Consider the following 221,018-nt stretch of genomic DNA (forward strand, 5'->3'; position numbering starts at 1 on the left):
ACCACCGCCTCCTTCCAGTACTACAAGGTCAAGGTGGCCCTGGAAGGCCGCGTCTGGGACGAGTTCGACGGCAAGACCAACACCGCCCTCTCCGCGGGCGGCATCTTCAACAACTTCAACGACATCAACGGCGTCTACGGCGAGATCAAGGGCGAAGCCAACCTGTTCGCGGTCGGCAACAACCTCTCCGCCTTCCTCAACTCCGGTGTGAAGTGGAAGTCCCGCTACCAGGACACCTCCGTCACCCTCGGCGTTCGTTACCAGTGGTAGGCTGACGGACCCCGGAAATCAGCGCTGTGTCCCCGCCCGATCAAACCGGATCGGGCGGGGCTCCGCCCTCAACGGGCGTGCTGGAAGAAGTTGGACGCAAGTGATGTCCCTGCCGCATTGCAAGATCCCGGAAGCCGACGCTCCGCCTGCCGGTGAAGGCCGGGGCAAGCGCATCACCTATGGGCGCATCCAGGTCTACTGCCGTCGGGAGTACGGCTTCGTGCCGCCGACCAGCTGGATCGCGAGTGTTCTGGCCGAGCAGGGCATGACGCACCGCATGGCGCCCAATCGCAAGAACCCCTCCGTCGTGGCCCGTCCCTGTCCCCCGCACCGCCGCGAGCAGGTCCGCGACGCGATCCTGCAACTCGGCCAATCGAGCTGACGCAAGCGCCGGACTGATCCGGCGTCGGGCCGGGCCCCGGCCCTGGACTTAGGCCTGCCGAGCCTTCTCAGCCGCGAGGCGCGCCAGGACGGACGCCGGGCCAGGGCCGTCGCCGTCCACGGACTGACCGCGCAACTCCGCCAGGCTCAGGCCCGTGGCCAGCTTCAGCGCGCGGCGGAAGCTGCGGGCGTCCGAATAGCCCAGGCTCTCGGCGAGGTCGTCGGCCCTGTCGCCGGCGTTCAGACCGGGCGCCGCCCGACGCACGAGCGCCGCCCGGCGGATACTGCGGAAGCTCGCGCCTTCCTGCGTGAGGCCACGGCGCAGCTCGGACGACGCCAGGCCCAGTCGCCGCGAGGCCGTCTCGAAGTCGGCGTCGCCTTCGCTGAGACAGCGGAACAGGCTGCCGGACAGGCTGTCCTCGCCGCTCGCGTCATAGGCGACGCTGCGCGCCCGGGCCAGGTAGTTGAGCCAGGCCATCTCGCCTTCAAGCAGCGGATTGCCCAGCACCTTGGGTTTCGGCGGCCGGGCCAGGTAGGCGGCGGGGAAGCGCACGGCGGTGGTGTTGCGCAGCGCCACCGGGCTCAGGAAATAGGGGTGCGTCGCGCCGAGCAGCGGATGGTCGGGCGCGGTGGTGTCGAAGCGGCTCAGCGGCAGCAGGAAGCCGAGATAGAACGACATCTGGATGTGCAGGAAGGTGGCCAGCATCTCCTCCACGACCTGCTGCGCGCGCAGGTCGAGGCTGTCGGCGCGAAAGGCCAGCCGCGCCTCGTCGCCGCTGGTCTCCAGACTCAGGCGGCAGAAGGTTCCGGCGACGACGAAGAAGCGGCTGAAGGTGTCGATGGCGCCGGCCAGATCTCGGGTTGCGGCCACGGCCTGGACCATCAGGTTGGCGGTGCCGCGGTTCATTCGCCCGCGCGAGACGCCATGCATCTCGTCATCGACGGCGTTGATGATCAGGGCGCACATCAGCAGGTACTCGGCCGCGCCGAGCGGCGACGTCCCGTCCAGCCGCGCCGCCGCGCCGGCCGCCTCCAGGTCCGGCCGCACGTCGTAGCCCTGCCGCGCCGCGAGGCTGGCGGTATGGCCGATCCAGCCGAGCGGCATGGCGGCCGGACGCGCGGCGGAGTGGTCGGCCGCGAGGATCATGCCGCGCTCGGATCCTTCCCTGGCTTCGACATCGTCCGTCCCCGTTCGATGGGGTGAAACTGGGGCGGCCAGCCCGCGCCGTCAAGCAAGCGCGGCCAACGCGTCCTCCCCGGGCGGGCCGGCGCAAAAACCTGTCCCCCGGCGCCGTGAGAACCTGTCCTCGACGAGTCCTGGGCGCTGCCGCAGATATCGCCTCAACCCCCGGCGCTGAGACCGGCGGGACCACTCTTCCCAGGGGGGATGCGATGCGATCTGGAACCACCGCGGGGCTGGCCGCCCTGCTGACCCTGCCCATGGCCCCAGCCTGCGCCGCCGCGGCAACGGACGGGCCGGCGGCCGGCCAGGCGCAGATCGGCGAGGTGGTGGTCACCGCCGCCAAGCGCGAGACCACCGTCCAGCGGCTGCCGCAGGCGATCTCGGTGCTGAACGGCGGCGTGCAGCGCGACCGCGGCCAGCAGCGGCTGGAGGACCTGCAGACCAGCGTGCCGAACATCACCTTCGCCAGCACCAGCGACAACGCCCAGCTCTATATCCGTGGCGTCGGCAACACCTTCATCAACGCCGGCGGCGACCCCGGCGTGGCCTTCTATCAGGATGGCGCCTACGTCTCCGACCAGCGCACCACCAACACCTCGATGTTCGACGTCGAGCGGGTGGAGGTGCTGCGCGGGCCGCAGGGCGCCCTCTATGGCCGCAACGCGGTGGGCGGGGCGCTGAACATCATCTCCGCGCGGCCCACCGACAGTTTCCAGGGCCGGGTCGACGCCATCGTCGGCGACTACGGCCGGCGCGAGAGCGAGGGCTTCGTCTCCGGTCCCCTGATCGCCGGCGCGGCGGGGGAGGGGGGCGTCGATGCGCGGCTCTCGTACCAGGTGCGCCACCTGGACGGGTACACGCGCAACCTGCTGGCCGGACAGGCGGGCGCTCCGGCGCGGCTCGACGACCTCGACGCCCAGGCGGTGCGCGGCCAGATCAGCGCGAAGCTGCCCGGTGGCGGACGGCTGAATCTGCTCGCCTCCTACTACCACCAGGACGACGCCGGACCTGCGCTGGCGGTGGTTCCTGTGGCCGGGTTCACCTATCCGACGCAGCTGATTTTCGGCCTGGCGCCGAGCACGGACCCGCGAGCGGTCTACGCCGATGTCGGCATCGACCGGCTGAAGGTCGCCACCGTGCAGCTGAGCTACGTGCAGCCGATCGGCGAGGCCAGCCTGACGGCGCTGGTGAACTATCGCCATGGCCGCCAGTATTTCCTGAACGACTGCGACGGCACGGCGGCGGAAGGGTGCCGCTATTCCACGGCCACACACAGCGACGACGTCTATGCCGAGACCTATCTGACCTCGCCCGGCGGCGGACGCCTGCGCTGGACGCTCGGCGCCACCGGCCTGCGGTTCGACCAGGGCCAGTCGGTGGAGGTTCCCTGGCAGACGTCGGCCGCCTGGCTCGGCGCAGGCGGCGCGTCCGATCCCTTCTTCATCGACTACATCGGCGGCGGGACCCTGGCGGTGCGTTCGGCCGCGATCTACGCCGATCTGCGCTACCAGCTGACCCCCGTATGGGCGGTCTCGGCCCAGGCCCGGTACAGCGAGACGACCAAGCGGGCCGTGGAGTTCCAGACCATCGCCTCGTTCGGCGTGGACGTCTCGGGCTTCCGCAACAGGCTGAAGAACACCAGCGCCCCGTTCAAGGTCGCCATCGAGGGGCGCCTCGCGCCGGACGTGCTGGTCTACGCCAGCTACGCCACCGCCTACAAGGATGGGGCGATCAACATCGGCGCGCTGCAGACCACGGCCGTGCGCCCCGAGCAGGTGCGCAGCTGGGAGATCGGCGAGAAGGCGTCCTTCCTCGACCGTCGCCTGCAGGTCAACGCCGCGATCTTCGACAGCCGCTATCGCGACCTGCAGATCGCCCAGGTGGTGGGCACGATCGCCACCCTGGCCAACGCGCCGCGCTCGCGGATCCGCGGCGGGGAGATCGAGGCGGTGGCGCTGCCCGCGCGGGGCCTGCGACTGAGCGCGAGCCTGGGCTATCTCGACGCCCGCTTCGAACAGTTCTCGAACAGCCAGACCATTCCCGGCGCCGTCTCGGGGCCGCTGCAGAACCTGGCGGGCAACCGGCTGCCCTATGTGCCGTCGACCACCGTCAACCTCGACGTCCAGTACGGCTTCACCCTGGGCGCCGGGCTCAGGAGCACGCTCGACGCGCAGTACGCGTGGCGCTCACGCACCTACTTCAACGAATTCGACGACCCGGCCAACGCGGCGCCGGCCGGCGGGGTGCTGAACCTGGCGGCCTCGATCGGCCCCGAACGCGGCCCGTGGCGGCTCTACGGCTATGTGCACAACCTCGCCGACCGCACCTACCAGACCGGTTCGACCATCTACTCCGGGCTGCTGGGCGGGGAGAAGGCGGTGAACTACGCGCCGCCCCGCAACTTCGCCCTGGGCATTTCCTACAGCTTCTGACCGAGGAGACGGTGCGTGAGTTCTGGACAGTCCAACCCTGTGGTGACGCATGGCTTCTGTGCGCCCCCTTTCGAACAGGTGGCCGCCGAGTTCGCCCTGAACTTCGCCGAACGGGGCGAGGTGGGCGCGGCGGTGGCGATCTTCCACGAGGGAAGGCTGGTGGTCGACCTCTGGGCGGGCGTGGCTGACGCTGCGACCCACCGCCCCTGGGAGGAGGACACCCTGGCGGTGATGTTCTCGGCCACCAAGGGCCTGGCCGCCACCTGCCTGCACATCCTGGCGGACCGGGGGCTGATCGCCTTCGACCGGCCGATGGCGGACTACTGGCCGCAGTTCGCGGCCAACGGCAAGGCGGGCGTCACCGTGGCCATGATCCTCAGCCATCAGGCGGGGCTGCCGGTGTGGCAGGCCCCGTTGCCGGAAGGCGCGCTGTACGACTGGGATCTCGCCGCCTCACGTCTCGCCGCGGAGGCGCCCCTGTGGGAGCCCGGGACAGCCCACGGCTACCACGGCGTGACCATAGGCTGGCTCGAGGGCGAACTGGTCCGGCGCGTGACCGGCAAGAGCATCGGTCAGTTCTTTCGCGAAGACGTCGCGGGGCCGCTGGGCGCGGACGCCTGGATCGGCCTGCCCGAGGCCGAGCACCACCGCGCCGCGGATCTCATCCTGCCGCAGGCCGACCCCGGCTCAGCGTTCTTCCGCAAGATCGCCGACGAGCCGGACTGGTATGGCGCGAAGATGATGAGCAACAGCGGCGGGGACATCGGTCCCGACACGGTCAACTCGGCCCGCCGCCGGTCCATGGAGCACCCCTCCGCCGGCGGCGCCGCCAGCGCCCGGGGCCTGGCGCGGGTCTATGCGCCGCTGAGCCTCGACGGATCGGTGGACGGCGTCCGCCTGGTGCGGGAGGAAGCGCTGGTGGGGATGCGCCTGTGCCGCTCCGCCTCGGACTGCGATCTGCTGCTGCGCCTGCCGACCACCTTCACCCTCGGCTTCTCGAAGACCTGGGGCGATCGCAGGCTGGGGGCCGGCAACCATGTGATCCTCGGCGAGCAGGCGTTCGGAACGCCCGGTATGGGCGGCAGCCTCGGCTTCGCGGACGGCGAGGCGCGGCTGTCCTTCGGTTACGTCATGAACCGGCTGGGCGGCGGCGTAGGTCTGAACGATCGCGGCCAGAGCCTGGTGGACGCCGCCTACCGCGCCGTGGGCTTCAGACCTTCGCCCGCGGGACCGTGGACCCGGTAGCGTGGGCCGCCGGCTCAGCCGCCCGTCGGGGGGGGCAGGCCAGGGTCGTCGCGGACGAAACTCCCGGGCGTGGGGGGAGAGCGGGCGCCTTGGAGGGGGATCATGTCGCCCCTCGCCGGTCCCGCCCTCCCGGGCCGTCGCCTACGGCGCCTCGTTCGAGAAGATCACCGTGCCCGACGCGGCGAACATGCCGCCGACGCCGTGGCAGACCGAGATCTTCGCGCCGTCCACCTGGGCCGGAGCGATGCCGCGCATCTGCCGCACGCTCTCCTGCAGGGCGTACATGCCGTACATCCCCGAGTGCATGTAGCTGAGGCCGCCGCCGTTGGTGTTGAGGGGCAGCTTGCCGCCGATGGCGGTGTTCCGTTCACGGATGAACGCGGCGGCTTCGCCCGGCTTGCAGAAGCCGAGGTCTTCCAGGCCGTACAGCGGCAGGTGGGCGAAGGCGTCGTAGATCATCAGGTGATCGACGTCGCTGTGCTTGATGCCGGCTTCGTCGAAGGCCTTCTTGCCGGAGACGCGGAACGCCTTGGAGGAGGTGAAGTCCTCCATCTGGCTGACCATCGGCGTCTCGACGCTCTCGCCCGTGCCCAGGACGTATACCGGCTTGCGCGGGAAGTCCTTGGCGCGGTCGGCGCTGGTCAGGATCAGGGCGCCGCCGCCGTCGGTGACCAGGCAGCACATCAGCATGCGGAAGGGCCAGGCGATCATCGGCGAGTTCAGCACGTCATCGACGGTGATCGGGTCCTTGAAGCTGGCGCGCGGGTTCTTGGCCGCCCACTCGCGCTGGATCACCGACACCCAGGCCAGATCCTCTTCCGTCAGGCCGTAGGTCTTCAGGTAGCGCAGCACCGGGATGGTGAACATGGTGGGCGGGGAGGTGACGCCGTAGGGCATCTCGAACTGGCCCATCAGGCTGGACGGGTTGCGCCCGAAGCCGCCGGCGCCGACGCGCGACCGCCCGCTTTCGCCGTGGGTGATCAGGATGGTCTTGGCCAGACCCTCGTTGATTGCCGCCGCCGCGTGGCGCACGTGCAGCATGAACGAGCAACCGCCCACGCTGGTGCCGTCGGCATAGGTGGGGGTGATGCCCAGGTAGTGGGCCAGTTCCACCGGGCTGGCCCCGGCGGTGGCGACACCGTCGATGTCGGACGGCTTCAGGCCCGCGTCGGCCATCGCGTTGAGCGCGGCGTCGGCGTGCAGCTGAATGACGGACTGATCGGGGATCTTGCCCATCTTGGTGGTCTCGGCGGCGCCGACCACGGCGACTGATTTCGGCTTCATGGTCGGATCACCCCTTCGCCGGCTGGAACATGGGAAGGGCGGTCTCGCCGAAGGTCTCGAAGGTGACCTCGACCGGCATGTCGAGCTGCAGCGCCTCGGGCGTCTGCGGACAGCCGACGATGTTGGTCATCATCTTCGGGCCTTCCTCCAGCTTCACCACGGCGATGGAGTGCGGGTCCTTGCCCATGTCGGGGCGCGGGCGGTGGTTGATGACGTAGCTCCAGAGCACGCCCTTGCCGCTGGCGGCGAACACTTCCACCGAGCGCGAGCCGCAGCCCGGGCAGAACGGACGGGGCGGGAAATAGGTGTTGCTGCATTCGGTGCAGCGCTGCAGGCGAAGCTCGCCCGCCTTGCAGCCGTCCCAGAAATGCTGGGTCTCCGGCGTAGGGGATGGAAGGGCTCTATCCATAGGTGACGTTATCCTCGAAACGATGTTTTGAAAGGCGCACTAGAAAGACTACCCGGCCGCGCTTGTCGATGCGGTTCCGCACCGGAAGGCAAGCGCCCGCGCGCGAGGGGCGGTGCGGCGGCGAACAGCCTTGACCGCCGGGCGAGGGCGTGGCGAGTGTCCCGACCTTGAGAGTCCCCCAGCAGAGTTCCCCAGCGCGTTCCGAGCCGTGACCCCAATCGCTTCCATCGCCGTCAACACCGTCCTGCTGACGCTGATCATCGCCGTCCGCTACGTGCTGATCGCCTGGACCACCCACGCGCTGATCTGGCGCAAGGGGCGGACCGCCTCGGCTGGCGCGCAGCTGAACCGCGACTGGCCGCGCGCGGCCACCATCCGTCACGAGCTGAAGCTGTCGCTGCTGTCGTCGTGGATCTACGCCCTGCCGGCGGCCGTCGGCTACGAGGCCTGGAAGCACGGCGGCACGATGGTCTACCTCGACCCCCTGCAGTACGGCGTCCCCTGGCTGGTCCTGAGCGGTCTGATCTACCTGCTGGTCCAGGACGCCTATTACTATTGGCTGCACAGGGTGATGCACCACCCGGCGCTGTTCCGCTGGACCCATGCGGGCCACCACCGCTCGCGCCAGCCCACCGCCTTCGCCTCGTTCTCGTTCGACTGGAGCGAGGCGGCGCTCAACGCCTGGCTGCTGCCCGCGCTGACCTTCGTGCTGCCGATCCATCCGGCGGTGATTCTGCTGCTGCTGACGCTGGCGACCATCGCCGCGGTGCTGAACCACTCGGGCGCCGAGGTGCTGCCGCCGTGGATAGTGCGCGGGCCGGTGGGCGACTGGCTGATCACCGCCAGCCACCACTCGATCCATCACAACCACTACAACAAGAACTTCGGCCTCTATTTCCGGTTCTGGGACCGGCTGATGCGGACCGACACGCTGTAGCCGGCCCATCAAGCGGCGCCGTTGAACCAAAGCCCGTGGCGCCCGTTAGGCAATGTCTGAGCCGGGCGTGGGGCGCCCGGCGCGTCCGCTGCGGCGGGCGTTGCCGTGAGTGGGAGGGGTGTGTTGGGCGCTGGCGCCTCGGGGGAGTGGCTGTTCGAGTCCGGCGGCGAGGCGGGCGCCCTGATGGCGCGCCTCGACTGGAGCGCCACGCCGCTCGGCCCGCCGCAGACCTGGTCCGAGACCCTGAGGTCCGCCGTTCGGATGCTGCTGCCGTCGCGCGCCCAGATCGTGGTGTTCTGGGGACCTGAATACGTCGCGCTCTACAACGACGCCTACGCCCCGGCCATCGGCGAACACCATCCACGGGCGCTGGGGCGGCCGGCCCAGGAGAACTGGAGCGAGCTGTGGGACGACCTGGAGCCGATGCTCCGCCGCGTGCGGGAGCGCGGCGAGACGGTCGAGGCGCGGGACCGCCCGTTCTACGTCGAGCGCAAGGGCTACGGCGAACAGGTCAACTTCGACATCTCCTATTCCGCGGTGCGCGGGCCCGATGGTGCGGTGGAGGGGGTGCTGTGCATCGTCAGCGAGACCACCGAACGCCTCCGGGCGCAGGAGACGGCGGAGGAGGAGCGCCGCAGGCTGGCCGGCCTGTTCGAGCAGGCGCCGGGCTTCATGGCCATCCTGCGCGAGCCGGGCCACGTGTTCGAGCTGACCAATCGCGCCTACCAGCAGCTGATCGGCCATCGCGACGTGATCGGCCGCAGCCTGGCCGACGCCCTGCCGGAAGTGCAGGGCCAGGGGTTCGTCGATCTGATGACCCAGGTCGTCGCCACCGGCGAGGCCTTCCGCGGCGAAGCGGTGACGGTGGACCTGCAGCGCACGCCTGGCGCCCCGCTGGAGCCGCGAATCCTGGACTTCCTGTACCAGCCGATCCTCGGCGAGGACGGCGCGGTCTCCGCGGTGTTCGTGCAAGGCCACGACGTCACCGACCGGGTCAGCTCCGAACGCGCGCGGCGCGAGAGCGAGGGACGGCTGCGCCTGGCGGCCGAGGCGGCGGACATCGGCACCTGGGACCTCGATCCGGTGACCGGCGAACTGCGCTGGGACGACCGCTGCCGGCGGATGTTCGGCCTGCCGCCCGGCGCGCCGGTGACCTACGAGGAAACGTTCCTCGGCGGGCTGCACCCGCAGGATCGGGGCTGGGTGTCCGCGGCCGTGGATGCGGCGCTCGCGACCGGCGGCTCCGGCGGATACGACGTCGAGTACCGCACGGTCGGCCTCGTCGACCGGGTCGAGCGCTGGGTGGCCGCCAAGGGGCGGGCGATCTTCGACGACGGACGGGCGGTCCGCTTCATCGGCACGGTGGTCGACATCTCCGAGCGCAAGCGCGCCGCCGCGGCCCTTGCGGCCTCGGAACTTGCCTTGCGCGAGGAAGGCCACGCGCTGGAGATCCTCAACCGCACCGCGGCCAATGTCGCCGCCGAGCTGAACCTCGACCGGCTGGTGCAGACGGTGGTGGACGCCGGCGTCGAACTGACCGGCGCGCGCTTCGGCGCCTTCTTCTACAACGTCGTCGACGACGCCGGCGAAAGCTACATGCTCTACGCCCTGTCGGGGGCGCCGCGCTCGGCGTTCGAGCGGTTTCCGATGCCGCGCAACACCGCGGTGTTCGCCCCGACCTTCGCGGGCGAGGGCGTGGTGCGGTCGGACGACATCCTGGCTGACCCCCGCTACGGCCACAGCGAACCCTACCGCGGCATGCCCAAGGGTCATCTTCCGGTGCGCAGCTACCTGGCCGTGCCCGTGACCTCGCGGTCCGGCGAGGTGATCGGCGGCTTCTTCTTCGGCCACGAGGAGACCGGCGTTTTCGACGAACGCGCCGAGCGGCTGGTGGAGGGGCTGGCCGGCCAGGCGGCGATCGGCATCGACAACGCCCGGCTCTATCAGGCCGAGCTGCGCCTGAACCGGACCCTGGAAGCTCAGGTCGCCGAGCGGACCCAGGAACGCGACCGCATCTGGCAGGTCAGCCAGGACCTGCTCGGCGTGACCGACGCCCGCGGCGTCTGGCGCAGCGTCAATCCTGCCTGGACCCGGATCCTGGGGCGCGAGCCGGAAGAGATTCTGGGGCGCGGCGTCGAATGGCTGCAGGACGGCGCCGATCTGAGCCGGGCCGACACCCTGTTCGCCCTGGCCGCCGCCGGCGATCGCGCCTCGACCTTCGAGACCCGGCTGCTCACCCGCCAGGGCGAGGTCCGCACTATCGCCTGGACGGCCGTCCCCTCGCATGGCGAGCTTTACTGCGTGGGCCGCGACGTCACCGAAGAGCGGCGGCAGGCCGACGCGCTGGCCGAGGCCGAGGCGGCGCTGCGCCAGTCGCAGAAGATGGAGACCGTGGGCCAGCTCACCGGCGGCGTGGCGCACGACTTCAACAACCTGCTGCAGATCGTCACCGGCAACCTCGACACCCTCTTGCGACGGCTGCCCGAGGACTCGCCCCGCCTGCGCCGGGCCGCCGAGAACGCCATGACCGGCGCCCAGCGCGCGGTGACCCTGACCCAGCGGCTGCTGGCCTTCTCGCGCCGCCAGCCGCTCGCGCCCAAGCCCACGGACCTGAACCGGCTGGTCTCCAGCATGTCTGAGCTGCTGCACCGCACGCTGGGCGAGACCATCGACGTCGAGACGGTGCTGGCCGCCGGGGCGTGGCCGGTGGAGATCGACGCCAACCAGCTGGAGAACGCCATCCTCAACCTGGCGCTCAACGCCCGCGACGCCATGGACGACGGCGGCAAGCTGACCATCGAGACCGGCAACACCTACCTCGACCGCGAGTACGCCGGCTCGAACATGGAGGTCGCGCCCGGGCAGTACGCGATGATCTCGGTGTCCGACACCGGCTCGGGGATGAGCCCGGAGACCTTGCTGAGGGTGTTCGAGCCGTTCTTCACCACCAAGGAGGTGGGGCGCGGCACCGGGCTTGGCCTGTCCATGGTGTACGGCTTCGTCAAGCAGTCCGGCGGCCACGTGAAGGTCTATTCGGAGGTCGGCGTCGGCACGACGGTGAAGATCTATCTGCCTCGACTGGTCGGCGCCGAGGCTGTCGCGGACGAGGTCCAGGCGCCCCTCGCGCCGGAGGGCACGCGTGACGAGACCATCCTGGTCTGCGAGGACGACGACGACGTGCGCGCCTATTCCGTCGAGATGCTGCGCGAGCTCGGCTACCGCGTGCTGGAGGCGCACGACGGTCCCTCGGCGCTGCGGCTGCTGCAACGGCAGGAGGGGCGGGTGGACCTCCTGTTCACCGACGTGGTGCTGCCCGGCGGCATGACTGGGGCGGTCCTGGCGCGCGAAGCCCGGGCCTTGCGGCCGGACGTGAAGGTGCTGTTCACCACCGGCTATGCGCGCAACGCCATCGTGCACCACGGACGGCTCGACCCGGGCGTGGAGCTGCTCACCAAGCCGTTCGCCTATGCCGATCTGGCCGCCCGCGTGCGCGACCTGCTGGATGGGGCCTGACCCCCGGCCGGATTACGATTGTTTCACCCGCCAACCGGTTGCCGACCGCAAAGGCGTCACCAGATTCTGGCACACGTCGTTTCCCCATCGGAGCGGATCAACCCAGCCATGACTCCCGACGAACGCACCCTGCTGCAGCGCTTCCTGCAGGACCTGGTCCAGACCCCCGCCGGGGTGAAGGACGCCGAGGCCAACGACCTGATCGCCGCGACCCTGCGCGATCATCCCGACGCGGCCTATGTGCTGGTGCAGCACGCCATCCTGTCGGACCAGGCGCTGCACGCCGCGCAGGGCCAGATCGCCGACCTGCGCCGGCAGCTCGAGGCGGCGCAGTCGCAGACCGGCCGCGGCTTCCTCGGACAGGCGCAGCCGTCTCAGGGCGGCTCGCCTTGGGGCGCCCAGCCCGGCCCGTCCTACGGCCAGTCCCCGTCCTACGCCCAGCCGGCCTACGCGCCGGCGCCGCAATACCCGCCGCAGGGCCAGGGCTATCCGGGGCCCGGACCGTTCAACAGCGGCGGCGGCCTTGGGACCTTCCTGCGTGATGCGGGCACGACCGCGGCCGGCGTGGCGGGCGGCGCCTTCCTGTTCGAGGGCCTGTCCAGCATGTTCGGCGGCCACCGCGGCGGCGGCTTCGGCGGCTGGGGCAATGGCGGCGGCGGATACGGCGGCAACGAGACCGTCGTCGAGAACGTGACCAACAACTACTACGACGACAGCAGCGACGACCGCGACGACAGCGACGACAGCGACTGGTCGGACGACGGCTGAGTTGGGCGCGGCCCGGCGGGGCGCTTGCCATCCTGCGCGAACCGCCGCCAGATCGGCGGCTCTCGGAGGCTCGCCCATGTCCCGCTGGTTCGCCCTGGCGCTTGCGCCGCTGATGATCGCCGCCTGTTCCCAGGCGCAGCCCTCGTCGCCGGCGAAGCCGACGCCCACACCTTCGGCGAGCGACATCCTGGCCGGGTCGCCAGCCTCGGACTGGCGCCCCATCGATCCGGAGAACACCGTCTATCTGGACCTGCCCAAAGGGCGGGTGATCATCGAGCTGGCCCCGGCCTTTGCGCCCAACCACGTGGCCAACATCAAGGCCCTGGCCCGGGCGCACTATTTCGACCACGCCTTTGTCGTGCGGGTGCAGGACAACTACGTCGTGCAGTGGTCGCAGCCCGACAGCAAGACGCCCCTGGGCGCGGGCAAGGCGACCCTGCCGGCGGAGTTCGACCGGCCCGCCGCCGGCGCGCCCTTCGACCCTCTGCCCGATCCGGACACCTATGCGCCGCAGGTGGGCTTCTCGGACGGCTTTCCGGCGGCCCGCGATCCGGGCGCGGGCCGGGCCTGGCTGACCCATTGCTACGGCATGGTGGGGGCCGGTCGCGACAACGACGCCGACTCCGGCGGCGGGGCGGAGCTCTATGCGGTGATCGGCAATGCGCCGCGGCCGCTGGACCGCAACGTCACCCTGGTCGGGCGGGTGGTGCAGGGGATCGAGCTGATGTCGGCCATGCCGCGTGGCACGGGCGACCTGGGCTTCTATGAGCATCCCGAGCAGCGCATTCCGATCGCCGCGATCACCGTTGCCGCCGACCTGCCGCCGGCGCAGCGCGTGGCGCTGGAGAGCCTGAGGACCGACAGCGCCACCTTCGCCCGGCTGGTCGACGCCCGGCGCAACCGTCACGACGCCTGGTACAAGTACGCCTCCGGCCACGTCGACGTCTGCAATGTGAAGGTCCCGGTGCGGGCGCACGCCGCCCGCTAGGCTTCAACGCTTGTTGATCGCCGCGGCGGCCGAACCAGAGCTTGTTCCCCCGGTTCATCGGCGCATAGTGGCGCCCGCGGCAGGCAATCAGCCCGTCGCCTAACGAGACTTCGTGCGCCGGCAGGGCGACCAAGTCCGCGGCCGTCCTCCTGGCCTTCGGAAGACTAGGGAGGATCAGCCATGACCCGCACTCACGACGGCAAGGTGCGCGCCTTGGGGCTTGTAGGCCCCACGGGCGGCGGCAAGACGACGCTGCTCGAAGCGCTCCTGCAGGCGGCCAGCCTCAGCGACAAGCGCGGCGACAGGGTGGGCGACACCAGCCCCGAGGCCAAGGCCCGCGGCCACTCGGTGGAGCTCAATCTGGCCGGCTTCGACTTCATGGGCGACCGCTACGCCGTGGTCGACTGTCCCGGTGCGCTGGAGTTCTCGGCCGAGGCCGATGCGGCCCTGGCGGCGCTCGACTTCGCCATCGTCGTCGCCGAGCCCGAGGCGGCCAAGGCGGTGCTGCTGCAGCCGATGCTGCGCGAGCTCGAGCGCCTCGGCGTGCCCCGCGCGCTGTTCGTCAACAAGATGGATCAGGCCAAGGGAGCGCTGCAGGACCTGCTGGACGCTCTGGCGCCGATCAGCGCCACGCCGCTGGTGGCGCGCCAGCTGCCGATCCACGACCGCGACAAGGTCACCGGCTTCATCGACCTGGCGCTCGAGCGCGCCTTCGTCTGGCGCCCCGGCCAGCCCTCCGAGCGGGTCGAGATCGGGCCCGACATGGCCGACGCGGAGGCGCAGGCCCGCTTCCACATGCTCGAACAGCTGGCCGATTTCGACGACGCGCTGATGGAGCAGCTGCTGTCCGACATCATCCCCAGCCAGGACCTGGTCTTCGCCGACCTGGTGCAGGACATGAACCAGGGCCTGATCACGCCGGTGTTCTTCGGCTCGGCGCTGAACGGCTTCGGCGTGCGCCGGCTGCTGAAGGCGCTGCGGCACGAGACGCCGCCGCCGGATCGGGCCGCCGCGCGCCTCGGCGTGGAGGGCGTGGCCGCCTATGTGCTGAAGACCTCTTACGCCGGCCAGGCCGGCAAGCTGGCCCTTGCCCGGGTGTTCGGCGGCCGGCTGGCGGATGGCGCCGAACTGACCCTGCAGAACGGCGAGAAGAGCCGGGTGGGCGGCCTGTCCGCCGTGCAGGGCGCGGCGCTGAAGAAGCTGGCGGCGGCCGAACCGGGAGACGTCGTCGCCATCGGCAAGGTCGACACCGCCTCCGCCGGGCAGATCCTCTCCGCCAACGGCAAGGCGCAGGTCCCCCGCATCGCTGTCGCCCGCCGCCCGCCGCTGTACGCGGTCGCCGTGTCGGCGCGAAACCGCAACGACGACGTGCGCCTGTCCGGCGCACTGCTGCGGCTGGTCGACGAGGACCCGGGCCTGTCGCTGCATCACGACGCCGAGGCGCGGCAGGTGTTGTTGCAGGGCCAGGGCGAGGGGCATGTGCGCCTGGCGCTGGAACGTCTGAAGCGGCGCTTTGGCGTCGACGTCGCCACCGACCGGCCCAAGACCCCCTACCGCGAGACCATCAGCAAGGGCGCCACCCAGCGCGGCCGGCACAAGAAGCAGAGCGGCGGACACGGCCAGTTCGGCGACGTGACCATCGAGATCAAGCCGCTGCCGCGCGGTTCGGGGTTCGTCTTCGACCAGAAGGTCACCGGCGGGGCTGTGCCCAAGCAGTGGATCCCGGCGGTGGAGCAGGGGGTGCGCGACGGCCTTGCCAAGGGGCCGCTGGGTTTTCCGGTGATCGATGTGCACGTGACCTTGCTGGACGGCGCCTGGCACAGCGTCGACTCCTCGGAGATGGCGTTCCGCACGGCGGGCCGCATCGCCATCGAGGAGGGGCTCAAGGCCTGCGGCTCGGTGATGCTCGAGCCGATCGAGAAGCTGAAGGTGTTCACCCCGGCGTCGGCGATGTCGAACATCAATTCGGCGCTCTCGGCGCACCGCGGCCAGATCCTGGGATTCGGTCCGCGGGAGGACTGGCCGGGCTGGGAAGCCATCGAGGCCTACCTGCCGCAGGACGAGTGCGTCGAGCTGATCGGCGAGCTGCGCTCGCTGACCCAGGGGCTGGGGGCGTTCGAGGCGCGGTTCGACCACATGGCCGAGAGCCGCAAGGGGGTCGAGGCAGGCGCCTAGGCGTCAGGCGCCAGGGGCGGGGGTCGGGCGAGCGCCGCCCGGCCCCTACACCCCGGCGGTGCGCTTCAGCAGGTTCTGGAAGGCGTCGAACAGGCGGCGGACGACGGCGGACTTGTAGGGAAAGATGTCCGGCGGATCCATGTCGTGGATGATCAGGGCGTTGTCGGCCTCGAACACCAGCAGCCGGCCGTCCGGCGTCTCGGCGCAGTCGACGCCGAAGTAGTCCAGGGCGAAACGATCGTTGAGCGCCTCGAAGGCCTCGGCGTGGCGGGCGGCGAAGCCGTCGTCGAAGGTGGCCATGGCCTGGGCCTCCTCCATGCGCTTGGCGGGGTCCTCCAGCATGCCGGCGTTGAGGTAGTGCACCATCCAGTGCTGCGAGATCGCCAGGTGGGCCAGGAACGGCTGGCCGGCGACGAACACCACGCGGTACTTGCGATAGAGCCCGTCTACGCTGCGATAGTCGATGAACGGCGCCAGATAGAAGGCGTCAGCCTCCTGGCCCGCCAGGTACTCGGCCAGGGCCGCCGCGTCGTCGATGCGTTCCAGGCCGCCGCCGGCGTGGGAGCCGACCGGGCGGACGATGATCGGGAAGTCCTGGCCGGGCAGCAGGTCCCCGACCGCGCCGAGCCCGGCGGCGATGGCGAACACGCTCTCGCGCGGCGCGCGCGTAGTGGCGGGGGCGAGGATCGAGGGCTCGTCCGCCAGCAGCTCGGCGGCGGCGTCGCGGCGCATGTTGAGGATGCCGGAAGTGCGACGGTTGAGGGCCGGCCGGGGCCAGGCGCCACGCGCCTCGTTCAGCGCCTTCAGCACCGCGGTGCTCTGGTCGGACTCGCCGATCGCCACCAGGGCCACGTGATGGCCGGGGAGGGTCGCCGGGAGCGGCTCGTCCAGGCCGATGTACAGCAGGTCGAGGGTGATGTCTGACCCTTGCAGCAGAAAGTCCACCGGCGTGTTGGCCATGAAGTCGCCGGGCGCGCAGACCGCGAGCAGATGCAGGCCCGAGCCGTCGCCGTGCACGGTGCGGAAGTGGCGCTGGGCGCGCAGGACATCCGCCTGCAGCGCCAGTCCGGTCTCCTTCTGGCCGACCAGCTGTAGCAGACAGGCGAGGTCGAGGGCGGCGCCGAGGTCCGGCTCGGCCGCGGCGGCGCGGGCCTGCAGGTCGGCGGCCAGGGGGCCGAGATCCTCGCGGCGGAACACCCGACCGGCGAGGTCGGCCAGGCCCAGGCTGATCGCGGGGGCCGGTCCGTCCGGGGCGTCGGGCTCTGAAGGAAACATCGGATCGGCCAGCGACATGCACGCGCCCTCTGGAGAGGCGTCGGACTCAGGGTGAGCGACGCCTGTTCAGTTGCGAGGAACGTGGTTAATGCCGCGATAACCAGAGTGCGGCGGGGCGCCGCAGACCGTCTGGCTGGAGCATGGGTCTTGTGCCTGTTCGAGGCTATGTAAGGGGAACAGGCGCCGTCCTGGTCGGTTCCGACCGGGCGGCTGCTTGAGGCCGGCTGCGGAAAGAGCGGGGCATGAGTGTCAGCACGAGCGAGCGGCAGCCACCGCGATGGGCCGGGCGCGCGGCGCGCGACGGCGGCTCTCTGCGGGTCATCCTGGCGGCCCTGGCCACCAACCTCGCCATCGCGGTCATCAAGCTCGCGGCGTTCTTCCTGACACGCTCCAGCGCCATGCTCAGCGAGGCGGCGCATTCGGCGGTGGATTCCATCGATCAGGTGCTGCTGGTGGTCGGCGAGCGGCGCGGCCGACGCGAGGCGGACGAGACCCATCCGCTGGGCTACGGCATGGAGGTGTATTTCTGGTCGTTCATCGTCGCGCTGATGGTGTTCACCCTGGGCGGCGGCGCGGCGATCTGGGAGGGGGTGCTGCGCATCCTCCATCCCGAGCCTCTGATCCGGCCGTGGATCAACTACCTTGTCCTGGCGATCTCGGGCCTGCTCGACGGGACCAGCTTCCTGGTAGGCCTTCGGGAGTTCCGGCGGATCACCCGCGGCCGCCTGACCCTTGTGCAGTTCCTGGGCGTTTCCAAGGATCCGCCGCTGTTCGCCACCCTGATCGAGGACGCCGCGGCCCTGATCGGCCTGGTGGTGGCGACGGCCGGGATCACCGCCTCGGCCTACTTCGGCGTCGTGTGGGCGGATGGGGCGGCATCGGTGGCGATCGGCGTGCTGCTGGTGGCCAGCGCCGGCTTCATCGCCAACGAGACGCGCAGCCTGATCGCGGGCGAATCCGCCGCCGCCGTGGTGGTGCAACGGGCCCGCGCCGTGGTGGAGGCCGACCATCGCGTGGTCCGCATCGACCAATTCCTGACCTTCCACCTCGGGCCCAGCCGGATCCTGGTGGCGGCCACGGTGCACTTCATCGCACCGCTGGACCGCGCAGAGGTGGAGACCGCCGTCACAAACATGTGCGCGGCGATCCGCGGCACGGACGAGCGCATCCACGACGTGTTCATCCGCGCCATGGGTGGCTGCGAGACCTGAGCGGGTCAGCGGCCGATCGGCTCGCAGGTCTCCACGGCGGCGTTCAGTTCGGCGCCGAACATCACCACCATCACCGACAGCCAGATCCAGGTCATGAAGCCGGCGACGCCGCCCAGGGAGCCGAAGGTGCGGTCGAACTGGCCGAAGTGGGCCACGTACCAGGAAAAGCCCACCGACATCGCCGTCCAGCCCAGGGCGCCGACGATATTTCCGGGGGCCACCAGCCGCCAGCGCGAACGCCGGTCCGGACCGAGCGCATAGAGCAGCGACAGGCTGACCACGAGCAGCAGCAGCAGCACCGGCCAGCGCAGCAGGCCCAGCAGCGCCGCGCTGCGCAGGCCGAGCCGGGCCAGCAGTTCGGGTGCGCCGACGACGCAGGCCATGGTCAGAACCGCGAACGCTGCGCCAGCCCCGGTGAAGGCCAGGGACACCAGGTTCAGCTTCACGAAGCCGCGCCGCTCGTCCTGTTCGTAGGCGCGGCTCAGCGCCCGCAGCAGCGCCTTCATGCCGGCGTTGGCGCTGTAGAGCGAGATCGCCACGCTGAGGATCAGGGTCACGGTCAGACCGCCATGCTGAGCCAGCGACAGCCGCAGCATGGCGTCGTCCAGCACCCGCACGGCGCCTTCCGGAATCACGCCCGCCAGGTGGCCGACCTGGCGGCGCGCGCCGTCCACATCGGCGAACAGGCCGTAGAGCGAGACGATGGCGCTGAGGGCGGGGAAGAGCGCCAGCAGGCTGTAGAAGGTCACGCCGGCGCTCACCGACGGCATGTCGTCGCGCACGAACTCCTGAACGGCGAAGATGATCAGCCGGGGCCAGTGGCCGGGGTGGGCCAGCGTCCGGGCCCCATCGACATTGGCTTGCAGCTGACGTTCCAGACGGCTTGAGAACACGTGTGCGGCCCTGCTTTCGCCACAGGAATTCCCCGGCGCGGTCCAGGTTCCTGCGTCGCGGCGCGGCGATCAGGCCAGGGTGCGGAAGGTCACCGAATAGCGCAGCCGATCCATCGGCGTGATCGAATGCTCCCACTGGCTGCGCGCGGGGCCGCTCAGCAGGTAGGCCGACCGCGGGGCGAGGGGGACGCTCAGGCGCTCGAACCCGCCATCCGGCAGGCGACGCCGCAGGCGCATGGCGCACGGCGCCAGCAGGGAGACGCCGACCACCTCACCGAACTGCGGCTTGTCACGGTGCCAGCCGATCCCGGCGCCCTCGCGGTACTCGTTCACCAGGCACTGCACGAAGTCCTCGGCCGGCCGGCCGGCGAAGGCGCCGACCCGCCTGCGCAGCGCGGCCAGGGCGTCGGGCAGGGGCGCGGCCGTCTCCACCGCCCGCCGGCCATAGTCGTAGCGCAGGCCGAACGCGACGACGCGGCGGTTGCCGAGATAGCCGTGAAACTCGAACGGGGCGAAGGGCAGGGCGGCGAGGTCGCGCGCCAGGGCGGCCTCTTCCTGCGGGTTGAGGAGATCGGCCTGGTAGCGCCATCCGTCGGGAACGGCGGGCAGGGCGGGGGTGAGGTCGCCGGCGAACAGGTCTCCCTGGCCGCTGGCCGAAGCTTTGGGCATGGCTGCCCATGTCGTGGTCGTGCGCTGACGGCGCAAGCCTTTCGGCCTGCCGGTGGCGACGCGCCGCATGGGCTAATCGCCCGAGGCGGCCTATGCCAACCCTGGGCGAGCACGAAACGAGGGCGACATGAGCCTGGAATTCCTTGTCGGGGCGATCATCGGCTCCGGTCTCTTCATCTTCGCCGGCCGTGCGCCGGCCGAAAAGCTGCTGGCGCTGGTGCAGCAGCGCCTGGGCCGGGGCCGCTAGGGCCGTCCAAGGGCGCAAAGGGCGGGCAAGATCGTTTGAGTCGCCCTGATCAAGACCATCGGCGCGCGCTAGGGTGATCCGGTCGCGTCCGGGATCACCCGGGCGATCAGTGAGAGTCCCATGACCGCCAGCGCCCACGCCGCCTGCGACGCCGCCATCGCCCGCGCGCGCGCCGTCACCGCCGCGCCGAAGCACCCGCGGCTCGTGCTGGCGACGACCATTCTCGCCTCCAGCCTGGCCTTCGTGGACGGCTCGGTGGTCAGCGTCGGGCTCCCCGCGATCGGCCGCGCCCTTGGGGCGGATGCGGCCGACCTGCAGTGGGTGGTCAACGCCTACCTGCTGCCGCTCAGCGCCCTGCTGCTGCTGGGCGGCGCACTGGGGGACCGCTACGGCGAGCGGCGGATGCTGATCGCCGGGGTGGCGGTGTTCGCCGTGGCCTCCGCCGGCTGCGCCTGGGCGCCGACCCTGGGCTGGCTGCTGGCCGCGCGCATGCTGCAGGGCGCCGGCGCGGCCCTGCTGATGCCCAACAGCCTGGCGATCCTGGGGGCGGCCTTCGACGGCGAGGCGCGCGGGCAGGCGGTGGGCGCCTGGGCGGCGGCGGCGGCCATCGCCGGGGCGGTCGCCCCGCTGCTCGGGGGATGGCTGATCGACGGCGCAGGCTGGCGCTGGATCTTCCTGATCAACCTGCCGGTGGCCGCCGGGGCGATCGCCCTGGCGCTGGCGGTGGTGCGCGACGCCGCGCCCGGCGCCGCGACAGCGCCGCTGGACGCCGGCGGCGCGGCCCTCGCCAGCCTAGCCCTCGGCGCCCTGACCTGGGGCCTGACCCTGGTTTCCGGACCCGCCGGGGCGAGCGGCGCCAGCCTCGGGCTGCTGGCCCTTGGCGCGCTGGCCGGGGCAGGGTTCGTGGGGCTCGAGGCGCGACGCGGCGACCGGGCGATGACCCCGCCGGCCCTGTTCGCCTCGCCGAGCTTCATCGGCCTCAGCCTGCTGACCTTCCTGCTGTACGGCGCCTTGGGCGGACTGATGGTGCTGCTGCCCTATGTGCTGATCCAGGCGGCGCACTATTCGGCGACGGCGGCCGGCGCGGCGTTGCTGCCGTTCCCGCTGGTCATCGCCATCGCCTCGCCGCCGATGGGGCGCCTGGCGGGGCGGATCGGCGGACGGCTGCCGCTCAGCATCGGACCGATGGTGGTGGCGGCGGGCTTCTTGCTGGGCCTGCGCATCGGTCCGCAGGCCGACTACTGGCGCGAGGTGCTGCCGGCGATCCTGCTGATCTCGATCGGCATGGCCGGCGCCGTCGCGCCGCTCACCACCGCGGTGCTGGCTTCGGTGGACGCGCGGCATGCCGGCTCGGCCTCCGGCTTCAACAGCGCCGTGGCGCGCACCGGCAGCCTGGTCGTCACGGCTCTGCTGGGCCTGGCGCTCGCCGCCCAGGGGGCGGCGCTCGAGACGGCCTTCCGCGCGGCGGCCGTGGGCGGCGCGGCGCTGTCGCTGGCCGCGGGCGCCTGCGCCTGGGCGCTCGTGCGGGACCCGCCACGCGCACCCTGACGGCGCCGCTTTCGGGCAACCGCGCTCGGTCAGCGACAATCCGGCCGGCGCGCTGCGCGGCTAGGCTCGGCCCCTTGTCGAGTTCGTGGGGCGCGCCCGTGTCAACGCCATCGTCCGACCCCTCCGCCGCGTCGCCCCCGCTGGACCCGCTGGTCCTGCTGGCGGAGATGGGCCACCGGGTGGCCAACGAGTACAGTCTGGCGATCGCCTCGATCTCGCTGGCGGCGCATCGCACGCATCATCCCCAGGCGCGCACCGCCCTGGACGCCGCCGCCGAACGTCTGCGCCGCTACGCCAGCGCCCATCGCGCCCTGCAGGCGCCGCTGGGCGGTGGGGCGATGGATCTGTCGGCCTATCTGCGCGAGCTGTGCCGCGCCCAGGTGCAGGCCTGGCTGGCCGAACGCAACATCGCCGTCACCCTGGTGGAGTCGCCCGTCGAACTGGATGCGGAGCGCTGCTGGCGGGTGGGGATGATCGTCGCCGAGCTGGTCACCAACGCCGCGCGCCACGCCTTCGACGTGAATGGCGGCCGGGTCCTGGTTGAGGTCCATATGTCGGACGACGAGGTGACGTGCCGGGTCAGCGACGACGGAGGCGGCTGGCTCGCCGGCGCGGGGAGCGCCGCGCCGATCCCGGGCATGGGCACGCGCATCATCGACGCCCTGGCCCTGGACCTCGGCGGCAGGATCGAGCGGCGGTTCACCGCGGCGGGGGCGCGTGTGCGGCTGAGCTTCCCGTGGCGCGGGCCGGGGACCTCACCGACCGCCACCGCCGGCCGCGGACCTCGCTGACCTGCGCAGTCAACTTCGTTCGTCAGGCGAGTTTACTCTACTGATGAAAGATTCCGCGCAGGTATGGTTAATAAAACCCTAATTCTTCTGGACAGGCGCCAGCAGTTGCCGGCAAGGTTGCGCCATGTCCGACGTCGCCGTCAGCAACAGGTCAGGGTGGAAGGCGTACCTCAAGCGGGTCGCGCCCTTCCTGCTGATCGGCCCGATCTCCGGGCCGCTGCTGGAGCGCATCGTGTTCAACCTGCAGGAAGGCCGGCCCGTGCGCGCCGGCCTCTATGGCGTGGCGCTGGCGGAGTACGTGGTCCTGCTGCCGGCGGTCACCGCGCATCTCACCGCCCAGCTCGGACACAAGCTGTTCTTCTGAACGGATAGACCGTCGCCGCAGACGTCCGATCGCCGGCCTCGCAGGCCCGGCATTAAAACAGCTGTTTGATTTTTTGCGCGGCTGGTCCAAAGATGCGCGCCGACATCGACGCGCGGGCCCGACCTGCGCACAGCGCCCAAAGGGAGAAAACCGCATGAGCGAGACGACCACAGCCCCCACCGCAGGATCGTCCTTCACCCTCAATCCGATGGACGAGCTGAACGACCTGCGGATGTCGGCCAAGGCCATGCCGCTGCTGGAGCACGTCAAGCGCTTCATCCGGGAAACCGTCGAGCCGATGAGCGAGGAATTCCATCGGCTTGGCGAGGGTCGCCCCGACCCGTGGCAGTACGCCCCCGGCCAGCTCGAAGCGCTGGAGCGGGCCAAGGACAAGGCCAAGGCCGAGGGCCTGTGGAACTTCTTCCTGCCCAACGCCGAGACCGGCGAGGGCCTGTCGAACCTCGACTACGCCTACATCGCCGTCGAACTGGGCAAGAACCGGCTGGCGTCCGAGACGATGAACTGCGCGGCGCCCGACACCGGCAACATGGAAGTGCTGGAACGGGTCGGCACGCCGGAACAGAAGGAAAAGTGGCTCAAGCCGCTGCTGGAAGGCAAGATCCGCTCGGCCTTCGCCATGACCGAGCCGGACCGCGCGTCGTCCGACGCCAAGAACGTCTCCATGCGCGCCACCCTGGTGGGCGACGAGTACGTCATCAACGGCGAGAAGTACTACATCTCCGGCGCCGGCGATCCGCGCTGCAAGATCATGATCACCATGGTGCAGACCGATCCGGACGCGCCGGTGCAGCACCGCCAGTCGCAGATCCTGGTGCCGATGGACACCCCCGGGGTGCAGGTGCTGGGACCGATGTGCGTGTTCGGCAATGACGACTCGCCGCACGGCCACATGCACATCCGCTTCGACAACGTGCGCGTGCCCAAGGAGAACATGCTGCTGGGCGAAGGCCGCGGCTTCGAGATCTCGCAGCTTCGCCTCGGCCCGGGCCGCATCCACCACTGCATGCGCGCCATCGGCCAGGCCGAGAAGGCGCTGGAGCTGATGGTCACCCGCGGCCTGACCCGCGAAGCCTTCGGCAAGCCGCTGGTGCAGCTGGGCGGCAACCTGGAGATCATCTCCCGCGCCCGCATCGACATCGAGGCCATGCGCCTGATGGTGCTCAAGGCGGCCAAGGCGATGGACGTGCTGGGCAACCAGGAAGCGCGCGTGTGGATCCACATGGTCAAGGCCATGGTGCCGGTGCGCGTGTGCGAGATCATCGACCAGGCGATCCAGATGCACGGCGCCACCGGCGTGTCGCAATGGACGCCGCTGGCCGGCATGTACACCAGCCAGCGCACCCTGCGCATCGCCGACGGCCCGGACGAGGTGCACCACATGGTGGTGGGCCGCAACGAGCTGCGCCAGTACCGCGCCCAGCCCAGCGATCCGTCGCTGGCGGCGGTGTTCCGCCACTAGACCAGGCAGGCGCGCCTGACCTGATCGGGGACCCGTCGGCCTGGCTGGCGGGTCCCTAATCATGTGCGTAGAAATTCTGCGGTCGCGCGCTGCGGTCAGGCTTCCTACCTGTGCGGCTGGTTTTCTCCCCCAGAAGGGCCCTTCTTCGATGCCTTCCCTGTTCGAACCCCTGACCGTCGGCGCCGTCACGCTGAAGAACCGCATCGTCATGGCGCCGCTGACCCGCGCACGCTCCGGCGTCGAGCGGGTTCCCGGCCCGCTGGTGGCCGAGTACTACGCCCAGCGCGCCGGCGCCGGCCTGATCATCAGCGAGGCCACCTCGGTGACGCCGCTCGGCGTAGGCTACGCCGACACCCCCGGCATCTGGTCGGACGAACAGGTCGAGGGCTGGAAGCTGGTCACCGAGGCCGTGCACAAGGCCGGCGGGCTGATCTTCATGCAGCTGTGGCATGTCGGCCGGATCTCCGACCCCAGCTTCCTGGGCGGCGAGCCGCCGGTGGCCCCCAGCGCCATCGCCGCGCGCGGCGACGTCAGCCTGCTGCGCCCCAAGCGTCCGTACCCAGTGCCGCGCGCCCTCACGCTGGACGAGATCGCCGAGATTGTGGAGGCCTATCGCAAGGGCGCCGAGAACGCCAAGCGCGCCGGCTTCGACGGCGTCGAGCTGCACGGCGCCAATGGCTACCTGCTGGACCAGTTCCTGCAGGACGGCTCGAACACCCGCACCGACGCCTATGGCGGCTCGATCGAGAACCGCGCCCGGCTGATGCTCGAGGCGGTGGACGCGGCGATCTCGGCGTTCGGCGCCGACCGGGTCGGCCTGCACATCGCCCCGCGGGGCGACGCCCACGACATGGGCGACAGCGACCTGGAGGCGGTGTTCACCTACGTGGCCCGCGCCGCGCGTGAGCGTGGCCTGGCCTTCCTGATGGCCCGCGAACACCAGGGCGAGGGCCGGCTGGGCCCGAAGCTGAAGGCCGAGTTCGGCGGCGTGTACATCGCCAACGAAGGCCTCGACCTGGCCGCGGCCGAGCGGCTGGTCGCCAGTGGCGAGGCCGACGCGGTCGGCTTCGGCAAGCTGTTCATCTCCAACCCGGACCTCGTCGCCCGGTTGAAGACCGGCGCGCCGCTGAACCCCTGGAAGCTGGAGACCTTCTATTCTCCGGGTCCTGAGGGGTACACGGACTATCCGGCGCTGGAGACGGCAGAGGCCTGACCTGGCGCCAACGGGTCAGGCCGCCGCCGCGAGCGCTTCGCGCACCCGCGCCAGGGCGGCCTGTTCCGGGGCGGTCTCGCCCAGCATGTCGAAGGTGCGATAGATCGCGAAGGCGCAGTGGCCGTGCACGGTCGCCACCAGCGAGCGCGCCAGCGCCGCCGCCGTGTCGGGCCGAGCGTGGGGCAGGGCGGCGGCGATCTCGCCGGCGACGATGCCCATCAGGTCGCCGACGTCCTGGGCGTACCAGTCCGGCGCCGGGGCGTCGTCCGCCATGTGATGCTCGTAGACCGCGATCCAGGTCCGGGGATTGCCCGTGGCGAAATCGAAATAGCCGCGCACCAGGGCGCCGATCCGGTCGTCGCCCGCCGCCGCCAGCGCCTGGCGCAGGTGAGCCGACCAGAGCCGGAGGGTCCTGGCGTTGATCGCCAGCATCAGGCCGTCGTAGCTGCCGAACACATTGTACAGGGTGCCGATCGAATAGCCGACGCGCTTGGCGACGTCGCGCGCCGAGAACCGCGCCAGGCCCACCTCGGCCAGTTGCCGCCAGCCCTCGTCGACGCACAGCGCCTGGAGTTCCGCGCGTGTGTGGTCCGAACGTCGACCCATGAAAGGCTCCGGCAGAATTGAACACTGTTCAAAATAGATATTGAACACCGCTCAATTTCATGATCCCTTGCTCGGCGTCAAGGCGTCGCGAAGTAACGGCGCCCGCAGGGGACGGAGCGGACCATGGCCTGGCTGGCGATCCTGGGACTGGGTGTCTGGCTGTTCATCGAACACGCCGAGCGTCGAAATCTTGGCCGGGAGGTGGAGCGGCTGCGCGCCGCGCTGCAGTCGCTGATGGCCCGCGCCGCGCCCGTGCAGCCCGAGGCCACACTCCCGCCGGAGGTCGCGCCGCCAGAGCCGGCGTCCACGGCGACGCCCCGGACCGACTGGGCGGCTGCGCAGCCAGCGCCGATGTCGTTGCCGCCTGCCGAGCCCGCGCGAGCCGCTGATCCCGCGCCCGCGGCGGCGACTCGGGGCGGGCCGAGCCCGGCCTTGCTGGAGATCCGGGCGCGCGCCGCCGACACGCTTCCGCAGGCGGAATCCCGGCCGCCGCCGTCCCCGGCCGCGCCCCGTCCTGCGCCCGCGGTGTCCCGCGAGAGCCTCGAGCGCTGGCTGTCGGAAAAGGGGCTGGCCTGGATCGGCGGCGTGGCCCTGGTGGCCGGCGGCGCCTTCCTGGTCGGCTACGCCGTGCAGCATGGAATCCTGACGCCCCTGGTGCGCATCGTCGCCGCCTGCCTGCTGGGCGGGCTGATGCTGGCGGCCGGCGAGGCGATTCGGCGTGGCCGCCTGGCCGGCTTCGGCGGGCACAGCCTGGCCGCGGCGATCATCTCCGGCGCCGGCGCGGCGGTGCTGTACGGGGCGGTGTGGGCCGCGCACGGCCTCTACGGCTTCATCGGCGCGGGGACCTGCGCGATGCTGCTGGCGTCGATCTCGGCCGGCCTGATGGGGCTGGCCTTCCTGCATGGCGAGGCCCTCGGGCTGCTGGCCCTGGGCGGCGCCTTCGCCGCGCCGCTGATCGCCAGCCGGGGCGGCTGGGGCGTCGAGGCCATGACCCTCTATCTGGGGCTGTTGATCGCGGTCGGGATGACGATCGGCTGGCTGCGCCGCTGGGGCCGGGCCGCCGGCGCGGTGCTGCTGGGGGCCGGCGCCTGGGCGCTTCTCGCGGCGTTCGGCCAGGACAGCCTCAAGTGCCTGCTGCTGGGCCTGGAGCCGCTGGCCGCCCTGGCCCTGCTGGCGCATCTGCGCCCACGTCCGGCGGCCAGGGGCGTCACCGGCGGCGCCATGGCGCTGGCCACCCTGGCCGGCTTCCTGGCGCTGGCTTGGGCCTATGCCGGCGCCCGGCCCGAGCGCGAGGCGCTGATCGCGGCGGCCGCCCTGCCGCTGCTCGTCGCCGGGCTGCAACGTCGCGGCCACGCCGGCGTCTGGGGCCTGGGCGCGGTGGCCGGGACGTTCGCCCTGGCCGCTGCGGTCGCGCGCGTCGAGACCCATCCGTCGCTGTTGCTGGCGGCGCTCTGGGCGGTGCAGATCCTGGCCCTGGCCGGCGCGGCGCTGTGGAGCGCCGCGGGCCCGCAGGCCGGGAGCGAGGCGATGGCGGCGGGGGCGACCGGCGCGATCGGCGCCGTCGCCGTGGGACTGGCCGGCGCCGTGGGCTACCCGGCCGACGACCTGGCGCCGATCGGCCCGGCCGCGGCCTGCATTGCGCTGGCGTTCGGCGCCTGGCGCCTGGCGCTGCGCCGGCGTGAGCCGCTGGAGCTGGACTACTGGAGCGGTGGCGCGGCCGCCGCGCTGCTGACCGCGCTGGCGGTGGCGCTGTCGTGGCGCTGGGGACCGATGGGTTTCACCGCCGCGACGCTGGGTCTGGCCATGCTGGGCCGTCGCCTGGGGTGGCGGGCGGTGATGGGCGCGGCGGCGGCGAGCGCGGCCCTGGCCTTCCTGGCCCTGCTCGGACCGGACCTGCTGGTCTACGGCGTCTCCGGCCCGGTGGGCGCCGGCTGGGTGCTGGCGGCCGGCCTGGCGCTGGCGGCGGCGAGCTTCGCGGCGGCGCGGATCGTTCGGGCCCAGCGGGCGGCGGCGGAGGCTCTGCGCACCCTGTCGCCCCTGGCCGCCCTGGCGGGCGCCTTCGTCTTCCTGCGTTGGCTGGCGGGCGGCGGTCACGCGCCCGGAGCGTCCGCGGCCCTGGACCTGCTGACGGAGGCCTCGCTACGCACCGTGCTGATTGCGGTCGCCGGCCTGGTCAGCCTGGCGCGACGGCCGGACGAGACCACCGCCTTTGGCCGCTGGCGTGGGCATCTGCTGCTGGGCGCGGCCGGACTGCACGCGGCGCTGCTGCAGGTCATCGCCTTCAATCCGCGCTGGAGCCCGCTCGGCGACGTCGTCGCCGGCGTGCCGGTCATCGACGCCCTGGCTCTGGCCTATCTGGCGCCGGCGGCCCTGTTCGCGGCGGCGGCGTGGCGGATCTACCCCGCCGCCCGCCGGGCCGGACGCGCCTACCTGCTGGTCGCCCTGGGCTTCGGCCTGCTGTGGATCGGTCTGGAGGTCCGCCGCCTGTTCCACGGGCCGCACCTGGGCGGCGGCATCGCGGACATCGGCGCGGGCGAGGGCCTTGCGGCCTCGCTGGCGCTGTTCGCCGTGGCGGCGCTGGCCGGTCGGGCGCGTGGCCTGGCGGCGCGGGCGGGGGCGCATCCGGCGTGGGCGGACGTGGCCGCCGGCCTGCCGGCGGTGCGGCTGACGGCGACCGCCTTTGCGGTGCTGGTGGCCGGATTGTGGGCGAACCCGTGCTGGGGCGCTCCGCGTGCGCCCCTGGGCGGGGCCGTCCCCCTGGCCGGCGTGCTGGGCGGCTACGCCCTGGCGACGGTCCTGGCGGCCTGGCTGGCGGGGGCCGCCCGGCGCGGCGGCCACCCGCGCGAAGCCGACGCCGAGACGCTGGCGGCCATGGGCCTGGGGCTGACGCTGGCCACGCTCGGCGTGCGCGCCGCCTTCCAGGGGCCGGCGCTGGGGCTGGGCCATCCGGCCGGTGAGATGGAGATGTGGACCTATTCGGCCGTCTGGGCGGCCGTGGGCCTGGGCTTCATCGGCGCCAGCCGGCGCGGCGGCGGACTGTTCCTGCGGGCCGGCGTGGCGGTGCTGCTGGGCGCTGCGGCCAAGGTGTTCCTGGTCGACACCGCCAGCCTGTCGGGCGTCGTCCGGGCCGGCTCGTTCCTGGCCCTGGGCGTGCTGTTGCTGGCCGCAGCGCTCACCGCGCGGCGTCTTGGCCGGCCGCTCGGCGAGGACCCGGCGGCGAACGCGCCCTGAGCGCCTCGCCGGCCTTGACGGGCCCGGGCGAGGCGCAGAGCTTGCGCGGCCATCCGCCCGACCGGGTCCCGCGCAGCACACAGGGAAGACGCCATGAAACACATCACCCTCGGCAAGACCGGCCTGCGGGTCTCACGCCTGTGTCTGGGCACCATGCCGTTCGGCCTGCAGACGGACGAGGCCACCGGCCATGCGGTTATGGATGCAGCGGCGGAGGGCGGCGTCGACTTCCTGGACACGGCGGACGTCTATCCGCTGGGCGGCGACACCTCGACCGCCGGGCGCACCGAGGAGATCGTCGGCGCCTGGCTGAAGGGCAAGCGACAAAACTTCATCCTGGCCACCAAGTGCGTCGGCCAGATGGGCCCCAACCCCTGGGACCAGGGCATGTCGCGCAAGCACATCCTCGACGCCATCGACGCCTCCCTGAAGCGCCTGCAGACCGACTACGTCGACCTCTACCAGCTGCACAGCTACGACCCGGCCACGCCGCTGGATGAGGCGCTCGAGGCGCTGGACGCGGTGGTGAGGTCCGGCAAGGCGCGCTACGTCGGGGTCTCCAACTGGCCGGCGTTCCGGGTCGCGCGCGGCATCGGCCGCACCGAGTTGAAGAGCCTGTCGCGGATCGCCAGCGTGCAGCCGCGCTACAACCTGCTGTTCCGCACCTTCGAGCGCGACCTGCTGCCGCTGTGCCAGGAGGAGGGGGTGGCGGTGATCCCGTACAACCCGCTGGCCGGCGGGCTGCTGACCGGCAAGCACAACCATGCGGCCGCGCCCCCCAACGGCGGGCGCTTCACCCTGGGCCGGGCCGGGGCGATGTACCAGCAGCGCTACTGGCACGAGGCGGAGTTCGAGACCATCGAGGCGCTGAAGGGCCTGGCCGCCGAGGCGGGCATGAGCCTGACGACGCTCGCCGTGCGCTGGGTGCTGTCGAACCCGGCGATCACCGCCCCGATCATCGGCGCCAGCCGGCCCGAACAGCTCGCCGACAACCTGGCGGCGGCCGAACAGGGGCCGCTTCCCGCCGACCTGAAGGCGAAGCTGGACGAGCTGACCCACGGCTGGCGCGCGGTGGACGCCGAGCGCTGATAGCCGCCGGGGCCGGCCGCGCCGGCTCCGTTCGTCAGTCGAAGAAGGCGATGGTGCGGAACTCGATGCTCTCGCGCGGCGGGGTCCCGGCCGGAGTCGTGGGGTCCTCGAAGCCGGTGTGAGGCGTGAAGCGCGCCACCGAGGGATCGGAGTCCCAGCACTTGATCAGGATCGCCTCGTCGGGCGCCAGGTCGGGGACATACAGCCAGCGCTGCGCGGGGTTCGGCAGCACGTTGTAGATCTCGCCCCGGCGGTGCTCGAAGATCAGGTCCGAAGCGACCAGGTCTTCGGCCGCCACGCTGCGGGCGTCGGCGAACGCCAGGGGCCAGTCGCGCGCCACGCGGGCGATCGGCCGCCAGACGTTGATGATCGCCGCCCGCCGCTGCAGCAGGGCTTCGGCCTGGTCGCCCATCAGGTCGCGCACCCGCTGCGGACCGGAGGCGACGGTCTGGTCGACGTGGGCGCGGCCGGCTGGCGGTTCACCCCGGGGGCGCGGTCGGCGGCGCCGTCGATGCGGCGGCGCAGGGTATGGTCGAACACCACCACGCGACTGGCGCCCGTGGCGGCCCGGACGATCTCCGCGGCTTCCGGATGACCCAGGGCCAGGGTCTGGGCTTCGTCCCAGAAGTCACGCACCGCCGTGCGGTGGCGCACCACCTGGAAGCCCTCGACATCGACGCTGAGGCGACCCGCCAGCGGCCGGGCGTCGTGCACGCGCACGCTGGCGGCGCGCGGGCGCACGTTGGTCGCCGCTACCCCTTCCGGGGGCTTGTACGCGAACGTGTACGGCTTTTCGGGCGTGGCCTCGATGAAGGTCAGGCTGGCCTCGATGGAGGCGAGGGGCGGCTCGTCGCTGGCGGCGGCGGGCGAACGGGCGGCGGTGGCGAGGGTGGTCATCGTGACGGCTCCTGGTTGGAGGCGGCTCCCACGACATATCTTGGGGCGTACGCCCGCGACGGCCAGGGCCGGTGCGTCTGCCGGGCTTCGAATAATCCTACCGATCTTGAGAGGATTGCTCGGGGGGCAGGTCGTCGAGCAGGGCGGCGCGCTCCTGCGGCGTGTTGGCGCCGCGCACCCGCGGTTGCAGGTCCGCAGGGCAGGGCAGCCGCACCACGCCCGCCGCCGCCAGCAATCGGTGCAGCGGCGCGTCGCCGGCCATGCCGGCGTCGAGGGCTGCCAGGTCGACGGCCACCGGCAGATGGAAGCCGTCATACGCCGCGCCCGGCGCCGGCGCCGCCAGCAGGGGCGCCACGTCCGCGGGCCGCAGCGTCGGGGCGTCCACCGCCAGCACCAGCGCCCGTGTCGCGCCGGCCTCGCGCAGGGCAAGGGCCGCAGCCAGCACCCCGGCCACGGGCCCGGCCTGCGGCGCCGGGTCGGGGACGAACGGCAGGCCGTAGTCGCCGCCGGAGACGATCACCGGCGCGGCGCCCAGCGCCCGGGCGAGGTCGGCGACCCTGTCCACCGCGCGCCGCCCGCCCCAGTCCTGCAGCGCCTTGTCGGCGCCCATGCGGCTGGAGCCACCGCCGGCGAGGATGATCGCGCCGAGTCCTGGAACGGTGCTCATGCCGCCGCCCTCACCAGCAGGTGTAGCCGCCGTCGACCACCACCACCGAACCAGTCATCAGGCTGGCGGCGTCGGAGGCCAGGAAGTGCACGACGGAGGCCACTTCCTCGGGCTCGCCCAGCCGGCCCATCGGCGTGCCGTCGATCCAGCGGCGGTACATCTCGCTGGTCTGGTCGGCGAAGGCGTTCAGCGGGGTGCGAATATAGGTCGGGGCCACGGCGTTCACCCGCACGCCGCGCGAGGCCCACTCCGCGGCCAGCGACTTCGTCAGCTGATGCACGGCCGCCTTCGAGGCGTTGTAATAGCTCTGCCCCTGCGGGCGGTTGACGATGAAGCCGCTCATCGAGCCGACATTGACGATCGCCCCGGAGCCCCGCGCCAGCATGTGACGGCCGGCTGCGCGGGCGCACCAGAAGGTCCCGTTCAGGTTGACGTCCAGCACGTTCAGCCAATGCTCGTCGGCCACCGTCTCGGCGGCGGTCTCGCTGCGGGCGATGCCGGCGTTGTTCACCAGGATGTCGACGCGGCCGGCGCGCTCCTCAAGGCCGTCGATCTCGGCGGTCACCTGGGCGGAGTCGGTGACGTCCATCACCATCGGTTCGACCACATGACCCTTGTCGGCCAGGGCGGCGACGCCCGCGGCGAGGGCGGCTTCGGAGCGGTCGGCCATGGTCACGCGAGCGCCGGCCTCGGCCAGCGCCTCGACGATGGCCAGGCCGATGCCCTGCGCCCCGCCGGTCACCAGGGCGACGCGGTCGGTCAGCTTCAGACGTTCGAGGTACATGGAGAAAACTCCGGGGTCAGGCTGTCGGCGACGCGCGAGGCGCTCATCGAACAGGCTTAGTCCCGGCAAGCGCCTTTGTCACAAGCGGCCGCGGAGCCCGCGGCCGCTTGGCGCGGCGCAAAGGCGGCCGGCCGGACCCTTCGGCCCGGCCGGCGTCGCCAGAGGTCTCGGAGAAGGCTCCGAGAGAACCCGTCAGCGCCTAGCCCAGGGCGTCCTTCAGGGCCTTCGCGGGCTGGAAGGAGACCTTGCGGCTGGCGGCGACCTGCATGGTCTCGCCCGTGCGCGGGTTGCGGGCGGTGCGCGCCGGCTTGTTCTGCACCTTGAACTTGCCGAAGCCCGGCAGGGACACTTCCTCGCCCTTGACCGCCGCGTCGCGGATGTGGGCGAAGACGGAGTCCACCAGGGTCTTGGCCTGGGCCTTGGTCAGGCCGGCGTTGTTCGAGGCGAGTTGGTCGACGATGTCGTTGAGGGTCACGAGTTGCTCCAAAGAGAATCAGCTTGGTCGAGCCTGCCAAACGATTTCACGGCCGTCACCCGCGCGCGGCCTCCGAAACAGCCCAATCCACAGGCTGGGAAGGAAAAAACGCCCCTGCTAGGGTTGAGTCCCGGCCTCCCGGCCTCACGGTGAACGTCCTGACCCTGTTCCACGCCCCCTCGAAGGCCGACTGATGGCCCCGCGCGCGCCGCGGCCGCTGGACCGCATCGACCTGAAAATCCTGGCCGCGCTGCAGGCCGACGGGCGGATTTCCAACCGCGACCTGGCCGACGCCGTGGCCCTGTCGCCCAGCGCCTGCCTGGCGCGGGTGAAGAAGCTGGAGGAGACAGGCGTCATCACCGGCTACCACGCCGCCGTGCGCACCGAGCTGTTCCGGCCGACCATGTTCGTGTTCGTCGAGATCACCGTGAAGCGCCACCTGATGGCGGCCTTCGACGGCTTCGACGCGGCCCTGAAGGACATCCCGCAGATCGTCGAGGCGGCCCGGGTCAGCGGGGCGGTGGACTACATCCTCAAGATCCTGGTCGCCGACATCCAGGAGTGGCGGGCCGTGGCCGAGCTGCTGCTGCGCGAGGACCTCGGCGTGGAGAAGATGTCGTCGCACATCGTCGTGGTCGAGGCGAAGCGCTTCGAAGGCTACCCCATCACCGTGGGCAAGTCCGTCCGCTGACGGCCGCGGTCTGACCCTTCGCCGACCAGCTTCCGCCCGAATTGCGGGCGCCGGGCCGGGACAGGGACGCCGGCGGTCCCGGGGGCATGGCGGTTGTGACGGAATTTGCAGGCATGCGCCGCATATCGTGCGGCGAAAATCGGGAGTCGCGCTAACGACGTGCGGTGAAGATGAGAATAGATTAGATAAAACAATGACATAATGATATTGAAATCGCCACTGGACATGCAGTGAAACCCGCGATGACAGTCCCGGGACAGTTCTTCGGGCCGCCAGACGGGGGCCGGTGGAACGGGCGCAACGCACGGAATGCGGCGAAAACGCCGGGCCGGCGCGGGCGTCTTCGACCTTGAGACCTGACCTGAGGGGGCTGGATCCATGACACGCAAATTCGGGCGCATCACCGCCTTGCTGACGAGCGCCGCCACTCTGGGCCTGCTGGCCGCGGCGCCGGCCATGGCCGCGGACGCCGCGACGTCCGGCGACGTCGCCAGCCCGGCGGTGGACGAGGTGATCGTCACCGCCACCAAGCGGCCGGAGAAGGTGCGCCAGGTGGTCGGCGCCGTCAGCGCCCTGAGCGGCGACCAGCTGCAGCAGCTGGGGGCGCAGAGCCTGCAGGACTACATTGGCCGCGTCCCGGGCGTGGTGTTCAACAACTACCAGCCGGGCAATTCGCCGATCGTCATCCGCGGCGTCTCGACCACCACCTACCAGGAGCAGGGCCAGACGGTCACCGGCTACTACATCAACGAGATTCCGCTGGCCGAGCCGGGCTTCTCGATCCTGATCCCGGACGTCGACACCTTCGACCTGCAGAACGTGCAGGTGCTGCGCGGGCCGCAGGGCACCCTGTTCGGCTCGTCCAGCCTGGGGGGCCTGATCGACTATGTGACCAATCCCGCCGACGCCAACGGCTACCACGCCGCCGTCGAGGGCGGGGTCAACGGCACGGTGCACGCCCAGGAGGCGGGCTACGCCTTCAAGGGGATGATCAACATCCCGCTGATCAGCGACAAGCTGGCGGTGCGCGCCGTCGGCCTCTACCGCTCCGACCCTGGCTATATCGACAACACCGCCACCGGGGTGAAGGGCGCCAACGGCGAGGTCACCGACGGCGGGCGCCTGTCGATCGTCTGGACCCCGACCGACCGGACCCGGCTGACCTGGCTCAGCCTGTACCAGAAGATCGCCATCGACGACGGCAACTACCTGGTTCCCGGCACCCTGACCCGCACCACGGCGATCCCCGAGGCGCAGCGCGGCGCGCTCGACATGCACAGCCTGAAGCTGGAGCAGGACGTCGGCTTCGCCAACTTCACCGGCATCGCCGCCTATGCGCACAAGGACAAGTACGTCACCTTCGACGACGGGGTCTACTTCCCGGGCTATCTCGGCGGGACGCTGTTCCCCTCGCCGGAAGCCTCGCGCAGCCGCAGCGAATACATCGAGGCGCGCCTGGCCTCCAAGCCGGGGGCCAACCGGTTCATCGACTGGATCGTCGGCGCCAACTACTACGTCACCCGCAAGAGCGACCTGTCGACGATCAGCACGGCCGGCGCGGCCGACTATATCAACGCCCACCCGGGCGACTTCGGCGGGCCCAACATGGGCCAGGTGCTGGCCCCGGACGACGTCTTCTATCGCTACTCCACCAAGACCAAGGGCGAGGAGGCGGCGGTCTTCGGCGAGGTGAACCTGCACTTCACGCCGCAATGGACCCTGACGGCGGGCGGCCGCTATTTCCGCACCCACAGCGACGACACCCTGGTGCAGTCGCCGGGCACGCTGGGCGCCGCCTTCGACTTCCGCCAGCAGAGCACCGAGACCGGGTTCGCGCCCAAGGCCTCGCTGTCGTTCAAGCCGAACGACAACCTGATGTTCTACGGGCTGGTGTCCAAGGGCTACCGCTTCGGCGGGCCGAACCCGGTGGCGCCGTCGGCTCTGTACAACACGCCGCTGACCTACGGCACGGACTCGGTGGTGAACTACGAGCTGGGCGCGCGCACCACCTGGCTAGATCACCGGCTGGAGCTCGACGCCACCGTGTTCCACATCAACTGGACGAACATCCAGGTGCGGCTGTTCCGGCCGGACGGCTTCGCCTACGTGCTGAACGCCGGCGGCGCACACAACGACGGGGTCGAGTTCACCGGCCTGTTCCACGTCACCCACGCCATCGACCTGTCCAGCAACCTGACCTACCTCGACGCGCGCCTGTCGCAGGACCTGCCGCAATGCCAGGGCTGCGGCGGCCTGGTGTTCCCCAAGGGGACCCAGCTGCCGGGCGCCTCCAAGTGGCAGGTGACCAACACCGCGACGGTGCGGTTCGGCGGGCGATGGACGCCGACCCTGACCCTGACCCACCACTATGTCTCCGCCGCGCCGGTGGCGCTGGAGTCGGTCAGCACCCAGGGCGGCTACAACACCTTCGCGGCGCGGATCGCCGTGCCCGTACGCAAGGACCTCGAGGTCTCGCTGTGGGCCAACAACATCACCGACACCCGCGGGGTCACCGCCGGGCCGTTCGCCGACTCCGTGCCGGCGGTGGTGATCGTGCGGCCCAGGACGGTCGGGCTGACGCTGGACTGGCGGCAGTAGGCTGAAGGGGCATCCGGTGTTCGAGTTGCGTACCCTGACAACGAGGCAGGCGGACCGCGCCTGGGCGAGCGGCCGCTGTCGCGGCGGCGTCCAGGCGTGGCGGCAGCGGCGGGGGGCGCCCGCATGATGCCGGTGTTCCGCACCGCGGCCTCGTTCGCCCACGACCCCGCGCTGTTCTTCCGCCGGGGACGGATGATCCAGCATCCGGAGAGCGCAGAGCGCTTCCGCGTGCTGGAGGGCGCCCTGGCCGGCGCCGGCTACGCCCTGGCGGAGCCCGCCGACCGCGGCGAGACGATCCTCGAGGGGGTGCACGCGGACGACTACGTGCAGTTCCTCAAGCACGCCTGGGCGCGCCGCGCAGAGGTGGACGCGGACGCCGAGGAACTGCTCACCACCCAGTTCTCGCGGGTGCAGATGAACCGCCGGCCGGGCGGGCTGGCCGGCCAGCTCGGCTTCTACACCGCCGACACCTCGACGCCGATCCGGCACGGCACCTGGTCCGCGGTCTACGGCACGGCGCAAGCCGCGGCCGCCGCGGCCGATGCGGCGGGCGCCGCCGGCTTCGCCTACGCCCTCTGCCGGCCCCCGGGGCACCACGCCTTCGCCGACTGCGCCGGCGGCTTCTGCTATGTGAACAACACCGCCGTCGCCGCCCAGCGCCTGCGGGCGACGGGCGCCCGGCGCGTGGCGGTGCTGGACGTGGACGTGCACCACGGCAACGGCACCCAGGGCGTGTTCTATCGCCGCGCCGATGTGCTCACCGTGTCGCTCCACGCCGACACCAGCAACTACTTCCCGTGGTTCAGCGGCTACGCCGACGAGACCGGGGAGGGGGCGGGGGAGGGGTTCAACCTCAACCTGCCAATCGCGCACGGCCGCGGCGATGAGGACTTCCTGGCCGCGGTGCGGACCGGCCTCGACCGCATCGCCGCCGCCTCGCCGGACGCCCTGGTGGTGGCCCTGGGCCTGGACGCCGCCGAAGACGACCCGCTGGGGGTGCTGAACGTCACCACCGACGGCTTCGCGCGCGCGGCGGAGGCGATCGCCGCCTACGGCCTGCCTACCGCCATCGTGCAGGAGGGCGGCTATCTGTGCGAGGCGCTGCCCAGGAACCTGCTGGCCTTCCTGGGCGCCTTCGAGGGCCGCCATCCGGGGCTGCGCCGTGGCTGAGCCCATCGCCGGGCCGGTCGCCCCGATCCCGTCGAAGCGTCCGGAGACGTTCGAGAAGTTCGGCGTGGCCCTGGTCGACGACTATGCCTGGGTGCGCAATCCGGACTGGTTCAACCGCCTGCGCACGCCGGAGCGGCTCGAGCCGGAGATCCGCGCCGTCCTGGACGCCGAGAACGCCTATGCCGACGCCGTGCTGGCGCCGACGCAGGACCTGCAGCGCCAGATGGTCGCCGAGATGCTGGCCAGGTCCGGGGCCGGGGAGGGTGCGCCGCCGCAGGTCAGCGGCGGCTGGCGCTATGCCTGGAGCCTCCCGCCTGGCGCCGAACACCCCGCGCTCAGCCGCCAGCCGCTTGATGGGGGCCTGGCGCAGATGGTGCTGGACGTCCAGGCGGAGTCCGCGGGCAAGCCTTACTACCGGCTGTCGGACTTCAGCGATCCGACGCCGAGCCCGGACCACCGCCTGTTCGCCTGGGCCGCCGACGAGGCCGGCGACCAGCACTTCCGCCTGTACGTGCGGGAGATCGAGACCGGCCGCCTGGCGTCCCCGGTGATCGAGAGCTGCTATGGCGAGTTCTGCTTCTCGCCGGACTCGCGCTGGCTCTACTGGGTGTGGCGCGACCCGGTCAGCCGGCCGACCAAGGTGTTCCGCCGCCCGGCGATGGGCGGCGAGGACGTGCTGATCTACGAGGAGACCGACCCGCGGTTCTTCATCGCCCTCGAAAAGTCCCGCGCCGACGCCTGGGTGTTCATCCGCCTGTCCGACGGCGAGAGTTCGGAAACCTGGGCGATCCCCGGCGACGATCCCACCGCGCCGCCGCGCCTGATCGAGCCGCGCACGCCGCAGCTGCTCTACGACGTCGACGCGTGGCGGGGGCGCTTCGTGATCCGCACCAACGCCGACGGGGCCACCGACTACAAGCTGGTGACCGCCGATCCGACCGCGCCCGGCCGGGCGCACTGGCAGGCCTGGATAGACCACCAGCCGGGGCGGTTCATCGCCGAGACCCGCAGCTTTCGCGGCCATTATGTGCTGCTCGCGTGGGTGGACGCCAATCCGACGCTCGTGGTGCTGGACGGCGAGGGCGGCGAGCGGGGCGTGGCCATGGCCGACGAGGCCTATGCGCTGGCCTTCGCCGGCGGCGACTTCGACAGCCCCACGGTGACGTTCGCCTACGAGTCGCCCAGGACCCCACCGCGCTGGATCGCCTGCGACCTGGCCAGCGGCGACCAGACCGTGGTCGGGCAACGGACGGCGGGCGACTTCGACGCGGCCGACTATGTCGTGCGCCGCCTGTTCGCGACCGCCGAGGACGGCGCCAGCGTGCCGATCACCGTGCTGCGCCACCGCGACACGCCGATCGACGGAACCGCGCCGCTCTACCTCTATGCCTACGGCTCGTACGGCTACTCGATCCCGCCGGACTTCTCTCCGCAGCGCCTGGCCCTGGCCGACCGCGGCGTGGTCTGCGCCATCGCCCACGTGCGCGGCGGTGGCGAGCGCGGCCCCGGCTGGTTCGCCCAGGCCCGGCGGACCGGCAAGCGGCTCTCGATCAGCGACTTCATCGCCTGCGCCGAACACCTGATCGCCACCCGCCACACCGGGGTCGGGCGCGTCGTCGCGCACAGCTTCTCGGCCGGCGGCATCATCGTCGGCGCCGCCGCCAACTGGCGGCCGGAACTGTGGGCGGGGCTGATCAACCAGGTCCCGTTCGTCGATGTTGTCCGCTCGTGCCACGACACCAGCAATCCGCTGATCCCCGGGGCCCTGGCGGTGTGGGGTGACCCGGCCGACGAGGCGGTGTTCCGCTACCTGGCCAGCTATTCGCCCTATGACAACATCACTGAACAGGCTTATCCGGCGGCCCTGGCGCTGGGCGGGCTGCTGGACAACCGGGTCGGCTACTGGGAGCCGGCCAAGTGGGCCATGCGCCTGCGCGAGAAGTCCACCAGCGGCCGGCCGGTGCTGCTGAAGATCGACATGACCGCCGGCCACCAGGGGCACGCCGGCCTGATGCCGGAGCTGGAGCGCGCCGCCCTGGTCAACGCCTTCACCTTGTGGGCCACGGGCAGGGCCTGAGATGGACGGCGACGCCAGGCCCGCCGCGGCGTCGGGCGCCGCGATCGCCAACCAGCGGGCCGCCCACGCGCGGGGCCAAAGGCTGGGGTTCTGGACCAAGTCGGCCTATGGCGCCGGGGCGATGGTCGACGGGCTTGTCTCCACGGCGACCAACCTCTTCCTGTTCTTCTACCTGACGGCGGTGTGCGGCCTCTCCGGATCCCTGACCGGCCTGTCGCTGTTCGCCGCCCTGGTGGCCGACGCCGTGATCGACCCGCTGGTCGGCTCGCTGTCCGACAACACCCACAGCCGCTGGGGCCGGCGCCATCCGTTCCTGATCTGGAGCGCGCCGCCCCTGGCGCTGGCGTTCGGTCTGCTGTTCTCGCTGCCCGCCGGCCTGACCGGCCTGGCGGCGTTCTGCTACGTGACCCTGTTCTCGATCGTCCTGCGTGCGGCGCTGTCGGGCTTCAACGTGCCGCACTTCGCGCTCGGGGCCGAGCTGAGCGACGATTACGTCGAGCGCTCCAGCCTGGTCTCCTACCGCCTGTTCCTCGGCTCGGCCGGCAGCATCGCCTGCATGGCCCTGGGACCGCTGCTGTTCTTCCGCGGCGCGGACGGCATGCTGCGGCGCGCCGCCTATCCGCCGTTCGCCTGGACGGTGGCGGGGCTGGCGCTGCTGGCCGCCGCGGTGTGCGTGGCCACCACCCTGGGCCTGCGCCACCGCCTGCACCAGACGCCGCCCGGCGCCGTGCGCCCGGCGCGCCAGTTCGTCGCCGGCCTGCTGGAGCTGTTCCGCAACCCGACCTTCATCTTCCTGTTCATCTGCGAAGTGATCTATTTCGTGGCGCTGGGGGTCAGCAACACCCTGACCTTCCACGTCTACATCTTCTTCTGGCACATCCCGCAGCGCCTCAACCAAAGCATCATCATCGCCGGCATTCTGGGAACGCCGGCAGGGGTTTGGCTCAACAGCTTCACGTCGAGACGGTTCGAGAAGCGCACGGTCGCGGCGGCCGGCGTGCTGATCAGCGCCGCCTGCCAGGCGGCGTTCCCGCTGCTGAAGTTCGCCGGCCTGATGCCCGGTCCGGGGCCCTGGCTCTACGGCCTGATGATCGCCAACAGCGCCTTCGTCGGCGCGGTGATCACCACCGAGACGGTGGCCTTCTATTCGATGATCGCCGACGCCGCGGACGAGCACGAGCACCGCTTCGCCACCCGCCGCGAGGGGCTGTACTTCGCGGGCCTGTCGTTCGCCATCAAGGCCTCCAGCGGCCTGGGCTCGCTGATCGCCGGCGTGGCGCTGGATGCGATCCATTTCCCGACCGGCCTGGCCGCCCGAGGCGCGGCGGCGCCGGCGATCGCCCCGGAGGTGCTGACCCGGCTGGCGGTGATCTATGGCCCGGGCGTGGCGCTGGTCAGCGCCCTGTCGGCGGTGTCCCTGCTGGGCTACCGCCTGAACCGCCGCGCGCACGCCCAGGTGCTGGCGGACCTCGCCGAGCGGCGTCAGGCCCTCGCCGCCGCCACGGCCAGCGCCGTCTGAAGGCGCCCGACATGGCCCAGCTGACCCTGCAGGACCTCGATCGCGACCTGTTGCCGCCAGCGGGGCTGATCTCCGCGCCGACTGCGGGGAGAATCTCTGAAGACCTCGCCGAACGTTGACGGCCGCCCGGCATGGAACGACGCCGTCGGCCGGGCATTGCGCCTGCGATCCCCTTGCGAGCGAGGGATACGAGGCGTCGGCGGCGGTGGCGGTCGAACGGTCCCTGGGTTCTCGATCCCCGAGACGCCCATGCGGACAGGGCCGGCCTTCTGGCTGGCGGAAGGCGGCGATACATGAAGCGAGCGCGTGGCAATCCCTGGCTGGGCATCGGCTTGGACGCCTGGAGCCTGGGCCTGGAGGCGTCGGCCGTGATCGGGCTGCGGACCCTGAAGCTCGCCCAGGGCGGCGCCGACGGCCGGGCGGAGGCGGAGCGGATGGTCAGCGAGAAGGTCGCCGCCGCCGCGAGCCTGCAGATGCGGGCGCTGACAGGCGGGCTGGGCGGCACGCCGGCCAGCGTCTCGGCGCGGACGATCGCCCACTATCGGCGCAAGGTGCGGGCCAACCGGCGCCGGCTGAGCAAGGGCTAGGCCGCGGCGGGGCCGCGCAGCTGCGGCGTGGCGGCGGCAAGGTCGTTGCGCAGGGTGGTCGCGGCGACCCCGGCCTCGCCCATGGCGTGGCTGATCTGGTCCAGCCCGATCACCACGTCGCCGGCCGCGTAGACGCCGGGCACGCTGGTGCGCTGGTGCGTGTCGACCCGGATGCAGCCGTCCGCGGTCAGGCTGGCGCCGAGGCCGGCCGCCAGCGCCGAATGCACTGTCGACCCCAGCGCGGGGTAGACCGTGTCGAACCATAGGCGCCGACCCGCCGCCTCGAGGCTGATCGCCGTCGCCTCGACGCGGATGTCGCTGGCCGGTCCGTCGGCGACGGTGATCCCCAAGGCGGCCAGCTCGGCGCGTTGCGCCGCCCCGAACGCCGGCGCGGCGGTCGGGCCGATCACCGTCACGCGGTCGGTATAGGCGCGCAGAAAGCTGGCCTCCCTGACGGCGTGGGCGCCGGCGCCGATCACACCGACGTTGCGGTCGGTGACCTCGTAGCCATCGCAGACCGGGCAATAGCGCAGCAGGCCGCGGGCGAGCGCCTGGGCGTGCGCCGCTTCGCCGATCTCCGGGCGATGGTTGGAAACGCCGGTGGCCAGGATCACCGCCCGGGTCCGCACAGGCTCGCCCTGGGTGAGCCAGGCGGTGAAGTCGCCGGCCGAGCCGCCGATGGCGTCGACCCGCCCGGCCCTGAGGTCGACGCCGAAGCTGACGGCCTGGGTGCGCATGCGGTCGAGCAGCGCCTCGCCGGAGATCCCGCCGGGAAAGCCGGCGTGGTTGCGGGTGCGGGGAATCTGCGCCGCGCGCCCGCCGCCGGCGTCGACCACCACGGTCGTCAGCCGGAACCGCGCGGCATAGATCGCCGCCGTCAGGCCCGCCGGGCCGCCCCCGACGATCAGGCAGTCGGCGGCCATCGCGGTCATGGCTAGAAGACCTTGCGCACCTGCGGCTCGCGCGCCCAGATCCGCCCTTCCGCGGCCACCCGCACGAAGTCGTCCACCGAGCGGGCCGGCAGCACGATCAGGCCCGGATCGCTGCCCGGACCGACGCCGGAGAGCCCGCCCTTGACGAACAGTGGCTCGGCCGCGGGCAGGTAGGCGATCACCTTGAGGTGGGCGAAGGCGTCGCGCACGAAGTTCACCGCCGCCGCCTCGGTGGCCAGCTCGAAGCCGCCTTCCGGCGAGGGCAGCAGGGCGACGGCGTCGAACAGCACCGACGGGCCCCCGTCGAGCCGGTGGTCTGCCGCCAGCCGCTTGCCGTCGGCGGTGACGACGCCGGCGATGGTCGGGGCGACCAGTTCCAGGCTGGCGCCGGCCGCAGCCAGCGCGGTCTTCAGCGCCGCGACCAGGGCCCCGTCGGTTCCGTCGGTGACCAGGGCGCCCACCTTCCGGCCCTGCAGGGTCGGCTGGGCCTTGGCCAGGATGCTGAGCATCGGCGAGGGCGCGGGCTCCGCGGCGCGCCTGGCGCCCTTCGGCGGCGACTGCGGTTCGGCCAGGCCAAGGCCCGCGGCGACACGGGCGGCGAGGCGGTCGTCGACCGCCGCCAGCCGCGCGAGCACCGCCTCGCGCACGCGGGGCAGGAAGCACTTGCTGAGCTCGAAGATCAGGGCGGCGACGATGTGGCCCTGTTCGGGCTCGGTCTGGCTGAGGAAGAACAGCCGCGCCTGGCTGTAGTGGTCGGCGAAGCTTTCGGGCCGGATGCGCAGCTGCTCGCCGGCCTCTGGCGCGGGGAACGTCCGGTAGCCGAAGTCCGCCGAGGCGCGGGCCACGTCGGGACCGAGGCTGGAGGGCTCGTAGTTCACCTGGCCGACGGGAACGTCCATCCGCATGTGGCCATCGCGCTGCAGGTTGTGGAACGGGCACTTCGGCTGGTTGATCGGGATCTGATGGAAGTTGGGTCCGCCGAGGCGCTTCAGTTGGGTGTCGAGATAGGAAAACAGCCGGCCCTGCAGCAGCGGGTCGTTGGTGAAGTCGATGCCGGGCACGACGTTGGCCGTGCAATAGGCCACCTGTTCGGTCTCGGCGAAGAAGTTGGCCGGGTTGCGATCGAGCACCATGCGGCCGACGACCCTAAGCGGCGCGAGCTCCTCGGGAACCAGCTTGGTGGCGTCCAGCACGTCGAAGTCGAAGCCGTCGGCCTCGTCCTGGGTGAAGGTCTGCAGGCAGAACTCCCACTCCGGGAAGTCGCCCGCCTCGATGGCGTTCCACAGGTCGCGGCGATGGAAGTCCGGATCGGCGCCGTTGATCTTCACCGCCTCGTCCCAGACCACCGACTGCATGCCAAGCTTGGGCCGCCAGTGGAACTTGACGAAGGTCGAGCGGCCCTCGGCGTCGACGAGGCGGAAGGTGTGCACGCCGAAGCCTTCCATCATCCGCAGCGAGCGCGGAATGGCCCGGTCGGACATGATCCACATGACCATGTGCAGGCTCTCGGGCGTCAGCGAGATGTAGTCCCAGAAGGTGTCGTGCGCGGTCTGCGCCTGCGGAAACTCGCGGTCGGGGTCCTGCTTGGCGGCGTGGATCAGGTCGGGAAACTTGATGGCGTCCTGGATGAAGAACACCGGCATGTTGTTGCCCACCAGATCGAAGTTGCCCTGCTGGGTGTAGAACTTCACCGCAAAGCCTCGCACGTCGCGGGCGAGATCGGACGAGCCCTTGTTGCCGGCGACGGTGGAAAAGCGGGTGAACACCGGGATCTTCTCGCCCGGCCGCTGCAGAAAGTCGGCCATGGTGACATCGGCGCAGCTCTCCAGGCACTCAAAATAACCGTGCGCCGCCGATCCGCGGGCGTGGACCACCCGTTCGGGAATGCGCTCGTGGTCGAAGTGCATGAGCTTTTCGCGCAGGATGAAGTCCTGCAGCAGCACCGGCCCGCGCGGGCCGGCCTTCAGCGAATTCTGGTTGTCGCCGATCGGAACGCCCTGGTTGGTGGTCAGCTGCTCGGCGGCGTCGCCGGCCTGCAGCTGCAGCTCGCCGCCGGGCGGCGTCAGGGTGTCGGCGGCGGCGGTGGTGTCGTGATCGGCGGCCTGGGCGCGCTCGGCGGGGCTAAGCGGCGCGGACGATCGCGGCGCGGACGATCGCGGCGTGGACTTGGGCATGCACTGTCTCTCCGGCCGTCACGGCCGCTGGGGTGGGATCGGGGTAGGGCAGGGAAGCTGGGGTCGCTCGCCGCCTCGGCCCGCAAGGCGTTGCGCCTGGCGAGCCGTCAGCCGGACGAGGCCGGGCCGCGGGGTCAGATCGACCGGCGGCGGAACACCATGTGATAGAGCAGGAGCACGATCACCGCGCCGATCACGGCGACGAACATGCTGTAGAGGTTCAGCCCGGTGACGCCTGTCGCGCCGAAGAAGTGGCTGAACACGAAGCCGCCGACAAAGGCGCCGACGACGCCCAGCACGATATCCATCACCAGGCCTTCACCGGTCTTGTTGACCAGCTTGCTGGCGATGAAGCCCGATATGAGGCCCAGTATGAGCCATGCGATGATACCCAATTCGGCCTCCCGTTCGATTGCCGACACGTCGTCGGCAGAAGCCGTAAATCTTGGATGAGCATTCCGTTCCGCAGGCGGGATCAGATCTCGCGTTTCACGTCAAAATTATCTCGGGATCGTGGCGCCGCGTAACATTCTCCGGTGATGAGCCGGTCTGTGGCGAATACTTCAGGTTAGGAGGGAGAAGCTACGAATACAGGGACGGTGGGAGACTAAAGAATTTTTCAGACCCGCAACGATCACGCCCGTCGCGGCTTACTGGGGGATGAGTAACCGTGCCCCCCGACAGACGATCCTCGTGGTTGAAGACGAAGGGCTCGTGCGCCTCGCCACCGTCCAGGAACTGCTCGACGCCGGCTACGAGGTGCTCGAGGCCGCGAGCGCCGAGCAGGCGCTGGAGATCCTGGAATCCGGCGCGACGGTCGCGGTGCTGTTCACCGACGTCAACATGCCGGGCGAGCGCGACGGCCTTGGCCTGGCGCGCCTGGTGCACGAGCGCTGGCCCGCCGTCCGGTTGATCGTCACCTCCGGCGGCGGACAGATCTCCAAACGCGACGTGCCGGACGACGGCCGCTTCCTCGCCAAGCCCTATCGCCTCAGCCACCTGACCAACCTGGTGGAAGAACTGGCCGCCTCGCAGGCGCCCGGCCGGCCCGCCGGCGGCTGAACCTACGGCTCAGGCTGTCGGCAGCCAGCTGCGATAGAGCGGGTGGTCCTGGTCCAGCGGCAGGCTGACCGGGCGGTTGGTCCGGGCCGAGTGATAGGCCGCCGTCACCAGCTCCAGGGACCGGCGGGCGTCAGTCGTCGTCACCGGCAGCTCGGCGCCCTGGGTGACGGCCGCGTGGAACAGCTCGAACTGGCGGGTGTAGCTGTCCTCGTGGTGCGGATGCGCCGCCAGGGCGGCGTCGACCCTGGCCTGGTGCGCCTCGTCCTCGGCGATGAAGGTCCACGGGTCGCGGTACATGGTGTAGGGCTCGGTTTGGCTCTCGGCGACCAGGTCGCGGAAGGCGAAGCGCAGGCGCGAGATTTCGCGGCGCGACCCCAGGGTCATCGACAGGCTGGCCAGCGAGCCATTGGCCAGGCGCACGCTCAGGGCGGCGGTGTCCTCCACCTCGATCGGGTTCACCAGGGTCGCCGTCATGGCGAACACCTCGGTCGAGGGGCCGTGCACGTAGTTCAGCATGTCATGCGCGTGGATCGCATGCCCCAGCAGGCCGCCGCCCAGCTCGCTGGCCCACTTTCCGCGCCAGGGGACGGCGTAGTAGTCGGCGTCGCGCCACCAGTGGGTCTCGATGGTGGTCATGAAGGCCGGGCCGGTCAGGCCGGCGGCGATCAGCGCCTTCAGCTTCTGCAGGCCGGCCCCGAAACGGTACTGGAAGATCGGCATCAGCAGCCGGCCGGCGCGCGCCACGTCGGCCTCGATCTCGTCCACCTCGGCGATCGAGCCGAACAGGGGCTTCTCGCAGATCACGTGCTTGCCCGCCGCCAGGGCGGCGCGAACCATGGGAAAGTGCAGGTCGGGCGGGGTGCAGATGTCGACCACGTCGATGTCCGGCCGGGCGATCGTCGCGGCGAAGTCCAGGCTGAACTCGGGGATCTGGTAGCGGGCGCAGACCTTGCGCGAGCGCGGCTCATCCAGCGCGCACAGCACCGGCACGTCGAACAGCTGCGGCAGCCAGCGATAGCCCTTGGCGTGCATGGCGCCGATGCCGGAGCCGATGATGGCGACGCGAAGAGGGCTCATTCGGCGGCTCCGGAAACGGGCGGGACGGGGGTGAGAATCTGGGCGCGATCCTGCGCCTCGATCGCCAGGCGGCTGACCTCGAACACATGCGCCTGCGGCATGGCGGTCTCGGTGCGATCGCGCACGTCGGCCAGGAAGTCGCGAAAATAGACCAGCGGCTCGCCGGCGCAGTCGATGTGGCGCACGCTCTGGCCGTCCACCAGGAACAGATGGTCGCCGCCGGGCCTGCCGTCGATGTCGACGTACTTGCGCAGCTCGATGTAGCCCTCGGTTCCCAGCAGCGTCAGCCGTCCGTCGCCCCAGGTGGGCAGGCCGTCAGGGGTGAACCAGTCGACCCGGATATAGCCGGTGGCGCGGTCGCTCTTCAGCATGATCTGGCCGAAGTCCTGCAGCCCGGGGTCGTCAGGGTTGCCGTAGTTGCCGATCGTGCTGGCGATCACCTCGCCCGTGGCCGAGCCGGTGTAGAACAGGAACTGGTCGATCTGGTGCGAGGCGATGTCCACCAGGATGCCGCCGTAGCGCTCGGGCTCGAAGAACCACGATGGCCGCCGCGCCCGGTTCAGGCGGTGCGGCCCCATGCCCAGCGTCTGCACCACCCGGCCGATGGCGCCGGCCTGGACCAGTTCCCCCGCCTTCTGCGCCGCCCGCACCGCCAGGCGCTCGGAGAAGCAGATCGAGAAGATGCGCCCTGTCTCGGCCACCGCCTGGCGCAGGTCGGCCAGCTGCGCGGCGGTGGTGGCCCCCGGCTTGTCGCACATGACGTCCTTGCCGTGGCGCATGGCCTGGACGGCCATCGCCGCCCGGTCCGCGGGAACGGCGGCGTTGCACACCACCTGGATGCTGGGGTCTTCGAGGATCTGCTGCGGCGTCAGCACCGGCGCGTCCGGCCAGGTCCGTGCGATGCCCTTGGCGATCGCAGGGACGGTGGTCTCCTCCGCATAGCCCGCGAACTCGGCGCCCGCGGCCAGCAGGCCCTGGATGTGGTCGAAGATGTGCATGTGGTCGATGCCGAGCGCGGCGAAGCGGATGGCCATGACAGCGGAGACTCCTGCGCGACGGGGCGCCGCCGGAGAGGTCCGCGGGGCCTTGCGGCGCAACCCTAGGGGACGGGTGCGGCGGCCGCCAAGCGAGGCCGGCGAAAAACAATTGCCGCAGCCGCTTGCCAACCCCGGCTTTTTGAGTATGTTCCGCGCCCTCGCGCCGGGGCCTGGAAGGGCCTCAGCTGCCGAGCGGGTGTATAGCTCAGTTGGTAGAGCAGCTGACTCTTAATCAGCGGGTCGTAGGTTCGAGCCCTACTACACCCACCATATCTTTCAGGAACTTAGGCCGGATCTGAGGGGGCCTCGGCCCCGGTCGGGGCCGCGCCTGCCGTCCCGCCGGCTCAGGCCGCGAGGATCGCCACGCCCTGCGGACACAGCAGGGTCTCCACCCGCCGTCGCGGTTCCGGCGCCAGGGCCTGGAAGGCGGCCTTCAGCGCGGCCAGGCACTTGGCCTGGTAGCCGAACGGGGCCTGGGCGTAGGGATGGCCGGCCAGGGTGATGTGCAGCTCGCTGCGGCCGTCGGCCAGGGCGCGGGCGTTCTCGGCCAGGAACGGCAGGTAGACGTCGCTGGCCATGGCCAGCAGGCCCTGCAGGGCCGCGGAAGGCGGGGCGGCCGGATCGCGCCATGGGCCGGGTTCCAGGCCTGAGGCGTCGTCCAGGGTCTCGACCCAGGTGAAGGCCGCCGGATAGCGCTCGCGCATCAGCCGGCGTGGGGTCGGGTCGCGGGCCAGCTGCGACAGCTGGCCGTACCAGCCGAAGTCGGCGATCGACGGCCGCTGGCCGAACAGCCACAGGCCCTGGTCGGGGCTCTTGGCGTCGAGATGGGCGTCGATCAGGGCCAGCACCCGGTGCGCGTTTTCCTCGATCAGCGGCGCGTTGGCCGGGGTGCAGCCCACCAGGGGCATGCGGCCCACCTGGCGATCGCGGATGCTCGCGGCGGCGGCGTCGATCTCGGCCCGTGGGCGGCCCAGCATCGACTGCTGCACCAGGGTGAAGGCGTTGACGTCGACGTCTTCCGGGTAGGCCCAGCGGTAGTGGAACATCGCCTTGGTCCCCCATTCGTCGGCCATGTCCTCGATCAGGAAGGCCAGGAAGGCGTCGGCGGGATCGTCCGGGACCAGGCCCCGATCGGCGTGGGCGGCCTCGAGCGCCGCGATCACGGGGGTGGAATCGTTGCGCCACGAACCGTCGGGAAAGCGGATCACCGGAATCACCGGGACCTTGACGTTGTCGCGCACGGAACTGGTCAGCCCGGTCGAGCGCCAGATGTGCGGCAGCCGGCGGTAGCGCAGCACCGCGCGCACCTTCAGCGAGTACGGTGAGCCCAGGGCGCCGTGAATCTCGTAGACGCCGTCCATGTGCGCCTCCCATGTTATGCGCGTGGCCGGATTCGTCATGGCCAAGCTTTGTGGCGTCGAGGATGCCACAACCGTCGCGGCTGGGGGAGCGGCAAACGATGGCCAAGCGGGACATCAAGGGTGTGGTGGACTTCGGCTACCTGGAAGACTTCGCCGCCGGCGACGCCCAGGTGATCGACGAGGTGCTGGCCCTGTTCCGTGAACAGGCCGGGATCTGGTCGACCATGCTCGACCCGGCCAACGAAGGCTGGCGCGATGCGGTGCACACCATCAAGGGCGCGGCCCGCGGTGTCGGCGCCTTCGCCCTGGGCGAGGCGTGCGCATGGGCGGAGGCCAAGGGGTCGGTGGGCCTGCCGAAGGTGCGCGACGCCCTGGACGAAGCGCTGGCGGACGTGGCGGCCTACGCCCACGAACAGGCGCTGAAGTCGCTGAAGACCAAGCGTTAAGCTGCGGATATTCCGCCGAATAGTCGCCAGGCGCCGACGCCCTATATGCCGGCGCCGTTGTCCATCGTGGCCAGGGCCGCCTCGTGCGCGGCCGCCTCGGCGGTGATCCAGGAGACGAAGGCCTTCACCTGGGGCAGGCGGCCTTTCGCCTTGGGGTGCACCACGTGATAGGCGAAGTCCACGGCGGTGGCGATCTGCAGCGGCGCCACCAGGCGGCCGGCGTCCAGGTCGTCCTGCGCCAGGGTGCGCTTGGCCAGCGCCACGCCGCGACCGCCGACCGCTGCCTCGATCACCAGGCTGGACTGATTGAAACGCGGACCCCGGTTGCCGTCGACGCCCTTCACGTTGCGCGCCGCCAGCCACATCGACCAGTCCGGACAGCTGTCGTCAGCGTCGGGTGAGCCGTCGTGCAGCAGGATGTGGTGCGACAGGTCCGAGGGGTCGGCCAGGGGGTTGGCGGCGACCAGGTCGGGGCTGGCGACGGGGATCACGGTCTCGTTCATCAGCCGCACCGACTCCAGGCCCGGATAGCGTCCCGAGCCGTAGCGGATGGCCAGGTCCACCTCGCCGGCGGCGAAGTCCACCAACTCCATGTCGGCCGACAGCCAGACGTCGACGTGCGGGTGCGCCTCCTCGAAGCGGCCGAGGCGCGGCACCAGCCACTTGGCGGCGAACGACGGGGCGGCGGTCAGGGTCAGGCGCCGGCCGTCGACGGCGGCGGTGAGCAGGGAGGCGGCCTCAGCCAGGCGGTCGAAGGCCTCGCGCAGGGCGGGCAGGGCGGTCTGCGCCGCGTCGGTGAGCAGCAGCCCCTTGGGCGTGCGCTTGAACAGCGAGGCCCCCACATAGTCTTCCAGGTTCTGGATCTGCTGCGACACGGCCCCTGGCGTGACGGACAATTCGTCCGCGGCCCGGCTGAAATTCAGGTGCCTGGCGGCGGCTTCGAAAGCCCGCAAGGCGTTGAGCGGTGGAAGACGGCGCCTAGACTCCATAGAAATCCTGATACCCCCGGCAGAAGTCCTTGGTTGCGAAATGGGGCCGTGGACACCAGTTTGCAACTGTCCGGCGGCGCATCGGCCCTTTTCGCCGACGGATGTCGGCGGGGCGAGCCTTTCAGGTTCGCCCCGTCCTGTCTTTAGCCTAGCCTTTTAGAGTTCCTGAAACATATACGGGCCCCTAGGTGGCGTTGAGGGCCAATGACCAAGCTGACCATGACAGCCAAATCCACGAAAAGCCTGGTGCTGCTGGGCGGGGGCAAGCCCGCCGCCCCAGCGCGCGCCGGTCGCGTGTGGCTGGTGGGCGCCGGCCCGGGCGACCCAGATCTGCTGACCATCAAGGCGCTGAAGGCGCTGTCGGCCGCCGACGTGGTGGTGCACGACGGCCTGGTGTCGGACGAGATTCTGGCCCTGGCGCCGGCCATGGCGCGCCGGATCTCGGTGGCCAAGCGCAAGTCGCGCCATTCCTACGCCCAGGACGAGATCAACCGTATGCTGGTGGCGTTCGCCCAGGACGGCCTGCAGGTCGTGCGGCTGAAGGGCGGCGATCCGTTCATCTTCGGCCGGGGCGGCGAGGAGCTGGAAGCCTGTCGCGCGGCGGGCGTCGAGTGCCTGGTGGCGCCGGGCGTGACCGCGGCCCTGGCGGCCAGCGCCGCGGCGGGCGCGCCGCTGACCCATCGCGGGGCGGCGCAGGCGGTGACCTTCGTCACCGGCCACGCGGCCAAGGGCGCGGAGCCGGACCTCGACTGGGAACACCTGGCCAGGGCCAACCACACGGTGGTGATCTACATGGGCGTCTCCACGGCCGGGCCGATCGCCGGGCGGCTGATGGACGCCGGCCGCGATCCGGCCACGCCGGCGCTGATCGTCGAGAACGCCAGCCGCGCCGACGAGGCGCGCATCGTCACCACCCTGGGCGATCTCGCCAGCGCCGCCGCGGGCCTGGCCGGTCCGGCGCTGCTGATCGTCGGCGAGGCGATGGCGCTGGCCCAGGCCTCGACGCCGATGATCGCTGATCTTGTCTCCACCGCCCAAGCCGCGAGGGCCTGACCGATGAAAGCCCTGACCGCCAACCGCCTGGACGATGGCGAAGTGGTGTTCTGGAACGCCGGCCGCTGGGTCGAGCGCTTCGCCGACGCCCAGCTTTGGGACGAGGGCGACGCCACCGCCGAGGAGGCCGAGGGCCACGGCAAGGCGCAGCCCACCCGCGTGGTCGACGTCTACCTGATCGACGTGATCCCCTCGGAAGGGGGCTGGGCGCCGCTGAGCTATCGCGAGCGCATCCGCGCGCTGGGGCCGACCAACAAGCCCGAGCACGGCAAGCAGGCCGAAGGCGGGGCGGCGGTCGACGCCCTGACCCACGCCGCCGGCGCCGCGCGGTCCACCGGCCGCGTCAACCTGATCAAGCGCAAGTAAGGGCCGCGCCATGTACCGCTACGACGACATCGACCGGGAGATGCTGGCCGACCGCGCCGCGGAGTTCCGCGAGCAGGCCGCCCGGCGTCTGGCCGGCGAGATCACCGAGGACCAGTTCAAGTCGATCCGGCTGATGAACGGCCTGTACCTGCAGCTGCACGCCTACATGCTGCGCATCGCGGTGCCCTACGGCTCGCTGAATTCGACCCAGCTGCGCCGCCTGGCGCACGTGGCGCGCAAGTACGACCGCGGCTACGGCCACTTCACAACCCGCACCAACCTGCAGTTCCACTGGATCAAGCTGCGCGACGCGCCGGACATCCTGGACGAGCTGGCCGAGGTGGGGATGCACGCCATCCAGACCAGCGGCAACTGCATCCGCAACACCACCGCCGACCCCTATTCGGGGGCCACGGCCGAGGAGCTGGACGATGCGCGGGTGTGGTGCGAGGCGATCCGCCAGTGGTCGACCTTCCACCCGGAATTCGCCTTCCTGCCGCGCAAGTTCAAGATCGCGGTCAGCGCCTCGCTGCACGACCGGGCGGCGGTGAAGGCGCACGACATCGGCCTGTACCTGCGCCGCTCGCCCGAGGGCGAGCTGGGCTTCGAGGTGCTGGTGGGCGGCGGCCTGGGTCGCACGCCCTATATCGGCCAGACCATCAAGCCGTTCCTGCCGGCCTCGCGCCTGTTCTCGTATCTCGAGGCGGTGCTGCGCACGTACAACCGCCAGGGCCGGCGCGACAACGCCTACAAGGCCCGCATCAAGATCCTGGTGGCCTCGCTGGGCGCCGAGGCGTTCGGCGCGCTGGTCGAGGAAGAGTGGGAGAAGATCGGCGTCGCCGGCGACTTGCCCGACACCGAGCTGGCCCGCATCCGCGGCGCGTTCGCGCCGGTGGCGTTCGAGACCCTGCCGGCCCGTTCGGAAGCCTTCGAGGCGGCCAAGCGCGGCGGCGCGGCCTTCGCCCGCTGGGCGCGCAACGTGGTGCGGCCGCACAAGAAGCCGGGCTACGCCATCGTCGAGGTGCCGCTGAAGGCCATCGGCGAGACCCCTGGCGACGCCAGCGCCGAACAGATGGAGGTCATGGCCGACCTCGCCGAGCGCTATTCGTTCGACGACGTGCGCGTGACCCACGAGCAGAACCTGGTGCTGCCGCACGTCAAGCTCGACGACCTGCCGGCGGTGCACGCGGCCCTGGCCGCGGCGGGGCTGGCCACGCCGAACTCCAACCTGATCAGCGACATCATCGCCTGCCCGGGGCTGGACTACTGCGCCCTGGCCAACGCCCGGGCGATCCCCATCGCCCAGCAGATCCAGGCCCGCTTCGCCGACCAGGACCGGGCGGAGAAGGTGGGCGAGCTGAAGATCAAGATCAGCGGCTGCATCAACGCCTGTGGCCACCACCACATCGCGCACATCGGCATCCTGGGCGTCGATAAGAAGGGTGAGGAGTTCTACCAGCTGACCCTGGGCGGCTCGGGCGCCGAGGACGCCGAGGTCGGCAAGATCCTGGGCCCGGCGCTGCCGGCCGACCGGGTGGCCGTCGCCGTCGACCAGCTGGTCGAGGTCTATCTGCGCGAACGCCAGGGCGAGGAGCGCTTCCTCGACACCTATCGCCGTACGGGCCTGGCCCCGTTCAAGGAGGCCGTCTATGCCGAAGCTCATTAGGTGGCTGGGCGCGGCGAGCGGCGGCGCCAACGCCCCCCACGCCGAGGACCACGACGATCCGTTCACCAGCGTGGCCGACGACGAGCCGGTTCCGCGCGGCGACGTGATCATCTCGCTGAGCCGCTTCCAGGCCGAGGGCGAGACCCTGCTGGCCGAGGGGCGAAGCGTCGGCGTGCGCATCGAGCCGGCCGAGGCGGTCGAGGCCCTGGCCTATGACCTGCCGCGCCTGGCGCTGGTGGCGCTGGCGATCCCCAAGTATCGCGACGGCCGCGCCTATTCCGGCGCCCGGCTGCTGCGCGAACGGTTCGGCTACGGCGGCGAGATCCGCGCCGTGGGCGAGGTCCTGCGCGAGCAGGCGCATTTCATGATCCGCTGCGGGTTCGACGCCTTCGTCCCCGCCGACGGGTCGACGGCGGCCGATTGGGCCCACGTGGCCGCCCGTTTCCGGCATGTGTACCAGCGCGCGGCGGACAACCGCGCGCCGGCCTTCGAGGAAAGGCAAGCGTGATGGCCCTGGCCTACGATCAGTCCGAGTTCGACGTCGCCCAGCCGCCGGCCGAGGCGCTCACGCCGGCGCAGTTGCTGGCCCGGCGCCTCAACGCCGAGCTGCGTGACGCCCACCCGTCGACGATCCTGCGGGCGGCGGTGGATCATTTCGGCGACCGCCTGGCGCTGGTCTCGTCGTTCGGCGCGGAATCGGCGGTGCTGCTGCACATGGCGGCCCAGGTCGATCCGCAGATCGCCGTGCTGTTCCTCGACACCGGCATGCTGTTCGGCCAGACCCTGGACTACCGCAAGAGCCTGGCCGCGAAGCTCGGGCTGACCGGCGTGCGCGACCTGCGTCCGAGCTTCGAGGACCTGGCCACCGGCGATCCCAACGCCGACCTGTACAAGACCGATACCGACGCCTGCTGCCACATCCGCAAGGTGGTCCCGCTGGACACCGCTCTGGACGGCTTCGACGCCTGGGTCACCGGCCGCAAGCGCTTCCATGGCGGCGACCGCCTGCGCCTGGCGGTGGTGGAGGAGTCCGAAGGCAAGCTGAAGTTCAATCCGCTGGCCAATTGGTCGAAGGAAGAGCTCGACGCCTACGCCGCCGAGCACGCCCTGCCGGCACACCCGCTGGTCGCCGCCGGCTTTCCCTCGATCGGCTGCTGGCCGTGCACCAATCCGGTGGAGGAGGGCGAGGATGTGCGCGCCGGCCGCTGGGCGGGTTCCCAAAAGACCGAGTGCGGCATACATACCGCCCGCGCGCCCGGCGCCGCCCCATTCATGGGTGGTGACATTTAGCGCGCTTCCGCGCTCCCCCGCGATTCAGGTAGACGACCCTTCATGACCGACGCCCCGCTTGCCGCCCCGCCGCCCCCGAAGGCCCGCGGCGCCTTCTACGTCGAGACGGTGACGCATGTGCACCACTGGACGGAGAGCCTGTTCACCCTGCGCACCACCCGCGATCCGGGCCTGCGCTTCGAGAACGGCCAGTTCGTGATGCTGGGCCTGGAGATCAACGGCAAGCCGCTTCTGCGCGCCTATTCGATCGCCAGCGCCAACTATGCCGACGAGCTGGAGTTCTACTCGATCAAGGTCCAGGACGGCCCGCTGACCTCGATCCTGCAGAACATCAAGGTCGGCGACGAGATCCTGGTCGGCAAGAAGCCCACCGGCACCCTGGTGCTGGACGGCCTGCGCCCCGGCAGGAACCTGTACCTGATGGGCACCGGCACGGGCCTGGCCCCGTTCCTCAGCCTGGCGCGCGACCCGGAAGTCTACGAACGCTTCGAGAAGGTGATCATCACCCACACCGTGCGCGAGGTCGCCGACCTCAGCTACCGCCAGTTCCTGGAGCACGACCTGCCGAACGACCCGGACCTGGGCGAGATGGTTGCGCCCAAGCTGATCTACTATCCGACGGTGACCCGCGAGGACTTCAAGACCCGCGGCCGCATTACCGACCTGATCCAGTCGGGCAAGCTGTTCGAGGACATCGGCCTGCCGCCGCTGGACCCGGCGCGCGACCGGGTGATGCTGTGCGGCGGCCCCTCGGTGCTCGCCGACCTGAAGCAGCTGCTGCTGGACCGCGGCTACGAGGAGGGCTCGGTGGCCAACCCGGGCGACTTCGTGCTGGAGCGGGCGTTCGTCGAGACCTGAGGTCAGGGCGGCGGACATCCTGTCGCCGAATTCACATTAGCCAAGCTTACGCACCGGCCGGCGGCGACGTATCTAGTCGCCACGGAACGGAGTTCGTCGGGCCATGTCGCTGATCCTCAACATCCTCTGGTTCATCTTCGGGGGCTTCCTGGCGGGCCTGGCCTGGCTGTTCGGGGGCCTGCTGCTGGCCATCACCATCGTCGGCCTGCCGTGGGCGGGCGCGGCCTGGCGCATCGCCGGCTTCAGCTTCGCCCCGTTCGGCCGGCAGGTCGTGGACCGTCAGTGGATCACCGGCCGCGGAGACCTGGGCACCGGTCCGCTGGGGTTCGTGCTGAACGTGATCTGGTTCGTGCTGGCCGGCTGGTACATCGCGCTGGGCCACCTGGTGCTGGCCGTGACCCTGTTCGTCAGCATCATCGGCATCCCGTTCGCCATCCAGCACGTCAAGCTGGCGATGATCGCCCTGGCGCCGATCGGCAAGGAAGTCGTGCCGGTCTGACCGGCAGGCGGCAAGCCGCTATTTCGGGCAACCGACGAACTTGCCCACCTTGGCCACGGTCAGGGTGGCGAGGTTCAGCGGCAGCAGGGGCTGCATGGAATGCGCCCCGGAGCCGGTGAACAGGTCGATGCGGCCCTGGTGGATCGCGCCGCCCACGTCGGAGGCGTACCAGTAGCCGTCGTGCTTGCTGCCGTCGGGCATCGGCATGCCGACGGTCTCCTTGATGAACAGCACCGTGTGCCGCGGCACCGCCACCCCGTCGACGGCGGCCGTGCGCATCGGCACCACCTTGCAGCCCAGCGAGTCGAAGCCGCGGATGCCGCCGCCGCTGTGGTACAGGGTCGCCTTCAGCTTGAAGAAGTCCATCATCGGCGCCGCGGTGCGGAGCGCCTGCTGGACCAGATCCCCGAGCGGGTCGGTGAAGTCGGTGATCATCCCGCTGGTCAGCGCCGGCTTGGCCGGCGCGGCGGGATTCGGGGCGTTGGGGGAATCCGCTTGGGCGCCCGAGGCCGCAAGGCCCACGGTCAGCGCAGCGAGGCATGCCAGGAGGCGCTTCATCAGCGTAGCCCTGTTGTTTCTCGATGACGGTGCGCCGCGAGTCGTACAGACGACGGTCCAGCGTGGCAACCCGGAGGCGGCGATATGTCCCTGACGATCTTTGGTGACTCGATTTCAGGCAACTGCCTGAAGGTGAAGTGGACGGCCGAGCGCCTGAACCTGCCGTTCACGTGGGTGGAGGTGGATATTCTCAAGGGCGAGAGCCGTACGCCCGAATTCCTCGCGCGAAACCCTGCGGGCCAGGTGCCGATGGTCATCCTGGGCGACGGCCGCGCGCTGGCCCAGTCGAACGCCATCATCGTCCACCTGGCGGAGGGCTCGGCGCTGATCCCGGCCGACCCGTACGACCGCGCGCGGATGTTCGAATGGCTGTTCTGGGAACAGTACAGCCATGAGCCCTATGTCGCCGTGGCCCGCTTCCAGGTGAAGTACCTGGGCAGGCCGGTGTCCGAGCTGGAGCCTCGCATCGTCGAGCGCGGCGCGGCCGCCCTGGCCCGCCTGGAGGCCGCTCTGGCGGTCTCGCCGTTCCTGGTCGGCAACGCCCTGACCCTGGCCGACATCGCCCTTGTCGCCTACACGCGGATGGCTCATGACGGCGGCTTCAACCTGGCCGACTACCCGGCCACCCAGGCCTGGGTGGCGCGGGTGGAGGCCGCCCTGCCGATCAAGGATCCCGCATGAGCCAGTCGTCTCGCGTCGCCGGCCTCCTGGCCCTGGCGGTCGCCACCGCCATCGCCGGTCAGGCCCTCGCCTGGGGCGCCTCCGGCCACCGGCTGGTGGGGCAGGCGGCGATGCTGGGCCTGCCGGACGAGGTTCCGGCCTTCCTGCGCAGCCCGGTCTCGGTGGCCAAGGTCGGCGAGCTGGCGCGCGAGCCCGACCGCTGGAAGAACGCCGGCAAGACGCACGACAGCGACCTGGATCCCGGCCACTTCACCAGCCTGGACGACGCCGGCAAGATCGTCGGCGGGCCGCCGCTGTCGGCCCTGCCGCCGACCCGCGGCGAGTACGAGACCTCCCTTCGCGCCGCCGGCGGCGACAGCTGGAAGGCCGGCTATCTGCCCTATTCGATCATCGAGGGCTGGCAGCAGATCGCCAAGGATTTCACCTATCTCCGCGCCGACGAGAGCGCGGCGACCTCCCCCGCGACCAGCGCCGAGCACAAGGCCTGGTTCGTCACCGACGCCGCCGAGCGTCGCGAGCTGCTGCTGCGCGACATCGGCGTTCTGGCGCACTATGTCGGCGACGGCAGCCAGCCGCTGCACGTGTCGATCCACTACAACGGCTGGGGGCCGTTCCCGAACCCCAACAACTACACCCAGGACCACATCCACGCCCCGTTCGAGGGCGAGTTGGTGCATCGTTCGGTCACCCTGGAGGCCGTGCGCGCGAAGATGGCGCCGGTGAAGGACTGCGAGTGCGCCATCGAGGCGCGGACGGCGGACTACTTGGCCACCACCGGCGCCCAGGCCATTCCTCTCTACGACCTGCAGAAGGCCGGCGGCCTGTCGGCCGGCGATCCGCGCGGAGCCGCCTTCGCCACTCAGCGGCTGGCCGCGGGCGCGGACGAGCTGCGCGACCTGATCGTGATGGCGTGGCGCGCCAGCGAGCAGGGCGAGGTGGGCTGGAAGCCCGCGTACAAGGTCAGCGACATTGAGGCCGGCAAGGTCGATCCCTACGAATCGATGTTCGGCGTGGACTAGCCCGGACGGCGCCGGACGCTCCGCCGGGGGCGGCGACCGGCCCGGCCCTGATCAAATGTTGATCATATTCCGGCCCGCCCCGGGGGCTTCGAGCCCGCGCGGCCGGGGCCCGGCAGGGCTCCCACGGCGCGGCGCGGCCGGGCCGCCGGCCGCCTGCGGCGACAGGCCCTGGGGCAGGGCGCCGTCGCCGCCGCGAGCGGCGCGGGACGGGCCAGGGCCTTGTGGCATGGGGTTTTGGCGCCCTTGGCGCCGGCAGGCCGCCGGTCGGTCGCAAGGGGCGTCGCGGCAGCGCCTGTTTGCTCCGTAGGCTGTGCTTTGCGCAGGGGGCGCAGGGCCTGCCCGGGCCGTCCGGCGACGCGCAAACCGCGACTGCGGCAAGGCGGCGCGCCACGCTTAGAGTTGACCTTGGCTCCCAAGCCCTTCAAATGGCCCAAGGAGTCGCGGGCGCAGGCCCGCCGCGGCGGATCGGGGGCGATGGACGACAACGCCGTTTTTCTCCAGAGCGTAGAAGCTCTGCGTGTGAGTATCGATCGCCGGCTTGCGGAGTTGATCCCCTCGCCGAGTCGCGAGCCCACGAGTCTCAACGGGGCGACCTTCTATGCCCTGCTGGCGCCCGGTAAACGCTTCCGGCCGATGCTTACGCTGTTGTGCGCCGAGGCGTTCGGGGCCCCTCCGGGCAAGGCGATGGACGTCGCCTGCGCCATGGAGATGGTGCACGCCGCCTCGCTGATCCTGGACGATCTGCCGTCGATGGATGACGCGCGGATGCGCCGGGGCCGGCCGACCACCCACCGCGAATTCGGCGAGGCGCAGGCGATCCTGGCCTCCGTCGGCCTCCTGAACCAGGCGTTTGCCTCGATCGCGGGGGCCGAGGCCCTGCCGCTTGCCCTGCGCGCCCAGATCAGCGGCGCCCTGGCGCAGGCCGTCGGCTTCCACGGTCTCGTCGCCGGCCAGGCCCTGGACCTGCAGGACCGCGACCGCCAGCGCACGCCTGAAGAGATCGACGCCCTGAACCACCAGAAGACCGGCGTGCTGATGATCGCCGCGGCCGAGTCGGGCGCGCTGATCGGCGGCGCTTCGCCGGCCGCCTGCGCCGAGATCGGCGAGTTCGCCCGCCGCCTGGGCCTGGCGTTCCAGATCCGTGACGACCTGATCGACGCCGAGGACTCCACGGAACTCGCCGGCAAGGACACCGGCAAGGATGCGGCGATGACCACCTGGGTCTCCGCGGTCGGCGCGCGCAAGGCGGCGGCGGCCATGGAAGGCCACCTGGACGAGGCCGAGGCGGCGCTTGTGCGCGCCGGCTGTGACGGCCGCCTGGGACGCTTCGCCCGCAGCCTGTTCATGGGGCGCAAGGCGGCGGCGTGACGCCCGACCCTCAGGTCCCGATTCTACAAGTCGAACAGGTGGTCCACGCCTACGGCGGGACACCGGTGCTGCGCGGCGTCGACCTGACCATCCGCGCCGGCGAGATCTACGCCCTGCTGGGCCCGAACGGGGCCGGCAAGACCACCCTGATCCGCGCCATCTGTGGCCGGCTGAAGCCCAGCGGCGGCCGGGTGCGGCTGGCTGGCGGCGATCCGCAGGCCGAACCCGCCGTGCGCGCCTGCCTGGGCCTGGCGCCCCAGGAGCTGGCGCTCTATGCGCACCTGACCGTGCGCGAGAACCTGGAAGTCTTCGCCAGCCTGTCCGGCCTGAAGCGCGCCGAGGTGGCCCCGGCGGTCGAGGCGGCGATGGCCGTGACCCGCACCGCCGACCGGGCGCACGTGCCGGTGCGGCATCTCTCGGGCGGCTACCAGCGGCGGGTGAACATCGCCGCCGCCGTGCTGCACCATCCGCGGCTGCTGATCCTGGACGAGCCCACCGTGGGCGTGGACATCAACGCCCGCGAGGCGGTGGACGCGGTGATCCGCGCCCTGGCCGAACAGGGCGTGGCGGTGCTGCTGATCACCCACGACCTGGAGCAGGCCGGGGGGCTGGCCACCCGGGTCGGCTTCCTCAGCGAGGGGCGCAAGGTGCTCGAGGGCGAGCCCGCCGCGCTGATCGCCGACGCCTTCGGCGAGCACGTCGAGGTTCTGGTGGTGGTGGCCGCCGACCTGGCCGCACACGAGGAGGAGCGGGTGCGCGCGCTGGGCCTGGAACGGGGCCGGGCGACCGACGTGTGGACGTGCCTGGCGGACGACGGCTATGCCGCCGCCGCGCGGCTGGACAAGGCGCTGAAGGCGGTCGGCCTGCCGGCCCGGGAAATCCGCGTGCGCCAGCCGTCGCTGCAGAACCTGTTCTCCCTGATCTCGGAAGACAGGCGGGCGGCATGACGCTGGCCATGTTCCGCGTCATGGCCCTGGAGCTGTGGCGCGACCGCGGGGCCCTGGTGATGGCCTTCTTCCTGCCGCCGCTGGTGTTCCTCATCTTCTCGGCGGTGTTTTCCGGCACCACGGGCGAGAACATCAAGCTGCGCATCGCCGTGGCCGACGCCGCCCATACCGAGGGCTCGCGGCGGCTGCTGGCGGCCCTGACCGCCGATCCGAGCCTGCGCGCCGAGCCGGTCACGCCGCAGACCTACGCCGAGGTGCGCCGCCAGGTGCGCTCCAGCCAGGCCGACGCCGGCCTGGTGATCCGCGCCGACCCGGGCGCGGAGGGCTCGCCGATCGTGATCCTGGCCGATCAGACCCGCCAGGTGGCCGCGCCGCTGGTGCAGGCGCGCACCCAGCAGGTGATGGCCAGGGCCATGCCGGACGTGCTGCTGGCGCGCACGGTGCGCGACATCGGCCCGGCGCTGGGCGACCTGACCGCCGAGCAGCAGGACACACTGAAGATGGCGCAGAAGGAGGCGCGGGACGACGCCGCCCAGGGCAAGCCCACCGACGCCCAACAGAGCATGTTCGCCCGCGAGGACGTCGCCGGCGCGAAGAAGGGCGGCGGCACGATCGTCTACTACGCCGGGGCCGTGACCGTGCTGTTCGCCCTGTTCTCGGCCATGCACGGGGCGCTGAGCCTGATCGACGAACGCCGCTCCGGGATCGCCGACCGGATCATGGCCGGCCGCGCGGGCATGGGGCCGGTGGTCACCGGCAAGTTCCTGTTCCTGGGGCTGCAGGCGGCCGTGCAGGCCGGCGCCATCTTCCTGACTGCCACACTCGTCTACGGCACGCCGCTGCTGGCGCACCTGCCGCTGTGGTGCGTGACCACCGCGGCAGTGTCGGTCTGCTCGGGCGGTCTGGCGCTGGGCCTGGTGTCGGTGTGCCGCACGCGCGACCAGGCGCAGATGCTGTCGACCTTCGTGATCCTGGTGCTGGCCGCGATCGGCGGCAGCATGGTGCCGCGCTTCCTGATGCCGCCGTGGTTGCAGGCGGTGGGCTGGGCTACCCCTCACGCCTGGGTGATCGATGCTTACCAGGCGGTGCTGTGGCGAGACGAGGGACCCGACACCCTCTATAAGGCGTGGCTGGTGCTCGGACTCACCGGGGCGATCGGCCTCATGGTGGCCCAGATCACCACCCGTTATGCCCGCCGCTAGACATCATGCTGACCCTCGCCCTCGACATCGCCCTGTTCCTGGCCGCCTTCGTGTTCATGGAAGGCTTCGCCTGGTTCACCCACAAGTACGTCATGCATGGCTTCGGCTGGGTCTGGCACAAGTCGCATCATGAGCCGCGCACCGGGGTGTTCGAGCTGAACGACCTGTTCGCCGTGGTGTTCGCGGCGCCGGCGATCGCCTGCATCTATCTCGGCGTGCACGGGCTGCCGCTGCTGCTGCCGATCGGCCTGGGGATCACCGCCTACGGGGCGGTGTACTTCATGTTCCACGACGGGCTGGTGCACCGGCGCTATCCGGTGCCGATGAACGGCCGCTCGAAGTTCTGGAAGCGGCTGATCCAGGCGCACCGCATCCACCACGCGGTGGGCACCAAGCACGGCTGCGTCTCGTTCGGCTTCCTGATCGCCCAACCGGTGCGCGACCTGAAGGCTCAGCTGGCCGAGCTGGAGGCCCAGGGCCAGGGCGGCGAACTCAGATCTTCGTCCACAGGTCCGGCCGCGGGCTAGGCCGTCCGGCCAGGCGCGAGCCCAGGGCCATGACCATCCCTTCGATCGCGAAGCCCACCTTTTGCGCTGTGCTGGTGGAGACCCGTTCGTCCCACGCCTTCGCGCCCAGGCGGCCGACTTCCACGCCGATCTGGCGGTAGACGCCGCGCGCCGCGCCGATCGCCCAGGCGCAGCGGAAGGGCAGGGAGGGCAGGCCGGCCACCGCCGAGGCGTAGTAGGGCTCTGCGCGCTCCAGCAGCCGCGCCGTGACCTTGAATACCGCCGCGCGGTTGGCCGGATCGCGCACCGTCGCCGGATCGTCCTTCAGCCCCGCTTCCGCCAGCCAGGCCGAGGGCAGGTACACGCGGTCGTTCTGCGCGTCCTCGACCACGTCGCGGGAGATGTTGGTCAGCTGGAAGGCCAGCCCCAGGTCCTGCGCCCGGCGCAGGGTGGCCAGGTCGCCCGGCTTGACCCCCATCACCAGGGCCATCATCACCCCGACCACGCCGGCCACGTGGTAGCAGTAGTCCAGGGTGTCCTCGATCGTCCGGTACTGGCGTGCGGCCACGTCCATGGCGAAGCCGTCGATCAGGTCGATGGCGTAGCGCTCGGGGATCTGGCGGCGCTGGGCCACCTTCTGGAAGGCGGCGAACTCGGGGTCGTCGACCGGCTGGCCGGCCAGGGCGGCGCGGGTCTTGGCGTAGAGGCTCTCCAGCCGCCGCTGGGACTCCTCCGGGGCCAGCACGGTCATGCCGTGGCCCAGGTCCTGGCCGTCCACCACGTCGTCGCAGTAGCGGCACCAGGCGTAGAGCATCTCGGCGTCGGCGCGGGTCTGGGCGTCGAACAGGGCCGCGGCCGCGGCGAAGCTTTTCGAGCCCTTCTGGATGGTCTCGCGGCTGGACTGTTCGAGGCTGAGATCCGTCACGCGGCGCCTCCCAGCAGGTCGGACAGCATCAGGCCGCTGGTGGCCTTGGCCGAGCCGATCACGCCAGGCACCCCTGCGCCCGGATGGGTCCCGGCGCCGACAAAGTACAGGTTGGGGATCACGTCGTCGCGATTGTGCGTGCGGAACCAGGCGCTCTGGGTCAGCACCGGCTCCAGCGAGAAGGCCGAGCCCTGCCAGGCGTTCAGCTCGGTCTCGAAGTCCTTCGGCGTGAAGATCCGCGTGGTGACAAGGTTGTCGCGCAGGTGCGGGATGTAGTGCGCCTCGAGGTAGTCGAGGATGCGGTCGCGGTAGCGCGGCCCCTCGACCGCCCAGTCGATGTCCGCCGTGCCCAGGTGCGGCACGGGCGACAGCGCATAGTGCGCCGAGCAGCCCGGCGGGGCCAGGTCGGGGTCGGTGGCGCAGGGCGAGTGCAGGTAGAGCGAGAAGTCGTCGGCCAGGGCGTTCTTGCCGTAGATCTCGTCGATCAGGCCCCGGTAGCGCGGCCCGAAGCAGATGGTGTGGTGGCGCAGGTGCGGCTGCGGCTGGTTGAGGCCGAAGTGCAGCACGAACAGCGAGGGGCTGAACCGCTTGCGCTTCAGGGCCTTGCCCACCGAGCGGCCGCGCGGGTCGTTCTTCAGCAGGCTGGCGTAGGTGTGCATGACGTCGGCGTTGGAGGCGACGGCGTCGAACGCCTCGAAGCTCCCGTCCGCATGCACCACGCCGCTGGCGCGACCGCGCTCGGTGCGGATCTCCTGCACCGGATCGGACAGGCGCAGCGTCCCCCCGAGGTCCTGGAACAGCCTGGCCAGGCCGCTGACCAGGGCGTTGGTCCCGCCCTTGGCGAACCACACCCCGCCGCGCCGCTCCAGGGCGTGGATCAGGGCGTAGATCGACGACGCCGCGAACGGGCTGCCGCCCACCAGCAGGGTGTGGAACGACAGCGCCTGGCGCAGGTGGTCGTCCTTCACGAAGCCGCAGACCTTGTCGTAGACGCTGCGGTAGGCCTCCAGCTTGATCAACTGCGGGGCCGAGGCCAGCATCGAGCCCACCTGTTGGAACGGCACGTGGCCAAGCTTGATGTAGCCTTCCTGGTAGAGCTCCTCGGAGTACTTCAGGAAGCGCTTGTAACCGGCGACGTCGGCGGGATTTTTCCGGGCGATCTGCGCGTCGAGCTCCGCCTGGTCGTTGACGTAGTCGAACACGTCGCCGTCTTCCCAGCACAGCCGGTAGAAGGGCGCCACCGGCAGCAGGGTCACATAGTCGGACGACTTGCGGCCGGAGAGGGCGAACAGCTCCTCGATGCAGTCGGGGTCGGTGATCACCGTCGGGCCGGCGTCGAAGGTGAAGCCCTGGTCGCGGTAGACGTAGGCGCGGCCGCCCGGCTTGTCGCGGCCCTCGATCAGGGTGACGTCGCATCCGCCCGACTGCAGGCGGATGGCCAGGGCCAGGCCGCCGAACCCGGCGCCGACGACGGCGATCTTCTTGGCGGAGGTCTCGGTCATGCGGCGACTCCGGCGAAGGCGGACTGTTCGGTCAGGCAGGCCATGGCGCGGCTGACGGGTACGGGCGGTTTGCCGGTCAGAATACGGATCTTGTCCCCCAGTGTGGCGTCGCCGGCGTAGAACCGCTCGATCAGCGGCTGCGGCAGGCGGTAGAAGCGCTCCAGGACCCGGTAGCGCTGGTTCGGTTCGCAGGCGCGGAACATCATGCGATTCAGCAGCCTGTAGTAGCCTCGACGGGTCCAGGCCGCCTTCGATACGGACTGGGTGAGCTCCCGGATCACCGCGCTGGTCAGTTGCGGCGCGGCGGCGATCGCCTCGGCCATGCGGGCGGCGTCGGGAAGGGCATAGCCGGTGGTCGGCTGGAAGAGGGCGCTGCGCAGGCCCACCTCGGGCACGCCGGGCGTGGCCTCGGCCCAGTAGGCGTCGATGTCGCCGGCCAGGGCGATCGGCAGCACCCCGTCCTCCTGCCGGATCAGCTCGGCCACCGGCCAGCCGTTCGCGGCGGCGTAGGCGTCGATCTCCTGGCCGATGGCGGCGTGATCCAGGGCCGGGCCGTCGCTGTAGCGGGTGTCCTCGATCAGCAGCCGGTCGGGCGACAGCGGCAGAACATAGAGGAACCGGTAGCCGTCCAGCTGCGGCACCGTGGCGTCCATCACGATCGGCCGGGTCAGGCCGTGCGGCGAGGCCAGCCGCACCTCGCGGCCGATGAACTTCTGCCAGCCCAGCGCCAGCCGCGTGCTGCGGCGGGGGCCCCGGCCATCGATCACCAGCGGCGCCTCGAGAACCCGGCCGTCGGCCAGGCGCACCCGCTCGGGGCCGACCTCGGCGATGTCGACGCCCAACCAGGCGTCTTCGCCCATGATCGGCGCCACGACCTCGTGCAGCCGCTCGGAACTGATCGCGCGATAGACGGTCGACAGGCTGCGGCGGTGGGCGGGGAAGCGGATGTCGTAGCCGTCCGCCCATTCGGCGACGAATAGCGGGCGCAGCCAGGCGCCGATCGCCGGGGAAACGTCGCTGGCGAAGTGGCACCAGGTATGCTGGCCGCCCAGGCTGGTCTCGCGCTCCAGCAGGATCACGCGCAGTTCCGGGCGGGTCGCCTTCAGGCGCATGGCGATCAGGCTGTTGGCGAGGCCGCCGCCCGCCAGGACGACGTCGGCGCGGATCGGCGCGGTGGTCATGCGCCCGCTCTAGCACGCGCGGGCCGGCGATGGACCAGCCCCGATTGCGCGCGGCGCTTCAAAGCTTTAGGCGAGGGCCATCCACACACGGCGGAGCCATCCATGACCGAATCGCACGGCGGCGAGGCGAGGATCATCGATTTCAAGGCGGCGGCCGAGCGGGTGCGGCTGGAGGCGGCGGCCGACGCCGGCCGGCTGAAGGCCGACCACGGGGTGACGCCGGGCCTGGCGGTGGTGCTGGTGGGCGACGATCCGGCCAGCCAGATCTACGTCAACTCCAAGGGCGAGAAGAGCCGCGAGGCCGGCTTCCATTCGGTGACCCACCTGCTGCCGGCGTCGACGCCGCAGGATCAGCTGATCGCCCTCGTGCACACCCTCAACGCCGATCCGAAGATCCACGGCATCCTGGTGCAGATGCCGCTGCCCAGGGGGCTGGACGAACAGGCGGTGATCGCGGCGATCGACCCGCGCAAGGACGTGGACGGCCTGCACCCGATCAACGCCGGCCTGCTGGGCAGCGGACGGCCGAACCTGATCCCCTGCACGCCGCTGGGCTGCATCCTGATGCTGCGCGAGACCCTGGGCGACCTGTCCGGCCTGAACGCGGTGGTGATCGGCCGCTCGGTGCTGGTGGGCCGGCCGATGGCCCAGCTGCTGCTCAACGACAGCTGCACCGTGACCATCGCCCATTCGAAGACCCGCGACCTGCCGGCGGTCTGCCGCCAGGCCGACATCCTGGTGGCGGCGGTCGGCCGGCCGCAGATGGTCAAGGCCGACTGGATCAAGCCGGGCGCCGCGGTGATCGACGTGGGCATCAACCGCGTGCCGTTCCGAGATCCGGTCAAGGCGGCGGCCGGCAAGACCAAGGTGGTGGGCGACGTCGACTTCAAGCCGGCCAGCAAGGTGGCCGGCTGGATCACCCCGGTGCCGGGGGGCGTCGGCCTGATGACCGTGGCCTGTCTGCTGCGCAACACCATCACCGCGGCGTCGCGGATTGAGGGAATCTACGCAGACGCGCTGAAATCCGGCTGAAACGAACGAACTCCACGGCTGGCGCGGTTCATCGCGGCGCCCCCGCGCCCAACCCTGGAGACGTTCCCGTGAAAGCTCTCTTCGCCACCGCGCTCGCCCTGTCGCTGCTGACGGCCGGCGCGGCGTCCGCCCGTCCGCACCATCACCATCCGCACAAGGTCTGCACCGTGCGCCACCATCACCGCGTGTGCCGCTGGGTCGGCTGAGGTCACCCATTTAGCATGACGAGCGGCGCCCGATCCCTGCGGAGCGGGCGCCGTTTTCGTTAGGCTGACCGTACGGCGCCGGCGCAAGCTGTCGGCAGGATCAGCAGCTCCAGGATCGGCCCATGCTCACCGTGCACCACCTCGGCGTCTCGCAGTCCGAGCGCATCGTCTGGCTCTGCGAGGAACTGGGCCTCGCGTACGACCTGAAGCGCTATGACCGCGTGCCGCCCGGCCGCGGCATGGGGCCGCCGGACTACAAGGCGCTGCATCCGCTGGGCACCGCGCCGATCATCACCGACGGCGACGTGGTGCTGCCCGAGAGCGGGGCGATCATCGAATACATCCTGGGCCGCTACGGCGACGGCCGGCTGTCGGTTCCGCCCACGGCGGCGAACTTCGCCGACTATCTGTTCTGGCTGCATTTCGCCAACGCCTCGTTCCTGCCGGCCCAGGGGCCCGCCGCCCAGGCCAGGGACGACGACAGTCCGCGCGGAAAGTTCATGCGCGCCCGCGGCGAGCGCACCTGGGAGCTGACCGAGGCGCGGCTGGGCGAGGCGCCGTACTTCGCCGGCGACGACTTCACGGCGGCCGACATCATCATGGTGTTCAACCTGACCACCATGCGCGCCTTCGCGCCGCGCGATCTGTCGCCCTATCCCAACATCCTGGCCTATCTGCAGCGCATTGGCGCCCGCCCGGCCTACCAGCGGGCAATGGCCAAGGCCGACCCGCAGATGGCGCCGATGCTCACCTGAACGGCAGCGATTGCGCGTCAGCCCTGGCCGCGGGCGTCGACCCAGAGCACCAGGTCGCCCAGCACCTTGGTCACCGCCTGGTCGAAGGCGGCGGCGATGGCGCTGACGCGATTGTCGCCGGCGGGAACCTCGGCGGTGAAGGTGCGGCTGCCGACGGCGGCGCGGTCGTTGACCCGGTCGAGGTCGGCGTGCAGCACCACGACGACGGTGGGCGCGGCCTTGGCGCCGTGGTCGTAGCGGGCCTCGAAGCTGCGCACGTCGAGCTTGAGCACATAGTCCGCCCGCACCACCTCGCCGCGCCCGATCAGGCGCGCCGGGCCACCGGAGCCGTCGAAGGCCCGCGTGACCGCCTCGTCGAACAGCACGCTGGCCCCGCTGACCCAGCGCGAGCCCTTGATGTAGGCCGCCTCGGGGCCGTCGACCGTCAGGATCCGCTCGCTGGCCGCCGCGCGGTCGAAGCTGGTGACGGCCCTGATCACACCGAACGGCTGGCCGCCGCCCGCCGGCGCGGGCGGCGGGGTGGTGACGCCGAAGCGGAACATGGTCGCCGGCGCCTGCTTGGGGAACACGGAGACACAGGCCGACAGGGCCAGGGCGGCGGCGGCGAGGCTCGCCGCGCGGCCGAGCGACTTCATCTTGCTCACGGCTTCACCTCGACTTCCTTGGACGGGGGCTTGCTGACCAGCCCTTGCGGGCTCTGCTGCAGCTCGTCGATCACCTGGTCGAGGTGCTCGGTGGCCTGCTGCAGGCTGGTCACGGCGGACTGGATCTGCGGCAGGCCGGTCTTGGCGAAGTCGCCGGTCGGACCCTGCAGCTGGCCCAGCAGCGTGCGGACGTCCTTGGCCGCGGCCTCGATCTGCTCGGCCGCATCGCCCAGCTTGCGCACCGAGCGCGTGCCGTCGCCCTCCACCAGCACCTGGCTGGAGTGGGCCAGGGTCTTGATCTGCTGCGCCGCCTGGTCGGCGCTCTGCAGCGCCTTGTCGGCGTCGGCGATGATCTGTTTGCGCGCGCGCAGTTCCGCGGTGACGGCCTGGACGTCGCTCAGGGTGGCCGAGAAGGTCTTGATGTTGTCGTCCGAGAGCACGCGGTTGACCCGGTTCAGGCTCTCGACGGCCTTGGCCACCACGGCGCTGCCGCCCGACAGCAGGTCCGAGAAGGCGTCCCGCTGGCTCTGGATCACCGGGTACTTGAACCCCGGCGGCGGCGGCAGGTCGCGCAGCAGCGGCTTCGACGGGGTGCCCGCGCCGATCTGCACGTAGTTCACGCCGGTGATCCCCTGCGGCTCCAGCATGGCCACCGAGTCCTGCCGGATCGGCACGTCGGAGGTCACCTTGATCTCGGCGTCGACCATGGTCGGGTCGTGCGCGTCCAGGGCGATGCGCGAGATCTCGCCCACCTTGATGCCGTTGAAGTGCACCTCGCCGCCGTTGGAGATGCCCCGGACGGGGCCCTTGAACGAGATGATGTAGGTGTCGAACTTCTGGTGCAGGTTGAACTGCGCCAGCCAGACCACGAACACGATCGTCGCCACCAGCAGGATCGTCGAGACGACGCCCACCAGGAAGTAGTTGGCGTTGCGCTCCATCAGCTTGCTCCCCCGTGAGCCTGGGCCTCAGCGGAGCGCGCCCCGGCCGAGGCGCGTCCCCGTGGTCCCAGGAAATACTCGCGGATCCAGGGATGGTCGGATTGTTCCAGTTCGTGCACCGGCGCCACGGCGACCACGCGCTTGTCGGCCAGCACGGCGACCTTGTCGGTGATGGCGTAGAGGCTGTCGAGGTCGTGGGTGATCATGAACACCGTCAGGTCCAGGCTGTCGGAAAGGTCCTCGATCAGCGTGTCGAACGCGGCCGAACTGATCGGGTCGAGGCCCGAGGTCGGCTCGTCCAGGAACAGCAGCTCGGGGTCGAGGGCGAGGGCGCGGGCCAGGCCGGCGCGCTTGATCATCCCGCCCGACAGCTCCGAGGGCTTGAGCGCCCCGGCGCCGGGCGGCAGGCCCACCAGGGCGATCTTCAGGTCGGCCAGCTCGCCGATTTCCTTGCGGCCCATGTCGGTGTGCTCGAACAGCGGCGCGCAGACGTTCTCCTTGACCGTCAGGTTCGACCACAGGGCGCCCTGCTGGAACAGTACGCCCCAGCGCCGCTCGATCGCGGTCCACTGGCGGCGGCGGGCGTAGCGGATGTCCTGGCCGAAGATCTTCACCGAGCCGGCTTCGGGCTGCTTGAGGCCGATGATGGTGTTGAGCAGCACCGACTTGCCGGTGCCGGACCCGCCGACCACGCCGACCACGTCGCCGCGGGTGATGGTCAGGTCGAGGTTGTCGTGGATGACATGGTCGCCAAAGCGCGACACCAGTCCGCGCACCTCGATCGGCGGCGCGTTGGGGTCCAGCAGGGCTTCGGGCGCGATGCTCATATGTGCAGCTTCATGTAGATCAGGGCGAAGACCGCATCGATCAGGATGGTGGCGAAGATGGCGTGCACCACCGAGGCGGTGACGCGCCGGCCCAGGGACTCCACGTCGCCGCCCACCTCCATGCCCTGGCGGCAGCCGATCGCCGCGATCACCACGGCCAGCACGGGCGCCTTCGACATGCCGACCCAGAAGTGCTTGGCGCCGACATGCTCGAGCAGACGGCTGAGGAACATGGTCGGGCCGATGTCGAGCTGCGACCAGACCACCACCAGCCCGCCCACCAGGCCGGCGAGGGTGGCCACGAAGGTCAGCAGCGGGATGGTCACCAGCAGCGCCAGGAACCGCGGGAACACCAGGGCGTCGAACGGGTCGACACCCAGCACCTGCATGGCGTCGATCTCCTGCTTCATCTTCATCGCGCCGATCTCGGCGGCGAAGGCCGAGGCCGAGCGCCCGGCCAGCAGCAGGGCGGTGATCAGGATGTTGAATTCGCGCAGCACCGCGATGCCCACCAGGTCGACGGCGAACACCTGGGCGCCGAAGGTGGTCAGCATGTCCGCGCCCAGCAGGCCGACCACGGCGCCGATGAAGAAGGTGGTGGTGGCGACGATCGGCAAGGCGTCCAGCCCGGCGCGCTCGGCCAGGGAGAACACCGGCGCCCAGCGGATCCGGCGCGGCGCGGCGATCGCCCGACCCACGGCCACCAGCAGGTGCCCGTTGAAGACGAACAGGTCGAACACGTCGAGGCCGAGGTTGACCACCCCTTTGCCGATCCGTTCGAACAGCTCGTAGAACGGCCGCCGCCTGGTGGTCGGGGTGGGTTCGGCCTTGATGGCGGCGCCGACCAGGTCGATCAGCCGCTGCACCTCCGGCCGCGCGATCACCTGGCCCTGCTCCGTGGCCACCGCCATCGCCTGCAGCACGCCGTAGGCGCCCGAAGTGTCCAGACGCCCCACGCCGGAAAGATCGACGGTGATCTGCCGGGTGCCGCGCAGAACCTCGGTCAGCCGCTCGTTGGCTTCGCCCATGCGCACGGCCGTCCAGTCGCCCACCAGGGTGGCGACGGATCCGCTGTCGGTGCTCTTCAGGTCGAAGTCGGCAGGCTCGTTCATTTCGGCGCTTGACGCGCGCACCCCAATCCGCGCCGCCCCTCAACGAGTCGGCCCCCAGTCGCTGCGAAACCTAACAGAGGTTTCCCAAACGCCTAGCAGGAACGCGGCACGGCTTGTTCAGCTCCCGCGGGTGCGCGGCGCGTGGGCGATGCGCAGCAGATTGGCCGCGCCCGGCGCCCCCATCGGCGGCCCGGCGATGATCAGCACCCGCGCGCCGGCGGCCGCGAGGCCCAGCTCGGCGGCCATGTGCGCCGCCTCGTCGGTCATGGCGGCGATGCCGCGAGGCTGCGTCGCGACCCGGGGCTCCAGGCCCCAGACGAGGCCCAGCTGGCGCGCCACCTTCTCGTTCGGGGCGATGGCCAGCACCGGCAGGATCGGCCGCTCGCGGGCCACGCGCCGGGCGGTCGAGCCGGTGGTGGTATAGGCCACGAGGCAGGCGGTGGAGCGGGCCTGGGCCGCGCGGGTGGCCGCGGCGATCAGGGCGTCCACGTCCTCGTCGGCGTCCGCCCCATGCTCGGCGCGCATCAGGCTGGGCCAGTTGGGATCGGCCTCGACCCGGCGGATGATGGCGTCCATCACCGTCACGGCCTCGCGTGGATAGGCCCCGCTGGCGCTTTCGGCCGACAGCATCAGGGCGTCGGCGCCCTCATAGACCCCGTTGGCCACGTCGGAGGCCTCGGCCCGGGTGGGCGAGGGGCTGGCGGTCATCGATTCCAGCATCTGGGTGGCGATGATCACCGGGGCGCCGCGGCGGCGGGCGGCGCGGACGATGGTCTTCTGCGCCACCGGCACCTCCTCGGTGGCCATCTCCACCCCGAGGTCGCCGCGGGCCACCATCAGGCCGTCGGAGACGTCGAGGATCGCCTCCAGGTGTTCGATGGCGGCGGGCTTCTCGATCTTCGAGAGGATCTGCGCCCGGCCGTTCACCAGCCGCCGCAGCTCGGCCACGTCGCCGGCGTGCTGCACGAACGACAGGGCGATCCAGTCGACGCCGATGCGCAGGGCGAAGTCCAGGTCCTTGCGGTCCTTGGCGGTGAGCGCCGGCACCGGGATCGTCGCGCCGGGGACCGAGACGCCCTTGCGGTCGGACAGGGCGTCGCCGCACACCACCTCGGTGTCCACGTGGCCGTCGGCGACGTCGGTGACCCGCAGGCGCACCTTGCCGTCGTCGAGCACCACCTCCATGCCCCGGCGCAGCACCTTCAGCACTTCCGGATGCGGCAGGGGCGCCCGGCGGCCGTCGCCGGGCGCGGCGTCGCCGTCGAGGCGGATGGCCTGGCCCGGGGCGATGGCGATCCTGCCCTTGGCGAAGGCGCCCAGGCGGAACTTGGGTCCCTGCAGGTCGGCGAGCGCGGCCAGCGGCCGGCCGACGTGCGCCTCGGCCGCGCGCACGGCGTTCAGCGCCGCCTGGTGGTCGTCGTGCGTCCCGTGGCTGAAGTTCAGCCGGAACACGTCGACGCCGGCCTGGGCGAGGGTGCGCACCATGTCGGGGGCGCGGCTGGCGGGCCCCAGGGTGGCGACAATACGCGTGCGTCGATTTCGGATCATGGGGGCCGGGATTCGCCTGAAGCCGGCCCCTAACTTAGAGGCGTCGGCCGGCAAGCGCGAGGCCCGCCGGCCACATAAGGCCTATCCCTTCAGCAGGGCCGTCGCCTTGTCGAGCCGGTCGCTGGCCGCCTGCAGCACCGCGGCGGTGCGGCCGACGAACTCGCCGGCCTCGCTCCAGCGCCGGGATTCGAGGGCCTCGCGCACCCCCGGCAGGGTCTTGGAGCCGTAGCCGGTCAGCAGGCCCGGGGCGTAGATCAGGTGCCGGTACCACGGCCGGCCGGGCAGGCCGCGGGCGTCGGTCAGGCTCTGCTCGACGCCCTGCAGCAGGGCGTTGACCTGGTTGCGCCGGTCGGGCTTCAGCGCGCCCGCCGCGGCGGCGGCCTGGTCATAGGCGCTGGCGCTGGCCTTCAGCCGCTGGGCGGCCGCGTCCAGCGCCTTGAAGTCGATCTCCGGCACGACGTCCTCACGCTCGGGCGGCGCGGAAGTGAGCGTCGGGTCCGCGGCCAGGCCGTAGGCGCGGCCGTCCAGCAGCTTGTCCACCGCCGCCGAACGCTCGCGCAGGGTGCGGGTCAGCGTCTTCAGCTCCTCGACCTGGCCGCCGATGGTGTCGGCCAGGTTGCCGAAGCGCAGCGGGTCGATGTCGGCGTCGGCGGTGCGCAGCACCAGCCGGCCGGTGGTCTGGGCCAGGGCCACGCCATAGTGGAAGCCAGGATCGCCGAAGCGGTCGTAGTGTTCGAAGGTGTCGTAGGCCGAGTGGTAGACGCCGCCGGACGAGCCTTCGCCGCCGAAGCCCAGATTGATCGAAGCCAGGCCCAGGTGCTGCACGAACGGCGTGTAGTCCGAGCCCGAGCCCAGGTCGCCGATCGGCAGCACGCCGCTGGACGCCTCCTTGGCCCGCTTCTTCTCCTCTTCCCCGGCGCCGGCCTCCGCGGCGCGCACGCTCATCGCGGCCAGGGCGCGGTCGCGAACGCTGACGCCGGTCTCCGGGTCCTTCACGTCGGCCGCCGCCTGGTCCAGCAGGGCGCGCAGGGAATAGCTCGCTTCGGCGCCCAGGAAGCCGCGGCCGTTGCCGTCGGAGTTGATGTACAGCACCGCCTTGGCCTGCAGCTCGGCGGCATGCTGCTCGGCCCATTCGGTGGACCCCAGCAGGCCAGGCTCCTCGCCGTCCCAGCTGGCGTAGACGATGGTGCGCTTGGGCCGCCAGCCGGTCTTGGCCAGGGCGCCGAGAGACTTGGCCTCGTCCATCAGCGCGATCTGGCCGGACAGCGGGTCCTCGGCGCCGTAGACCCAGCCGTCGCGGTGGTTGCCGCGCACCACCCATTCGTCCGGCCGCTCGGAGCCCTTCATCACCGCGATCACGTCGTAGAGCGGCTTCTGGCTCCAGTCGGCCTGCACCACCATGTGGACCTTGGCGCCGGGCCCGACGTGGTAGGTGAGGGGCAGGGCGCCCCGCCAGCCCTTGGGCGCCACCGGGCCGTCCAGCGCGGCCAGGAAGTGCTGCGCCTGGCCATAGGAGATCGGCAGGGTGGGGATCTTCAGGATGGTGCTGGCGTCCGCCAGCGCGATGCGCTTGGCGTCCTTGGTGGCGCCGACGTCGGGCGTGAGCGGATCGCCGGCGCGCACCGGCATGTCCAGCACCGAGCCGCGCTGGATGCCGTTCTCGTTGCGCCAGGCGCCCTTGGGATAGGGATCGCCGGGGCCGTAGCCATCGTCGGCCGGGTCGGAATAGATGATGCAGCCGACCGCGCCGTGTTCCTGCGCCAGCTTGGGCTTCAGACCCCGCCAGCCGGCGCCGTAGCGCACGATGACGATCTTGCCCTTCACGTCCACGCCCATGCGGGCGAGCGCCTTGTAGTCGTCGGGCATGCCGTAGTTGACGTAGACCAGCGGCGCGGTGACGTCGCCGTCGCCGCCGTAGGCCACCCAGGCGGGCAGGGCGCCGTCGGTATGGGTCGAGGTGACGTCGCCCGGGACCGGCGGCTCGGTGAGCACGGCCTTGTACGGCGCATCGCCCAGCAGCTCGAGGCTCTCGGCCTTCGGCGTCGGATACAGCACGCTGAACTCTTCGATGCGTGCGTCCCAGCCCCAGGCCTTGAACTGGGCCAGCTCGAACTCGGCATTGGCCCTGTCGTGCGGCGAACCCACGTGGTTCGGCTCGGCCGCCATCTGCTGCAGGCGCGCGCGCATGGCGTCGGCGGAGAGGCTGGAGTCGAACCTGGCCTCCAGGGCGCGTTCGGCGTCCGACCCCTGGGGCGTGAATCCCAGCAGCGGCTGGCCCTCCGCGCCGGCCACGCCGAACACGGCAAGGCTCATCGCGCCGCCCAGCAGCGCGCACTTCAACGACCTCATGCGTGAATCTCCCCTCACGGAACTGGCCGCAGCCAAGGCCCGCGCGCCTTTGAGGTCAAGGGGCGGCAGGTGATCCGTGTTCGGCGAGCCGGCGCCGCCCCCTGGCGCCGGCCGGGCAAAGCGCCTAGATACGCCACGGGCATGACTTTTGCTCAAGATGAGACTAAGGTGGCGAGGCGGCGCCGGTCGGGCCACTAGAGACCCGGCGGCGCGGGGCGGCGGAGCGGGATTCGACACGTGACCTATGATTTCCACTCGCTCTACAGCCACGGCTTCCTGCGCGTGGCGGCGGCCGCGCCCAAGGTGGTGGTCGCCGATCCGAGGTCCAATCTCGCCGAGACCCTGAAGCTGGCCCGGCAGGCGCATGCCCGTCACGCCGCGCTGGTGGTGTTCCCGGAACTGGGTCTGTCGGCCTACGCCATCGACGATCTGCTGCTGCAGGACGCCCTGCTGGACGAAGTCGAGGCGGCGATCGGCGAGTTGGCTGAAGCGTCCCGCGCCCTGTGGCCGGTGGTCATCGTCGGCGCCCCGCTGCGCCATCGCGGGCGGCTCTACAACTGCGCCGTGGCGATCCATGCCGGGCGGATCCTGGGCGTGGTGCCCAAGGCCTACCTGCCGAACTATCGCGAGTTCTACGAACGCCGGCACTTCACCGCCGGCGCGGCGGTGACCGGGCAGGCGATCGACGTGGCCGGCCAGACCGCGCCGTTCGGCGTCGACCAGATCTTCCGCTCCACCGGCAGTACGCCGTTCACCTTCCACATCGAGATCTGCGAGGACATCTGGGTCCCGGTCCCGCCGTCCAGCGCCGGCGCCCTGGCGGGCGCCGAGGTGCTGGTGAACCTCTCGGCCAGCAACATCACCATCGGCAAGGCCGAGACCCGCAAGCGGCTGTGCGCCAGCCAGTCGGACCGCACCTTCTCGGCCTATGTCTACACCGCCGCCGGTCCCGGCGAATCCACCACGGATCTGGCCTGGGATGGCCAGACCGGCGTGTTCGAGTGCGGCCAGCTGCTGGCGGAATCCGAGCGGTTCGTCGGCGACCTTGTAACCTATGCCGACGTCGACCTGGACCGCATCCGCCAGGATCGCATGCGCGCCAACACCTTCGGCGACAACGCCCAGCACCTGGCCGGCCAGGTCGCCGCCTTCCGCTGGCAGGACTTCGTGCTCGACGCCCCGGCCGAGACCGTGCCCCTGGAGCGGCGGCTGGAGCGCTTTCCGTTCGTGCCCTCCGACCCGGCGCGGCTGCGCGAGGACTGCTACGAGGCCTACAACATCCAGGTCGAGGGCCTGGCCAAGCGGCTGCAGGCGTCACACTCTAAGTTCGCGGTGATCGGCGTCTCGGGCGGCCTCGACTCCACCCACGCCCTGATCGTCGCCGCCCGGGCGATGGACAAGCTGGGGCTGCCGCGCGCCAACGTGCTGGCCTACACCCTGCCGGGCTTCGCCACGTCGGAAGGCACCAAGTCGAACGCCTGGAAGCTGATGAAGGCGATCGGGGCCACCGCCGCCGAGATCGACATCCGCCCCGCCGCCGAGCGCATGCTGCACGACCTGGGTCACCCGTTCTCCGGCGGCAAGCCGGTGTACGACGTGACCTTCGAGAACGTGCAGGCGGGCCTGCGCACCGACTACCTGTTCCGCCTGGCCAACCACAACGGCGGCATCGTCGTGGGCACCGGCGACCTGTCGGAGCTGGCGCTGGGCTGGTGCACCTACGGCGTCGGCGACCAGATGAGCCACTACAACGTCAACGCCGGCGTCTCCAAGACCCTGATCCAGCACTTGATCCGCTTCGTCGCCCGCTCCGGCGACGTCGACGCGGCGACCGCGCAGGTGCTGCTGGCGGTGCTGGATACCGAGATCTCGCCCGAGCTGGTGCCCGCCGACGCCAGCGGCGCCATCCAGTCCACCGAATCGCTGATCGGGCCCTACGCCCTGCACGACTTCACCCTGCACCACGTGGCCCGCTACGGCTTCCGCCCGTCGAAGATCGCCTTCCTGGCGCTGAACGCCTGGGGCGACGCCGACCGTGGCGACTGGCCGGCGGACGTTGGTGAGCGCAAGGCCTACGACCTCGCCGAGATCCGGCGCTGGATGGTGGTGTTCCTCAGGCGCTTCTTCGAGACCAGCCAGTTCAAGCGCTCGGCGCTGCCGAACGGCCCGAAGATCTCCTCGGCCGGCGCCCTGTCGCCGCGGGGCGACTGGCGCGCGCCGTCGGACAGCGTGGCGCGGGTGTGGCTGGACGAGCTGGAGCGGCGCGTCCCGGTCGCCTGACGGCCGTTGCGGTCCGCTCGCGCCCAATCGTTTCGCAGTCGGGCGCCCACGACTTGACCACAAGCTCCGCAGGCGCCGCCTTCCTGGGCGATGGCGGCCGACGGGCCCCTGGCGGTCTTGGCGACGCGCGGTCGGCCGGACAAGCCTAGTCGGGACAGAGGCCATGCCCTCTGCGCCCTTTGCGGACCGTCGGCCCCGGCCGCCGGCCGGGCGCGTTTGGTCGATCTGCGTCAGTGGCCAAGCGGCGATGTCGTCTATAAACTAATCATGACAATCGGATTTGCGCGTTCGTAAAGCAAACAAACCGGACGGGCCGGGATTTGCGTCGCGGTGGTGAAATATCACTTCCCGGATCGATGACCGGATTGCACGCTAGGACTCAATGAAATTGCGATGTTATCGCAAAAGACAGGGGAAACTCTTCCTCTGCTTTTGGCGACGCGGAGGGTCTGTGACTCTCAGCGCGCCATCGTGTGGTCGGATACTTGAATGCGGCGGAACGGCCGCCGGCAGGGGGTGACGTTCACACGGCGGCGCGGGGGCCTTGGTTGGGGCCCCCTTTGCCGGGGGCGGGAGGCGGCGCCGGGACGGGTCCACTTAATCAAGAAGGGGATCTGGACAATGAAGTCACAGTTCGGGAAGTCGAAACTGCTGGGGGCCAGCGCGCTCGCGCTTGGCGCGGCCCTGGCCTCCAACGCGGCCCAGGCCGCGGACGCCGCCGCGGCCGCGACCGACAGCTCCACCGTCGGCGAACTGATCGTCACCGGCACCCGCCAGACCGGCGTCAAGGCCGAGGACAGCGCCGCGCCGATCCAGGTGGTCGGCGGCACGGCGCTGGCGCACGTCGGCCAGCCGGACGTGATCCAGGCGCTGGCCCAGAACCTGCCGTCGTTCAACGCGGAGGCCACCGGCGGCGACACCGCCAATCTGACCCTGGCCGCCGCGCTGCGCGGCCTCAACCCCAACGACACCCTGGTGCTGATCAACGGCAAGCGCCGACATCCCACCGGCAACCTGCACGTCGACCCCAGCAACTTCCAGGGCGCGGCGACCGCCGACCTCAGCCTGATCCCGGTCAGCGCCATCGACCACATCGAAGTGCTGCAGGACGGCGCGGCCGCCCAGTACGGCACCGACGCCATCGCCGGCGTGATCAACATCATCCTGAAGGACAAGGACCACGGCGGCGTGCTGACCGGCACCGGCGGCCAGTACTACGCCGGCGACGGCACCACCGGCGCGGGCTCGTTCAACCTCGGCCTGCCGCTCACCTCCAAGGGCTTCATGAGCCTGACCGGCGAAGTCCGCTTCCATGACTTCAGCCACCGCGGCGGCGCCGACCGGCGGGTGCAGAACCTGGACGGCTCGCTGAAGTCCAGCGACAACGCCACCGACGCGGCCGGCGTGCCCCACGCCGCGCAGTTCCCGAACATCAACCTGATCAACGGCGACGCCCAGTCGACGGTGTACAACGGCTTCTACAACGCCGGCTACGACATCACCGACGACATCCAGCTCTACAGCTACGGCAGCTACAGCCACCGGACCGCCTCGTCGTATGAAAACTACCGCGTGCCCAGCAAGGTCTCGCGCACCGTGGGGCTGGTGACCACCTATCCGTTCCCGAACGGGTTCGACCCGCGCGAGGCCCTGGTGGAGGACGACTTCGCCGTCACCGGCGGCGCCAAGGGCAAGCTGGCCGGCTGGGCCTGGGATCTGGCCACCACCTACGGCCACGACAAGGACCGCATCTCGACCGTCGACACCGCCAACGCCTCGCTCTACGCCGACACCGGCGTGACGCCGACCAACTTCTACGACGGCTCCTTCACCAGCTCGGAGTGGACCACCAACCTCGACGTCTCGCGGGACTTCGCGGTGGGCCTGGCCTCGCCACTGAACGTGGCGTTCGGGGCCGAAGGCCGCTGGAGCAAGTACCAGATCGGCGCCGGCGATCCGCTGTCGATCTACAAGGAAGGCGGCCAGTCGTTCCCCGGCTTCCAGCTGACCGACGCCGGCGCCCACACGCGCACCAACTACGCGGGCTACATCGATCTGGCCGCCGACGTGGTGAAGGGCCTGCACGTCGACCTGGCCGGGCGGGTCGAGCACTACAGCGACTTCGGCGCCACCGCCGTCGGCAAGCTGACCGCGCGCTACGACTTCAACCCGATGTTCGCCATCCGCGGCACCATCGCCAACGGCTTCCGCGCCCCGACCCTGGCCGAGGAATACTATTCGGCCACCAACGTGGCGCCGACCTTCGCCGTGGTGCAGCTGCCGGCCAACTCGCCCGCCGCGGCCCTGGCCGGGTTCTCGCCGCTGAAGCCCGAGGAATCCACCAACTACAGCGTCGGCTTCGTCGCCCACCCGATCAGCAACATGCAGGTGACGCTGGACCTCTACCAGATCAGCATCAAGGACCGGATCGTCGCCACCGGCACCCTGCTGGGGCTGGTGGGCACCACGACGGTGTCGCAGGGGGTGCTGAACGCCATCGCCGCGCACGGCAACGTGCTCGACCCGGGCGTCAGCTACGTCGGCATCAGCGTGTTCACCAACGGCGCCAACACCCGCACCCGCGGGGTCGAGCTGACCGCCACCTATGCTTCCGACTTCGGCGACTTCGGTCACGTCGACTGGTCGGTGGCCTTCAACTACAACTCGACCGCCGTCACCAAGCAGTTCGCCCTGCCGGCCATCGTCAGCGCGCCGGCCTTTGGCCAGACGACCCTCCTCGGACCGACGGCGCTCAGCCTGCTGACCACCGCCGCGCCGAAGACCAAGGTCGTGCTCGGGGCCTACTGGTCCTACCACCGCTGGAGCGTGAACCTGCGGGAGAACATCTACGGCCCCAGCGCCGAGATCGTCAGCACCGACGGCACCGGCAACAACGGCGTCTGGGAGCGGATCGGCACGACCGGGATCACCGATCTCGACGTCGGCTTCAAGATCAACGACCAGCTGAAGATCGACGTGGGGGCCAACAACCTGTTCAACCAGAAGCCGCCCACGACGCCCAACATTCCGGACGGCTCGGGCGGCGTGCGCCCGGCCGACGGCGCCAACGTCTACAATGCGCCGGTGGGCTTCTCACCGTTCGGCATCAACGGCGGCTACTACTACGGACGGGTGACCTACACCTTCTGACGGCTGGGGCCGACGCCCCGCCAGTGCTAGTGACGTAGCGGGACGGTCGCTTCCGGAGCGGGGGCGGCCGTCTCGGTATTGGAGATGCTGAGCGTATGGTTGGACCGCCCCCGGGCGCCCTGAACGCCGTGATCGACCGGGCGGCCGCCCTGCTGGCCACCGACCCCCCCGGCGCCGAGCGGGCCGCCCGCAGCGTGCTGGCGCAGGCGCCCACCGATCCCAGGGCGATGCTGATCCTGGCCTCGGCGCGCCGCCGGCAGGGCGACGCGCAAGGCGCCCTGGCGCCGCTTGAGCGCCTGGCGTCGGCGTTCCCTCGGGCCGCCCGCACGCGCTACGAACTGGGCCTGTGCCTGGCCGCCATCGGCCGCAACGCCGACGGGATCGCCGCCCTTCGCCAAGCCGTGTCGCTCGACGCCGAGCTGGCCGAGGCCTGGAAGGCGCTGGGCGACCTGCTGTTCCTGGCGGGGGATACGCCCGGCTCGGAAGCCGCCTTCGCCAACTTCAGCCGCGCCTCGGTGCGGGACCCGCGGCTCAAGGGGGTGGCGCAGGCGCTGTTCGCGGGACGGACGAACGACGCCGAGCGCGCCGTGCAGGCGCACCTGCGGGCCAACCCGACGGACCCGGAGGCGATCGCCCTGCTGGCCGACATCTTCGTGCGCCAGTCGCGGCGTGGCGACGCCGAGCAGGTTCTCGCGCGGTGCCTGGAACTGGCCCCCGATTTCCACGGCGCGCGCTTCACCTATGCGCAGATCCTGTTCCAGCGGCAGAAGGCGCCGCAGGCCGCCCCGCACCTGGAGCAGCTGCTGGCGCGCGATCCGGCCGACGCGGCCAGCCGCAACCTGCTGGCCGCCTGCCTGAGCCAGATGGGCGACTACGAGCGGGCCGGCGCCCTCTACGAGGGCCTGCTGCGCGACTATCCGAGCCAGCCGCGCATCTGGCTGAACTACGGCCACGCCCTGCGCACCATCGGCCGGCAGGACGAGGCCATCGCCGCCTACAAGCGCTGCATCGCCCTGGCCCCCGGCCTGGGCGACGCCTACTGGAGCCTGGCCAACCTGAAGGTCGCCAGCTTCTCCGGCGACGAGGTTCAGGCGATGGCCGCCCAGCTGCGCCGGCCGGAGCTGGGCGCCGAGGACCGGCTGCACCTGCTGTTCGCGCGCGGCAAGGCGATGGAGGACGCCGGCGACGCCGAGACCTCGTTCGCCAGCTATGCCGAGGGGGCGGCCCTGCGGCGGGCGCAGTATCCGTACAGCGCCGACGAGACCACGGCGCTCACCCGACGACTGCAGGCGACCTTCACCGCCCAGGCGCTGGCGGCGCGGGCGGGCGCAGGCCATCCGTCCACGGCGCCCATCTTCATCCTGGGCCTGCCGCGGGCCGGTTCGACCCTGGTGGAGCAGATCCTCGCCAGCCACTCGGCGATGGAGGGCACCATGGAGCTGCCCGACATCGGTCACATCGCCTACGACCTGGACGTGGAGGCGCGGCGTCGCGCGGCGCGCTATCCCGCGGGCGCTACGGACCTCGGCCCCGAGGCGCTGCAGGCGCTCGGCCAGCGCTATCTGGACGGAACGGCGGTCTACCGCCGGCTGGGGCGGGCGCATTTCATCGACAAGATGCCCAACAACTTCCAGCATGTGGGGCTGATCAGCCTGATCCTGCCGGGCGCGAAGATCATCGACGTGCGCCGCCATCCGATGGCGTCGTGCTTCTCGGCCTTCAAGCAACACTTCGCCGAGGGGCACGACTTCAGCTACGACCTGACCGATGTGGGCCGCTACTACCGCGACTATGTGGACCTTATGGCGCACTTCGACCGGGTGGCGCCCGGACGCGTCCACCGGGTGATCTACGAGGACCTGGTCGAGGACACCGAGGGGCAGATCCGCCGGCTGCTGGACTATTGCGGCCTGCCGTTCGAACCGGGGTGCCTGACCTTTTACGAGAACGACCGCGCGGTGCGCACGGTCAGTTCCGAGCAGGTGCGGCGGCCGATCTTCCGCGAGGGGCTGGAGCAGTGGAAGCGGTACGAGCCGTGGCTGGAGCCCCTCAAGGCGGCCCTCGGCCCGGCGCTGGAGGCCTGGCGCGGCTGAAGCGCCGTCAGGCCTGGAAGCTGCGCGGTTCGTGGATCAGGATCGAATGTTCCTGGCGCAGCAGATCGCCGAGCCAGCCGCGCATGTCGCCCTGGGTGCGGGCCGGGCGTCCGCGCCAGGCCTTGGCCACGGTGGCGCGCACCAGCCGGCGGGCGGCCTCGGGCTCGGCCGTCAGATGTTCGGCTTCCCGCCGCAGGGCGGGGATGTGGGCGATCAGGCTTTCGCCGAAGGCCAGGACGTCCAGTTCCATCACCTAAGTCTCTCCCGTGACGGTGTGGTCCGGGGATTTTCACGAGCTATACCACACCTTGCGCCGGCCGCCGCACGCAAGTTGGTGATCGCGCCGTTGCGCGCCGCCGCGTCAGGCGCCTAAGCCTTGATCGAAGACAGGGCGGCGACAAGGCCGTCTGCTCAAGGAAGGGAACCTGGACCATGGCGGGCAGTGGACTGAAGGACGGGATTCTGGCGGGCAAGACGGCGTTCGTGGCCGGCGCCTCCAGCGGCATCAACCTGGGCGTCGCCCAGGCGTTCGCCCGCGCCGGGGCCAAGGTGGCCCTGATCAGCCGCAGCGCGGAGAAGATCGAGGCCGCGGCCCGGACCATCACCGACGAGGGCTTCGAGGCCATCGGCATGGCGGCGGACGTGCGCGACTATGCGGCGGTGGAAGAGGCCATGCGCCAGGCCGAAGGCAAACTGGGCAAGTTCGACATCGTGCTCTCGGGCGCGGCGGGCAACTTCGTGGCGCCGGCCCTGGGCATGAGCGCCAACGGCTTCAAGACCGTGGTCGACATCGACCTGATCGGCACCTTCAACGTGCTGCGCGCCAGCTACCAGTTCCTGAACCGGCCGGGCGCGTCGCTGATCTCGATCACGGCGGGGCAGGGGGCGCGGCCCTCGATGTACCAGGCCCACGTCTGCGCCGCCAAGGCCGGCATCAACATGCTGACCAAGTGCCTGGCCATGGAATGGGGGCCGGCGGGCGTGCGGGTGAACGCGATCTCGCCGGGACCGATCGAGGATACCGAAGGCATGCGCCGGCTGGCGCCGTCGGACGAGGCCGAGCAGCGGATCAAGGCCCGCATCGCCCTGCGCGACTATGGGACCAAGACCGACATCGCCGAGGCGGCGATCTTCCTGTCCACCGAGAGCGCCAAGTACATCACTGGCACGATCATGAACGTGGATGGTGGCTCGGAGCTGGGCGACGCGGGGGGCAGCGCCATCCCCGACGGCTTCTAGCCGGGGGGCGGGCGCATGGAGCGTTTCGCCGGCGGCTGCCTGTGCGGGGACGTACGCTTCGTCGCCGCGGGCCGGCCCTATCGCGTCGGCGTGTGCCACTGCCTTGACTGCCGCAAGCACCACGGGGCGCTGTTCCACGCCTCGGCGATCTTCCCCGCGGCGGCGGTGACGGTCGACGGCGAGACCCGCGAGTATGCGGGGCGGCATTTCTGCCCGCGCTGCGGCGGATCGGTGTTCGGGCGCAGCGGCGACGAGGTTGAGGTGAACCTCGGCGCGCTGGACCAGACGGACCAGTTCACGCCGACCTACGAGCTGTGGACCGTGCGCCGGGAGGCGTGGCTGCCGCCCTTTCCCGTGAGCCGGCGGTACGCGGGCGACCGCGACCCGCAGGACCGCTCGGAGGACTGACGGCGCTAGAACCGCTTGGAGAGGCCGACGTAGCCCTGCACGTCCGGCGTCTGGCGGTTGAGGCCGAAGTTGAAGCCGCCGTCCAGCTGGATGTCGCTGCGGCTGGCCGGGATCCAGGCCGCGCCGATATCGAAGGAGACCTGGGTCACCCGGCCGGCCGGGTCCCAGTTGACGTCGGACCACAGCTCGCCGGAGAGGGTCACCCCGCCGCCGACCCCCTTGCCGACGCTGACCAGGGCGGCGGCGTTGGCGTGATGGCCGTCGCCGGCGCCGTTCTCCAGGGCGTCGATCTCCGGATCGACGGTGACCGACCAGTTGTCCGGCAGGTTGTAGACCATCGGCACGATCAGTCCGGCCTCCACGGCGCCGTTGCCGAGATTGTGGCTGGCGGTCGGCGCCTTGATGTAGGGGGCAAGGCCGATATCGAACGCCCCCTTGCCGGCCAGCAGGTCGGCCTTGGCCTTGAAGTACAGGTCGCCGAAGCCCGAGGTCGTGCTGGTGACGCCGGCGCTGCGCACCGACTGGCGCTCATACGGCGTGAAGTTCAGCTCGAGGTCGAGGTTGCGGGCGATGCCGTACTTCAGGGTCGGGCTGGCGAAGATCTGGGTGGTGGCGGTGACCCCGCCCTCCCGGCCGTAGGTCTCGTCGAACAGGTCCGCCTCGACCTGCAGATGACCTTGCGGCGCGGCGCATGGGCCGGTCGACTTGGTGGGCCGGTCGGTGCAGATGGCGTCGTCCGCCAGGGCGCGCATCGGGCCCAGCAGGGCCAGGGCGCAGATCAGCAGCGGGGGCAGGGCGCGGCGCATCGATTCCTCCGTGACATCCGACCGTCGACCCCGGCGGTATAGTCCGCAATCCTTTCCGCAGCCTGAGGCCGGCCATGCGCAATATCGAACCCGTCATGCACCCGCTGCCGATCGCCGCCCTGCGGCCCACCCAGATGACCGTCGGCCTCGGCGAGGTGGCCGAGAAACGCCGGGCATGGGGCCGGCGCGCAGCCGAGCAGGACGCCGACTACCTGGGACGGCACACCCTGCCGACGGTGATCGGGCCCAAGGGGCGCCATTATGTGATCGACCACCATCACCTGGCCCGTGCGCTGCACGACGAGGGACAGAGGCACGTGCTGGTGAGCGTCCAGGCCGATCTGTCCGGCCTGTCGAAGCGCGCGTTCTGGGCGGTGATGGACAGCCGGGGCTGGAGCCATCCGTACGACGCCGAGGGCCGGCTGCGGCCGGTCGACGACCTGCCGAAGAGCGTGGCCCGGCTTGCCGACGACCCCTATCGCAGCCTGGCCGGCGCGCTTCGCCGGGCGGGCGGCTACGCCAAGGTCGCGGTTCCGTTCGCCGAGTTCCTGTGGGCCGACTTCCTGCGCGAACGGATCGCGCTCAAGCGGCTCAAGGCCGACCCCGGCGGCGCCCTGAAGCGCGCGCTGGTGCTGGCCGAAAGCCTGGACGCCAGCTACCTGCCGGGCTGGTCGGGGCCGGATCCGGGGTAGGCCATCTCTCTCTCAACCGTCACCCTCGGGCGTCAGTCCCGAGGGTCAATGCGCACGCGAGAACGAATGGCGCGCTTCGAAGGGCGCGCCACGACGGGGCGGCGGCCGCTCCAGCAACGCTCCGCTGCCGCTCGCGAATGCCTCTCACGCGTTCATGGATCCCCGGGACTGACGCCCGGGGATGACGGTGGGACGCGCGCGGCGCGCGCTACACCAGCCGCAGGTCCTTCGGCGCCGCTGACGGGAACACGGTCGCCAGACGGGCCTGGTCCAGGCCGTAGACCCGCTGGAACACCCCGCCCAGCAGGGCGCGGTAGTCGGTGAGCACAGGATAGTCGCGGTTCTGGTTGAGGCTGGCCTGCTCGACGCGCACCTGCTCGCCGGCGATGCGGCCGCCCTTCACCGCCCCGCCCATCACCCAGTAGGCGCTGCCGTGGCCATGGTCGGTGCCGCGGTCGCCGTTCTCGCGGAAGGTGCGGCCGAACTCGGAGATCACCAGCACCACCGTGTCGCTCCAGGCCGGGCCCATCTCGTCGGCATAGCCGGCCAGCCCGCGGCCCAGCTCGCCCAGCCTCCCGGCGAGATAGCCGGTGGCGCCGCCCTGGTTGACGTGCGTGTCCCAGCCGCCGACGTCGACGAAGCCCAGGTTGAACTGGCTTTGCATCAGCCGGCCGATGCGCCTGGCCGACAGCTCGAAGCCCTTGGGCGAGGCGGCGCCGCGGTTGGCGGCCTTCATCTCGGCCGAGACGGTCTCATAGACCTCGTCGCGCACCTTGAAGCCCTCGGCCACCGAGGCCGCCAGCGGCGTGCCGGCGTACATCGACTGGATCAGCCTGGCCTGCCGCTGGTCGACGCCGGGCTTGCCGACGTTGGCGATGCCCATGTTGGGCGTCTGCGCCCCGCCGCGGAAGGTCAGCGGCAGCTGGTCGGTGAAGGCGATCGGCTGCACGCCAGCGGCCTGGCGGCCGTCGGAGAGGGCGGAAGCCAGCCGGCTCATGAAGCCCGAGCCGTAGTTGCGGCTGCCCTGGATAGGTTGGCCGAGCTCGATGGTGTCCTGGGTCTCGAAGTGCGAGCGCGAGAGGTCGTCCGTACCGGCGAACGGCACGAACGCCACCTGGCCCTTGCTCCACAGCGGCAGGATGCTGTCCTTCAGCGCCGGGTGCAGGCTCCAGTCGGCGTCGAGCGGCAGGGCGGCGTTTGCATCGGCCGGGTTCGGCCGCGGCACGGCGATGCTGGGGCGCGACTGGTAGTAGAAGTCGCTGCCCGTGGGGATCACCACATTGGCTGCGTCGTAGGCGCCGCGCAGGAACACCACCAGCACCCGGGTGCGCGCCAGCGGCGTGGCGTAGAGGCGGCCTGCCATGGTCAGCGGGACGGCGGCGGTGGCGGCGGCGAGAAACTGGCGGCGGTGCATGGGACTCTCCCGGCGCTTCAGCGGCGCATGAACTCGGGCGACGACAGGAACAGGGTGTTCCAGTCCTGCGGCGAGACCGCCTGGCCCAGCGCCGCCACGGACTTCGGCCCCATCGTCGGCGCGATGGCGTTGAAATAGAGCGCGTTCTCGATCTGCGGAAAGGCCGGCGCTTCCGTGGCGCCCGGCGTGTCAGGCTTGAAAAGCCCGGCGGCGCCGGCGCCGATCTGGCGGGCGATCTCGAAGCGCATGGCCATCTGTCCCGGCCCGTCCCAGGCCGCCGCGGCCACCGGATAGCCGTCCGGAGTCTCGTGGTTGTACAGCCCCTCGGCCATGCGGTTCAGCCAGCCCTGGATCGGCTGGGCGTTGAGGATCACCCGGTCGTTGTAGGCCAGCCGCACGGCGGAGACCGCATAGTGGGCGGGATCCTTGAAGGCGGTTCCCAGCGAGGCGTTGAACTCCGGCGACTGGAACAGGGTCGCCAGCACCTTGGCGATGTCGCCATCGCTGTGCTGGAAGGTCTCGGCCATGCGGCCGACGAGCGCCGGCGGCGGGTTGTCGCCCATGAAGTAGCTGGCGATCTGGCCGGACACGTGGCGGGCGGTGGCGGGCTGGCGGGCGATGATGTCCAGCGCCTCCTCGACCTCGGCGAAGCCGCGACCCTTGATGGTGTGGCCCAGGAGCACCTTGTCGCCGTAGTCGTGGCGGTTGGGATTGAACTCGAACAGGCCGTCGCGGATCAGCTGGTCCTGCATCTGCGGGCGGACCTTCGGATCTTCGGCGCGCGCATCGATGCCGACGCCGGTAAGGATGCGCGCCAGCTCCTGCACGTCCTTCTGGCTGTAGCCGGAGCCGACGCCCATCGTGTGCAGCTCCAGCAGCTCGCGGGCGTAGTTCTCGTTGATATGGCCGGCGGCGTTGTCGGCGTTGTCGAGGTAGCGCAGCATCGCCGGGTGGCGCAGCGTGGCCTCCAGCAGGTCGCGGAAGCGCCCCAGCGCATGGGGGCGGATGGCGCTGTCCTCGTAGTCGCCGACCATCGCCCGGATGTTGGCCTTGGCCGCATGGACGTTGAAGTGGTTGAACCAGAACCACGTCATCTGCTCGCGCACCTGATCGGGCGCATAGAGGTCGCGCAGCAGGTCGCGGGTGGCGGCCTGCCTGGCCAGGTCGTTCATCGCCTGCTGGTAGGCCTGCTGGGCGGCCTTCTTCTGGTCCGGGTCGGTAAGCTGGTTCGCCGCCTTGTTCTGCGCCTCCAGCGCCTGGACCTCGTCCTTCAGCTTCAGGTGACTGATCGCCAGGCCGTCCAGCTGCGCCTGGGCGGCGGCGGGCAGGGCGTCGTCGGCGGCCGGCTGCAACTGGCGCGCCAGCCAGCGGCTGCGGCCGTCGCGCACCAGAGCCTCGGCGTCGGCCTGGTTCGCGCCCCAGGTCACGCGATTGAGGAACGCCAGGTCGCGGGCGCTGATCATGCCGGGCGGCGGGGGCGCCGCCGCCGATGCACCGGCGGGCGCCGCCGCCAGGGCGGTCGCGATCAGCAGGAGAGGCAGGGGACGGTATGACGGCATGGCGCTCCAACCGTGGCCGGGGATCGACCGGGCGATCGTGCCGCCCGCCTGCTGAACGCCCCCTGAACGCCCTCTCAGGGTCTGCGTTCCGACGCGGATCAGCGCTTCGGCGGGTCGCTCCGCGCCAGGGTCAGGAGGTGATCCAGCCGCTCGGGGCCGGGCTCCAGGTTGGCCAGGATGGTCCGCTGGGCGCGCACCATCGCGCGCAGCTCGTCGTTCGGCACCCCGGTGAGGATCCGGCGATTGTGCCTGCCGACGACGTCGCGGGCGAGGGCGGCCGCGCCGCGACCCGAGGGGGTGAGGCTCAGCACGACCTGCCGGCGATCGCCCGGCTGGCCGCTGCGGACGACGTGGCCCTCGCGCACGAGCTGATCGACGGTTCGGGTCAGGGTGGTGCGGTCGACCGCGCTGTTGTCGGCCAGCTCGGTCATCGTGCAGGGGCCGAAACGCGAGATCACGGTCAGCGCCCGGTGCTGCGCCAGGCTGACGCCGGCGGCCTTCAGTTCGCGCTCCAACTGGTTGTCGCGCAGGCGGTTCACAGCGACCGACAGGTGGAACACATACAGGGTCGGGTCGAATGGGAACTCGCCGGCGGCGTCCCGGTCGATCAGCTCGATGTCGTGGTCGTCCATCAGCCCAGAGTGAAGCATTGCGGGCGGCTGCGAAAGGGAGCGGTCGCAGGCCGCAATGGCGCGGCAAGGAATCTGTAGTAAAGGCCCGCCTGTCCGTACACGCTCGCGGACGGGCCATCTGGAAACGCCGCGTGCCACAAGACAAGGTTCATCGCCTGGCCGATCGCGACACCCCTGCCGTCCAGGCTCCGTTCGGCGGCGCCCGCATCGCCGTGGTGGTGCCCTGCCTCAACGAGGCGGCGGCGATCGCCGCCGTGGTGCGCGACTTCAAGGCGGCCCTGCCCAGCGCGGACGTTTACGTGTTCGACAACGCCTCCACCGACGACACCGGCGCCGTCGCCGCGGCGGCCGGCGCGATGGTCCGCCGTGAGCCGCGGCCCGGCAAGGGGCACGTGGTGCGCCGCATGTTCGCCGACATCGACGCCGACGTCTTCATCATGGTCGACGGCGACGACACCTACGACGCCGCCGTGGCCCCGCAGATGGTGCAGATGCTGCTCACCGAGCGCCTCGACATGGTCATCGGCCTGCGAGACGACCTGTCGGAAGAGACCTCCCGCGCCGGGCACGAGTTCGGCAACATCCTGATCACCGGCTTCCTGAACCGCTTCTTCGGCGCGCGGTTCGGCGACACCCTGTCCGGCTACCGGGTGATGTCGCGGCGGTTCGTGAAGACCTTCCCGTGCCTGTCGGACGGCTTCGAGATCGAGACCGAGATGGCGGTGCACATCGTCACCCTGTCGCTGCCGTTCGGCGAGGTGCGCACCAGCTACAAGGCCCGGCCCGAGGGCTCGGCCAGCAAGCTGCGCACCTTCCGCGACGGCTCGCGCATCCTGCGCACCATGCTCAACCTGCTGCGCCAGGAAAAGCCGGCCTTCTTCTTCGGCTGCATCGGCGCGGCGATGGCGCTGCTGGCGGTCGTGCTCGCCTGGCCGTTGGCGGTCACCTACCTGCACACCGGCCTGGTGCCGCGCCTGCCCACCGCGGTGCTGTGCACCGGCCTGATGATCATGGCGCTGCTGACCTTCTGCTGCGGCGTGATCCTGGATTCCACCGCCCGGGGGCGGCTGGAGACCCGGCGGCTGGCCTATCTGAACTGGCGCGCCTCGGAATAGAGGCGCGGCCGTCCCGCGTTCAGACGAAGAACACCGTTTCGTGAAACACGCCTGACACGTTCTGGCGTCTAGATCGCCGCCATCCGCGGGCATGCCCGCTCTTTGGAGGCGCCACCCCATGGCGATCACCCGTCAGGTCATCACCTCGCTGCAACGCGACGGCACGGACATGCTCGGCACCAAGACCCTGGCCGTGAAGATCATCGACGAAAGCATCGTCTCCGGATCGCTGCTGACGGTCGAGAGCAACCACTTCTGCGTGCTGAAGTCGCGCGGCGCGGTGCTGAACGTCTACGAGACCGGCCAGTACGCCCTGACCACGCCCGACAAGCCGATCATGGGCTCCATCGCCCAGGGCTTCTTCGGCGGGGCCTCGCCGTGGGTGTTCGAGGTGATCTACATCAACCGCTCCAAGCTGCTGGTGCGCAGCCAGGGCGTGGCCACCAGCGCCGAGATGGCCGAGATGGCCTATCAGGTCGACTATTACATCCACGTCGACTCCAAGGAGGCGGCGCTCGACCTGATCACCCACCTGCCGTTCAACGGCTACCAGATCGACGTGTCCGAGGTGGCCGACTACGCCGGCCCGGCCATCGAGCAGGCGATCAACCAGATCGTCCAGGTCACCAAGATGGAAAACATCAACGAGCACATCAACGAGATCCGCGAATCCGTGAAGGCTCACCTGACCGACTTCCTGCGGGTCTACGGCATCATGCTGAACGACCTGAAGGTGCTGATCATGCCCAAGGACGAGCGCATGCGTGAGCTGATCTCGCTGCAGGCCATCGGCCTGACGCCTCTGGAGGCGGTGCGCTACTATCTGGCGCTGAGGATGGCCGACAAGGGCCTTGTCTCGGCGCCGAACGCGGCGGCGGGCGTGCCCTTCCAGATCGGGGGGCAGCCGCAGGGGTTCTATCCGGTGGGCGCCGAGACCGGAATGCAGTCAGGGAGCTGAGGATGGCCGATCAGGGCGCTTTCTACGACGCGGGCGCCCTGCGCCATCTGGCGATCAACCTGTTCTACGGCTGGGGCTACAACTTCTACCGCGTGGAAAACCAGCTGCGCGCCGACGACCAGCTGGTGCGCCGCCAGGCGGAGGCGTTGCTGGCCGCGGCGGTCTCCGCCCTGGCCGAGGCCGAGGCCGGCTGGCGGCGCGAGAAGCTGCCGCCGCCCTCGCGCGCCCAGCCGCTGCCGGATCCCGGAGCGGTCGCCGGGGCCAGGGCCCTTGAGGCGCTCGTCGGCGACGTCGGACGCCTGAAGAGCCGCCTGGCGTCGCAGCCGGTCCCTGAGAACGACCGCATGACCCAGCGCTACCGCAACGAGGCCGACACCCTGCAGCGCCTGCTGGCGGCGGACGAACAGCTGATCGGCCAGGGCGAGCTGCTGCGCAGCCTGGTGGCCGGCAGGGACGGCGCCTGGGTGCTGGCGAACACCGCCGAACTCAAGGCCGGCCTGGCGGCGATCCGCGAGACGCTGGAGCGCCGGGCCGCTCTGGTCGCCTAGCGCTCAGGTCACGGAGGCTTGGAGCCAGGCCGTCGTCGCCGCGGCGTCGAACGGCGCCGGGGGCTGCGGCATGGCGGGCAGCGGGGTCAGATCCAGGCCCCACCAGCCGACGTCGCGCCAGGCGCCCAGCTTGTAGCCCACCCCGCGATAGACCCCGATCGGCGAAAACCCCATCGCCTCGTGCAGGCCGACGCTGGCGTCGTTGGGCAAGGCGATGCCACCGTAGGCTCGATAGAAGCCCTGCCGGCGGACGACCTCGAGCAGGGCGCGGTACAGCCTGCGCCCCAGGCCGCGCCGCTGCAGGCCATGGCACAGGTAGATGGTGGTGTCGACGGACCAGGCGTAGGCGGCGCGCGCCTTGGGCCGGTGGCCGCCGGCATAGGCATAGCCGATCACCTCGCCCGCCTGGTCGGCCACCAGCCAGGGGTGGCCGCTCAGCACGTCGGCGAGGCGGCCGCGCATTGTCTCGGCGTCCGGCGGCTCCAGCTCGAACGAGATCGCGGTGTTGCGCACATAGTGCCCATAGATGTCGGCGATCGCCGGCGCGTCGGCCAGCGTGGCGACGCGCAGCCTCGGTTCACCCATCCCGGCCCCTTTGCGTATTCAGGTTTGCGGTGGCGCTGGCGGCCTCGGCGACAAGGTCGAAGCCGCAGCGAGATGACACCATCGGGCGGCGCCCGCCAAGCGCCGCGGTCAGTCTGAAGCTCGACCGGTCCGGTCGGTATCGCGGCAGGGGAGGGGAAGAATGGTGGATGCGACAGGGATTGAACCTGTGACCCCCTCGGTGTGAACGAGGTGCTCTCCCGCTGAGCTACGCATCCGGCCAATCGGGGAGGGCGGGCTATAGCGCCTTGATCGAGGGCGGGCAAGAGGCCAGCAGCGACGAACATGCATCGACCAGCTGGTCGTAGTGGTCGATCAGGATGTCGGCCCCCAGTTCGGCCGCCGAGGTCTCGGTGTAGCCGAAGCTGACCAGCACCAGGGCCGCCTGGGCGGCCCGCGCGGCGCCGGCGTCGGAGATGGAGTCGCCGACCATCACCGCCCGGGCCGGATCGCCGCCGGCCGCGGCGATGGCGGCGGTCAGGTGGCGCGGGTCCGGCTTGGGGGCCGGCGCGCTGTCGGCGCCGATGATGGCGTCGAAGCGGTCGGCGAAGCCCAGCGCCTGCAGCAGCTGCACCGAAAGGCCGGTGCGCTTGTTGGTGCACACCGCCAGTCGCGCGCCGGCGGACCGCAGGGTGTCGAGGGCCGGCAGCACACCCGGGAAGATGGTGCTCTCGTCGGCGATGCGGCCTTCGTAGTGGGCGATGAAGCGATCGAACAGCTGGTCCAGCCGGCCGTCGCTGACCGGCGCCCCGGCGGCGAGGAACCCCTGCACCAGCAGGGCGCGGGCCCCGCGGCCGATCATGTCGCGGGCCTGGCTCATCGGCAGGGGCGCGACCCCTTCCTCCTGCAGCAGGAAGTTCAGCGTGCCGACCAGGTCGGGCGCCGAGTCGACCAGCGTGCCGTCGAGGTCGAAGACGATGGTGGCGCCGGAGAGGGCGGCCAGGTCGGCGGGAGCGGACTGGGTCAAGCGGGCAGGCCTCGCAACTTGGGTCGAAACGCCCCGCCGTTTCGGCTAAAGGCCCGGGGATGGCAAGAGCGCGACTCGTCCTGGCCCCAGCCAAGCTTTCCCCACCGCCCCGGAGAGACCCATGACCGCAAGAGCCGCCGTGATCCTGGCCGCCGGCGAAGGCACCCGCATGAGGTCGCCCACGCCCAAGGTGCTGCACAAGGTGGCCGGCCGGGCGATGCTCGACCTGGCGATCGACACCGCCGAGCAGTTGGGGTGCGAGCGCGTGGTGGTGGTGGTCGGAAACCACTCGCCGGCGGTGCGCGCCCACGTCGAGAAGCGCCTGGGCCCGTCGGCCGTCGCGGTTCAGGACCCGCCGCAGGGCACCGGCCATGCCGTGCTGGCGGCCAGGGAGGCCCTGGCCGGCTTCGTCGGGGACGTGGTGGTCACCTATGCCGACGTGCCGCTGCTGACCGCCGAGGCGGTCGCGCCGCTGTTCGACCTGCGGGCGCAGGGGGCGGCGGTGGCCGTGCTGGGCTTCGAGGCGGCCGACCCGGGCGCCTACGGACGGCTGATCCTGGGTGGCGGCGGGCTGCTGGAACGCATCGTCGAGGCCAAGGACGCCCCGCAGGCGGTGCTCAAGATCAAGGCCTGCAATTCCGGGGTGCTGGCGGCCGACGCCGGCGTGCTGTTTGAGCTGCTGGGCAAGGTGCGCAACGACAACGGCAAGCACGAATACTACCTGACCGACGTGGTCGGGCTGGCCACCGAGAGCGCCCGCGCGGTGCGGGTCGCCTTCGCCGGCGAGGACCTGGTCGCCGGGGTCAACTCCCAGGCCGAGCTGGCCGCCGCCGAGGCCGCCTTCCAGACCCGCCGCCGCCGCCAGCTGCTGGCCGAGGGGGTGACCATGCCGGCGCCCGAGACGGTGTGGTTCGCCTGGGACACGGTGGTCCAGCCCGGCGCGACCATCGAGCAGAACGTGGTGTTCGCCGGCGGGGTGACGGTGGAGGGCGGGGCGGTGATCCGCGCCTTCAGCCACCTGGAGGGTGCGGTGGTGCGCGCCGGCGCCCTGATCGGCCCCTATGCGCGCCTGCGCCCCGGCGCCGACATCGGCGAGGACGCCCACATCGGCAACTTCGTCGAGGTGAAGAAGGTCAAGGTGGGCAAGGGGGCCAAGGCCAACCACCTGAGCTATCTGGGCGACGGCACGGTGGGGGCGGGGGCCAACATCGGCGCCGGCACGATCTTCTGCAACTACGACGGCTTCGACAAGTTCGACACCCACGTGGGCGAGGGGGCGTTCATCGGCTCAAACACCGCCCTGGTGGCGCCGGTGACGGTGGGGCCGGGGGCCTTTACCGGCTCGGGCTCGGTGATCACCCGCGACGTGGCGGCCGACGCCCTGGCGCTGGGCCGGGGCGTGCAGACCGAGAAGGCCGGGTGGGCCGCGGCCTTCCGCGCCCGCAAGCTGAGGGAAAAGGGGAAGTCGTGAGCGCCGAAGACCAGAAACGCGCGGCCGGCGAGGCCGCGGTCCGGCTGATCGAGCCGGGGATGATCGTCGGCCTGGGCACGGGCTCGACGGCGGCGCACTTCGTGCGCGCCCTGGCGATCCATCGGGTGGACGTACGCGGCGTCGCCACCAGCGAGGCCACCGCCGACCTGGCGCGGCTGCTGAAGATCCCGCTGCTGGAGCTGGACGAGGCCAAGGACATCGACGTCACCGTCGATGGCGCGGACGAGATCGGGCCCGGCCTGTCGCTGATCAAGGGCGGCGGCGGGGCGCTGCTGCGCGAGAAGCTGGTGTGGGAATGTTCGCGCCGCTGCGTGGTGATCGCCGACGCCGCCAAGCGCGTGCCCGTGCTGGGCGCCTTCCCGCTGCCGATCGAGGTGGTGGCGTTCGGCCACGCCACGACGCTGCGCCGCATCGAGGCGGTGTTCGAGCGCTTCGGCATGCCGGTCTTCCCGCACCTGCGCCTGCGCGACGGGGCGGTGGTGCGGACCGACAACGGCAACCTTATCTATGACGCGGCCTGCGGCGCGATCGAGGACCCGGCGGGTCTGGCGACGGCGCTGAAGGCCGTCACCGGCGTGGTCGAGCACGGCCTGTTCCTGAACCTGGCGACGACGGCGCTGGTGGGGACGGACGGGGGTGTCGACACCGTCGGCGTCTGACAGCGCCATCATCTGAGGAGCCTGGCTTGGCCAAGTACGACTACGATCTCTTCGTCATCGGCGCCGGCTCCGGGGGCGTGCGCGCGGCCCGCCTGGCGGCCATGTCCGGCGCCCGGGTGGCGGTGGCCGAGGAGCACCGGGTGGGCGGCACCTGCGTGATCCGCGGCTGCGTGCCCAAGAAGTTCATGGTCTACGCCAGCGAATTCTCGCAGGCCTTCAAGGCGGCCGAGGGCTTCGGCTGGTCGCACTGCGAGATGACCTTCGACTGGGGCAGGTTCCTCGAGGCCAAGGACATCGAGATCGCCCGCCTGTCGGGGATCTATGTCAGCAACCTGCAGAACGCCGGCGCCGACATCGTCCACGAACGCGCCGAGCTGGTCGACGCCCACACGGTGAAGCTGGCCAAGAGCGGCCGCACCATCACCACCGACAAGGTGCTGATCGCCACCGGCGGGCGGCCCACCACCCCCGAGATCCCGGGCATAGAGCACGCCATCACCTCCAACGAGGCGTTCCATCTCGAGAGCCTGCCCAAGCGGATCATGATCGTCGGCGGCGGCTATATCGCCGTCGAGTTCGCCGGCATCTTCAATGGCCTCGGCGTCGAGACCTGCCTGATGTACCGCGGGGCCAACATCCTGCGCGGCTTCGACAACGACGTGCGCAGCCACCTGACCGGCGAGATCGAGAAGCGCGGCATCAAGGTGATCCTGGGCACGGAGCACAGCAAGATCGAGAAGACCCCGTCGGGCGCCTTCCTGAACCACCTGACCAACGGCCATGCCGAGGAGACCGACGTGGTGATGTACGCCACCGGCCGCGAGCCGTACACGGCCGGCCTGGGGCTGGAAAACGTCGGCGTGGCGCTGAACGAGCGCGGCGCGGTGGTGGTGGACGAGTTCTCGAAGACCAGCGTCGACAACATCTGGGCCGTGGGCGACGTCACCGACCGCATCAACCTGACCCCGGTGGCGATCCGCGAGGGCGCCGCCTTCGCCGAGACGGTGTTCCGCGACAATCCCACCAGCTTCGACCACGACACCGTGGCCAGCGCGGTCTTTTCCCAGCCGCCGATCGGCTCTGTGGGCCTGACCGAGGCCGAGGCCCGGCACAAGGTCGGCAAGGTCGACATCTACCGCGCCGTCTTCCGGCCGATGAAGGTGACCTTCTACGGCGGCGAGGAACGCATGCTGATGAAGCTGGTGGTGGACGCCGCCACCCAGAAGGTGCTGGGCTGCCACGTGGTCGGCCCCGACGCCCCGGAGATGATCCAGATGGCCGCCATTGCCATCAAGATGGGCGTCACCAAGCAGCAGTGGGACTCCACCTGCGCCGTGCACCCCACGGCGGCCGAGGAACTGGTGACCATGCGCGACAAGTACGTGCCGATGGGGATGTCGGCGGCGTAGGGGGAGCACGCTCTCGCAGCCACCCATGTGCTGTCATCCCGGAATCCGCGCAGCGGATATCCGGGACCGCGGCACGAGCCGGCGCCCGCTACGGCCTCCACGCATCAGCGCTTCTGGCGGTCCCGGAAAAGCCGCCCTCGCGGCTTTCCGGGATGACAGATCGTAGGTGGTCTACAGCAGGTCCCCGCCGCACATCGAGGCGGTGGTGCCGGTCTGCTGGAAGGCCTTGATCACGTTGCGGCCGATGGTCCAGCGGTGCACCTCGTCCGGGCCGTCGACCAGCCGCTGGCTGCGGATGTGGGTGTACCAGCGGGCCAGGGGGGTATCCATGGAATAGCCCAGGGCGCCGTGCAGCTGGATGGCGGTGTCGACCACCTGGTGCACCATGTTGGCCAGGAAGATCTTGGCCATGGAGTTCTCCTGGCGCAGGTCCATGCCCTTCTCGGCCTTGTAGGCGATGTGCAGCAGCATCAGCCGCGCCTTGTAGATCTCGGTGGCGCAGTCGGCGATCATCCACTGCACGCCCTGGCGCTTGTGCAGCGGCTCGCCGAAGGTCGAGCGGCTGGTGATGTGGCCGACGGCCAGGTCCAGCGCCCGCTGGGCCATGGCCACGTTGTGCATGCCGTGGCGCAGGCGTCCGTAGGCCAGGCGATGCTGGCCCATGTTGAAGCCGTTGCCTTCCCCGCCCAGCAGGTTCTCGGCCGGCACCACCAGGTCCTTGATCTCGACCTCGGAGTGGCCGCCGCCCAGGATGTGGCTCAGCGGGCCTTCGGCGGCCATGGTCTCGATGTCGCGCTTGATCCTGTAGCCCGGGTTCGGCAGCTCGACGATGAAGGTCGAGAATTGCTGGTGGCGCGGGGCGTCCGGGTCGGTCTTGGCCATCACCAGGGCGATGTCGGCGACGCTGGCCGCCGACGAGAACCACTTCTCGCCGTTCAGCACATAGTTCTCGTTGCCGTCCTTTTCCGCGCGGGTCTGCATGCCGGTGGCGTCGGCGCCGGCGGCCTTCTCGGTCATCGAGTAGCAGATGCGCTTCTCGCCGTTCAGCAGCGGCTTGAGGAACTTCTCCTTCTGGTACGGCGTGCCGTGGGTCAGCAGGGTCAGCATGGTGGCGTCGTCGGGGCCCTGGGTGTTCATCGACAGGGCGCCGAGGTAGCTCTCGCCGAGCTCCATCTGCACCAGGGCGTTGGCCAGCGGACCCAGCGCCATGCCGCCGTATTCCTTGGGGATGAAGGGGCACCACAGGCCCTGGGCGCGGGCCTTGGTCCGCAGCTCGCCGAGGATGGTCTTGTAGTCGCCGCCGTCGATCAGCTTCTTCTCGGCGGGGATGCATTCGTCGTGCACCCACTGGCGGACCTTCTCGCGGATGGCCTTGGCCTCCGCCGGGATCTCGAAATCAATGGCCATGGTGTTTCCTGCCTCTGCGTCTTCTGTCGTTTGCCAAGCGGAACTAGGGGTGGTCACGCGTGGGCAGGCAACCCCCCGTTCTCTTCCCCCTCTGGGGGAAGTCCCCGCGGAGCGGGGAAAGGGGGCTCCAGCGGCGAACCGCCGTCCGCGCCTGGCTGGAACCCCCATCGTCTCGTCGCTTCGCGCCGATCCACTTCCCCCAGTGGGGGAAGAGATATCTAGGCCGGCAGGTCCAGGCGATAGACCCTGGTCGCCGTGCCGCTGAACAGGGCGGTCTTCTCGGCGACCGAGAAGTCCCGGGCGTAGACCTTGAAGGCGTTCCACAGCACGTCGTAGTCGCAGCTGCCCAGGTCCACGGGGAAGTTGCTCTCGAACATGCACCGCTCGGGCCCGAAGGCCTCGATGCAGGCGTCGAGATAGGGCTTCCATTCGGCCGCCAGCTGGGTGGAGGGCGCCGGCGGGTCGGCCAGGAACGAGGGGAAGTTGCAGAACGCCATGGCCAGGCCGCCCAGCTTCACCGACACGTTGGCCGACTTGGACAGCTCCTTGATGTTCTTCAGCCAGGTCGGGAAGCGCTCTTCGCGCCGGCCTTCGTAGCTGGCGATGCCCAGCGGCGTGCCGACGTGGTCGAGCACCACCGGGATGTTCGGATGGCGCCGCACCAGGTCGATCAGGTCCGGCAGCTGGGGCTCCAGCAGCCAGGCGTCGAACGACAGGCCGTAGTCGGCCAGGTGCTTGTAGCCCGAGCGGAAGGCGTCGGAGGCGTAGAGGCCCGGCGGGGTGCGGTTCAGCGGGCCCAGCACGCCGGGATCGGGGTCGGCCGAGGCGCTGTGGCGGATGCCGCGGAAGCGCCCGCCGCCGGCCACCAGATGCGCCTCCAGCGTCTCCTTGATCCTGTCGCCGATCGTGCAGTCGGCGTTGCCGACGATGCCGGCGCAGGCGCGGATCGGGCCGTAGACGCCACTGGCGGTCATCGCCGCCACGCCGTTGACGAACTCGGTCTCGCCCACGGGCCTCAGGTGCTCGGGCCCGTCCGCCTTGTGGAAGGCGCCGCATTGCACGAACACGGTGGCGGTCACGTTGTGGCCGCTGCGCAGGTCGGCCAGCAGCTCGTGCAGCAGATAGCGCGGCCGGCGCGCCACAACGGTGGTGAAGGGGTGCGGCGGGGGCGCCGGCGCGCCCGGGGCCGGCGGCGGCAGGATCCGGTCCCACAGGTGGTGGTGCGGATCGACGATCGGCAGATCCGGTTCCAGGATGGCTTCGCGGCTCATGGCAATCTCCTCGGCGCCTCTGGCGGGCGGTGTCGAGAGGTCATGCCCGCCCGCCGCGCCTTAGGCAACCGCGGCCGTCTCAGACCTCGTCGTAGATCGGCCCCGCGCTCATCGCCAGCACGCGGCTGAGCTCGGTCAGATTGCGGCCGGTCTGGGCGGACCAGGCGTTGAAGGCGTCCTGCACCGCCTGCAGGTCCTTGCGCGAGGTCGGCGCCCTGGCGATCACCCCGGCCTCGATCAGCGCGGCGGTGACGTCGCGGCTGGTGATGAACGACGGGCGGCCCATGAAGCGGAAGAACCGGGCGGCGGTCTCGCCGGACAGGCGCGCGGCGCGCTTCTTCATCACCTCCAGCAGGCCGACGAAGTCGTCGTCCGGCCACTCGGCGAAGAACCTTGCCGCGCTGCCGTGCTCGCGCTGCAGGTCGACGACGAACTGGGCGTTGGCCCGCACGCTCATCACCTTCTGGGCGTTGCGGACGATGCGCGTGTCCTTCAGGTGGCCGTCGAATTCCTCTTCCGTCATCGCCGCGTTGAGCGCCGGGTCGAAGGCGTGGAAGGCGGCCTCGAAGCCCGGCCACTTGTTGTCGATGACCTTCCAGTTGAAGCCGGCCTGGAACACGCACTTGGTCATCTGCGCCAGCCAGCGATCGTCGGGGATGGCGGCCAGCTCGGCCCGGGTCCTGGGGCGGTGTTGCGCCACCAGCGCGTCCAGGCGGTCGGATCCGCCCTTGCGCTCGGCTGCGAGGGCATAGATTTCCTCGAAATCGCGCATCTTGCCGCCCCTCCCGGGCCGTTTTGCCTTCGCGCCCTATCTGAGCTAGAAACCGCGCCCTTCGAAAGAGGCTCGTCATGTCTGAACGCTGGACGCCTGCGTCCTGGAGAAACCTGCCCGCCAAGCACATCCCGACCGACTATCCCGACGAGGGCAAGGTCGCGGCGGTGGAGGCGGAGCTGCGCCGCATGCCGCCGCTGGTGTTCGCCGGCGAGGCGCGGCGCCTGAAGAGCCTGCTGGGCGACGTGGCCGCCGGCAAGGCCTTCCTGCTGCAGGGCGGCGACTGCGCCGAGAGCTTCAAGGAATTCGCCGCGGACAACATCCGCGACACCTTCCGCCTGATCCTGCAGATGGCGGTGGTGCTGACCTTCGCCGGCGGCAAACCGGTGGTGAAGGTCGGCCGCATGGCCGGCCAGTTCGCCAAGCCGCGCTCCTCGCCGATCGAGACGGTGAACGGCATGACCCTGCCGTCCTACCGGGGCGACAACATCAACGGCATGGAATTCGACGAGGCGTCGCGCCGGCCGGATCCGGAGCGGTTGCTGCGCGCCTACGGCCAGTCGTCGGCGACCCTGAACCTGCTGCGCGCCTTCGCCGGCGGCGGCTATGCCGACCTCTACAACATCCACCGCTGGACCCTGGGGTTCGTCGAAGGCAGCCCGCAGGGCGAGCGCTACCGCGAACTGTCGGAGAAGATCAGCGAGGCGCTGAGCTTCATGGCCGCCATCGGCGTGACGCCGGAGAGCCAGCCCGATCTGCACCGGGTGGAGTTCTTCACCGCCCACGAAGCCCTGCTGCTGGGCTACGAAGAGGCGATGACCCGGGTCGATAGCACCTCGGGCGACTGGTACGACACCTCTGCCCACCTGCTGTGGATCGGCGAGCGGACCCGCCAGCTGGACCACGCCCACGTCGAGTTCATGCGCGGCATCAAGAATCCGATCGGCCTGAAGGTCGGCCCGACCCTGGAGCCGGACGAGCTGATCCGGCTGATCGACGCCCTGAACCCCGAGGACGAACCGGGCCGGCTGACCCTCTACGGCCGCTTCGGCTCCGACAAGATCGCCGGCCGCCTGCCGATGCTGATGCGCACCACCCGCGACGAAGGCCGCAATGTGGTGTGGGCCATCGACCCGATGCACGGCAACACCCTGACCGCCAACAACGGCTACAAGACCCGGCCGTTCGACCGCATCCTGGCCGAGGTGAAGAGCTTCATCGAGATCGCCGAGGCCGAGGGCGTGCATCCGGGCGGCGTGCACCTGGAGATGACCGGCCAGAACGTCACCGAGTGCCTGGGCGGCGCGCGGGCCCTTACCGAGGGCGACCTGGCGGACCGCTACCACACCCACTGCGACCCGCGGCTGAACGGCGAGCAGGCGCTGGAGCTGGCCTTCCTGGTGGCCGAGAAGCTGAAGGCCGAGCGCCTGGCGGGCCTCAGCCACCAGGCCGCGGAATAGCCGCGGGCGCGGGCGCGATCCGGCGACGATGGCCGACATCGACCGCGCCTTCGGCCGGCGCGCCTTCGGCGACGATCCGGCCAACTACGACCGCAGCCGGCCGCCGTATCCGGACTGGGTGTTCGACACCCTGTGCGAGCGCTGCGGGCTGAAGCCGGGCGCGGCGGTGTTCGAGGTAGGGGCGGGGACCGGGGTCGCGACCCGCCCGCTGACCCTGCGCGGCGCCTGGCCGCTGGTCGCCGTCGAGCCGGATCCCCGGATGGCGGCCTATCTGCGGCGCAACAGCGCCTTCGAGGTGCAGGTCATCGAGCAGCCGTTCGAGGACGCGTCGTTTCCCCGCGCCGACTTCGACCTCGGCGTCTGCGCCACCGCCTTCCACTGGCTGGACGAACAGCGCGCCCTGGGCCGGGTCGCGGCGCTGCTGCGCCCGGGCGGCTGGTGGGCGATGGTCTGGAACGTGTTCGGCGACCCGGACCGTGCCGATCCCTTTCATGAGGCCACGTTTGCGCTGCTGAACGACGGCCCGCGCAGCATCAGCCATGGCGGCCCGTCGGGCGTGCCCTTCGCCCTGAACGTCAACGATCGCCGCAGCGCCTTCGGCCGGCGCCCGGAGTTCGTCGACCTGGCCGTGCAGAAGCGCGCCTGGGAGCTGGTGCTCGATCCCGACCAGGTGGTGTCGCTCTACGCCACCTATTCCGACATGACCGCCCGCCCGCCGGACGAGCAGCGCCATGTGCTGGCCGAGCTGCGCCGCATCGCCGCCGAACAGTTCGACGGCCGGGTGGTGCGCAACATGATCACCATCCTGTACACGGCCCGCCGGCGCTGACCCCTCACCCAACCCTCTCCCCGCAAGCGGGGCGAGGGCTATGCCTGGCCGCGTCCTCTGGCTTGAAGCCCTCGCCCCCGGAGGGGGAGAGGGTTGGGTGAGGGGGCGGTCGCACTTGGCGCAGGGCCAGCCCTTCCGCTAGGCTCGCCCCAAACACGGGGAGAAGACCATGGCCGACGGTTCGGTGGGCGGGTTCGCGACGGACCGGTTCGGCGCGGTGCGCGAGGCCTTCCAGGCCAATCTGGAGAACGGGACGGACTCCGGCGCGAGCTTCGCCGCGACGCTGGAGGGCGAGACGGTGATCGACCTGTGGGGCGGCTGGGCGGATGACGCCCACACCCGGCCCTGGGAGAAGGACACCATCGTCAACGTCTATTCCACCACCAAGACGATGACGGCGCTGACCGCCCTGCTGCTGGCCGACCGCGGCGAGCTCGACTTCGACGCCCCGGTGGCGACGTACTGGCCGGAGTTCGCGGCCAACGGCAAGGACCGGGTCAAGGTCAGCCACCTGATGAGCCATTCCGCCGGCCTGTCGGGCTGGAAGGAGACGCTCACCACCGCCGACCTCTACGACTGGGACAAGGTGACCTCGCTGCTGGCGGCCCAGGCGCCGTTCTGGGAGCCCGGCACGGCCAGCGGCTACCACGCGCTGACCCAGGGCTATCTGGTGGGCGAGGTGGTGCGGCGCATCACCGGCCGCAGCCTGGGGACGGTGTTCCGCCAGGAGATCGCCGAGCCGCTGGGCGCCGACTTCTGGATCGGCCTGCCGGCCAGCGAGGACGCCAGGGTGGCCGACCTGATCCCGCCGCCGCCGGGGTCGGCGATCGGCGACGCGCCCAACCAGTCGGAGCTGGTGCGCAACATGTCGTCCAATCCCGGCATCGACGTCAGCGAGACCCGCACGCGGGCCTGGCGGGGCGCCGAGATCCCCGCGGCCGGCGGCCAAGGCAACGCCCGTTCGATCGCCGAGATCCACGCCATCCTGGCCAACGGCGGCGTCGCCAAGGGCAAGCGGTTCATGTCGGAGGCGGGGTGCCGCAAGGCGCTGGAACTGCAGATCGAGGGCACAGACCTGATCTTCGGCCAGCCGGCGAAGTTCGGCCTGGGCTTCGGCCTGCCGGGCGCCATGGCGCCGCTGACCAATCCCAACTCGATGTTCTGGGGCGGCTACGGCGGCTCGCTGGCGATCATCGACATGGATGCCCGCACCACCTTCGGCTACGCCATGACCCGCATGGCCCCGACCACCACCGGCGACCTGCGCGCCCTGGGCCTGGTGATGGCCGCCTGGCAGGCGCTGGAAGCCTGAGGGGCCGGCCAGCTTCCCCATCTTCGGCAACCTGCATTCTGGGCATTCTGGGGACATGATACCTATCCCCCCGCACAGCGAACCAGTGACTTCAGGTCAGTGGGAGGGGGATAGGTATAGTGTCCCCAGAAACCCAGAACCCGACGACGAAGAGCGGGATTTACCCTCTCGCCGCCGCCTTGATCCGCTGGCGCGCCTCGTTGCGGTGGCCGACGGCGTCGGTCAGGGTTCCGGCGGCGCCCAGGCCATGCGGCGGCATGTTGTTGTAGATGTTCTCGTAGGCGCCCGGCTGGATCAGGTAGGTCTCGTGCCAGATGCCGATGTCGCCGTTGGAGCCGAACCGCTTGTTGAACCAGGCCCAGACAGGCTGGTGGGTCAGGCTGCGCTCGCGGGCGTAGGCCTCCAGCGCCTCGAAGCTGCGCCAGTATTGCACCACCATCAGGCCGCCGGGGCCGAAGTGGCCGCGGGCGTGCAGCAGGCCGAGCTCCGGGCGCGCGCCCAGTTCCGCCAGCATCCGCGGCATGGTGGTGATGAATGGAAACAGGATCCACGGCTTCCACCAGCGGTTGATCCGCGCGCCGATCAGGAACAGCACGAACGGCCCGTCGAGCTCCGCGCAGACCCTGCGGTCAATGGTCCTGGGCATGGGCGTCTCCCCGTGACGACGCATGTGGCCATGCTGCCACGGCCTTGTTACGTCATGACATAAGCCCCGGATCAGCGGACCGCCACGCTTGCGCTTCGGCGCCGGCTCGGTCAGTTTCCGCGCCTCTTTGAAAAGATGAAGCCCCATGGCCGGCGAAGCCCTCGCCGCGACCTCCCGCGCGGGAGGCGCGGCTCATCCTGTCCGTCACGACCTGGTCGAGCTGCTGAAGCTCGCCGGGCCGCTGGTGCCCGCGCGCCTGGGCATCATGATCATGGGCTTCACCGACGCGGTGGTGGTGGGGCGCTATTCGGCGGTGCAACTGGGCTACCACGCCCTGGGCTGGGCGGTGACCAGCGTGGTGATGGGCTCGGCCATCGGCCTTCTGTCCGGCGTCCAGGTGATGGGCTCACGCGCGCTGGGCGAGGGGCGCCCGCGTGAAGCGGGGGCGGCGCTGCGGCGGGGGCTGAGCTACGCCCTGTGGATCGGATTCGGCTCGACGGCCCTGGTGGTCATCGGCGGCCCCACGGTGCTGCAAAGTCTGGGCCTGGCCGGCGACCTCGCCGCCGGGGCCAGCCGGCCGCTGATCGTGTTCGCCCTGTCGATGCCGGTGTTCATGCTGTCGGTGGCCTCCAGCTCGTGGCTGGAGGGGATCAAGCGGCCGGTGCCGCCGCTGGTGATCATGTGGATCGCCAACCTGGTCAATCTGGCGGTCGACCTGGTGCTGGTGCCGGGCGCGTTCGGCCTGCCCGCGCTGGGGGCGGTGGGCGGCGGCATCGCCACCTTCACGGCGCGCACCGTCATCGCCGGGGGCAACCTGGCCTACATCTGGCGGATGAAGGACGCCCGCGAGCTGGGCGTGTTCGACAAGCCGCCGCGCGACCGGGCGCGCGAACGTGAGCAGCGGCGCGTCGGCTATGGCGCGGGGTCGTCCAGCTTCTTCGAGATCATGGCCTTCTCGGGCATGAACGTGGTCGCCGGCTGGATCGGCGGCCTGGCGGTGGCCGCCTGGGCGGTGGTGCTGAACGTCATCGCCATCGTGTTCATGATCCCGCTGGGCCTGGCGACGGCCACCGCGGTGCTGGTGGCGCGCGCCCACGGCGCGCGCGACGAGGCCGGCATCGATCGCGCGGCCCTGGTCGGCTACGGCGTGACGGCGGTGTTCGCCGCCGTCGCCACGGTCATCGTCTGGGCCTTCGCGCGCCAGATCGCCCAGGTCTACACCAGTGAGCCGAGCACGGTGGCCATGGCCACTGCGGCCCTGCTGCTGAGCTGCGTGTTCCTCATTCCCGACGCCCTGCAGGTCGTGGTGGCCCAGTCGCTGCGGGCCCGCGGCGACGTGCTGGTCCCCACGATCACCCACATGGCCAGCTATCTGCTGGTCATGCTGCCACTGGCCTGGTGGCTGTCGATCCCCCGGCACATGGGCCTGCAGGGCATCGTCTGGGCCAGCGTGGTGGCGACCTTCGTCGCCGCCGGCCTGCTGCTCGGCCGGTTCTGGATGCTGGCCCGCCGCGGCGAGGGGTAGGGCGGTCGCCGGCGCCGGGTCAGGCGCCGAACAACTCGTCGATGCTGGTCGCCAGCGCCTGAAGCTCGAAGCGGTCGTTGTCCGCCTCCTCGAGCGCGTTGCGCAATTCCCAGTGGCTGCGGCCGACATGCACCCCCCAGCCGCGCAGCACGGCGGCGATGGCGTCGCGGTCGGCCGGCGGGACGGCCTGGTTGCGCGGGCCGCGCGCCTGCTCCAGCCGCCAGCCGAACAGCGGGTCGCGGGCGATCTGCACCACCGCCCCCGGCTCGGCCGTCCACTCGTAGAAGGCGCTGTCGCCGGTCGAGGCCTGGTACAGATAGCTGGCCAGGCAGTTGTTGTAGCGGCTCGCGGCCTCCACCAGGGCCGCCGCGCTCGCCAGGGGGCGAAGATCGGCGGACCCCGGGAAGGGCGGCGCCTTTGTTGGCGGATCCAGGCTGCTGGTGGCCCGCTGCAGCAGGTCGCGCACGGAAGACGCCGCGCTCCAGAGGCGTGCTTGCGCCAGGGCCGCCTCGGGACCGTCGCGGGCCGCGAGCGCCGCGTGCACTTCGATCAGGGTCGCCGCCTGCGCGGGCGTGAGCGTGTGGCCGGCCAGGCCGGCGTCCCGCAGTTCGGCTGGCAGAAGCCGCAGCGTCGCCAGGCTGGCCGGCGTGATCGCCTCGGCATGGCGCAAGCGCGCGGAGACGCCGAACGTGCGCAGGCCCACGGCCAGATGGCGATAGTCCTCCGCCGTCCAGGCGACTTCGCCCAGCCGGGCCAGGGCGCGCGCCAGGCCGGGGGGCGCCGCCTCGCCCAGTTCTCGGATCAGGATGCGCATGGGCTCTTCCAGCAGCGCCCGCGCGCCGGTCCGGTCGAGGCGCTCGCCCGGTTGGGACAGGACGAAGCAGGTCAGGTGCCGACGGTCGGCGGGCGCGGAGATGAAGTCGGTGTGTGGCGACGACCACAGGCCGGCGATCCGCGCGGCGTGTTCGCCGGCGAGGTGGGTGAGCAACGGGGTGGGCGCGCTCCTTTGCAGAGCGGCCAGGTCCTGGGACCAGACGGTCATGATCGGCTCCATGCGCCCTGCGGCGCATCGGGCCGGGGCGTCAGATGGTCGTGGGGTCTAGGCGCGGACCGTTCGAGGCGGACGGCGCGCGCGGACAGGCCTTGCGGCTGTCGGGGGGCTGCATCGTCTCGCAAATCATTCGAACGGGGTCTCCGTCAGGCCAGGAAAGGGCGCGGCGTTTCTCATGAAGAACGGCGTTCCGCAAGCGTCTTTCTCAGGCGCCCAGGATCCAGCCTTCCTCGTGTTGCGCATCGACCACGGTGTCGGGCGCGGCGTCCTTGTCGGGGCCGAACACGGCGCCCAGCTTGCCGGCCTCGTCGAGCTTGGCGAAATGCTCGGCGGTGAGGCGCACCTGGGTGGCGTCCTTGATCTCGCCGGCCAGCGGCGCGCCCTTGATCAGCGAGGGATAGACTTCGGCCGCCACCACGTCGACGCCCGCCAGATCGCCTTCGGAAAGCGGCTTGAAGCCGGTCTCGAATGGCCAGACCTTGAAGGCGTCGCCGCGCGCCAGCTTCAGGCGGCGCACCATCGGGATGCCGAGGATCGCCTGACCACCCACCGAGCCGTTGTAATACAGCTTCCAGATCGACGCCGCGCCCTTGGCGGCCAGGTCGGTGTGGCGGAACTCCGGCAGGTCGTCCGGGCCGTGCTCGCGACTGCGCTTGGGCTGCAGGGTGGTCAGGGTGTCGCGCGGCGGGCAGCCCCAGAACGGGAACGGGCCGCCGGTCAGGCGCCGGTTGATCTCCGAGCCCACGCCGAAGCGGTTGTTGGTGTTGTCGGCCTTGTCCTTGACCATGCGGTCCAGCTGGTTCCACACCGCCAGCCACGGCTCGCCGGCCGGCAGGTTGAGGGCCGCCGAGAAGCCGCGCGGAAAGCCCAGCGGGAAGTCGAGGCCCAGCAACGTGCGCTCGTGCCGCTTGGCCCGGTCGTCGAGGATCGAGGCGATCAGCTTCTCGGCCTCGCCCCGGGTCGGCGGGTTGTGCGCCTCGTAGGTGAAGCGGAAGCGCACGTCGCGCTTGAGCACGCCGATCCACACGGAATCCGCCCCGGTGGTCGGCTTGGCGGCCGCGCTCCAGTCGACGATCACATAGGCGTTGAACAGACGGGCCACACGGGCCTCCCAACCAGACGGACGCGGGCTTTTAGACCCTGGCGCGCGCGGGGCCAACGCGCCCGCCGATCAATTCTGGCGCCGGCGGGCGGTTTAAGCCCTCCCGCCGGCCCAGGCCCTAGTCTACCACCTTCAGTCGCCGCAGCAGCGGCAGCCGCTCCTCGGCGAGGGCCTTGGCCTGGGCGTCGAGCTCCTCGAGGTTGGATTCGGCGGTGCGCAGGACCTCGTTGTTCTTGACGATCAGCTGGTTCTGCTTGGCCATAAGGTCCCAGGCGTCCTTGGCCCACTCGGTCGGCGTCTTCAGGCCCTTGGCGCGGGCGCCGAGGAACATCTGCTCGAAGCGGCCGATGTTGACCCCGGCGCCGATCACCGGCGAGGCGAGCACCTGGATGTCGTTGCCGATGCGCGCGCGCTCGATGAAGTGGGCGTTCAGCTTCTTGCACCGGGGCGCCACCGCTGCGGCGTCGGCGTCGCTGAGGGCGGGGTGGGCGTGTCCCGCGCCGACCAGCACCGCCAGCGCCTCCAGCACCGAGGCGCCGCCGATGGGGGTGAGCTTGGGGTGTTCGAGCAGGTCGCCGATCCGCTTGGGCGCGCCCTTGTCGGCCTCAAGCGCCTCGATCACCGCCTCGTAGATGTCGCGGCGCAGCCCGACCTTGCCGATGTTGGCGTCGACCTCGAACGGGAAGCTCGAGGACGGCGCACAGAGCACCAGACGCACGTCGTTGAGCCGTTCGGCCCGCTCCAGGGGCGTCAGGCGCCGCGCGCCGCGGGTGTAGAGATCGCGGCGGAACTGGGTGTTCAGCATGTAGTCACGCACGGTCTCGCGCAGCACCCCGGCCGGCAGGGTGTTCATCAGGTCGCGCTGCGGCGTGGTGAAGTTGAAGCCATCGAGCTGCTCGAGCAGGCTGGAGGCCGTCGCGTAGCTCAGCTTGGCCTCGGAGAGCCAGTCGTTGACCTCCGAGAAGTACATCGGCGTCCAGGTCTCGTTGAAGTACTCGTGCGCCAGGTAGTTGCGGTTCTGACCGGCGATGGCGTCGAGGCGCCCCTTGGCCAGCGGATTGTGCTGGAAGTATCGCGCATTGACGTCGGACAGCTTGTTGCCGAAGGCGATGGCGCCGTCGATGCGGCTGGCCATGCCCTGGGCGTCCGAGCCCATGGCCTCGGAGTGCAGCGACATGATGTGCCGCAGCGGCATCGCCGTGGTCCAGCCGGGCAGGGTGTTGTAGCTGAAATAGACCGCGCCGCCGACCTTCAGCCGCTTGCGGATGGTGTCGACGATGACCTTGCGATTCTCGTCCGACACCCAGCTCCAGATGCCGTGCAGCACGATGTAGTCCATCGGCGGCATGTCGTCCCGCGCCAGCATGTCGGCGAAGCTCTCGTCGGAGAAGTGCGCCGGAGCGCCGGAGATCCGGGCCAGGGACTGGGCGTGGTTGGCGTGCACCGGGTTGAAGTCCGCGCCCCAGAAGTCGCCGACTCCGGCGGCGGCCTGGATGTTGGCGCTGACGCCCTGGCCATAGCCGAGTTCGAGATAGTTCATCGACGACGAGCGTTGCGGCGGCTCATAGCCGCTCATCAGCAGGGCGAAGTCGATCAGGCCGGGCGCGAGCTCACGATAGTAGCCGTAGGTGTAGTCGATGTCGGCGCGATAGCCTGACGTCCAGTCCATGTGCGTTCCCCAGCGATGCGAGGCGCGGAGTGCAGCCTGGGGCGCAGCGGATTGTCAACGGCGCTCGCGATGCGACGGTGGGCGCCGCCGCCCGCGCCATGCTAGGCGCGAGCCAGCGGTCGGGGGCGGCCAGGGCGGCGGCCATGGAAGCGGCCATGGAGGCGGAATGAGCCAGGTGTTGCGCGTGGGCGTGGTCGGCGCGGGGGTGTTCGGCGGCTATCACGCCGCGAAGTACGCGGCCATGCCCGGCGTCGTCCTGGCCGGGGTGTTCGATCCGCACCCGGAGCGCGCCGAGGCGCTGGCGACGCGGCGCGGGGGCGCCGCCTTCGACAGCCTGGAGGCCCTGCTGGAGGCCAGCGACGCCGTCTCCATCGCCTCGCCGGCCAGCGCCCACGCCGGGGCCGCCCTGGCCGCGCTCAGAGCGGGACGGCACGTCTATGTGGAAAAGCCGATCGCCACCGATCTGGCCGACGCCGACGCCATCCTCGGCGAGGCGGCGCGGCGCGGCCGCGTGGTCGCCTGCGGCTTCCTGGAGCGGGCGATGTTCCGCGGCATGGGCCTGTTTAGCATCCGCGAGCGGCCGCTGCGGCTGGAGGCCGTGCGCCTGGGGCCCACCTCGCCGCGCAACCTCGACGTCTCGGTGGTGCTCGACCTGATGATCCACGACCTGGACCTGGCGCTGGCGGTCACCGACGCCGAGCCGCTGGCGGTCGAGGCCGACGGGCGCTCGCCGGTCCATGATCGGCTGGACGAGGCCGAGGCCGAGGTGAATTTCGACGATGGCTTCATCGCCGTGCTGCGCGCCTCGCGCATCGCCGCCGAGCGCGAGCGGCGCATGACCCTGGTCTATCCGTCGGGCGAGATCAGCGTCGACTTCGTGGCCAGGACGTTCAGCAACACCACCGGCCATCCGCTGACCCCGGCCTTCCGCGACCCGCGGGCCGATCCGCTGGGCGAGAGCCTGGCGGCCTTCGTGGCCGCCGTCCGGGGTGAGGCGCCGTCGCCCCTCGCCAACGCCCTGGATGGCGCAAAAGCCCTGGACCTGGCGCTCGCGGTGGAACAGGCTGTGGGTCGATAGCCATTCGCAACCGACCTGACCCGGGAGCCGCCCATGTCCGACGCCTACGCCTTCGACTTCACCGCGATCGACGGCTCGCCGCTGCCGCTGTCCACCTTCAAGGGCAAGGCGGTGCTGGTGGTGAACACGGCCTCCAAGTGCGGCCTGACCCCGCAGTACGACGGCCTTGAGAAGCTCTACACCGACTACAAGGACAAGGGGCTGGTGGTGCTGGGCGTGCCCTGCAACCAGTTCGCCGGCCAGGAGCCGGGGACCGAGGCCGAGATCAAGGAATTCTGCGACGTGCGCTTCCACGTCGACTTCCCGATGACCTCCAAGGTCGACGTCAAGGACGACAGCCGCCATCCGTTCTACGCCTGGGCGCAGGACCAGCTGGGCGAGGCCGCGGTGCCGGTGTGGAACTTCCACAAGATCCTGATCGGCCCCCACGGCGAGGCCCTCGCCGCCTTCGGCCCCCGCACGGACCCGCTGGATCCGTCCATCATCGCGGCGGTGGAGCAGGCGGTCTGAGGCAATTGCGGCGAGGCGCCTGAGCCCCTCACCCTCCCAGGCTCGCCGCTGCCGCGCCGACCCCGGGCCCCTCCCTCTCCCTGCGGGAGAGGTGTCTTGCTGATCATCGCGAGCTCTTGAGACTCCTCTCCCGGAGGGAGAGGAAGGGGCCCGCGGGCCTTGCGCGAGCAAGGGACGTGGGAAGGTGAGGGGGTTCGCCCTCGCCGGTCGGTCAGACGACGACGGCCGCCGGCTCCTCCTTCGCCGCCGCCCGGGCGTACGCCGGGCGGCCGGTCACGCGGTCCACGTAGCCGCGCAGGAGCGGCGTCTCGGGCAGCATCGGGCCGCCCATGAACAGGGCGAAGGTGGTTCCCACCAGGATGTCGGCCGCGGAGAACCGGTCGCCGAGCAGGTAGGGGCCGGCTTCCAGCGCCTGGGTGATGTGCGCCATCGACTCCGCCACCGGCGGCCAGCCGGCCATCGGGCGCGGCAGCTCGACGTTGGCGAACTGCATCATCCAGCCGGGCTCCAGCACGCCGCAATAATAGGCCAGCCAGGTGAGGTAGGCGCCGCGGCCTGCCTCGCCGACCTGAGGCCCCAGGCCGTTGTTGGGAAATTTGTCGGTCAGGTAGAGGGCGACGGCCGAGGACTCGAACACCGTCTCGTCGCCGTCCCGGATCGCCGGCACCTTGCCGTGCGGATGCGGGTTGGCCGCATCGGGTCCGCCCGTGCCGTCGCCGCGCTGGATGCCGACGTAGTGGATCTCATAGGGCGCGCCGAGCTCTTCCAGCAGGAAGATGAACCGCGACGATCGGGTTCTGGGGCTGTGGAACAGGGTGATCATTGGGCGTCTCCCGCTTTGAGGGGACAGCCTAGATCACCGTTGCGCCAGCTTCGTGTCAGCAGGGCCGCGATCGCGGCTCGGAGCTTGTCAGGCCGACTTGGCGGCCTTGGCCCGCTCGATGCCCTCCAGCACCATGTTCCGCGCCTCGCCGGCGTCGCCCCAGCGGACGATCTTCACCCACTTGCCCGGCTCCAGGTCCTTGTAGTGGCTGAAGAAGTGCTCGATCTGCTCGCGGGTGATCTCCGGCAGGTCGGTGTAGTTCTTCACGCTGTCGTAGCGCTTGGTCAGCTTGGAGCTGGGCACGGCGATCAGCTTCTCGTCGCCGCCGGCCTCGTCCTCCATCACCAGTACGCCGACGATGCGGCAGCTCATCACCGCGCCCGGGGCGATGGCGCGGGTGTTGGCGACGATCACGTCGCAGGGATCGCCGTCGCCCGACAGGGTGTGCGGGATGAAGCCGTAGTTCCCCGGATAGCGCATCGCCGTATACAGGAACCGGTCGACGACCAGGGCGCCGGACGCCTTGTCCATCTCGTACTTGATCGGCTCGCCGCCGATCGGCACCTCGATCACCACGTTGACGTCTTCCGGCGGATTGACGCCGATGGAGAGGGCTTCGAGGCGCATGGGGAGATTCCTTTGTCGAGCGCGCCTCTCTAGTGACGCCCGCCGGCTCGGGCAACCGGCTTTGGCCGATCAACGGTCGCCGCGCCGGGGCGGCGCCGCAGGACCGGGCAGCCGAGGGCCGGCGGCGGCGCGTGCGCTAGGCTGCGCCCGCTTGTCAGGCTAGGCTTGGCCATGCCCAGCGAGTCCGCCGCCCTGACCGAAAACCCCCTCTCCGGCGCGCCCTTCGAGCGTCTCTACGAAACCGGCATCAAGGGGGAGCTGGAAAAGCGCGAGGTCGAGCGCAAGGGCGCCATGCAGACCTTCCGCGCCATCATCGGCGCCGGGATCGCCGTGCTGGTGATGGAATCCGGCCTGACCTTCCAGCTGAGCCACGGCGCCAGCTTCATGCCGGACATCCGGCTGGCGGTGGCCACCCTGGCCATCGCCGCGGTGCTCGCCTACCTGCCGCTGCGGGGCGTCGCCGCCAAGACCAAGCGCGACGTGATCGACGCCCTCTGCGCGCCCCTGGGCCTGACCTACGACCCGGCCGGAACCGCGCCGATGTTCGACGCCTTCAAAGCGCTGCGCCTGGTCGAGAAGCCGGACGACAGCAGCTTCGAGGACCATTTCGCCGGCGTCCGCTCCGGCTGCGGCTTCGCACTGTGCGAGGCGCGCCTGACCTGCGGCTCGGGCAAGGAACAGCGCACGGTGTTTTCCGGCCAGCTGATCCAGATCGACTTTCCGCGCAAGTTCCTGGGGACCACCGTCGTGCTGCGCGACTCCGGCTGGCTGAATCGGTTCGAATGCCCGCCGCACCTGTCCAAGGTGGGACTGGAGGACCCGCACTTCGAGAAGCTGTTCGAGGTGTTCGGCGACGACCAGGTGGAGGCGCGGGCGATCCTCACGCCGGCGTTCATGCAGCAGCTGGTCGACCTGGAACAGGCGTTCAACGGCAACCACATCCGCTGCGCCTTCACCGACGGCAGCCTGCTGATCGCTTTCGAAGCCCCCGACCGGTTCGAGATCGGCGGCATGTTCTCGACCCTGGTGGACCGCAAGCGGGTGGAGTCGATCGCCGGGGACATCGGCGCTGTGTTCCGCCTGATCGACAGCGTGATCCCGGCATGAGCGGCGCCGCGCCGCGCCACCTGCGCAAGCTCGGCCTGCTGGGGGGCATGAGCTGGGAGAGCACGACCCTCTACTACCAGTGGCTCAATCGGCTGGCGCGCGAGCGCCTGGGGGGCCAGCACTCGGCGCGGCTGGTGATCTGGTCAGACGACTTCGGCCCCATCGCCGCGGCCCAGGCGGCCGGGGACTGGGACGCCCTGGGGCGGCTGCTGGCGACGGCGGCGCGCGAGCTGGAGGCGGCGGGCGCCGAGGCGATCCTGATCGGCGCCAACACCATGCACAAGCTGGCCCCGCAGGTGTCCGGAGCGGTCGGCGTGCCGGTGGTCCACGTCGCCGACGCCACGGCCCGGGCGCTGAGGGCCGCCGGCGTTCGCCGGCCGCTGCTGCTGGCCACGCGGTTCACCATGGAGGGCGACTTCTATCGCGGCCGCCTGGCCGAGCTGGGAGTCGAGGCGTCGATCCCCTCGGCCGACGAGCGGACGGCGCTGCACGCCATCATCTACGACGAGCTGATCCAGGGCCGGTTCGAGGCGGCCTCCCGCGCCGTGGTGGTCGCCATGACCGAGCGCGCGGCCGCCGAGGGCGCGGATGGCGTGATCTTCGGCTGCACCGAGATCGGCCTGCTGGTCGCGCCGGACGACGTCAGCCTGCCGGTGTTCGAGACCACCGAGATCCACGCCCGGGCGGCGATGGCCTTCGCCTTCGGGGACTAGGGGGGCCAGGCGGCGCTCCAGGCGGCTGGGCTAGGGCAGGGGGCTGACCCCGAACATCAGCTGATGGGCGAAGATCGTCCCCGCCCACAGGGCCACGGCCAGGGCCAGGCGCCACCAGCCGATCTCGCCGACCTTCAGGCTCTGGCGCCCGGCGGCGATGGCCGCGAACGGCACGTTCGAGGTCTGGGCGGCGAAGTTGTCCCAGGTCGCGCCCAGGGCGCGCTTGCGCTTGGCGTCGATGCTGACGGTGCCAAACACCGCCAGGGCCAGCATCGCCCCGAACAGCACCAGGCTGGCGAGGTCGCCGTTGACCAGCAGGTGTCCCGCCGCCCAGACGGCCACGCCCCACAGGAACGGATGGCGGGTGATGCGCAGCATGCCCTTGATCACGTCCGGCTTCTCCAGCGCGCCTTCCTGGCGCACGCTGGTCGGGTTGGGCGTGGTCAGCCCGGGGACCACCAGCAGGAAGGCGACCAGCATCAGCCCCAGCTGGATCCACTTCGTCGCCGGCGTGGCGCCCCACCAGACCGTGTTGAGGGCGTCGGCCCTGGCCGGTCCGTAGCTCATGCTCAGCCAGACGATCAGGCCGACCGAGGCCAGGGAAAACAGCCCCATGTACGGTCCGGACCCGATGGTTCCGGTCAGCGCGTCCCTCAGGCGGGTGCCAGAGACCAGCAGGTGCAGCAGGACGAAGGCGAGGGCGGCGGCGACCAGCAGGGCCATGTGAATTTCCCTTACATTGTAAATAATAGTCGCGCCGTGAACTGCCGGTGTCAAGGCGTGGCCAGGATCGGCTGGCGGGCCTGAGGCTAGAGGAGCCGCCCCTGACCGCCCCCGTCCTCGAGACCTTCGTCGTCGAGAGCCTCGTCTTCCAAGGCCTCGTCGGGATCGTCCTCCCAGGGCGGGATATCGAGGGCGGAGGGGGGCGGGGGTTCCGGCGGCGGCGCGGGCGGGGGTGCGACGGCGGCCGGGATCGGTGCGGGGCGCGGCGTCGCGGGCGCCTGGCGGCGCAGCACGGCTTCCACGCGGGCCAGCCAGCGATTGGCGTCCTGAATCACGGCCCCGGCCGTCTGTGGCGCGCGGCGATGGTTGGGCGGCGGCGGCCACAGGGGCAGGTCGAAGTCCGGGTGCTGGGCGTCGTCGAACACCAGCCGCAGCGCCACCGATCCGGCGTCGCGCGGCCGCTGGTCCAGCGGCCGGCGCGCCTCGCCGCGGAACGCCCGGGCCGCGACCTGGCCATCGATCGCCAATTCCGCCCCGACCAGCTCCTCAAGGCGGTAGACTAGGCACCACGCGCCGTTGTCCCAGGCCACCGCGATCACGTTGCGCGCCAGGCTGAAGGCCACGCCGCGACCCTGGCCGTGGGCGATCAGTTCGGTGTCCGGCGGACCGCCCAGCACCTTGCGGAAGGCGCGGCCCAGCCGGCGGTGTTCCTCGGCGTACCAGGCGAACAGCGCGGCCAGCGCGGTCAGCGCCGATCCGGCCAGGACAAGCAACAGGGCGAGACGCAGCATCTCGAGCATCCGGCGATGCTAGCCGGAGTCCGCCGTCGGGTCAGTGCGCTTGATGCGCGTCGACGATTCAGCCCGCCTCGAGGTCGAGGTCGGCCACCACCGGCACGTGGTCCGAGGGCTTTTCCCAGTCGCGCACGTCACGGTGGATGAACACGCTGCGCAGCCGGTCGGCGGCCTGAGGCGAAAGCAGCAGGTGGTCGATGCGGATGCCGTGGTTCCGCTGCCAGGCGCCGGCCTGGTAGTCCCAGAAGGTGTAGCCGCCCGGCGCGCCGTCGGCCTGCATGTAGGCGTCGGTCAGGCCCAGGTTCTTCAGCGCCCTGAACGCGCGCCGGGTCTCCGGCTGGAACAGGGCGTCGCCGGCCCAGGAGGCGGGGTTGTCGGCGTCTTCCGGTTCGGGGATCACGTTGTAGTCGCCAGCCAGCACCAGGGGCTCCTCGTAGGCCATCAGCTCCCGGGCGCGGGCCTTCAGCCGGTCCATCCAACGCAGCTTGTAGGGAAACTTCTCGCTGGCCACCGGATTGCCGTTGGGCAGGTAGATCGCCGCCACCCGCACGGGCCTTGGGCCCGACACCAGCGCCTCGATGTAGCGGGCGTGGTCGTCGGAATCCTCACCGGGCAGGCCCTTGCGGACGTCCTCCAGCGGGGTTTTCGAGAGCAGGGCCACGCCGTTGTAGGTCTTCTGGCCATGGACGGCGATGTTGTAGCCGAGCCGCTCGAACTCGGCGGCGGGGAACTTCTCGTCGACGCACTTGATCTCCTGCAGACAGGCGACGTCGGGCTGTTCCATCTCGAACCAGCGCAGCACCGTGGGCAGGCGGGCGTTGACCGAGTTCACGTTCCAGGTGGCGATGCGCATGGCCCGGTTATGCCGGCCCGGCGCCGCTCTGTCATCCGCCCCGGCGTCTCGGCGAGGGATCCGGCGACGGATCAGGGTTGCGGCCACGTTTACCCTGCGACGAATGATCGTCCTTTGCCGTAAGGGCTTGTCGTGAGACGATCAGCCTCGGGAACGGGTCTTGGTTCGGGGTCTCTTGGGGAACCCCGGCGCTCGCGCCTGCACGTCGGGGCGCCGCCGGGGGGCGGAGGGACCTTAAGTATGCCTCAGCCGGCGAATCCCCCGCCCGCGAGCGATCCGGATGCATTCGCCACCGCCCTGGGCGCGGCCTTCATCACGGCAAACCTGGAGGGCCTGCTGGTCTGCGAGCGTGACTGGCGGGTGAGCTTCTGCAACGACGCCGCCGCCAAGGCGCTGGGCTTCGAGGGCGAATCCTGGTCGGCGGCCACGCTGTGGGATCTGCAGCCGGCGTTGCGCGACGCGACCCTGGAGCTGCAGCTGCGCAGCGCCATGGCCGGCCGCGAGGTGGTCGAGTTCGTCGCCGCCCGGCCGCTGTCCGACGATGAGTGGTTCGAGATCCGCGCCCTGCCGCTGGATGGGCGCACGGCCTTCCTGCTGCGCGACGTCACCGGGCGCGAGCGGACCGAGCGCCACCTGCGCTCGACCAACGCCAGCCTGCGCCTGGCGCACAAGGCGGCCAAGGCGGCCACCTGGGAGTGGCGGGCGGGCCGGAACCTGCGCTGGATCGATCCCGCCGCGGCGCGCGAACTCGTCGGCCTGCCGGCCAGCTGGAACGACGAGGCGGTGATCCGCGACTGGCGGCGGATGGTCGACCCGCGCGACCTGGCGGCGGTGGGCGACGGCATGGCCGAGATCGCCCTGAACGGCGAGGGGCGGTTCGAATTCCGCGTGTCCGGCGGCGATCGCGAGGTGCGCTGGCTGGAATCCAGCGGGTATGTCGCCGAGAAGGACCCGGGCGGCGGGCCACGGCGGGTGATCGGCATCACCGTCGACGTCACCGAGCACAAGGCGGTGGAGGAGGCCCTGCGCCAGGAGATCGCCGAGCGCGAGCGCGCCCAGGCCCACCAGCGCCTGCTGATCCACGAGCTGAACCACCGGGTGAAGAACACCCTGGCGACGGTGCAGTCGATCGCCATGCAGTCGCTGCGCTCGGTGGCGAGTCCCGAGGCGTTCGATATCTTCACCTCGCGCCTGATGGCGCTGGGCGGGGCGCACGACCTGCTGAACCAGCAGAACTGGGAGGGGGCCAACCTCGACGAGGTGATCGAGCGGATGGTGTCGGTGCACGACCGGCTGGAGAACGGGCGCTTCACGCTGAAGGGGCCGCGCGTGCGCCTGCAGCCGAACAAGGCCGTGGCCATGGCCATGGCGCTGCACGAGCTGGCCACCAACGCCACCAAGTATGGCGCGCTCTCCCGGCCTCAGGGACGCGTGGCGATCCGCTGGGGGCTGGACCGCGGCGGCCATGAACTGAGCCTCAGCTGGCGCGAGGAAGGCGGGCCGCCGGTGCATGCGCCGGACCGCCGTGGCTTCGGCTCGCGGCTGATCGAGCGCAGTCTGGCGGCGGAACTGGGTGGCAAGGCCGCGCTGGTGTTCGCGCCGGGCGGCGTGAGATGCGATCTCACCGCAACCCTGGAATCCGCTGTAAAATAGGGCTGTTAGATCGAGAAACTGACACCGCACCCGCAGCTTGAGCGGGCGTTCGGGTTGCGCACGCGGAACTCGGCCGCGGCCAGTTCGTCGGCGAAGTCGATCTCCGACCCGCGCAGCAGGTCGAGAGAAACCAGGTCGACCAGGGCTGCGGCGCCGTCGCGTTCCACCTTGAGGTCGTCGTCCTCGGCGGTCTCGACCAGGTCGAACACGTATTGAAAGCCGGAGCAGCCGCCGCCTTCCACCGCCACGCGCAGCATCAGCGGCCGGCCCTCGGCCGCGGCGATCGCCTTCAGGCGCGCTGCGGCGGCCGCCGACAGGGTGACGGCGGGCGTCTTGGTGCGGGGGGCGATTTCGAGTGTGGTCATGGCCGGGCGATACCTTCTGCCCCTATATGAGGGCGACTTCGCCATTCGCAAAGAGGCCAGGATGCTCCGCCGCCGCGCAAGGACCCTTCAGACATGAGCGCCGACGACCGTCGCCGGGCGCCCTATGCCGAGGATCCGAAGAGCTCGCTGGGGCGCCGTTTCGGCGGGCCGGAGAGCCTCACCCGCACGCCCTTCGCCCGCGACCGCGACCGCATCATCCACACCTCCGCCTTCCGCCGCCTGAAGGAAAAGACCCAGGTGTTCGTGGCGCACGAGGGCGACCACTATCGCACCCGGCTGACCCACTCGCTGGAGGTGGCGCAGATCGCCCGGTCTCTGGCCACGGCCCTGAGGCTCGACGCCGACCTCGCCGAGACCATCGCCCTGGCGCACGACCTGGGCCACCCGCCGTTCGGCCACGCCGGCGAGGACGAGTTGGAGCGGCAGATGACGCCCTGGGGCGGCTTCGACCACAACGTGCAGACCTTCCGCGTGGTGACCGAGCTGGAGCGCCGCTACCCGGACTTCGTCGGCCTCAACCTGACCTGGGAGACCCTGGAGGGGGTAATCAAGCACAACGGTCCGGTGACCGACAAGCTGGTGCGCCCCTCGTGGCAGGCGGTGTCCGACTACGACGCCGACTATCCCCTGCGGCTCGGCACCTGGGCGTCCGCCGAGGCGCAGGTGGCGGCCCTGGCCGACGACATCGCCTACAACAATCACGACGTCGACGATGGCGTGGAAGCGGGCGTATTCGGCCTGTGGGAGCTGCTGGACATCCCGCTGATCGGCCCGATCCTGGCCCAGGTGCGACAGGACTACCCCAGCCTGGACGACCGGCTGATCCGGCTGGAGGCGGTGCGGCGGATGATCGGGGCCATGGTCGACGACGTGCTGACCGAGACCGGCAAGCGGGTCGCGTCCAGCGGCGTGGATTCGCCTGAGGGCGTGCGCATGCTGGACGGCGCCCTGGTCGTCTTCTCGCACGAGATGATCGAACAGCTCTCGCGGCTGCGCGCCTTCCTCTACGAGCGCATGTATCGGCACTGGCGTGTCAATCGGACACGTAGCCAGGCGCGCCGTATTCTGGCCGACATGTTCACCTTGTTCATCGCCGAACCGGATGTTCTGCCGTCGGAATGGTTCGCCCGCCTCCAGAACCTGGAGCAGGCGGGCCGCGCCAGGGTGGTGTGCGACTACATCGCCGGCATGACCGACCGGTTCGCGATCGAGGAGCACCGGCGGCTCTTCCAGCTCGACGTCTGGAGTTAGGACGTCTGGGGGTAAACTGGAGCGGCGCTGATTCGGACCCCTCGCCATCGTCCGTTCAGGCTGTTCTGGAGCTTTGATCCCTTCGATGTCCGATCACGACCGCGGGCCCTATACGCCGCCTTCCGAGCCGCCCCTGGCCTTCGATCCACGCCGCCCGGTGCGCGGCGCCGGGCCTGCGCCGGTGACCCTGATCGTCAGCGTGGTGATCCTGGTGGCGGCGGCCGGCGCGGCGTTCTTCGTCTATCGCGGCGGCGTTCGCGGAGCCAACGATGCGCCGCAGCCCGTGGGCGCGCCGGTGCGCGACGTGAAGTCCGCGCCGCCGCCGGAGGCCAAGGTGCAGGACCCGGCCCAGGGGCTGTCGGTCTACAAGGACAATACGCCCGGGGCCACGACCGCCGCCCCGACCTTCGCCCCGCCGCCGGAACAGCCCGGCCCGCGCCCTGCGCCCCAGGTCGCCGCGCATCCGACGACGCCGGTCGGCAGCCAGGCCCTGCCGCCGCCGCCCCCGCCGCCGCCCGTGGCCCAGGCGAAGCCCGAGCCGGTCGCGCCGGCGGCCAGCCCGGCAAAGCCGGCGACGCCGCCCAAGTCGATCGCCGCGATCCTCGATCAGAAGTCCGTGCGCGACGCGCCCGTGCCGCCGGCGCGCCCGCACGCCGTGGTCGCCGCGGCCAAGCCGACGCCTTCCGGCGCGGCCTTCGTGCAGATCGGGGCCTTCTCGTCCCAGGCCCTGGCCGAAAAGGGCTGGAACGACGCCGCGCGGATCGCCCCCGGGGCCATGGCCGGCAAGGGCAAGCACGTCGAGCCGGTGACCAAGGACGGCGCCACCCTCTACCGCACCGCCATCACCGGCTTTGCCTCCAAGGACGAGGCCAACGCCCTGTGCGACAAGCTCAAGGCGGCCGGCAAAACCTGCTTCGTCCGGTGACCCAGGCCAGCATCTATGGCTGCTCCGGGCCGCGGCTGACCGCCGAGGAGGCCGCGTTCTTCCGCGATGCGCAGCCCTGGGGCTTCATCCTGTTCAGGCGCAACGTCGAGGATCCCGACCAGGTCCGCGCCCTGGTCGCCGACCTGCGCGCCATGGTCGGCCGCGCCGATGCGCCGGTGCTGATCGACCAGGAGGGCGGGCGGGTGCAGCGGCTGGGGCCGCCGCACTGGCCGCGCTATCCCAACGGCGGCGCCTATGGCCGGGTGGCCGGGGGCGGGGCGCGCCGGCGGGCGATCACCTGGCTTGGCGCGCGGCTGATGGCGCACGATCTGGCCGCGCTGGGCATCAACGTCGACTGCGTCCCCGTGCTGGACGTGCCCCAGCCGGGCGCCCACGACGTGATCGGCGACCGGGCCTACGGGGCCACGGTGCAGATCGTCTCCAGCCTGGGCCGGGCCGCGTCCGAGGGTCTGATCGCCGGCGGGGTGCTGCCGGTGATCAAGCACATTCCAGGGCACGGCCGGGCCGGCGCCGACAGCCACCTCAGCCTGCCGGTGGTCGACGCCGATCTGGCGACGCTGCAGGCCGTGGACTTCGCCCCTTTCCGGGCCCTGTCGGACATGCCCCTGGCGATGACCGCGCACGTGGTCTACCGCGCCGTCGACCCGGATGCGCCGGCCACCACCTCGCGCAAGGCGATCGCCGAGGTGATCCGCGGGAGCATCGGCTTCGACGGCCTGCTGATGAGCGACGACCTGTCGATGGAGGCGCTGAGCGGGACCCTGACCGAGCGCGCCGAGCGGTCGATGGCCGCCGGCTGCGACCTGGTCCTGCACTGCAACGGGCGGATGGACGAGATGGCCGCGGTGGCCGCCGGGGCCCGGACGCTGGAGGGCAGGGGGGCGGAACGCGCCTGCGCCGCTCTCGCGCGCCTGCCGAAGGTGGCCGAGCCTTTCGACGCCGCCGCCGGCCGGGCGGAGCTCGAGGCGGCGCTGGCCGGGATCTGGCCCGCATGAGCGACGCCTTCCAGCCGAACCTCGATTTCGAGGCCGCCAACACGGCCGCCGAGGACGGCGAGGCGCTGATCGTCGACATCGACGGCTACGAAGGCCCGCTGCACGTGCTGCTGGCCCTGGCCCGCAGCCAGAAGGTCGACCTGCTGAAGCTGTCGGTGACCAAGCTGACCGACCAGTACCTGGCCTTCGTGCGCGAGGCCCGCAAGCGCCGCTTTTCCCTGGCCGCGGACTATCTGGTGATGGCCGCCTGGCTGGCGTTCCTGAAGTCGCGCCTGCTGCTGCCCAAGCCCGAGCGGCCGCAGGCCGAGGAGCCGCCGGCGGAGGAGGTGGCCGCCCACCTGGCCTTCCGGCTGGCCAAGCTGGACGCCATGCGCCGCGCGGCCGAGACCTTGCAGAACGGGCCGATCCTGAAGCGCGACGTGTTCACCCGGGGCGATCCGGATCAGGTGCGCATCGTCTCGTCGAGCCGCTTCGAGGGCGATCTCTATGCCCTGATGGGCGCCTACATCGACCAGCGCCGCAAGGAACAGTCGCGGCACTACCAGCCGCGCCCACCGCAGGCCTACCCGCTGGACGACGCCCGCGAGCGCCTGCGCGGCCTGCTGCCCGAACTCGACCGCTGGACCCCGCTGACCGGCGTGGCGCCGATGCGCGGCGCCTTCGGGCGCGGAACCGAGGGGCCGTCGCGGGCCTCCTATGTCGCCTCCACCCTGTCGGCCACGCTGGAGCTGGTGAAGGAAGGCGACCTGGAGGCGCGGCAACTGGAACACTTCGCCGAAATCTATCTGCGCAAGCGCAGGCCGCAGGCGTGAGCATGGACGCCGCCGAGACCGAACGCATGCTGGAGGCGCTGCTGTTCGCCGCCGCCGAGCCGCTGACCGAGCAGGACCTTGCGGGCCGGCTGCCGGACGGCGCGGACGTGGCCGCGGGGCTGCAAGCGCTGGCCGCGCGCTATGCCGGGCGCGGCGTCGAGCTGGCGCGGGTCGCCGGCGCCTGGCGCTTCCAGACCGCCGCGGATCTGGCGTTCCTGATGACCAAGGAGCGCGAGGAGCCCCGCAAGCTGTCGCGCGCCGCCCAGGAGACCCTGGCGATCATCGCCTACCACCAGCCGGTCACCCGGGCGGAGATCGAATCGGTGCGTGGCGTCCAGGCCAGCCGCGGCACCCTGGACGTGCTGCTGGAGCTGGGCCTGGTGCGCATGCGCGGGCGCCGCCGCACCCCTGGCCGGCCGGTGACCTTTGGCACCACCGACGCCTTCCTGGAACATTTCGGGCTTTCCAGCCTGGTCGACCTTCCGGGCGCCGCGGAGATGAAGGCGGCAGGGCTGCTGAGCCTCGACCTGCCGGCCGACTTCACCGTGCCGGACCCGGCCGCGGCAGCGCCGGACGAGGATCCGCTGGACGACGGCGAGGCGCCGCAATTCCATCAGGACTTCCTGGAGGACGACGCCGATCCGGCGGGCGCCGCCCCGGAAGATCGCGGTCTGTGACAACCCTTCCTTGGCGCTTGGGCCCGAGGCGGCCTATATAGCCCTCAAGCGACGGACGTCGTCGCCGCGGGCGTATCTTCGGCGGCGACTGGTTTGGAGAGATATCGATGGGCTCATTCGGCCCCGTGCACTGGTTGATCGTTGCGGTCGTGGTGCTGCTGTTGTTCGGCGGCCGCGGCAAGCTGTCGGGCCTGATGGGCGACGCCGCCAAGGGCATCCGCGCCTTCCAGGACGGCCTGAAGGGCGAGGACAAGCCTGCCGCCGCCGAGCCGGCCAAGCCCCTGCCGCCGGTGCAGCCGGAGAAGGACCCGATCGTCCGCTAGGGCGGCGCCGCTGCGGCGATCTGAAAACCACCCGGACGGGCCGCCGGCGCCCGCCGCCTGACCTGCATTGGATCCGGGACCCGAATGTTCCCAGAAGGCCGGTTCTTCGACTTCGCGATCGTCGCCGTCCTGGCCCTGATCATCATCGGGCCCAAGGACCTGCCGGTGGTGATGCGCAAGGTGGGCCAGTTCCTGGCCCGCATGCGCGGCATGGCGGCCGAATTCCGCGCCAGCTTCGACGAGATGGCCCGCCAGTCGGAGCTCGACGAGTTGCGCAAGGAGGTCGAGGCGTTGCGCAACCTGCGGCCCAGCGCCGTGGCGGCCAACGCCATCGGCCTTGGCGACGTGCATGCCGACGTCAGCCAGACGATCGATGATATCCAGGCGGGCCTTTCGACCAGCGGCGCCCAGCTGCATCCGATGGGCGGCTATCAGCATCCCGAGGAGCCGGAAGCCGGCGGGGAGGCGGAACCGGTGATGCGCCCGCTTGCCGCGGACGCGCCGGCGAAGGAAAACCCGCCCGCCGACGACCACCATCCGGACCGCCCCGCTTGAGCCACCTGGACGACGAATCCGAGATCGAGGGCTCTCGCGCGCCGTTGCTCGATCACCTGATCGAGCTGCGCAAGCGGCTGATCATCTGTTCGGCGGCCCTGATGCTCGGCTTCCTGGGCTGTTTCGTCTTCTCGCAGCAGATCGCCACCTTCCTGCTTCACCCCTACGCCGTCGCCCAGAGCCTGGTGGCGACGCAGAAGGCCAGCGGCGGCAAGGAAGACGGGCTGAAGCTGCTGCTGGCGCTGATCGGCAAGGGCACGGTCTCAACCGAGGCCTCCAAGTTCGTCACCACCGGACCGCTGGAATTCTTCTTCGCCAAGGTGCGCCTGGCCTTCTTCGGCGCGATCGGCATCACCTTCCCGGTGCTGGCGTGGCAGCTGTACCGGTTCGTGGCGCCCGGCCTGTACCGGCGCGAGCGGGCGGCCTTCCTGCCGTTCCTGATCGCCTCGCCGGTGCTGTTCGTGATGGGCGCGGCGCTGGTCTACTACGTGATGCTGCCGTTCGTGCTGTGGTTCTCGCTCAAGCAGCAGATCTTCGGCGGCGCCGGCCAGATCTCGGTGCAGCTGCTGCCCAAGATCGAGGACTACATGGGGCTGGTGGAGACGCTGATGCTGGCGTTCGGGCTGTGCTTCCAGCTGCCCGTGGTGGTGACGCTGCTGGGCCTGGCCGGTCTGGTGGACGCCAAGATGCTGTCCCAGGGTCGTCGCTACGCCATCGTCGGCGTGTTCGTGGTGGCGGCCGTGGTCACCCCGCCGGACCCGATCAGCATGATCAGCCTCGCCCTGCCGATCTGCCTGCTCTACGAAATCTCCATCTGGTGCGTGGCGTTGATCGACCTGCGCCGCAAGCGCGAGGACCGGGCGAACGCCATCGTTCCGTCGCCCTGACCGCCGCCCGACCCGCCCCGGCGCTTGGCGCCCCTGCCGACGCGCCTTAAGGGGAGGGGTTCCTTAAATCGGCGCCACATTCGAGACATGCACGACATCCGGGCCATCCGCGACAACCCCGAGGCTTACGACACGGCGTGGGCTCGGCGGGGGCTGTCCGCCCAGACGCCGGCGATCCTGGCGCTGGACGGCGAGCTGCGCGCGGCCCAGACCGCGCTGCAGGCGGCGCAGAGCCGTCGCAACGACGCCTCCAAGCTGATCGGCATGGCCAAGGCCAAGAAGGACGAGGCCGAGGCCTCGCGCCTGATGGCCGAGGTCGAGGCGCTGAAGGGCGAGATGGCGGCGCAGTCCGAGGTCGAGGCGCGCGTGGCGCCGCAGCTGCGCGACCTGCTGTCGGCCTTGCCGAACCTGCCGGCGGACGGGGTTCCCGACGGCGCCGACGAACACGACAACGTCGAGGTCCGCCGCTACGGCGAGCCTTACGCGCTTGAGCGGGTGCAGGACCACGTGGACCTGGGCGTCGGCATGGGCATGGCCGACTTCGAGGCCGCCGCGCGGATGAGCGGCGCGCGCTTCACGGTGCTGAAGAGCCAGCTCGCTAGGCTGGAGCGGGCGCTCGGCCAGTTCATGCTGGACGTGCAGACCCAGGAGCACGGCTACACCGAGATCTCGCCGCCGCTGCTGGTGCGCGACGAGGCGGTGTACGGCACGGGCCAGCTGCCGAAGTTCGCCGAGGATCTGTTCCACACCACCGACGGCCGCTGGCTGATCCCCACCGCCGAGGTCTCGCTGACCAACCTGGTGCGCGAGCAGATCACCCCGGAGGAAGAGCTGCCGCTGCGGCTCACCGCCCTGACCCCGTGCTTCCGCTCGGAGGCCGGCGCGTCGGGCAAGGACACCCGCGGCATGATCCGCCAGCACCAGTTCTGGAAGGTCGAACTGGTGGCGATCACCACGCCCGACGACAGCGACGCCGAGCACGAGCGCATGGTGCAGTCGGCGGAGTCGATCCTGAAGCGCCTGGAGCTGCCGTTCCGCACCATGGCCCTGTGCACGGGCGACATGGGCTTCTCGGCGCGCCGCACCTTCGACCTGGAGGTCTGGCTGCCCTCGCAGGCCACCTATCGCGAGATCAGTTCGATCTCCAACTGCGGCGACTTCCAGGCCCGGCGCATGGACGCCCGCTGCAAGAAGGCCGGCGAGAAGGGCACACGGTTCGTGCATACCCTGAACGGTTCGGGCCTCGCCGTCGGCCGCACCCTGGTGGCGGTGATGGAGAACTATCAGGACGAGAAGGGCCGCATCGCCATCCCGCAGGCCCTGCATCCGTACATGCGGGGGATGACCCACGTCGGCGGTGAAGGGTGAGGATCCTCGTCACCAACGATGACGGCATCCACGCCGAGGGGCTGGCGTGCCTCGAGCGCATCGCCCGCGCCCTGTCCGACGACGTCTGGATCTCGGCGCCCGAGAGCGAGCAGTCCGGCGTCGGCCGCGCCCTGACCTTGTCGGAGCCGCTGCGGGTCCGCATCGTCGACGAGCGCCGTTTCGCCGTGGTCGGCACGCCCACCGACTGCGTGATGCTGGCGATCCAGTACCTGATCCCGGGGCCGAGGCCCGATCTGGTGCTGTCGGGCGTGAACCGCGGCCTCAACGCCGCCGAGGATGTCAGCCTGTCCGGCACGGTGGCCGGCGCCATCGAGGGCATGGCCCTGGGGGTGCCCTCGATCGCCCTGTCGCAGATGGTGCGGGTGTTCCACGATTCCGAGCGCGCCCTGTTCGAGACGGCGGAGGCCTACGGGCCCGGCCTGATCCAGCAGCTGGTCAAGGCCGGATGGCCCGACGACGTGGTGCTGAACGTGAATTTCCCGGCCCGCCCTCCGGAAGAGGTCAGCCAGGTGGAGGTCACCCGCCAGGGCTTCCGCGACGTGCGCACGCGCTATGCCGAGAAGCGCACCGACCTGCGCGGGCGCGACTACTACTGGCTGGGCTTCCGCAACGAGCCCTCGCGGCCGCCGGAGGGCACCGACCTGCGCGCGGCGTACGAGGGTCGCATCTCGGTCACGCCGCTGCACATCGACCTGACGCACATGCAGACGGTGCACGACCTGAAATCCGTGATCGGCGGCGCGCCGCCCAAGCTGCACGCCGCGCCATGAAGCCGCCGGCCAAGCCTCCCGCGAAGCCCGTGACCGAGCCCCACGACGGCGGGGCGCCGATGCGCCGGCTGCTGCTGGCGCTGCAGGCCCAGGGGGTCACCGACCCGGGGGTCCTGGCGGCGATCGAGAAGACCCCGCGGGACCTGTTCACGCCGGACCTGTTCAAGGAGCGGTCGTTCGAGGACTCGGCCCTGCCGATCGCCTGCGGCCAGACCATCAGCCAGCCGTACATCGTCGGCCTGATGACCCAGGCGCTGACCCTGGAGCCCCGGGCGCGGGTGCTGGAGATCGGCACCGGCTCGGGCTACCAGACCGCGGTGCTGGCCCGCCTGTCGCGGCTGGTCTACACCGTCGAGCGCTATCGCACGCTGATGCGGGAGGCCGAGGCGCGGTTCAAGACCCTGCAGCTGACCAACATCATCACCAAGTTCGGCGACGGCGGCCTCGGCTGGCCCGAGCAGGCGCCTTTCGACCGCATTATGGTCACGGCGGCGGCGCCGGCCGAGCCTACAGCCCTGCTGACCCAGCTCAAGCCGTCGGGCGTCCTCGTGGCGCCGATCGGCAAGGGGCCTGTCCAGCAGCTCTGCCGCTACGCCGGGGACGGCAAAGGGGGCTTTTCCAAGGACGTTCTGTGCGAAGTGCGTTTCGTGCCGCTGTTGGACGGCGTGGCGCGCGAACCTTGAGGGGCGACTTCACAGCTTAGTGGAGTGCGCGCCCGGATCGGATTAACCAATGCTTTACCACCCCGCCACGACTCATTTCCGCGCGAAAAAGGGAGCGGCGATGCACCGATTCTTGTTCCAGTCGGCGATGGCCGCCGTCTGCGTGACGGGCCTGAGCGCCTGCGCCACGCCCTCGTACCCCGTGCGCGATACCGGCGGGGGCCTGGCGGCGCAAAGCGCGCCGGCGTCCGGCCGGCTGGCCAGCGCCGAGGCGCGCGGCAGCGTCCGCGACGCCGGCTACCAGGTGGCGCAGAACGACACGGCGCCGGTCACCCGCGCGCCGCCCGCCGGGTCGGTGCAGAGTTCGGCGCTGGCGCCGCTGCCGGCCGCCGACCAGGGCGCGGCGACGAGCGCGCCGTCGTCCAGTTCGCCGCCGACCTCCAGCCTGACTCCCGGGGCCGCCGAGCACCCCGCCCTTGGCGGCGAACGGGCTGGGGTCCTGGAGCATCCCGCCGCGCCCGAGCATATGGCCGCGCCCGCTGCCACCGCGCCGGCCCCGCCGCCGGTTCCGGCCACCCAGCCCGCGGCGGCGCCGGCGCGCGCCTACACGCCGCCGCCGCAGACCGTCGCCGCGCGTCCGGAGCGCCGCGCGCCGGAAGCGCCGAAGTACGCGGTCAACGGCAAGGTCGTCGCCTCGAGCGGTGTCTTCATGGAGTACGAGGTGTCCAAGGGCGACCACGTGGACGCCCTGGCGCGCGAGTTCTCCACCACCCGCAAGGCCATCGTCGAGGCCAACCGGCTGCGCCCGCCCTATGCGGTCAAGCCGGGGCAGATCATCAAGATCCCGGTGTCCAAGGCCTATGTGGTCGAGGCCGGCGACACCCTGAACCTGATCGCCAAGCGCTTCGAGGTCGAGGTGGCCGAGCTTACCGAGCTGAACCACGTCTCGCGCCGCAGCCTCGAGCCCGGCCAGAAGATCGCCCTCCCGGCCACCGCCCACGACCGCGGCCCGATCCGCGTGGCCGGCCCCAGCGAGTACGCCGAGGCGCCGCCGCCGCGCCGCCAGACCTACACCCCGCCGCCGCAGGCCTACACGCCGCCCTCGCAGAACCCCTACGGCGGGCACACCTACACCCCCGGCGGCGAGACCAATCTGCCGGCCAGCGGCGGTCAGGTGGCCACCAATCTGCCGCCGCGGGCGATGCCGCCCGGACGGCCGCAGATCCCGGACACCTCGCCGACCCTGAGCGACGCCGAAATCAGCAAGGCCGCCCGCGGCCGGTTCATCTGGCCGGTGCGCGGCGACCTGCTGGGCCGCTTCGGCCCAACCGGCGTCGGCCGGCGCAACGACGGCCTCGACATCAAGGCGGCGCAGGGCACGGTGGTGCGCGCCGCCGCGGACGGCGACGTGGTCTACGCCGGCGACCAGGTGCCGGGCTTCGGCAACCTGGTGCTGGTCAAGCACGCCGACGGCTGGGTCACGGCCTACGCCCACCTGGACCGGCTGAGCGTGCAGATGCGCCAGACGGTCACCCAGGGCCAGGAGATCGGCCAGGTCGGCATTTCGGGCGGGGTCACCGAGCCGCAGCTGCACTTCGAGGTGCGCTACGCCCCCAACCCGGCGGACAAGGCCAAGCCGGTCGATCCGACCCTGGTGCTGCCGCGCTAGGGCTGCGGTGGGGGTTTCGTGGCTAGGCGCCGGTGAATGCTAGCCCACACGGGCTCCACCCAACGGTTCCCCCACAACTGTTGATCCCGGCGAAGGCCGGGACCCAGGCAAGATTCGCCTCCGGCAGGATGCTTCTCGAGCCAAACACGGGCTCCAATCCAGTGATCCGCGGGCTTTTGCCTGGGTCCCGGCCTTCGCCGGGATGAGCTGGTGGGGGGATTGGCGCTCGGCCGTTCGCGGGGTTGAGAACCTAGACTCCGCTACCCCTCCGCGGCCTCCACCTCTTCTGCCAGGGCGATCCAGGCCGATTCGGCGGTGGCGACGCGGGCGGCCAGGCGCTCGCGCCTGACGTTCAGCTCGGCGACCTTGGCCGGGGTCTTCACGTACAGCGCCGGATCGGCGAGGGCCTGGTCGATCTCGGCCAGGGCGGCGGTCTCGCGCGCCAGCACCTGCTCGGCCGCCTCCAGCTTGCGCTTCAGCGGGGCCAGCGCCGGCCGTGGCCTTGGCGGCGCCGGCGGCGGAGGGGACTCGGCCTCCGGCGCGACCTTGGCGGCGGTCTGCGAGGCGACGCGGGCCGCCCGGCGGGCGCGGTCGAGCACGAACTTGGCGTAGTCGTCCATGTCGCCGTCGAACGGTTTCACGTGGCCATCGCTGACCAGCCACAGCCGGTCCGCCGCCAGCTCCATCAGCGAGCGGTCGTGGGTGATCAGGATCACCGCCCCCTCGTAGTCGTTCAGCGCCTCGGTCAGCGCCCGGCGGCTGTCGATATCCAGGTGGTTGGTGGGCTCGTCGAGGATCAGCAGGTGCGGCCGATCCATGGCGATCATGTTCAGCAGCAGGCGCGCGCGCTCGCCGCCGGACAGGCTCTCGACCCGCGTCTCGACCTTTTCGAAGCCCAGGCCGAACTGCGCCAGCTTGGAGCGTCTCTGGGCCTCGCTGGCCTCGGGGAGCGCCCGGCGGATGATCATCAGCGGGGTGTCGTCCGGATCCATCGCCTCGATCTGGTGCTGGTGGAACCAGGCCACCTTCATGCGCCGGTCGCGCTGGATGTGGCCGGCGCTGAGCTTCAGGTCGTCGGCCAGCATGCGGGCGAAGGTCGACTTGCCGGCGCCGTTGACGCCCAGCAGGCCGATGCGGTCGTCCAGGTCCAGCCGCAGGTTCATGCCCTTCAGGATCGGCGGCCCGCCATAGCCGACCGCCGCGCCCTCCAGCCGGATCAGCGGGGGCGGCAGGGGCTTTTCCGGCGAGGGCAGCAGGAACGGCGCCACGTGCTCCTCGATCGAGGGAGCGATGTCCTGCAGCTTGGCGATGGCCTTCATCCGCGACTGCGCCTGGCGGGCCTTGGAGGCCTTGGCGCGGAAGCGGTCCACGAACGACTGCATGTGCGCCCGCTTGGCCTCGATCTTCACCCGGGTGGCTTCCTGCAGCCGCTGCTTCTCGCCGCGCAGGCGCTCGAACTCGGTGAAGTTGCCGGTGTAGAACTCCAGCTTGCCCTCCGTGAGGTGCAGGATGGCGTCCACCGAGTGGTCCAACAGTTCTCGGTCGTGGCTGATGATCAGGGCGGTGTGCGGATATTTCTTCAGCCGCGCCTCGAGCCACAGGGCGCCTTCCAGGTCCAGGTAGTTGGTCGGCTCGTCCAGCAGCAGCAGGTCGGGCTCGGCGAACAGGGCCGCGGCCATGGCCACGCGCATGCGCCAGCCGCCCGAGAACTCGGCCATCGGCCGGGCCAGGTCCTCGTTGGAGAAGCCGAGGCCGGCGAGGATCTCGGCCGCCCTGGCGGGCGCGCGGTCGGCGTCGATGGCGGCCAGCTGGTGGTAGATCTCGCCCAGGTGCTCGGGCTCTGCGGTCTCCAGCTCGGCCATCAGCCGGGCGCGGCGCTCGTCGGCCTCCAGCACGGTGTCCAGCAGCGAGACCGGCGTGGCGGGATGCTCCTGCGCCACCGCGCCGATGCGGGCGTCGCGGGGCATTGAGATGTCGCCGTCGCCCGGCGTGAGTTCGCCGAGGATGATCTTGAACAGGGTGGACTTGCCGGCGCCGTTGCGCCCGACCAGCCCCACCTTGGCCCCGGGCGGCAGGCTGACGCTGGCGTGGTCGAAGAACCGGCGCCCCCAGGCGTCGAAAACGAGGTCGTTGATGCGAAGCATGATGGAAAGGACCGTTTAGGAGAGAGCAAACAGAATCAGGGCGTCGTCCGCCGCGCGGCGGGATGCGGGGTCAGTCCTGTCTCTCGGTCCTGATGCTGGTCACGACGGGTCCTTTCGCGCGCACCGCCTTGGCGGACGCGACGGGCGTCGTTATAAGCGCCCACCCAACAAAATCCAAACCTTCAGCGGGCCTTTTCAAAGACCATGACCGAACGCACTTTCTCGATCATCAAGCCGGATGCCACCAAGCGGAACCTGACCGGCAAGGTCAACGCGGTGATCGAAGACGCCGGACTGCGCATCGTCGCGCAACGCCGCATCCAGATGTCCAAGGCCCAGGCCGAAAAGTTCTACGAAGTCCACAAGGAGCGCCCGTTCTACGGCGAGCTGGTGGAATTCATGACCTCCGAGCCGGTGGTGGTGCAGGTGCTGGAAGGCGACAACGCCGTCGCCCGCTACCGCGAGGTGATGGGCGCCACCAACCCCGAGAACGCCGCCGAGGGCACCATCCGCAAGCTCTACGCCCTGTCCGTGGGCGAGAACTCGGTGCACGGCTCCGACAGCCTGGAGAACGCAGCGATCGAGATCGCCCAGTTCTTCACCGAGGCCGACATCCCGGGCTGATTTCAGCCGCGTCGATCGTTTGAGAAGCGCCGCCGGTCCCTCAGGTCCGGCGGCGTTTTTCGTTTCAGGCGGCGGCTTCGAGCTGGCCGCAGATGAAGGCGTCCTCGCCGGCGTTCAACAGGGCGGCCAGCACCGGCTCGGCCTTGTCCTTGGCCACCACCAGCACCAGGCCGACGCCGCAGTTGAAGGTGCGCCGCATCTCGGCGTCGGCGACGCCGCCTTCGGCCTGCAGCCAGGCGAACACCGGCGGCAGCGACCAGCTGGCCCAGTCGAACGCCGCGACCAGGCCTTCGGCGATCACCCGCGGCGGATTTTCGATCAGCCCGCCGCCGGTGATGTGCGCCGCGGCCTTGATCAGGCCGCCCTTGGCCAGGGGCAGGACGCTCTGCACATAGATGCGGGTGGGGGCCATCAGCGCCTGGGCCAGGGTCTGGCCCTCGGCGAACGGGCAGGGGGCGTCCCAGGCCAGGCCCGACTGGGCGACGATCCGACGCACCAGGGAATAGCCGTTGGAATGCGGGCCGGACGAGCCGAGGCCGATCAGCAGGTCGCCGGGCCGCTGGGCGTCCAGCGCCGGCAGCACCGCGCCACGGTTCACCGCCCCGACCGAGAAGCCGGCCAGGTCGTAGTCGCCCTCGCCATACATCCCGGGCATCTCGGCGGTCTCGCCGCCCACCAGGGCCGCGCCGGCCTGGCGGCAGCCTTCGGCGATCCCCGCCACCACGCGCGCGGCGATCTCCACGTCCAGCTTGCCGGTGGCGTAATAGTCCAGGAACATCAGCGGCTCGGCGCCCTGCGCCAGCAGGTCGTTGACGCACATGGCCACCAGGTCGATGCCCACGGTGTCGGCCAGGCCCGTCTCGATGGCGATCTTCAGCTTGGTGCCGACGCCGTCGGTGGTGGTCACCAGCAGCGGATCGTCGTAGCCGGCGGCCTTCAAATCGAACAGGGCGCCGAAGCCGCCCAGACTGGCGTCGGCCCCAGGCCGGCGGGTCGCCTTGGCCAGCGGCTTGATCTTCTCGACGAGGGCGGCGCCCGCATCGATGTCGACGCCGGCCTCAGCATAGGTCAGGCCATTGCGGCGTTCGGTCATGGTCGTAGGGTGTTCCGGGACAAAAGCGTGAAGGAAATGACGTGGCGACAACGGTTCGCGCTTGCAGACTCGACCGCTGGCGGCGCTATAGCTAGCCGATGACGCCGATTACGACCACCGCCGAACTGGCGGCGTTTTGCGAGAAACTGAAAGGCCAGCCCTTCGTCGCCGTGGACACCGAGTTCATGCGCGAGACCACATACTGGCCCAAACTGTGTCTGATCCAGGCCGCGGCCCCCAGCGCCGAGGCGGTGATCGACCCCCTGGCGGACGGCATCGACCTGGAGCCGTTCCTGGAAATTCTGCGCGACGAGCGCATCGAGAAGGTGTTCCACGCCGCCCGCCAGGACGTCGAGATCTTCAACAACCTGTCGGCGATGCCGCGGCCGCTGTTCGACACCCAGATCGCCGGCATGGCGGCGGGCTTCGGTGAGCAGATCGCCTACGACGCCCTGGTGCGGCAGATGCTGAAGATCGAGATCGACAAGTCGAGCCGCTTCACCGACTGGGCGCGGCGGCCGCTGACCGACGCCCAGCTGACCTACGCCCTGGCCGACGTCACCCACCTGGCGGCCCTCTATCCGATGCTGCGCCAGCGGCTGGAAAAGGCCGGCCGGATCGCCTGGGTGACCGAGGAGATGCAGGCCATGGCCGACCCGGCGCTGTACGACGTCGAGCCGGAGAACGCCTGGAAGCGGCTGAAGCCGCGCCGACACGCGGCCAAGTACCTGTCGGTGTTCCGCGCCGTCGCCGCCTGGCGCGAGCGCACCGCCCAGACCCGCGACCAGCCGCGCGGCCGCATCCTCAAGGACGAGGCGATCGACGAGCTGGCCACCCAGGCGCCCACGGACGCCGACGGCCTGAACCGGCTGCGCTCGGTGCCCAAGGGCTTCTCCGGCTCGAAGTTCGGGCCCGAGCTGCTGGAGGCGATCCGCGCGGCCCTGAAGGACCCCGAGGCCTACGCCCCGGTGATCGAGCGCAACCATGCGCCGTCCTCGCCCGCCGCCGGCGCGGTGGTCGAGCTGCTGAAGGTGCTGCTCAAGGCCCGGGCCGAGGACGCCGGCGTCGCCTCCAAGCTGATCGCCACGGTTTCGGACCTCGAGAAGATCGCCAACGACGACGAGGCCGACAGCGCCGCCCTGCACGGCTGGCGGCGCGAGGCGTTCGGCGAGGACGCCCTGAAGCTCAAGCGCGGCGAACTGGCCCTGGTGCTGGACGGCGCGCGGGTGCGGGTGGTGCCGGTGCGCCGGGCGCAGAAGGCCTGAACCTGTCTTCGCCCGCGCGCGCAGGAAGCGTGCGAACTATTCCGCGGCCACGACCTTGCGGGCGAAGACGCCCTTGACCGGGCGCAGCTTGGCTTCGCGGTCCAGAAGGGTGGCCAGGGCGGCGGCGCGCTTGGCGGTCTGTTCGCCCAGCAGCATGCCCGCCCAGTCCTCCTCGGCCTGCACCAGCACCGTGTTCGGCTTGAACTCCAGGCGGGCGTGGCCCAGCAGTTCGGCGCTGCGGCCCGACAGGTCGCAGCCCAGCCGCATGGCGCTGCCGAGGGCGCGGGCGCGGCGATAGCGGTCGTGGCTGAGCAGCCGCGCCACCAGCTCGGGCTCGGGAATGGTCATCGCCGCCGTGTGCCGGCCGAAGGCGGCGCAGGCCAGGAACACGCGCTCGGCGTGGTCCATGCCGGCGATCGGCGCGCGCAGCACCTGTTCGAACAGCAGGTCGGCCCGGTGATCGGGGTGCAGCCTGGCTCCCAGGTCCGCCAGCCGGCAGGCGGCGGCCAGCAGCACCGGGTCGCGCTGGCCGAACACCGGGTCCAGGGTGGCGAAGGCCGGGGCCAGCCAGGCCTCCAGCGCCGGGGCCAGGTCCTCGTTGACCCCCTGCCGCGCCCCCAGGGCGGCGCACCCGGCGATCAGCGGGTTCTGGGCGCGCAGCGCCGGCGCCATGCCGTCGTACAGCAGCCCCTCGCGCAGGCCGTAGGCCGACATCACCACCCGCTGGATGTCCAGGCTCTCGACCACCGCCTCCATCACCGCCGCGGCGTGCGGCAGGGTTTCCAGGCGGCGGCGGGAAATGCCCTCGATGCGGTCGAGCGAGGACTTCGACTGGCGGGCGATGATCCGGGCGGCGTCCAGCGCCTCGCGGCGGGTCATCTCGTATTGATGAACGATTTCAAGAGGATAGTCCGTCATCCTCATGTGCAGGATGGCGAGGCTGCGCCAGGCGCCGCCGACCGCGTTCAGGGTGTCGGCCTTGAGCCGCGCGGTCACCGGGGCGATCGCCTTCATCGCCACCGCCTTGACCCGATCAGGGTCGAACCGGCCCTGGTCGATCATCGCGAACGGGCCCAGCGGCAGGGTCAGGCCGTCGCCGGGTTCACCGTCCTCCAGGCGGATCAGCTCCAGGCTGGCGCCGCCCAGGTCGCCGACGATGCCGCCGCCGCGCGGGCAGCCGGCGGCCACGCCGTAGGCTGCGAACCTGGCCTCTTCCTTGCCCGACAGCACCCTGAGCGTCAGCCCGGTCTCCGCCTTGACCCGCCGGCAGAACGCCTCGCCGTCCTTGGCGTCACGCACCGCGGCGGTGGCGGCGGCATAGATCTGCGCCGGCCGGCCGGCGTCCAGCAGCGCCTTGAACCGGGTCAGGGCGGCGATGGCGGCCTCGACCCCCTCGGGCGACAGCCGGCCGGTGACGGCCAGGTCGCGACCCAGGCCGGCGAGCACCTTTTCGTTGAAGACGGTCCACACCGCCCGGCCTTCCAGCCGGTAGAGCACAAGGCGCACGGAGTTGGAGCCGACGTCGATGACGGCGGCGTCGTTCATCCGGGATCTATCGTCTTGCGCCCACATGATCGAACGCGCGCGGCAGGTCCTTCACCTTGTGACCCCGCCCTGAGAGGCTGGGGTTGGTCATGAAATAGTCGTGGGCCGAGAAGGCGCCCTTCCGGTTCCAGCCGGACGCCCGATGGTATGCCCCTTCCGGGTCGAGAAACCAACTCTGCGCTTCATCATTCAGGTTCGCGACCATGATCTGCTGAAGCACCTGCTGGTGGACGGTGGGGTTCTCCACCGGGACCAGAACCTCTACCCGGCGGTCGAGGTTCCGCGGCATCCAGTCGGCCGAGGAGATGAACACCCGCGCCTCGGTGGAGGGCATGGCCTTGCCGTTGGCGAAGGCGACGATGCGGGCGTGCTCCAGGAAGCGGCCGACGATGCTCTTCACCCGGATGGTCTCCGAGACGCCGGCGATGCCCGGGCGCAGGCAGCAGATGCCGCGCACCACCAGGTCGATCGGCACCCCGGCGCCGCTGGCGGCGTAGAGGGCGTCGATGATCTCCGGATCCACCAGGGCGTTCAGCTTGGCCCAGATGCCCGACGGCTTGCCCTCGCGGGCGTTGTCGGCCTCCGCGGCGATCATCCGCAGCAGGTCGCCCTTCATCATCAGCGGCGAAACCGACAGCTTCTCCAGCCGCTCGGGCTGGGCGTAGCCGGTGATGTAGTTGAACACCCGCCCTGAATCGCGGCCCATGGCCGGGTCGGTCGTGAACAGGCTGAGGTCGGTGTACACCTTGGCGGTGACCGGATGGTAGTTGCCGGTGCCGTAGTGGCAATAGGTGCGCAGGGAATCGCCCTCGCGGCGCACCACCAGGCTCAGCTTGGCGTGGGTCTTGTACTCGACGAAGCCGAAGACCACGTGCACGCCCGCCCGCTCAAGGTCGCGCGCCCATTTCAGGTTGGCCTCCTCGTCGAAGCGCGCCTTGATCTCCACCAGGGCCACGACATTCTTGCCGTTGTCGGCCGCCTCGATCAGGGCGGCGACGATCGGGCTGTCCTTGGAGGTGCGATAGAGGGTCTGCTTGATCGCCAGCACGTTCGGGTCGCGGGCGGCCTGGCGAAGGAACTGCACCACCACGTCGAAGCTCTCGAACGGGTGGTGGACCAGGATGTCCTTCTCGCGGATCGCGGCGAAACAGTCGCCACCGTGGTCGCGGATCCGCTCGGGGAAGCGGGGCTGGAAGGCGCGGAACTTCAGGTCGGGGTGGTCGGAGGGGATCAGCTCCGACAGCTGCGCCAGGCCCAGCTTGCCGTCCAGGCGCACCACGTCCTGCGGCTCGGCCCCCAGGCCCTCGAGGATGAACTCGCGCAGGTCGTCGGGCATGGAGGTCTGCACCTTCACGCGGACCACCGAGCCCAGGCGGCGCAGCTTCAGCCGCTGCTCGAACTCACGCACCAGGTCCTCGGCCTCTTCCTCGACCTCGATGTCACTGTCGCGGATCAGCCGGAACAGGCCGCGCCCCTCGACCTTGCAGCCGGGAAACAGCTTGTCGAGGAACAGGATCAGGAAGCTCTCCAGGGCCACGAACTTGCGGTTGGCCTTGCGACGGCCGTGGCCGTGCACGGGAATCTCCCAGAACCGCGAGACCTGGCTGGGCACCGGCACCATGGCGTAGAGCTGGCGGTTGTCGGACAGGCGGCGCAGCTTCAGCGCCAGGGCGAACCCCAGGTTCGGGATGAACGGGAAGGGGTGGGCCGGGTCGATCGCCAGCGGCGTCAGGATCGGGAAGATGTGGTTGAGGAAGATCTCCTCGGCCGCGGGGCGGTCGGCCGCCGTGACGTCCTTGGCGTCGAGCAGCCGCAGGCCTTCCTTGTCCAGCTCGGCGCGCAGGTTGCGCCAGATCCGCTGCTGGTCCTCCATCAGGTCGTTGGCCTCGGCGTTGACCTTGCGCAGCTGCTGGTGCGGCGTCAGGCCGTCCTGGCTGACCACACGCACCCCTTCGCGCACCTGGGCGCGCAGGCCGGCGACGCGGACCATGTAGAATTCGTCGAGGTTGTTGGCCGAGATCGACAGGAAGCGCAGCCGCTCCAGCAGCGGGTGGCGCGGATTTTCCGCCTCCTCGAGCACCCGGTGGTTGAAGGCCAGCCAGGAGATCTCGCGGTTGAAGAACCGCTCCGGCTCGTCCAGCAGCGGGGCGCGCGGCGTGGCGGGGAGGGCGGGCGTCGACGGCGTGGAACTTGTGGCGGCGCGCGCCACGGTCGTATCGGTCATGGACTAGCCTGGCTTGCGCCGCGCACGCGGCGCGCGACGCCTGGGATCGAATTTGAACGCGAAGGGTGGCGCCCGCGTGTGGCAGCGGCAAGACATCAATCGAACAGGTTGAGGGTTTCGTCGTCACTTTCAAGAATCTGTCGCGCGAGCGCCCGGGTGATGTCGCGATGTTCGGCGTCGGCCACTTCATCCAGACGGCTGACGATATCCAGCGCCGCCGGCACAGAGCGTTCTATGCGCCGCAACAGGTAGGGATAGACATCCTCCGCCGGGCGAATATTCCGCTCACGGAAGAATTTCCGCAGCACGCCCTCCAGCACGACGTCGTCCGGCGGGGTGATCTCCGCCACGTACAGCGCGTTCAGCCGCGAGCGCAGGTCGGGCAGGGCGGCGGGCCACTGCCCCGGCAGGGTGCGCGCGGTGAGCAGCACGCCGCCGCTGGCGCCGGCCATGTTGAGCAGATGGAACAGGGTCTCGTCGGTCGGGCCGCGGTCGGCGTCCTCCAGCAGCACCGGCCGGCTGCCGGCGGCCGAAAAGTCCGTCTGCGCCGGATCCAGGCGCAGGGCGCCGGCCCGTCCGGCCCATTCGCCCGCCAGATGCGACTTGCCGACGCCCTCCGCGCCCACCAGCACAAGGGTCGCCCCCGGCCAATCGGGCCAGGCGTCCAGGGCGTCGATGGCCTGGGCGTTGGTCGGCGAACGGACGAAGTCGGCCCTGGCGAAGGAGGCGGGACGCTTCAACTTCAGCCTGAGCTGCTTCGGCCGGGAACTTGATCCGTTGGCAGTCACTATGACTCGAATCTATCAGGAGAACGCCGGCCCCACGAGACCCTGAGGGCGCGCGCCCCCAGCCGCCCCCCGCGACGCGCGATCTTGTCCCCAGGGCGCCCCCAGAACCCTCATGAGGACAGGGCCGCCTGTGGACGGCCGGCGATGTCCTCCATGCTCGGCCGCCGGCGCAGGTCCTGGACCGGGGTGGTCAGCCGGTCGAGCGCGGCGAAGGTGGCGGCGCGGCCGGCGGCGACGGCGGGGTCGTAGGCCTTCCAGTTGCGGATCTCGACCTTGTCCAGGGTGGGCAGGATCAGCACGTCGGTGGCCTCGCGCGCGGCGGCGAGGTCGCGGCCACTGGTCACCGTGGCCGCCCGCATCAGCAGCGAGACGATCGGCGGCCCGCGCCGCCAGTCGCCGGACAGGAACCAGCGCCAGACCGAGGGCGGGGTGGTGACGTCCTCCGCCTCGATCGAGCGCCCACGGCTGACGTCGACGCCGACGATCGGCCCCAGCTGCACCGTGCGCATGATGTCGGCCGGGAAGTTCTTCATCACCGCGCCGTCCACCAGAACCTCGTGGTTGAACAGGCTGGGCGGCAGGATGCCGGGCAGGGCGATGCTGGCGCGAAGGGCCTCGGCCAGGGGCCCGCGCCGGTGCAGCTGGTAGGCTCCGGTCGTCAGGTTGGAGGACAGGCAGAAGAACGGCAGCCACAGGTCCTCGATGCGCCGCTCGCCGAAATGCTCGGCCAGCCGGTCGCGCACCTTCCAGCCGTGGGTCATGGCGATCAGCGGGAAGGCGATGTCGTCCAGCGGGCTGGTGTCGACGAAGGCCCGGCGGATGCGGTCGTCCAGTTCGGCGTCGTCCCAGCCCATGGCCAGTCCCGCGCCGACGATGGCCCCCATGGAGACGCCGCAGACGAAGTCGATCGGCACGCGCCGCTCGTGCAGGGCCTGGATCGCGCCCACGTGGGCGTAGGCCCGCGCGCCGCCGCCCGACAGCACCAGGCCCACCGACTGGCCGGTGATCACCCGGGCCAGGCGCTCGGTGTCCGGCGCGTGGCCCAGCCGGATCTGGAACAGCCGCGCCGGCTGCAGCAGGTCGCACCAGGCCGCCGAGCCGGCCGGGGCGGCGCAGTCCGGCTCCTGCAGCAGCACGAGGTCGACCAGCCCCTGCTTCTGCAGCGGCTCGCCGGCGTGCAGGTCGGGCGCGGGGGGCGGCGACGCGGCCCCGCGGCCCAGCCGGAACAGCCGGTCGACCTGGCGTCCCACCAGGGTCATCCAGCCGGCCTCGTCCGACTCGGCGGCGTACAGCACGAAGTCGTGGGCGTGCTCGACGTTGGAGAACCATTCGGTGGGGGCGTGCTGCGCCTCGGCGCCGACCACGGTGACCGAATAGTCCAGCCGGCCGATGGCGGCGGCCACGGCCTCGGCCAAGTCGCGGGCCCGGGCGTCCGGCGCGGCGGCCATGAAGCCGAACACCGAAGGCTCGCCGATCGGCGCCCGGCGCACCGTCTGGCGGGCGCGCAGGATCATCAGCCGCGCCAGCTGGGTCATCACCTCGGGGTCGGTCTCGGCGGCGTGGAAGAACTCGCCCCGGGGCAGGGCGAGGATTTCCGAATCGCGCAGCGCCAGCACGTTGGCCGAGTGCACGGCGCCGGCGATCAGCGCCATCTCCCCGGCCGGCTCCCCCGGCCGGATCACGCCGAGGAACTGCGGTTCGTGGCCTTCCTCGCGCCGCACCGCCCCCAGGCGGCCGGTGCGCAGCAGGTACAGCTGGTCGGCGGGTTCCCCAGCCAAGAACAGCGGGCTGCCCCCGGGCACGGAGAACCACACGGCCTCGCCGGACCGGATCTTCTGCTCGAAGAGGCGGGTGAGGGCGGTTTCGGGCAGGGAGTCGGTGAGGCTCGCCACCGGTGCAGGTTATCCGGGCCACAAAGGTGCGCAAGGCTGGGCGAGGGCCGGCGGCTGGGGGTGCAAAATGCCCCGACTTCCGACCGCGGAGGGAACAGGCTATTCGTCCGGCCATGCCGCAACTGAGCTCCAGCATCGACACCCAGGGCGAGGCCTTCCGCCGGACCGCCGCCGTCAACCGCGCCCTGGTCGAGGAACTGCGCGGGCGGGTGGCCCAGGCGGCCCTGGGCGGGCCGGCGCCGTCGCGCGAGCGCCACGTGGCCCGCGGCAAGCTGCTGCCGCGCGAGCGGGTCGAGCGGCTGCTGGACCTGGGCTCGCCGTTCCTGGAGGTGGGGCAGCTGGCCGCCTTCGACCTGTACGACGGCGAGGCGCCGGGCGCAGGGATCATCACCGGCATCGGCCGGGTGTCCGGGCGCGAGGTGATGATCGTCTGCAACGATCCCACGGTGAAGGGCGGCGCCTATTTCCCGATGACGGTGAAGAAGCACCTGCGGGCCCAGGAGATCGCCCTGCAGAACCGGCTGCCGTGCGTCTATCTGGTCGACTCCGGCGGGGCGAACCTGCCGCACCAGGCCGAGGTGTTTCCCGACCGCGAGCACTTCGGGCGGATCTTCTTCAACCAGGCGCGGATGAGCGCAGCCGGGATCAGCCAGATCGCCTGCGTGATGGGCTCTTGCACGGCGGGCGGGGCCTATGTGCCGGCGATGAGCGACGAGACGGTGATCGTCCGCGGCCAGGGCACCATCTTCCTGGGCGGCCCGCCGCTGGTGAAGGCGGCGACGGGCGAGGTGATCTCGGCTGAGGAACTGGGTGGCGCGGAGACCCACGGCCGGCGCTCCGGCGTGGTCGACCACGTGGCCGCCGACGACGAGGACGCCCTGCGCATCGTCCGCTCGATCGTCGCCAACCTGAACACGGTCAAGCGCGTCGACCTGGACGTGAGCGACGAGGCCCCGCCGCCGGCGTTCGATCCGCAGGAGCTGTACGGCATCGTCCCCACCGACGTGCGCGCGCCCTATGACGTGCGCGAGGTGATCGCGCGGATCGTCGACGGCTCCGAGTTCGACGAGTTCAAGGCCCTCTACGGGACCACCCTGGTGACCGGCTTCGCCCGCATCTGGGGCTATCCGGTGGCGATCCTGGCCAACAACGGCGTGCTGTTCTCCGAGAGCGCGCTGAAGGGCGCGCACTTCATCGAGCTGGCCTGCCAGCGCGGCATTCCGCTGGTGTTCCTGCAGAACATCTCGGGCTTCATGGTCGGCGGCAAGTACGAGGCCGGCGGCATCGCCAAGGACGGGGCCAAGCTGGTCACCGCCGTGGCCAGCGCCGAGGTCCCCAAGTTCACGGTGCTGATCGGCGGCAGCTTCGGCGCCGGCAACTACGGCATGTGCGGCCGCGCCTTCAGCCCGCGGTTCCTGTTCACCTGGCCCAACAGCCGCATCAGCGTGATGGGCGGCGAACAGGCCGCCAGCGTGCTGGCCACCATCCGTCGCGACGGCATGGAGGCGCGCGGCGAGACCTGGCCGCTCGCCGAGGAAGAGGCGTTCAAGGCGCCGATCCGCGAGCGCTACGAGGCCGAGGGCAGCCCCTACCACGCCACCGCCAATCTCTGGGACGACGGGATCATTGATCCGGCCCAGACCAGGGACGTTCTGGGCCTGGCCATATCGGCCTCGCTCAACGCGCCGATCCCCAAGACGCGCTTCGGCGTGTTCCGGATGTAGCCCCAAGGAAGGACTGCCGATGCCCAACCCGATCGCCGACCCCCTGGTCGAAGGCAAGGACACCGACGCTCAGTCGGACCTGGTGCTGCTCGACGCCTCGCCGGACGGGGTGGCCACCGTCACCATCAACCGCGCGGCGCGCAAGAACGCCTTCAACGAGGAGGTGATCGCCGCTCTGAGCCAGGTGTTCGAGACCCTGGAAGGCGCCGACGGGGTGCGGGTGGTGTTCCTGCGCGGCGCCGGCGGCAGCTTCTCGGCCGGCGCGGACCTGGAGTGGATGCGCGACGCGGCCGAGCGCACCGAGCACGACAACCGCGACGACGCCATGAAGATGGCCGAGATGCTGAAGCGGCTCTACGACCTGCCGGCCCTGACGGTGGCCCTGGTCGAGGGCTCCGCATTCGGCGGCGGCGCGGGCCTGGTCGCCGCCTGCGATCTGGCCATCGCCATGAACGACGCCCGGTTCGCCTTCTCGGAGGTCAAGCTCGGCCTGATCGCCGCGACCATCAGCCCGTACGTCGTCGCCGCCATCGGCCCGCGCAAGTCGCGCAGCCTGTTCGCCACCGGCCGGGTGTTCGATGCGCCCTTCGCCCGCGAGATCGGCCTGGTGGACGAGGTGGTCGACGGCCATGAGGGCCTGCAGGCGGCCATGGAGCGGATCGCCGACGAGATGACCGCCTGCGCGCCGCAGGCGGTGGCGGAGTCCAAGCGGCTGGTGGAGCACATCGTCGGCCGCCACATCGACCACGCCCTGCTGGAGGAGACCGCCCGGCGGATCGCCGTCAAGCGGGTGGGCGCAGAGGGCCAGGAGGGCGTGCGCGCCTTTCTCGAGCGCCGCAAGCCGACCTGGGCCGGCGGCTGAACCCGGCGCCGGGCGGAGCGGGGGCGGATGGCGAGCGAGGTCGAGGCGGGCGCGGCGGACGGGGCGATCGCCTTCCTGCGGCGGCGGCCGAAGCACGCCCTGCCGGTGGGCTCGCCCTGCCCGAACTGCGCGACCGCGCTGCAGGGGCCGTGGTGCCACGCCTGCGGCCAGGCGGCGGAGGACTATCACCGCTCGCTGGCGCGCCTGGCGGGGGAGGCGATCGAGGGGCTGTTCGAGCTCGACGGCCGGCTGTGGCGAACCCTGCCGGATCTGCTGCTGCGGCCGGCGCGGCTGACGCGGCAGTATCTCGACGGCCATCGCGCGCCGCAGGCCCCGCCGTTTCGCACCTTCCTGATCGTGGTGGTGCTGGTGTTCTTCACCGCGGGCCTCGGGCCGCCGCTGAATCTCCATCTCCAGCGCCCGGACGGCAAGCCGTTCACCGTGCACAGCGACCTTGCCTTCAGCGCCAGTCCGGCGGGCTCGCAGCGGCTGAACAAGTGGATGGAGCAGAAGGCCAACTATGCCCTGGCCCACCCGGACGCCTTCCAGAGCCAGCTGACCACCTGGGCGCAGCGGCTTTCCATTCTCGCCCTGCCGATCAGCGCGGTCCTGCTGGGCCTGCTGTTCGTGTTCCGGCGCGGCGTCTACATGTTCGACCACCTGATCTTCTCGATGCACTCGCTGTCGTTCCAGGGACTGCTCCTGGCGACCGTTCTGGCGCTCGAACAGCTCTGGTCGGGGTTCGCCTGGCTGATGCTCGCCTCGCCCGTGCATCTCTTCTTCCACCTGAAGGGCGCCTATGGACTGGGGGTGATCGGCACCCTCGTCCGGATGCTGCTGCTCTTCGTCGGCTCGCTGATCGGATTCACCGTGATCCTCGTTGGACTGCTGCTCATCGGCCTCTATGAGGTCGGCCCATGATCGCCTCTCTCCTGATCGCCAATCGCGGCGAGATCGCCCGGCGCATCATCCGCACCGCGCGGCGCCTGGGCGTGCGCACCATCGCCGTCTGTTCGCAGGCCGATGTCGACGCGCCGCACGCACGCGAGGCGGATGAGGTGGTGCTGATCGGCCCCGCGCCGGCGGGGGAGAGCTACCTGGTGGCCGGGAAGATCCTGGCCGCGGCGCGGGACACCGGCGCCGAGGCGATCCACCCGGGCTATGGCTTCCTCTCCGAGAACGCCGACTTCGCCGAGGCCGTGGCGGCCGCGGGCCTGGTGTGGGTCGGGCCGCCGCCGGCGGCGATCCGCGCCATGGGCCTGAAGGACGCCGCCAAGCGGCTCATGGCGGAAGCCGGCGTGCCGGTGACGCCCGGCTATCTCGGCGAGGACCAGAGCGCCGATCGGTTGGCGGCGGAGGCCGCGGCGATCGGCTGGCCGGTGCTGATCAAGGCGGTGGCCGGCGGCGGCGGCAAGGGCATGCGCAAGGTCGAGGCGGCGGGCGAGTTCGATGCCGCCCTGGCGGCGGCGCGGCGCGAGGCCAAGGCGGCGTTCGGCGACGACCGGGTGCTGCTGGAGAAGTACGTCACCCGCCCGCGGCACATCGAGGTGCAGGTGTTCGGCGACACGCACGGCCATGTCGTGCACCTGTTCGAACGCGACTGCTCCCTGCAGCGCCGCCATCAGAAGGTGATCGAGGAGGCGCCGGCCCCCGGCATGGACGAGGCCACCCGCCAGGCGCTGTGCGCCGCGGCGGTGAAGGCCGCCCAGGCGGTGAACTATGTCGGCGCGGGCACCGTGGAGTTCATCGCCGACGCGTCCGAGGGTCTCTCGGCCGACCGCATCTGGTTCATGGAGATGAACACCCGGCTGCAGGTCGAGCATCCGGTGACGGAGGCGATCACCGGCCAGGACCTGGTGGAATGGCAGCTGCGCGTCGCCTCGGGCGAGCCCCTGCCGCTCACCCAGGACCAGCTGGGGATCGCCGGTCACGCCATCGAGGCGCGGCTCTACGCCGAGGATCCGGCCACGGGGTTCCTGCCCTCGACGGGACCGCTGACCTGTTTCCGCCTGCCGGACGAGGTGCGCGTCGACGCCGGCGTGACCGAGGGCGGCGAGATCTCGCCGTACTACGACCCGATGATCGCCAAGCTGATCGCCCACGCGCCGACGCGGGACGGGGCGGCCCGCCGGCTGGCGGAGGCCTGTCGCGCGGTGGAGATCTGGCCGGTGCGGGCCAACGCCTATTTCCTGGCCAACTGCGCCGCGCATCCCGACTTCCTGGCCGCCAGGCTCGATACCGACTTCATCAACGCCCGCCTGGAGGCGCTGACGGCCAAGCCCGAAGCCACCGTTCCGGCGGCGGCGGTCGCGGCGCTGGCGCGGCGCGACGCGGGCCGCGAGCCGGAGCCGGCCTCGCCCTGGGCCGCCGCCACGGGCCTGCGCCTGAACCGCCCCCCGGTGCGCGAGGCGACGGTGTTCGTCGATGGCGTGCGGCGGGCCGCGGCGTTCGATCCCGCCGCCATCGGGGCCGTCGATTTCGGCGCGCCGGGCGAGGCGGTGGTGTTCGGCGGCGGCGCCGCCTTCACCCTGACCCTGCGGCCCCGCGCGGGCTTGCAGGGCGGCCCGGAGGGCGGCGACGGCGCGATCCGCTCGCCCATGCCGGGCAGGATCGTCACCCTGGCGGCCCAGGCGGGCGCCCAGGTGGCCAAGGGCGCGCCGCTGGTCACCCTGGAGGCCATGAAGATGGAGCACGCCATGACCGCGCCGTTCGACGGCGTGGTGGCCGAGGTGTCGGTCGCGGTGGGCGACCAGGTGACGGAAGGGGCGGTGCTGGTGCGCCTTGAGCCGGCGTGACGCTGAACCTGGTGAAGCTGTGCGTCGGCTGCGACACCGTCGAGGAGCTGATCGCCTGGTGGAAGGCCGAGATCGGCGAAGACCAGCCCTGGAAGATGCGCACCCGCCAGACGCCGAAGCGGGCGGCGGAGCTGGTCGACGGCGGTTCGCTCTACCGGGTGTACAAGGGCTTCATCCTGTCGCGGCAGCGGATCTGGGCGGTGGACACCGTGGGAACCGGCCCCGCGTCCCGCTGCGAGGTGACCCTGGATCCCAAGGTGATCCTGACCGTCCCGACCCCTCGCCGGGCCTTCCAGGGCTGGCGCTACCTGGACGCCAAGGACGCCCCGCCGGACCTCGCCGGCGCCGTGGGCGCCGAGGACGTCCCCTCCGAACTGGCGCGGCAGTTGCGCGAGATCGGGGCGTGGTGAGGGGTGAGAGGGGGGGCAGGGCGGGCGTTCCACCCATCACTCACCGTCATCCCCGGGCGTCAGTCCCGGGGATCCATGAACGCGTGCGAGGCAGTCGCGAGCGGCAGCGGAGCGTTGCGGGAAACGGCAACGCCCCGTCGTGGCGCGCCCTTCGAAGCGCGCCATTCATTCTCACGTGTGCATGGACCCTCGGGACTGACGCCCGAGGGTGACGGTGAGTGAGTGGGCTACATGGGCCTGGGACGAAGGTGCGCGGTCAGATGCGCCAGCGGGCCCGTCTCGGGAGCGCCCATGAGCGTTGGATAAAGATCCACCCACTCGGGATTGATCGTCTCGATCAGGTTCAGCTTCCAATCCCGCAGGTAACGCTTGAGCGCCTTCTCCCGCTTGATGGCGTCTATGATCAGGTCGTGCCGCTCGTACCAGACGAGACGCTGCAGGCCGTATCGTTTGGTGAAGCCGTCGAGTTCGCCGCTCCGATGCTGTTGCACCCGCGCCTCCAAATTGGCGGTCACGCCGATGTACAGCGTCCCGTGCGGCCGGTTGCTCATGATGTAGCAGGCGATGAGGGGGCGTTGCTCACCCATGGGTCGAGCATCGCTCGATCTCCACCCGACGACAACGCCAAGTTGACTAGATCGCCACGTTGTCCAGCAGCCGGGTGCGGCCCAGGCGGGCGGCGGTGAGGATGCGGGCGGGGCTGTCGATGGGGCCCGGGCCGAGGCGCTCCAGGTATTCGGCGGAGCGCACCTCCAGGTAGTCGACGCTGTCGAAGCCGGCCTCGAGCACGCTGTCGATCGCCGCCGCCTCGGCGACGTCCACCGCCGAACCCCGGGCGACAGCCTGGGCGCAGGCGCGCAGGGCGCGGTTCAGGGCTGGCGCGATCGCCCGCTGCTCGGGGGTGAGGTAGGCGTTGCGGCTGGAGAGGGCCAGGCCGTCCTCGGCGCGCACCGTGGGCCCGCCGACGATCTCCACCGGCAGATCCAGGTCGCGCGCCAGGCGGCGGATCACCTGCAGCTGCTGATAGTCCTTCTCGCCGAAGACGGCGACGTCGGGCGCGGCCTGGGTCAGCAGCTTGGTCACCACGGTGGCGACGCCGCCGAAATGGTGCGGCCGCGCGGCGCCCTCCATGCCCTCTGAGACATGGGCGACCGCCACGCTGGTGGCGAACCCCGGCGGGTACATCTCCTCGGCCGAGGGGGCATAGAGCAGGTCGCAACCGGCCGCCGCCAGCAGACCGGCGTCGCGCCCCTCGTCGCGGGGGTAGGCCTCGAAGTCCTCGGCCGGCGAGAACTGGGTCGGATTGACGAACAGCGTCGCCACCACGCGGTCGGCGCGCTGGCGGCCGATCCCCACGAGGGACAGGTGGCCCTCGTGCAGCGCGCCCATGGTCGGGACCAGCGCCACCCGCTCGCCGGCGGCGCGCCAGGCTGCGACACGCGCGCGCAGATCGGCCTTGGTGCGAACCGTGGGGAGATCGGTCATGCGGCGGCGGCTCCTTGTGCGCCGGGGCTTATGGCCCGAGGGCGGCGACGGGTCCAGGCGTCCGGTTGATTAACGTCGCGTTGACGTGGCGGCGGGGCGCGGTATCCACTGGCGCGAAAACTGATTTGCGGCAACTTCAGGGGCTGGGCCGTGTCCGACAGGCGCGTGATCGTCATTGGCAATGAGAAGGGCGGGGCGGGCAAGTCCACCGTCGCCGTCCACCTGGCCACCGCCCTGCTGCACGAGGGGGCGCGGGTGGCCGTGGTCGACCTCGACCTGCGCCAGCAGTCGTTCGGCCACTTCTTCGCCAACCGCAAGGCCTGGGCGCAGGCGCAGGGCGCGAACCTGCCGCAGCCGCAGGTCATCGGCCCGATCGCCGGCGAGTCGGATCTCGACGCCGCCATCGCCAGCGACGCGGACTTCGTGGTGATCGACACGCCCGGGGCCGACACAGAGCTGTCCCGCGCCGCGCACCAGCGGGCGGACCTGGTGGTCACGCCGATGAACGACAGCTTCGTCGACTTCGACGTGCTGGGCGTGGTCGATCCGGTGACCCTCAACCTGGTGCGGCCCAGCCTCTACGCCGAGAGCGTCTGGGAGGCGCGCAAGCTGCGCGCCGCGGCGCGTGGCCGGTCGATCGACTGGGTGGTGCTGCGCAACCGCCTGGCCAGCGTCGAGGCGCGCAACCGCAAGCGGGTGGACGAGCGGCTGGCGGCCCTGTCGCGGCGCGTGGGCTTCCGCTGCATCGCCGGCCTGCGTGACCGGGTGATCTACCGCGAGCTGTTCCCGTTCGGCCTGACCGTGGCCGACCTCGGCCCGGGCGTGCGGCCGGTGCAGGTGTCGCTGACGCACGTGGCGGCGCGCCAGGAGCTGCGGGCCCTGATGCATGAACTGGGCGTGCTCGGCGTCAGCGCCCATGCCGCGGAGTAGCGGCGAGGGCCGATGATCTGGCTGGCGCTGGGGGCGGCGATCCTCGCCCTCCTGGTGGCCGTCGGGCGCGGCCGGCTGACGGCCAGGTCGGTGAGCCGGCTGGCGGTGGCCGCCCTGGCCACGGCCGCCGCGGGCGGGGCCTTGTTCGAGGCGCTGCGGGCGCAATGGATCGGCAGCGTGATTCTGGCCGGGCTGGCGATCTATGTCGGCCAGGCGGCCCGGCCGCCGGCGCCGCGCGGCGCGGCGCCGCCACAGCGCCACGGCATGAGCCCGGCAGAGGCGCGCGCGATCCTGGGGGTCGACGAGGCCGCTACGGTCGACGACATCAAGGCCGCCTACACCCGGCTGATGAAGCGCGTGCACCCCGACGCCGGCGGCGCGCCGGGCCTGGCCGCGCAGCTCAACGCCGCCCGGGCGACGCTGCTGGGCTGAGGTCGCAGGCTTGCGGTGAGCGTGGGCGGCGTCAGGACGCGAGATCGTAGGGGAGCGGGGCCGCATGATCAGGATCGGACCGGTTTGAGCGGGCGCCGGGCGAAGGTCATCCTGCTGGGCGGAAGCTCGCACGCGGGCAAGTCGTCGGTGGCCGCCGTGCTGGCCGCGCGGCTGGGCTGGGAGGCGCGATCCACCGACTATCTGGCGCGGCACCCTGGACGCCCGTGGCCCGTCGGCGATCGTCCGGTCCCGCCGCATGTGGTCGAGTACTACCGGGACCTGAGCGATGCGGCGCGGATGGACTCGGTGCTGGCCCACTACCGCCGGCTGGCGCCGCAGATCGTCGAGATCGTGCGCGCGCATCTGGCGCCGGCGGCGCCGGGGCTGGTGTTCGAGGGCTCGGCCCTGCTGCCGGAGACGGTTGCGGAGGTTCTGGGGCCCGGGGTGGCGGCGTTCTGGGTGACCGCCGATCCGGCGCTGGTCGCGCGGCGGATGCAGCGCGAGAGCGGCCATGCGGCGGCGGATGCCGAGGCGCGCGCCCTGATCGACGCCTTCCTGCGGCGCTCGCTCGATTTCGACCGGCTGTTCGCAGACGAGGCGCGGGCTGCCGGCCTGTCCGTGTTGCGCGTGGTCGACGGGGAGACGGTAGAGGCGGCAGCCGAGCGGGTGCTCGCCCTGACGGCCTGACCGCGGCGGCCGACCGGTGTTATGCTGCGCCGACCCCAGCCAGGGAGAGGGCCATGCGATTCGAGGTTTCCGGGACGGTGATGCAGACCGTGGGCGTCGACCTGAATCCCGGCGAGACGATCTACAGCCAGACGGCCAGCATGGCCTGGATGACCGACGGGGTGCGCATGCACACCAACACCGGCGGCGGCCTGTTCGCCGGGCTGAAGCGCAGCCTGACCGGGGGCAGCTTCTTCGTCACCGACTTCACCGCCGAGGGCCGCCCGGGGCACATCGCCTTCGCCCCGCGCTTCCCGGGCTCGATCCTGGCCCGCACGCTGGGACCGGGGGAATCGCTGATCTGCCGCAAGGAGACCTTCCTGTGCGCCGAAAAGAGCGTGACCCTGGAACTGGCCTGGCAGCAACGCATCGGCTCCGGCTTCTTCGGCGGGGCCGGCTTCATCCTGCAGAAGGTCACCGGCCCGGGCACGGTGTTCCTCGACCTGTCTGGCGAGGTGGTCACCAAGCGCCTGGCGCCGGGCGAGCGGCTGCTGGTGCATGCCGGCCACGTGGGCGTGCATGAGCCGTCGGTGGCGTTCGACATCCAGATGGTGCCGGGGTTCCGCAACATCCTGTTCGGCGGCGAGGGGCTGTTCCTGGCCAGCCTGACCGGACCTGGCGAGGTGCACCTGCAGTCGATGCCGATCCTGAACCTGGCCGAGGAGATCGCCCGCTACCTGCCGGGCGGTGAATCGCAGGGCAGCGGCAACGTCGTGGGCGCAGGCCTGGCGGCGGCCGGCGTGGGCGGCATCCTGGGCGCGATCCTGGGCGGCGACAGCTAGAGCCGTCAGAGGTCGCGAAGCGACACCCCCTCCATGCAGTAGCGGGCGTAGCGGAAGTCGCGGATGCGCGCGAGCCGGCCATCGTCCTCCTCGAAGAAGGCGACGTAGTCAGCCCCGTCGGCCGGATCGTGGAACGCCAGCGCCGGGCGGCCATCGGCCAGGCACGGGCGGGCGACGTAGGCCGCGTTGGCGGCGTAGCGGGTGAAATAGACGCCGACGTCCTGGCGGCCTTTCAGGCGCAGGCGGTCCACCAGTTCAAGGCGGACATCCTCCGCCAGCAAAGCCCGGAGCGCCTCGAAGTCGCGGGCGTTGAAGCGGTCGGCGTAGGCGGCCAGGCGCGCGCGTTCGGCCGGCGACAGCGGCGGCGGGTCGGCAGGGTCGGCGGCGTGGTCGCGCAGTCGCCTGCGGCCGCGATGCAAGGCGGCCTTGGCGGCCGCCGGCGTGACCCCCAGGGTCTCGACCACCTCGTCCAGGGAGTGCCCCAGCACGTCGGTCATCACCACCGCGGCGCGGGCGGCGGGCGGCAGCGCCAGGAAATGCGCCAGGCCGGCGGCGGCGGCCACGCGGGCGTCGGCCGCGCCCGCCGGGTCGGGCAGGGCGGCGGCGTCGGCCTCGCCCCGGCGCGCCTCGCGCCGCCGGCGGGCGCGCAGAGCGTCCAGGGCGGTGTTGTGGGCGATGCGGAACAGCCAGCGCTCGGGATGGTCGACCCCCGCCATGCCGGCCGCCGCGGCCTTGGCCAGAGCGTCCTGCAGCACGTCCTCGCCGTCCAGCGCCGAACCCACCATGCGCGCGCAATAGCGGTGCAGCCGCGGGCGCAGTTCGCCCATCAGCTGGCCCAGATCGGGGGCGGCGGCGCCGTCGGCCATGGCAGGTCTCCCTCGCGGCGGGCGGGTGGCCCCCCAGCTTAGGACGCCGCAGCCGCCCCCAGGGATGCGCCCTGCGAAAAAGATTCTCCCGCCGCATCCCGGCGGCGTTGGCGGCCGTCGATGTCCTCAGGCGGCGCGCAGGGTGCGGCCGCTCTCAGGAGAGACAACATGCAACGAGTGACCCTGGTGCGCTATGCCGCCAAGCCGGAGCGCGCCGACGAGAACGAGGCGCTGTCGCGCAAGGTGTTCGCGGAACTGCGGCGCGTGCGCCCGCACGGCGTCGCCTATGCTCTGTTCCGCAGCGGCGACGAGTTCGTGCACCTGTTCGTCAACTTCGAGGACGACAGCTCCGACGCGGTGACCGAGCTGCCGAGCTTCAAGGCGTTTTCGGCGGCGTCGGGCGAGCGGATGGTCGAGCCGCCGCAGCCGCTGCGCATCGCCACGGATCTGGTGGAAAGCTACGGCTTCGAGGGGGCGGAAGCCCGCGTCTAGCCCTGGCTTGTGCTGCAGGGGATGTTGCGGGCCTTGACGGCTTCGCAGGCATCCTTGGCGGCGCCTTCGGTGAAGCCGGAGAAGCGGGCGCGATAGTTGCGCCCGCCGCCGTCCACCGCGCCCTCGGCGTTGTCGAACAGCCGGCTGAAGCGGTTGGCCACGCTCTCCAGCTGGCGCCGGGCGTCGCGCTCGGAGCGGAATGCGCCGACCTGGACGACCCAGTTGTGCGCCTCCTTCTTCGGCCGCGCCCGGGGCGCCGGGGGCGTCGCGCTGGCCATCGGCGCGGGGCGGGCGGCGTAGCCATAGTCGGGCGTAACGCCGCTGCGCGGCGCCCCCGCGGTTGCGCCGGCCATGGTGCTGGACACCGTCAGGCTGGGCGGGGCGTTGGTCGAACGGGTCAGCACCACGTCGATCGGATCGGAGGCGGCGTCCTGGGCATGCGGCGCGGCCGGCGCCGGGCGGGCCGAGGCGAGCATGACGGTCGGCGCGGCCGTCGGGGCCTCGAACATGTTCTGCGTGTACTGGATGTTCTCGCCGCGGGCGCGGCGGTCCATGATGTCGAAACCGGTCAGCAGCAGGCCTTCGACGGTCTCGTTGCGGGTCCTGGGCGAGGGGCCGCCAAGTTCCACGGCGATCAGGCGGGTGTTGTTGCGCACGGCCGAGGCGGCCAGGTTCCAGCCGGCGGCGTTGGTGAAGCCGGTCTTCAGCCCGTCGACGCCGGGCATCTTGCCCAGCAGGCCGTTGTGGTTGTTCATCGAGCGGCCGCGGAAGACGAAGGTCTCCTGGCTGAAGAAGGAATAGTACTGCGGGTAGTCGCGCATCACCGCGCGCGACAGCAGGGCGATGTCGCGGGCCGTCGAGATCTGGCGGCTGTCGGGCAGGCCGGAGGCGTTGACGAAGTGGGAATTGCTCATCCCCAGTTCGTGCGCGCGCAGGGTCATCATCGCCGCGAACCGCGGCTCGGAGCCGCCGATGTGCTCGGCCATGGCCACGGCCATGTCGTTGGCCGACTTCACGGCGATCGCGTGCAGGGCGTCTTCCACCGTGATCTGGTCGCCGGGGCGCAGGCCGAGCTTGGTCGGCGACTGGGCGGCGGCGTGGGCCGAGACGGTGATCAGGTCGGTCGGCTTCATCTTGCCGGAGGCCAGCTGCTCGAACGCCAGGTACATGGTCAGGATCTTGGTGATCGAGGCCGGGTAGCGCGGGCTGTCGGCGCGCTTGGCGTAGAGCACTTCGCCGGTGCGCGCGTCGACCACGATCGCCGCGTACTTGGGCTCGGCGGTGTTGACCCGCATCGGCGTGGAGGCGCTGTAGGCGGAATCGTCTTCTTCCTGGGCGAGGGCCAGGGCGGGCAGGGCTGCGGCGGAGACGCCGACGGCCAGGGCGGCGAGGAGCTTCGTAATCCGCCGGGCGCGCTGGTTCATTCCGAACTCCGATATGGACTCATACTGGGCGACTATGGCGCCGCCAGGGTGATCCCTAGCATGAGTTCATCTTCCTTGCGGCACGGTAAACGATTGTTGAGCAATTGGGTCGCAGGCGCCGCACTCGCGGCTTTGTGACATCATTGTGCAGTGCACAAAAATGTCGTTGACTTTCGCACTGCAACATGAGATCAACCCCCTGGATGCGCTGGGAAGCTATGCCTTGGCGCGCCACCCATTTTGCAGATGCGAAACGTCATGCCCCGCGCTAAACCCCAAGGAGCCCCCCAAATGGCCACCGGCCCCGAGACCCTCAAGTCCACCGTCGAGCAGTTCACCACCGCCGGCAACAAGGCATTCAAGGATCAGGTCGAGAAGTCCATGGCCGCCATGGGCGAACTCAACACCCACTCCAAGAAGAACCTGGAAGCCGTCGTGGCCTCCGTGACCGCCGCCACCAAGGGCGTCGAGACCCTGGGCGCCCAGGCCGTGGCCTATTCCAAGTCCTCGATGGAAGCCAACGTGGCCGCCGCCAAGACCCTCGCCTCCGCCAAGAGCGTGCAGGAAGTGGTCGAGCTGCAGACCGCCTTCGCCAAGTCGGCCTTCGAGACCTACATGGCCGAGATGAACAAGATGACCGAGACGGTCGCCGCCTCGCTGAAGGACTCCATGTCCCCGATCAACGAACGCGTCACCGCCTTCGTCGAACGCGTGCAGGCCGCCCGCTAAGGGCGCCCTCCGGCCCCAGGGCCGGAAGCGAAAATCAGGAGCCCGGACCTTGGCTGGTCCGGGCTTCTTGCATTTTGGGTGTTTGGCTTTTCCGCGGGCGAGGGACGCGCTAACAAGGCGCCATGTCGACGCCCGAAGATCGCCTTGCCGCCCTTGGTATCACGCTGCCCCAGCCGGTGGCGCCGGTGGCCAACTATGTCCCGTTCACCCGCGCCGGATCGCTGATCCACATCTCCGGCCAGGTCTCGGTGGATGCGAGCGGCGGCGTCCGCGGCGTCGTTGGCGAGGACGTGAGCCTGGAGCAGGCGCAGGCGGCCGCGCGGCTGTGCGCCATCAACCTGATCACCCAGATGAAGGCGGCCTGTGACGGCGACCTGTCGCGGGTGAAGCGGGTGCTGAAGCTGGGCGGCTTCGTCCAGGCCGGTCCGCAGTTCTTCGACATCCCCAAGGTGGTCAACGGCTGCTCGGACCTGATCGTCGAGGTGTTCGGCGACCTGGGGCGGCATGCGCGCTCGGCCGTGGGCGTCTACCGCCTGCCGATGAACTTCGCCGTCGAGGTCGACGCCGTGGTGGAAGCGCCATGATCGAGGCTGACGGCAGGCAGCAGTTCGGCGAACTGTGGGAGATGCTGTTCCAGCCGGCCATCGCCCACCGTGGCCTGTGGTCGCCGGACGGGCCGCCGGAGAACTCCCTGGGCGCCTTCCAGGCCGCCTGCCAGGCCGGCTACGGCATCGAGCTCGACGTACAGCTGACCGCCGACGGCGAGGCGGTGGTGTTCCATGACAGCAAGCTGGAGCGGATGTGCGGCCGGGAAGGGCGCATTTCCGACTATTCCGCCGCCGATCTCGGCCAGATGAAGCTGAACGGTTCGGACGAGACCATCCCGACCCTGGCCGACACCCTGACCCTGATCGGCCACCGGGCCATGGTGCACATCGAGATCAAGACGCCGTACGGCGAGGTCGGTCCGCTGGAGCGGCGCGTGCACGACATCCTGATCGACCACAACGGCCCGACCTGCGTGATCGGCTTCAATCCCTATTCCCACGCCTGGTTCGCCGACCATCATCCGAAGGTGCTGCGCGGGCTGGACAGCTACGACTATTCCAAGGGCCAGTCGCCGCTGGCCCCGGATCTGCGCAAGGCCTTCGCCGACCTGCAACACGTCTCGTTCGCCCGGCCGCATTTCCTGGCGCTCAGCACCGACATGCTGCCCGGGTCCAAGGCCGAGGAGTTCCGCGCCAAGGGCTATCCGATCATCGCCTGGACCCTGCGCAGTCCGCAGGAATGGGACGCGATCAAGGACGGCTGCGACAACCTGATCTTCGAGGGGTTCGCTGCGTGACAGGCCTGCAGGCCGCTGTTCGCGTACACCGCAGAATCAACGAGATCGGCCGGGCGGCGTGGGACGCCTGCGCCGGCGCGCCCGCCCACCACGGCAATCCGTTCGTCGCCTACGACTTCCTCGACATCCTGGAAGAGAGCGGCTGCGCCGTCGAGCGCACCGGCTGGGGGCCGCAGCACCTGACCGTCGAGGACGAGGCCGGCCAGGTGGCCGCCGTCGCGCCGATGTATCTGAAGTCGCACAGCCAGGGCGAATACATCTTCGACCACAGCTGGGCCGACGCCTACGAGCGCGCGGGCGGGCGCTACTATCCGAAGCTGCTGTGCGCCTCGCCGTTCTCGCCGGTGACCGGCCCCCGGCTGCTGGTGCGGGGCGACGTCGATGTCGACGAGGGCCGGCGCTACCTGCTGGGCGGGGCGCTGGCGCTGTGCGACCGGTTCGAGGTCTCGAACCTGGGGGTGAACTTCCCCACCGAGGACGAGTGGGTGTTCATGGGCGAGCAAGGCCTGCTGCTGCGCCAGAACCAGCAGTACCACTGGCACAACGCCGGCTACGGCGGCTTTGACGACTTCCTGGGCGCGCTGTCCTCGGGCCGGCGCAAGACCATCCGCCGCGAGCGGCGCGACGCCAACGCCGGGCTCGAGATCGAGATGCTCACCGGCGCGGCGCTCAGCGAAGAGCATTGGGACGCCTTCTACCAGTTCTACATGGACACCGGCTCGCGCAAGTGGGGCCGGCCGTACCTGAACCGGCTGTTCTTCTCGCTGCTGGGCGAGCGCATGGCCGACCGGGTGCTGCTGGTGATGGCTAGGCGCGGTGGGCGCTACATCGCCGGGGCGCTGAACCTGATCGGCGGCGACTGCCTGTTCGGCCGCAACTGGGGCTGCCTGGAAGACGTGCCCTTCCTGCACTTCGAGCTCTGCTACTACCGGGCCATCGACTTCGCCATCGAGCGCGGCCTGGCGCGGGTGGAGGCGGGGGCGCAGGGGCAGCACAAGATCGCCCGCGGCTATCTGCCGAGCGCCGTCTATTCGGCGCATTACATCGCCGATCGCGGCCTGAGGAACGCCGTTGGACGGTTCCTGGAGGAGGAGCGGCGCGCGGTGCAGGGCGAGATGGACTGGCTGGCCGAAGAGTATTCTCCCTTCCGCCACGCCGAGTGATCGCCCGCCGGATCCTTGCTAGGAGAAGGGCGCATCAGGGAAGGAAGAGCGGCCATGAGCCTCGATGGGACCTACGATCCAGACAACATCTTCGCCAAGATCGTGCGCGGCGAGGCGCCGTCGGCGAAGGTGTATGAGGACGCCGACACCCTGGCCTTCATGGACGTGTTCCCCCAGGCCAGCGGCCATGTTCTGGTGATCCACAAGCGCTCGACGGCGCGCAACCTGCTGGAGGTGGACGACGCCGACCTGGCGGCGGTGATGCGCACAACGCGGAAGGTGGCCCGGGCGGTGCGCCAGGCGCTGAAGCCGGACGCCATCGCCATCATGCAGTTCAACGGCGCGGCGTCCGGCCAGACCGTCTATCACCTGCACGTGCACGTCATCCCCCGCACCGAGGGCGTTCCGCTCGGCCGGCACGCCAGCGGCGGCATGGCCGATCCCAAGGTGCTGGCCGAACAGGCGGCGGCGATCGCCGCGGCCATCCGCTGACATGAGCGGGCTGGAGGTCAGCTTCACCCGCATCTCGCCCACCCATCACCGCTTCGCCTACCGGCGTCCCGACGGCAGCGGCGAGACGGTGGAGATGGAGACCCGCAGCCTGCTGCAGCACGACCTGCTGCACTTCGCGGTGGAGAGCGAGGCGGGCCTGCGCGGTTCGTTCTACGGCATCCTGGCCAAGATCGGCGGCTACGAGGAGCTGCGGGTCGCCGGCGGCATGGCCCTGGGCGGCGAGATCGCCATCACCGAGCGGGTGGTCGGGGCCCTGACCGGAGCGCTCGCGCAGCCCGAGCTCGACGACGAGGCTTTCGTGGCCCAGGTGCGCGAATTCCTCGAGGTCTACGACGAGGGCGCTCCGCGCTGGCTGACGCCCGGTTTCATGACCGCCGTGCGCGAGCGGATGCGCCAGCTCGAGGGACGCTGGAAGGCGACGCCGTTCGGCGAGACGATGACCCTGACGCTTGATCTCTAGCGCCACGCCATCGCTGTGATCGTCACTTGACGAATTGGAAAGTCGCTCGCATACTTTCCACATTGGAAAGTGAAGGTGAACCGATGTCTCTCTCATCCGCGGAAGCTACCGAAGCGCTGGAAGCCCTGCGGCGCTCGCGCGCCGAACTGGCGGCAGCCGCCAACTGCCCTCCCGCGCGGCATCTCGCCTTCGCAGGCCTGCTGGGCGGGCTCATCGCCGGCCAGGCTGCGCCCTTGCCCTGGCCGCTATTCGTCGAGGCCCTGATGCTGGCGGGGGTCGCCCTGGTGGTCATCTGGGATCGCCGGCGCACGGGCATGTTCATCAACGGCTACCGCGCCGGGCGCACGCGCCCGCTGACCTTCACCCTGCTGGGTCTGACCCTGGGCCTGCTAGCGCTGGCCCTCTGGCTCAGGGACGCCCTGGGGATCGTCTGGGCGCCGATCGGGTGCGGCGCCGTCGCCTCGGTGCTCGCCTATTTCGCCAGCGCCTGGTGGCAGCGGATCTATCGCCGCGAACTGGAACAGCTGCCGTGAGCGAGGGCGGCTTCGACCCGACGATCCACCCGCCCGCCCGACTGCAGATCATGGCGGTGCTGGCGGGGGTGCATGACGCCGAATTCGCCCTGCTCAAGAAGATCGTGAAGGTCAGCGATTCCCTGCTGTCGAAGCACCTGTCTGCCCTGGTCGATGCGGGGTACGTCAATCTGCGCAAGGCGGCCCTCGACGGACGCCAGCGCACCTGGGCCCAGATCACCAAGGCCGGGAGGCGGGCTTTCGCCGATCACGTCAAGGCGCTCGAGGCGCTGGCGGCGGTCGTGGACCGGATGGCCGCCGAGTAGGGTCAGCGGGCGGTCCACGGCGGCTGGCCGACGCCGGCCACCCGGGTCCAGCGGCCGTGCAGCGCCACCTCGCGAAACTGGTAGAGGAAGGCGGCGGTCGGCGGATTGATCCACTGGCCGTTGGCGAACATGCGCAGGATCGGCTCGCCGCCGTCCGGGTGCGCTTCGGCGCGGGGCGACTGCGGGTGATCCAGGTGCTCCAGCGGGATCAGCCAGGCGTCGTGCACCTCGGTGGGATCGGGCTTCAGGGTCAGCGGCGCATCGGACCAGGCCACCACGGGGGTCACCATGTGCCCGCCCAGGGTGACGAAGTCGTCCAGCCGCCCGAGGGCCGCATGGGCGGGCAGGGCGACGCCCAGCTCCTCCCAGGTCTCGCGCAAGGCGCCGTCCTCCGGGCTCTCGCCGGCGTCGAGGTTGCCGCCGGGCAGGGCGTAGTTGCCGGCGCCCCGGCGCATGGTCAGCGCCCGGCGGGTGAGGGCGAAGGTCGGCGCGCCGTCCACGGGCGAGATCAGCACGGTCACGGCGGCCGGGCGCAGGTCGGGCCGCTGCAGCGCCAAGCGCGGGAACGCCGCCAGGTTGGCCATGACCGTCTGTTTCAGGGCGTCCATCGCCCGACTATGGGCCGCCTGGCGTCGATTCCCACAGCGCAAAACGAAACGCCCCGCCGGCAACGGCGGGGCGCTCGCTGGTCGTGGATGGGGCGCGGCCTATTCGGCCAGCGCCGGCTCCTCGGCGTCGGAGTCGTCGACCGTCTCGGCCGTGGAGGGCGGGGCGGTCTTCTCGTCGAACTCGAAGGCCAGCTTGCCGTCCTGCAGCACCACCTTGACGTGGCCGCCCTTGGAGAGGCGTCCGAACAGGATGTCGTCGGCCAGGGGGCGCTTGATCTGCTCCTGGATCACCCGGCCCAGGGGGCGGGCGCCGTAGAGCTCGTCGTAGCCGTTCTTGGCCAGCCAATCGAGCGCCTCTTCCGAGGCTTCGATGGTGACGTGCCGGTCGGCCAGCTGGGCTTCCAGCTGCAGGACGAACTTCTGCACCACCATGCGGATGACGTCCTGGTTCAGCGGCTTGAAGGCCACCACGGCGTCGAGGCGGTTGCGGAATTCCGGGGTGAACAGGCGCTTGATCGCCTCTTCGTCCTGGCCTTCCACCTTGCCGCGGCCGAAGCCGATGGAGTTGCGCTGGCTGTCGGAGGCCCCGGCGTTGGTGGTCATGATCAGGATCACGTTCCTGAAGTCGACCTTCTTGCCGTTGGCGTCCGTCAGGGTGCCGTGGTCCATCACCTGCAGCAGGATGTTGTAGACGTCCTGGTGCGCCTTCTCGATTTCGTCGAGCAGCACCACCGCGTGCGGATGCTGGTCGACGGCGTCGGTCAGCAGGCCGCCCTGGTCGAAGCCGACATAGCCGGGAGGCGCGCCGATCAGGCGGCTGACCGTGTGCCGCTCCATGTACTCCGACATGTCGAAGCGCAGGAGCTCGATGCCCAGGGTCGAGGCCAGCTGGCGGGCGGTCTCGGTCTTGCCGGTGCCGGTGGGACCGGAGAACAGGTAGCAGCCGATCGGCTTGTTGGCGTCGCGCAGGCCCGCCCGCGCCATCTTCATGGCGCTGGAGAGCTGCAGGATCGCCTCGTCCTGGCCGAACACCGCCCCCTTCAGGTCGACTTCAAGCTGCTTGAGGGCCTCGGTGTCGGACTTGGAGACCGACTTGGGCGGGATGCGGGCGATCTTGGCGACCACCGCCTCCACTTCCTTCAGACCGATGATCTTCTTGCGCTTGGATTCCGGCAGCAGCATCTGGCTGGCCCCGGCCTCGTCGATGATGTCGATGGCCTTGTCGGGCAGCTTGCGGTCGTTGATGTACTTGGCCGACAGCTCCACCGAGGCGCGAATGGCCTCGTTGGTGTACTTCAGCTTGTGGAACTCCTCGTAGTAGGTCTTCAGACCCTTGAGGATCTTGATGGTGTCCTCGACCGTCGGCTCGTTGACGTCGATCTTCTGGAACCGGCGCACCAGGGCGCGGTCCTTCTCGAAGTGTTGGCGGAACTCCTTGTAGGTGGTGGAGCCCATGCACTTCAGGGTGCCCGAGGCCAGGGCCGGCTTCAGCAGGTTCGAGGCGTCCATGGCCCCGCCGCTGGTGGCGCCGGCGCCGATGACGGTGTGGATCTCGTCGATGAACAGGATCGCGCCGTCGTGGTTCTCGAGTTCCTTGATGACCTGCTTGACCCGCTCCTCGAAGTCGCCGCGGTAGCGGGTGCCGGCCAGCAGCGAACCCATGTCCAGGCTGAAGATGGTCGCCTTGGCCAGCACGTCCGGCACCTGGTGGGTGACGATCTTGCGGGCCAGCCCTTCGGCGATGGCCGTCTTGCCGACGCCGGGGTCGCCCACCAGCAGCGGATTGTTCTTGGTGCGCCGGCAGAGGATCTGGATGCAGCGCTCGACCTCGGCCGTCCGCCCGATCAGCGGGTCGACCTTGCCCTGGCGGGCCTTCTCATTGAGGTTGATGCAATAGGCTTCCAGGGCCTCGCCGCCGGTCTTGACGGCTGGCTTCTCCTCCTCCTCGCCCGCGCCCTTGGTGGGGCGCGCCTCGGAGGCGCCGGCCTTCTTGGCGATGCCATGCGCGATGAAGTTGACCGCGTCGTAACGGGTCATCTCCTGCTGCTGCAGGAAATACGCCGCGTGGCTTTCCCGCTCGGAGAAGATCGCCACCAGCACGTTCGCGCCGGTGACGTCGTCACGGCCCGAGGACTGAACGTGGATCACCGCGCGCTGGATCACGCGCTGGAAGCCCGCCGTGGGCTTGGCGTCCTCGCCGTCGTCCACGACCAGGGACTTCAGCTCGTTGTCGACGTAGGCGGTGAGGTTCTTCTTCAGCTCGGCCAGGTCCACGTCGCAGGCGCGCATCACATTGGAGGCGTCGGCGTCGTCGATGAGGGAGAGCAGCAGGTGCTCGAGGGTCGCGTATTCGTGTTTGCGCTGGTTCGCAAAGGCGACCGCGCGGTGAAGGGATTCTTCCAGGTTACGCGAGAATGATGGCAAGCTGGGCCTCTCAGTCCTTTTCCATGGTGCATTGCAGCGGGTGCTGATGACGGCGAGCCGTCTCAATCACCTGCGCAACTTTGGTTTCAGCCACTTCGTACGTAAAAACGCCGCAGACGCCGACGCCGTTCTGGTGGACGTGGAGCATGATACGCGTCGCGCTTTCGCGCGATTTATTGAAGAAGCGCTCCAGAACGTAGACCACAAATTCCATGGGCGTGTAGTCATCGTTGAGAATCAACACGCGATACATGGACGGCTTTTGGGTCTTGGTCTTCGTCTGGGTGACGATGGCCGTTCCCGTGCCGATAGTCTCGTTCCCTTGCTGCTTCTCCGCCACGACGGGTCTCCAACGCGGGAGGCTTAAGGGCCTCCCCTCCAATTAGATATGAGAACTAGGCCGCATTGGAAGGGGCGTTTCAAGACCGACGTTCGACCGGCGGCTCTGCGGTCAATTTGCACGCGGTCCGTTCTTGAGGGTCCGTGCGGAGACCACGGCGTCGGCGCCGAAGCGCTGTCTGAGGGCGTCCAAGGCTTTTTCGCTTTGCAGGGCGCGCGATTCCGCGGCTGCGAAAAAATCCGAAACGGCCAGATCGCCATCCACCAGCTCCGACATGCCAATCCCGATAAGGCGATAAGCCGCAGCCCCCACCTCGGGTTTCAACAGCTCGCGACCGATCTGGAACAGGGTCTTGGCCGTCTGGGTGGCGATCGGCAGCGTTCTGCGCCGCGTGGTGATGCGGAAAACCGAGTCGCGCAGCTTCAGGACCACCACCCTGCCGGCGATGGTTTCGGCGCGCGCGTGGCGGGCCACCTTCTCGCACAGCGGCCACAGCTGGTCCTCCAGGTCGGCCAGCCGGGTGAGGTCCTCATTGAAGGTGGTCTCGGCGCTGATGCTCTTGCGCGCCTGGTCGGGATCGACGGCGCGCGTGTCGCGACCGCGGGAAAGATCGGCCAGCCGCAGGCCGCCCGCCCCGAACCGCTCGGCCAGCACCCGGGGATCCTCTCGGGCCAGGTCGCCCACCGTACGGTAGCCGGCCTTCTCCAGGCTGCGGGCGAAGGCGGGGCCGACCCCGGGGATGACGCCCACCGGCCGCGGGGCCAGGAAGGCCTCCGCCTCGGCGGCGCCGATCACCGCAAAGCCGCGCGGCTTGTCCAGGTCGGAGGCGATCTTGGCCAGGAACTTGTTGGGCGCCAGGCCGATGGAGACGGTGATGCCCACCTCGCGCTCGATCTCGGCCTGCAGCCGGGCCAGGGTGAGGGCCGGCGGGGCGCCGTGCAGGCGCTCGGTGCCGGACAGGTCCATCCAGGCCTCGTCCAGCGACAGGCCCTGCACCAGCGGCGTCAGGTGGCGCACCTTCTCGAAAATCCGCCGGCTCTCGGTGCGGTACTTCGTGAAGTCAGGCTTGATGATCACGGCCTGGGGGCACAGCCGGCGGGCCTGGAACATCGGCATGGCCGAGCGCACGCCGCTGATGCGGGCGATGTAGCAGCAGGTGGTCACCACCCCGCGCACGCCCCCGCCGACGATCACCGGCAGATCGCGCAGCTCCGGGCGGTCGCGCTTCTCCACCGAGGCGTAGAAGGCGTCGCAGTCCATGTGCGCGATCGAGAGAAGGTCCAGCTCTGCATGCGCCAGAATGCGCGGCGAGCCGCACGTCGGGCACCGCTTCACCGCAGCCTCGCCGGTCCAGAAGCAGTCGCGGCAGAAGGCTTTCAAGGCCGCAGCCCTCCTGCCTAGTCGAGTGGCCACAGCCAGGCCGCCCCGCGCACGCCGGACGAATCGCCGTGGGCGGCCTGCACGATGCGGGTGGTGAAGACGTCGGAGAAGGCGTAGCGCGCGATCACCGGCGGCACGCGATCGTAGAGCTCGGTGGTGTTCGACATGCCGCCACCGAACACGATCACGTCCGGATCGAGGATGTCGCAGATCACCGCCAGGGCGCGCCCCAGCCGGTTCACGTAGCGGTCGAACGCGGACCGGGCCTCCGGTTCGCCCTGGCGCATGGCGGCGATGATCTGGTCGCCGGGCAGCTTGCGCCCCGTCGCGGCCAGGTAGTCCTCGCCGAAGGCGCTGCCGGAGATCCAGGTCTCCAGGCAGTCGGTGCGACCGCACCAGCAATGGTGCGTGGCTCGTTCGTCGGCGCTGGGCCAGGGCAGGGGGGTGTGGCCCCATTCGCCGCCGATGCGGTTTCGGCCCTCCACCGTGCGACCGCGCACCACCACGCCGCCGCCGCAGCCGGTGCCCAGGATGGCGCCGAACACGCCGTCGGCGCCGGCCGCCGCGCCGTCCGTGGCCTCGGACAGGGCGAAGCAGTTGGCGTCGTTCTCCACCCGGATGGTCTGGCCCAGAGCCCGCTCCAGGTCCTCCTTGAACGGCTTGTCGTTCAGCCAGACGCTGTTGGCGTTGCGCATGCGGCCGGTCTTCGGCGAGATCGAGCCGGGCATGCCCATGCCGATGGTCGCCTCGCTGATCCCGGCCTCGCGACGGGCCTCCTTGACCAGCCGGACCACGGTCTCGACGGCCGCGCCGTACTCGCCGGGGTTCGGCTGGCGCACGCGCGCGACATAGGTCCCCCGCTCGTCGAGGGCGGCCGCTTCGATCTTGGTGCCCCCGAAGTCGATACCGATACGGATCATGAAAGAATCGCCTCCAGCACTGCGGCCTGGAGGTCCGCCCAGTCGTCATAGCGTGGATGCCGGTCGGGCGCCGAGTAGGCATGTGGCCGAAGCCGCTCGTCGGCCACCAGCTGGAACCGCCGCACGCGCGGCGCGGCCTCGGCGACGGAGTCGAGGTTCGGCATCAGGTCGTCGATGAAGGCCACCGGGCCGGTGGTCTTGGCGGCGATGGCGGCTACGCTGGCCCCCTTGGGTCCCGAGTTGATCACCAGCGGGAAGTGCAGCTCGTTGCGCACCAGCCAGCGGGTGCGCGGGTCGCGGCCCTGCGGCGGGGCGTTGGTCAGGATCACCACACTGGCCACCTCGGCGAAGGCGTTCAGCGCCGCCGCCGCGCCGGGCGTCAGCTCCATGTGCTCCACCTCGCCGGCGAAGTACTCGTCGAACAGCATCCGCCCCACGGCGATATCAAGGTGCTGGTCGGAGCCGGGCTCGTAGATGCTCTGGAACAGGGCGAAGCGGGTGATGCGCATCTCGTAGCCGCGCTTGACGACGAACGTTTCGAAGCTGCGCATGAACAGGCCCAGGACTTCGTCCACGTCGACGATGACCATCGGCGCCTCGGGATCCACCGCAAGGCTTGCAATTTCAGGGGGAAGGACGATTTCGGACAGGGGGCGTTACCTGAAGGGCTAACCGGAAGGTAAGGATATTGTTGTGTCTTGCGCATTGAAACACAGACCCCACGAGTCGCGTGAGGGTCGATGGGGTTTGGGAAGTCGGGTTCCTGATGGCGAAGAGAGTCCTCATCGTCGAGGATAACGAGCTGAACATGAAGCTGTTTCATGATCTGCTCGACGCTCAGGGTTATGAGACCTTGCAGACCCGGGAGGGGCTGCAGGCGCTCAAGCTCGCCCGCGAATATCATCCCGACCTGATCCTGATGGACATCCAGCTGCCCGAGATTTCCGGCCTGGAGGTCACCAAGTGGCTGAAGGAAGACGAGGCGCTGAGCCACATTCCGGTGGTCGCGGTCACGGCCTTCGCCATGAAGGGTGACGAGGAGCGCATCCGCGAAGGCGGGTGCGAGGCCTATATCGCCAAGCCCATTTCCGTGGCCTACTTCCTCGACACCATCCGCCGTTTCCTGGACTAGGCACGATGACCGCCCGGATCCTGGTCGTAGACGACATCGACGCAAACGTCCGGCTGCTGCAGGCCAAGCTGCAGGCGGAATACTACGATGTGCTGACGGCCTACGACGGGGTCACGGCGCTGGCGATCGCCGCCGCCGAGAAGCCGGACATCGTGCTGCTGGACGTGATGATGCCGGGCATGGACGGCTTCCAGGTCTGCAAGCGGCTGAAGGAAGACCCCGAGACCCGGCATATCCCGGTGGTGCTGGTCACCGCCCTCGACGGACGTGCGGACCGCATCACCGGCCTGGAGGCGGGCGCCGACGAGTTCCTGACCAAGCCGATCGACGACCTGATGCTGTTCGCCCGGGTCAAGAGCCTGACCCGGCTGAAGGTGGTGATCGACGAACTGCGCCAGCGCGAGGCCTCCGGCCGTCGCATCGGCGTGATCGCCGGCGCCGCGGCGCGCCTGGGCGGGCAGGGCGGCCGGGTGCTGATCGTCGACGACCAGGAACGCCAGGCCCAGCGCATCGCCGGCGAACTCTCCATCGACCATCGGCCGGTGGTGGAGTCCGACCCCGAGAAGGCGGCGCTGACCGCCCGCGGCCCGGTCGACCTGGTGATCGTCAACGCCAACGCCAAGGGCTTCGACGGCCTGCGCTTCGCCGCCCAGCTGCGCTCGGACGAGCACACCCGGCACCTGCCGATCCTGGGCGTGGTCGATCCGGACGAGCGCCCGCGCCTGGTCAAGGCGCTGGAGATCGGCTTCAACGACATCCTGACCCGGCCGATCGATCCCCAGGAGCTGGCCGCCCGGGTGAAGAGCCAGATCCGCGGCAAGCGCTACACCGACTTCCTGCGCAACAACCTGGATCACTCGCTGGAGCTGGCGGTCACCGACCAGCTCACCGGCCTGCACAACCGGCGCTACATGACCGGCCAGCTGGGGGCCCTGGTCAACCGGGCGGTGCGCGGCGGCGATCCGGTCGCGGCGCTGATGATCGACATCGACCACTTCAAGAAGATCAACGACAGCTTCGGCCACGACATCGGCGACGAGGTGCTGCGCGAGTTCGCGGTGCGCCTGGCCTCGAACGTGCGCGCCGTGGACCTGCCGTGCCGCTACGGCGGCGAGGAGTTCATGGTGATCATGCCGGACACCCGCCTGTCGGACGCCGAGCGCATCGCCGAGCGCATCCGCCGCAACGTCGCCGGCTCACCGTTCCGCGTGGCGGGCGGCGCCGAGCAGCTGACCGTCACCATCTCCATCGGCGTCGCCGCCACCCTCGGCGACGGCGATCACGCCGAGGCCCTGCTCAAGCGCGCCGACGAGGCCGTGTACGAAGCCAAGGCCGCCGGCCGCAACAAGGTCATCGCCAAGGCGGCGTGAGGGCTTGATCCTCGGCCGTTCGGCGCCCGTCTCCGCCCCTGCACCGTCATCCTCGGGCCTCAGTCCCGAGGATCCATGAACACGTGCGGTGAAGTCGCGAGCGGCAGCGAAGCGTCGCAAAGGCGGCCGCCGTCCTGCCGTGGCGCGCCCTTCGAAGCGCGCCACCCGTTCTCACGCGCGCATGGACCCTCGGGACTTGCGCCCGAGGGTGACGGGGGGAGCATTTGCGCGAATTTCTGGGCCTAGCTGTGCGCCGCCTAGCCGAACGTCCCCTTGCGATAGAAGGTCTCCGTCAGCATCAGCCGCGGTCGCGCCAGGGCGTTCGGCGCCAGGGTGTGGAACACCGCCGGGTGCATGACGATCACGTCGCCGGCCTGGCCGGTCATCTCGCGGACCTTCACCGGAACGCCGCCCAGCACGCCGCCCTCGATCATGAACCGACGGATGCGGTCCGGGCCGCCGGCGGTCATCAACGCGGCGAGCCAGGGCTCCTCCGCCTTCAGAGTCTCGCGCATGTCGCCGGAACGCCAGCCGCCCGCCCTGGCCTGCCGGCGCGCGCGGTCCAGCACCACCCGGTGCGAGGCCTCGAGATAGGGCGTGCCCCCGGCGCGCGGCTCGACCGGCTCCAGCAAGCAGAACAGCCGCAACGCCGGCAGCTCGTCCAGCGACCCGGCCGCCGGCAGGTCCAGGTGCCAGGTGTTGTGCGGCACGTCCCAGGTCTCGCCCGTGGGGAAGGTGACCAGCGGCAGGGCCCAGGCCTTCGATCCGCGGGCGCAGCCTTCGCCCAGGAAGGCCTGCGCCAGTTCGGGGTAGCCGAGCCGCTCCAGCCGCGCGAACGCGCCGGCGCGCACCAGCGTCTGGAACTGGGCCGGCCGCTGGACGGTCCAGCTGGCCGGGTCGTCGCGGCGGATGTCGAATCGCCGCCGCAGGTCCGCCCAGAGCGCGTCGGCCATGGCGGCGGCGTCGGCCGCCGGCAGGAAGCCGGGCAGGCGCAGCACGCCGTCCTGATCGAAGCGCTCGCGCTGGGCGGGGGTGAGGGTGAAAGTCCTGGCCAAGGGTCCGTCTCCGATATGACGGCGCCCCGCAGCAGATGTCGCGCCGGGACGAGCGGTCCAGGCGATCCATCTACCGCAGGGCGGTACCCCACGGCCCACCGCAAGGCGCGGTGAACGATGCCGAAAAAGGTGCGCCGGCCAGCGCGCGGCGTCAACCGAAACGCAAAAGGCGCCCCGAAACGCAAAACGCCCGACCAGGGGCCGGGCGCTTACGGTGTTCGTGGGCCGGTTGGCAGCCTACTTGATCTTGCCTTCGCGGAATTCGACGTGCTTGCGCACCACCGGGTCGTACTTCTTCAGCACGAGCTTCTCGGTCATGGTCCGGGCGTTCTTCTTGGTCACGTAGTAGAAGCCGGTATCGGCCGACGAATTCAGCTTGATCTTGATGGATGCCGGTTTGGCCATGGCGTTCAGTCCTGACGGGCCGGCGCGGGGCCGGTAAATTGGAAGCCGCGGAACATACGAATCCGCGGGCGAAAGTCAACGGCGCTCACGCCTCACCCGTCGCCGCAGGCTGAGGCGAGCTGCGGGGGCGCCCCCAGACGACCTCGGTGACCAGTTCATATGTGAGGCGGCCGTCCGCGGTCCAGGGCCGCAGGCGCCGCTCCAGGTCGGCGTCGAAGGCCTGCGCCAGGTCTGCGCCCATTGCGGCGCGCGCCCAGGTCGCACGCGAATGCTGACCCCGGATGAAGGCGTCCAGAGGCTGGGAGACGGTGAAGGCGAACGCGCGTCGCCCCAGGAAGTCGATCCAGGCCTCGTGGCGATGGCCGAAGGCGTGGAAGCCGGCCGGATCGGGCGTGCGGCCGACGCGGCGCAGCCACAGGTCCATCGCCTCGTCCCAGACGGCCTTCCAGGGCGGGGCCGGCGGATGGTCGCCCGACACGGTGGCGAACAGCCCGGTGGCGTGCGCCAGCCGCGGAAACAGCGTGGCGTGATCCATGAAGTGGATCGAGGTTCCGGCCGTCACCAGGTCGTACGGCTCGTCCAGAGGGGCGCCGGCGTCGCTGGCCTGCAGCCAGCGGATGTTGTCCGCCGGCCACAGCCGCCGGGCCTCGGCCAGCATCGGGCCGGAGGGATCGAGGGCGGTCACCTGCGCGAAGTGCAGCGCCAGTGGCCCGGCCAGCTTGCCAGGGCCGCAGCCGAGGTCGAGGGCGCGCCGGCGGGCCGCGGGCAGGCCGGCCAGGGCGACGATCGCGGCCGAGGCGTAGGGCGGCCGGCAGGCGTAGCTGCGCGCCACATCGGCGTCGTCGAAGGCCGCGCCGCCGGCGGTGGTGAACGACTGGATCATGAGGGCCTCCCGCGTTGACGGCTGACCTTCGCCCGCTAGGCTGGCGGCGCATACTCGCCTTTGGAGCGTCCGCGATGACCCGAAAAGTCGAAGCCTCTCAACGCCGTCGGCCGCGACAGGCGCGCTCGCGGGCGACCTACGACTCAATATTGCAGGCCGCGCTGGAAGTGCTGGCCCGGGACGGCGCCGGTCGGCTGACCACCAACCGGGTCGCCGAGCGCGCCGGCGTCAGCATCGGCACGCTCTACCAGTACTTCCCCGACAAGACCGCCATCCTGCTGGCGGCGGCGCGGCGCGAAGCGTTGGCCGGGACAAGCCTGGCCGGCTGCAAGGCGCTGCTCGATGCGCTGGCGCGGCGGCTGGAGGAACTGCTGGGCGGCGGGTTGGCCGGGGCGGCGGGGGCCGTCGCCTCGCGGGCCGCGCGTCGCGCGTCGCCCTGGGACGGCCTGGAACGGCGGGCGGCCGACTGGCTGGCCTGGCTGCTGCCGCAGCCGGCTCTGATGCCCGTCAGGGCGCGGCGAAGGTTCTGACCAGCGGCAGGACCTCGCCCCAGGCGTCGAGCACGCCGCCATGGCCGGCGGCGCGCGCCAGGGGCTCGAGCCCGGCCAGCAGGGCCTGCAGGGCGGGGACGGGGATGGGGCTCAGCGCCTGATCCAGCAGCGCCAGGAGGTCCACGGCCGGCCACGGCGCGTGGCTCAGCGGGTGCTCGGTCAGCTCCCAGGCAAGGTATTTGGCGTAGGGCCTCAGCCGGCCGCCGTGCAGGGCGAAGACGGCGTCGAGGAAGGCGTCCGGCGCCTGCGCCGCCTCCAGCCGCGAGGCCAGGGCGTCGCCGTCCCTGAGGCATTTGCAGGCCCTGTAGAGCTGGTTGACGAAGCGGTCGAGCGCGGCGTCGATGAAGGCGAAGACCTGATCCGGAGGGACCGCCGCCTTGGCGTCGATCAGCGCCTGGATGTCGCCGGTGCGGTCGATCAGCGCCCGGACGTGGGCGAAGCTGTAGCGATCCCAGGCCTGCGGGCCGCCCCAGGCCGCGTAGGCGGCAAAGCCCGCGTGGTCGAACACCTGGGCGTCGAAGCCCGGAATCGCCGCCAGGCGGGCCCTCCAGGGCGGGTGGCGGCCATCCTGGAGCACCAGGCCGAGGTCGTAGTCCGAGCGGGCGGTGGCGCGTCCCTTGCCGCGCGAGCCGCCGAGCCACAGGCCCAGCACCTCGGGCGAGCCCTGCGCCTCGGCCAGCAGCCGGGCGAAGGCGGCGTCCCCCTCAGAGATGCTGGAGGTTCTGGCCGCCACGGGTGAAGCGCAGGAACGGGGCCGGCCGCGCCGGGTCCTTCAGCCGCTGGGGCACCTCGCGCAACACGAAGCGGGTGACGGTGGGCAGGTCGAGGGCGAGGGCCGCTTTGAGGTCGAACCAGGCGATCTCGTCCAGCTCGCCGCAGTCAGCCTGGCGCTCCAGGCTGACCAGGCGCGCGGCGTCGGCCAGGAAGAAGCGGGCGTCGAAGCGCTTGGGCACCATCGGCGGGGTGATCGCCCGGGCGATAAAGTCGAGCGCATCGAGGTCCGGCAGCACGCCCTGGGCCAGGAATTCGCGCCAGGGCCCGACGGTCGGCCGCGACGGGCCGGGCTTGCCCAGCAGCAGGCCGGTCTCCTCGAACGTCTCGCGCACCGCGGTCAGAGCCAGGGCGCGGCCACGGCCCGCCGGGGACAGCTTGTCCAGCTTCAGCGCCACTTCGGTCCGGACGTCGGTGGCGAACGGGGCGCGGAAGTCGCTGCGGTCGATGCGTCCGCCCGGGAACACCCACTTGTCCGGCATGAAGTCGTGCCCGCCGTGGCGGCGGCCCATCAGCACGCGCGGCCCGGGTCCGTCCTGGCGGATGATGATCAGGGTGGCCGCGTCCCGGGGACGGGCGGCCTTGGAGCCAGGCTTGCGCTGGATGCGCATGGCCTGCTCGGGCTGGGGGTCAAACGCTTGTTCGGTCATCCCCCGACTGTAGGCGCGGGGCGGGCCGCGGGAAAAGCCTGTCGTTGCGGAAACGTCGCCAAGGTTGCGTTTACCCTGCGCTGCGCCGAAACGTCCCGGTTCGACAGCCGGTGCTTGTAGGCCGCATCTGGTTCCCGTCTAATTGCCGCATGATTGAGACCCCACCCCGGCTCGGGACGGTGGAGCGGCGGTGGTTGGGTCTGGTGCCCGCGCATCCGCCGCCGCGCTGGCTTGGCGTCACCCTGGCTGTCGTGCTGACAGGCCTGGGCGCGGTGGCGCGCCTGCTGATTCCGCCTGTGCACGGCGTCGACATGCCCTTCATCGCCTTCCTGCCGGCGGTGCTGATCGCCACCGTCTGGGGCGACTGGCTCGCGGGCCTGGTCGCCATCGTGCTGGGCGCGGCAGTCGCGGCGGCGATCTCGCAGACCCGTCCGACGCCGCTGCCGCTGACCGCCTTCGTCGCTCCGTCGGTGATCGCTCTGCTGTCGGGGCTGCTGATCCTGATGGTGGCCGAGATGATGACCCGCACCATCCGCCAGCTGGCGGCCAGCGAGGACCGTCTGCGGCTGCTGGTGGCCGCCACCGCCGCCTTCGTCGTGCGGCTGGACGGACGGGGCGAGCGGCTGTTTCCCAGCCCCGAGTGGCGCGCCTTCACCGGCCAGAAGCACGAACGCCGCCCGGGCGCCTGGCGCGACATGCTGCACCCGGACGACGCCCCGGCCTTCGCCAGGCTGGGCGACGGTCCCGTGAAGCTGGAGGCGCGGCTGCGCCACGCGCCCAGCGGCGAGCATCGCTGGACCTCCTTCAGCCTCGCCCCGGTGACCCGCCGCGGCGTGGTGCGCGAGTACCTGGGCGCCGTCGAGGACATCCACGAGCGCAAGCTGGTTGAGGAGCGCGGCCGTATCCTGGCCGACGAACTGGCGCACCGGGCGCGCAACGGCATCGGCATGGTGCAGGCGGTGGTCGCCCAATCGGCCCGCGGCGCGGCCAGTGTGGAAGACCTGCGCGACACGGTGATCGCCCGGCTGGGCGCCATGGCCAAGGCGCAGGACATCCTGGATCTCGAAAAGGGCGAGACCGCCACCCTGCATGCGGTGGTCGACCAGGTGCTGTCGTCCTTCGACCGCGCGCGCATCGACGTCAGCGGACCCTCCGACACGGTGCTGAACCGGCCCGCGGCCATCCTGCTGGGCCTGATGATCTACGAGCTCGGCACCAACGCGGTGAAGTACGGGGCGTTGTCGACGCCGGAAGGCCGTGTGGCCGTGACGCTGGGCAAGACCGCCGATGGCCTGGTCACGCTGGCCTGGCGCGAAAGCGGCGGCCCGCCGGTGAAGGTCTCGGAACGGCAGGGTTTCGGCCACCGCCTGCTGCAGACCGGCCCGGCCAATCTCGGCGGCGCTTCGGACATCCGCATGGAGCCGGACGGGGTGAAGGCCACGATCAGCCTGCGGCCGTGAAGCTGATCCCGCCCTAGAAGGCCAGGCGGCCCTCCAGCTCGCCGAACGGGCGCATGACCTGCTCGCGATAACCTCCCCGCTGGCCCAGGCGGGCATACCAGGCCTCGACGTTCGGCAGGGCAGGGCGGGCGATGCGCATCTCGTAGTAGCGATAGAGCAGGGTTCCCGACGGGATGTCGGCCAGGGTCAGGGCGTCGCCGGCGAGGTAGGCCTTGTCGGACAGCTGGGCGTCGAGCGCCCGCAGGGCCGCCTCGGCGGCGGCCAGCAGGGCGGCGTTGCGGCCCTCGTCGCGTTGCGCCGGCGGCGTGCGGTACCAGCCCCAGAAGAAGCCGATCAACGCCGGCTGCAGCGTGGTCTGGCTCCAGTCCATCCAGGCGTCGATTTGCGCCTGGCGGGCCGGGTCGTCCGGCCACAGGCCGGCGGCGGCGTGGGCGCGCGCGAGGTGGCGCAGGATGGCCCCTGACTCCCAGACCACCACGCCGTCATCCTCGATCACCGGCACCTTGCCGTGGGGATTGAGGGCGCGGAAGGCCGGCTCGTCCAGGCCACCATGGTCGCCCCCGGCCGGAACGTGCCGGTGGGGAAGGCCGATCTCGGCGATCGCCCACATCACCTTCTGGACGTTGATCGACGACAACCGGCCCCAGACGGTGAGGCTCACCGCCGCTTGCCCTTCTTGCGCGGACCGCCCGGCCGCAGCAGCTTGGCGCGGCCCGCGCCGCCGCCCCTCGGTCCGCCTTTCGGGCCACCGCGCGCCGGTCCGCCCCGCAGGCCGCGCGAGCGGCCGGCGAAGGGCGTGCGTGGCGCGTTGGGATCGGCCGGCTCGGGGTCGCTGAGCATCTCGAACACCAGCCCGCCGGTGATCGGCGTCGCCTCCCGCAGCCTCACCTCCACCATCCGGCCCAGGCGCCAGCGCACGCCGGTGCGCTCGCCCACCAGGGCGTGGGCCGCCTCGTCGTGCACGAAATAGTCGGATCCCAGGCTGGAGACGGGCACCAGGCCGTCGGCGCCGGTCTCGCTCAGGCGCACGAACAGGCCAAAGCGGGTGACGCCCGTGATCCGGCCCTCGAAGTCGGCCCCGACGCGGTCCTCCATGAAGGCGGCGATGTAGCGGTCGGTGGCGGCGCGTTCGGCGGCCATGGCGCGGCGCTCGGCGGCGGTGATCCGCTCGGCGGTGTCCTTCAGGCGGGCGATGTCCTCGTCGCTCAGCCCGTCATTGCCCAGGCCTAGGGCGCGGATCAGGCCGCGGTGCACGATCAGGTCGGCGTAGCGGCGGATCGGCGAGGTGAAGTGGGCGTAGCGGTCGAGGTTGAGGCCGAAGTGGCCGATATTGTCCGGCGAATAGATCGCCTGCATCTGGGTGCGCAGCACCACCTCGTTGACGATCTCGGCGTGCGGCCCCTCGCGGGTCTGATGCAGCAGCTGGTTGAAGCGGTCGGTGCGCGGCGCCTGGCCCTTGTTCCAGGGGATGCCGAGCGTGGCCAGGAAGTCGGTCAGCGCCTGGACCTTCTCGTCGCTGGGCGTGTCGTGCACCCGGTAGACCAGGGGGGAATGGCGCTGCTCCAGGGTCTCGGCGGCGGCGACGTTGGCCTGGATCATGTACTCCTCGATCAGCTTGTTGGCCTCGAGGGTCTGGCGCGGGGTGATGGAGGCGATGCGCCCGTCGGCGCCGATGCGCACGCGCCGCTCGGGGCTGTCGATCTCGATCGGCGAGCGGGCGTCGCGGCCCTGCTTCATCACCGCATAGGCGGCCCACAGCGGCTTCAGAACGGTTTCCAGCAGCGGGCCGGTCTTGTCGTCCGGGAAGCCGTCGATGGCCGCCTGCGCCTGCTCGTACGAGAGCTTGGCCGCCGAGCGCATCAGGCCGCGCTCGAACCGGTGACTGCGCTTGCGGCCGTCCTTGCCGAAAACCATGCGTACGGCCATGCAGGCCCGCGGCTCGCCCTCGCGCAGGGAGCACAGGCCGGCCGACAGGGCCTCCGGCAGCATCGGCTCGACCCGATCGGGGAAGTAGACGCTGTTGCCCTTCTCCCGCGCCTCGCGGTCCAGGGCCGAGCCCGGCCGCACGTAGGCGGCGACGTCGGCGATGGCCACCCAGACGATCCAGCCGCCGGCGTTCCTCGGATCCTCGTCCGGCGCAGCGTACACCGCATCGTCGTGGTCGCGGGCGTCGGGCGGGTCGATGGTCAGCAGCGGCAGGTCGCGCAGGTCCTTGCGCCCGGCCAGGGTCGGCGGCTTTGCGGCGGCGGCCTCCGCCTCGGCGGCTTCCGAGAAGCCCGTCGGGATGCCCAGGGTGTGGATGGCGATCAGCGAGGCGGCGCGCGGGTCGTCCTCGCGGCCGACCACCTCCAGCACCCTGCCGCGCTTGGGGCCGTGGCGGCGGTCGACGTCGCCGCCCACCTGCGCCAGGACCAGGTCGCCGTCGCGAAGGTCCTCCGCCTCCAGCGGCGTCAGCAGCAGGCTTTCCTTGCTCTTGCGATCGACCGGTTCGACCCGGGTCTCGCGCCGCGACTTGCGCACCACGCCCAGCACCCGGTGGGCGCTCTGGCCGAGGCGCTTGATGATGCGCGCTTCGAACTCGCCGGTCTCCAGCTTCTCGAAGCGCACCAGCAGCCTGTCGCCCAGGCCGGGGGCGCCGGCCGCGACCTCGCGCCGGTCGGGGGCGAGGCGCACCAGGGGCGTGTCCTCGCCCGCCTTGGTGAGCCGCACATAGAGCTCGCCGTCGGCGTCCCGGTCGGTGACGTCGGCCACCCCGACGGGCGGCAGGGCGCCGGCCTCGGCCACGCCCTTGCGGCCACGGCGGCCCAGCGCGCCGGTGTCTTCCAGGTCCTTGAGCAGCTCGCGCAAGGCGCGCCGGTCCGCGCCCTTCAGGCCGAAGGCGCGGGCGATCGCCGCCTTGTCGGTCTCGCCGGCCTGGCGGATGAACTCGAGCAGGGCCTCGCGGTCCGGCAGGCCCTGCGGCGCATGCTGGGCTTCGGCGGCCCGGGCGGGGCGAGGGGGACGCGGCTTACGCATGCCCTGCTTTAGCGCGGATACCGAGAGTCGGCGACCCGGGGGGCTTCCGGCGCGCTTCGGGCCTGGAGGACGCGGCGGCGCTTGCCGTCATTTTTGTCGATGTGACCCGTCCGGGCGGCTAGAGGTGGGCGCCTGCGCACGCCACCCCAGGAGACCCCGATGAGCTTTGCGACGCCCCTCAGCCTGGCCGGTCCTCTGCGCCAGCCGCGCCAGATGCTCGCCGAGCAGGAATACGGCGGCCACGCCTCGATCCACGACGACGCCATGGCCGAGAAGCTGGGCTTCCGCGCCGGGCCGATCGAGGGGCCGACGCACTTCAGCCAGTTCCAGCCGCTGCTGGCCCACATCTGGGGCCGCCGCTGGTTCGAGAGCGGCTGCATCTCGTCGCACTTCCTGAACATGGTCGTGGAGGGCGAGAGCGTTCGCGCCTTCGCCGAGATCCCGCCCGAGGGCGCGACCTCGACCCGGGTCTGGGCCGAGAAGGCCGATGGGACGCCGGTGCTGGAGGCCAGCGCCAGCGTCGGGCCGAGGGACGAGACCAGCGAGCCGACCCTGCTGGAAACGCGCATGGCGGCCCTGCGCCCGCCCGGAAAGCTGCTGATCCTCGAGGATCTGAGGGTTGGCATGACCGGCGTCCGCGACGAGCGGGTGCGCATGGAGGCCGACCAGAACATGGGCGCCCTGTACCCATTCAGCCTGAACCAGAAGCTGGCGGCGATCACCGAGCCTTCGCCCTGGTTCTCCGATCCGGCCGCCTCGCCCTGGGGGCGGGCGATCATCCCCTTCGAGATGCTCAGCGTGCTCTTCGAATACACCAGCCGGGAGGCGGGCTTTCCGGTGAAGGGGCCGGCCGTGGGGCTGTTCGCCGACCAGGAGATCCGACTGATCGACGGGCCGCTGTTCGTAGGCGAGACCTATGTGCTGCGCCGCGAGATCGTCGCCCTGGCCGAGAGCAAGCGCACCGAGTCCTACTGGGTGCGCACCCGGGTGTTCGATGCGGCAGGGGAGAGGCAGGTGGCCGAGATGCTGCTCAATCACGCCAGCCTCAAGCAGTCCTACGCCGGCTACGCGTCCGCGGAGGCCTGAGGCGCGCCAAGGCGACGGCGCCTCGCGCGGCGACGTTCACATCCATGTTTCTGCCGGGGGCGGACGCGGAAGCGGTTGCCCGCCGCGCACTCCGCTCCGATGCTCCGGGTCGGGCAAGCCGCCCGGCGAGGCGGCGCGCGGAGGATGCGATGCAGTGGGCGTTCACCGGCGAGCAGCAGGAATTCCGCCAGGTCCTGCGCCGCTATTTCCAGGAGGTCTCGCCGACCCCGACCGTGCGGCGGCTGATGGAGACCGAGGCGGGGTGGGAGCGGGCGGCCTGGCGTGAGCTGAACGACACCCTGGGGCTTTGCGGGGTGCACGTCCCGGAAATCTACGGCGGCCAGGGCTTCGGCTTCGTCGAGCTGGGCATCGTGCTGGAGGAAATGGGCCGGGCGCTGGTCTGCGCGCCCTTTTTCGCCTCCGTGGTGCTGGCGACCACCGCCATCCTGAACGGGGCGAGCGAGGCGCAGAAGGCCGCGCTGCTGCCGCCGCTGGCGCTGGGCGAAACTATCGCCACCCTGGCGTTCACCGAGCCCAACGGCCGCTGGGACTTCGGCGGCGTCGAGACGACGGCGACCCCGTTGGACGGCGGCCGCTACCGCCTCGACGGGGTCAAGAGCTTCGTGCTCGACGGCCACACCGCCGACCTGATCCTGGTGCTGGCCCGCCGGCCTGGATCGGCGGGCGACGAGGGCCTGTCGCTGTTTGCGGCGCGGGCCGGCGCCGCCGGCCTCGAGCGCAGGCCGCTGACGGCGCTCGATCCCACCCGCAAGATCGCCTTGCTGTCCTTCGACGGCGTGGAGGCCGAGCTGCTGGGCGAGGCGGAAGCGGCCGCCGGGCCGATGGCCCTGACCCTGGCCCAGGCGGCGACGTGCCTGGCCAGCGAGTCGGTCGGCGGTGCCGAGAAGCTGCGCGAGTCCGCCCTGGACTACGCCATGCTGCGCATCCAGTTCGGCCGCCCCATCGCTGCGCTGCAGTCGATGAAGCACAAGCAGGCCGACATGCTGGTGGAGGTGGAGCTGGCCCGGTCGGCGGCCTACGCGGCGTCGGCGGCGGCCGACGACGACGGCGGGCGCGGCGGCGGCGAGTTCATGGCGCTGGCCTCGCTCGCCAAGGCCAGCGCCTCGGAGGCCTATCTGCAGACGGCGCTGCACACCATCCAGATCCACGGCGGCATCGGCTTCACCTGGGAGAACGACACCCATCTCTGGTTCAAGCGGGCCAAGAGTTCGGAGGTGTTCCTCGGCGACCCGACGTGGCGGCGCGAACAGATGATGCGGGCATGGGGGCACTGATGGACCAGCAAGGCGAAACCCTGCCAACGGCGGACGCGGTCCGCGAGGCGATCCGGGCCTGGCTGGCCGAGACCTGGCGTCCGACCTACGGCCTGGTCGAGTGGCGCAACATCCTGGTCGACGCCGGCTGGGCGGCGCCCGGCTGGCCCAGGGCCTGGTTCGGGCGCGACCTGCCGCCGCCCCTGGTGGCGGTGGTCGAGGAGGAGATGCGCCGCGCGGGCGCTGTCGGTCCGGCGCGGGCGGGGCCGCGCAACCTGGCCTCGGCCACCCTGCTGGCGCACGGCGACGACGCCCAGAAGGGCCGCTTCCTGCGCCGCATCCTCACCGGCGAGGACAGCTGGTGCCAGCTGTTCAGCGAGCCGGGCAACGGTTCGGACCTGGCCGGGGCGATCACCCGCGCCGACTGGCGGGACGGCCGCTGGGTGATCAACGGCCAGAAGGTGTGGACCACCAGCGCGCATCATGCCGACTGGGGCCTGCTGCTGGCGCGCACCGACTGGGACGTCCCCAAGCACCAGGGCCTCAGCTATTTCGTCATCGACATGCGCCAGCCGGGCGTCGAGGTGCGGCCGCTGCGGCAGATGAACGGCCACGCCTCGTTCAACGAGGTGTTCTTCACCGACGCCGAGGTTCCGGCCGAGCTGATGGTCGGCGCGCGCGGGGAGGGGTGGGCTGTGGCCAACACCACCCTGATGCACGAGCGGCGCGGCTTCGCCGGCGGCGGGGGCGGCGTCGGCCTGGCCGAGGCCGGGTCGCGGCAGGGCGGCATCTATGACGAGGAGCGCGCCGAGACCGCCATCGCGATGGAGCCGTACAAGTGGTACCCGCAGCGCGCGGGCCGCGTGGACCTGGTGATCGAGCGGGCGCGCGAGACCGGCAAGCTGTCAGATCCGGTGGTGCGCCAGGAGATCGCCCGGCTGCTGATCCTCAGCCGCAGCGCTGACTTCACCGCCCGCCGCGCTCGCGCCGCCCAGGCCCAGGGCCAGCCGCCGGGACCGGAAGGCTCGATCGCCAAGCTGGTCGCCAGCCATGTGGCGCGGGCCGCGGCGCGGGCGCACACCCTGATCAGCGGCGCGGACGCCATGCTGTCCGGCGCCGACGGTCCGCACGACGGGATCATCGCCGAGGTGCTGGTCTCCGTGCCGGCGGTGTCGATCGCCGGCGGCACCGACGAGATCCAGCGCAACATCCTGGCCGAACGCGTGCTGCGTATGCCCAAGGATGGGTCGGTCGATCCCGCCAAACCCTTCCGCGAGATCGCCGGCGGCGCCTGAGGTCGCGAGCGGTCGGCGTGCTCACGACGCCGTCGGCTCGGCGCCCCCGTTGAAGCGGCCGAAATGCCGGGCGCTGAACAGCCCGATCAGCAGGGCGCCCGCGCCGCTCGCCGCGACATCCGGGACCGCCTTGAAGTCGAAGGCGCCGACCTGGCAGACCAGGCCGTAGCCCAGCGCGAGGTTGAAGAAGCCCCACAACACGTTGACGGTGGAAGACGACAGGCCCTGCCCAGGCGGCTTGGCGAACGGGCTCTGGAACGGCCGGCCCATCACGCCGGCGACCAGGTGCGGCGTGGCGTTGCAGAGGAAGGCGCCGCCGAAGAACCAGGCGATCAGGTGGGGGATGCTGGCCGGCGCCATATCAGGGGGCCTTGTCCAGCAGGGCCACGATCTCATCGGCCGTCCCGGTCTCGCCCAGCCGCGGGAAGACGTTGGCCACGCTGTAGGCGTGCGCCTCGGCGCGGGGGTCGAACATCGCATCCACCGCCAGGCTGACGTTGTACCCGGCCTCGTAGGCCTGCCGCGCGGTGGCCTCGACGCCCGTGCCGGTGGCGACGCCGGTGACCACCACCTGGGTCACGCTCAGCGCCTTAAGCCGGGCGTCGAGATCGGTGGTGGCGAAGGCGCCCCAGGTGAACTTGGTGACCACGATGTCGTCCGGCTGCTGGCCCAGCTCGGGCAGAAAGTCGGCGAAGCCCTCCGGCAGCGTGGCGGGGACGCGGCGCGGCTGCTCGGTGCGTCCCGGGGCGACGCCGGCGGCGTTGATCAGCACCACCGGAAGCCTGCGGGCGCGGAACGCGTCCAGCAGGGCGCGCGTGCGCTCCGCCACGGCGGCGACGGGCGGCGGCAGGGGCGGCGCCAGGATCCCTTTCTGCAGGTCGACGACGAGCAGGGCGGTGTTACGGTCGAGCGTGGTCAGCGTCATGGGCGAACCTCCAAGGCGGGCGGGGCGGCGGTCACTCGTCGAGCAGCCGGCGGAACAGCGCGAGCGTCTCGGCCAGATGGTCCTGTTCCTGCGGGCTGAGCCGCTCGGCCAGCGCCCGCGACAGCCAGTCCCGGCGGGCGGCGCGGCCCTCGACAAGCCACTGGCGGCAGGCGTCGGTCATCGACAGCAGGGTCTGGCGGCCGTCGTTCGGGTCGGGCGCCCCACGCACGAAGCCGACGGCTTCCAGGGCGGCCACGACGGCGGCCATCGACTGTGGCCGCATGCCCTCCGCCCGCGCCAGGCTGGAGGTGGTGGCGGGGCTCTTCTCCAGATTGAGCAGCACCGCCACCTGCGACGGGCTCAGGTCGCCGGCGTTCGACTCTTCCCGCATCCGTCGCCTCAGCCTGCCAACGGTGGACATCAGGTCGGCGGCAAGCGCGGCCGTCGGGTCGGATGGGGGCGGGCTGGCGTCGTCCATGGGGGGGACGGTGGCATATCGACAGATTGTCTGTAAAGTCGAACTGTACAGATTAGCTGCATATATTGACGTCGGTCGCAGCGGCGTGCTGCCGTCGGTCCCTCCCCATGACGGGGAGGGCGAAGGGGGGATCAGCCCGCGGCGGCCTTTTTGGCGGCAGGCTTCTTCGCCGCCGCCTTCTTCTTGGCGGCGGGCGACTTGGCCTTGACCACCTTGGCCGTGCCGGGATCCGGGGCCTTCTTGGCTGCGGCGGCCTTGCGCGCCGGCTTTTTCTTGCCGCCGCCGCCCTTGTCCTCGCGGGCGGCCAGCAGGGCCACGGCCTCTTCCATGGTCAGGGCCGCCGGATCGGCGCCCTTGGGCACGTTGGCGTTGGTGCTCTCGTGCTTGATGTACGGCCCGTAGCGGCCCGACAGCACCCGCACCGGCTTGCCGGTCACCGGGTGCTCGCCCAGTTCCTTCAGCGCCGCGGCCTCGGTGCGACCGCGCCCGCCACGTCCGCCGCCGGCGCGCTTTTCCGCCAGCACGGCGACGGCGCGGTTGAGGCCGATGTCGAACACCTCCTCGGTCCCGGCCAGGTTGGCGTAGGTCCCGTTGTGCTGCACGTAGGGCCCGTATCGGCCGATGCCGGCCAGGATCACGCCGCCTTCGTCCGGGTGAACGCCCACCTCGCGCGGCAGGCGCAGCAGGCGCAGCGCCTTGTCCAGGTCGATCGACGCCGCCGGCCAGTCCTTGGGCAGGCTGGCGCGCTTGGGCTTCTCGTCGGTCTCCTCGACATAAGGCCCGAAGCGGCCAGCTTTCAGCCAGATGGTGTGGCCGGTGGCGGGGTCGACGCCCAGTTCGCGGTCGCCGGTGGTCTCGCCGTTGGCGTCGTCGTCGTTGGCGGCCAGCGGCCGGGTGTGACGGCATTCCGGATAGTTGGAGCAGCCGATGAAGGCGCCGAACTTGCCGGTCTTCAGGCTCAGCCGGCCCGTGCCGCAGGTGGGGCAAAGGCGCGGGTCCGAGCCGTCCGGCTTGGCCGGGAAGATGTGCGGGCCCAGCGCCTCGTTCAGCGCCTCCAGCACCTGGGTCATGCGTAGCTCGCCGATCTCGCCGACGGCGGCGTGGAAGTCCTGCCAGAAGTCGCGCAGCAGCGCCTTCCAGTCCAGCTCGCCGGCCGATACCAGGTCCAGGCGCTCTTCGAGGGCGGCGGTGAAGCCGTAGTCGACATAGCGGCGGAAGAACTGCTCCAGGAAGGCGGTGACCAGGCGGCCCTTGTCCTCGGGGATGAAGCGGTTCTTCTCCATCCGCACATAGGCGCGGTCGCGCAGTACGGTCAGGATCGAGGCGTAGGTGGAGGGCCGGCCGATGCCCAGCTCTTCCATCTTCTTGACCAGCGAGGCTTCAGAGTAGCGCGGCGGCGGCTCGGTGAAGTGCTGGTCGGCGCGGGCCTGCAGCACCCGCGCGTCGGCGCCCTCCTTGATGATCGGCAGGCGCCCGCCATCCTCGTCGGCCTCGTCGTCACGGCCTTCCTCGTAGACCGCCAGATAGCCGGGGAACAGCACCACCTGGCCGGTGGCGCGCAGGCCGGTCTGGCCGTCGGCGCTGTCGAGGTCGACGGTGGTGCGCTCGATGCGCGCCGATTCCATCTGCGAGGCGATCATCCGCTTCCAGATCAGCTCGTACAGCCGGCCGAGGTCCGGATCGAGCCGCAGCTTGCCGGGATTGCGCTCCAGGCTGGTGGGGCGGATCGCCTCGTGCGCCTCCTGGGCGTTCTTGGCCTTGGTGGTGTAGCGGCGCGGCGCCTCGGGCACGTAGTCCTTGCCATAGAGGGCGCCGATCACGTGGCGCGCCTCATCCAGCGCCTCGGGCGCCGACTGCACGCCGTCGGTCCGCATGTAGGTGATCAGGCCGACGGTCTCGCCGCCGATGTCCACGCCCTCGTACAGCTTCTGGGCCGCCTGCATGGTGCGCTGGGCCGAGAATCCCAGCTTGCGGGCCGCTTCCTGCTGCAGGGTCGAGGTGGTGAAGGGCGGCGGCGGCGAGCGCCGGCCCGGCTTCTTCTCGACGGCGGTGACCTTGAAGGTGGCCGCCTCCACGGCGGCCTTCGCGGCCAGGGCCGAGGTCTCGTTACCCAGGTCGAACTTGGTGAGGCGCTTGCCTTCGTGCTTGACCAGCCGGGCCAGGAACGGGTCGGAGCCGGCGGTGACGTCGGCGTCGATGGACCAGTATTCCTGGGTCTTGAACGCCTCGATCTCCATCTCGCGGTCGACGATCAGGCGCAGCGACACCGACTGCACACGCCCCGCCGAGCGGCTGCCCGGCAGCTTGCGCCACAGCACGGGCGACAGGGTGAAGCCCACCAGATAGTCCAGCGCGCGGCGCGCCAGGTAGGCGTCGACCAGCTCCATGTCGATGTCGCGCGGGTTGGCCATGGCCTCCAGCACGGCGGACTTGGTGATGGCGTTGAACACCACCCGCTGCACGGTGGCGTCCTTGAGCACCTTCTTGCGCTTGAGGATCTCCAGCACGTGCCACGAGATCGCCTCGCCCTCGCGATCCGGGTCGGTGGCCAGGATCAGGCGGCTGGCGCCTTTCAGCGCATCGGCGATCTCGTTGACCCGCTTGGCGGACTTGGCGTCCATGTCCCAGCTCATGGCGAAGTCCTCGTCGGGCTTCACCGAGCCGTCCTTCGACGGCAGGTCGCGGACGTGGCCATAGGAGGCCAGCACCTTGTAGTCGGACCCAAGGTACTTGTTGATGGTCTTGGCCTTGGCCGGACTTTCGACGACGACGACGTTCATGCGGGACTGTTCAGCGCCTGCTGCAAGGGGGGACGACGGCGTCGCCGGGGCGGCGCGGTGGCGGAAAGTGGGGGCGAGGGCGCCGCTCTGTCAACGTGGCCGCCGTGCTTCTGGGTCAAGGCGGAGCTCATTGTCCGCCCCCTTCCTCGTAGAGGAAGAGCGGGCTGGACTATTTTTTCGCCCCCCGGACGGGCTCAGCCCGCCACCGCCAGGGCGCCCGGCAGCAGCTCCGCCCGGCCGGCGAGGGCGAGCTCCATCAGGGCGGCGAGCACGATAGGCGTCGGGGCGCCGGACTGGCGGGCCAGTTCGTCGATCGGCATCGGCGTCGGCGACAGCAGGCCGGCGAGACGTTCGCGCACGGCGTCGACGTCGCCGTCGTCGGGGGCCGCGCCGGCGCCCTGATAGGCCGGGGGCTCCGGGTCGGCCAGGCCACGCAGGCCGTTCAGCACCGCCAGCACGTCTTCCGCGCTCTCGACCAGCGTCGCGCCCTGGCGGATCAGGTCGTTGGCGCCCCGCGCCCGCGGGTCGAGCGGCGAGCCCGGCACCGCGAACACCTCGCGGCCCTGTTCGCCGGCCTGGCGGGCGGTGATCAGCGAGCCGGACTTCAGCTCGGCCTCCACCACCACCACGCCCAGCGACAGGCCCGAGATGATGCGGTTGCGACGGGGGAAGTCCTGCGCCTGGGCGCGCCGGCCGGGCGCCGATTCCGAGACGATGCAGCCGCGCGCCGCCAGCTGGGCGTGCAGGCCGGCGTTCTCCGGCGGATAGATATCGTCGATCCCGCCGCCCAGCACGGCGACCGTGCCGTAGGGCAGGGCGCCCTCATGCGCCGCCGCGTCGATGCCGCGCGCCATGCCGGAGACCACCGCATAGCCGGCCCGGCCCAGGTCGGCGGCCAGGCCCTGCGCAAACCGGCGGCCGGCCGCGGAGGCGACCCGCGCGCCGACGATACCCACCGCCCGCGGCCGCAGCAGGTCGGCGTCGCCCAGGGTCCAGATCAGTGGCGGCCGCGGGTCCAGCTCCAGCAGCAGGCGCGGGAAGGCGGGGTCGGCGGCGCAGATCAGCCGCGCGCCGAGCGCCTCGCCGGCGGCCAGTTCGCGCTCGGCGTCGGCCGCCGTGGGGATGGCGAGCGGCTGGGCGCGGCCGCCGCGCCGGGCGACCTCGGGCAGGGCTTCGAGCGCCCGCGCCGGGGTTGCGTAGCGTTCCAGCAGGCGGTTGAAGGTGACGGGCCCCACAGCTTCCGCGCGCGCCAGCCGAAGCCAGTCGACGATTTCCCGGGCGCTCAGGGACGGACGCGGCATGGGATCTTGCGACTTACTCTGCGGCCGGCGGCGCGGCCGCGGCCTTCGAACCGCCGATCCGCGGCTCCTCGCCCTTCAGCAGGCGGCAGATGTTCTCGGTGTGCCGGACGTAGATCAGCACGGCCATGAAGGCGGCCAGGTACACGCGATAGATCTTGCCCTCGCCGCCGGGATCGACGGCGAACACCAGCAGCGGCGAGAGCGCCGCCGCGACCAGGGCCGACAGCGAGGAGATGCGGAACAGCACGGCCATGGCGATCCACGTCGCGCCGGCCATCAGCCCTGCGGGCCACGAGACGGCGATCAGGGTGCCGAAGAAGGTGGCCACCCCCTTGCCGCCCTTGAACCTCAGCCAGACCGGGAAGATGTGCCCCAGGAAGGCCGCGCCGGCCGCCAGGACCGCGGCGAGCGGGCCGAACAGCCAGCCGGCCGTCAGCGCCGCCACGGCCCCCTTGCCGCCGTCGGCCAACAGGGTGATGGCCGCCAGGTCGCGCCGTCCGGTGCGCAGCACGTTGGTGGCGCCGATGTTGCCCGAGCCGATCTTGCGCACGTCGCCGGCGCCGCCCAGGCGGGTGACGATCACCCCGAACGGGATCGAGCCCAGCAGATAGCCGCCGACCAGCGGGGCGATCAGGGCAAACGTGGGGTCGGCGTCGGTCAGCATGGCCACAGTCTAGGTTGCGGGCGCGCGGCGCGATAGGCCTTCGAGGCGGGTCTGCATCGCCGCTCAGGCCTCGTAGACGATCCGGCCGTCGACCAGGGTCATCAGCACCTTGCCCTGCAGGCGGCGGCCGTCGAACGCGGAGTTCTTCGACTTGGAGATCAGCTCGGCGGCGTCGATCAGCTGCGGCGCGTCGATGTCGCACAGCACCAGGTCGGCGGGGGCGCCGGGGGCCAGCCGGCCCGCGGGCAGGCCGATGGCCTCGGCGGGCGCCAGGGTCACGGCCCGGATCAGGGTGACCAGCGGCGCGCGGTCCTCGTGATACAGGGTCAGCAGCGCCGGCAGCAGGGTTTGCAGGCCGACGGCGCCCGGCGTGGCCTCGTCGTAGGGCAGGCGCTTGTCCTCGGGCGGCGCCGGGGTATGGGCCGAGACGATGATGTCCACCAGGCCCGACGCCACCGCCTCGATCAGGGCCAGGCGGTCATCCTCGCTGCGCAGCGGCGGCGTCAGCTTGCAGAAGGTGCGGTAGTCGCCGATGTCGATCTCGTTGAACGACAGGTGGTTGATCGAGGCGGTCGCCAGCAGCTTCACGCCCCGCGCCTTGCCGCGCGCCAGGGCCTCCAGCGGCTGGGCGGCGCTGATCTGGTCGACCAGCAGGCGCGCGCCGGTCAGCTCGGCCAGGGCGATGTCGCGCTCCAGCATGATGGTCTCGGCGGCGACCGGCACGGACGGCAGGCCCATCCGCCCGGCCAGCTCGCCCTCGGTGGCGGCGGCGCCGGCGCTGAGCCACGGATCGGCCGGCCGGTGCGCCACCAGCACCCCCAGCGCCGAGGCGTAGGACAGCACGCGGCGGAACACCTTGGAATCGATGATCGGCTGGTCCGCGTCGGTGACGTAGACGCAGCCGGCGTCGTGCATCAGGCCGATCTCGGCCATCGCCTTGCCGCCGAGGCCCTTGGTGGCCGCGCCGGCGGGATAGACGTGCACCAGCTCGATGTCGCGGGCCCGGCGCAGGATGAAGTCGACCACCGACGGGTCGTCCACCGCCGGCTCGGTATCCGGCTGCACCACGATCGAGGTCACCCCGCCCGCGGCGGCGGCGCGGGCGGCCGACTTCAGCGTCTCGCGCGGCTCGTTGCCCGGCTCGCCGGTCTTGACCCGCAGGTCGATCAGCCCGGGGCACAGCATGGCGGCGTTGCAGTCCACCACCCGGATCTCGGGCGACAGGTCGTTGAAGCCGACCTCGTGGCTGACCGCGGCGATGCGGCCGTTCTCCACCAGCAGGGCGCCGGGGCCGTCGTATCCGGTCGCCGGATCGACCAGGCGGGCGTTGATGAAGGCGATGGGAGGGGCGGTCATCAGAGCTGTTCGCGCTCCATCCATTTGTCGACGGCGGGGGGCTGGTAGGCGGCGAAGGCGTCCAGGGCGTCCTGCGGGGTGTCGGCGAAGATCGCCATGTCGCGGTGCATCGGCTTGAGGAAGGCCTGGCCGGTCATGTGGTTCAGGAAGGCGCGCAGCGGATCGTAGAAGCCCGCGACATTGACGAAGCCCACGGGCTTGGCGTGGAAGCCGAGCTGGCCCCAGGTCCAGACCTCGAACACCTCCTCCAGGGTGCCGATGCCGCCGGGCAGGCTGAGGAAGCCGTCCGACAGGTCCGCCATCCGCGCCTTGCGCTCGTGCATCGAGTCCACGACCTCCAGCCGGGTCAGGCCGGTGTGGGCCAGCTCCTTGGCGGCGAGGCCCCGCGGCAGCACGCCGAACACCTCGCCCCCCGCGGCCAGGGCCGCATCGGCGACCTGGCCCATCAGCCCGACCTTGGCGCCGCCGTAGACCAGGGCCAGGCCCCGCTCGGCGATCGCCCGGCCGGTGGCCTGGGCGGCGGCCTCGTACGCCGGGTCGGCGCCCGGGCTGGAGCCGCAGAAGACGCAGACGGCGTTCATCGGACCGGCCGTCATCGGTTGTCGAGCCGCGCGGCCAGCGAGGCCAGGATCGCCATGCGCGTGGCGACGCCCATCTCCACCTGGTCCTGGATCAGGCTGACGGCCAGGTCGTCGGCGACGTCGGAATCGATCTCCACCCCGCGGTTCATCGGCCCGGGGTGCATCACCTTCACATGCGGCGCGGCCCTGGCCAGCTTCTCGCGGTCGAGGCCCCACAGGCGGAAGTATTCGCGCATCGACGGCACCAGGGCCCCCTGCATGCGCTCCAGCTGCAGGCGCAGCATCATGACGATGTCGCAGCCCTCGATGCCCTGGCGCAGGTCGTGGTGCACGCTGACGCCCCAGCGGGCGACATCTGTGGGCATCAGGGTCGGCGGCCCGACCACCCGCACCTCGGCGCCCAGCATGGTCAGCAGGCCCACGTTCGAGCGGGCCACGCGGCTGTGCAGCACGTCGCCGCAGATCGCCACCTTAAGGCCGTCGATGTGGCCGAAGGCGCGGCGCATGGAGAGGGCGTCCAGCAGGGCCTGCGACGGGTGTTCGTGCTGGCCGTCGCCGGCGTTGACCACGCTGCAGCTGACCTTCTGCGACAGCAGCGAGGCGGCGCCCGACGAGGCGTGGCGCACCACCAGGATGTCCGGCTGCATGGCGTTCAGCGTCACCGCCGTGTCGATCAGGGTCTCGCCCTTGGAGATCGACGAGGTGCGCGGGCTCATGTTGACCACGTCCGCCCCCAGCCGCTTGCCGGCCAGCTCGAACGAACTCTGGGTGCGGGTCGAGGCCTCGAAGAACAGGTTGATGAGGGTGCGGCCCTTCAGCAGGTCGACCTTCTTGGCCGCCTGCCGGTTCAGCGAGACGAAACCGTCGGCCAGATCCAGCAGGTCCTTGACCTGGATCGGATCGAGATCGTTGACCGACAGCAGGTGTCGGCGCGGAAACGGGAAGGTCCGCGCGCGGACCTCGTCGAGGCCGGGGGCAGGGGTGCTCATGAAAGGGGCGTTCTAGGCAGGTTTGACGAAGGGGGGAAGGGTGGTTCTCTGCTGGAGCCCCCTTCCCGGCCTCCGGCCGTACTTCCCCCATAGGGGGAAGAGACACAGCGCAAGAGCTCGCGCCTGCGCTCTCTTCCCCCTCAGGGGGAAGTACCCGCGAAGCGGGGGTAGGGGGCTGCCGCGCGCCGGCCTAGAGGCTCCGCATCCGATCCAGCGCCCCCTGCAGGATGTACGCGGCCGCCATCTTGTCCACCAGGTCGGCGCGGCGGGCGCGGGTGATGTCGGCTTCGTCGATCAGCACCCGGTTCACGGCGACACTGGACAGGCGCTCGTCCCAGAAGGCGATCGGCAGGTCCTTCAGGCGCAGCAGGTTGCGGCCGAAGGCGCGGGCGGACTGGCTGCGGGGGCCTTCCGTGCCGTCCATGTTCACCGGCAGGCCGATGACGATGCCGGCGGCGTGGCGGCTGGCCATGGCCTTGAACAGGGCCTCGGCGTCCTGGGTGAACTGGGTCTTGCGGATCAGCTCCAGCGGGCTGGCGATCATCAGCGAGGCGTCGGAGACGGCCACGCCAATGGTCTTCGTGCCCAGGTCCAGGCCGACCACGGGGGCGCCGCGGGGCAGGGCGGCGGCGAGTTCAGTGATGTCGAGGACGGCCATGGCCCGGCATCGGCCGGGCGCGCGCACTTGTCAAACAGGGCGGCGGGCGGGTAACCCCACCCCTTCCTCTGGATGGAGCCACCATGGCCGTCGACGCCGCCACTGTCCGCAAGGTCGCCAATCTCGCCCGCATCCGCGAGCCCGAGGAGCGGCTGGAGCCCCTGGCCCGCGAGATCTCGGGCATCATGGCCTGGATCGAACAGCTCAACGAGGTCGACACCGACGGTGTCGAGCCGATGACCTCGGCCGTGCAGGTGGCGCTGCCGATGCGCGAGGACGTGGTCACCGACGGCGGCGATCCCGCCAAGGTGCTGTCCAACGCGCCGAAGTCGGACAGGAACTTCTACGTCGTGCCGAAGGTGGTCGAATAATGAGCGCCCTGACCGACATCAGCCTGAAGGACGCGCTGGAAGGCCTGAAGAGCAAGCGCTTCTCCGCCACCGAGATTACCCAGGCGCACATCGCCGCGATCGAGGCCGCCCGGCCGCTGAACGCCTATGTCGCCGAGACGCCCGACCAGGCGCTGGCCATGGCCGCCGCCGCCGACGCCCGCATCGCCAAGGGCGAGGCCGGGCCGCTGGAAGGCGCGCCCCTGGGCATCAAGGACCTGTTCTGCACCGAGGGCGTGCGTTCGGCCGCGTGCTCGAAGATCCTCGAAGGCTTCAAGCCGACCTACGAGTCCACCGTCACCTCGAACCTGTGGCGCGACGGGGCGGTGATGCTGGGCAAGCTGAACATGGACGAGTTCGCCATGGGCTCGTCCAACGAGACCAGCTTCTGCGGCCCGGTGATCAACCCCTGGCGCTCCCGGGACTCGAACCAGAAGCTGACGCCGGGCGGCTCGTCCGGCGGCTCGGCCGCCTCGGTGGCGGCCAACCTCGCCCTGGGCGCCACGGCCACCGACACCGGCGGCTCGATCCGCCAGCCCGCGGCCTTCACCGGCACCGTGGGCATCAAGCCGACCTACGGGCGCTGCTCGCGCTGGGGGATCATCGCCTTCGCCTCGTCGCTGGACCAGGCCGGCCCGATCGCCCGCACCGTCGAGGACGCCGCGATCCTGCTGAAGTCGATGAGCGGACACGACCCGAAGGATTCCACCAGCCTGCCCGCCGAGGTGCCGGATTTCCCGAGCTTCGTCGGCAAGTCGGTCAAGGGCCTGCGCATCGGCGTGCCCAAGGAATACCGCGTCGACGGCATGCCGGCCGAGATCGAGACCCTGTGGAGCCAGGGCATCGCCTGGCTCAAGGACGCCGGCTGCGAGATCGTCGAGGTGTCGCTGCCGCACACCAAGTACGCCCTGCCGGCCTACTACATTATCGCCCCGGCCGAGGCGTCGTCGAACCTCGCGCGCTATGACGGCATGCGCTACGGCCTGCGCGAGGCGGACGGGCAGAGCCTGGACGACGTCTACAAGCAGACCCGCGCCGCCGGCTTCGGCGACGAGGTCAAGCGCCGCATCCTGATCGGCACCTATGTGCTGTCGGCGGGCTACTACGACGCCTACTACCTGAAGGCGCTGAAGGTGCGCCGGCGGATCGCCGACGACTTCACCCAGGCCTTCGAGAAGGTCGACGCCCTCTTGACCCCCACCGCGCCGTCGGCGGCGTTCGGCCTGGGCGAGAACAGTGCCGATCCGCTGGCGATGTACCTGAACGACATCTTCACGGTGACGGTGAACCTGGCCGGCCTGCCGGGCATGAGCCTGCCGGGCGGCGTCGACGCCAACGGCCTGCCGCTCGGTCTGCAGCTGATCGGCCGGGCGCTGGACGAGGGCACGCTGTTCTCGCTGGGCGGCGCGCTGGAAAAGGCGGCCGCCTTCAGGTCCAGGCCCGAGCGCTGGTGGTAGCCTTCAGGCGCGCTTGCGCACCGCGGCGTCCAGACTCCAGGCGCCGCCGCCGGCGAACACCAAGTACAGGAACACCCAGCACATCAGGATCGCCGCGTCGCCGCCGTTGACCGCCGGCCAGGGGCTCTTGGGGGCGTGGGCGATGAAGTAGCCGACCGCCATCTCGCCCGAGCACAGGAACGCCGCCGCCCGGGTGAACAGGCCGACCGCGATGAGGGCGCCGCCCACCACCTCGATCCAGGCCGCCGCCAGCAGGATCGCGGGCAATGGGTTGGGGGCGCCGGGCTGCGGCGCCGGGAAGTGGAACAGCTTCATCAACCCATGCTCCATGAAGAGCAGGGCGGTCAGGATGCGCAGCAGGCTCAGCACCCGCGGCGACCACGCGTTCAGTCGGTCCATGTCTTCAGCCTCCCCCTTTTCGACGGGTATGGATCAGGCCGCCTTGGCCTCCATCTCCGCCATTCTCTGGATCGCCACGTAGTCGGTCTTGCCTGATCCGAGCACTGGCACTTCCGGAACCTTGACGATGCGGCGCGGCACGGCGAGATCCGGCGCGCCCTGGCGCTTGGCGTGCGACACCAGCTTGTCGACCTCCGCGTCGGGCCGGTCGGTGACCAGCACCAGCCGCTCGCCCTTCTTCGGATCGGGCAGGGAGATCACCGCGTGGCGGGCGTCCGGCCACAGGCTGACCGCCAGATCCTCGGCGGCGGTCAGGGAGACCATCTCGCCGCCGATCTTGGCGAACCGCTTCACCCGACCGAGGATGGTGATCCACTGGTCCTCGGTGATCTCGACCACGTCGCCGGTGTCGTGCCAGCCGCCCGGCGGCGGCTCGATGGCGCCGCCCTCGTGCAGATAGCCCTTCATGATGTTGGGCCCGCGCACATAGAACCGGCCGCCGCGGGGGATGCCCTCCACGGGTTCGAGCCGGGTCTCGATGCCCGGCAGCAGGCCGCCGACGGTGCCCGGCCGGTTGTCGGCCGGCTTGTTCACCGCGATCACCGGCGAGGCCTCGGTGGCGCCGTAGCCTTCCAGCAGCGGGATCGGGCCGAAGCGTTCGCGGATCAGGGCGTGGGTCTCGTCGCGCACCTTCTCGGCGCCGCAGACCACGAACTTCACCGTCGCGAAGTCGCCGGCGTCGGCGGCCCGGGCGTACTGGTTCACGAAGGTGTCGGTGGCCAGCAGGATGCTGGCCTTGGCGTCCCGCAGCAGCGGCGGGATCTGCTTGACGTGCAGCGGGCTGGGGTACTGGAACGCCTTCATCCCGGTCAGGATCGGCAGGAACACGCCGCCGGTCAGGCCGAAGCAGTGGAACACCGGCAGAGGGTTGAACATCACCCAGGCCGGGTCCAGCGGGATGTGGGCGGCGATCTGGGCGACGTTGGCCAGGATGTTGCGCTGTGACAGCACCACGCCGCGCGGCGCGCCGAAGCTGCCGGAGGTGAACAGGATCACCGCCGCGTCGTCCGGCTTGCTGTCGACGCGGAAACGCTTCGGCGCCAGGGAGGCGGCCAGGGCGAACAGGCGGTCGCCCGTGCCGATGGTCTGGCGAACGTCCTCCAGATAGGTGATCTGGCAGGTCTCCTCGAGCGCATCGACGATGTCGTGCAGCTTGCCCTGCTCGATGAAGCGGTGCGAGGTCAGCACCCGCCTGACCCCTGCCAGCTTCACGGCCGCCCGCAGGTTCCGCAGCCCCGCCGTGAAGTTCAGCATCGCCGGAACGCGGCCGAAGGCGTGCAGACCGAAGAAGGTCACGGTCGCCGCCGACGAGGACGGCAGCAGCAGGCCCACATGCTCGCCGCGCGTGGTCAAGCCGGCGATCTTGCGCCCCAGGGCGAAGGCGGCGCGGATCAGGTCGGTGTAGCTGAGTGGATTGCGCTCCTGGTCCTCCAGGATCGGCTTCTTGGCGCCATAGCGGCGCGACGCCTCGAGCAGGGCGTCGAACAGGTTGCGGTCGGCGTCGGCGGGATCAAATGCGCGCGACATGCGCGGAGAACCTCCCAGAACTGGATCGTGCTTGGTCTTGTTGCGCGGACGCTACAGAGGCGGGCCGGGCTTGGAAAGCGCCGTCAACCGGGGCGTGACGGGCGCGGCGCGGACGTGGCGGCCGGCGCCGGCGCCAGTCGAGCGCGGATGAAGGCGTCGATGTCCGCCAGCCAGGCCTGGCGCACCGCGTCGCGTTCCAGCTCCAGCATCGGCCCGGCGTCGGCCAGGACGTGCGCCTCGCAGTGCGGCAGGTCGCGGCAGCCGCGCGCGCCTTTCGCTGGTTCCAGCACCAGGGTCGGCGCCTGAAGGCTCTTCAGATCATCGCGCGCCAGCCGGGCCGAGAGGTTGTAGGCGCTGACCCAGGCGACGCTGGGATCGCCCACCCGCAGGTCGGGGTTGGCCGCTTGCCAGAGACGCGGCGCGCGCCCGCGCCAGGGGTCGTGCGTGCCCCCCCAGGTGAAGGGGTCGCCGGCGTCGCGGCGCCAGGCATGCCCGCCCAGCGCGCGCCGGCGGCCGCCCAGCAGCACCTCGAAATCGGTCATTGCCCCGCCCGGACGCTCGTCGAGCGCCGGGCTGCTGAGAATCATCCCCTGCGCCGCCAGCGGCCGCTCGCCGGCGCGCACCGCCACCATCGCGCCGACGCCTTCGCCAAGGATGAACAGCGGCGTGTCCTTCGGCGGCCGGATCACCGTCGCGATGATGGCGCGCACGGCCGCCGCGTCCGGGTTGAACGAGCGCAGGTAGCCCAGGTCGCGCGGGCCGGTCAGCCGTCCCGAGCCCCCCTGGCCCGAACCGTCCAGCACCCAGACCCCATAGCCCCTGGCGTTGAGGTCGGCGGCGGTCTCGAACCAGGTCTCGGCGCTCTCGCCATAGTCCGGCAGGATCAGCACCTGGGCGCGCATCGCGGTGGCCGGCGCGCCGACGCCGTAGCGCTGCGGCGGGGCGTCCCCGAGCTGGATCAGGCCCCAGCCCCAGCCCTCGGGCGGATAGAACCGTGCGCCGAGCGTGGGCGGGGTGCGGGTCTCGGCGCACGGCCGCGCGGCGTCGCGGCCGGTGCAGGCGGCGAGCAGCAGCAAGACGGCGATGGCGGCCCACCCGCGACCCATGTCCCCTGATCTCCCGGCAGGACCGAACCGGCAACCGGAAACAACCGCCGGCTTTTGCCGTTAGGCTTGGAAAGGTCAGGGAAGGACGTGGGGGATGGCGACAGGACAGGGCGACGGCATCGTCGTCACCGATGTGCCGGCGCGGCTCGACAACCTGCCGTGGGGCCGGTTCCACTGGCTGGTGGTCACCGCGCTGGGGGTCACCTGGATCCTCGACGGGCTGGAGGTGACCGTGGTCGGGGCGCTGTCCGGCGCGCTGGGCTCGGGCCACGGGCTGTCGCTGACCCCCTCGCAGATCGGCCTGACCGGCAGCGCCTACATCGCCGGCGCGGTGATCGGGGCGCTGGTGTTCGGCCGCCTGACCGACACCCTGGGACGCAAGCGACTGTTCACCGTCACCGTCGCCGTCTACCTGACGGCGACCCTGGCCACCGGCCTGTCGTGGGATTTCTTCAGCTTCGCCGTCTTCCGGGCGATCACCGGGGCGGGGATCGGCGGGGAGTATGCGGCCGTCAACTCGGCGGTGCAGGAACTGATCCCGGCGCGCCGGCGTGGCCAGACCGACCTGATCATCAACGGCAGCTTCTGGATCGGCGCCGCCCTGGGGGCCATCGGCTCGGTGATCGTGCTGGATCCGAGGATCCTGCCGCCGGCGATCGGCTGGCGGTTCGCCTTCGTCGGCGGCGCGGTGCTGGGGCTGGTGGTGATCTATGTCCGCCGCTTCCTGCCGGAGAGCCCGCGCTGGCTGATGACCCACGGCCGCGTGGCCGAGGCGGAGGCGATCGTCGGCGCCATCGAGTCGCGGGCCGGTCTCGCCGCACCGACGGGCCTGCCGAGGATCGGCCTTCGCGCACGCGCCGGCACGGGGCTGATCGACGTGGCGCGGACCCTGATCGCCACCTATCCGCGGCGCACGGTGCTGGGCGTGACGCTGATGGCCACCCAGGCGTTCTGCTACAACGCCATCTTCTTCACCTACGCCACCATCCTGACCACCTTCTACCAGGTCCCGCCAAACAGCGTCGGCTGGTTCCTGCTGCCGTTCGCGGCGGGCAACGTGCTAGGCCCGCTGTTGCTGGGCTGGATGTTCGACCGCATCGGCCGGCGGCCGATGATCACCGCCACATACGCCATCGCCGGCGTGCTGCTGATCGTCGTCGGCTGGCTGTTCGCACGGGGCGCCCTGGACGTCACCGAGCTTACGCTCTCGTGGAGCGTGATTTTCTTCTTCGCCTCGGCGGCGGCGAGCGCGGCCTATCTGACGGTGGGCGAGAGCTTTCCGCTGGAGACCCGGGCCATGGTCATCGCCCTGTTCTACGCCTTCGGCACCGGCCTTGGCGGCATCGCCGGCCCGGCGCTGTTCGGCGCCCTGATCGAGGGAGGCACGCGGGCGGGAATCTTTCCGGGCTATCTGCTGGGCGGCGCGCTCATGCTGCTGGCGGCGGGCGCCGAGCTCTGGCTGGGGGTCCGGGCCGAGCGACTGTCGCTGGAAGAGGTGGCGCCGCCGCTCTCCAGCGCCCCGATTCCCTGAGCTTGCAGCAGGCGCCCTTGATCCGGAGGGCGGAACCGACGATCTAGGCGCCATGGCCACGGTCATCGACAGAACCACCGCCCGCGCCCAGCGCCACCCCGAGAAGCAGGCCCGGCCCGACAGCCCGATCCTGCGCAAGCCCGAATGGCTGCGCGTTCGCGCGCCCGGATCGGCCGGCTACAACGCCACCCGCGACATCGTGAAGACCCACGGCCTGGTCACGGTGTGCGAGGAGGCCGCCTGCCCGAACATCGGCGAGTGCTGGACCAAGTCGCACGCCACCATGATGATCATGGGCGAGGTCTGCACCCGCGCCTGCGCCTTCTGCAACGTCGCCACCGGCCTGCCGCAGCCGCTGGATCCCACCGAGCCCGCCCGGGTCGCCGAGGCGGTGGCCAAGATGGGCCTGAAGCACGTGGTGATCACCTCGGTGGATCGCGACGACCTCGCCGATGGCGGCGCCGCCCACTTCGCCGCCGTGGTGCGGGCGATCCGCGCGGCCGCGCCGGCCACCACGGTGGAAATCCTGACCCCCGACTTCCTGCGCAAGCCCGTCGAGGCGGCGCTGACGGTGATCGATTCCGAACCGGACGTGTTCAACCACAACCTGGAGACCGTGCCGCGGCTGTATCTGTCGATCCGGCCGGGCGCGCGCTACTTCCACTCCCTGCGGCTGCTGGAACGGGTCAAGGAGCGCTCGCCCACCCAGTTCACCAAGTCCGGCCTGATGCTGGGCCTTGGCGAGACCAAGGAGGAGGTGATGCAGGTGATGGACGACATGCGCTCCGCCGGCGTCGACTTCATCACCATCGGCCAGTACCTGCAGCCCAGCCGCAAGCATGCGCCGATCGACCGCTTCTGGACCCCGGAGGAATTCAAGGCGCTGGAGACCATCGCCTACGCCAAGGGCTTCCTGATGGTGTCGTCCAGCCCGCTGACCCGCTCCAGCCACCACGCCGGCGAGGACTTCGCCCGGCTGCAGGCGGCCAGGCGGGCCAAGGACGCGGCGGCCTGATCGACGCTTGCGCCACAGTCTCACGCGCATCCTGCCCTATACGCCGGGCCAGCTGTTCCAGCTGGTGGGGGACGTCGAACGCTATCCGCAGTTCGTGCCCTGGATCACCCGGCTGCGCGCCTGGAACCGCCGCGAGGCCGGGGAGGGGATCACCACCCTGGACGCCGAGGCCGACGTCGGCTTCGCCATCGTCCACGAGCGCTTCGCCACGCGGGTGAAGCTGGACGCCAACGCCCGGCAGATCGATGTCGAGCTGATCTCCGGCCCGTTCAGGCGCCTGACCAACCGCTGGACCTTCCGCCCGCACGAGCGCGGCTGCGAGTTGACCTTCGAGATCGACTTCGAGTTCAAGTCGCGGCTGCTGGCCGGCCTGCTGGCGGCGAACTTCAACCGCGCCGTCGCGCGTCTGGTCGGCTGCTTCGAGGACCGGGCGCGGGTGCTGTACGGCGCCGTCTAACGTCTGCCCCGACCCCAAAGAAACTTCACTGTCATCCCGGAAAGGCGCGTTAGCGCCTTATCCGGGACCGCCGGAAACGCCGGCCGGCCCATTGCCACGACGGCCTTCCGCGACCTTGGCGGTCCCGGATATCCGCTTCGCGGATTCCGGGATGACAGAAAAGCGGCGGTGAGGGGGTGTTCTACCGCTTCGCTTCCTCCGCCACTCCTGCCAGTTCGTCCACCCGGTCGGCCAGGTCGTCGAGGTTGCGCGCGAGGGTCTGCAGGGCGAACACCAGGCCGAAGAACCGCGCCGCGCCGTCGAAAGACAGGCTGGCGGTCAGCCGCTCGGCGCGGGCCTGTTCGACGCTGGCCACCAGATCGGCATGGCGCTGGGTCCAGGCGCCCATGTCCACGGCCTTTTCCGCGCCCGCGGCCGCCTCGCAACGGCGCAGCAGGTCGGCGGCTGCGGCCAGGGCGGACATCGCCGACGGGCGGATGTGGTCCAGGGCCGCCGACTGTTCGGCGCCGTCCAGGGCGCGGCTGACCTGCACCACGTCGTTGCGCACCCGCCAGAGCGTGCGGGGCAGGGCGTCGGAGGTGCGCTCGCGCGCCAGGCCGGTGGCGTTCTCGTGCTCGGCCTCGGCCATCGCCCCCTCGACCTTGCCGAGGGTGGTGCGAACCGCGAGGTGACGGGGCTGGATCTGGTCGGCCAGGGCCTCGCCGGCCAGCTGGCGGCGCTGCAGTTCGACGATCTCGGCGAGGCCGAGCAGGGCGGCGCGCAGCTGCCTGACCACCGTGGCGTGCGAGCGGGCCGGGAAGATGAACAGGGTGGCCGCGACGCCCACGGCGCTGCCGATGGCGATCTCGATCACCCGGAAGAGGGCGGCGTGCAGGGGATCGACATCGCGCGGCCCGGCGATCAGCACGATCACCGCCGTGATCGGGGCCACCTTCAGGCTCGGCCGCACCGCCGCGGCGAAGGCCAGTACGGCGACCACGCCGCAGAGCAGCAGCCCTTCGTCCAGCGGGGTGCTGGCCTTCAGATAGGCCGCCCCGGCGCCGAGCGCCGCGCCGACCATGGTGCCCGCCAGCCGGTCCACGGAGGCGGCGATGGTGCCGCCGAGGCTGGTCTGCACCACGATTACCGCAGTGAACACCGCCCAGTAGCCCTGCGGCAGCCGGAACACCGTGCTCAGCAGGAAGGCGACGCCCACGGCCACCGACACGCGCACGGCGTGGCGCAGTTCCCCGCGTCGGGCGGCGGCCAGGGCCAGGGCGCGGCGGGCGAGGGCGCCGCGGCGGCGCGCCGGGCGTTCCTCGGCAGGCGCGGTGGCTTCCGGCGCCGCCGTCATCGGCTCAGCGCAGCCGGTCCCGCAGCATTTCCAGGGCGGTCTGCACGGCGGCCATCTGCACCTCCCAGCGGGTCTCGAACTCGAAGATTTCCATGCGGTGATGCACCGACTGGTTGGAGCGCGCGGTGGCCAGGTGCACGGTGCCCACCGGCTTCAGCGGCGTGCCGCCGCCGGGGCCGGCGATGCCGGTGATCGCCACCGACACGTGGGCGTGGGAATTCTCGATCGCCCCCTCGGCCATCATCCGGCAGACCGGCTCGGACACCGCGCCCAGGTCGGCGATCAGGTCGCCGGAGACCCCCAGCATCTCGGCCTTTGCCCGGTTGGTGTAGCTGACGAAGCCGCGCTCGAACACGTCCGAGGCGCCGGGGATCGAACAGATCGCGCCGGCCACCAGGCCGCCGGTGCAGCTTTCGGCCGTGACGATGCGCAGGTTCTTTTCGCGGGCATCGTCGATCACCAGGCGCGCGAGGGTCTCGATTTCCAGGGAAAACATGCGCGCTGCGCCCTTTTTCGTTCTGCTCTAGCCGACTCGGGTTGTGCGGGACCAACATCGCCCCGTCCAGTCCCCGGATCGAAGAAGCGCCTGATTGAACAGGGCCAGGAGAAGCGCATGACGGCCGCGCCCGCCTCGAGCCCCGCGCAGGCTGCAGGCGCGCCCCTGACCGCCACGCTGTTCGTCGCTGCGGTGTTCGCCAGCGCCTCGCTGGTGTTCATGGTCGAGCCGATGATGGCGCGGCTGGTGCTGCCGCTGCTGGGCGGTTCGGCAGCGGTGTGGAACACCAGCCTGGCCTTCTTCCAGGCCGCGCTGCTCGGCGGCTACGTCTACGCCCATCTGCTGCAGCGCATCGGTTCGATCAGGCTGCAGATCGTCGTCCACCTGGCGGTGCTGCTGGCCGCGGGCCTGGTGCTGCCGCTGAAGGTCACGGGGCTGCTCGGCGATCCGCCGCCCGGGCAGCCGGCGCTGTGGCTGGTTGGGGTGCTGGCCCTGTCGGTGGGCGGGCCGTTCGCCGCGCTCAGCGCCACTGCGCCCTTGGCGCAGGCCTGGCACGCGCGGGTGCTGCACATCGCCACCGGGCGCGAGCCCTACGGCCTCTACGCCGCCAGCAACGTCGGCAGCTTCCTCGCCCTGCTGACCTATCCGGCGCTGGTCGAGCCCAACCTTACCCTGGTGGGTCAGACGCTAGGCTGGACGGTGGGTTATGCAGGTTTCTTCATCCTGCTGGCCGCCCTCGGCCTCAGGCTCTGGCGCGACGCCTCGCAAACGTCCGGCTCCGCGGCGACCCCGACCGGAGCCGCCGCCGCCGGCGGCCTCGCCCGCTGGCGCGAGCGGGGGGTGTGGATCGCGCTGGCCGCCCTGCCGTCCAGCCTGATGCTGGGCGTCACCAGCTACATCACCACCGACCTGGGCTCGGCGCCGTTCATGTGGGTCGCGCCGCTGGCGCTCTACCTGGCGACCTTCGTCATCGCCTTTTCCGACCGCATCCGCATCCCGCCGCAGCTGACCCTGGTGCTGCAGGCCGGCCTGCTGGTGGTGGCCGCCGTCTTCATCCACTTCCGCACGGGCGACTTCCTGCAGGAGGTGTTCCTGCATCTGACGACCTTCTTCCTCACCGCCCTGATCTGCCACCAGGCGCTGGTGGCGCGCCGGCCGGAGCCGGGCCGGCTGACCGAGTTCTACATCTGCATGTCGCTGGGCGGGGTGCTCGGCGGCGCGTTCAACGCCTTCCTGGCGCCGGTGCTGTTCAACAGCGTGGTGGAGTATCCCGCGGCGCTGGCGCTGTCCTGCCTCGCACGCCCCTGGTTCAAGACCGGCGCCCCCACTTGGCGCAGCTGGGCGATCATGACGGCGGGCACGCTCAGCGCGGTGGTCGCCTTCCTGGTGGTGCACCCGCCGCCGTCGCTGCAGCCGGCGCTGTTCAAGGCCCTGGGCGCTTCGGATGCGGTGACCCTCGGCACCTGGATCCTGGCGGTGACGGCGCTGATGGCCTTCCTGCTGCGCGACCGCGCGTGGATGTTCGCGCCGATGGTGCTGGTGCTCCTGGCCTCCGCCGAGCGGGTCGCCGACCGTACGGACGTGATCGGCACGTGGCGCAGCTTCTTCGGGGTGCTGCGCGAAAGCCGCGGGGCCGATCTCGCCCTCGGCGGAGAGGTGCATTTCCTGGCCAATGGCACGACCCTGCACGGCGCCCAGGCGGTGAACCCGGCCTTTCGCTGCACGCCGCTGATCTACTACGCCCATCCCACGCCGATCGGGCAGGTGTTCGACACGGTGCAGGCGACGCGTCCGGCGGTGCGGATCGGCGCCGTGGGCCTCGGCGCCGGCACGGTCGCGGCCTATGTGCGGCCCTCGGACGCCCTGACCTTCTTCGAGATCGATCCGCTGATGGTGCGCCTGTCGACCACCGCCCGCGCCTTCACCTACACCAGCGACTGCGCGCGGGGGCGGCTGGACTACGTGCTCGGCGACGCCCGCCTGACCCTCAATCGCCAGCCGGCGGGGCAATACGACATCCTGCTGATCGACGCCTTTTCCTCCGACAGCGTGCCGGCGCACCTGCTGACCGTGCAGGCGGTGCGGATGTACCTGTCGAAGCTGAAGCCGGACGGGGTGGTGATCCTGCACCTGTCGAACCGCAACCTCGACCTCATCCGGCCGGCCGAGGCCGTGGCCCTGGCCGCCGGCGGCTATCCGCTGTTCCAGAGCCACGATGCGCCGCGCGGCTGGCGCGGCCAGACCGACACGCCGGAGGACGCGCTGATCATCACCCGCAGCGAGGCCGCCCTGGCGCCGTTCCGCGCGGATCGGCGCTGGGTCGCGGTGCAGCCGGACGGCGTGCGCGCCTGGACCGACGACTACACCAACCTGTTCGGCGCCATGGTGCGGCGGCTGAAGGGGCGGGGGTAGGTCAGGCGGGCAGCTCCACCATCGCCACGGCCTGGGCCGCCAGGCCCTCCTCGCGGCCGGTGTAGCCCATGCCCTCGGTGGTGGTGGCCTTGACGCTGACCTGGTCGAGGCCGACGCCAAGCAGCTCGGCCAGCCGCTGGCGCATGGCCTGGCGGTGCGGCTTGATCTTGGGGCGCTCGCAGATCAGCGTCAGGTCCACGTTCAGCAGCCGGCCCCCTCGGGCCGCCACCAGGGCGGCGGCGTGCTTCAGGAAGATGTCGGACGGGGCGCCCTTCCACTGCGGATCGGTGGGCGGGAAGTGGTCGCCGATGTCGCCTTCGCCCAGCGCGCCCAGGATCGCGTCGGTCAGGGCGTGCAGGCCGGCGTCGGCGTCGGAATGGCCGATCAGGGTGTGGTCGTGCGGAATCTCGACGCCGCACAGCCAGACGCTCTGGCCCGGACCCCAGCGGTGGGCGTCGTAGCCCATGCCGATGCGCGTGGTGCGCGCCGCGCCCGCCAGCCGCTCGGCCATGGCGAAGTCCTCCGGATAGGTGAGTTTCATCAGCATCGGATCGCCCGCCGACAGGGCTACGCGCCCCCCGGCGTGCTCCATCACCGCCGCATCGTCGGTGGGCTCGGCGTCCGCCGGCCAGCGGGCGTAGGCGTCGAGCAACGCGCCCAGCCGGAACGCCTGCGGCGTCTGCGCCCGCCAGAGGCCGGCGCGCGGCACGGTCTGCGTGGGCCCATCCTCGGTCTCCGCCCGCTTCAGGGTGTCGGCCACCGGCAGAGCCGGGACCGCGCCGTCGGCGCCGGCCAGGGCGTCGAACAGGCCGTCGAGATGGCGCCGGTTCAGAAAGGGACGGGCCGCGTCGTGCACCAGCACCACCGAATCCGGGGAGGCCGAGAGCGCCCTGAGACCGGACTGCACCGAGTCCGCCCGGGTGGCGCCGCCGGGCGCCGTCGTCCATCGCGCCAGCCCCGCCAGGGCCTTCTCCGCCAAGGGTCTGGCGTCCTCCGGGATGACCACCACGAGCTGCCTGGCGCCGGCCGCCAGCAGGGCCTCGGCCGACCAGCGGACGACCGGCTTGCCGGCCACTTCGCGCCACTGCTTGGCGCCCCCGGGCCCGGCCCGCGTGCCGGAGCCTCCGGCGACGATTACGGCAAGAAATTCCATGGCGCCGTCTTTAGGCGGTGGAGCGGTGTTGTCCAGGCTTTACGGCGCCGCACAATGTGCCTAAAAAGGTGGCTTATGGGGTGTCTATAAAATGAGCAGTTGCGTGAGTGTGGGGGCGGTGCGCGTTGGCGGACGCGTCTGGATCGCCCCCATGACCGGGGTGTCCGACCTGCCGTTCCGTCAGACGGCGGCCGAACTCGGCGCCGCCTATGTCGCCACTGAAATGGTCGCCTGCGCGGAGTTCGCCAAGGGCCGGCCGGACGTCGTGCGCCGCTCGGCCATGGGCGAGGGCGGCGGCCTGATGGTCATCCAGCTGGTCGGCCGCGATCCGGCGATGGTCGCCAGGGGCGCGCGTCTCGCCGCGCAGGCCGGCGCGGAGATCATCGACCTGAACATGGGCTGCCCGGCCAAGGAAGTGACGGGCGTCGCCTCAGGTTCGGCGCTGATGCGCGACCTGGATCTGGCGGAGAGCCTGGTCGCCGCGGCCGTGGACGCCGTCGACCGGCCGGTCACGGTGAAGATGCGGCTGGGCTGGGACGACGCCTCGAAGAATGCGCCGGAGCTGGCGGCCCGCGCCGAGGCGGTCGGCGCGAGGGCGGTCACCGTGCATGGCCGCACCCGCTGCCAGTTCTACGGCGGGCGGGCCGACTGGGCGGCGGTGCGGGCGGTCAAGGCCGCCGTATCGATCCCGGTGGTGGTCAACGGCGACGTGGTCGACGCCGACAGCGCCCGCCAGGCGCTGGCGCAGTCCGGCGCGGACGCGGTGATGCTGGGCCGGGGCGTGACCGGCCGGCCCTGGGCGGCCGCGGCGATCGAGGCCGCGCTGGCGGGCGCCGACTACCGTCCGCCGACGGCGCAGGCGCTGCTGGATACGGCCGTGGTCCAGCTCGAGCGCAGTGTGGATTTCTATGGCCAGCGTGTGGGAGTGCGCATGTTTCGCAAACATCTGGCGGCCTACGTCGAACAGGCGCCATGGGCCGCCTCAGCCGCGGACCGGCGCGCCATGCGCGGCCAGCTTTGCCGCCTGGACGAGCCGGCCGACGTGGCCCGGGGCCTGGCGTCGCACTGGTCCGCCGAGACCGAGGAAAGGCTGGCCGCATGAGCGAGAGCCGGTTCCGACCCTCGCCGGGCGCTGATGGCCTGGCGGCGCTCAAGGCCAACGCCTTCGACCTGATCCCCGAACCGGCGATGGTGGTCGACGGCGAAGGCGCGCTGGTGGCGGTGAACGAGGCCGCCGAGGCGCTGTTCGGCCAGGGGCTGGCGCTGCTGGCGCGCGGCCGCTTCAAGGCCGCCCTGCCGCCGGGCTCGCCGCTGGTGTCGCTGATCAACCGGGCGACGGCGGAGCAGGGCGCGGTGCGCGAGCGCGGCCTGGAGATCACCCTGTTCGGCCATCCGTCGTTCGAAGCCGACGGCGCCGCCGCGTCGCTCGGCGAGGGGACGGTGCTGCTGACCCTGCACGTCAAGGGCGGCGCGCTGGGCGTCGACCGGGCGGCGGACGTCGCCGGCCTGCGCTCCGTGGTCGGCCTTGGCCGCATGCTGGCGCACGAGATCAAGAACCCGCTGGCCGGCATCCGCGGGGCCGCGCAGCTGCTGAAGACCGGCGCCAAGCCCGAGGACCAGCCCCTGGCCCAGCTGATCGTCGACGAGACCGATCGCATCCGCCGCCTGGTCGACCGCATGGAGGCGTTTTCCGACGACGCCGTGGTCAACCGGGCCGAGGTCAACATCCACGAGGTGCTGGACCGGGTGCGCGCCCTGGCCGCCAACGGCGTGGCCGACGGCCTCGGCCTGCGCGAGACCTTCGATCCGTCGCTGCCGGCCGTCTGGGGCGACGAGGACCAGTTGATCCAGGTGTTCCTGAACCTGGTCAAGAACGCCGCCGAGGCTGCGCATAGCCGCGGCGACGGGCGCGGCGAGATCATGCTGACCACCGCCTATCGCCACGGCGTGCGGGTGCGGGCCATCGACGGTCAGGCCGCCCAGGGGGCGCCTCTGGAAGTGCGGGTGATCGACAACGGACCGGGCGTTCCCGCCCACCTGCGCGAGCACCTGTTCGAGCCCTTCGTCACCACCAAGACCCATGGAGCCGGCCTGGGCCTGGCCCTGGTCGCCAAGATCGTCGCCGGGCACGGGGGCCTGATCGATTTTGAATCCGAGCCCGGACGGACGGTGTTCCGGGTGCTTCTGCCGGTTGCGCCGATCCCGGTTCCGGCGCGCAAGGAAAAGTCCAAATGAGCGCATCCGCCCAGAAGATCCTGATCGCAGACGACGATTCCTCCATTCGCCTCGTGCTGTCCCAGGCTTTTACCCGCCTGGGCTACCAGGTGCGCGCCACCGGCAACGCGACCACGTTGCTGAAGTGGGTGTCGGACGGGGAAGGCGACCTGGTGGTCACCGACGTGGTGATGCCGGACGAGAACGTCTTCGACGTGCTGCCGCGCATCCGCAAGCAGCGGCCCAAGCTGCCGATCATCGTCATGAGCGCGCAGAACACCCTGCTGACGGCGGTGAACGCCGCCGACGTGGGCGCCTTCGACTATGTGCCCAAGCCGTTCGACCTGGACGACATGACCAACACCGCCCGGCGGGCGCTGGCGCGGCCGGCCGACAGCGAGGCGGCCAAGGCCCAGGCGCGGGCGGTGCGCGACGAGCGCCTGCCGCTGATCGGCCGCTCGACGCCGATGCAGGAGGTCTATCGCACCATCGCCCGCCTGGTCGGCGCCGACCTGACGGTGCTGATCACCGGCGAAAGCGGCTCGGGCAAGGAGCTGGTGGCGCGGGCGCTGCACGACCTGGGCCGCCGCCGCGACGGCAAGTTCGTGGTCATCAACCTGGCCGCCGTGCCCCGCGAGCGGGTCGAGACCGAGCTGTTCGGCAAGGGCGACGGCGACTACGGCAAGCTGGTCGAGGCCGATGGCGGCACCCTGTTCCTGGACGAGATCGGCGACATGCCGCTGGACGCCCAGACCCGGCTGCTGCGGGTGTTCGACGGCGCCGAGCCGGCGCTGAACCCCAAGACCGGTCGCAAGCCGAACGTGCGGGTGATCGCCGCCACCAACCGCGACCTGCGCGGCCTGATCCAGCAGGGCCTGTTCCGCGAGGACCTGTACTTCCGCCTGAACGTCGCCCCGGTGCGCCTGCCGCCGCTGCGCGACCGCACCGACGACATCCCCGACCTGGCGCGCGCCTTCCTGTTGCGCGCGGCGCGCGAGGGGCTGCCGTCGAAGACCATCGACCAGGCGGCGCTGGAGCGGCTCAAGGCCCATGCCTGGCCGGGCAATGTGCGCGAGCTGGAAAACCTGATCCGCCGCATCTGCGCCCTCTATGCCGAGGAGCTGATCAGCGCCCGCATCGTCGAGCGCGAGCTGGCCGAGCAGGTGACCATGCCGGCCGGCGAGGAAGGTCCCGTGACCCTGGCCACCCTGGTCGAGCGTCACCTGGCCTCGTACTTCGCCGACCAGCCCGACGGCGTGCCGCCGGCCGGCCTGTACGACCGGGTGCTGGAGGAGGTGGAACGCCCGCTGATCCAGCTGACCCTGGCGGCGACGCGTGGCAATCAGGTCAGGGCTGCCGAGGTGCTGGGGCTCAACCGCAACACGCTTCGCAAGAAAATCCATGACCTTGGCGTGGAAATGAGTCGCGGCCGCCGCTGAGCCTTCTTCGCCACAAGCCTGTTGAGTTTGGGGCACAGTCCTTTAGTTTCCCGGCCATGACGTCGCCGTCCCCCCAGCGCGCCATGCCGCAGATTCCGCTCAGCCTCGGGGCCCGGTTCGACAGCCGGTTCCTGATGGCGGGGGGCTATGTGCTGGCCCTGGCGGTCACGGCCTCGGCGATCATGCTGGGGTCGTCGCCGACCTTGAGCGGCCCGCTGGGGCCCGCCAGCCCCCTGGTGCTCACCCTGCTGCTGCTGGGGCTGGCCATCGTGCTCGCCCTGGCGGCGGTGATGTCCGGGCGTGTGGTGCAGCTGATCAACGCCCAGGGCAGCGACGCCGGGGCCCGGCTGCACCTGCGCTTCATCGGCATGTTCGCCCTGGCCGCCGTGGCGCCGGCGGTCATCGTCGCCCTGTTTTTCGGGGTGCTGGTCACCCGCGGCATCGAGAACTGGTTCAATGCCCGGGTGCAGACCGTGGTGGAGAACTCCGCCAAGGTCGCCAACTCCTACCTCGAGGAGCAGAAGGCCTACATCAGCCAGCACATCGGCTCGATGTCGAACGCGCTGAACAACGCGGCCTTCTCCTTAAGCGACTCGCCGGTGGCGTTCGGCCACTTCCTTCGCGACCAGGCGCAGGACAACGGCTTTGCCGCCGCCTACCTGATCGACCGCGGCGGCCGGGTGCTGGCCAGGGCGGAGTCGCCGGCGGCCCCGCCGCTGCTGATCCCGCCGCCGTCCTCATTCGGCGTGGCCGACCAGGCCGAGGTCTCGGCCAATCCGTTCGAGCACGACAACCTGTTTCGCGCCCTCTACAAGCTGCGCGCCTATCCGGACGCCTACCTGTACATCGTCCGCCCGGTGGACCCGGGGGTGTTCACCCACCTGCGGGAATCGGAATCGTCCCTGGCCGCCTATCGCGAGGCCAAGGCCAGCCGGGCCCGTATCCAGGCCGCCTTCGCCCTGAGCTACGCCGAGACGGCGCTGCTGGTGCTGGTGGGGGCGGTGTGGCTGGGCATGCTGGCGGCCGGCGGCATCGCCGGGCCTGTGGCGCGCCTGGTGCAGGCGGCCGGGCGGGTGTCGTCCGGCGATCTGTCGGCCCGGGTCGACACCAGCGGCGATCCGGAGGAGATCGCGGTGCTGTCGCGCGCCTTCAACCGCATGACCGGCGACCTCCAGGCCCAGCAGGAGGCCCTGCGCGCGGCTCATGCCGACGCGGAATCCAAGAGCCACTTCATGGAGACCGTGTTGCTGGGTGTCAGCGCCGGGGTGATCGGCCTGGACCCGCAGGGCAAGGTGTCGGCCATCAACCGCCAGGCCACCGAGCTGCTGCACGTCACCACCGCCCAGGCCTTCGGCCGTCGGCTTGAGGAGGTGGCGCAGGAGCTGGAGTTCGTCGCCGCGCGCGCCGCGGAGCTGGCCAGCGAGGTCGAGGAGGATGTCGACGTGGTGCGCGCCGGGGAGTCCCTGCGCCTGCGCGTGCGCGCCAGCCATAGCGCCGAGGGGCTGGTGCTGACCTTCGACGACGTCACCCGCCTGATCGCCGCCCAGCGCAACGCCGCCTGGCGCGACGTGGCGCGGCGCATCGCCCACGAAATCAAGAACCCGCTGACGCCGATCCAGCTGTCCGCCGAGCGCCTGCGCCGCAAGTACCGCAAGGAGATCGTCGGCGACCTTGAGACGTTCGATCGCTGCACCGAGACCATCATCCGCCAGGTCGGCGACATCGGCCGGATGGTGGACGAGTTCTCGGCCTTCGCCCGCATGCCGGCGCCGAAGTTCGCCGACCACGACCCCGCCGAGCTGTTGCGCGAGAGCGCCTTCGCCCAGCGCGTGGCGGCGCCCGACATCGCCGTGGAGCTGGTCGAGCCGCTGCCGGCGACCACCCTGGTCTGCGACGGCCGCATCGTCAGCCAGGCGCTGACCAACGTGCTGAAGAACGCCGGCGAGGCGGTCGCCGCGCGCCGGCTGGTCGAACCCGAGCCGCCGGGGCGTATCCAGGCCGCCATCCTGCTGCGTCCCGGCCACCTGGACATCGTCATCGAGGACAATGGCGTGGGCCTGCCCGCCAAGGACCGCGACCGCCTGACCGAGCCCTACGTCACCACCCGCGAGAAGGGCACCGGCCTCGGCCTGGCCATCGTCAAGCGGATCCTGGAGGACCACGGCGGCTCGCTGACCCTGACCGACGCCACCCACGGCCGCGGGGCCAAGGTGGTGATGAGCTTCCCGCACAATCCAGCCGTCCATCCCTCCAGCGACGCGACCGACGCCCCCACGTCGGCCGAAACCGTCTGAAAGCATGACCCATGAGCAGTGATGTTCTGATTGTCGACGACGAGGCCGATATCCGCGACCTGGTGGCCGGGATCCTCGAGGACGAGGGCTATTCGGTGCGCACGGCCCAGGACTCGGAGACCGCCCTGGCGGCGATCCGGGCGCGCAAGCCGTCGCTGCTGGTGCTCGACATCTGGATGCAGGGCGGCGGCATGGACGGGCTGGAACTGCTCGACATGGTCAAGGCGCTGGATCCCGACCTGCCGGTGGTGATGATCTCGGGGCACGGCAACATCGAGACCGCGGTCAGCGCCATCAAGCGCGGGGCCTACGACTTCCTGGAAAAGCCGTTCAAGTCGGATCGCCTGCTGCTGGTGGCCGAGCGGGCGCTGGAGGCGGCGAACCTGCGCCGCGAGAACCGGCGCCTTCGCACCCAGGTGATCCTGCCGGACGGCCTGGTGGGGACCTCGGCGGCCTCGCAGCAGCTGCGCCAGATGATCGCCCGGGTCGCCCCGGCCAACAGCCGGGTGCTGATCTCCGGCCCGCCGGGCGCGGGCAAGGAGACCTCCGCGCGGCTGATACACGGGGGCAGTCCACGGGCGCGCAGCGAGTTCGTGGTGGTCTCCGGCGCGGGCATGGCCCCCGAGCGCATGGACGTGGAGCTGTTCGGCGAGGAAGGCGAGGGCGGCCGGCCGCGCAAGATCGGCGTGTTCGAGCGCGCCCACGGCGGCACCCTGTATATCGACGAGATCGCCGACATGCCGTGGGAGAGCCAGAGCCGCATCCTGCGGGTGCTGGTCGAGCAGCGTTTCCGCCGGGTGGGCGGCGAGGCCGACGTGCAGGTGGACGTGCGCGTGGTCTCGTCCACCAGCCGCGACCTGCGCGAAGAGATCGCCGCGGGCCGCTTCCGCGAGGATCTGTTCCACCGCCTGAACGTGGTGCCGATCCGCGTGCCCGGCCTGGCCGAACGGCGCGAGGACATCCCCGAGCTGATCGACTTCTACATCGAGAAGCTGGGCGCCGCGTCGGGCCTGCCGGTGCGGCGCCTGGCCGACGACGCCTATGCGACGCTGCAGGTGCAGGCCTGGCCGGGCAACATCCGGCAGCTGAAGAACGTGGTGGAGCGGATCCTGATCCTGGCGGCCGGCGATCCCAGCGAGCCGATCACCGCCGACATGCTGCCGCCCGACGCCAGCGGCTCGCCGCCGGCCGGGGGGCTGGGGGCCGAGCGGATCATCGCCCTGCCGCTGCGCGAGGCGCGAGAGCTGTTCGAAAAGGAATATCTCAACGCCCAGATCATGCGCTTCGGCGGCAACATCTCGCGCACGGCGGCCTTCATCGGCATGGAGCGCTCGGCCCTGCACAGAAAGCTGAAGTCCCTGGGGTTCGGCGCGACGCGCGCCTTCGAGGAAGTGGAAGACTGAGCGATGTCGCGCTTCGCCTATGTGAACGGCGTATTCCATCCGCATGCCGACGCCAGCGTGCACATCGAGGACCGCGGCTATCAGCTGGCCGACGGGGTCTATGAGGTGTGGGCCGTGTTCGACGGCAGGCTGGCCGACGCGGAGGGCCATTTCGCCCGCCTGGACCGGTCGCTGAGCGAGCTGCGCATCCCCGCGCCGATGAGCCGGGCGGCGCTGAAGATCGCGCTGAAGGAGACCCTGCGCCGCAACCGGGTGCGCGACGGCCTGGTCTATCTGCAGGTGACCCGCGGCGTCGCCCGCCGCGACCACGCCTTCCCGGCGCCGGGCACGCCCCCAAGCATCGTGATCACCGCCAAGAGCGTCGACCGCGCGGCGGCCGAGGCCAAGGCGGCCAAGGGCGCCGCGGTGATCACCGTGCCGGAGAACCGCTGGGGGCGCTGCGACATCAAGACCGTGGGCCTGCTGCCCAATGTGCTGGCCAAGCAGGCGGCGCGGGAGGCGGGCGCGGTGGAGGCCTGGTTCGTCGACGACCTGGGCCTGGTCACCGAGGGCGCCTCGTCCAACGCCTGGATCATCGACAAGGAAGGCCGGCTGCGCACCCGCGACACCCAGGCCAACATCCTGCGCGGCATCACCCGGGCCACCCTGTTGCAGGTGATCGCCGACGAGGGGCTGAAGCTCGAGGAAAGGCCTTTCACCGTGGAGGAGGCGAAATCGGCGCGGGAGGCCTTCATTACCGGCGCCGGGACCCTGGTCCTGCCCATCGTCAAGGTCGACAATCAGGTTCTGGGCGACGGCAAGCCGGGACCGGTGGCGAAACGCCTGCGGGAACTCTATATCCAGAAGGTCCGCGCCGCCGCCTGGTGACGCGGCCGAGCCTGACTGTCCATTCCTGACTGACTTTGTGTGGCGGCGACTTGCCGTCGATCAACGAACAAAACGGGGGTTCAACCCATGAGCACGTCCGACAAGAAACAGAACCTGCAGGACACCTTCCTCAACAGCGTCCGCCGCTCCAAGACCCCGCTGACCATCTTCCTGGTCAACGGCGTGAAGCTGCAGGGCGTGGTGAGCTGGTTCGACAACTTCTGCGTCCTGCTCCGACGGGATGGCCAGAGCCAACTGGTCTACAAGCACGCCATCTCCACCATCATGCCGGCCCAGCCCGTTCAGCTTTACGAGCCGGGCCCCGACGACAACGGCGAAGATTGACCTCGAAATCCATTGATCGGCGGCCTCAGGTCGAGACCGCCCTCGTGATCCACCCCATCCGTCCGCGCGAGACCTCGCTGCGGAGCCCGCAGGCGCGCCTGGACGAGGCCGCCGGCCTGGCCCAGGCCCTCGACCTCGCGGTGAAGAAGGGGCTGGTCGTCCCGCTGCGCACGGTCACCCCGGCGACCCTGTTCGGCGCCGGCAAGGTCGACGAGATCGCGCGGCTCTGCGACGGCGAGGAGATCGACGTCGTGATCGTCGACGACGCCCTCAGCCCGGTGCAGCAGCGCAACCTGGAGCGGGCCTGGAAGGTCAAGGTGATCGACCGCACCGGCCTGATCCTGGAGATCTTCGCCCGACGCGCGCGCACCCGCGAAGGCAAGCTGCAGGTGGAGCTGGCCAGGCTGGACTACGAGCGCTCGCGCCTGGTGCGCACCTGGACCCACCTGGAGCGCCAGCGCGGCGGCTTCGGCGTCATGGGCGGCCCCGGGGAAACCCAGATCGAGAGCGACCGGCGACTGCTGGCCGAGAAGATGGGCAAGCTGAAGAAGGATCTGGCGGAGGTCGGCCGCACGCGCGGCCTGCAGCGCCAGGCCCGCCGGCGCGTGCCCTATCCGACCATTGCCCTGGTCGGCTACACCAACGCCGGCAAGTCCACCCTGTTCAACCGCCTGACCGAGGCCAAGGTGCTGGCCAAGGACATGCTGTTCGCCACCCTGGACCCGACCCTGCGCCAACTGCGGCTGCCGGGCGGCCGTCCGGCGATCCTCTCCGACACGGTCGGCTTCATCTCCGACCTGCCGCACGAACTGGTCGAGGCGTTCCGCGCCACCCTTGAGGAGGTGCGCGACGCCGACATCGTGCTGCACGTGCGCGACATCGCCGGACCCGACAGCGACGCCCAGGACGAGGACGTGCGCAAGGTGCTGGCCGAGATCGGCGTCGGCCCCGACAGCGGCAAGCGGGTGGTCGAGGTGTGGAACAAGATCGACCAGCTCGACGACGAGGCGCGGGCCGCCATCCTCGGCCGGGCGGAACGGGCCGGCGCTGTGGCGCTCTCTGCGATCACCGGCGAGGGCTGCGATGGCCTGCTGGCGCACATGGCCTCGCTGGTCGACGAGGGGCCGGACCTTGTGTTCGAGCTCGACACTTCGGACGGCGAGGCGCTGGCCTGGCTCTACCGCCACGGCCGGGTGATCGCCCGCGAAGAGGTGGCCGACCACGTGCTCGTTGCCGCCCGCCTCAGCGCCCAGGCTCTGGGCCGCTTCGAGCAGATGCGACCGTTGGCGCAGGTGCGCCCGGCGGCGGAATAGTTCCTGTTTTGTTCTTGACCCGCGATCGCTGAACGTCGAAGCTCGACGGCGATCACGGAGGACTTTCCATGCCTGCGCGCCTTACGTCGGACCGCTTCGCCGCGGCCCAGGCCTTCATGCACGCCCAGGCCGATCCGCTGGAGCTGGCGCTTTGGCGGCTGAGCTTCGAGGGCGGGGAGAGGCAACCGGTGCTGGACGCCCTGGCGCCGTTCCAGAACCCGGACGGCGGCTTCGGGCACGGGCTTGAGCCCGACCTTTCGACGCCGGCGTCCTCGGCCATCGCCACCAGCGTCGGGCTGCGTCACCTGCGCCGTGCGGGAGCTCCGGCGGCGCATCCGATGGTCGCCGGCGCCTTGCGCTGGCTGGCGGCCAACATCGAGGACGGCGTCTGGCCGATCATCGACGCCCGCGTCGACGACGCCCCGCATGCGCCGTGGTGGGCCTACGATTCCGACCTCGCCCAGCGCTGGCAGGGCTTCCGCTTCAATCCGACGGCCGAGATCCTGGCGCATCTCTATCACTTCCGGGACGGCGCGCCGGCGGACCTGATCGCCGCCGCCGAGGCGCGGATGCGCCGCACGGTCGGGGAGTTCGCCCTGATCGACGGCGCCTACGACCTGCGCTGCGCGGCCCTGCTGGCCGAGGCGCCCGGCGTTCCCCAGGACCTGCGTGAGGCGCTGTCGGCGCTGCTGCTCCGGTCCGTCGTGCGGCACGACGCCGCCGACGAACACGCCCCGGCGCTGGACCTTGCACCGCGGCCGGACAGCCTGCTGGCCGGGCCGCTGAAGGACCAGCTGGAGCCGGCCGCCGCGGCCCTGGTCGACGGGCAGACCGCCGATGGCGGCTGGTCGCCGTTCTGGGACTGGGGCTTCGTCGACGAGGCGGCCTGGGCGAAGGCGAAGAAGACCTGGCGCGGGTCGCTCACCCGCCTGGCCGTCGAGGCCCTGGCGGCGCACGGGCGCGTGGATCGCTAGAGCCTGCCGCCTTTTGATGGAACCATCAAAAGGCGCCCAGCAGGCTCGACCCTTTAAGTCTACGAGCACGATTCAGCCTTTTGTCGATTCCGACAAAAGCCATCGTGCTCTAGCGTTGGAAGCTAGCTGACCACCACCTGCGGCGGCCCCGACTGCAGCTGGCCGACGATGGTCGCGGCGGCGAATCCCTGCTCGTGCGCCAGGGTGAGGACGCCGGCCGCCGCCTCGGGCGCTGCGGCGATCAGCAGGCCGCCGCTGGTCTGCGGGTCCGTCAGCAGGTCGCGCCGCCAGGTCTCGAAGCCTTCGGGCAGGACGACGGCGTCGCCGTAGCTGTCCCAGTTGCGGCCGGAGGCGCCGGTGCGGACTCCGTCCCGCGCCAGGGCCTCGACGCCGGGGTGCAGGGGCGCGGCGGCTGCCTGCAGGCGCACGGTGAGGCCGGCCCCGCGCGCCATTTCCAGGGCATGCCCGAGCAGGCCGAAGCCGGTGACGTCGGTGACGGCGTGCACGCCCGGCCGCCCGCCCAGAGCCTGGCCTATGGTGTTGAGCTGGGTGGTGGAGGCGATCATCGCCGCGTAGCCGGCCGCGTCCAGGCGATCCTGCTTCAGGGCCGCGCTGTAGATGCCGACGCCCAGCGGCTTGGTCAGGATCAGCACGTCGCCGGGCCGCCCGCCGCTGTTCTTCAGCAGCTGGTCGGGGCGCGCCAGGCCCAGGGCGACAAGGCCGTAGATCGGCTCGGCGCTGTCGATGGAATGGCCGCCCGCCACGGGCACGCCCGCCGCCGCGCAGACCGAGGCCCCGCCGGCCAGGATCTGCTGGATCATCTCCACCGGCATCCGGCCCACCGGCATGCCGACGATGGCCAGGGCCAGGATCGGCCGGGCGCCCATGGCGTAGACGTCCGACAGGGCGTTGGTGGCCGCGATCCGGCCGAAGGCGAAGGGATCGTCCACCACCGGCATGAAGAAGTCCGTGGTCGCCACCAGCACCTGGTCGTCGTTCAGCCGCCAGGCGGCGGCGTCGTCGGAGGTCTCGGTCCCCACCAGCAGGTCGGGGAACACGGCCGCCGCGGGCATCTTCGCCATGATGTCGCGCAGCACCGCGGGCGCGAGCTTGCAGCCGCAGCCGCCCCCGTGCGCCAGCGAGGTGAGGCGAGGGGGCTCGAGCGCGATCGTCTCGGTCATGGCGGCGGCTCCGGGTTGGGAAGGCGCTCTATAGCAGGCTCAGCAGGTCGCCGGCCAAGCCTTGCCCTCGCCGCCGCGCGCTCTAGGTTGCCGGCATGGCGAACCCCGAGGCGACGCAAGACATCACCCCCGCGGCCCTGGCCCGGTTCGACGCCATCATCGACGTGCGCAGTCCCGCCGAGTTCGCCGAGGACCATGTGCCGGGCGCCATCAACCTGCCCGTGCTGAACAACGACGAACGGGCGCTGGTGGGCACGATCTATGTCCAGGAGTCGCGCTTCAAGGCGCGGCGCATCGGCGGCGCGATCGTGGCGCGCAACGTGGCGCGGCATCTGGAAACCGCCCTGGCCGACCGGGACGGCGCCTTCCAGCCGCTGGTCTACTGCTGGCGCGGGGGGCAGCGTTCCGGGGCCATGGCGGTGATCCTGGCCCAGGTGGGCTGGCGCACCACGGTGCTGACCGGCGGCTACAAGACCTATCGCCGCTGGGTGCAGCGGCGCCTGTACGACGAGCCGCTGGCGCTGAAGCTGGTGCTGCTGGACGGCGGAACCGGCGTGGGCAAGACCGAGATGCTGCACCGCCTCGCCGAACGCGGCGCGCAGGTGCTGGACCTCGAAGGCCTGGCCGGTCACCGCGGGTCGCTGTTCGGCGGCATCCTGGGTCAGGCCCAGCCGGGCCAGAAGCTGTTCGAATCGCGGCTGCTCGGCGCCATCGACGCCCTGGACCCGGCCCGGCCGATCGTGGTCGAGGCCGAATCCAGCCGCATCGGCGAGCGCATGACCCCGCCGTCGATCTGGAGCCTGATGGGCCAGGCGCCGCGCATCGAGCTCTCGGCCCCGCGGGCGGAGCGGGCCACCTACCTGGTGCGCACCTACGGCGACATCATCCGCGACCGTCCGGCGCTGGACGAGGCCCTCACCCGCCTGCCGGTCTATCCCGGCCGCCAGCGGCTTGCCGACTGGGCCGCGCTGGCCGACGCGGGCCAGTTCGAGACCCTGGCCGAGGCGCTGATGGAGCTGCACTACGACCCGGCCTACGCCCGCTCCAGCCGCAAGGATCAGCGGCCCCTGCTGGCGACGGTCGACCTGCCGGCCCTGACGTCGGAGGCGCTGGCCGAGGGGGCGGACCAGATCGTGGCGGCGATCCGCCAGCGTTTCGGGGTGCTGTAGGCTGAGGCGCTCCGCTGGAGCCCCCATCCCCCGCATTCGCGGGGACTTCCCCCAGAGGGGGAAGAGAACGGAAGCTGAAGCGGCGACTCTCTTCCCCCTCTGGGGGAAGTACCGCCGAAGGCGGGGATGGGGGCTCCAGCGAAGCGCGGCCTAAGCTAGGGGCGCTTCTTCTCCGCGGCCTTGGCCTGGTCCCACAGGGCGTCCATCTCGGCGAGGTCGGATTGGGCGGGGGTCTTGCCCGCCTCGGCCAGGCGCGCCTCGATATAGCGGAAGCGGCGGCCGAACTTGGCGTTGGTCGCCCGCAGGGCGTCCTCCGGCTCGATGTCCAGCTGGCGGGCGAGGTTGGCGACCACGAACAGCACGTCGCCCAATTCCTCGCGCGCCTTGGCCATGTCGCCGGCCTCGATCTCGTGCTCCAGTTCGGCGACTTCCTCGTGCAGCTTGTCCAGCACCTCCTTGGCGGAGGGCCAGACGAAGCCGACGCCGGCGGCCCGGCGCGACAGCTTCACCGCCCGGGTCAGGGCCGGCAGGCCCACCGGCACGTCGTCCAGCAGGCTGGCGGCCTTGCCCTTCTCGGCGCGCTCCTCGGCCTTGATCACCTCCCACGCGGCGGTCTGTTCGGCGGATGAGCGGTGATCGGCGTCGCCGAACACATGCGGATGGCGGCGGATCATCTTGTCGTTGATCGCCCGGGCCACGTCGTCGAAGGCGAAGGCGCCCTGTTCCTCGGCCATGCGCGCGTGGAAGACCACCTGGAACAGCAGGTCGCCCAGCTCCTCGCGCAGGTCCTTCAGGTCGCCGCGCTCGATGGCGTCGGCCACCTCGTAGGCCTCCTCCACCGTATAGGGGGCGATGGTCGCGAAGGTCTGTTCCAGGTCCCACGGGCAGCCGCCATCGGGGTCGCGCAGCCGCGCCATGATCTGCAGAAGCTCGTCGAGGGGCGGCAGCGGGGCGGCGTCAGGCATGGGGCGACTCAAGGGGCGGGAGGAGGAGGCGGCCGGTCGCCGCCGGACCGATCAAGCCCGGCGGCGGTCTGCCTCGCAAGCCCTCTCGACGTCTATCGCGACGCCAGCTGCTCGCCGTGGGCGACGCGGTCGGCGAACATCTCGAAGGTGTGGTCGGCGTCGCCCCAGGTGGACTGGGTGCGCGCCAGCCACAGCTCGCTTTCCTTCCACTCGTAGCGGACCGGCTCGCTGGTCCCGTCGGGACGCACCAGCGTCCCCTCGATGCGCGCGCCGCCGAGGCCGAAGCTCTGCAGCGAGAGGCCGGGGGTGTCGCCCAGCTGCTTGAAGGTGGGATGATTGGGCGTGGCGTCGGCCAGCACCAGGCGCAGCTCGCCGCCGCCGGCCGCCAGGCCGCCCTTGCGCTGCAGGGCGCGCACCACGTCGTCCTTGAGCTCCTTGGCCAGGTCGTCGAGGTCGCGCTGGCCGTACTTGTCGGCCTTCTTCTGCAGCTCCGGCCCGATGGTCACGCTGACCGCCGAGACCGCATGCGGTGCGGCCGCCTGGGCGGCGGTCGAAAGCCCCGCCGTGGACAGGACGACGCCGGCCAGGCCCGCGGCCAGAAACATCGCTCTCATGGTTCAACTCCTTCGACTTGCCCGCTCGCACAGGGAATATAGGACGCAGAGGCGGCGCGGCCATCCGTCGCGCGGCGCAAGACTGAGCCATGCGGGAGATGAACCGGGGATGACGGCGAGCCAGACGCTGCGCGCGGCGCGGGACTTCCTGGTGGCGAACCGCGCCGACTACGCCGCGGCGGTCGCCGGGTTCCGCTGGCCGCGACTGGAGCGTTTCAACTTCGCGCTCGACTGGTTCGACGCCGTGCCCGACGCCGAGACCCGCGAGGCCCTGCGCATCGTCAGCGACGACGGACCGGCCGAGGTTCGCACCTATGCCGAGCTGTCGGCCGCCTCCAACCGGGTCGCCAACTTCCTGCGCGCGGCCGGCCTGAAGCGCGGCGACGCGGTGCTGCTGATGCTCGGCAACGAGGTGGCGCTGTGGGAGACGCTGCTGGCGGCGATGAAGCTGGGGGCGGTGGTGATTCCGACCTCGACCCTGCTCAGCGGCGCGGAGCTGGAGGACCGGCTGACCCGCGGGCGCGTGCGCTTCGTGATCGCCGGGGCGGACTACGCGGGTCGCTTCCTGGCCGGTGACTGGACCGGGGTGGCGGTCGGCGGCCGGCCGGCCGGCTGGCTGGCCTTTGCCGACGCCCATGGGGCGCTGGCGACCTTCGCGCCGGACGGCGAGACCGGCGCGGACGATCCGCTGCTGCTGTATTTCACCTCCGGCACCACCTCGCGGCCCAAGCTGGTGCTGCACAGCCACGTCTCCTATCCGGTCGGCTCGCTGTCGACCCTGTACTGGCTGGGGCTGACGCCCGGCGACCGGCACCTGAACATCTCCTCGCCGGGCTGGGCCAAGCACGCCTGGAGCTGCGTGTTCGCGCCGTGGCTGGCCTGGGCGACGGTGGTGGTGCTGAACCATCCAAGGTTCGATCCGGCGGCGACGCTGGCGGCGCTGCGGCGCGAGGCGGTGACCACCTTCTGCGCGCCGCCGACGGTCTGGCGGCTGTTGATCCAGGGCGACCTGGGCCCCCGTCCGCCGGCGCTGCGCGAGCTGATCGGCGCCGGCGAGCCGCTGAACCCCGAGGTGATCGATCAGGTGCAGGCGGCCTGGGGCCTGACCATTCGCGACGGCTACGGCCAGACCGAGACCACCGCCCAGGTCGGCAACACCCCCGGTCAGCCGGTGGTCCCGGGGGCCATGGGCCGGCCGCTGCCTGGCTACCGCCTGGTGTTGGACGGCGAGGGGGGCGAGGGCGAGGCGTGTCTCTCGCTGGGCGAGGACCGGCCGCTGGGGCTGATGGGCGGCTACTGGGAGGACGGAGCGGTGCGGCCGCTGGACGGCGACCTCTACCACACCGGCGACGTGGTCTCGCGCGATGCGGCCGGGGTGCTGACCTACGTTGGGCGGGCCGACGACGTGTTCAAGGCCTCCGACTACCGGATCAGCCCGTTCGAGCTGGAGAGCGCGCTGATCGAGCATCCGGCGGTAGCCGAGGCGGCGGTGGTGCCCTCACCGGACCCGCTGCGCCTGGCGCTGCCCAAGGCCTTCGTGGCGTTGGCCGCCGGTCATGCGCCGAGTGAGGAGACCGCCCGCTCGATCCTGGCCCATGCCCGCGAGCGCCTGGGACCGTTCAAGCGCATCCGCCGGCTGGAGGTGTTCGACCTGCCCAAGACCATCTCCGGCAAGATCCGTCGGGTGGAGCTGCGCGCCATGGAGGCGCAGCGTCGCGCCGACGGCGTGCGGGGCGCGCTGGAATGGTGGGAGGAGGATTTCGGCTGATTCTCTCCTCCCCCCTTGGGGGAGGGGGACCGCGAAGCGGTGGAGGGGGCTCGAGCTTGGCGCCAGCGCTTGCACTCCGCTGGAGCCCCCATCCCCGGCTTTGCCGGGACTTCCCCCAATGGGGGAAGAGAACCGTCAGCTCACCCCGCCTCGCGGTCGCGGGTCGACATCACCGTCCAGCCCT

The 221,018-nt window shown here is 70.9% G+C and carries 207 protein-coding genes, 2 tRNA genes and 2 pseudogenes (1 of these 211 running past the window's edge); 119 read left to right on the forward strand and 92 right to left on the reverse strand.

What is annotated here, in order from left to right; genetic code table 11:
* On the forward strand, positions 1–270 hold a 270-nt coding region (locus tag ACO2Q3_RS06045), incomplete at its 5' end, for a hypothetical protein (protein ID WP_423305662.1).
* A 103-nt stretch (positions 271–373) separates the two neighbouring features.
* Positions 374–652 (forward strand): hypothetical protein, encoded by a 279-nt coding sequence (locus ACO2Q3_RS06050; protein WP_423305663.1) that lies wholly within the window; start codon positions 374–376, stop codon positions 650–652.
* Positions 653–700: 48 nt separating this feature from the next.
* Here ACO2Q3_RS06050 and ACO2Q3_RS06055 read toward each other — a convergent pair whose 3' ends face one another.
* Positions 701–1,798 (reverse strand): AraC family transcriptional regulator ligand-binding domain-containing protein, encoded by a 1,098-nt coding sequence (locus ACO2Q3_RS06055; protein ID WP_423305664.1) that lies wholly within the window; start codon positions 1,796–1,798, stop codon positions 701–703.
* 245 nt (positions 1,799–2,043) lie between these two features.
* Here ACO2Q3_RS06055 and ACO2Q3_RS06060 point away from each other — a divergent pair, with 245 nt between their 5' ends.
* Both ACO2Q3_RS06060 and ACO2Q3_RS06065 read left to right on the forward strand, forming a co-directional pair.
* A complete protein-coding gene (locus ACO2Q3_RS06060; protein ID WP_423305665.1) occupies positions 2,044–4,266 on the forward strand; it encodes a TonB-dependent receptor in 2,223 nt (740 codons plus the stop codon).
* Positions 4,267–4,281: 15 nt separating this feature from the next.
* On the forward strand, positions 4,282–5,511 hold the full coding sequence (locus ACO2Q3_RS06065; protein ID WP_423305666.1) for a serine hydrolase domain-containing protein: 1,230 nt from the start codon (positions 4,282–4,284) through the stop codon (positions 5,509–5,511).
* Between the two features lie 141 nt (positions 5,512–5,652).
* On the opposite strand, the gene ACO2Q3_RS06070 is transcribed toward ACO2Q3_RS06065, so the two are convergent.
* On the reverse strand, positions 5,653–6,795 hold the full coding sequence (locus tag ACO2Q3_RS06070) for a thiolase C-terminal domain-containing protein (protein ID WP_423305667.1): 1,143 nt from the start codon (positions 6,793–6,795) through the stop codon (positions 5,653–5,655).
* A gap of 7 nt (positions 6,796–6,802) precedes the next feature.
* Positions 6,803–7,204, reverse strand: coding sequence for a Zn-ribbon domain-containing OB-fold protein (locus ACO2Q3_RS06075; protein WP_423305668.1), 402 nt, complete (start codon positions 7,202–7,204; stop codon positions 6,803–6,805).
* 208 nt (positions 7,205–7,412) lie between these two features.
* On the opposite strand from ACO2Q3_RS06075, the gene ACO2Q3_RS06080 reads away from it, so the two are divergent.
* The 5 genes from ACO2Q3_RS06080 to ACO2Q3_RS06100 all read left to right on the forward strand — a co-directional run bounded on the left by ACO2Q3_RS06080 (position 7,413) and on the right by ACO2Q3_RS06100 (position 15,585).
* A complete protein-coding gene (locus ACO2Q3_RS06080; protein ID WP_423305669.1) occupies positions 7,413–8,141 on the forward strand; it encodes a sterol desaturase family protein in 729 nt (242 codons plus the stop codon).
* 123 nt (positions 8,142–8,264) lie between these two features.
* A complete protein-coding gene (locus tag ACO2Q3_RS06085) occupies positions 8,265–11,654 on the forward strand; it encodes a PAS domain-containing protein (RefSeq protein WP_423305670.1) in 3,390 nt (1,129 codons plus the stop codon).
* Between the two features lie 108 nt (positions 11,655–11,762).
* Positions 11,763–12,422 carry a DUF2076 domain-containing protein gene (locus tag ACO2Q3_RS06090; RefSeq protein WP_423305671.1) on the forward strand — a complete coding sequence of 220 codons (660 nt, stop codon included), beginning with the start codon at positions 11,763–11,765 and terminating at the stop codon, positions 12,420–12,422.
* A gap of 76 nt (positions 12,423–12,498) precedes the next feature.
* The gene (locus tag ACO2Q3_RS06095; RefSeq protein ID WP_423305672.1) at positions 12,499–13,410 is read left to right on the forward strand and encodes a peptidylprolyl isomerase; all 912 of its coding nucleotides are present in this window, start codon (positions 12,499–12,501) and stop codon (positions 13,408–13,410) included.
* A gap of 180 nt (positions 13,411–13,590) precedes the next feature.
* Positions 13,591–15,585: an elongation factor G gene (locus ACO2Q3_RS06100; RefSeq protein WP_423305673.1), complete on the forward strand. Its 1,995-nt coding sequence runs from the start codon at positions 13,591–13,593 to the stop codon at positions 15,583–15,585.
* 45 nt (positions 15,586–15,630) lie between these two features.
* Here the strand turns inward: ACO2Q3_RS06100 and ACO2Q3_RS06105 are convergent, their stop codons facing one another.
* The gene (locus ACO2Q3_RS06105; RefSeq protein ID WP_423305674.1) at positions 15,631–16,878 is read right to left on the reverse strand and encodes an ATP-grasp domain-containing protein; all 1,248 of its coding nucleotides are present in this window, start codon (positions 16,876–16,878) and stop codon (positions 15,631–15,633) included.
* Positions 16,879–17,102: 224 nt separating this feature from the next.
* Between ACO2Q3_RS06105 and ACO2Q3_RS06110 the strand changes: the two genes are divergently transcribed.
* Positions 17,103–18,071: a cation diffusion facilitator family transporter gene (locus tag ACO2Q3_RS06110; RefSeq protein WP_423305675.1), complete on the forward strand. Its 969-nt coding sequence runs from the start codon at positions 17,103–17,105 to the stop codon at positions 18,069–18,071.
* Positions 18,072–18,076: 5 nt separating this feature from the next.
* On the opposite strand, the gene ACO2Q3_RS06115 is transcribed toward ACO2Q3_RS06110, so the two are convergent.
* The gene (locus ACO2Q3_RS06115) at positions 18,077–18,964 is read right to left on the reverse strand and encodes a YihY/virulence factor BrkB family protein (RefSeq protein WP_423305676.1); all 888 of its coding nucleotides are present in this window, start codon (positions 18,962–18,964) and stop codon (positions 18,077–18,079) included.
* A gap of 69 nt (positions 18,965–19,033) precedes the next feature.
* A complete protein-coding gene (locus ACO2Q3_RS06120; protein ID WP_423305677.1) occupies positions 19,034–19,633 on the reverse strand; it encodes an alpha-ketoglutarate-dependent dioxygenase AlkB in 600 nt (199 codons plus the stop codon).
* Positions 19,634–20,000: 367 nt separating this feature from the next.
* Here ACO2Q3_RS06120 and ACO2Q3_RS06125 point away from each other — a divergent pair, with 367 nt between their 5' ends.
* From ACO2Q3_RS06125 to ACO2Q3_RS06145, 5 genes are all read left to right on the forward strand, one after another.
* Positions 20,001–21,428, forward strand: coding sequence for an MFS transporter (locus ACO2Q3_RS06125; RefSeq protein ID WP_423305678.1), 1,428 nt, complete (start codon positions 20,001–20,003; stop codon positions 21,426–21,428).
* A 98-nt stretch (positions 21,429–21,526) separates the two neighbouring features.
* Positions 21,527–22,219 carry a sensor histidine kinase gene (locus ACO2Q3_RS06130; protein WP_423305679.1) on the forward strand — a complete coding sequence of 231 codons (693 nt, stop codon included), beginning with the start codon at positions 21,527–21,529 and terminating at the stop codon, positions 22,217–22,219.
* Positions 22,220–22,343: 124 nt separating this feature from the next.
* The gene (locus tag ACO2Q3_RS06135; protein ID WP_423305680.1) at positions 22,344–22,583 is read left to right on the forward strand and encodes a hypothetical protein; all 240 of its coding nucleotides are present in this window, start codon (positions 22,344–22,346) and stop codon (positions 22,581–22,583) included.
* 154 nt (positions 22,584–22,737) lie between these two features.
* Positions 22,738–24,063: an acyl-CoA dehydrogenase family protein gene (locus tag ACO2Q3_RS06140; RefSeq protein WP_423305681.1), complete on the forward strand. Its 1,326-nt coding sequence runs from the start codon at positions 22,738–22,740 to the stop codon at positions 24,061–24,063.
* Between the two features lie 148 nt (positions 24,064–24,211).
* Complete coding sequence (locus ACO2Q3_RS06145) at positions 24,212–25,276, forward strand: alkene reductase (protein WP_423305682.1); 1,065 nt, start codon at positions 24,212–24,214, stop codon at positions 25,274–25,276.
* A 15-nt stretch (positions 25,277–25,291) separates the two neighbouring features.
* Here the strand turns inward: ACO2Q3_RS06145 and ACO2Q3_RS06150 are convergent, their stop codons facing one another.
* Positions 25,292–25,882, reverse strand: coding sequence for a TetR/AcrR family transcriptional regulator (locus ACO2Q3_RS06150; protein ID WP_423305683.1), 591 nt, complete (start codon positions 25,880–25,882; stop codon positions 25,292–25,294).
* A gap of 123 nt (positions 25,883–26,005) precedes the next feature.
* Here ACO2Q3_RS06150 and ACO2Q3_RS06155 point away from each other — a divergent pair, with 123 nt between their 5' ends.
* Together ACO2Q3_RS06155 and ACO2Q3_RS06160 are read left to right on the forward strand one after the other, a co-directional pair.
* Positions 26,006–29,113 (forward strand): DUF2339 domain-containing protein, encoded by a 3,108-nt coding sequence (locus ACO2Q3_RS06155; protein WP_423305684.1) that lies wholly within the window; start codon positions 26,006–26,008, stop codon positions 29,111–29,113.
* 93 nt (positions 29,114–29,206) lie between these two features.
* Entirely contained in the window at positions 29,207–30,202 is a 996-nt protein-coding gene (locus ACO2Q3_RS06160; RefSeq protein WP_423305685.1) for an aldo/keto reductase, read from the forward strand.
* Between the two features lie 34 nt (positions 30,203–30,236).
* On the opposite strand, the pseudogene ACO2Q3_RS06165 reads toward ACO2Q3_RS06160, so the two are convergent.
* The 4 genes and pseudogenes from ACO2Q3_RS06165 to ACO2Q3_RS06180 all read right to left on the reverse strand — a co-directional run bounded on the left by ACO2Q3_RS06165 (position 30,237) and on the right by ACO2Q3_RS06180 (position 33,025).
* Positions 30,237–31,099: pseudogene (locus ACO2Q3_RS06165) on the reverse strand (CmcJ/NvfI family oxidoreductase).
* Positions 31,100–31,196: 97 nt separating this feature from the next.
* Positions 31,197–31,766: a molybdenum cofactor guanylyltransferase gene (gene mobA / locus ACO2Q3_RS06170; RefSeq protein ID WP_423305686.1), complete on the reverse strand. Its 570-nt coding sequence runs from the start codon at positions 31,764–31,766 to the stop codon at positions 31,197–31,199.
* Between the two features lie 10 nt (positions 31,767–31,776).
* Positions 31,777–32,550: an SDR family NAD(P)-dependent oxidoreductase gene (locus tag ACO2Q3_RS06175; RefSeq protein ID WP_423305687.1), complete on the reverse strand. Its 774-nt coding sequence runs from the start codon at positions 32,548–32,550 to the stop codon at positions 31,777–31,779.
* 199 nt (positions 32,551–32,749) lie between these two features.
* Complete coding sequence (locus tag ACO2Q3_RS06180) at positions 32,750–33,025, reverse strand: HU family DNA-binding protein (RefSeq protein WP_423305688.1); 276 nt, start codon at positions 33,023–33,025, stop codon at positions 32,750–32,752.
* Between the two features lie 193 nt (positions 33,026–33,218).
* Between ACO2Q3_RS06180 and ACO2Q3_RS06185 the strand changes: the two genes are divergently transcribed.
* From ACO2Q3_RS06185 to ACO2Q3_RS06210, 6 genes are all read left to right on the forward strand, one after another.
* On the forward strand, positions 33,219–33,716 hold the full coding sequence (locus tag ACO2Q3_RS06185) for an Lrp/AsnC family transcriptional regulator (RefSeq protein ID WP_423305689.1): 498 nt from the start codon (positions 33,219–33,221) through the stop codon (positions 33,714–33,716).
* A 378-nt stretch (positions 33,717–34,094) separates the two neighbouring features.
* On the forward strand, positions 34,095–36,314 hold the full coding sequence (locus ACO2Q3_RS06190; RefSeq protein ID WP_423305690.1) for a TonB-dependent receptor: 2,220 nt from the start codon (positions 34,095–34,097) through the stop codon (positions 36,312–36,314).
* Positions 36,315–36,410: 96 nt separating this feature from the next.
* Positions 36,411–37,484: a histone deacetylase family protein gene (locus ACO2Q3_RS06195; protein ID WP_423305691.1), complete on the forward strand. Its 1,074-nt coding sequence runs from the start codon at positions 36,411–36,413 to the stop codon at positions 37,482–37,484.
* Positions 37,477–39,561: a S9 family peptidase gene (locus ACO2Q3_RS06200; protein WP_423305692.1), complete on the forward strand. Its 2,085-nt coding sequence runs from the start codon at positions 37,477–37,479 to the stop codon at positions 39,559–39,561. Before ACO2Q3_RS06195 ends, ACO2Q3_RS06200 begins: the two co-directional genes overlap by 8 nt.
* Before the next feature lies 1 nt (position 39,562).
* Positions 39,563–41,080 carry an MFS transporter gene (locus ACO2Q3_RS06205; protein WP_423305693.1) on the forward strand — a complete coding sequence of 506 codons (1,518 nt, stop codon included), beginning with the start codon at positions 39,563–39,565 and terminating at the stop codon, positions 41,078–41,080.
* A 293-nt stretch (positions 41,081–41,373) separates the two neighbouring features.
* Entirely contained in the window at positions 41,374–41,667 is a 294-nt protein-coding gene (locus ACO2Q3_RS06210; protein ID WP_423305694.1) for a hypothetical protein, read from the forward strand.
* Here the strand turns inward: ACO2Q3_RS06210 and ACO2Q3_RS06215 are convergent.
* The 3 genes from ACO2Q3_RS06215 to ACO2Q3_RS06225 all read right to left on the reverse strand — a co-directional run bounded on the left by ACO2Q3_RS06215 (position 41,664) and on the right by ACO2Q3_RS06225 (position 45,168).
* Complete coding sequence (locus ACO2Q3_RS06215; protein ID WP_423305695.1) at positions 41,664–42,599, reverse strand: NAD(P)/FAD-dependent oxidoreductase; 936 nt, start codon at positions 42,597–42,599, stop codon at positions 41,664–41,666. The two genes, ACO2Q3_RS06210 and ACO2Q3_RS06215, sit on opposite strands and share 4 nt — an antisense overlap.
* Before the next feature lie 2 nt (positions 42,600–42,601).
* Positions 42,602–44,773 (reverse strand): catalase, encoded by a 2,172-nt coding sequence (locus ACO2Q3_RS06220; RefSeq protein ID WP_423305696.1) that lies wholly within the window; start codon positions 44,771–44,773, stop codon positions 42,602–42,604.
* A 134-nt stretch (positions 44,774–44,907) separates the two neighbouring features.
* Positions 44,908–45,168, reverse strand: a complete 261-nt coding sequence (locus tag ACO2Q3_RS06225) for a GlsB/YeaQ/YmgE family stress response membrane protein (RefSeq protein ID WP_423305697.1) — start codon at positions 45,166–45,168, stop codon at positions 44,908–44,910.
* A 298-nt stretch (positions 45,169–45,466) separates the two neighbouring features.
* On the opposite strand from ACO2Q3_RS06225, the gene ACO2Q3_RS06230 reads away from it, so the two are divergent.
* Positions 45,467–45,835 (forward strand): response regulator, encoded by a 369-nt coding sequence (locus tag ACO2Q3_RS06230; protein WP_423305698.1) that lies wholly within the window; start codon positions 45,467–45,469, stop codon positions 45,833–45,835.
* A gap of 9 nt (positions 45,836–45,844) precedes the next feature.
* Here ACO2Q3_RS06230 and ACO2Q3_RS06235 read toward each other — a convergent pair whose 3' ends face one another.
* Positions 45,845–46,912 (reverse strand): Gfo/Idh/MocA family protein, encoded by a 1,068-nt coding sequence (locus ACO2Q3_RS06235; protein WP_423305699.1) that lies wholly within the window; start codon positions 46,910–46,912, stop codon positions 45,845–45,847.
* Entirely contained in the window at positions 46,909–47,946 is a 1,038-nt protein-coding gene (locus ACO2Q3_RS06240; protein ID WP_423305700.1) for a Gfo/Idh/MocA family protein, read from the reverse strand. Before ACO2Q3_RS06240 ends, ACO2Q3_RS06235 begins: the two co-directional genes overlap by 4 nt.
* Positions 47,947–48,143: 197 nt before the next feature.
* Between ACO2Q3_RS06240 and ACO2Q3_RS06245 the strand changes: the two genes are divergently transcribed.
* A tRNA-Lys gene (locus ACO2Q3_RS06245) sits at positions 48,144–48,219 on the forward strand.
* A 74-nt stretch (positions 48,220–48,293) separates the two neighbouring features.
* Here ACO2Q3_RS06245 and ACO2Q3_RS06250 read toward each other — a convergent pair.
* On the reverse strand, positions 48,294–49,310 hold the full coding sequence (locus tag ACO2Q3_RS06250; RefSeq protein WP_423305701.1) for a glutathione S-transferase family protein: 1,017 nt from the start codon (positions 49,308–49,310) through the stop codon (positions 48,294–48,296).
* Positions 49,311–49,408: 98 nt separating this feature from the next.
* On the opposite strand from ACO2Q3_RS06250, the gene ACO2Q3_RS06255 reads away from it, so the two are divergent.
* Positions 49,409–49,756, forward strand: coding sequence for an Hpt domain-containing protein (locus ACO2Q3_RS06255; RefSeq protein WP_423305702.1), 348 nt, complete (start codon positions 49,409–49,411; stop codon positions 49,754–49,756).
* A 41-nt stretch (positions 49,757–49,797) separates the two neighbouring features.
* Here the strand turns inward: ACO2Q3_RS06255 and gcvA are convergent, their stop codons facing one another.
* Entirely contained in the window at positions 49,798–50,745 is a 948-nt protein-coding gene (gene gcvA, locus ACO2Q3_RS06260) for a transcriptional regulator GcvA (RefSeq protein WP_423305703.1), read from the reverse strand.
* 219 nt (positions 50,746–50,964) lie between these two features.
* Between gcvA and cobA the strand changes: the two genes are divergently transcribed.
* The 7 genes from cobA to ACO2Q3_RS06295 all read left to right on the forward strand — a co-directional run bounded on the left by cobA (position 50,965) and on the right by ACO2Q3_RS06295 (position 56,477).
* A complete protein-coding gene (gene cobA / locus ACO2Q3_RS06265) occupies positions 50,965–51,798 on the forward strand; it encodes a uroporphyrinogen-III C-methyltransferase (protein WP_423306912.1) in 834 nt (277 codons plus the stop codon).
* A gap of 3 nt (positions 51,799–51,801) precedes the next feature.
* Entirely contained in the window at positions 51,802–52,164 is a 363-nt protein-coding gene (locus ACO2Q3_RS06270) for a DUF2849 domain-containing protein (RefSeq protein ID WP_423305704.1), read from the forward strand.
* 10 nt (positions 52,165–52,174) lie between these two features.
* Positions 52,175–53,830, forward strand: a complete 1,656-nt coding sequence (locus tag ACO2Q3_RS06275; RefSeq protein ID WP_423305705.1) for a nitrite/sulfite reductase — start codon at positions 52,175–52,177, stop codon at positions 53,828–53,830.
* The gene (locus ACO2Q3_RS06280) at positions 53,814–54,338 is read left to right on the forward strand and encodes a DUF934 domain-containing protein (RefSeq protein ID WP_423305706.1); all 525 of its coding nucleotides are present in this window, start codon (positions 53,814–53,816) and stop codon (positions 54,336–54,338) included. The genes ACO2Q3_RS06275 and ACO2Q3_RS06280 overlap by 17 nt, the downstream gene beginning before the upstream one ends.
* Positions 54,339–54,343: 5 nt before the next feature.
* Positions 54,344–55,120 carry a phosphoadenylyl-sulfate reductase gene (locus ACO2Q3_RS06285; protein WP_423306913.1) on the forward strand — a complete coding sequence of 259 codons (777 nt, stop codon included), beginning with the start codon at positions 54,344–54,346 and terminating at the stop codon, positions 55,118–55,120.
* 42 nt (positions 55,121–55,162) lie between these two features.
* Positions 55,163–55,978 (forward strand): ferredoxin--NADP reductase, encoded by an 816-nt coding sequence (locus ACO2Q3_RS06290; protein ID WP_423305707.1) that lies wholly within the window; start codon positions 55,163–55,165, stop codon positions 55,976–55,978.
* A 103-nt stretch (positions 55,979–56,081) separates the two neighbouring features.
* Positions 56,082–56,477, forward strand: a complete 396-nt coding sequence (locus ACO2Q3_RS06295) for a YccF domain-containing protein (RefSeq protein ID WP_423305708.1) — start codon at positions 56,082–56,084, stop codon at positions 56,475–56,477.
* Between the two features lie 18 nt (positions 56,478–56,495).
* On the opposite strand, the gene ACO2Q3_RS06300 is transcribed toward ACO2Q3_RS06295, so the two are convergent.
* On the reverse strand, positions 56,496–57,035 hold the full coding sequence (locus ACO2Q3_RS06300) for a 3D domain-containing protein (protein WP_423305709.1): 540 nt from the start codon (positions 57,033–57,035) through the stop codon (positions 56,496–56,498).
* Between the two features lie 84 nt (positions 57,036–57,119).
* Between ACO2Q3_RS06300 and ACO2Q3_RS06305 the strand changes: the two genes are divergently transcribed.
* The 6 genes from ACO2Q3_RS06305 to ACO2Q3_RS06330 all read left to right on the forward strand — a co-directional run bounded on the left by ACO2Q3_RS06305 (position 57,120) and on the right by ACO2Q3_RS06330 (position 62,779).
* Positions 57,120–57,716 carry a glutathione S-transferase family protein gene (locus ACO2Q3_RS06305; protein WP_423305710.1) on the forward strand — a complete coding sequence of 199 codons (597 nt, stop codon included), beginning with the start codon at positions 57,120–57,122 and terminating at the stop codon, positions 57,714–57,716.
* On the forward strand, positions 57,713–58,735 hold the full coding sequence (locus ACO2Q3_RS06310) for a S1/P1 Nuclease (RefSeq protein ID WP_423305711.1): 1,023 nt from the start codon (positions 57,713–57,715) through the stop codon (positions 58,733–58,735). Before ACO2Q3_RS06305 ends, ACO2Q3_RS06310 begins: the two co-directional genes overlap by 4 nt.
* A 519-nt stretch (positions 58,736–59,254) precedes the next feature.
* Entirely contained in the window at positions 59,255–60,103 is an 849-nt protein-coding gene (locus ACO2Q3_RS06315) for a polyprenyl synthetase family protein (RefSeq protein WP_423305712.1), read from the forward strand.
* Positions 60,100–61,050, forward strand: a complete 951-nt coding sequence (locus tag ACO2Q3_RS06320; protein ID WP_423305713.1) for an ABC transporter ATP-binding protein — start codon at positions 60,100–60,102, stop codon at positions 61,048–61,050. Before ACO2Q3_RS06315 ends, ACO2Q3_RS06320 begins: the two co-directional genes overlap by 4 nt.
* Positions 61,047–62,252: an ABC transporter permease gene (locus ACO2Q3_RS06325; protein ID WP_423305714.1), complete on the forward strand. Its 1,206-nt coding sequence runs from the start codon at positions 61,047–61,049 to the stop codon at positions 62,250–62,252. Before ACO2Q3_RS06320 ends, ACO2Q3_RS06325 begins: the two co-directional genes overlap by 4 nt.
* A 5-nt stretch (positions 62,253–62,257) precedes the next feature.
* Positions 62,258–62,779: a sterol desaturase family protein gene (locus ACO2Q3_RS06330; RefSeq protein WP_423305715.1), complete on the forward strand. Its 522-nt coding sequence runs from the start codon at positions 62,258–62,260 to the stop codon at positions 62,777–62,779.
* On the opposite strand, the gene ACO2Q3_RS06335 is transcribed toward ACO2Q3_RS06330, so the two are convergent.
* From ACO2Q3_RS06335 to crtY, 3 genes are read right to left on the reverse strand one after another with little or no spacing between them, the layout of a single operon-like run.
* Positions 62,745–63,683, reverse strand: a complete 939-nt coding sequence (locus ACO2Q3_RS06335) for a phytoene/squalene synthase family protein (protein WP_423305716.1) — start codon at positions 63,681–63,683, stop codon at positions 62,745–62,747. The genes ACO2Q3_RS06330 and ACO2Q3_RS06335 overlap by 35 nt on opposite strands.
* Positions 63,680–65,185 (reverse strand): phytoene desaturase, encoded by a 1,506-nt coding sequence (locus ACO2Q3_RS06340; RefSeq protein ID WP_423305717.1) that lies wholly within the window; start codon positions 65,183–65,185, stop codon positions 63,680–63,682. Before ACO2Q3_RS06340 ends, ACO2Q3_RS06335 begins: the two co-directional genes overlap by 4 nt.
* Entirely contained in the window at positions 65,182–66,366 is a 1,185-nt protein-coding gene (gene crtY / locus ACO2Q3_RS06345) for a lycopene beta-cyclase CrtY (RefSeq protein ID WP_423305718.1), read from the reverse strand. Before crtY ends, ACO2Q3_RS06340 begins: the two co-directional genes overlap by 4 nt.
* A 102-nt stretch (positions 66,367–66,468) precedes the next feature.
* On the opposite strand from crtY, the gene folD reads away from it, so the two are divergent.
* The 3 genes from folD (at position 66,469) to ACO2Q3_RS06360 (ending at position 68,359) form a co-directional block, all read left to right on the forward strand.
* Positions 66,469–67,398, forward strand: a complete 930-nt coding sequence (gene folD / locus ACO2Q3_RS06350; protein ID WP_423305719.1) for a bifunctional methylenetetrahydrofolate dehydrogenase/methenyltetrahydrofolate cyclohydrolase FolD — start codon at positions 66,469–66,471, stop codon at positions 67,396–67,398.
* A 68-nt stretch (positions 67,399–67,466) separates the two neighbouring features.
* On the forward strand, positions 67,467–67,604 hold the full coding sequence (locus ACO2Q3_RS06355) for a hypothetical protein (protein WP_423305720.1): 138 nt from the start codon (positions 67,467–67,469) through the stop codon (positions 67,602–67,604).
* A 122-nt stretch (positions 67,605–67,726) separates the two neighbouring features.
* Positions 67,727–68,359 (forward strand): glutathione S-transferase family protein, encoded by a 633-nt coding sequence (locus ACO2Q3_RS06360; protein ID WP_423305721.1) that lies wholly within the window; start codon positions 67,727–67,729, stop codon positions 68,357–68,359.
* Positions 68,360–68,376: 17 nt separating this feature from the next.
* On the opposite strand, the gene ACO2Q3_RS06365 is transcribed toward ACO2Q3_RS06360, so the two are convergent.
* The 6 genes from ACO2Q3_RS06365 to ACO2Q3_RS06390 all read right to left on the reverse strand — a co-directional run bounded on the left by ACO2Q3_RS06365 (position 68,377) and on the right by ACO2Q3_RS06390 (position 75,780).
* Entirely contained in the window at positions 68,377–68,994 is a 618-nt protein-coding gene (locus tag ACO2Q3_RS06365) for an ABC-type transport auxiliary lipoprotein family protein (RefSeq protein ID WP_423306914.1), read from the reverse strand.
* A 5-nt stretch (positions 68,995–68,999) separates the two neighbouring features.
* On the reverse strand, positions 69,000–69,944 hold the full coding sequence (locus ACO2Q3_RS06370) for an MlaD family protein (RefSeq protein ID WP_423305722.1): 945 nt from the start codon (positions 69,942–69,944) through the stop codon (positions 69,000–69,002).
* Positions 69,944–70,771, reverse strand: coding sequence for an ABC transporter ATP-binding protein (locus ACO2Q3_RS06375; RefSeq protein WP_423305723.1), 828 nt, complete (start codon positions 70,769–70,771; stop codon positions 69,944–69,946). The genes ACO2Q3_RS06370 and ACO2Q3_RS06375 overlap by 1 nt, the downstream gene beginning before the upstream one ends.
* On the reverse strand, positions 70,768–71,883 hold the full coding sequence (locus ACO2Q3_RS06380) for an ABC transporter permease (protein ID WP_423305724.1): 1,116 nt from the start codon (positions 71,881–71,883) through the stop codon (positions 70,768–70,770). The genes ACO2Q3_RS06375 and ACO2Q3_RS06380 overlap by 4 nt, the downstream gene beginning before the upstream one ends.
* A gap of 117 nt (positions 71,884–72,000) precedes the next feature.
* On the reverse strand, positions 72,001–73,431 hold the full coding sequence (gene pyk, locus ACO2Q3_RS06385) for a pyruvate kinase (protein WP_423305725.1): 1,431 nt from the start codon (positions 73,429–73,431) through the stop codon (positions 72,001–72,003).
* An 81-nt stretch (positions 73,432–73,512) separates the two neighbouring features.
* Complete coding sequence (locus tag ACO2Q3_RS06390) at positions 73,513–75,780, reverse strand: transferrin receptor-like dimerization domain-containing protein (protein WP_423305726.1); 2,268 nt, start codon at positions 75,778–75,780, stop codon at positions 73,513–73,515.
* Positions 75,781–76,017: 237 nt separating this feature from the next.
* Between ACO2Q3_RS06390 and ACO2Q3_RS06395 the strand changes: the two genes are divergently transcribed.
* The 3 genes from ACO2Q3_RS06395 (at position 76,018) to ACO2Q3_RS06405 (ending at position 83,303) form a co-directional block, all read left to right on the forward strand.
* Positions 76,018–78,060 (forward strand): NAD(+) synthase, encoded by a 2,043-nt coding sequence (locus ACO2Q3_RS06395; protein ID WP_423305727.1) that lies wholly within the window; start codon positions 76,018–76,020, stop codon positions 78,058–78,060.
* Between the two features lie 621 nt (positions 78,061–78,681).
* On the forward strand, positions 78,682–81,210 hold the full coding sequence (locus tag ACO2Q3_RS06400; RefSeq protein WP_423305728.1) for a TonB-dependent receptor plug domain-containing protein: 2,529 nt from the start codon (positions 78,682–78,684) through the stop codon (positions 81,208–81,210).
* 95 nt (positions 81,211–81,305) lie between these two features.
* Positions 81,306–83,303 (forward strand): sulfotransferase, encoded by a 1,998-nt coding sequence (locus tag ACO2Q3_RS06405; protein ID WP_423305729.1) that lies wholly within the window; start codon positions 81,306–81,308, stop codon positions 83,301–83,303.
* Positions 83,304–83,310: 7 nt separating this feature from the next.
* Here the strand turns inward: ACO2Q3_RS06405 and ACO2Q3_RS06410 are convergent, their stop codons facing one another.
* A complete protein-coding gene (locus tag ACO2Q3_RS06410; RefSeq protein ID WP_423305730.1) occupies positions 83,311–83,553 on the reverse strand; it encodes a hypothetical protein in 243 nt (80 codons plus the stop codon).
* A 182-nt stretch (positions 83,554–83,735) separates the two neighbouring features.
* Between ACO2Q3_RS06410 and ACO2Q3_RS06415 the strand changes: the two genes are divergently transcribed.
* Together ACO2Q3_RS06415 and ACO2Q3_RS06420 are read left to right on the forward strand one after the other, a co-directional pair.
* On the forward strand, positions 83,736–84,542 hold the full coding sequence (locus tag ACO2Q3_RS06415) for an SDR family oxidoreductase (protein ID WP_423305731.1): 807 nt from the start codon (positions 83,736–83,738) through the stop codon (positions 84,540–84,542).
* A gap of 15 nt (positions 84,543–84,557) precedes the next feature.
* Positions 84,558–84,950 carry a GFA family protein gene (locus tag ACO2Q3_RS06420; protein WP_423305732.1) on the forward strand — a complete coding sequence of 131 codons (393 nt, stop codon included), beginning with the start codon at positions 84,558–84,560 and terminating at the stop codon, positions 84,948–84,950.
* A 5-nt stretch (positions 84,951–84,955) separates the two neighbouring features.
* Here ACO2Q3_RS06420 and ACO2Q3_RS06425 read toward each other — a convergent pair whose 3' ends face one another.
* On the reverse strand, positions 84,956–85,756 hold the full coding sequence (locus ACO2Q3_RS06425; RefSeq protein WP_423305733.1) for a transporter: 801 nt from the start codon (positions 85,754–85,756) through the stop codon (positions 84,956–84,958).
* A 74-nt stretch (positions 85,757–85,830) separates the two neighbouring features.
* Between ACO2Q3_RS06425 and ACO2Q3_RS06430 the strand changes: the two genes are divergently transcribed.
* A complete protein-coding gene (locus tag ACO2Q3_RS06430; RefSeq protein WP_423305734.1) occupies positions 85,831–86,448 on the forward strand; it encodes a ParB-like protein in 618 nt (205 codons plus the stop codon).
* 208 nt (positions 86,449–86,656) lie between these two features.
* Here ACO2Q3_RS06430 and ACO2Q3_RS06435 read toward each other — a convergent pair whose 3' ends face one another.
* The 3 genes from ACO2Q3_RS06435 to ACO2Q3_RS06445 form a co-directional block, all read right to left on the reverse strand.
* Positions 86,657–87,862 (reverse strand): DUF1501 domain-containing protein, encoded by a 1,206-nt coding sequence (locus tag ACO2Q3_RS06435; protein ID WP_423305735.1) that lies wholly within the window; start codon positions 87,860–87,862, stop codon positions 86,657–86,659.
* A gap of 17 nt (positions 87,863–87,879) precedes the next feature.
* On the reverse strand, positions 87,880–89,421 hold the full coding sequence (locus ACO2Q3_RS06440) for a DUF1800 domain-containing protein (RefSeq protein ID WP_423305736.1): 1,542 nt from the start codon (positions 89,419–89,421) through the stop codon (positions 87,880–87,882).
* A 98-nt stretch (positions 89,422–89,519) separates the two neighbouring features.
* Positions 89,520–90,071 (reverse strand): MarR family winged helix-turn-helix transcriptional regulator, encoded by a 552-nt coding sequence (locus tag ACO2Q3_RS06445; protein ID WP_423305737.1) that lies wholly within the window; start codon positions 90,069–90,071, stop codon positions 89,520–89,522.
* Between the two features lie 113 nt (positions 90,072–90,184).
* Here ACO2Q3_RS06445 and ACO2Q3_RS06450 point away from each other — a divergent pair, with 113 nt between their 5' ends.
* From ACO2Q3_RS06450 to ACO2Q3_RS06460, 3 genes are all read left to right on the forward strand, one after another.
* The gene (locus ACO2Q3_RS06450) at positions 90,185–91,168 is read left to right on the forward strand and encodes a glycosyltransferase family 2 protein (RefSeq protein ID WP_423305738.1); all 984 of its coding nucleotides are present in this window, start codon (positions 90,185–90,187) and stop codon (positions 91,166–91,168) included.
* Positions 91,169–91,286: 118 nt separating this feature from the next.
* On the forward strand, positions 91,287–92,126 hold the full coding sequence (locus ACO2Q3_RS06455) for an SPFH domain-containing protein (protein ID WP_423305739.1): 840 nt from the start codon (positions 91,287–91,289) through the stop codon (positions 92,124–92,126).
* A 2-nt stretch (positions 92,127–92,128) separates the two neighbouring features.
* Entirely contained in the window at positions 92,129–92,674 is a 546-nt protein-coding gene (locus tag ACO2Q3_RS06460) for a hypothetical protein (RefSeq protein ID WP_423305740.1), read from the forward strand.
* 3 nt (positions 92,675–92,677) lie between these two features.
* Here the strand turns inward: ACO2Q3_RS06460 and ACO2Q3_RS06465 are convergent, their stop codons facing one another.
* The 3 genes from ACO2Q3_RS06465 to gph all read right to left on the reverse strand — a co-directional run bounded on the left by ACO2Q3_RS06465 (position 92,678) and on the right by gph (position 94,244).
* The gene (locus ACO2Q3_RS06465) at positions 92,678–93,259 is read right to left on the reverse strand and encodes an arsinothricin resistance N-acetyltransferase ArsN1 family B (protein ID WP_423305741.1); all 582 of its coding nucleotides are present in this window, start codon (positions 93,257–93,259) and stop codon (positions 92,678–92,680) included.
* Between the two features lie 161 nt (positions 93,260–93,420).
* Positions 93,421–93,495: transfer RNA gene (locus tag ACO2Q3_RS06470), tRNA-Val, on the reverse strand.
* Positions 93,496–93,515: 20 nt separating this feature from the next.
* A complete protein-coding gene (gene gph / locus ACO2Q3_RS06475) occupies positions 93,516–94,244 on the reverse strand; it encodes a phosphoglycolate phosphatase (protein ID WP_423305742.1) in 729 nt (242 codons plus the stop codon).
* Positions 94,245–94,365: 121 nt separating this feature from the next.
* Between gph and glmU the strand changes: the two genes are divergently transcribed.
* The 3 genes from glmU to gor are packed head-to-tail and all read left to right on the forward strand — an operon-like array spanning position 94,366 to position 97,804.
* Positions 94,366–95,715 (forward strand): bifunctional UDP-N-acetylglucosamine diphosphorylase/glucosamine-1-phosphate N-acetyltransferase GlmU, encoded by a 1,350-nt coding sequence (gene glmU, locus ACO2Q3_RS06480; RefSeq protein ID WP_423305743.1) that lies wholly within the window; start codon positions 94,366–94,368, stop codon positions 95,713–95,715.
* Positions 95,712–96,395, forward strand: a complete 684-nt coding sequence (gene rpiA / locus ACO2Q3_RS06485; RefSeq protein WP_423305744.1) for a ribose-5-phosphate isomerase RpiA — start codon at positions 95,712–95,714, stop codon at positions 96,393–96,395. The genes glmU and rpiA overlap by 4 nt, the downstream gene beginning before the upstream one ends.
* A gap of 26 nt (positions 96,396–96,421) precedes the next feature.
* On the forward strand, positions 96,422–97,804 hold the full coding sequence (gene gor / locus ACO2Q3_RS06490) for a glutathione-disulfide reductase (protein WP_423305745.1): 1,383 nt from the start codon (positions 96,422–96,424) through the stop codon (positions 97,802–97,804).
* Positions 97,805–97,975: 171 nt separating this feature from the next.
* On the opposite strand, the gene ACO2Q3_RS06495 is transcribed toward gor, so the two are convergent.
* From ACO2Q3_RS06495 to ACO2Q3_RS06505, 3 genes are all read right to left on the reverse strand, one after another.
* Complete coding sequence (locus ACO2Q3_RS06495) at positions 97,976–99,211, reverse strand: acyl-CoA dehydrogenase family protein (protein ID WP_423305746.1); 1,236 nt, start codon at positions 99,209–99,211, stop codon at positions 97,976–97,978.
* A 218-nt stretch (positions 99,212–99,429) separates the two neighbouring features.
* The gene (locus ACO2Q3_RS06500) at positions 99,430–100,482 is read right to left on the reverse strand and encodes an amidohydrolase family protein (RefSeq protein WP_423305747.1); all 1,053 of its coding nucleotides are present in this window, start codon (positions 100,480–100,482) and stop codon (positions 99,430–99,432) included.
* 79 nt (positions 100,483–100,561) lie between these two features.
* Positions 100,562–101,254, reverse strand: coding sequence for a DNA-3-methyladenine glycosylase I (locus ACO2Q3_RS06505; RefSeq protein ID WP_423305748.1), 693 nt, complete (start codon positions 101,252–101,254; stop codon positions 100,562–100,564).
* Positions 101,255–101,331: 77 nt separating this feature from the next.
* Here ACO2Q3_RS06505 and ACO2Q3_RS06510 point away from each other — a divergent pair, with 77 nt between their 5' ends.
* From ACO2Q3_RS06510 to ACO2Q3_RS06520, 3 genes are all read left to right on the forward strand, one after another.
* Positions 101,332–102,714 (forward strand): class II 3-deoxy-7-phosphoheptulonate synthase, encoded by a 1,383-nt coding sequence (locus tag ACO2Q3_RS06510; RefSeq protein WP_423305749.1) that lies wholly within the window; start codon positions 101,332–101,334, stop codon positions 102,712–102,714.
* Between the two features lie 28 nt (positions 102,715–102,742).
* A complete protein-coding gene (locus ACO2Q3_RS06515) occupies positions 102,743–103,543 on the forward strand; it encodes a class I SAM-dependent methyltransferase (RefSeq protein WP_423305750.1) in 801 nt (266 codons plus the stop codon).
* Between the two features lie 169 nt (positions 103,544–103,712).
* Complete coding sequence (locus tag ACO2Q3_RS06520; protein WP_423305751.1) at positions 103,713–104,855, forward strand: serine hydrolase domain-containing protein; 1,143 nt, start codon at positions 103,713–103,715, stop codon at positions 104,853–104,855.
* A gap of 160 nt (positions 104,856–105,015) precedes the next feature.
* On the opposite strand, the gene ACO2Q3_RS06525 is transcribed toward ACO2Q3_RS06520, so the two are convergent.
* On the reverse strand, positions 105,016–105,501 hold the full coding sequence (locus tag ACO2Q3_RS06525) for a DUF4188 domain-containing protein (RefSeq protein ID WP_423305752.1): 486 nt from the start codon (positions 105,499–105,501) through the stop codon (positions 105,016–105,018).
* A 145-nt stretch (positions 105,502–105,646) separates the two neighbouring features.
* On the opposite strand from ACO2Q3_RS06525, the gene ACO2Q3_RS06530 reads away from it, so the two are divergent.
* On the forward strand, positions 105,647–107,026 hold the full coding sequence (locus ACO2Q3_RS06530) for an MATE family efflux transporter (protein WP_423305753.1): 1,380 nt from the start codon (positions 105,647–105,649) through the stop codon (positions 107,024–107,026).
* Between the two features lie 19 nt (positions 107,027–107,045).
* Here ACO2Q3_RS06530 and ACO2Q3_RS06535 read toward each other — a convergent pair whose 3' ends face one another.
* The 3 genes from ACO2Q3_RS06535 to ACO2Q3_RS06545 form a co-directional block, all read right to left on the reverse strand.
* Positions 107,046–108,068: a hypothetical protein gene (locus ACO2Q3_RS06535; RefSeq protein ID WP_423305754.1), complete on the reverse strand. Its 1,023-nt coding sequence runs from the start codon at positions 108,066–108,068 to the stop codon at positions 107,046–107,048.
* Positions 108,069–108,282: 214 nt separating this feature from the next.
* Positions 108,283–109,179, reverse strand: coding sequence for a cobalamin biosynthesis protein CbiG (locus ACO2Q3_RS06540; RefSeq protein ID WP_423305755.1), 897 nt, complete (start codon positions 109,177–109,179; stop codon positions 108,283–108,285).
* A 118-nt stretch (positions 109,180–109,297) separates the two neighbouring features.
* Complete coding sequence (locus ACO2Q3_RS06545) at positions 109,298–110,848, reverse strand: class I SAM-dependent methyltransferase (protein ID WP_423305756.1); 1,551 nt, start codon at positions 110,846–110,848, stop codon at positions 109,298–109,300.
* Positions 110,849–111,014: 166 nt separating this feature from the next.
* Between ACO2Q3_RS06545 and ACO2Q3_RS06550 the strand changes: the two genes are divergently transcribed.
* Entirely contained in the window at positions 111,015–111,926 is a 912-nt protein-coding gene (locus tag ACO2Q3_RS06550; RefSeq protein WP_423305757.1) for a Gfo/Idh/MocA family protein, read from the forward strand.
* A gap of 33 nt (positions 111,927–111,959) precedes the next feature.
* Complete coding sequence (locus ACO2Q3_RS06555) at positions 111,960–112,436, forward strand: glutathione peroxidase (protein ID WP_423305758.1); 477 nt, start codon at positions 111,960–111,962, stop codon at positions 112,434–112,436.
* 211 nt (positions 112,437–112,647) lie between these two features.
* Here the strand turns inward: ACO2Q3_RS06555 and ACO2Q3_RS06560 are convergent, their stop codons facing one another.
* On the reverse strand, positions 112,648–113,259 hold the full coding sequence (locus ACO2Q3_RS06560) for a glutathione S-transferase family protein (RefSeq protein ID WP_423305759.1): 612 nt from the start codon (positions 113,257–113,259) through the stop codon (positions 112,648–112,650).
* Between the two features lie 87 nt (positions 113,260–113,346).
* A complete protein-coding gene (ppa, locus tag ACO2Q3_RS06565) occupies positions 113,347–113,886 on the reverse strand; it encodes an inorganic diphosphatase (RefSeq protein WP_423305760.1) in 540 nt (179 codons plus the stop codon).
* Between the two features lie 171 nt (positions 113,887–114,057).
* Here ppa and ACO2Q3_RS06570 point away from each other — a divergent pair, with 171 nt between their 5' ends.
* Together ACO2Q3_RS06570 and ACO2Q3_RS06575 are read left to right on the forward strand one after the other, a co-directional pair.
* On the forward strand, positions 114,058–114,993 hold the full coding sequence (locus ACO2Q3_RS06570; RefSeq protein WP_423305761.1) for a DUF3137 domain-containing protein: 936 nt from the start codon (positions 114,058–114,060) through the stop codon (positions 114,991–114,993).
* Positions 114,990–115,706 (forward strand): aspartate/glutamate racemase family protein, encoded by a 717-nt coding sequence (locus ACO2Q3_RS06575; RefSeq protein WP_423305762.1) that lies wholly within the window; start codon positions 114,990–114,992, stop codon positions 115,704–115,706. The genes ACO2Q3_RS06570 and ACO2Q3_RS06575 overlap by 4 nt, the downstream gene beginning before the upstream one ends.
* Before the next feature lie 30 nt (positions 115,707–115,736).
* Here the strand turns inward: ACO2Q3_RS06575 and ACO2Q3_RS06580 are convergent, their stop codons facing one another.
* The 3 genes from ACO2Q3_RS06580 to xth all read right to left on the reverse strand — a co-directional run bounded on the left by ACO2Q3_RS06580 (position 115,737) and on the right by xth (position 118,076).
* On the reverse strand, positions 115,737–116,429 hold the full coding sequence (locus ACO2Q3_RS06580; RefSeq protein WP_423305763.1) for an NnrU family protein: 693 nt from the start codon (positions 116,427–116,429) through the stop codon (positions 115,737–115,739).
* 86 nt (positions 116,430–116,515) lie between these two features.
* The gene (locus ACO2Q3_RS06585) at positions 116,516–117,220 is read right to left on the reverse strand and encodes a hypothetical protein (RefSeq protein ID WP_423305764.1); all 705 of its coding nucleotides are present in this window, start codon (positions 117,218–117,220) and stop codon (positions 116,516–116,518) included.
* 67 nt (positions 117,221–117,287) lie between these two features.
* Positions 117,288–118,076 carry an exodeoxyribonuclease III gene (xth, locus tag ACO2Q3_RS06590; protein WP_423305765.1) on the reverse strand — a complete coding sequence of 263 codons (789 nt, stop codon included), beginning with the start codon at positions 118,074–118,076 and terminating at the stop codon, positions 117,288–117,290.
* 240 nt (positions 118,077–118,316) lie between these two features.
* Between xth and ACO2Q3_RS06595 the strand changes: the two genes are divergently transcribed.
* Positions 118,317–119,729, forward strand: coding sequence for a sensor histidine kinase (locus tag ACO2Q3_RS06595; RefSeq protein WP_423305766.1), 1,413 nt, complete (start codon positions 118,317–118,319; stop codon positions 119,727–119,729).
* 5 nt (positions 119,730–119,734) lie between these two features.
* On the opposite strand, the gene ACO2Q3_RS06600 is transcribed toward ACO2Q3_RS06595, so the two are convergent.
* Positions 119,735–120,094, reverse strand: coding sequence for a HesB/IscA family protein (locus ACO2Q3_RS06600; protein WP_423305767.1), 360 nt, complete (start codon positions 120,092–120,094; stop codon positions 119,735–119,737).
* Positions 120,095–120,187: 93 nt separating this feature from the next.
* Here ACO2Q3_RS06600 and ACO2Q3_RS06605 point away from each other — a divergent pair, with 93 nt between their 5' ends.
* The 12 genes and pseudogenes from ACO2Q3_RS06605 to ACO2Q3_RS06660 all read left to right on the forward strand — a co-directional run bounded on the left by ACO2Q3_RS06605 (position 120,188) and on the right by ACO2Q3_RS06660 (position 131,051).
* Entirely contained in the window at positions 120,188–121,366 is a 1,179-nt protein-coding gene (locus ACO2Q3_RS06605; protein WP_423305768.1) for a deoxyguanosinetriphosphate triphosphohydrolase, read from the forward strand.
* Between the two features lie 85 nt (positions 121,367–121,451).
* Complete coding sequence (locus tag ACO2Q3_RS06610) at positions 121,452–122,291, forward strand: SPOR domain-containing protein (protein WP_423305769.1); 840 nt, start codon at positions 121,452–121,454, stop codon at positions 122,289–122,291.
* Entirely contained in the window at positions 122,246–123,307 is a 1,062-nt protein-coding gene (nagZ, locus tag ACO2Q3_RS06615) for a beta-N-acetylhexosaminidase (RefSeq protein WP_423305770.1), read from the forward strand. The genes ACO2Q3_RS06610 and nagZ overlap by 46 nt, the downstream gene beginning before the upstream one ends.
* Entirely contained in the window at positions 123,304–124,119 is an 816-nt protein-coding gene (locus ACO2Q3_RS06620) for a segregation and condensation protein A (RefSeq protein WP_423305771.1), read from the forward strand. Before nagZ ends, ACO2Q3_RS06620 begins: the two co-directional genes overlap by 4 nt.
* A gap of 2 nt (positions 124,120–124,121) precedes the next feature.
* Positions 124,122–124,796 carry an SMC-Scp complex subunit ScpB gene (gene scpB / locus ACO2Q3_RS06625; protein WP_423306915.1) on the forward strand — a complete coding sequence of 225 codons (675 nt, stop codon included), beginning with the start codon at positions 124,122–124,124 and terminating at the stop codon, positions 124,794–124,796.
* Positions 124,797–124,903: 107 nt separating this feature from the next.
* A pseudogene (tatA, locus tag ACO2Q3_RS06630) lies at positions 124,904–125,045 on the forward strand (twin-arginine translocase TatA/TatE family subunit); the annotation flags it as partial.
* Between the two features lie 158 nt (positions 125,046–125,203).
* Positions 125,204–125,674, forward strand: coding sequence for a Sec-independent protein translocase protein TatB (gene tatB, locus ACO2Q3_RS06635; protein WP_423305772.1), 471 nt, complete (start codon positions 125,204–125,206; stop codon positions 125,672–125,674).
* Entirely contained in the window at positions 125,671–126,561 is an 891-nt protein-coding gene (tatC, locus tag ACO2Q3_RS06640) for a twin-arginine translocase subunit TatC (RefSeq protein ID WP_423305773.1), read from the forward strand. Before tatB ends, tatC begins: the two co-directional genes overlap by 4 nt.
* A gap of 87 nt (positions 126,562–126,648) precedes the next feature.
* Entirely contained in the window at positions 126,649–127,929 is a 1,281-nt protein-coding gene (serS, locus tag ACO2Q3_RS06645; RefSeq protein WP_423305774.1) for a serine--tRNA ligase, read from the forward strand.
* Complete coding sequence (gene surE, locus ACO2Q3_RS06650; protein ID WP_423305775.1) at positions 127,926–128,720, forward strand: 5'/3'-nucleotidase SurE; 795 nt, start codon at positions 127,926–127,928, stop codon at positions 128,718–128,720. Before serS ends, surE begins: the two co-directional genes overlap by 4 nt.
* Positions 128,721–128,779: 59 nt before the next feature.
* Positions 128,780–129,403 carry a protein-L-isoaspartate(D-aspartate) O-methyltransferase gene (locus tag ACO2Q3_RS06655; protein WP_423306916.1) on the forward strand — a complete coding sequence of 208 codons (624 nt, stop codon included), beginning with the start codon at positions 128,780–128,782 and terminating at the stop codon, positions 129,401–129,403.
* Between the two features lie 100 nt (positions 129,404–129,503).
* Entirely contained in the window at positions 129,504–131,051 is a 1,548-nt protein-coding gene (locus ACO2Q3_RS06660; RefSeq protein ID WP_423305776.1) for a peptidoglycan DD-metalloendopeptidase family protein, read from the forward strand.
* 260 nt (positions 131,052–131,311) lie between these two features.
* On the opposite strand, the gene ACO2Q3_RS06665 is transcribed toward ACO2Q3_RS06660, so the two are convergent.
* Entirely contained in the window at positions 131,312–133,195 is a 1,884-nt protein-coding gene (locus tag ACO2Q3_RS06665) for an ABC-F family ATP-binding cassette domain-containing protein (protein WP_423305777.1), read from the reverse strand.
* A gap of 204 nt (positions 133,196–133,399) precedes the next feature.
* Between ACO2Q3_RS06665 and ndk the strand changes: the two genes are divergently transcribed.
* Positions 133,400–133,819 (forward strand): nucleoside-diphosphate kinase, encoded by a 420-nt coding sequence (gene ndk / locus ACO2Q3_RS06670; protein ID WP_423305778.1) that lies wholly within the window; start codon positions 133,400–133,402, stop codon positions 133,817–133,819.
* Between the two features lie 64 nt (positions 133,820–133,883).
* Here ndk and purM read toward each other — a convergent pair whose 3' ends face one another.
* Complete coding sequence (purM, locus tag ACO2Q3_RS06675; RefSeq protein WP_423305779.1) at positions 133,884–134,912, reverse strand: phosphoribosylformylglycinamidine cyclo-ligase; 1,029 nt, start codon at positions 134,910–134,912, stop codon at positions 133,884–133,886.
* 98 nt (positions 134,913–135,010) lie between these two features.
* Here purM and rnd point away from each other — a divergent pair, with 98 nt between their 5' ends.
* Entirely contained in the window at positions 135,011–136,177 is a 1,167-nt protein-coding gene (gene rnd, locus ACO2Q3_RS06680; protein ID WP_423305780.1) for a ribonuclease D, read from the forward strand.
* Between the two features lie 36 nt (positions 136,178–136,213).
* Here the strand turns inward: rnd and ACO2Q3_RS06685 are convergent, their stop codons facing one another.
* From ACO2Q3_RS06685 to ACO2Q3_RS06700, 4 genes are all read right to left on the reverse strand, one after another.
* The gene (locus tag ACO2Q3_RS06685; RefSeq protein ID WP_423305781.1) at positions 136,214–137,722 is read right to left on the reverse strand and encodes a Ppx/GppA family phosphatase; all 1,509 of its coding nucleotides are present in this window, start codon (positions 137,720–137,722) and stop codon (positions 136,214–136,216) included.
* A 7-nt stretch (positions 137,723–137,729) separates the two neighbouring features.
* Positions 137,730–139,946 (reverse strand): RNA degradosome polyphosphate kinase, encoded by a 2,217-nt coding sequence (locus tag ACO2Q3_RS06690; RefSeq protein ID WP_423305782.1) that lies wholly within the window; start codon positions 139,944–139,946, stop codon positions 137,730–137,732.
* Positions 139,947–140,041: 95 nt separating this feature from the next.
* Positions 140,042–140,686, reverse strand: coding sequence for a chromosomal replication initiator DnaA (locus ACO2Q3_RS06695; RefSeq protein WP_423305783.1), 645 nt, complete (start codon positions 140,684–140,686; stop codon positions 140,042–140,044).
* A gap of 158 nt (positions 140,687–140,844) precedes the next feature.
* Positions 140,845–142,626 (reverse strand): patatin-like phospholipase family protein, encoded by a 1,782-nt coding sequence (locus ACO2Q3_RS06700; RefSeq protein ID WP_423305784.1) that lies wholly within the window; start codon positions 142,624–142,626, stop codon positions 140,845–140,847.
* Positions 142,627–142,739: 113 nt separating this feature from the next.
* Between ACO2Q3_RS06700 and ACO2Q3_RS06705 the strand changes: the two genes are divergently transcribed.
* From ACO2Q3_RS06705 to ACO2Q3_RS06725, 5 genes are read left to right on the forward strand one after another with little or no spacing between them, the layout of a single operon-like run.
* Positions 142,740–144,350 carry a carboxyl transferase domain-containing protein gene (locus ACO2Q3_RS06705; protein ID WP_423305785.1) on the forward strand — a complete coding sequence of 537 codons (1,611 nt, stop codon included), beginning with the start codon at positions 142,740–142,742 and terminating at the stop codon, positions 144,348–144,350.
* Positions 144,351–144,369: 19 nt separating this feature from the next.
* Positions 144,370–145,212, forward strand: coding sequence for an enoyl-CoA hydratase-related protein (locus ACO2Q3_RS06710; protein WP_423305786.1), 843 nt, complete (start codon positions 144,370–144,372; stop codon positions 145,210–145,212).
* 27 nt (positions 145,213–145,239) lie between these two features.
* Positions 145,240–146,133: a DUF3667 domain-containing protein gene (locus ACO2Q3_RS06715; protein WP_423305787.1), complete on the forward strand. Its 894-nt coding sequence runs from the start codon at positions 145,240–145,242 to the stop codon at positions 146,131–146,133.
* Positions 146,130–148,007 (forward strand): biotin carboxylase N-terminal domain-containing protein, encoded by a 1,878-nt coding sequence (locus tag ACO2Q3_RS06720; protein WP_423305788.1) that lies wholly within the window; start codon positions 146,130–146,132, stop codon positions 148,005–148,007. Before ACO2Q3_RS06715 ends, ACO2Q3_RS06720 begins: the two co-directional genes overlap by 4 nt.
* Positions 148,004–148,417 (forward strand): DUF1489 family protein, encoded by a 414-nt coding sequence (locus ACO2Q3_RS06725; RefSeq protein WP_423305789.1) that lies wholly within the window; start codon positions 148,004–148,006, stop codon positions 148,415–148,417. The genes ACO2Q3_RS06720 and ACO2Q3_RS06725 overlap by 4 nt, the downstream gene beginning before the upstream one ends.
* A gap of 227 nt (positions 148,418–148,644) precedes the next feature.
* Here ACO2Q3_RS06725 and ACO2Q3_RS06730 read toward each other — a convergent pair whose 3' ends face one another.
* Together ACO2Q3_RS06730 and panC are read right to left on the reverse strand one after the other, a co-directional pair.
* Positions 148,645–149,004, reverse strand: a complete 360-nt coding sequence (locus ACO2Q3_RS06730; RefSeq protein WP_423305790.1) for a GIY-YIG nuclease family protein — start codon at positions 149,002–149,004, stop codon at positions 148,645–148,647.
* 46 nt (positions 149,005–149,050) lie between these two features.
* Positions 149,051–149,902: a pantoate--beta-alanine ligase gene (panC, locus tag ACO2Q3_RS06735; RefSeq protein ID WP_423305791.1), complete on the reverse strand. Its 852-nt coding sequence runs from the start codon at positions 149,900–149,902 to the stop codon at positions 149,051–149,053.
* Positions 149,903–150,052: 150 nt separating this feature from the next.
* On the opposite strand from panC, the gene ACO2Q3_RS06740 reads away from it, so the two are divergent.
* The 4 genes from ACO2Q3_RS06740 to ACO2Q3_RS06755 all read left to right on the forward strand — a co-directional run bounded on the left by ACO2Q3_RS06740 (position 150,053) and on the right by ACO2Q3_RS06755 (position 152,772).
* Positions 150,053–150,832, forward strand: coding sequence for a division plane positioning ATPase MipZ (locus tag ACO2Q3_RS06740; RefSeq protein WP_423305792.1), 780 nt, complete (start codon positions 150,053–150,055; stop codon positions 150,830–150,832).
* A 12-nt stretch (positions 150,833–150,844) separates the two neighbouring features.
* The gene (locus ACO2Q3_RS06745; protein ID WP_423305793.1) at positions 150,845–151,264 is read left to right on the forward strand and encodes a J domain-containing protein; all 420 of its coding nucleotides are present in this window, start codon (positions 150,845–150,847) and stop codon (positions 151,262–151,264) included.
* Between the two features lie 84 nt (positions 151,265–151,348).
* On the forward strand, positions 151,349–151,951 hold the full coding sequence (locus ACO2Q3_RS06750; RefSeq protein ID WP_423305794.1) for a hypothetical protein: 603 nt from the start codon (positions 151,349–151,351) through the stop codon (positions 151,949–151,951).
* A gap of 53 nt (positions 151,952–152,004) precedes the next feature.
* Complete coding sequence (locus ACO2Q3_RS06755) at positions 152,005–152,772, forward strand: TIGR00266 family protein (protein ID WP_423305795.1); 768 nt, start codon at positions 152,005–152,007, stop codon at positions 152,770–152,772.
* A gap of 5 nt (positions 152,773–152,777) precedes the next feature.
* Here the strand turns inward: ACO2Q3_RS06755 and ACO2Q3_RS06760 are convergent, their stop codons facing one another.
* Positions 152,778–153,638 (reverse strand): sigma-70 family RNA polymerase sigma factor, encoded by an 861-nt coding sequence (locus tag ACO2Q3_RS06760; RefSeq protein WP_423305796.1) that lies wholly within the window; start codon positions 153,636–153,638, stop codon positions 152,778–152,780.
* A gap of 168 nt (positions 153,639–153,806) precedes the next feature.
* On the opposite strand from ACO2Q3_RS06760, the gene ACO2Q3_RS06765 reads away from it, so the two are divergent.
* Positions 153,807–154,130: a hypothetical protein gene (locus tag ACO2Q3_RS06765; RefSeq protein WP_423305797.1), complete on the forward strand. Its 324-nt coding sequence runs from the start codon at positions 153,807–153,809 to the stop codon at positions 154,128–154,130.
* Here the strand turns inward: ACO2Q3_RS06765 and ACO2Q3_RS06770 are convergent.
* Positions 154,127–155,554 carry a D-alanyl-D-alanine carboxypeptidase gene (locus ACO2Q3_RS06770; RefSeq protein ID WP_423305798.1) on the reverse strand — a complete coding sequence of 476 codons (1,428 nt, stop codon included), beginning with the start codon at positions 155,552–155,554 and terminating at the stop codon, positions 154,127–154,129. The two genes, ACO2Q3_RS06765 and ACO2Q3_RS06770, sit on opposite strands and share 4 nt — an antisense overlap.
* Before the next feature lie 291 nt (positions 155,555–155,845).
* Here ACO2Q3_RS06770 and ACO2Q3_RS06775 point away from each other — a divergent pair, with 291 nt between their 5' ends.
* From ACO2Q3_RS06775 to ACO2Q3_RS06810, 8 genes are all read left to right on the forward strand, one after another.
* Positions 155,846–156,283, forward strand: coding sequence for a phasin family protein (locus ACO2Q3_RS06775; RefSeq protein ID WP_423305799.1), 438 nt, complete (start codon positions 155,846–155,848; stop codon positions 156,281–156,283).
* Between the two features lie 122 nt (positions 156,284–156,405).
* On the forward strand, positions 156,406–156,867 hold the full coding sequence (locus ACO2Q3_RS06780; protein ID WP_423305800.1) for a RidA family protein: 462 nt from the start codon (positions 156,406–156,408) through the stop codon (positions 156,865–156,867).
* A complete protein-coding gene (locus ACO2Q3_RS06785; RefSeq protein ID WP_423305801.1) occupies positions 156,864–157,628 on the forward strand; it encodes a glycerophosphodiester phosphodiesterase in 765 nt (254 codons plus the stop codon). The genes ACO2Q3_RS06780 and ACO2Q3_RS06785 overlap by 4 nt, the downstream gene beginning before the upstream one ends.
* Complete coding sequence (locus ACO2Q3_RS06790; protein ID WP_423305802.1) at positions 157,625–158,791, forward strand: GNAT family N-acetyltransferase; 1,167 nt, start codon at positions 157,625–157,627, stop codon at positions 158,789–158,791. Before ACO2Q3_RS06785 ends, ACO2Q3_RS06790 begins: the two co-directional genes overlap by 4 nt.
* Positions 158,792–158,845: 54 nt before the next feature.
* Positions 158,846–159,283, forward strand: a complete 438-nt coding sequence (locus tag ACO2Q3_RS06795; protein WP_423305803.1) for an HIT family protein — start codon at positions 158,846–158,848, stop codon at positions 159,281–159,283.
* Between the two features lies 1 nt (position 159,284).
* Positions 159,285–159,764, forward strand: coding sequence for a hypothetical protein (locus tag ACO2Q3_RS06800; RefSeq protein ID WP_423305804.1), 480 nt, complete (start codon positions 159,285–159,287; stop codon positions 159,762–159,764).
* An 83-nt stretch (positions 159,765–159,847) separates the two neighbouring features.
* Positions 159,848–160,297 carry a hypothetical protein gene (locus ACO2Q3_RS06805; protein ID WP_423305805.1) on the forward strand — a complete coding sequence of 150 codons (450 nt, stop codon included), beginning with the start codon at positions 159,848–159,850 and terminating at the stop codon, positions 160,295–160,297.
* Complete coding sequence (locus ACO2Q3_RS06810; protein ID WP_423305806.1) at positions 160,294–160,602, forward strand: transcriptional regulator; 309 nt, start codon at positions 160,294–160,296, stop codon at positions 160,600–160,602. Before ACO2Q3_RS06805 ends, ACO2Q3_RS06810 begins: the two co-directional genes overlap by 4 nt.
* Before the next feature lie 2 nt (positions 160,603–160,604).
* On the opposite strand, the gene ACO2Q3_RS06815 is transcribed toward ACO2Q3_RS06810, so the two are convergent.
* From ACO2Q3_RS06815 to ACO2Q3_RS06840, 6 genes are all read right to left on the reverse strand, one after another.
* Positions 160,605–161,210 (reverse strand): NUDIX hydrolase, encoded by a 606-nt coding sequence (locus ACO2Q3_RS06815; protein ID WP_423305807.1) that lies wholly within the window; start codon positions 161,208–161,210, stop codon positions 160,605–160,607.
* A gap of 99 nt (positions 161,211–161,309) precedes the next feature.
* On the reverse strand, positions 161,310–163,634 hold the full coding sequence (gene clpA, locus ACO2Q3_RS06820; protein ID WP_423305808.1) for an ATP-dependent Clp protease ATP-binding subunit ClpA: 2,325 nt from the start codon (positions 163,632–163,634) through the stop codon (positions 161,310–161,312).
* Positions 163,635–163,644: 10 nt separating this feature from the next.
* Positions 163,645–163,974, reverse strand: a complete 330-nt coding sequence (gene clpS, locus ACO2Q3_RS06825) for an ATP-dependent Clp protease adapter ClpS (protein ID WP_423305809.1) — start codon at positions 163,972–163,974, stop codon at positions 163,645–163,647.
* Between the two features lie 111 nt (positions 163,975–164,085).
* Positions 164,086–165,354: a DNA polymerase IV gene (locus tag ACO2Q3_RS06830; protein WP_423305810.1), complete on the reverse strand. Its 1,269-nt coding sequence runs from the start codon at positions 165,352–165,354 to the stop codon at positions 164,086–164,088.
* A 17-nt stretch (positions 165,355–165,371) separates the two neighbouring features.
* Positions 165,372–166,274, reverse strand: a complete 903-nt coding sequence (locus ACO2Q3_RS06835) for an ROK family protein (RefSeq protein WP_423305811.1) — start codon at positions 166,272–166,274, stop codon at positions 165,372–165,374.
* Positions 166,271–166,864 carry a hypothetical protein gene (locus tag ACO2Q3_RS06840; protein WP_423305812.1) on the reverse strand — a complete coding sequence of 198 codons (594 nt, stop codon included), beginning with the start codon at positions 166,862–166,864 and terminating at the stop codon, positions 166,271–166,273. Before ACO2Q3_RS06840 ends, ACO2Q3_RS06835 begins: the two co-directional genes overlap by 4 nt.
* A gap of 176 nt (positions 166,865–167,040) precedes the next feature.
* Between ACO2Q3_RS06840 and ACO2Q3_RS06845 the strand changes: the two genes are divergently transcribed.
* Both ACO2Q3_RS06845 and ACO2Q3_RS06850 read left to right on the forward strand, forming a co-directional pair.
* Positions 167,041–167,406, forward strand: a complete 366-nt coding sequence (locus tag ACO2Q3_RS06845; RefSeq protein ID WP_423305813.1) for a response regulator — start codon at positions 167,041–167,043, stop codon at positions 167,404–167,406.
* 5 nt (positions 167,407–167,411) lie between these two features.
* The gene (locus ACO2Q3_RS06850; RefSeq protein WP_423305814.1) at positions 167,412–168,776 is read left to right on the forward strand and encodes a PleD family two-component system response regulator; all 1,365 of its coding nucleotides are present in this window, start codon (positions 167,412–167,414) and stop codon (positions 168,774–168,776) included.
* Between the two features lie 257 nt (positions 168,777–169,033).
* On the opposite strand, the gene ACO2Q3_RS06855 is transcribed toward ACO2Q3_RS06850, so the two are convergent.
* The 3 genes from ACO2Q3_RS06855 to ACO2Q3_RS06865 all read right to left on the reverse strand — a co-directional run bounded on the left by ACO2Q3_RS06855 (position 169,034) and on the right by ACO2Q3_RS06865 (position 171,119).
* Positions 169,034–169,831 (reverse strand): hypothetical protein, encoded by a 798-nt coding sequence (locus ACO2Q3_RS06855; protein ID WP_423305815.1) that lies wholly within the window; start codon positions 169,829–169,831, stop codon positions 169,034–169,036.
* A 237-nt stretch (positions 169,832–170,068) separates the two neighbouring features.
* Positions 170,069–170,236 carry a 50S ribosomal protein L33 gene (rpmG, locus tag ACO2Q3_RS06860; RefSeq protein WP_423305816.1) on the reverse strand — a complete coding sequence of 56 codons (168 nt, stop codon included), beginning with the start codon at positions 170,234–170,236 and terminating at the stop codon, positions 170,069–170,071.
* A gap of 85 nt (positions 170,237–170,321) precedes the next feature.
* On the reverse strand, positions 170,322–171,119 hold the full coding sequence (locus ACO2Q3_RS06865; RefSeq protein ID WP_423305817.1) for a class I SAM-dependent methyltransferase: 798 nt from the start codon (positions 171,117–171,119) through the stop codon (positions 170,322–170,324).
* A 74-nt stretch (positions 171,120–171,193) separates the two neighbouring features.
* Between ACO2Q3_RS06865 and ACO2Q3_RS06870 the strand changes: the two genes are divergently transcribed.
* Positions 171,194–171,649, forward strand: a complete 456-nt coding sequence (locus ACO2Q3_RS06870; RefSeq protein WP_423305818.1) for a helix-turn-helix domain-containing protein — start codon at positions 171,194–171,196, stop codon at positions 171,647–171,649.
* Here the strand turns inward: ACO2Q3_RS06870 and ACO2Q3_RS06875 are convergent.
* Together ACO2Q3_RS06875 and ACO2Q3_RS06880 are read right to left on the reverse strand one after the other, a co-directional pair.
* Positions 171,627–172,403 carry a nucleotidyltransferase domain-containing protein gene (locus ACO2Q3_RS06875; RefSeq protein ID WP_423305819.1) on the reverse strand — a complete coding sequence of 259 codons (777 nt, stop codon included), beginning with the start codon at positions 172,401–172,403 and terminating at the stop codon, positions 171,627–171,629. The genes ACO2Q3_RS06870 and ACO2Q3_RS06875 overlap by 23 nt on opposite strands.
* The gene (locus ACO2Q3_RS06880) at positions 172,375–173,052 is read right to left on the reverse strand and encodes an NUDIX hydrolase (protein ID WP_423306917.1); all 678 of its coding nucleotides are present in this window, start codon (positions 173,050–173,052) and stop codon (positions 172,375–172,377) included. Before ACO2Q3_RS06880 ends, ACO2Q3_RS06875 begins: the two co-directional genes overlap by 29 nt.
* 242 nt (positions 173,053–173,294) lie before the next feature.
* Between ACO2Q3_RS06880 and ACO2Q3_RS06885 the strand changes: the two genes are divergently transcribed.
* Positions 173,295–174,551, forward strand: a complete 1,257-nt coding sequence (locus ACO2Q3_RS06885; protein ID WP_423306918.1) for a sensor histidine kinase — start codon at positions 173,295–173,297, stop codon at positions 174,549–174,551.
* A gap of 13 nt (positions 174,552–174,564) precedes the next feature.
* On the opposite strand, the gene ACO2Q3_RS06890 is transcribed toward ACO2Q3_RS06885, so the two are convergent.
* Positions 174,565–175,212 (reverse strand): glutathione S-transferase family protein, encoded by a 648-nt coding sequence (locus ACO2Q3_RS06890; protein WP_423305820.1) that lies wholly within the window; start codon positions 175,210–175,212, stop codon positions 174,565–174,567.
* Positions 175,209–177,566: a ribonuclease R gene (rnr, locus tag ACO2Q3_RS06895; RefSeq protein WP_423305821.1), complete on the reverse strand. Its 2,358-nt coding sequence runs from the start codon at positions 177,564–177,566 to the stop codon at positions 175,209–175,211. The genes ACO2Q3_RS06890 and rnr overlap by 4 nt, the downstream gene beginning before the upstream one ends.
* Before the next feature lie 159 nt (positions 177,567–177,725).
* Here rnr and ACO2Q3_RS06900 point away from each other — a divergent pair, with 159 nt between their 5' ends.
* The 3 genes from ACO2Q3_RS06900 to ACO2Q3_RS06910 all read left to right on the forward strand — a co-directional run bounded on the left by ACO2Q3_RS06900 (position 177,726) and on the right by ACO2Q3_RS06910 (position 181,221).
* Positions 177,726–178,652, forward strand: a complete 927-nt coding sequence (locus ACO2Q3_RS06900) for a hypothetical protein (RefSeq protein ID WP_423305822.1) — start codon at positions 177,726–177,728, stop codon at positions 178,650–178,652.
* Between the two features lie 149 nt (positions 178,653–178,801).
* On the forward strand, positions 178,802–179,947 hold the full coding sequence (locus ACO2Q3_RS06905; protein WP_423305823.1) for an acyl-CoA dehydrogenase family protein: 1,146 nt from the start codon (positions 178,802–178,804) through the stop codon (positions 179,945–179,947).
* Positions 179,947–181,221 carry an acyl-CoA dehydrogenase family protein gene (locus tag ACO2Q3_RS06910; RefSeq protein WP_423305824.1) on the forward strand — a complete coding sequence of 425 codons (1,275 nt, stop codon included), beginning with the start codon at positions 179,947–179,949 and terminating at the stop codon, positions 181,219–181,221. Before ACO2Q3_RS06905 ends, ACO2Q3_RS06910 begins: the two co-directional genes overlap by 1 nt.
* 21 nt (positions 181,222–181,242) lie before the next feature.
* Here ACO2Q3_RS06910 and ACO2Q3_RS06915 read toward each other — a convergent pair whose 3' ends face one another.
* From ACO2Q3_RS06915 to ruvX, 10 genes are all read right to left on the reverse strand, one after another.
* Complete coding sequence (locus ACO2Q3_RS06915; RefSeq protein WP_423305825.1) at positions 181,243–181,581, reverse strand: hypothetical protein; 339 nt, start codon at positions 181,579–181,581, stop codon at positions 181,243–181,245.
* Between the two features lies 1 nt (position 181,582).
* A complete protein-coding gene (locus ACO2Q3_RS06920) occupies positions 181,583–182,146 on the reverse strand; it encodes an isochorismatase family protein (protein ID WP_423305826.1) in 564 nt (187 codons plus the stop codon).
* 31 nt (positions 182,147–182,177) lie between these two features.
* Entirely contained in the window at positions 182,178–182,537 is a 360-nt protein-coding gene (locus tag ACO2Q3_RS06925) for a MarR family winged helix-turn-helix transcriptional regulator (RefSeq protein WP_423305827.1), read from the reverse strand.
* A gap of 218 nt (positions 182,538–182,755) precedes the next feature.
* Positions 182,756–185,404 (reverse strand): type I DNA topoisomerase, encoded by a 2,649-nt coding sequence (gene topA, locus ACO2Q3_RS06930; RefSeq protein WP_423305828.1) that lies wholly within the window; start codon positions 185,402–185,404, stop codon positions 182,756–182,758.
* A gap of 194 nt (positions 185,405–185,598) precedes the next feature.
* The gene (dprA, locus tag ACO2Q3_RS06935; protein WP_423305829.1) at positions 185,599–186,705 is read right to left on the reverse strand and encodes a DNA-processing protein DprA; all 1,107 of its coding nucleotides are present in this window, start codon (positions 186,703–186,705) and stop codon (positions 185,599–185,601) included.
* Positions 186,706–186,718: 13 nt separating this feature from the next.
* A complete protein-coding gene (plsY, locus tag ACO2Q3_RS06940) occupies positions 186,719–187,369 on the reverse strand; it encodes a glycerol-3-phosphate 1-O-acyltransferase PlsY (RefSeq protein ID WP_423305830.1) in 651 nt (216 codons plus the stop codon).
* A gap of 63 nt (positions 187,370–187,432) precedes the next feature.
* Positions 187,433–188,725, reverse strand: a complete 1,293-nt coding sequence (pyrC, locus tag ACO2Q3_RS06945) for a dihydroorotase (RefSeq protein ID WP_423305831.1) — start codon at positions 188,723–188,725, stop codon at positions 187,433–187,435.
* The gene (locus ACO2Q3_RS06950; RefSeq protein ID WP_423305832.1) at positions 188,725–189,321 is read right to left on the reverse strand and encodes a TIGR00730 family Rossman fold protein; all 597 of its coding nucleotides are present in this window, start codon (positions 189,319–189,321) and stop codon (positions 188,725–188,727) included. Before ACO2Q3_RS06950 ends, pyrC begins: the two co-directional genes overlap by 1 nt.
* Positions 189,318–190,295, reverse strand: coding sequence for an aspartate carbamoyltransferase catalytic subunit (locus ACO2Q3_RS06955; RefSeq protein WP_423305833.1), 978 nt, complete (start codon positions 190,293–190,295; stop codon positions 189,318–189,320). Before ACO2Q3_RS06955 ends, ACO2Q3_RS06950 begins: the two co-directional genes overlap by 4 nt.
* A 190-nt stretch (positions 190,296–190,485) precedes the next feature.
* Positions 190,486–190,953 carry a Holliday junction resolvase RuvX gene (gene ruvX, locus ACO2Q3_RS06960; RefSeq protein ID WP_423305834.1) on the reverse strand — a complete coding sequence of 156 codons (468 nt, stop codon included), beginning with the start codon at positions 190,951–190,953 and terminating at the stop codon, positions 190,486–190,488.
* 83 nt (positions 190,954–191,036) lie between these two features.
* Between ruvX and gatC the strand changes: the two genes are divergently transcribed.
* A complete protein-coding gene (gatC, locus tag ACO2Q3_RS06965) occupies positions 191,037–191,324 on the forward strand; it encodes an Asp-tRNA(Asn)/Glu-tRNA(Gln) amidotransferase subunit GatC (protein ID WP_423305835.1) in 288 nt (95 codons plus the stop codon).
* Complete coding sequence (gene gatA, locus ACO2Q3_RS06970; protein ID WP_423305836.1) at positions 191,324–192,799, forward strand: Asp-tRNA(Asn)/Glu-tRNA(Gln) amidotransferase subunit GatA; 1,476 nt, start codon at positions 191,324–191,326, stop codon at positions 192,797–192,799. The genes gatC and gatA overlap by 1 nt, the downstream gene beginning before the upstream one ends.
* A 3-nt stretch (positions 192,800–192,802) precedes the next feature.
* Here gatA and ACO2Q3_RS06975 read toward each other — a convergent pair whose 3' ends face one another.
* The 3 genes from ACO2Q3_RS06975 to ACO2Q3_RS06985 all read right to left on the reverse strand — a co-directional run bounded on the left by ACO2Q3_RS06975 (position 192,803) and on the right by ACO2Q3_RS06985 (position 195,891).
* Entirely contained in the window at positions 192,803–193,198 is a 396-nt protein-coding gene (locus ACO2Q3_RS06975) for a DoxX family protein (RefSeq protein ID WP_423305837.1), read from the reverse strand.
* 33 nt (positions 193,199–193,231) lie between these two features.
* The gene (locus ACO2Q3_RS06980) at positions 193,232–194,785 is read right to left on the reverse strand and encodes an AMP-binding protein (RefSeq protein ID WP_423305838.1); all 1,554 of its coding nucleotides are present in this window, start codon (positions 194,783–194,785) and stop codon (positions 193,232–193,234) included.
* Positions 194,786–194,868: 83 nt separating this feature from the next.
* Positions 194,869–195,891: a serine aminopeptidase domain-containing protein gene (locus tag ACO2Q3_RS06985; RefSeq protein ID WP_423305839.1), complete on the reverse strand. Its 1,023-nt coding sequence runs from the start codon at positions 195,889–195,891 to the stop codon at positions 194,869–194,871.
* Between the two features lie 94 nt (positions 195,892–195,985).
* Between ACO2Q3_RS06985 and ACO2Q3_RS06990 the strand changes: the two genes are divergently transcribed.
* Genes ACO2Q3_RS06990 through ACO2Q3_RS07000 form a run of 3 tightly spaced genes read left to right on the forward strand, consistent with a single transcriptional unit; the run spans position 195,986 to position 198,894 of the window.
* Entirely contained in the window at positions 195,986–197,422 is a 1,437-nt protein-coding gene (locus tag ACO2Q3_RS06990; protein ID WP_423305840.1) for an MFS transporter, read from the forward strand.
* Positions 197,423–197,474: 52 nt separating this feature from the next.
* The gene (lipA, locus tag ACO2Q3_RS06995; protein WP_423305841.1) at positions 197,475–198,437 is read left to right on the forward strand and encodes a lipoyl synthase; all 963 of its coding nucleotides are present in this window, start codon (positions 197,475–197,477) and stop codon (positions 198,435–198,437) included.
* Positions 198,438–198,444: 7 nt separating this feature from the next.
* The gene (locus tag ACO2Q3_RS07000; protein ID WP_423305842.1) at positions 198,445–198,894 is read left to right on the forward strand and encodes a type II toxin-antitoxin system RatA family toxin; all 450 of its coding nucleotides are present in this window, start codon (positions 198,445–198,447) and stop codon (positions 198,892–198,894) included.
* Between the two features lie 181 nt (positions 198,895–199,075).
* Here ACO2Q3_RS07000 and ACO2Q3_RS07005 read toward each other — a convergent pair whose 3' ends face one another.
* Both ACO2Q3_RS07005 and ACO2Q3_RS07010 read right to left on the reverse strand, forming a co-directional pair.
* A complete protein-coding gene (locus tag ACO2Q3_RS07005; protein ID WP_423305843.1) occupies positions 199,076–200,227 on the reverse strand; it encodes an FUSC family protein in 1,152 nt (383 codons plus the stop codon).
* A 4-nt stretch (positions 200,228–200,231) separates the two neighbouring features.
* Positions 200,232–200,723: a CinA family protein gene (locus tag ACO2Q3_RS07010; protein ID WP_423305844.1), complete on the reverse strand. Its 492-nt coding sequence runs from the start codon at positions 200,721–200,723 to the stop codon at positions 200,232–200,234.
* A 117-nt stretch (positions 200,724–200,840) separates the two neighbouring features.
* Here ACO2Q3_RS07010 and ACO2Q3_RS07015 point away from each other — a divergent pair, with 117 nt between their 5' ends.
* On the forward strand, positions 200,841–203,135 hold the full coding sequence (locus ACO2Q3_RS07015; RefSeq protein ID WP_423305845.1) for a fused MFS/spermidine synthase: 2,295 nt from the start codon (positions 200,841–200,843) through the stop codon (positions 203,133–203,135).
* A 1-nt stretch (position 203,136) separates the two neighbouring features.
* Here the strand turns inward: ACO2Q3_RS07015 and ACO2Q3_RS07020 are convergent, their stop codons facing one another.
* Positions 203,137–204,288 (reverse strand): bifunctional 2-C-methyl-D-erythritol 4-phosphate cytidylyltransferase/2-C-methyl-D-erythritol 2,4-cyclodiphosphate synthase, encoded by a 1,152-nt coding sequence (locus tag ACO2Q3_RS07020; RefSeq protein ID WP_423305846.1) that lies wholly within the window; start codon positions 204,286–204,288, stop codon positions 203,137–203,139.
* Between the two features lie 91 nt (positions 204,289–204,379).
* Between ACO2Q3_RS07020 and dusB the strand changes: the two genes are divergently transcribed.
* The 9 genes from dusB (at position 204,380) to ACO2Q3_RS07065 (ending at position 215,137) form a co-directional block, all read left to right on the forward strand.
* Positions 204,380–205,390, forward strand: a complete 1,011-nt coding sequence (gene dusB / locus ACO2Q3_RS07025) for a tRNA dihydrouridine synthase DusB (protein WP_423305847.1) — start codon at positions 204,380–204,382, stop codon at positions 205,388–205,390.
* Positions 205,387–206,523 (forward strand): two-component system sensor histidine kinase NtrB, encoded by a 1,137-nt coding sequence (locus tag ACO2Q3_RS07030; RefSeq protein ID WP_423305848.1) that lies wholly within the window; start codon positions 205,387–205,389, stop codon positions 206,521–206,523. Before dusB ends, ACO2Q3_RS07030 begins: the two co-directional genes overlap by 4 nt.
* Positions 206,520–207,941 (forward strand): sigma 54-interacting transcriptional regulator, encoded by a 1,422-nt coding sequence (locus tag ACO2Q3_RS07035; RefSeq protein ID WP_423305849.1) that lies wholly within the window; start codon positions 206,520–206,522, stop codon positions 207,939–207,941. Before ACO2Q3_RS07030 ends, ACO2Q3_RS07035 begins: the two co-directional genes overlap by 4 nt.
* 83 nt (positions 207,942–208,024) lie before the next feature.
* A complete protein-coding gene (locus tag ACO2Q3_RS07040) occupies positions 208,025–210,235 on the forward strand; it encodes an ATP-binding protein (RefSeq protein WP_423306919.1) in 2,211 nt (736 codons plus the stop codon).
* Between the two features lie 11 nt (positions 210,236–210,246).
* Entirely contained in the window at positions 210,247–211,638 is a 1,392-nt protein-coding gene (locus ACO2Q3_RS07045; RefSeq protein WP_423305850.1) for a sigma-54-dependent transcriptional regulator, read from the forward strand.
* 3 nt (positions 211,639–211,641) lie between these two features.
* Entirely contained in the window at positions 211,642–212,505 is an 864-nt protein-coding gene (locus ACO2Q3_RS07050; protein ID WP_423305851.1) for a D-amino-acid transaminase, read from the forward strand.
* 87 nt (positions 212,506–212,592) lie between these two features.
* Positions 212,593–212,850 carry an RNA chaperone Hfq gene (gene hfq / locus ACO2Q3_RS07055; RefSeq protein ID WP_423305852.1) on the forward strand — a complete coding sequence of 86 codons (258 nt, stop codon included), beginning with the start codon at positions 212,593–212,595 and terminating at the stop codon, positions 212,848–212,850.
* A gap of 44 nt (positions 212,851–212,894) precedes the next feature.
* Complete coding sequence (gene hflX, locus ACO2Q3_RS07060) at positions 212,895–214,163, forward strand: GTPase HflX (RefSeq protein ID WP_423305853.1); 1,269 nt, start codon at positions 212,895–212,897, stop codon at positions 214,161–214,163.
* Positions 214,164–214,231: 68 nt separating this feature from the next.
* Positions 214,232–215,137, forward strand: coding sequence for a hypothetical protein (locus ACO2Q3_RS07065; RefSeq protein WP_423305854.1), 906 nt, complete (start codon positions 214,232–214,234; stop codon positions 215,135–215,137).
* A 122-nt stretch (positions 215,138–215,259) separates the two neighbouring features.
* Here the strand turns inward: ACO2Q3_RS07065 and selD are convergent, their stop codons facing one another.
* On the reverse strand, positions 215,260–216,318 hold the full coding sequence (selD, locus tag ACO2Q3_RS07070) for a selenide, water dikinase SelD (RefSeq protein ID WP_423305855.1): 1,059 nt from the start codon (positions 216,316–216,318) through the stop codon (positions 215,260–215,262).
* A gap of 95 nt (positions 216,319–216,413) precedes the next feature.
* Between selD and mnmH the strand changes: the two genes are divergently transcribed.
* Entirely contained in the window at positions 216,414–217,487 is a 1,074-nt protein-coding gene (gene mnmH, locus ACO2Q3_RS07075) for a tRNA 2-selenouridine(34) synthase MnmH (protein WP_423305856.1), read from the forward strand.
* A gap of 155 nt (positions 217,488–217,642) precedes the next feature.
* On the opposite strand, the gene mazG is transcribed toward mnmH, so the two are convergent.
* Together mazG and ACO2Q3_RS07085 are read right to left on the reverse strand one after the other, a co-directional pair.
* Entirely contained in the window at positions 217,643–218,452 is an 810-nt protein-coding gene (gene mazG / locus ACO2Q3_RS07080) for a nucleoside triphosphate pyrophosphohydrolase (protein WP_423305857.1), read from the reverse strand.
* Between the two features lie 92 nt (positions 218,453–218,544).
* Entirely contained in the window at positions 218,545–219,066 is a 522-nt protein-coding gene (locus ACO2Q3_RS07085; RefSeq protein ID WP_423305858.1) for a hypothetical protein, read from the reverse strand.
* Positions 219,067–219,175: 109 nt separating this feature from the next.
* On the opposite strand from ACO2Q3_RS07085, the gene ACO2Q3_RS07090 reads away from it, so the two are divergent.
* Positions 219,176–220,834: an AMP-binding protein gene (locus ACO2Q3_RS07090; RefSeq protein ID WP_423305859.1), complete on the forward strand. Its 1,659-nt coding sequence runs from the start codon at positions 219,176–219,178 to the stop codon at positions 220,832–220,834.
* 140 nt (positions 220,835–220,974) lie between these two features.
* Here the strand turns inward: ACO2Q3_RS07090 and ACO2Q3_RS07095 are convergent, their stop codons facing one another.
* Positions 220,975–221,018: the end of an arginyltransferase gene (locus ACO2Q3_RS07095; RefSeq protein ID WP_423305860.1), read on the reverse strand. It continues 727 nt past the right edge of the window; 44 of the gene's 771 nt are visible here — the last part of the coding sequence; its start codon lies off the right edge, out of view; the stop codon is at positions 220,975–220,977.

Origin of the sequence: Caulobacter sp. KR2-114, assembly GCF_049446115.1 — a bacterium.
In the GTDB taxonomy this organism is placed as follows: Bacteria; Pseudomonadota; Alphaproteobacteria; order Caulobacterales; family Caulobacteraceae; genus Acaudatibacter.

Excerpts from the sequence above, each read along its gene's own strand:
- ACO2Q3_RS06050 (WP_423305663.1), top strand. The coding sequence starts at position 374 with ATGTCCCTGCCGCATTGCAAGATCCCGGAAGCCGACGCTCCGCCTGCC.
- ACO2Q3_RS06055 (WP_423305664.1), bottom strand. The coding sequence starts at position 1,798 with ATGATCCTCGCGGCCGACCACTCCGCCGCGCGTCCGGCCGCCATGCCG.
- ACO2Q3_RS06060 (WP_423305665.1), top strand. The coding sequence starts at position 2,044 with ATGCGATCTGGAACCACCGCGGGGCTGGCCGCCCTGCTGACCCTGCCC.
- ACO2Q3_RS06070 (WP_423305667.1), bottom strand. The coding sequence starts at position 6,795 with ATGAAGCCGAAATCAGTCGCCGTGGTCGGCGCCGCCGAGACCACCAAG.
- ACO2Q3_RS06075 (WP_423305668.1), bottom strand. The coding sequence starts at position 7,204 with ATGGATAGAGCCCTTCCATCCCCTACGCCGGAGACCCAGCATTTCTGG.
- ACO2Q3_RS06090 (WP_423305671.1), top strand. The coding sequence starts at position 11,763 with ATGACTCCCGACGAACGCACCCTGCTGCAGCGCTTCCTGCAGGACCTG.
- ACO2Q3_RS06095 (WP_423305672.1), top strand. The coding sequence starts at position 12,499 with ATGTCCCGCTGGTTCGCCCTGGCGCTTGCGCCGCTGATGATCGCCGCC.
- ACO2Q3_RS06100 (WP_423305673.1), top strand. The coding sequence starts at position 13,591 with ATGACCCGCACTCACGACGGCAAGGTGCGCGCCTTGGGGCTTGTAGGC.
- ACO2Q3_RS06105 (WP_423305674.1), bottom strand. The coding sequence starts at position 16,878 with ATGTCGCTGGCCGATCCGATGTTTCCTTCAGAGCCCGACGCCCCGGAC.
- ACO2Q3_RS06110 (WP_423305675.1), top strand. The coding sequence starts at position 17,103 with ATGAGTGTCAGCACGAGCGAGCGGCAGCCACCGCGATGGGCCGGGCGC.
- ACO2Q3_RS06120 (WP_423305677.1), bottom strand. The coding sequence starts at position 19,633 with ATGCCCAAAGCTTCGGCCAGCGGCCAGGGAGACCTGTTCGCCGGCGAC.
- ACO2Q3_RS06125 (WP_423305678.1), top strand. The coding sequence starts at position 20,001 with ATGACCGCCAGCGCCCACGCCGCCTGCGACGCCGCCATCGCCCGCGCG.
- ACO2Q3_RS06135 (WP_423305680.1), top strand. The coding sequence starts at position 22,344 with ATGTCCGACGTCGCCGTCAGCAACAGGTCAGGGTGGAAGGCGTACCTC.
- ACO2Q3_RS06140 (WP_423305681.1), top strand. The coding sequence starts at position 22,738 with ATGAGCGAGACGACCACAGCCCCCACCGCAGGATCGTCCTTCACCCTC.
- ACO2Q3_RS06145 (WP_423305682.1), top strand. The coding sequence starts at position 24,212 with ATGCCTTCCCTGTTCGAACCCCTGACCGTCGGCGCCGTCACGCTGAAG.
- ACO2Q3_RS06150 (WP_423305683.1), bottom strand. The coding sequence starts at position 25,882 with ATGGGTCGACGTTCGGACCACACACGCGCGGAACTCCAGGCGCTGTGC.
- ACO2Q3_RS06155 (WP_423305684.1), top strand. The coding sequence starts at position 26,006 with ATGGCCTGGCTGGCGATCCTGGGACTGGGTGTCTGGCTGTTCATCGAA.
- ACO2Q3_RS06160 (WP_423305685.1), top strand. The coding sequence starts at position 29,207 with ATGAAACACATCACCCTCGGCAAGACCGGCCTGCGGGTCTCACGCCTG.
- mobA (WP_423305686.1), bottom strand. The coding sequence starts at position 31,766 with ATGAGCACCGTTCCAGGACTCGGCGCGATCATCCTCGCCGGCGGTGGC.
- ACO2Q3_RS06175 (WP_423305687.1), bottom strand. The coding sequence starts at position 32,550 with ATGTACCTCGAACGTCTGAAGCTGACCGACCGCGTCGCCCTGGTGACC.
- ACO2Q3_RS06185 (WP_423305689.1), top strand. The coding sequence starts at position 33,219 with ATGGCCCCGCGCGCGCCGCGGCCGCTGGACCGCATCGACCTGAAAATC.
- ACO2Q3_RS06190 (WP_423305690.1), top strand. The coding sequence starts at position 34,095 with ATGACACGCAAATTCGGGCGCATCACCGCCTTGCTGACGAGCGCCGCC.
- ACO2Q3_RS06205 (WP_423305693.1), top strand. The coding sequence starts at position 39,563 with ATGGACGGCGACGCCAGGCCCGCCGCGGCGTCGGGCGCCGCGATCGCC.
- ACO2Q3_RS06210 (WP_423305694.1), top strand. The coding sequence starts at position 41,374 with ATGAAGCGAGCGCGTGGCAATCCCTGGCTGGGCATCGGCTTGGACGCC.
- ACO2Q3_RS06215 (WP_423305695.1), bottom strand. The coding sequence starts at position 42,599 with ATGACCGCGATGGCCGCCGACTGCCTGATCGTCGGGGGCGGCCCGGCG.
- ACO2Q3_RS06220 (WP_423305696.1), bottom strand. The coding sequence starts at position 44,773 with ATGCCCAAGTCCACGCCGCGATCGTCCGCGCCGCGATCGTCCGCGCCG.
- ACO2Q3_RS06235 (WP_423305699.1), bottom strand. The coding sequence starts at position 46,912 with ATGAGCCCTCTTCGCGTCGCCATCATCGGCTCCGGCATCGGCGCCATG.
- ACO2Q3_RS06240 (WP_423305700.1), bottom strand. The coding sequence starts at position 47,946 with ATGGCCATCCGCTTCGCCGCGCTCGGCATCGACCACATGCACATCTTC.
- ACO2Q3_RS06250 (WP_423305701.1), bottom strand. The coding sequence starts at position 49,310 with ATGGACGGCGTCTACGAGATTCACGGCGCCCTGGGCTCACCGTACTCG.
- ACO2Q3_RS06255 (WP_423305702.1), top strand. The coding sequence starts at position 49,409 with ATGGCCAAGCGGGACATCAAGGGTGTGGTGGACTTCGGCTACCTGGAA.
- gcvA (WP_423305703.1), bottom strand. The coding sequence starts at position 50,745 with ATGGAGTCTAGGCGCCGTCTTCCACCGCTCAACGCCTTGCGGGCTTTC.
- cobA (WP_423306912.1), top strand. The coding sequence starts at position 50,965 with ATGACAGCCAAATCCACGAAAAGCCTGGTGCTGCTGGGCGGGGGCAAG.
- ACO2Q3_RS06270 (WP_423305704.1), top strand. The coding sequence starts at position 51,802 with ATGAAAGCCCTGACCGCCAACCGCCTGGACGATGGCGAAGTGGTGTTC.
- ACO2Q3_RS06275 (WP_423305705.1), top strand. The coding sequence starts at position 52,175 with ATGTACCGCTACGACGACATCGACCGGGAGATGCTGGCCGACCGCGCC.
- ACO2Q3_RS06280 (WP_423305706.1), top strand. The coding sequence starts at position 53,814 with ATGCCGAAGCTCATTAGGTGGCTGGGCGCGGCGAGCGGCGGCGCCAAC.
- ACO2Q3_RS06290 (WP_423305707.1), top strand. The coding sequence starts at position 55,163 with ATGACCGACGCCCCGCTTGCCGCCCCGCCGCCCCCGAAGGCCCGCGGC.
- ACO2Q3_RS06295 (WP_423305708.1), top strand. The coding sequence starts at position 56,082 with ATGTCGCTGATCCTCAACATCCTCTGGTTCATCTTCGGGGGCTTCCTG.
- ACO2Q3_RS06300 (WP_423305709.1), bottom strand. The coding sequence starts at position 57,035 with ATGAAGCGCCTCCTGGCATGCCTCGCTGCGCTGACCGTGGGCCTTGCG.
- ACO2Q3_RS06305 (WP_423305710.1), top strand. The coding sequence starts at position 57,120 with ATGTCCCTGACGATCTTTGGTGACTCGATTTCAGGCAACTGCCTGAAG.
- ACO2Q3_RS06310 (WP_423305711.1), top strand. The coding sequence starts at position 57,713 with ATGAGCCAGTCGTCTCGCGTCGCCGGCCTCCTGGCCCTGGCGGTCGCC.
- ACO2Q3_RS06325 (WP_423305714.1), top strand. The coding sequence starts at position 61,047 with ATGACGCTGGCCATGTTCCGCGTCATGGCCCTGGAGCTGTGGCGCGAC.
- ACO2Q3_RS06330 (WP_423305715.1), top strand. The coding sequence starts at position 62,258 with ATGCTGACCCTCGCCCTCGACATCGCCCTGTTCCTGGCCGCCTTCGTG.
- ACO2Q3_RS06340 (WP_423305717.1), bottom strand. The coding sequence starts at position 65,185 with ATGACCGAGACCTCCGCCAAGAAGATCGCCGTCGTCGGCGCCGGGTTC.
- crtY (WP_423305718.1), bottom strand. The coding sequence starts at position 66,366 with ATGACCACCGCGCCGATCCGCGCCGACGTCGTCCTGGCGGGCGGCGGC.
- folD (WP_423305719.1), top strand. The coding sequence starts at position 66,469 with ATGACCGAATCGCACGGCGGCGAGGCGAGGATCATCGATTTCAAGGCG.
- ACO2Q3_RS06360 (WP_423305721.1), top strand. The coding sequence starts at position 67,727 with ATGCTCACCGTGCACCACCTCGGCGTCTCGCAGTCCGAGCGCATCGTC.
- ACO2Q3_RS06365 (WP_423306914.1), bottom strand. The coding sequence starts at position 68,994 with ATGAAGTCGCTCGGCCGCGCGGCGAGCCTCGCCGCCGCCGCCCTGGCC.
- ACO2Q3_RS06370 (WP_423305722.1), bottom strand. The coding sequence starts at position 69,944 with ATGGAGCGCAACGCCAACTACTTCCTGGTGGGCGTCGTCTCGACGATC.
- ACO2Q3_RS06375 (WP_423305723.1), bottom strand. The coding sequence starts at position 70,771 with ATGAGCATCGCGCCCGAAGCCCTGCTGGACCCCAACGCGCCGCCGATC.
- ACO2Q3_RS06380 (WP_423305724.1), bottom strand. The coding sequence starts at position 71,883 with ATGAACGAGCCTGCCGACTTCGACCTGAAGAGCACCGACAGCGGATCC.
- pyk (WP_423305725.1), bottom strand. The coding sequence starts at position 73,431 with ATGATCCGAAATCGACGCACGCGTATTGTCGCCACCCTGGGGCCCGCC.
- ACO2Q3_RS06390 (WP_423305726.1), bottom strand. The coding sequence starts at position 75,780 with ATGAGGTCGTTGAAGTGCGCGCTGCTGGGCGGCGCGATGAGCCTTGCC.
- ACO2Q3_RS06400 (WP_423305728.1), top strand. The coding sequence starts at position 78,682 with ATGAAGTCACAGTTCGGGAAGTCGAAACTGCTGGGGGCCAGCGCGCTC.
- ACO2Q3_RS06405 (WP_423305729.1), top strand. The coding sequence starts at position 81,306 with ATGGTTGGACCGCCCCCGGGCGCCCTGAACGCCGTGATCGACCGGGCG.
- ACO2Q3_RS06410 (WP_423305730.1), bottom strand. The coding sequence starts at position 83,553 with ATGGAACTGGACGTCCTGGCCTTCGGCGAAAGCCTGATCGCCCACATC.
- ACO2Q3_RS06415 (WP_423305731.1), top strand. The coding sequence starts at position 83,736 with ATGGCGGGCAGTGGACTGAAGGACGGGATTCTGGCGGGCAAGACGGCG.
- ACO2Q3_RS06420 (WP_423305732.1), top strand. The coding sequence starts at position 84,558 with ATGGAGCGTTTCGCCGGCGGCTGCCTGTGCGGGGACGTACGCTTCGTC.
- ACO2Q3_RS06425 (WP_423305733.1), bottom strand. The coding sequence starts at position 85,756 with ATGCGCCGCGCCCTGCCCCCGCTGCTGATCTGCGCCCTGGCCCTGCTG.
- ACO2Q3_RS06430 (WP_423305734.1), top strand. The coding sequence starts at position 85,831 with ATGCGCAATATCGAACCCGTCATGCACCCGCTGCCGATCGCCGCCCTG.
- ACO2Q3_RS06435 (WP_423305735.1), bottom strand. The coding sequence starts at position 87,862 with ATGCACCGCCGCCAGTTTCTCGCCGCCGCCACCGCCGCCGTCCCGCTG.
- ACO2Q3_RS06440 (WP_423305736.1), bottom strand. The coding sequence starts at position 89,421 with ATGCCGTCATACCGTCCCCTGCCTCTCCTGCTGATCGCGACCGCCCTG.
- ACO2Q3_RS06445 (WP_423305737.1), bottom strand. The coding sequence starts at position 90,071 with ATGCTTCACTCTGGGCTGATGGACGACCACGACATCGAGCTGATCGAC.
- ACO2Q3_RS06455 (WP_423305739.1), top strand. The coding sequence starts at position 91,287 with ATGGCGATCACCCGTCAGGTCATCACCTCGCTGCAACGCGACGGCACG.
- ACO2Q3_RS06460 (WP_423305740.1), top strand. The coding sequence starts at position 92,129 with ATGGCCGATCAGGGCGCTTTCTACGACGCGGGCGCCCTGCGCCATCTG.
- ACO2Q3_RS06465 (WP_423305741.1), bottom strand. The coding sequence starts at position 93,259 with ATGGGTGAACCGAGGCTGCGCGTCGCCACGCTGGCCGACGCGCCGGCG.
- glmU (WP_423305743.1), top strand. The coding sequence starts at position 94,366 with ATGACCGCAAGAGCCGCCGTGATCCTGGCCGCCGGCGAAGGCACCCGC.
- ACO2Q3_RS06495 (WP_423305746.1), bottom strand. The coding sequence starts at position 99,211 with ATGGCCATTGATTTCGAGATCCCGGCGGAGGCCAAGGCCATCCGCGAG.
- ACO2Q3_RS06500 (WP_423305747.1), bottom strand. The coding sequence starts at position 100,482 with ATGAGCCGCGAAGCCATCCTGGAACCGGATCTGCCGATCGTCGATCCG.
- ACO2Q3_RS06505 (WP_423305748.1), bottom strand. The coding sequence starts at position 101,254 with ATGCGCGATTTCGAGGAAATCTATGCCCTCGCAGCCGAGCGCAAGGGC.
- ACO2Q3_RS06510 (WP_423305749.1), top strand. The coding sequence starts at position 101,332 with ATGTCTGAACGCTGGACGCCTGCGTCCTGGAGAAACCTGCCCGCCAAG.
- ACO2Q3_RS06515 (WP_423305750.1), top strand. The coding sequence starts at position 102,743 with ATGGCCGACATCGACCGCGCCTTCGGCCGGCGCGCCTTCGGCGACGAT.
- ACO2Q3_RS06520 (WP_423305751.1), top strand. The coding sequence starts at position 103,713 with ATGGCCGACGGTTCGGTGGGCGGGTTCGCGACGGACCGGTTCGGCGCG.
- ACO2Q3_RS06525 (WP_423305752.1), bottom strand. The coding sequence starts at position 105,501 with ATGCCCAGGACCATTGACCGCAGGGTCTGCGCGGAGCTCGACGGGCCG.
- ACO2Q3_RS06530 (WP_423305753.1), top strand. The coding sequence starts at position 105,647 with ATGGCCGGCGAAGCCCTCGCCGCGACCTCCCGCGCGGGAGGCGCGGCT.
- ACO2Q3_RS06535 (WP_423305754.1), bottom strand. The coding sequence starts at position 108,068 with ATGACCGTCTGGTCCCAGGACCTGGCCGCTCTGCAAAGGAGCGCGCCC.
- ACO2Q3_RS06545 (WP_423305756.1), bottom strand. The coding sequence starts at position 110,848 with ATGGACTGGACGTCAGGCTATCGCGCCGACATCGACTACACCTACGGC.
- ACO2Q3_RS06550 (WP_423305757.1), top strand. The coding sequence starts at position 111,015 with ATGAGCCAGGTGTTGCGCGTGGGCGTGGTCGGCGCGGGGGTGTTCGGC.
- ACO2Q3_RS06555 (WP_423305758.1), top strand. The coding sequence starts at position 111,960 with ATGTCCGACGCCTACGCCTTCGACTTCACCGCGATCGACGGCTCGCCG.
- ACO2Q3_RS06560 (WP_423305759.1), bottom strand. The coding sequence starts at position 113,259 with ATGATCACCCTGTTCCACAGCCCCAGAACCCGATCGTCGCGGTTCATC.
- ppa (WP_423305760.1), bottom strand. The coding sequence starts at position 113,886 with ATGCGCCTCGAAGCCCTCTCCATCGGCGTCAATCCGCCGGAAGACGTC.
- ACO2Q3_RS06570 (WP_423305761.1), top strand. The coding sequence starts at position 114,058 with ATGCCCAGCGAGTCCGCCGCCCTGACCGAAAACCCCCTCTCCGGCGCG.
- ACO2Q3_RS06575 (WP_423305762.1), top strand. The coding sequence starts at position 114,990 with ATGAGCGGCGCCGCGCCGCGCCACCTGCGCAAGCTCGGCCTGCTGGGG.
- ACO2Q3_RS06580 (WP_423305763.1), bottom strand. The coding sequence starts at position 116,429 with ATGGCCCTGCTGGTCGCCGCCGCCCTCGCCTTCGTCCTGCTGCACCTG.
- ACO2Q3_RS06585 (WP_423305764.1), bottom strand. The coding sequence starts at position 117,220 with ATGCTGCGTCTCGCCCTGTTGCTTGTCCTGGCCGGATCGGCGCTGACC.
- xth (WP_423305765.1), bottom strand. The coding sequence starts at position 118,076 with ATGCGCATCGCCACCTGGAACGTGAACTCGGTCAACGCCCGCCTGCCC.
- ACO2Q3_RS06595 (WP_423305766.1), top strand. The coding sequence starts at position 118,317 with ATGCCTCAGCCGGCGAATCCCCCGCCCGCGAGCGATCCGGATGCATTC.
- ACO2Q3_RS06600 (WP_423305767.1), bottom strand. The coding sequence starts at position 120,094 with ATGACCACACTCGAAATCGCCCCCCGCACCAAGACGCCCGCCGTCACC.
- ACO2Q3_RS06605 (WP_423305768.1), top strand. The coding sequence starts at position 120,188 with ATGAGCGCCGACGACCGTCGCCGGGCGCCCTATGCCGAGGATCCGAAG.
- ACO2Q3_RS06610 (WP_423305769.1), top strand. The coding sequence starts at position 121,452 with ATGTCCGATCACGACCGCGGGCCCTATACGCCGCCTTCCGAGCCGCCC.
- ACO2Q3_RS06620 (WP_423305771.1), top strand. The coding sequence starts at position 123,304 with ATGAGCGACGCCTTCCAGCCGAACCTCGATTTCGAGGCCGCCAACACG.
- scpB (WP_423306915.1), top strand. The coding sequence starts at position 124,122 with ATGGACGCCGCCGAGACCGAACGCATGCTGGAGGCGCTGCTGTTCGCC.
- tatB (WP_423305772.1), top strand. The coding sequence starts at position 125,204 with ATGTTCCCAGAAGGCCGGTTCTTCGACTTCGCGATCGTCGCCGTCCTG.
- serS (WP_423305774.1), top strand. The coding sequence starts at position 126,649 with ATGCACGACATCCGGGCCATCCGCGACAACCCCGAGGCTTACGACACG.
- ACO2Q3_RS06655 (WP_423306916.1), top strand. The coding sequence starts at position 128,780 with ATGCGCCGGCTGCTGCTGGCGCTGCAGGCCCAGGGGGTCACCGACCCG.
- ACO2Q3_RS06660 (WP_423305776.1), top strand. The coding sequence starts at position 129,504 with ATGCACCGATTCTTGTTCCAGTCGGCGATGGCCGCCGTCTGCGTGACG.
- ACO2Q3_RS06665 (WP_423305777.1), bottom strand. The coding sequence starts at position 133,195 with ATGCTTCGCATCAACGACCTCGTTTTCGACGCCTGGGGGCGCCGGTTC.
- ndk (WP_423305778.1), top strand. The coding sequence starts at position 133,400 with ATGACCGAACGCACTTTCTCGATCATCAAGCCGGATGCCACCAAGCGG.
- purM (WP_423305779.1), bottom strand. The coding sequence starts at position 134,912 with ATGACCGAACGCCGCAATGGCCTGACCTATGCTGAGGCCGGCGTCGAC.
- rnd (WP_423305780.1), top strand. The coding sequence starts at position 135,011 with ATGACGCCGATTACGACCACCGCCGAACTGGCGGCGTTTTGCGAGAAA.
- ACO2Q3_RS06685 (WP_423305781.1), bottom strand. The coding sequence starts at position 137,722 with ATGAACGACGCCGCCGTCATCGACGTCGGCTCCAACTCCGTGCGCCTT.
- ACO2Q3_RS06690 (WP_423305782.1), bottom strand. The coding sequence starts at position 139,946 with ATGACCGATACGACCGTGGCGCGCGCCGCCACAAGTTCCACGCCGTCG.
- ACO2Q3_RS06705 (WP_423305785.1), top strand. The coding sequence starts at position 142,740 with ATGCCGCAACTGAGCTCCAGCATCGACACCCAGGGCGAGGCCTTCCGC.
- ACO2Q3_RS06710 (WP_423305786.1), top strand. The coding sequence starts at position 144,370 with ATGCCCAACCCGATCGCCGACCCCCTGGTCGAAGGCAAGGACACCGAC.
- ACO2Q3_RS06715 (WP_423305787.1), top strand. The coding sequence starts at position 145,240 with ATGGCGAGCGAGGTCGAGGCGGGCGCGGCGGACGGGGCGATCGCCTTC.
- ACO2Q3_RS06720 (WP_423305788.1), top strand. The coding sequence starts at position 146,130 with ATGATCGCCTCTCTCCTGATCGCCAATCGCGGCGAGATCGCCCGGCGC.
- ACO2Q3_RS06730 (WP_423305790.1), bottom strand. The coding sequence starts at position 149,004 with ATGGGTGAGCAACGCCCCCTCATCGCCTGCTACATCATGAGCAACCGG.
- panC (WP_423305791.1), bottom strand. The coding sequence starts at position 149,902 with ATGACCGATCTCCCCACGGTTCGCACCAAGGCCGATCTGCGCGCGCGT.
- ACO2Q3_RS06745 (WP_423305793.1), top strand. The coding sequence starts at position 150,845 with ATGATCTGGCTGGCGCTGGGGGCGGCGATCCTCGCCCTCCTGGTGGCC.
- ACO2Q3_RS06755 (WP_423305795.1), top strand. The coding sequence starts at position 152,005 with ATGCGATTCGAGGTTTCCGGGACGGTGATGCAGACCGTGGGCGTCGAC.
- ACO2Q3_RS06760 (WP_423305796.1), bottom strand. The coding sequence starts at position 153,638 with ATGGCCGACGGCGCCGCCGCCCCCGATCTGGGCCAGCTGATGGGCGAA.
- ACO2Q3_RS06765 (WP_423305797.1), top strand. The coding sequence starts at position 153,807 with ATGCAACGAGTGACCCTGGTGCGCTATGCCGCCAAGCCGGAGCGCGCC.
- ACO2Q3_RS06770 (WP_423305798.1), bottom strand. The coding sequence starts at position 155,554 with ATGAACCAGCGCGCCCGGCGGATTACGAAGCTCCTCGCCGCCCTGGCC.
- ACO2Q3_RS06775 (WP_423305799.1), top strand. The coding sequence starts at position 155,846 with ATGGCCACCGGCCCCGAGACCCTCAAGTCCACCGTCGAGCAGTTCACC.
- ACO2Q3_RS06780 (WP_423305800.1), top strand. The coding sequence starts at position 156,406 with ATGTCGACGCCCGAAGATCGCCTTGCCGCCCTTGGTATCACGCTGCCC.
- ACO2Q3_RS06785 (WP_423305801.1), top strand. The coding sequence starts at position 156,864 with ATGATCGAGGCTGACGGCAGGCAGCAGTTCGGCGAACTGTGGGAGATG.
- ACO2Q3_RS06795 (WP_423305803.1), top strand. The coding sequence starts at position 158,846 with ATGAGCCTCGATGGGACCTACGATCCAGACAACATCTTCGCCAAGATC.
- ACO2Q3_RS06800 (WP_423305804.1), top strand. The coding sequence starts at position 159,285 with ATGAGCGGGCTGGAGGTCAGCTTCACCCGCATCTCGCCCACCCATCAC.
- ACO2Q3_RS06805 (WP_423305805.1), top strand. The coding sequence starts at position 159,848 with ATGTCTCTCTCATCCGCGGAAGCTACCGAAGCGCTGGAAGCCCTGCGG.
- ACO2Q3_RS06815 (WP_423305807.1), bottom strand. The coding sequence starts at position 161,210 with ATGGACGCCCTGAAACAGACGGTCATGGCCAACCTGGCGGCGTTCCCG.
- ACO2Q3_RS06835 (WP_423305811.1), bottom strand. The coding sequence starts at position 166,274 with ATGATCCGTATCGGTATCGACTTCGGGGGCACCAAGATCGAAGCGGCC.
- ACO2Q3_RS06840 (WP_423305812.1), bottom strand. The coding sequence starts at position 166,864 with ATGGTCATCGTCGACGTGGACGAAGTCCTGGGCCTGTTCATGCGCAGC.
- ACO2Q3_RS06845 (WP_423305813.1), top strand. The coding sequence starts at position 167,041 with ATGGCGAAGAGAGTCCTCATCGTCGAGGATAACGAGCTGAACATGAAG.
- ACO2Q3_RS06850 (WP_423305814.1), top strand. The coding sequence starts at position 167,412 with ATGACCGCCCGGATCCTGGTCGTAGACGACATCGACGCAAACGTCCGG.
- rpmG (WP_423305816.1), bottom strand. The coding sequence starts at position 170,236 with ATGGCCAAACCGGCATCCATCAAGATCAAGCTGAATTCGTCGGCCGAT.
- ACO2Q3_RS06865 (WP_423305817.1), bottom strand. The coding sequence starts at position 171,119 with ATGATCCAGTCGTTCACCACCGCCGGCGGCGCGGCCTTCGACGACGCC.
- ACO2Q3_RS06870 (WP_423305818.1), top strand. The coding sequence starts at position 171,194 with ATGACCCGAAAAGTCGAAGCCTCTCAACGCCGTCGGCCGCGACAGGCG.
- ACO2Q3_RS06880 (WP_423306917.1), bottom strand. The coding sequence starts at position 173,052 with ATGCGCATCCAGCGCAAGCCTGGCTCCAAGGCCGCCCGTCCCCGGGAC.
- rnr (WP_423305821.1), bottom strand. The coding sequence starts at position 177,566 with ATGCGTAAGCCGCGTCCCCCTCGCCCCGCCCGGGCCGCCGAAGCCCAG.
- ACO2Q3_RS06900 (WP_423305822.1), top strand. The coding sequence starts at position 177,726 with ATGAGCTTTGCGACGCCCCTCAGCCTGGCCGGTCCTCTGCGCCAGCCG.
- ACO2Q3_RS06905 (WP_423305823.1), top strand. The coding sequence starts at position 178,802 with ATGCAGTGGGCGTTCACCGGCGAGCAGCAGGAATTCCGCCAGGTCCTG.
- ACO2Q3_RS06910 (WP_423305824.1), top strand. The coding sequence starts at position 179,947 with ATGGACCAGCAAGGCGAAACCCTGCCAACGGCGGACGCGGTCCGCGAG.
- ACO2Q3_RS06915 (WP_423305825.1), bottom strand. The coding sequence starts at position 181,581 with ATGGCGCCGGCCAGCATCCCCCACCTGATCGCCTGGTTCTTCGGCGGC.
- ACO2Q3_RS06920 (WP_423305826.1), bottom strand. The coding sequence starts at position 182,146 with ATGACGCTGACCACGCTCGACCGTAACACCGCCCTGCTCGTCGTCGAC.
- ACO2Q3_RS06925 (WP_423305827.1), bottom strand. The coding sequence starts at position 182,537 with ATGCGGGAAGAGTCGAACGCCGGCGACCTGAGCCCGTCGCAGGTGGCG.
- topA (WP_423305828.1), bottom strand. The coding sequence starts at position 185,404 with ATGAACGTCGTCGTCGTCGAAAGTCCGGCCAAGGCCAAGACCATCAAC.
- dprA (WP_423305829.1), bottom strand. The coding sequence starts at position 186,705 with ATGCCGCGTCCGTCCCTGAGCGCCCGGGAAATCGTCGACTGGCTTCGG.
- plsY (WP_423305830.1), bottom strand. The coding sequence starts at position 187,369 with ATGCTGACCGACGCCGACCCCACGTTTGCCCTGATCGCCCCGCTGGTC.
- pyrC (WP_423305831.1), bottom strand. The coding sequence starts at position 188,725 with ATGACCGCCCCTCCCATCGCCTTCATCAACGCCCGCCTGGTCGATCCG.
- ACO2Q3_RS06950 (WP_423305832.1), bottom strand. The coding sequence starts at position 189,321 with ATGACGGCCGGTCCGATGAACGCCGTCTGCGTCTTCTGCGGCTCCAGC.
- ACO2Q3_RS06955 (WP_423305833.1), bottom strand. The coding sequence starts at position 190,295 with ATGAGCACCCCTGCCCCCGGCCTCGACGAGGTCCGCGCGCGGACCTTC.
- ruvX (WP_423305834.1), bottom strand. The coding sequence starts at position 190,953 with ATGGCCGTCCTCGACATCACTGAACTCGCCGCCGCCCTGCCCCGCGGC.
- gatC (WP_423305835.1), top strand. The coding sequence starts at position 191,037 with ATGGCCGTCGACGCCGCCACTGTCCGCAAGGTCGCCAATCTCGCCCGC.
- gatA (WP_423305836.1), top strand. The coding sequence starts at position 191,324 with ATGAGCGCCCTGACCGACATCAGCCTGAAGGACGCGCTGGAAGGCCTG.
- ACO2Q3_RS06975 (WP_423305837.1), bottom strand. The coding sequence starts at position 193,198 with ATGGACCGACTGAACGCGTGGTCGCCGCGGGTGCTGAGCCTGCTGCGC.
- ACO2Q3_RS06980 (WP_423305838.1), bottom strand. The coding sequence starts at position 194,785 with ATGTCGCGCGCATTTGATCCCGCCGACGCCGACCGCAACCTGTTCGAC.
- ACO2Q3_RS06985 (WP_423305839.1), bottom strand. The coding sequence starts at position 195,891 with ATGGGTCGCGGGTGGGCCGCCATCGCCGTCTTGCTGCTGCTCGCCGCC.
- ACO2Q3_RS06990 (WP_423305840.1), top strand. The coding sequence starts at position 195,986 with ATGGCGACAGGACAGGGCGACGGCATCGTCGTCACCGATGTGCCGGCG.
- lipA (WP_423305841.1), top strand. The coding sequence starts at position 197,475 with ATGGCCACGGTCATCGACAGAACCACCGCCCGCGCCCAGCGCCACCCC.
- ACO2Q3_RS07005 (WP_423305843.1), bottom strand. The coding sequence starts at position 200,227 with ATGACGGCGGCGCCGGAAGCCACCGCGCCTGCCGAGGAACGCCCGGCG.
- ACO2Q3_RS07010 (WP_423305844.1), bottom strand. The coding sequence starts at position 200,723 with ATGTTTTCCCTGGAAATCGAGACCCTCGCGCGCCTGGTGATCGACGAT.
- ACO2Q3_RS07015 (WP_423305845.1), top strand. The coding sequence starts at position 200,841 with ATGACGGCCGCGCCCGCCTCGAGCCCCGCGCAGGCTGCAGGCGCGCCC.
- ACO2Q3_RS07020 (WP_423305846.1), bottom strand. The coding sequence starts at position 204,288 with ATGGAATTTCTTGCCGTAATCGTCGCCGGAGGCTCCGGCACGCGGGCC.
- dusB (WP_423305847.1), top strand. The coding sequence starts at position 204,380 with ATGAGCAGTTGCGTGAGTGTGGGGGCGGTGCGCGTTGGCGGACGCGTC.
- ACO2Q3_RS07030 (WP_423305848.1), top strand. The coding sequence starts at position 205,387 with ATGAGCGAGAGCCGGTTCCGACCCTCGCCGGGCGCTGATGGCCTGGCG.
- ACO2Q3_RS07035 (WP_423305849.1), top strand. The coding sequence starts at position 206,520 with ATGAGCGCATCCGCCCAGAAGATCCTGATCGCAGACGACGATTCCTCC.
- ACO2Q3_RS07040 (WP_423306919.1), top strand. The coding sequence starts at position 208,025 with ATGCCGCAGATTCCGCTCAGCCTCGGGGCCCGGTTCGACAGCCGGTTC.
- ACO2Q3_RS07045 (WP_423305850.1), top strand. The coding sequence starts at position 210,247 with ATGAGCAGTGATGTTCTGATTGTCGACGACGAGGCCGATATCCGCGAC.
- ACO2Q3_RS07050 (WP_423305851.1), top strand. The coding sequence starts at position 211,642 with ATGTCGCGCTTCGCCTATGTGAACGGCGTATTCCATCCGCATGCCGAC.
- hfq (WP_423305852.1), top strand. The coding sequence starts at position 212,593 with ATGAGCACGTCCGACAAGAAACAGAACCTGCAGGACACCTTCCTCAAC.
- ACO2Q3_RS07065 (WP_423305854.1), top strand. The coding sequence starts at position 214,232 with ATGCCTGCGCGCCTTACGTCGGACCGCTTCGCCGCGGCCCAGGCCTTC.
- selD (WP_423305855.1), bottom strand. The coding sequence starts at position 216,318 with ATGACCGAGACGATCGCGCTCGAGCCCCCTCGCCTCACCTCGCTGGCG.
- mnmH (WP_423305856.1), top strand. The coding sequence starts at position 216,414 with ATGGCGAACCCCGAGGCGACGCAAGACATCACCCCCGCGGCCCTGGCC.
- mazG (WP_423305857.1), bottom strand. The coding sequence starts at position 218,452 with ATGCCTGACGCCGCCCCGCTGCCGCCCCTCGACGAGCTTCTGCAGATC.
- ACO2Q3_RS07085 (WP_423305858.1), bottom strand. The coding sequence starts at position 219,066 with ATGAGAGCGATGTTTCTGGCCGCGGGCCTGGCCGGCGTCGTCCTGTCC.
- ACO2Q3_RS07090 (WP_423305859.1), top strand. The coding sequence starts at position 219,176 with ATGACGGCGAGCCAGACGCTGCGCGCGGCGCGGGACTTCCTGGTGGCG.